Origin of the sequence: Aquisalinus flavus, from assembly GCF_014640095.1 — a bacterium.
Classification (GTDB): Bacteria; Pseudomonadota; Alphaproteobacteria; order Caulobacterales; family Parvularculaceae; genus Aquisalinus; species Aquisalinus flavus.
This window is the reverse complement of the sequence record NZ_BMGH01000001.1, coordinates 678198-908883: the sequence shown is the minus strand read 5'-3', so window position 1 is coordinate 908883 and position 230686 is coordinate 678198. Positions and strand designations below refer to the sequence as shown.

At 61.5% G+C, this 230686-nt stretch carries 192 protein-coding genes and 5 tRNA genes (2 of these 197 only partly in view); 70 read left to right on the top strand and 127 right to left on the bottom strand.

The genetic code is table 11. The features are described 5' to 3' along the window. Nucleotides 1-1418: the 3' portion of a CHASE2 domain-containing protein gene (locus tag IEV88_RS04140; RefSeq protein WP_188160006.1), read on the top strand. Its footprint begins 889 nt before the window's first position; 1418 of the gene's 2307 nt are visible here — the last part of the coding sequence; its start codon lies beyond the left edge, outside the window; it ends in the stop codon at nucleotides 1416-1418. 24 nt (nucleotides 1419-1442) lie between these two features. On the opposite strand, the gene IEV88_RS04135 is transcribed toward IEV88_RS04140, so the two are convergent. Both IEV88_RS04135 and IEV88_RS04130 read right to left on the bottom strand, forming a co-directional pair. After that, nucleotides 1443-2708, bottom strand: a complete 1266-nt coding sequence (locus tag IEV88_RS04135) for an MFS transporter (protein WP_188160005.1) — start codon at nucleotides 2706-2708, stop codon at nucleotides 1443-1445. Between the two features lie 81 nt (nucleotides 2709-2789). Further along, nucleotides 2790-3389, bottom strand: coding sequence for a hypothetical protein (locus IEV88_RS04130; RefSeq protein WP_188160004.1), 600 nt, complete (start codon nucleotides 3387-3389; stop codon nucleotides 2790-2792). Nucleotides 3390-3674: 285 nt separating this feature from the next. Between IEV88_RS04130 and pip the strand changes: the two genes are divergently transcribed. After that, nucleotides 3675-4631: a prolyl aminopeptidase gene (pip, locus tag IEV88_RS04125; RefSeq protein ID WP_188160003.1), complete on the top strand. Its 957-nt coding sequence runs from the start codon at nucleotides 3675-3677 to the stop codon at nucleotides 4629-4631. A 174-nt stretch (nucleotides 4632-4805) separates the two neighbouring features. On the opposite strand, the gene IEV88_RS04120 is transcribed toward pip, so the two are convergent. Further along, nucleotides 4806-6296 (bottom strand): sodium-dependent transporter, encoded by a 1491-nt coding sequence (locus tag IEV88_RS04120; protein WP_188160002.1) that lies wholly within the window; start codon nucleotides 6294-6296, stop codon nucleotides 4806-4808. A 161-nt stretch (nucleotides 6297-6457) separates the two neighbouring features. On the opposite strand from IEV88_RS04120, the gene IEV88_RS04115 reads away from it, so the two are divergent. Continuing rightward, nucleotides 6458-6826, top strand: coding sequence for an Hpt domain-containing protein (locus IEV88_RS04115; RefSeq protein ID WP_188160001.1), 369 nt, complete (start codon nucleotides 6458-6460; stop codon nucleotides 6824-6826). Nucleotides 6827-7092: 266 nt separating this feature from the next. On the opposite strand, the gene rodA is transcribed toward IEV88_RS04115, so the two are convergent. The 15 genes from rodA to miaA form a co-directional block, all read right to left on the bottom strand. Further along, nucleotides 7093-8256 carry a rod shape-determining protein RodA gene (gene rodA, locus IEV88_RS04110; RefSeq protein WP_188160000.1) on the bottom strand — a complete coding sequence of 388 codons (1164 nt, stop codon included), beginning with the start codon at nucleotides 8254-8256 and terminating at the stop codon, nucleotides 7093-7095. Continuing rightward, nucleotides 8253-10247 carry a penicillin-binding protein 2 gene (mrdA, locus tag IEV88_RS04105; protein WP_188159999.1) on the bottom strand — a complete coding sequence of 665 codons (1995 nt, stop codon included), beginning with the start codon at nucleotides 10245-10247 and terminating at the stop codon, nucleotides 8253-8255. Before mrdA ends, rodA begins: the two co-directional genes overlap by 4 nt. Next, nucleotides 10248-10760, bottom strand: a complete 513-nt coding sequence (gene mreD / locus IEV88_RS04100) for a rod shape-determining protein MreD (RefSeq protein WP_188159998.1) — start codon at nucleotides 10758-10760, stop codon at nucleotides 10248-10250. It lies immediately after the preceding gene. Beyond that, entirely contained in the window at nucleotides 10753-11766 is a 1014-nt protein-coding gene (mreC, locus tag IEV88_RS04095; protein WP_188159997.1) for a rod shape-determining protein MreC, read from the bottom strand. The genes mreD and mreC overlap by 8 nt, the downstream gene beginning before the upstream one ends. Nucleotides 11767-11872: 106 nt before the next feature. Continuing rightward, nucleotides 11873-12913, bottom strand: coding sequence for a rod shape-determining protein (locus IEV88_RS04090; RefSeq protein ID WP_188159996.1), 1041 nt, complete (start codon nucleotides 12911-12913; stop codon nucleotides 11873-11875). Nucleotides 12914-13164: 251 nt separating this feature from the next. Continuing rightward, the gene (locus IEV88_RS04085; protein WP_188159995.1) at nucleotides 13165-13956 is read right to left on the bottom strand and encodes a TVP38/TMEM64 family protein; all 792 of its coding nucleotides are present in this window, start codon (nucleotides 13954-13956) and stop codon (nucleotides 13165-13167) included. Nucleotides 13957-14088: 132 nt separating this feature from the next. After that, nucleotides 14089-14874 carry a DUF481 domain-containing protein gene (locus tag IEV88_RS04080; protein WP_188159994.1) on the bottom strand — a complete coding sequence of 262 codons (786 nt, stop codon included), beginning with the start codon at nucleotides 14872-14874 and terminating at the stop codon, nucleotides 14089-14091. 194 nt (nucleotides 14875-15068) lie between these two features. Next, nucleotides 15069-15827 (bottom strand): DUF481 domain-containing protein, encoded by a 759-nt coding sequence (locus IEV88_RS04075; protein ID WP_188159993.1) that lies wholly within the window; start codon nucleotides 15825-15827, stop codon nucleotides 15069-15071. A gap of 47 nt (nucleotides 15828-15874) precedes the next feature. Then, nucleotides 15875-17668, bottom strand: coding sequence for an SLC13 family permease (locus tag IEV88_RS04070; protein WP_188159992.1), 1794 nt, complete (start codon nucleotides 17666-17668; stop codon nucleotides 15875-15877). Nucleotides 17669-17733: 65 nt separating this feature from the next. Next, on the bottom strand, nucleotides 17734-18756 hold the full coding sequence (gene ilvC / locus IEV88_RS04065; protein ID WP_188159991.1) for a ketol-acid reductoisomerase: 1023 nt from the start codon (nucleotides 18754-18756) through the stop codon (nucleotides 17734-17736). 70 nt (nucleotides 18757-18826) lie between these two features. Beyond that, on the bottom strand, nucleotides 18827-19393 hold the full coding sequence (gene ilvN / locus IEV88_RS04060) for an acetolactate synthase small subunit (protein WP_206711341.1): 567 nt from the start codon (nucleotides 19391-19393) through the stop codon (nucleotides 18827-18829). Nucleotides 19394-19397: 4 nt separating this feature from the next. After that, the gene (locus IEV88_RS04055; RefSeq protein ID WP_188159989.1) at nucleotides 19398-19862 is read right to left on the bottom strand and encodes a T6SS immunity protein Tdi1 domain-containing protein; all 465 of its coding nucleotides are present in this window, start codon (nucleotides 19860-19862) and stop codon (nucleotides 19398-19400) included. Next, complete coding sequence (locus tag IEV88_RS04050) at nucleotides 19862-20275, bottom strand: GIY-YIG nuclease family protein (RefSeq protein WP_206711340.1); 414 nt, start codon at nucleotides 20273-20275, stop codon at nucleotides 19862-19864. The genes IEV88_RS04055 and IEV88_RS04050 overlap by 1 nt, the downstream gene beginning before the upstream one ends. Before the next feature lie 45 nt (nucleotides 20276-20320). Continuing rightward, a complete protein-coding gene (locus tag IEV88_RS04045) occupies nucleotides 20321-22066 on the bottom strand; it encodes an acetolactate synthase 3 large subunit (protein WP_373291175.1) in 1746 nt (581 codons plus the stop codon). Between the two features lie 306 nt (nucleotides 22067-22372). Beyond that, entirely contained in the window at nucleotides 22373-23293 is a 921-nt protein-coding gene (miaA, locus tag IEV88_RS04040) for a tRNA (adenosine(37)-N6)-dimethylallyltransferase MiaA (RefSeq protein WP_188159987.1), read from the bottom strand. Here miaA and serB point away from each other — a divergent pair. After that, nucleotides 23292-24188 (top strand): phosphoserine phosphatase SerB, encoded by an 897-nt coding sequence (gene serB / locus IEV88_RS04035; protein WP_188159986.1) that lies wholly within the window; start codon nucleotides 23292-23294, stop codon nucleotides 24186-24188. The two genes, miaA and serB, sit on opposite strands and share 2 nt — an antisense overlap. A gap of 86 nt (nucleotides 24189-24274) precedes the next feature. Here serB and IEV88_RS04030 read toward each other — a convergent pair whose 3' ends face one another. From IEV88_RS04030 to hflK, 3 genes are all read right to left on the bottom strand, one after another. Further along, entirely contained in the window at nucleotides 24275-25663 is a 1389-nt protein-coding gene (locus tag IEV88_RS04030) for a Do family serine endopeptidase (RefSeq protein WP_188159985.1), read from the bottom strand. A gap of 116 nt (nucleotides 25664-25779) precedes the next feature. Next, the gene (gene hflC, locus IEV88_RS04025) at nucleotides 25780-26682 is read right to left on the bottom strand and encodes a protease modulator HflC (protein ID WP_206711339.1); all 903 of its coding nucleotides are present in this window, start codon (nucleotides 26680-26682) and stop codon (nucleotides 25780-25782) included. 12 nt (nucleotides 26683-26694) lie between these two features. After that, nucleotides 26695-27879 carry an FtsH protease activity modulator HflK gene (gene hflK / locus IEV88_RS04020; protein ID WP_188159984.1) on the bottom strand — a complete coding sequence of 395 codons (1185 nt, stop codon included), beginning with the start codon at nucleotides 27877-27879 and terminating at the stop codon, nucleotides 26695-26697. Nucleotides 27880-27992: 113 nt separating this feature from the next. Here hflK and IEV88_RS15340 point away from each other — a divergent pair, with 113 nt between their 5' ends. Together IEV88_RS15340 and IEV88_RS04010 are read left to right on the top strand one after the other, a co-directional pair. Further along, nucleotides 27993-29174: an Mrp/NBP35 family ATP-binding protein gene (locus IEV88_RS15340; protein WP_277626919.1), complete on the top strand. Its 1182-nt coding sequence runs from the start codon at nucleotides 27993-27995 to the stop codon at nucleotides 29172-29174. Nucleotides 29175-29218: 44 nt separating this feature from the next. Then, nucleotides 29219-29743: an SspB family protein gene (locus tag IEV88_RS04010; RefSeq protein WP_188159983.1), complete on the top strand. Its 525-nt coding sequence runs from the start codon at nucleotides 29219-29221 to the stop codon at nucleotides 29741-29743. A 65-nt stretch (nucleotides 29744-29808) separates the two neighbouring features. Here the strand turns inward: IEV88_RS04010 and IEV88_RS04005 are convergent, their stop codons facing one another. After that, nucleotides 29809-30066, bottom strand: a complete 258-nt coding sequence (locus IEV88_RS04005) for a helix-turn-helix transcriptional regulator (RefSeq protein ID WP_188159982.1) — start codon at nucleotides 30064-30066, stop codon at nucleotides 29809-29811. Between the two features lie 18 nt (nucleotides 30067-30084). Then, complete coding sequence (locus tag IEV88_RS04000) at nucleotides 30085-30507, bottom strand: hypothetical protein (RefSeq protein WP_188159981.1); 423 nt, start codon at nucleotides 30505-30507, stop codon at nucleotides 30085-30087. A gap of 189 nt (nucleotides 30508-30696) precedes the next feature. Between IEV88_RS04000 and IEV88_RS03995 the strand changes: the two genes are divergently transcribed. Further along, nucleotides 30697-31374 (top strand): hypothetical protein, encoded by a 678-nt coding sequence (locus IEV88_RS03995; RefSeq protein ID WP_188159980.1) that lies wholly within the window; start codon nucleotides 30697-30699, stop codon nucleotides 31372-31374. A 20-nt stretch (nucleotides 31375-31394) separates the two neighbouring features. Beyond that, nucleotides 31395-31571: a hypothetical protein gene (locus IEV88_RS03990; protein WP_188159979.1), complete on the top strand. Its 177-nt coding sequence runs from the start codon at nucleotides 31395-31397 to the stop codon at nucleotides 31569-31571. Nucleotides 31572-31597: 26 nt separating this feature from the next. On the opposite strand, the gene IEV88_RS03985 is transcribed toward IEV88_RS03990, so the two are convergent. Next, nucleotides 31598-32005, bottom strand: coding sequence for a RusA family crossover junction endodeoxyribonuclease (locus IEV88_RS03985; protein ID WP_206711338.1), 408 nt, complete (start codon nucleotides 32003-32005; stop codon nucleotides 31598-31600). A gap of 5 nt (nucleotides 32006-32010) precedes the next feature. Further along, complete coding sequence (locus IEV88_RS03980; RefSeq protein ID WP_188159978.1) at nucleotides 32011-32895, bottom strand: hypothetical protein; 885 nt, start codon at nucleotides 32893-32895, stop codon at nucleotides 32011-32013. A 218-nt stretch (nucleotides 32896-33113) separates the two neighbouring features. Between IEV88_RS03980 and IEV88_RS03975 the strand changes: the two genes are divergently transcribed. Beyond that, complete coding sequence (locus IEV88_RS03975) at nucleotides 33114-34196, top strand: retropepsin-like aspartic protease (protein WP_188159977.1); 1083 nt, start codon at nucleotides 33114-33116, stop codon at nucleotides 34194-34196. A 28-nt stretch (nucleotides 34197-34224) separates the two neighbouring features. On the opposite strand, the gene IEV88_RS03970 is transcribed toward IEV88_RS03975, so the two are convergent. After that, nucleotides 34225-34938: a hypothetical protein gene (locus IEV88_RS03970; RefSeq protein ID WP_188159976.1), complete on the bottom strand. Its 714-nt coding sequence runs from the start codon at nucleotides 34936-34938 to the stop codon at nucleotides 34225-34227. A gap of 106 nt (nucleotides 34939-35044) precedes the next feature. Here IEV88_RS03970 and fumC point away from each other — a divergent pair, with 106 nt between their 5' ends. After that, nucleotides 35045-36436 carry a class II fumarate hydratase gene (fumC, locus tag IEV88_RS03965; protein ID WP_188159975.1) on the top strand — a complete coding sequence of 464 codons (1392 nt, stop codon included), beginning with the start codon at nucleotides 35045-35047 and terminating at the stop codon, nucleotides 36434-36436. Between the two features lie 22 nt (nucleotides 36437-36458). Here fumC and IEV88_RS03960 read toward each other — a convergent pair whose 3' ends face one another. Continuing rightward, the gene (locus IEV88_RS03960; RefSeq protein ID WP_188159974.1) at nucleotides 36459-38183 is read right to left on the bottom strand and encodes a sensor histidine kinase; all 1725 of its coding nucleotides are present in this window, start codon (nucleotides 38181-38183) and stop codon (nucleotides 36459-36461) included. A 199-nt stretch (nucleotides 38184-38382) separates the two neighbouring features. Here IEV88_RS03960 and IEV88_RS03955 point away from each other — a divergent pair, with 199 nt between their 5' ends. Beyond that, entirely contained in the window at nucleotides 38383-40239 is a 1857-nt protein-coding gene (locus IEV88_RS03955; protein ID WP_188159973.1) for an ABC transporter ATP-binding protein, read from the top strand. Nucleotides 40240-40247: 8 nt separating this feature from the next. On the opposite strand, the gene IEV88_RS03950 is transcribed toward IEV88_RS03955, so the two are convergent. After that, on the bottom strand, nucleotides 40248-41156 hold the full coding sequence (locus IEV88_RS03950) for a glycoside hydrolase family 16 protein (protein WP_188159972.1): 909 nt from the start codon (nucleotides 41154-41156) through the stop codon (nucleotides 40248-40250). 244 nt (nucleotides 41157-41400) lie between these two features. Between IEV88_RS03950 and IEV88_RS03945 the strand changes: the two genes are divergently transcribed. The 4 genes from IEV88_RS03945 (at nucleotide 41401) to aat (ending at nucleotide 46023) form a co-directional block, all read left to right on the top strand. After that, complete coding sequence (locus tag IEV88_RS03945; protein ID WP_188160534.1) at nucleotides 41401-42867, top strand: SulP family inorganic anion transporter; 1467 nt, start codon at nucleotides 41401-41403, stop codon at nucleotides 42865-42867. 10 nt (nucleotides 42868-42877) lie between these two features. Continuing rightward, complete coding sequence (locus IEV88_RS03940) at nucleotides 42878-43732, top strand: universal stress protein (RefSeq protein WP_188159971.1); 855 nt, start codon at nucleotides 42878-42880, stop codon at nucleotides 43730-43732. A gap of 77 nt (nucleotides 43733-43809) precedes the next feature. Then, nucleotides 43810-45312 carry a tetratricopeptide repeat protein gene (locus IEV88_RS03935; RefSeq protein WP_188159970.1) on the top strand — a complete coding sequence of 501 codons (1503 nt, stop codon included), beginning with the start codon at nucleotides 43810-43812 and terminating at the stop codon, nucleotides 45310-45312. A gap of 39 nt (nucleotides 45313-45351) precedes the next feature. After that, on the top strand, nucleotides 45352-46023 hold the full coding sequence (gene aat, locus IEV88_RS03930; RefSeq protein WP_188159969.1) for a leucyl/phenylalanyl-tRNA--protein transferase: 672 nt from the start codon (nucleotides 45352-45354) through the stop codon (nucleotides 46021-46023). Here the strand turns inward: aat and IEV88_RS03925 are convergent. The 3 genes from IEV88_RS03925 to IEV88_RS03915 all read right to left on the bottom strand — a co-directional run bounded on the left by IEV88_RS03925 (nucleotide 45975) and on the right by IEV88_RS03915 (nucleotide 48121). After that, nucleotides 45975-46721: a DUF2155 domain-containing protein gene (locus tag IEV88_RS03925; RefSeq protein ID WP_188159968.1), complete on the bottom strand. Its 747-nt coding sequence runs from the start codon at nucleotides 46719-46721 to the stop codon at nucleotides 45975-45977. The genes aat and IEV88_RS03925 overlap by 49 nt on opposite strands. Before the next feature lie 8 nt (nucleotides 46722-46729). Beyond that, nucleotides 46730-47188 carry an NADH:ubiquinone oxidoreductase subunit NDUFA12 gene (locus IEV88_RS03920; RefSeq protein WP_206711337.1) on the bottom strand — a complete coding sequence of 153 codons (459 nt, stop codon included), beginning with the start codon at nucleotides 47186-47188 and terminating at the stop codon, nucleotides 46730-46732. A gap of 135 nt (nucleotides 47189-47323) precedes the next feature. Beyond that, complete coding sequence (locus IEV88_RS03915) at nucleotides 47324-48121, bottom strand: TerC family protein (protein WP_188160533.1); 798 nt, start codon at nucleotides 48119-48121, stop codon at nucleotides 47324-47326. A 178-nt stretch (nucleotides 48122-48299) separates the two neighbouring features. Between IEV88_RS03915 and IEV88_RS03910 the strand changes: the two genes are divergently transcribed. The 3 genes from IEV88_RS03910 (at nucleotide 48300) to IEV88_RS03900 (ending at nucleotide 53847) form a co-directional block, all read left to right on the top strand. After that, on the top strand, nucleotides 48300-52001 hold the full coding sequence (locus tag IEV88_RS03910) for a vitamin B12-dependent ribonucleotide reductase (RefSeq protein WP_188159966.1): 3702 nt from the start codon (nucleotides 48300-48302) through the stop codon (nucleotides 51999-52001). A gap of 285 nt (nucleotides 52002-52286) precedes the next feature. Then, complete coding sequence (locus IEV88_RS03905) at nucleotides 52287-53180, top strand: pentapeptide repeat-containing protein (protein ID WP_188159965.1); 894 nt, start codon at nucleotides 52287-52289, stop codon at nucleotides 53178-53180. Between the two features lie 250 nt (nucleotides 53181-53430). Continuing rightward, nucleotides 53431-53847: a Fur family transcriptional regulator gene (locus IEV88_RS03900; RefSeq protein WP_188159964.1), complete on the top strand. Its 417-nt coding sequence runs from the start codon at nucleotides 53431-53433 to the stop codon at nucleotides 53845-53847. Here IEV88_RS03900 and IEV88_RS03895 read toward each other — a convergent pair. The 8 genes from IEV88_RS03895 to IEV88_RS03860 all read right to left on the bottom strand — a co-directional run bounded on the left by IEV88_RS03895 (nucleotide 53805) and on the right by IEV88_RS03860 (nucleotide 61130). Continuing rightward, complete coding sequence (locus IEV88_RS03895) at nucleotides 53805-54740, bottom strand: DUF6999 family protein (RefSeq protein ID WP_188159963.1); 936 nt, start codon at nucleotides 54738-54740, stop codon at nucleotides 53805-53807. The genes IEV88_RS03900 and IEV88_RS03895 overlap by 43 nt on opposite strands. A 126-nt stretch (nucleotides 54741-54866) precedes the next feature. After that, nucleotides 54867-55559 (bottom strand): iron-containing redox enzyme family protein, encoded by a 693-nt coding sequence (locus tag IEV88_RS03890; protein ID WP_188159962.1) that lies wholly within the window; start codon nucleotides 55557-55559, stop codon nucleotides 54867-54869. A 2-nt stretch (nucleotides 55560-55561) separates the two neighbouring features. Next, complete coding sequence (locus IEV88_RS03885) at nucleotides 55562-56716, bottom strand: thiolase family protein (protein WP_188159961.1); 1155 nt, start codon at nucleotides 56714-56716, stop codon at nucleotides 55562-55564. A gap of 289 nt (nucleotides 56717-57005) precedes the next feature. Further along, complete coding sequence (locus IEV88_RS03880; protein WP_188159960.1) at nucleotides 57006-57485, bottom strand: MgtC/SapB family protein; 480 nt, start codon at nucleotides 57483-57485, stop codon at nucleotides 57006-57008. Between the two features lie 56 nt (nucleotides 57486-57541). Next, complete coding sequence (locus tag IEV88_RS03875) at nucleotides 57542-58213, bottom strand: glutathione S-transferase (RefSeq protein ID WP_188159959.1); 672 nt, start codon at nucleotides 58211-58213, stop codon at nucleotides 57542-57544. Nucleotides 58214-58423: 210 nt separating this feature from the next. Further along, nucleotides 58424-60223: an aspartate--tRNA ligase gene (gene aspS, locus IEV88_RS03870; RefSeq protein WP_188159958.1), complete on the bottom strand. Its 1800-nt coding sequence runs from the start codon at nucleotides 60221-60223 to the stop codon at nucleotides 58424-58426. Between the two features lie 236 nt (nucleotides 60224-60459). Then, nucleotides 60460-60861 carry a type II toxin-antitoxin system VapC family toxin gene (locus IEV88_RS03865; protein ID WP_188159957.1) on the bottom strand — a complete coding sequence of 134 codons (402 nt, stop codon included), beginning with the start codon at nucleotides 60859-60861 and terminating at the stop codon, nucleotides 60460-60462. Continuing rightward, nucleotides 60858-61130 (bottom strand): hypothetical protein, encoded by a 273-nt coding sequence (locus IEV88_RS03860; RefSeq protein ID WP_188159956.1) that lies wholly within the window; start codon nucleotides 61128-61130, stop codon nucleotides 60858-60860. Before IEV88_RS03860 ends, IEV88_RS03865 begins: the two co-directional genes overlap by 4 nt. Nucleotides 61131-61435: 305 nt before the next feature. Between IEV88_RS03860 and ku the strand changes: the two genes are divergently transcribed. From ku to rnd, 3 genes are all read left to right on the top strand, one after another. After that, the gene (gene ku, locus IEV88_RS03855; protein WP_188159955.1) at nucleotides 61436-62287 is read left to right on the top strand and encodes a non-homologous end joining protein Ku; all 852 of its coding nucleotides are present in this window, start codon (nucleotides 61436-61438) and stop codon (nucleotides 62285-62287) included. 180 nt (nucleotides 62288-62467) lie between these two features. After that, the gene (gene ligD / locus IEV88_RS03850) at nucleotides 62468-65008 is read left to right on the top strand and encodes a DNA ligase D (RefSeq protein ID WP_188159954.1); all 2541 of its coding nucleotides are present in this window, start codon (nucleotides 62468-62470) and stop codon (nucleotides 65006-65008) included. Between the two features lie 179 nt (nucleotides 65009-65187). Next, nucleotides 65188-66336, top strand: a complete 1149-nt coding sequence (gene rnd, locus IEV88_RS03845; RefSeq protein ID WP_188159953.1) for a ribonuclease D — start codon at nucleotides 65188-65190, stop codon at nucleotides 66334-66336. 234 nt (nucleotides 66337-66570) lie between these two features. Here the strand turns inward: rnd and IEV88_RS03840 are convergent, their stop codons facing one another. The 4 genes from IEV88_RS03840 to IEV88_RS03825 form a co-directional block, all read right to left on the bottom strand. Then, the gene (locus tag IEV88_RS03840) at nucleotides 66571-68109 is read right to left on the bottom strand and encodes a Ppx/GppA phosphatase family protein (RefSeq protein ID WP_188159952.1); all 1539 of its coding nucleotides are present in this window, start codon (nucleotides 68107-68109) and stop codon (nucleotides 66571-66573) included. 36 nt (nucleotides 68110-68145) lie between these two features. Continuing rightward, nucleotides 68146-70377, bottom strand: coding sequence for an RNA degradosome polyphosphate kinase (locus tag IEV88_RS03835; protein ID WP_188160532.1), 2232 nt, complete (start codon nucleotides 70375-70377; stop codon nucleotides 68146-68148). Between the two features lie 235 nt (nucleotides 70378-70612). Continuing rightward, a complete protein-coding gene (locus tag IEV88_RS03830; RefSeq protein ID WP_229731400.1) occupies nucleotides 70613-71329 on the bottom strand; it encodes an AAA family ATPase in 717 nt (238 codons plus the stop codon). Continuing rightward, nucleotides 71319-72983 carry a DUF2066 domain-containing protein gene (locus IEV88_RS03825; RefSeq protein WP_188159950.1) on the bottom strand — a complete coding sequence of 555 codons (1665 nt, stop codon included), beginning with the start codon at nucleotides 72981-72983 and terminating at the stop codon, nucleotides 71319-71321. The genes IEV88_RS03830 and IEV88_RS03825 overlap by 11 nt, the downstream gene beginning before the upstream one ends. 174 nt (nucleotides 72984-73157) lie before the next feature. Between IEV88_RS03825 and purM the strand changes: the two genes are divergently transcribed. From purM to IEV88_RS03755, 14 genes are all read left to right on the top strand, one after another. After that, nucleotides 73158-74189 carry a phosphoribosylformylglycinamidine cyclo-ligase gene (purM, locus tag IEV88_RS03820; RefSeq protein ID WP_188159949.1) on the top strand — a complete coding sequence of 344 codons (1032 nt, stop codon included), beginning with the start codon at nucleotides 73158-73160 and terminating at the stop codon, nucleotides 74187-74189. 13 nt (nucleotides 74190-74202) lie between these two features. Next, nucleotides 74203-74793 (top strand): phosphoribosylglycinamide formyltransferase, encoded by a 591-nt coding sequence (purN, locus tag IEV88_RS03815; protein WP_188159948.1) that lies wholly within the window; start codon nucleotides 74203-74205, stop codon nucleotides 74791-74793. Between the two features lie 181 nt (nucleotides 74794-74974). Further along, on the top strand, nucleotides 74975-75508 hold the full coding sequence (locus IEV88_RS03810) for a TadE/TadG family type IV pilus assembly protein (protein ID WP_188159947.1): 534 nt from the start codon (nucleotides 74975-74977) through the stop codon (nucleotides 75506-75508). Nucleotides 75509-75529: 21 nt separating this feature from the next. Beyond that, entirely contained in the window at nucleotides 75530-76093 is a 564-nt protein-coding gene (locus IEV88_RS03805; RefSeq protein WP_188159946.1) for a TadE/TadG family type IV pilus assembly protein, read from the top strand. Then, nucleotides 76086-77627, top strand: a complete 1542-nt coding sequence (locus tag IEV88_RS03800) for a pilus assembly protein TadG-related protein (protein ID WP_188159945.1) — start codon at nucleotides 76086-76088, stop codon at nucleotides 77625-77627. The genes IEV88_RS03805 and IEV88_RS03800 overlap by 8 nt, the downstream gene beginning before the upstream one ends. A 445-nt stretch (nucleotides 77628-78072) precedes the next feature. Next, a complete protein-coding gene (locus tag IEV88_RS03795) occupies nucleotides 78073-78210 on the top strand; it encodes a hypothetical protein (protein ID WP_188159944.1) in 138 nt (45 codons plus the stop codon). Nucleotides 78211-78300: 90 nt separating this feature from the next. Further along, nucleotides 78301-78636, top strand: a complete 336-nt coding sequence (locus IEV88_RS03790) for an ArsR/SmtB family transcription factor (RefSeq protein WP_188159943.1) — start codon at nucleotides 78301-78303, stop codon at nucleotides 78634-78636. 3 nt (nucleotides 78637-78639) lie between these two features. Then, nucleotides 78640-79149: an SRPBCC family protein gene (locus IEV88_RS03785; protein ID WP_188159942.1), complete on the top strand. Its 510-nt coding sequence runs from the start codon at nucleotides 78640-78642 to the stop codon at nucleotides 79147-79149. Nucleotides 79150-79356: 207 nt separating this feature from the next. Further along, nucleotides 79357-79875: a 30S ribosomal protein S6 gene (gene rpsF, locus IEV88_RS03780; protein WP_188159941.1), complete on the top strand. Its 519-nt coding sequence runs from the start codon at nucleotides 79357-79359 to the stop codon at nucleotides 79873-79875. A 23-nt stretch (nucleotides 79876-79898) separates the two neighbouring features. Then, nucleotides 79899-80123, top strand: a complete 225-nt coding sequence (gene rpsR / locus IEV88_RS03775; RefSeq protein ID WP_155139218.1) for a 30S ribosomal protein S18 — start codon at nucleotides 79899-79901, stop codon at nucleotides 80121-80123. Between the two features lie 5 nt (nucleotides 80124-80128). Further along, nucleotides 80129-80776 (top strand): 50S ribosomal protein L9, encoded by a 648-nt coding sequence (gene rplI, locus IEV88_RS03770; protein WP_188159940.1) that lies wholly within the window; start codon nucleotides 80129-80131, stop codon nucleotides 80774-80776. Nucleotides 80777-80957: 181 nt separating this feature from the next. Beyond that, complete coding sequence (locus tag IEV88_RS03765; RefSeq protein ID WP_188159939.1) at nucleotides 80958-82436, top strand: replicative DNA helicase; 1479 nt, start codon at nucleotides 80958-80960, stop codon at nucleotides 82434-82436. 61 nt (nucleotides 82437-82497) lie between these two features. Next, the gene (gene alr / locus IEV88_RS03760; protein ID WP_188159938.1) at nucleotides 82498-83604 is read left to right on the top strand and encodes an alanine racemase; all 1107 of its coding nucleotides are present in this window, start codon (nucleotides 82498-82500) and stop codon (nucleotides 83602-83604) included. A 50-nt stretch (nucleotides 83605-83654) separates the two neighbouring features. Then, nucleotides 83655-83897: a DUF2188 domain-containing protein gene (locus IEV88_RS03755; protein ID WP_188159937.1), complete on the top strand. Its 243-nt coding sequence runs from the start codon at nucleotides 83655-83657 to the stop codon at nucleotides 83895-83897. A gap of 7 nt (nucleotides 83898-83904) precedes the next feature. Here IEV88_RS03755 and IEV88_RS03750 read toward each other — a convergent pair whose 3' ends face one another. The 8 genes from IEV88_RS03750 to IEV88_RS03715 all read right to left on the bottom strand — a co-directional run bounded on the left by IEV88_RS03750 (nucleotide 83905) and on the right by IEV88_RS03715 (nucleotide 95510). Further along, nucleotides 83905-86229, bottom strand: a complete 2325-nt coding sequence (locus IEV88_RS03750) for an ATP-binding protein (RefSeq protein WP_188159936.1) — start codon at nucleotides 86227-86229, stop codon at nucleotides 83905-83907. A 3-nt stretch (nucleotides 86230-86232) separates the two neighbouring features. Further along, on the bottom strand, nucleotides 86233-87381 hold the full coding sequence (locus IEV88_RS03745) for an ABC transporter substrate-binding protein (RefSeq protein WP_188159935.1): 1149 nt from the start codon (nucleotides 87379-87381) through the stop codon (nucleotides 86233-86235). A gap of 109 nt (nucleotides 87382-87490) precedes the next feature. Beyond that, nucleotides 87491-88258, bottom strand: a complete 768-nt coding sequence (gene kduD, locus IEV88_RS03740) for a 2-dehydro-3-deoxy-D-gluconate 5-dehydrogenase KduD (RefSeq protein WP_188159934.1) — start codon at nucleotides 88256-88258, stop codon at nucleotides 87491-87493. Nucleotides 88259-88267: 9 nt separating this feature from the next. Then, the gene (gene kduI, locus IEV88_RS03735) at nucleotides 88268-89116 is read right to left on the bottom strand and encodes a 5-dehydro-4-deoxy-D-glucuronate isomerase (RefSeq protein ID WP_188159933.1); all 849 of its coding nucleotides are present in this window, start codon (nucleotides 89114-89116) and stop codon (nucleotides 88268-88270) included. Between the two features lie 98 nt (nucleotides 89117-89214). Continuing rightward, entirely contained in the window at nucleotides 89215-90279 is a 1065-nt protein-coding gene (locus IEV88_RS03730) for a LacI family DNA-binding transcriptional regulator (protein WP_373291174.1), read from the bottom strand. 148 nt (nucleotides 90280-90427) lie between these two features. Next, nucleotides 90428-91252 carry a 2-keto-4-pentenoate hydratase gene (locus IEV88_RS03725; RefSeq protein WP_188159931.1) on the bottom strand — a complete coding sequence of 275 codons (825 nt, stop codon included), beginning with the start codon at nucleotides 91250-91252 and terminating at the stop codon, nucleotides 90428-90430. A gap of 144 nt (nucleotides 91253-91396) precedes the next feature. Beyond that, entirely contained in the window at nucleotides 91397-92713 is a 1317-nt protein-coding gene (locus IEV88_RS03720; protein ID WP_188159930.1) for an alginate lyase family protein, read from the bottom strand. A gap of 4 nt (nucleotides 92714-92717) precedes the next feature. Next, nucleotides 92718-95510 (bottom strand): TonB-dependent receptor, encoded by a 2793-nt coding sequence (locus tag IEV88_RS03715; protein ID WP_188159929.1) that lies wholly within the window; start codon nucleotides 95508-95510, stop codon nucleotides 92718-92720. A gap of 259 nt (nucleotides 95511-95769) precedes the next feature. On the opposite strand from IEV88_RS03715, the gene IEV88_RS03710 reads away from it, so the two are divergent. Continuing rightward, nucleotides 95770-97425, top strand: coding sequence for a right-handed parallel beta-helix repeat-containing protein (locus IEV88_RS03710; RefSeq protein ID WP_188481195.1), 1656 nt, complete (start codon nucleotides 95770-95772; stop codon nucleotides 97423-97425). A gap of 2 nt (nucleotides 97426-97427) precedes the next feature. Here the strand turns inward: IEV88_RS03710 and IEV88_RS03705 are convergent, their stop codons facing one another. The 4 genes from IEV88_RS03705 to IEV88_RS03690 form a co-directional block, all read right to left on the bottom strand. After that, nucleotides 97428-99080: a ribulokinase gene (locus IEV88_RS03705; RefSeq protein ID WP_188159927.1), complete on the bottom strand. Its 1653-nt coding sequence runs from the start codon at nucleotides 99078-99080 to the stop codon at nucleotides 97428-97430. A 30-nt stretch (nucleotides 99081-99110) separates the two neighbouring features. Beyond that, the gene (locus tag IEV88_RS03700) at nucleotides 99111-99803 is read right to left on the bottom strand and encodes an L-ribulose-5-phosphate 4-epimerase (RefSeq protein WP_188159926.1); all 693 of its coding nucleotides are present in this window, start codon (nucleotides 99801-99803) and stop codon (nucleotides 99111-99113) included. A gap of 70 nt (nucleotides 99804-99873) precedes the next feature. Next, entirely contained in the window at nucleotides 99874-101370 is a 1497-nt protein-coding gene (gene araA / locus IEV88_RS03695) for an L-arabinose isomerase (protein WP_188159925.1), read from the bottom strand. Nucleotides 101371-101437: 67 nt separating this feature from the next. Beyond that, nucleotides 101438-103096, bottom strand: a complete 1659-nt coding sequence (locus IEV88_RS03690) for a sodium:solute symporter (protein WP_188159924.1) — start codon at nucleotides 103094-103096, stop codon at nucleotides 101438-101440. A 256-nt stretch (nucleotides 103097-103352) separates the two neighbouring features. Here IEV88_RS03690 and IEV88_RS03685 point away from each other — a divergent pair, with 256 nt between their 5' ends. After that, complete coding sequence (locus IEV88_RS03685) at nucleotides 103353-105689, top strand: glycoside hydrolase family 127 protein (protein ID WP_188159923.1); 2337 nt, start codon at nucleotides 103353-103355, stop codon at nucleotides 105687-105689. A gap of 71 nt (nucleotides 105690-105760) precedes the next feature. On the opposite strand, the gene IEV88_RS03680 is transcribed toward IEV88_RS03685, so the two are convergent. Then, nucleotides 105761-106906: an aldose epimerase family protein gene (locus IEV88_RS03680; RefSeq protein ID WP_188159922.1), complete on the bottom strand. Its 1146-nt coding sequence runs from the start codon at nucleotides 106904-106906 to the stop codon at nucleotides 105761-105763. 246 nt (nucleotides 106907-107152) lie between these two features. Between IEV88_RS03680 and IEV88_RS03675 the strand changes: the two genes are divergently transcribed. Next, nucleotides 107153-108190 carry a LacI family DNA-binding transcriptional regulator gene (locus IEV88_RS03675; RefSeq protein ID WP_188159921.1) on the top strand — a complete coding sequence of 346 codons (1038 nt, stop codon included), beginning with the start codon at nucleotides 107153-107155 and terminating at the stop codon, nucleotides 108188-108190. Between the two features lie 53 nt (nucleotides 108191-108243). On the opposite strand, the gene IEV88_RS03670 is transcribed toward IEV88_RS03675, so the two are convergent. Further along, the gene (locus tag IEV88_RS03670) at nucleotides 108244-110943 is read right to left on the bottom strand and encodes a beta-N-acetylhexosaminidase (protein ID WP_188159920.1); all 2700 of its coding nucleotides are present in this window, start codon (nucleotides 110941-110943) and stop codon (nucleotides 108244-108246) included. A gap of 290 nt (nucleotides 110944-111233) precedes the next feature. On the opposite strand from IEV88_RS03670, the gene IEV88_RS03665 reads away from it, so the two are divergent. Further along, complete coding sequence (locus IEV88_RS03665) at nucleotides 111234-111956, top strand: GntR family transcriptional regulator (protein WP_194420194.1); 723 nt, start codon at nucleotides 111234-111236, stop codon at nucleotides 111954-111956. Nucleotides 111957-111970: 14 nt separating this feature from the next. On the opposite strand, the gene IEV88_RS03660 is transcribed toward IEV88_RS03665, so the two are convergent. From IEV88_RS03660 to ptsP, 3 genes are read right to left on the bottom strand one after another with little or no spacing between them, the layout of a single operon-like run. After that, nucleotides 111971-113119 carry an acyltransferase family protein gene (locus IEV88_RS03660; protein ID WP_188159918.1) on the bottom strand — a complete coding sequence of 383 codons (1149 nt, stop codon included), beginning with the start codon at nucleotides 113117-113119 and terminating at the stop codon, nucleotides 111971-111973. Next, nucleotides 113109-114902, bottom strand: a complete 1794-nt coding sequence (nagE, locus tag IEV88_RS03655) for an N-acetylglucosamine-specific PTS transporter subunit IIBC (protein WP_188159917.1) — start codon at nucleotides 114900-114902, stop codon at nucleotides 113109-113111. Before nagE ends, IEV88_RS03660 begins: the two co-directional genes overlap by 11 nt. 10 nt (nucleotides 114903-114912) lie before the next feature. Further along, nucleotides 114913-117441: a phosphoenolpyruvate--protein phosphotransferase gene (gene ptsP / locus IEV88_RS03650; RefSeq protein WP_206711335.1), complete on the bottom strand. Its 2529-nt coding sequence runs from the start codon at nucleotides 117439-117441 to the stop codon at nucleotides 114913-114915. Nucleotides 117442-117684: 243 nt separating this feature from the next. On the opposite strand from ptsP, the gene IEV88_RS03645 reads away from it, so the two are divergent. The 5 genes from IEV88_RS03645 (at nucleotide 117685) to IEV88_RS03625 (ending at nucleotide 126990) form a co-directional block, all read left to right on the top strand. After that, complete coding sequence (locus IEV88_RS03645; RefSeq protein ID WP_188159915.1) at nucleotides 117685-118740, top strand: SIS domain-containing protein; 1056 nt, start codon at nucleotides 117685-117687, stop codon at nucleotides 118738-118740. Continuing rightward, nucleotides 118737-119918, top strand: a complete 1182-nt coding sequence (nagA, locus tag IEV88_RS03640) for an N-acetylglucosamine-6-phosphate deacetylase (RefSeq protein WP_188159914.1) — start codon at nucleotides 118737-118739, stop codon at nucleotides 119916-119918. Before IEV88_RS03645 ends, nagA begins: the two co-directional genes overlap by 4 nt. Nucleotides 119919-120020: 102 nt before the next feature. Further along, complete coding sequence (locus IEV88_RS03635) at nucleotides 120021-123056, top strand: BPTD_3080 family restriction endonuclease (RefSeq protein ID WP_188159913.1); 3036 nt, start codon at nucleotides 120021-120023, stop codon at nucleotides 123054-123056. 16 nt (nucleotides 123057-123072) lie between these two features. Beyond that, nucleotides 123073-125985: a site-specific DNA-methyltransferase gene (locus IEV88_RS03630; RefSeq protein WP_188159912.1), complete on the top strand. Its 2913-nt coding sequence runs from the start codon at nucleotides 123073-123075 to the stop codon at nucleotides 125983-125985. Nucleotides 125986-126000: 15 nt separating this feature from the next. Then, complete coding sequence (locus tag IEV88_RS03625; protein WP_188159911.1) at nucleotides 126001-126990, top strand: hypothetical protein; 990 nt, start codon at nucleotides 126001-126003, stop codon at nucleotides 126988-126990. On the opposite strand, the gene IEV88_RS03620 is transcribed toward IEV88_RS03625, so the two are convergent. After that, on the bottom strand, nucleotides 126987-127727 hold the full coding sequence (locus tag IEV88_RS03620) for an HAD family hydrolase (protein ID WP_188159910.1): 741 nt from the start codon (nucleotides 127725-127727) through the stop codon (nucleotides 126987-126989). The genes IEV88_RS03625 and IEV88_RS03620 overlap by 4 nt on opposite strands. A 120-nt stretch (nucleotides 127728-127847) precedes the next feature. On the opposite strand from IEV88_RS03620, the gene IEV88_RS03615 reads away from it, so the two are divergent. Further along, on the top strand, nucleotides 127848-129920 hold the full coding sequence (locus IEV88_RS03615) for a 3'-5' exonuclease (RefSeq protein WP_188159909.1): 2073 nt from the start codon (nucleotides 127848-127850) through the stop codon (nucleotides 129918-129920). Nucleotides 129921-130010: 90 nt separating this feature from the next. On the opposite strand, the gene IEV88_RS03610 is transcribed toward IEV88_RS03615, so the two are convergent. Continuing rightward, nucleotides 130011-130086, bottom strand: a tRNA-Phe gene (locus IEV88_RS03610). Nucleotides 130087-130285: 199 nt separating this feature from the next. Between IEV88_RS03610 and IEV88_RS03605 the strand changes: the two genes are divergently transcribed. Together IEV88_RS03605 and fghA are read left to right on the top strand one after the other, a co-directional pair. Next, nucleotides 130286-131395, top strand: a complete 1110-nt coding sequence (locus tag IEV88_RS03605) for an S-(hydroxymethyl)glutathione dehydrogenase/class III alcohol dehydrogenase (protein ID WP_188159908.1) — start codon at nucleotides 130286-130288, stop codon at nucleotides 131393-131395. Continuing rightward, nucleotides 131395-132237, top strand: a complete 843-nt coding sequence (fghA, locus tag IEV88_RS03600; RefSeq protein ID WP_188159907.1) for an S-formylglutathione hydrolase — start codon at nucleotides 131395-131397, stop codon at nucleotides 132235-132237. Before IEV88_RS03605 ends, fghA begins: the two co-directional genes overlap by 1 nt. A 97-nt stretch (nucleotides 132238-132334) precedes the next feature. On the opposite strand, the gene IEV88_RS03595 is transcribed toward fghA, so the two are convergent. From IEV88_RS03595 to IEV88_RS03520, 16 genes are all read right to left on the bottom strand, one after another. Then, the gene (locus tag IEV88_RS03595) at nucleotides 132335-133486 is read right to left on the bottom strand and encodes a response regulator (protein WP_188159906.1); all 1152 of its coding nucleotides are present in this window, start codon (nucleotides 133484-133486) and stop codon (nucleotides 132335-132337) included. A gap of 209 nt (nucleotides 133487-133695) precedes the next feature. Further along, a complete protein-coding gene (locus IEV88_RS03590; protein WP_188159905.1) occupies nucleotides 133696-134667 on the bottom strand; it encodes a dipeptide epimerase in 972 nt (323 codons plus the stop codon). Then, entirely contained in the window at nucleotides 134664-134849 is a 186-nt protein-coding gene (locus IEV88_RS03585; protein ID WP_188159904.1) for a DNA gyrase inhibitor YacG, read from the bottom strand. The genes IEV88_RS03590 and IEV88_RS03585 overlap by 4 nt, the downstream gene beginning before the upstream one ends. Further along, complete coding sequence (locus IEV88_RS03580) at nucleotides 134830-135960, bottom strand: ribonuclease E/G (RefSeq protein ID WP_188159903.1); 1131 nt, start codon at nucleotides 135958-135960, stop codon at nucleotides 134830-134832. The genes IEV88_RS03585 and IEV88_RS03580 overlap by 20 nt, the downstream gene beginning before the upstream one ends. Next, nucleotides 135957-136532, bottom strand: coding sequence for a Maf family protein (locus IEV88_RS03575; protein ID WP_229731399.1), 576 nt, complete (start codon nucleotides 136530-136532; stop codon nucleotides 135957-135959). The genes IEV88_RS03580 and IEV88_RS03575 overlap by 4 nt, the downstream gene beginning before the upstream one ends. 25 nt (nucleotides 136533-136557) lie before the next feature. Then, nucleotides 136558-136776, bottom strand: coding sequence for a translation initiation factor IF-1 (gene infA, locus IEV88_RS03570; RefSeq protein ID WP_031550659.1), 219 nt, complete (start codon nucleotides 136774-136776; stop codon nucleotides 136558-136560). Nucleotides 136777-136879: 103 nt separating this feature from the next. Then, entirely contained in the window at nucleotides 136880-137335 is a 456-nt protein-coding gene (locus tag IEV88_RS03565) for an arsenate-mycothiol transferase ArsC (protein WP_188159901.1), read from the bottom strand. 3 nt (nucleotides 137336-137338) lie between these two features. Beyond that, the gene (locus tag IEV88_RS03560) at nucleotides 137339-137845 is read right to left on the bottom strand and encodes a UPF0262 family protein (protein ID WP_188159900.1); all 507 of its coding nucleotides are present in this window, start codon (nucleotides 137843-137845) and stop codon (nucleotides 137339-137341) included. A 92-nt stretch (nucleotides 137846-137937) separates the two neighbouring features. Next, nucleotides 137938-139236, bottom strand: coding sequence for a histidinol dehydrogenase (gene hisD, locus IEV88_RS03555; protein WP_188160531.1), 1299 nt, complete (start codon nucleotides 139234-139236; stop codon nucleotides 137938-137940). A gap of 5 nt (nucleotides 139237-139241) precedes the next feature. Further along, on the bottom strand, nucleotides 139242-139694 hold the full coding sequence (locus IEV88_RS03550) for a DUF2948 family protein (protein ID WP_188159899.1): 453 nt from the start codon (nucleotides 139692-139694) through the stop codon (nucleotides 139242-139244). Between the two features lie 24 nt (nucleotides 139695-139718). Next, a complete protein-coding gene (gene murA, locus IEV88_RS03545) occupies nucleotides 139719-140984 on the bottom strand; it encodes a UDP-N-acetylglucosamine 1-carboxyvinyltransferase (protein WP_188159898.1) in 1266 nt (421 codons plus the stop codon). A gap of 3 nt (nucleotides 140985-140987) precedes the next feature. After that, nucleotides 140988-141203: a hypothetical protein gene (locus tag IEV88_RS03540; RefSeq protein WP_188159897.1), complete on the bottom strand. Its 216-nt coding sequence runs from the start codon at nucleotides 141201-141203 to the stop codon at nucleotides 140988-140990. Nucleotides 141204-141241: 38 nt separating this feature from the next. Next, a tRNA-Thr gene (locus IEV88_RS03535) sits at nucleotides 141242-141316 on the bottom strand. A 132-nt stretch (nucleotides 141317-141448) separates the two neighbouring features. Beyond that, nucleotides 141449-141670 carry a hypothetical protein gene (locus tag IEV88_RS03530; RefSeq protein ID WP_188481193.1) on the bottom strand — a complete coding sequence of 74 codons (222 nt, stop codon included), beginning with the start codon at nucleotides 141668-141670 and terminating at the stop codon, nucleotides 141449-141451. Between the two features lie 101 nt (nucleotides 141671-141771). Further along, nucleotides 141772-142665: an ATP phosphoribosyltransferase gene (gene hisG, locus IEV88_RS03525; protein WP_188159895.1), complete on the bottom strand. Its 894-nt coding sequence runs from the start codon at nucleotides 142663-142665 to the stop codon at nucleotides 141772-141774. Further along, on the bottom strand, nucleotides 142658-142972 hold the full coding sequence (locus tag IEV88_RS03520; RefSeq protein WP_188159894.1) for a YerC/YecD family TrpR-related protein: 315 nt from the start codon (nucleotides 142970-142972) through the stop codon (nucleotides 142658-142660). Before IEV88_RS03520 ends, hisG begins: the two co-directional genes overlap by 8 nt. 130 nt (nucleotides 142973-143102) lie before the next feature. Here IEV88_RS03520 and IEV88_RS03515 point away from each other — a divergent pair, with 130 nt between their 5' ends. Both IEV88_RS03515 and IEV88_RS03510 read left to right on the top strand, forming a co-directional pair. Then, nucleotides 143103-144368, top strand: coding sequence for a threonine ammonia-lyase (locus tag IEV88_RS03515; RefSeq protein ID WP_206711334.1), 1266 nt, complete (start codon nucleotides 143103-143105; stop codon nucleotides 144366-144368). A gap of 92 nt (nucleotides 144369-144460) precedes the next feature. Then, entirely contained in the window at nucleotides 144461-146560 is a 2100-nt protein-coding gene (locus tag IEV88_RS03510; protein ID WP_188159893.1) for a M13 family metallopeptidase, read from the top strand. 131 nt (nucleotides 146561-146691) lie between these two features. Here the strand turns inward: IEV88_RS03510 and IEV88_RS03505 are convergent, their stop codons facing one another. Further along, on the bottom strand, nucleotides 146692-147363 hold the full coding sequence (locus tag IEV88_RS03505) for a DUF2497 domain-containing protein (RefSeq protein ID WP_188159892.1): 672 nt from the start codon (nucleotides 147361-147363) through the stop codon (nucleotides 146692-146694). A 143-nt stretch (nucleotides 147364-147506) separates the two neighbouring features. Continuing rightward, on the bottom strand, nucleotides 147507-148163 hold the full coding sequence (locus IEV88_RS03500; RefSeq protein WP_188159891.1) for a protein-L-isoaspartate O-methyltransferase family protein: 657 nt from the start codon (nucleotides 148161-148163) through the stop codon (nucleotides 147507-147509). A gap of 199 nt (nucleotides 148164-148362) precedes the next feature. Between IEV88_RS03500 and IEV88_RS03495 the strand changes: the two genes are divergently transcribed. Beyond that, nucleotides 148363-148436: transfer RNA gene (locus tag IEV88_RS03495), tRNA-Cys, on the top strand. A gap of 79 nt (nucleotides 148437-148515) precedes the next feature. Then, nucleotides 148516-149067, top strand: coding sequence for a nuclear transport factor 2 family protein (locus IEV88_RS03490; protein WP_188159890.1), 552 nt, complete (start codon nucleotides 148516-148518; stop codon nucleotides 149065-149067). A 6-nt stretch (nucleotides 149068-149073) separates the two neighbouring features. Here the strand turns inward: IEV88_RS03490 and thpR are convergent, their stop codons facing one another. The 9 genes from thpR to IEV88_RS03445 form a co-directional block, all read right to left on the bottom strand. After that, a complete protein-coding gene (gene thpR, locus IEV88_RS03485; protein ID WP_188159889.1) occupies nucleotides 149074-149604 on the bottom strand; it encodes an RNA 2',3'-cyclic phosphodiesterase in 531 nt (176 codons plus the stop codon). A gap of 65 nt (nucleotides 149605-149669) precedes the next feature. Further along, nucleotides 149670-150905, bottom strand: coding sequence for an ROK family transcriptional regulator (locus tag IEV88_RS03480; protein WP_188159888.1), 1236 nt, complete (start codon nucleotides 150903-150905; stop codon nucleotides 149670-149672). A gap of 76 nt (nucleotides 150906-150981) precedes the next feature. Next, on the bottom strand, nucleotides 150982-152406 hold the full coding sequence (locus IEV88_RS03475; protein WP_188159887.1) for a glycoside hydrolase 5 family protein: 1425 nt from the start codon (nucleotides 152404-152406) through the stop codon (nucleotides 150982-150984). Between the two features lie 22 nt (nucleotides 152407-152428). After that, a complete protein-coding gene (locus IEV88_RS03470) occupies nucleotides 152429-153298 on the bottom strand; it encodes an aldo/keto reductase (RefSeq protein WP_188159886.1) in 870 nt (289 codons plus the stop codon). Beyond that, the gene (locus tag IEV88_RS03465; protein ID WP_188159885.1) at nucleotides 153292-154503 is read right to left on the bottom strand and encodes an AGE family epimerase/isomerase; all 1212 of its coding nucleotides are present in this window, start codon (nucleotides 154501-154503) and stop codon (nucleotides 153292-153294) included. Before IEV88_RS03465 ends, IEV88_RS03470 begins: the two co-directional genes overlap by 7 nt. Before the next feature lie 5 nt (nucleotides 154504-154508). Further along, the gene (locus tag IEV88_RS03460) at nucleotides 154509-155681 is read right to left on the bottom strand and encodes a glycoside hydrolase family 130 protein (protein ID WP_188159884.1); all 1173 of its coding nucleotides are present in this window, start codon (nucleotides 155679-155681) and stop codon (nucleotides 154509-154511) included. 35 nt (nucleotides 155682-155716) lie between these two features. Further along, complete coding sequence (locus IEV88_RS03455) at nucleotides 155717-156877, bottom strand: glycoside hydrolase family 26 protein (protein ID WP_188159883.1); 1161 nt, start codon at nucleotides 156875-156877, stop codon at nucleotides 155717-155719. Further along, entirely contained in the window at nucleotides 156874-158739 is a 1866-nt protein-coding gene (locus IEV88_RS03450) for a sodium:solute symporter family protein (RefSeq protein ID WP_188159882.1), read from the bottom strand. The genes IEV88_RS03455 and IEV88_RS03450 overlap by 4 nt, the downstream gene beginning before the upstream one ends. A 55-nt stretch (nucleotides 158740-158794) precedes the next feature. After that, nucleotides 158795-161227, bottom strand: a complete 2433-nt coding sequence (locus tag IEV88_RS03445; RefSeq protein WP_188159881.1) for a glycoside hydrolase family 3 protein — start codon at nucleotides 161225-161227, stop codon at nucleotides 158795-158797. 655 nt (nucleotides 161228-161882) lie between these two features. Here IEV88_RS03445 and IEV88_RS03440 point away from each other — a divergent pair. From IEV88_RS03440 to ccmI, 6 genes are all read left to right on the top strand, one after another. Continuing rightward, complete coding sequence (locus IEV88_RS03440; protein ID WP_188159880.1) at nucleotides 161883-163415, top strand: TolC family protein; 1533 nt, start codon at nucleotides 161883-161885, stop codon at nucleotides 163413-163415. Further along, complete coding sequence (locus IEV88_RS03435; protein ID WP_188159879.1) at nucleotides 163412-164701, top strand: efflux RND transporter periplasmic adaptor subunit; 1290 nt, start codon at nucleotides 163412-163414, stop codon at nucleotides 164699-164701. Before IEV88_RS03440 ends, IEV88_RS03435 begins: the two co-directional genes overlap by 4 nt. Then, nucleotides 164698-167895, top strand: a complete 3198-nt coding sequence (locus IEV88_RS03430) for an efflux RND transporter permease subunit (protein WP_188159878.1) — start codon at nucleotides 164698-164700, stop codon at nucleotides 167893-167895. The genes IEV88_RS03435 and IEV88_RS03430 overlap by 4 nt, the downstream gene beginning before the upstream one ends. A 255-nt stretch (nucleotides 167896-168150) precedes the next feature. Further along, nucleotides 168151-168226, top strand: a tRNA-Asn gene (locus tag IEV88_RS03425). 230 nt (nucleotides 168227-168456) lie between these two features. Next, nucleotides 168457-169656, top strand: a complete 1200-nt coding sequence (locus tag IEV88_RS03420; RefSeq protein ID WP_188159877.1) for an acyl-CoA dehydrogenase — start codon at nucleotides 168457-168459, stop codon at nucleotides 169654-169656. 6 nt (nucleotides 169657-169662) lie between these two features. Continuing rightward, nucleotides 169663-170466, top strand: coding sequence for a c-type cytochrome biogenesis protein CcmI (ccmI, locus tag IEV88_RS03415; RefSeq protein WP_188159876.1), 804 nt, complete (start codon nucleotides 169663-169665; stop codon nucleotides 170464-170466). A 15-nt stretch (nucleotides 170467-170481) separates the two neighbouring features. Here the strand turns inward: ccmI and IEV88_RS03410 are convergent, their stop codons facing one another. The 7 genes from IEV88_RS03410 to IEV88_RS03380 form a co-directional block, all read right to left on the bottom strand. Further along, nucleotides 170482-171027 carry a cytochrome c-type biogenesis protein gene (locus IEV88_RS03410; protein ID WP_188159875.1) on the bottom strand — a complete coding sequence of 182 codons (546 nt, stop codon included), beginning with the start codon at nucleotides 171025-171027 and terminating at the stop codon, nucleotides 170482-170484. A 5-nt stretch (nucleotides 171028-171032) separates the two neighbouring features. Further along, nucleotides 171033-173048: a heme lyase CcmF/NrfE family subunit gene (locus tag IEV88_RS03405; RefSeq protein WP_188159874.1), complete on the bottom strand. Its 2016-nt coding sequence runs from the start codon at nucleotides 173046-173048 to the stop codon at nucleotides 171033-171035. 205 nt (nucleotides 173049-173253) lie between these two features. Further along, the gene (locus tag IEV88_RS03400) at nucleotides 173254-174327 is read right to left on the bottom strand and encodes an enoyl-CoA hydratase/isomerase family protein (protein ID WP_188159873.1); all 1074 of its coding nucleotides are present in this window, start codon (nucleotides 174325-174327) and stop codon (nucleotides 173254-173256) included. A gap of 221 nt (nucleotides 174328-174548) precedes the next feature. Further along, complete coding sequence (locus tag IEV88_RS03395) at nucleotides 174549-174749, bottom strand: hypothetical protein (protein WP_188159872.1); 201 nt, start codon at nucleotides 174747-174749, stop codon at nucleotides 174549-174551. Nucleotides 174750-174870: 121 nt separating this feature from the next. Then, nucleotides 174871-174947 (bottom strand) — tRNA-His (locus tag IEV88_RS03390). A gap of 89 nt (nucleotides 174948-175036) precedes the next feature. Then, nucleotides 175037-175810 (bottom strand): M48 family metallopeptidase, encoded by a 774-nt coding sequence (locus IEV88_RS03385; RefSeq protein ID WP_188159871.1) that lies wholly within the window; start codon nucleotides 175808-175810, stop codon nucleotides 175037-175039. Between the two features lie 163 nt (nucleotides 175811-175973). Beyond that, a complete protein-coding gene (locus tag IEV88_RS03380) occupies nucleotides 175974-179069 on the bottom strand; it encodes an ATP-binding protein (RefSeq protein ID WP_188159870.1) in 3096 nt (1031 codons plus the stop codon). 147 nt (nucleotides 179070-179216) lie between these two features. On the opposite strand from IEV88_RS03380, the gene IEV88_RS03375 reads away from it, so the two are divergent. Next, the gene (locus IEV88_RS03375; protein WP_188159869.1) at nucleotides 179217-180233 is read left to right on the top strand and encodes a patatin-like phospholipase family protein; all 1017 of its coding nucleotides are present in this window, start codon (nucleotides 179217-179219) and stop codon (nucleotides 180231-180233) included. 110 nt (nucleotides 180234-180343) lie between these two features. Then, nucleotides 180344-181045, top strand: coding sequence for a type III secretion system chaperone family protein (locus IEV88_RS03370; protein ID WP_188159868.1), 702 nt, complete (start codon nucleotides 180344-180346; stop codon nucleotides 181043-181045). 56 nt (nucleotides 181046-181101) lie between these two features. Here the strand turns inward: IEV88_RS03370 and IEV88_RS03365 are convergent, their stop codons facing one another. The 9 genes from IEV88_RS03365 to IEV88_RS03325 all read right to left on the bottom strand — a co-directional run bounded on the left by IEV88_RS03365 (nucleotide 181102) and on the right by IEV88_RS03325 (nucleotide 189979). Further along, nucleotides 181102-181425, bottom strand: coding sequence for a YbjQ family protein (locus tag IEV88_RS03365; RefSeq protein WP_188159867.1), 324 nt, complete (start codon nucleotides 181423-181425; stop codon nucleotides 181102-181104). A 141-nt stretch (nucleotides 181426-181566) separates the two neighbouring features. Beyond that, nucleotides 181567-182028, bottom strand: coding sequence for a hypothetical protein (locus IEV88_RS03360; protein ID WP_188159866.1), 462 nt, complete (start codon nucleotides 182026-182028; stop codon nucleotides 181567-181569). A 24-nt stretch (nucleotides 182029-182052) separates the two neighbouring features. After that, nucleotides 182053-183315: a hypothetical protein gene (locus IEV88_RS03355; RefSeq protein WP_188159865.1), complete on the bottom strand. Its 1263-nt coding sequence runs from the start codon at nucleotides 183313-183315 to the stop codon at nucleotides 182053-182055. 262 nt (nucleotides 183316-183577) lie between these two features. Further along, on the bottom strand, nucleotides 183578-184270 hold the full coding sequence (locus IEV88_RS03350) for an aspartate/glutamate racemase family protein (protein ID WP_188159864.1): 693 nt from the start codon (nucleotides 184268-184270) through the stop codon (nucleotides 183578-183580). Next, nucleotides 184267-185370, bottom strand: a complete 1104-nt coding sequence (locus tag IEV88_RS03345; RefSeq protein WP_188159863.1) for an SGNH/GDSL hydrolase family protein — start codon at nucleotides 185368-185370, stop codon at nucleotides 184267-184269. The genes IEV88_RS03350 and IEV88_RS03345 overlap by 4 nt, the downstream gene beginning before the upstream one ends. A gap of 69 nt (nucleotides 185371-185439) precedes the next feature. Then, the gene (locus IEV88_RS03340) at nucleotides 185440-186123 is read right to left on the bottom strand and encodes a hypothetical protein (RefSeq protein WP_188159862.1); all 684 of its coding nucleotides are present in this window, start codon (nucleotides 186121-186123) and stop codon (nucleotides 185440-185442) included. A gap of 193 nt (nucleotides 186124-186316) precedes the next feature. Beyond that, nucleotides 186317-187039: a DUF4142 domain-containing protein gene (locus IEV88_RS03335; protein WP_188159861.1), complete on the bottom strand. Its 723-nt coding sequence runs from the start codon at nucleotides 187037-187039 to the stop codon at nucleotides 186317-186319. A gap of 101 nt (nucleotides 187040-187140) precedes the next feature. Next, nucleotides 187141-188118: a hypothetical protein gene (locus IEV88_RS03330; protein WP_188159860.1), complete on the bottom strand. Its 978-nt coding sequence runs from the start codon at nucleotides 188116-188118 to the stop codon at nucleotides 187141-187143. Nucleotides 188119-188461: 343 nt separating this feature from the next. Continuing rightward, complete coding sequence (locus IEV88_RS03325; protein ID WP_206711333.1) at nucleotides 188462-189979, bottom strand: alpha-L-fucosidase; 1518 nt, start codon at nucleotides 189977-189979, stop codon at nucleotides 188462-188464. Nucleotides 189980-190416: 437 nt separating this feature from the next. On the opposite strand from IEV88_RS03325, the gene IEV88_RS03320 reads away from it, so the two are divergent. From IEV88_RS03320 to IEV88_RS03305, 4 genes are all read left to right on the top strand, one after another. Further along, the gene (locus IEV88_RS03320; protein ID WP_188159859.1) at nucleotides 190417-190821 is read left to right on the top strand and encodes an SEL1-like repeat protein; all 405 of its coding nucleotides are present in this window, start codon (nucleotides 190417-190419) and stop codon (nucleotides 190819-190821) included. Next, the gene (locus IEV88_RS03315; protein ID WP_188159858.1) at nucleotides 190793-191326 is read left to right on the top strand and encodes a hypothetical protein; all 534 of its coding nucleotides are present in this window, start codon (nucleotides 190793-190795) and stop codon (nucleotides 191324-191326) included. Before IEV88_RS03320 ends, IEV88_RS03315 begins: the two co-directional genes overlap by 29 nt. Nucleotides 191327-191362: 36 nt before the next feature. Beyond that, nucleotides 191363-191899 carry a hypothetical protein gene (locus IEV88_RS03310; RefSeq protein ID WP_188159857.1) on the top strand — a complete coding sequence of 179 codons (537 nt, stop codon included), beginning with the start codon at nucleotides 191363-191365 and terminating at the stop codon, nucleotides 191897-191899. Nucleotides 191900-192106: 207 nt separating this feature from the next. Further along, the gene (locus IEV88_RS03305; RefSeq protein ID WP_188159856.1) at nucleotides 192107-193051 is read left to right on the top strand and encodes an aspartyl protease family protein; all 945 of its coding nucleotides are present in this window, start codon (nucleotides 192107-192109) and stop codon (nucleotides 193049-193051) included. A 185-nt stretch (nucleotides 193052-193236) separates the two neighbouring features. On the opposite strand, the gene IEV88_RS03300 is transcribed toward IEV88_RS03305, so the two are convergent. Then, nucleotides 193237-193635: a nuclear transport factor 2 family protein gene (locus tag IEV88_RS03300; RefSeq protein WP_188159855.1), complete on the bottom strand. Its 399-nt coding sequence runs from the start codon at nucleotides 193633-193635 to the stop codon at nucleotides 193237-193239. Nucleotides 193636-194320: 685 nt separating this feature from the next. On the opposite strand from IEV88_RS03300, the gene IEV88_RS03295 reads away from it, so the two are divergent. After that, nucleotides 194321-195025, top strand: coding sequence for a hypothetical protein (locus IEV88_RS03295; protein WP_188481191.1), 705 nt, complete (start codon nucleotides 194321-194323; stop codon nucleotides 195023-195025). Nucleotides 195026-195148: 123 nt separating this feature from the next. Here IEV88_RS03295 and IEV88_RS03290 read toward each other — a convergent pair whose 3' ends face one another. Then, a complete protein-coding gene (locus tag IEV88_RS03290) occupies nucleotides 195149-196216 on the bottom strand; it encodes a 1,9-bis(guanidino)-5-aza-nonane synthase (protein ID WP_188159853.1) in 1068 nt (355 codons plus the stop codon). Next, nucleotides 196213-197403: a type III PLP-dependent enzyme domain-containing protein gene (locus tag IEV88_RS03285; protein ID WP_188159852.1), complete on the bottom strand. Its 1191-nt coding sequence runs from the start codon at nucleotides 197401-197403 to the stop codon at nucleotides 196213-196215. The genes IEV88_RS03290 and IEV88_RS03285 overlap by 4 nt, the downstream gene beginning before the upstream one ends. 297 nt (nucleotides 197404-197700) lie before the next feature. On the opposite strand from IEV88_RS03285, the gene IEV88_RS03280 reads away from it, so the two are divergent. Then, a complete protein-coding gene (locus IEV88_RS03280) occupies nucleotides 197701-199461 on the top strand; it encodes an alkaline phosphatase D family protein (RefSeq protein WP_188159851.1) in 1761 nt (586 codons plus the stop codon). Nucleotides 199462-200420: 959 nt separating this feature from the next. On the opposite strand, the gene IEV88_RS03275 is transcribed toward IEV88_RS03280, so the two are convergent. Further along, the gene (locus IEV88_RS03275) at nucleotides 200421-202811 is read right to left on the bottom strand and encodes a glycoside hydrolase family 95 protein (RefSeq protein ID WP_188159850.1); all 2391 of its coding nucleotides are present in this window, start codon (nucleotides 202809-202811) and stop codon (nucleotides 200421-200423) included. 164 nt (nucleotides 202812-202975) lie between these two features. After that, entirely contained in the window at nucleotides 202976-205279 is a 2304-nt protein-coding gene (locus tag IEV88_RS03270; RefSeq protein ID WP_188159849.1) for a TonB-dependent receptor, read from the bottom strand. A 200-nt stretch (nucleotides 205280-205479) separates the two neighbouring features. Here IEV88_RS03270 and IEV88_RS03265 point away from each other — a divergent pair, with 200 nt between their 5' ends. After that, nucleotides 205480-206229 carry an SIMPL domain-containing protein gene (locus tag IEV88_RS03265; RefSeq protein ID WP_188159848.1) on the top strand — a complete coding sequence of 250 codons (750 nt, stop codon included), beginning with the start codon at nucleotides 205480-205482 and terminating at the stop codon, nucleotides 206227-206229. A gap of 129 nt (nucleotides 206230-206358) precedes the next feature. On the opposite strand, the gene IEV88_RS03260 is transcribed toward IEV88_RS03265, so the two are convergent. After that, complete coding sequence (locus IEV88_RS03260; RefSeq protein WP_188159847.1) at nucleotides 206359-208026, bottom strand: M28 family metallopeptidase; 1668 nt, start codon at nucleotides 208024-208026, stop codon at nucleotides 206359-206361. 207 nt (nucleotides 208027-208233) lie between these two features. Here IEV88_RS03260 and IEV88_RS03255 point away from each other — a divergent pair, with 207 nt between their 5' ends. Further along, a complete protein-coding gene (locus IEV88_RS03255; RefSeq protein WP_188159846.1) occupies nucleotides 208234-209565 on the top strand; it encodes a putative O-glycosylation ligase, exosortase A system-associated in 1332 nt (443 codons plus the stop codon). 19 nt (nucleotides 209566-209584) lie between these two features. On the opposite strand, the gene IEV88_RS03250 is transcribed toward IEV88_RS03255, so the two are convergent. From IEV88_RS03250 to IEV88_RS03175, 16 genes are all read right to left on the bottom strand, one after another. Continuing rightward, nucleotides 209585-210631 carry a cation diffusion facilitator family transporter gene (locus IEV88_RS03250; protein ID WP_188159845.1) on the bottom strand — a complete coding sequence of 349 codons (1047 nt, stop codon included), beginning with the start codon at nucleotides 210629-210631 and terminating at the stop codon, nucleotides 209585-209587. 174 nt (nucleotides 210632-210805) lie between these two features. Next, on the bottom strand, nucleotides 210806-211321 hold the full coding sequence (locus tag IEV88_RS03245; protein WP_188159844.1) for a hypothetical protein: 516 nt from the start codon (nucleotides 211319-211321) through the stop codon (nucleotides 210806-210808). A gap of 12 nt (nucleotides 211322-211333) precedes the next feature. Then, nucleotides 211334-212089 (bottom strand): type II secretion system protein N, encoded by a 756-nt coding sequence (gene gspN, locus IEV88_RS03240; protein WP_188159843.1) that lies wholly within the window; start codon nucleotides 212087-212089, stop codon nucleotides 211334-211336. 6 nt (nucleotides 212090-212095) lie between these two features. After that, nucleotides 212096-212575, bottom strand: coding sequence for a type II secretion system protein M (locus IEV88_RS03235; RefSeq protein WP_188159842.1), 480 nt, complete (start codon nucleotides 212573-212575; stop codon nucleotides 212096-212098). Then, complete coding sequence (gene gspL / locus IEV88_RS03230) at nucleotides 212575-213777, bottom strand: type II secretion system protein GspL (RefSeq protein ID WP_268235723.1); 1203 nt, start codon at nucleotides 213775-213777, stop codon at nucleotides 212575-212577. The genes IEV88_RS03235 and gspL overlap by 1 nt, the downstream gene beginning before the upstream one ends. A gap of 4 nt (nucleotides 213778-213781) precedes the next feature. Continuing rightward, the gene (gspK, locus tag IEV88_RS03225; RefSeq protein WP_188159840.1) at nucleotides 213782-214783 is read right to left on the bottom strand and encodes a type II secretion system minor pseudopilin GspK; all 1002 of its coding nucleotides are present in this window, start codon (nucleotides 214781-214783) and stop codon (nucleotides 213782-213784) included. After that, nucleotides 214780-215442, bottom strand: a complete 663-nt coding sequence (gene gspJ / locus IEV88_RS03220) for a type II secretion system minor pseudopilin GspJ (RefSeq protein WP_188159839.1) — start codon at nucleotides 215440-215442, stop codon at nucleotides 214780-214782. The genes gspK and gspJ overlap by 4 nt, the downstream gene beginning before the upstream one ends. Beyond that, nucleotides 215442-215816 carry a type II secretion system minor pseudopilin GspI gene (gene gspI / locus IEV88_RS03215; protein WP_188159838.1) on the bottom strand — a complete coding sequence of 125 codons (375 nt, stop codon included), beginning with the start codon at nucleotides 215814-215816 and terminating at the stop codon, nucleotides 215442-215444. Before gspI ends, gspJ begins: the two co-directional genes overlap by 1 nt. Further along, nucleotides 215809-216339 carry a GspH/FimT family pseudopilin gene (locus tag IEV88_RS03210; protein WP_188159837.1) on the bottom strand — a complete coding sequence of 177 codons (531 nt, stop codon included), beginning with the start codon at nucleotides 216337-216339 and terminating at the stop codon, nucleotides 215809-215811. The genes gspI and IEV88_RS03210 overlap by 8 nt, the downstream gene beginning before the upstream one ends. A gap of 10 nt (nucleotides 216340-216349) precedes the next feature. Next, nucleotides 216350-216811: a type II secretion system major pseudopilin GspG gene (gene gspG, locus IEV88_RS03205; protein WP_188159836.1), complete on the bottom strand. Its 462-nt coding sequence runs from the start codon at nucleotides 216809-216811 to the stop codon at nucleotides 216350-216352. 14 nt (nucleotides 216812-216825) lie between these two features. Further along, on the bottom strand, nucleotides 216826-218025 hold the full coding sequence (gene gspF / locus IEV88_RS03200; RefSeq protein WP_188159835.1) for a type II secretion system inner membrane protein GspF: 1200 nt from the start codon (nucleotides 218023-218025) through the stop codon (nucleotides 216826-216828). Next, a complete protein-coding gene (gene gspE, locus IEV88_RS03195; protein ID WP_188159834.1) occupies nucleotides 218025-219584 on the bottom strand; it encodes a type II secretion system ATPase GspE in 1560 nt (519 codons plus the stop codon). The genes gspF and gspE overlap by 1 nt, the downstream gene beginning before the upstream one ends. A gap of 43 nt (nucleotides 219585-219627) precedes the next feature. Beyond that, on the bottom strand, nucleotides 219628-221646 hold the full coding sequence (gspD, locus tag IEV88_RS03190) for a type II secretion system secretin GspD (RefSeq protein WP_188159833.1): 2019 nt from the start codon (nucleotides 221644-221646) through the stop codon (nucleotides 219628-219630). Beyond that, complete coding sequence (locus IEV88_RS03185) at nucleotides 221647-222573, bottom strand: type II secretion system protein N (protein WP_188159832.1); 927 nt, start codon at nucleotides 222571-222573, stop codon at nucleotides 221647-221649. It lies immediately after the preceding gene. Nucleotides 222574-222761: 188 nt separating this feature from the next. Then, on the bottom strand, nucleotides 222762-225374 hold the full coding sequence (locus IEV88_RS03180; RefSeq protein ID WP_188159831.1) for a TonB-dependent receptor domain-containing protein: 2613 nt from the start codon (nucleotides 225372-225374) through the stop codon (nucleotides 222762-222764). A 91-nt stretch (nucleotides 225375-225465) separates the two neighbouring features. After that, the gene (locus IEV88_RS03175) at nucleotides 225466-228225 is read right to left on the bottom strand and encodes a beta-helix domain-containing protein (protein WP_188159830.1); all 2760 of its coding nucleotides are present in this window, start codon (nucleotides 228223-228225) and stop codon (nucleotides 225466-225468) included. Between the two features lie 260 nt (nucleotides 228226-228485). On the opposite strand from IEV88_RS03175, the gene IEV88_RS03170 reads away from it, so the two are divergent. The 3 genes from IEV88_RS03170 to IEV88_RS03160 all read left to right on the top strand — a co-directional run. Continuing rightward, nucleotides 228486-229316 carry a prepilin peptidase gene (locus IEV88_RS03170; protein ID WP_188159829.1) on the top strand — a complete coding sequence of 277 codons (831 nt, stop codon included), beginning with the start codon at nucleotides 228486-228488 and terminating at the stop codon, nucleotides 229314-229316. Nucleotides 229317-229409: 93 nt separating this feature from the next. Next, nucleotides 229410-230396 carry an NAD(P)H-dependent flavin oxidoreductase gene (locus IEV88_RS03165; protein WP_188160528.1) on the top strand — a complete coding sequence of 329 codons (987 nt, stop codon included), beginning with the start codon at nucleotides 229410-229412 and terminating at the stop codon, nucleotides 230394-230396. A gap of 12 nt (nucleotides 230397-230408) precedes the next feature. Then, nucleotides 230409-230686, top strand: partial view of a dienelactone hydrolase family protein gene (locus IEV88_RS03160; RefSeq protein WP_188159828.1) — the start only. 442 nt of this gene lie beyond the right edge of the window; 278 of the gene's 720 nt are visible here — the first part of the coding sequence; the start codon lies at nucleotides 230409-230411; its stop codon lies beyond the right edge, outside the window.

Here is a 230686-nt window from a genome sequence, read left to right as displayed (position 1 = left end):
TGTATCTGCCGAGCGACGTCTCGATCCCGACCATCTCCGCCTGGCGCGTCCTGTCCGGCAGTGACAGCTGGACCAGCGCCCTGCAGGGCAATGTCGTCTTCATCGGCGAGAATGTGAATTCAGGCTCGATCGTCCACACCGCGCGCGGTGAGATGTCGAAGACCCAGGTCCATGCCCTGATGGCCGACCAGCTCGCCGACGGGGTCAGCCTCAACCGGCCGGAATGGGCCGGCTTCCTCGAAGCGGGGCTTGCCCTCCTCCTCGGTGTCGGCGCGGTGATCTGCGCCCTGATCCTGAAACCAGTACTCGCTGCGACCTACACGGCCGTCCTGTCCATCGCGACGTTCATCCTGTCCTGGATGATCTTTTCGAATTCCTCGCTGCTGATCGATCCATCGCCCGCCATTTCGGCGATGATCGGCGGGCAGATCGGTGTCGTTCTCAGCCGCCTCGCCGGTTCGGTCTTGCGTGACGACGCCGTGCGCGGCGCCTTCCACGGCGCCCTGCCGCCGTCGACCATGGCCAAGCTGCAGCGGGGCCGCGCTGCACATCTTCTCGACGGCACGCGCCGCCAGGTCACGGTCCTGTCCTGCAATGTCCGTCTGCCCGAGGCGATCCGCGCCGAATTCCTCAAGGATCCGGCCGCCTATATGGCTTTCAAGGCCCAGACCAATGACCGGCTGCGCCAGACCATTCTCAATCTCGGCGGCACGGTCGATTATGGCGAGGACGGCCGGCTGCTCGGCTACTGGAACGTCCCGGAGGAATCCGTCGATCACATCGAGGATGCCTGCTCCTGCGCCCTGCAGATGATCGAGGATGTCAATCAGTTGGCGGAGGATACCGAGCTCGCCCAGTCGGTCAGGCCGGCGCGACTGTTGGGCAAGGAAATCTCCTCGCCCTTCAGCCAGGGCCGTCTCGAGGTCGGCATTTCCAGCGATGTGTGTTTTTCAGGCCCTGTCGGTCGCGGCAACCGCAACCGCTATTCCGTTATCGGTCCCGCCGTCGCCTTCGCCAATCTGCTGCGCAACCGCTCGCGCCTGTATGGCCCCGCCATCATCTGCGACGAGACTGTCTTCACCGCCCTGCGCCATCACTTCGCCTTTCTCGATCTCGATGTGCTCAAGGTGAATGACGATACGACGCCACGGCCTGTCTATGGCCTCGTCGGCAACCCGTTCCTGAAAGCCTCGAAAGCTTTCCGTACCATGTCAGATACCCAGCGCGCGCTGGTTGTCTCCTGGCGCGAAGGCTCCATCGCCGCGGCGGAGGCGTATCTCAAGCAGCTCGAAGAACTGCCCGGCACCCACGAGGCCTATGTCGACCTGTTCCGTGACCGGATCGGCCATGCCCGCAAGGAAGGCGCAGCAGAAAGCAAGGCCCCTCTCTGGGATGGCGGCCAGCAGGTCTATCTGTAGACAGAAGGCTCCGGCCAGCCCGGCTCAGGGCCTGTCCGGCACCGGGACGGGCTCTTGGCTGATGCCGCCGCCCGTTCCATCCACCGGGGCATCATCGCCCGCGCCGCGTTCGGAGCGGATGATGCCGCCGTCCCAATGACGCCAAAGCCCAAGCGTCGCCAGCAGCGCGGCGGCGCCCATCGCCCCCATCATCGCATAGGCCGGAAACGGGTTGGCCGCGGTGAAAAACAACCCCGCAATGATCGTCGCCACGCCGGTCAGCGCGCCGACCCCAAGGGTCGAGACCAGTGTCATGCCGGTGTTTTCCAGATTTCGCGGCACGGCGCGGGAGATAAATTCTACCGTACCGAGATAAACCGTCGCAAAGGTGAAGGCGTGCAGCGTCTGCAGCAGGAAGACGACAGGCAGTGGCGGCGACAGGCCAATCAGCGGCCAGCGGATAAAGGCGGCGAGAGCTCCGGCCCCGATGAACAGCACCGGGCCGAACCTTCTCAGCAGGGGTCGCCCGAAAAACAGGATCATGATTTCCGCAACGACGCCGATAGTCCACAACACACCGATCAGATCGCTGCCATAGCCGAGCGACGACCAGTGCAGCTTGGAGAACGCGTAATAGACGGCATGAGCGCCCTGGGTCAGCCCGGCGGCGGTCAGCATCAGGAGAAAGGATTTCGACCGGAACAACCGCACAGCCTCCGACAGTTTCGGCGGTGCCAGCCGGCTCGCCCCCGCACCCTCCTGTCTCTCGGCTCCTTTAGGCAAGCCGAGGATGACGACAAGCGCGAGCAGCGATGCGCCCGCCATCCAGGCGACGCTCGCCGCATCGCCTGTCCTTGCAATCAGCAAGCCGCCGGCGAGATTGGCAAAGACGAAGGCGCCGGAACCGAAGGCCCGGGTGCGCCCGTAATCGAGCGCGCCCGCCTTGTCAGCCCGCATGACGGCGGTATCGGTCAGCGGCACGAGGCAGCCGAAACTCCACATCATGGTGATGGTCAAAAGCGCAATGGACCAGGCCGGCTGGCCGACCAGCAGCAAGGCGGCTGAAACGAACATCAGGGCACTGATGATGCCGAGAATGATTCGCTGGTCGCGCTGGCTCTCGGCCCAATAGGCAACGACCGGCCCGAGCAAGAGCCGCAGGATCAACGACCCGCCGGTAACGAGCCCGATTGCCTTTTCCGAAAAGCCGATCTCATACAGCCAGCCCGGAAAGAACGGCAGCTGCACGCCGAGAAACAGGAACTGGGCGATATAAAGCAGCGTGAAGCCGCGCGCGGGTGTCAGCAGCATGGGCCGCCTCTTCGATGACGATTGAGGTCATGGCTTAGCCTGTTCGGCCCCGAAATGTCGAGAGAGGCAATGTCGAGGAAGTTATTGAGCCGTGGTTTCGCTGGCGGCGAGTTCGGACGTCTGATGCTTGGCCATGCTGCGCTCGGCAACGAGATCGGCAGTGGACCCGATATCGCGGATCGTTTGCGAGAAAGCCGCCTGAAGCTCGGCGACATCGCCGTCTGGTATCATGTGCCCGTCAGACTTCAACTGTTTCAGGGCAGCGATATACATATCACGGCTGGCACGCACATCACCGATGGCTTCCTCGAGTACGGCAATATCGTCAGTACTGGGATTGATCGCAGTCGCGGCAAGGCGGCCCCGTTCGGCCACTGTGCGGGCTGCACGCAGGGTGTTATCGGCGTGGCGCATCAGGGTCGAGGGCGCGCTGCTCGGTGCCGCGCTCAACGAGGCGACATAGACCTCCAGCGCGTCCTCCCTGCTCGTGCCTTCGGCAACGTCCTCGCGTCCGAACAGGACCGAGACCATGCGGTTAGCGAGCGAGGCTTCCGTTACTTCCGGCCACGGCGTGTTCTCCAGCTTGCGCGCCGCCTGGACGAGATCCTGACGCTCGGAATAGCCGGTTGGCGCTGTCTGGCTTGCCGTCGCTGTAGTTGTTTCAGGAGGGAGGATTTTCACGCTGGCGCAGGCTGAAAGCCCGGCGGCGGATAAAAAAACGGTAAGGACCGGGAGAGAAAAAGGTGAGCGTCGTGTCTTTGTCCGATCTGGACAGGAGAAAAACGGAATGCTCATGACGCCCGCCACCTTTAGTAATTGCCCTACCTATACCCGGTACCCTTGGTACAACACGGCTTTCTGTCGCCCCGGGATGGTTGCCTGTGAAACCAGCCCCAGAAACCGTCTTGTTTCTTTTCCAATGGTTGTTAAACCCATACCATCGAACAGGGACGCAAGACAATTAATATGATAAAGAAATACGGCCTTTTTCCGGCAATCGAGCCTTTTCACGCCGGCCACCTGAAGGTCTCTCCCCTGCACGAGGTCTATTACGAGGTTTCCGGCGCGCCGGACGGCAAACCTGTGGTTGTCTGTCATGGCGGGCCGGGCGGCGGCACGACACCGTCGATGCGGCGCTATTTCGATCCGCGTACATACAAGATCATCCTGTTCGACCAGCGCGGCTGCGGCCGCTCGACGCCGCACGCGGAACTGCGCGAGAACACGACCTGGACGCTGATCGAGGACATGGAAACGCTGCGCGAGCATCTGGACGTCGAGCAGTGGCAGGTGTTCGGCGGGTCGTGGGGCTCGACCCTGTCGCTCGCCTATGCCCAGACCCATCCGGAGCGGGTCACCGAGCTTGTCCTGCGCGGCATCTTCACCCTGCGCCGGGCCGAGCTTGAATGGTTCTATCAGGAAGGCGCCAACTGGCTCTATCCGGACCAGTGGGAGAAGTTCATCGAACCGATCCCCGAGGAGGAGCGCGGCGACATGATGGCCGCCTATTACAAGCGCCTGACCGGTACCAATGCGAGCGAGCAGGTCACCTGCGCCAAGGCATGGAGCGTGTGGGAAGGATCGACCGTTTCGCTCTATCCGTCGATGGAGCGGATGACGAGTTTCGCGTCCGACTATTTCGCCCTCGCCTTCGCCCGGATCGAATGCCACTACTTCGTCAATGGCGGCTTCTTCGATGCCGATGACAAGCTGCTGCGCGACATGGACAGGATCGCCCATATTCCGGGTACGATCGTTCAGGGCCGCTATGATGTCGTGACCCCGATGAAGTCCGCCTGGGAACTGCACAAGGCCTGGCCGCAATCAGACCTCGTCGTCGTGCCGGATTCGGGCCACGCCGCGAGCGAGCCCGGCATCATTGCCGGCCTCGTCGGAGCGACGGAGAAATACAAGCGGCTTTGAAACCAACGGCAATGGAAACAAAAAAGCCGGCGCTCGATCGAGGCCGGCTTTAGTCGTTTCAGGAGCTATCGCCTAAAGCGTTTCCCGGTGAAGTGGAAACCGGTTTACCGTCAGGAAACGCGACAAACAAGGAGTCTGGATCGTTTCAGCGTTTCCAAAGAATGCTGAAACGATCTAGCTCGTAGGCGGAATCAAACCGTATACCATCACGACAAAGACAGCCGCCGGGCAAACATAGCGCACCAGCACATGCCAGATCTTGAACATGCGCTCGGACTTGAACCCGATCTCCTCACGCGCCGCAGACGACGTCACGACCCAGCCGGCGAATAGCGAGACAAGGAATCCGCCCAATGGCAGCATCACGTTGGAGGTCAGCCTGTCGGCAAAATCGAAAACCGTCGCGCCGGCGAATATCCCGAAATCAAGCGGGACCCACTGATTGAAGAAATTCGGTGTATCGACCGGTACCATCGAATAGATATGCGCAATGCCGACAACGAAGCAGGCAAAGCCGATAAGGATAGCGCCCCACAGCCGGCGCGACTTCTTCTTCTCCGGCGACAGGTCACGGTCGCCATCGGCAAAGGCGGTCGACACCTCCAGCAAGGCTATGGACGAGGTCAGCGCCGCGAAGGTCGCCATCAGGAAAAAGGCAATGCCGAACAGCGCGCCGAACGGCATTTGCTGGAAGGCGAGCGGCAGCGTGTTGAAGATCAGTGCCGGACCGGCCGCCGGCTCCATGCCGAACTGGAAGACGATCGGGAACATCGCCAGACCCGCGATCAGCGCCACGGCGGTGTCGGCAACGACGACCGTGCGCGCCGAGGACGGGATGCTCTGATCCTTGCCCATGTAGATACCATAGGTCAGCATCATGACAGAGCCGAGCGAGATCGAGAAAAACGCCTGGCCAAGCGCATTGGTCAGCATTGAGCCGTCCGTCAGCCGCTGGCCGAGGATCTCGAAATTCGGCTTGAACAGGTAATCGATCGCCATCAGCGCCTCGCCCTGAACCAGCGAGAAGACCACCAGGACCATCAGCATGATGAAGAAGGCCGGCATCAGGATGGTCACGGCGGATTCGATCCCGCCCTTCACCCCGCGGGCAACGATGAACACCGTCACGCCCATGAAGATCGCGTGATAGACCATCGCCATTAGCGGGCTCTGGAACAGACCGCCGAGCTTGCCACTGATATCCTCGCTGGTCTCGCCGGCAAATCCGCCACCGAACACAGCGCCGATACCGTCCTGGCCGATACCGACAAACAGGTCACGCACCATTTCCACGAGATAGAAGATCACCCAGCCGGCAATCATCGAGTAGAAGGAGAGAATCAGGAAGCAGGCGATCATGCCGATCCAGGACAGCGCCGCCCAGGCAACCGTGTTGCCGGAATTGCGCGCGAGCCTGGCAACGGCCGAAACAGCAGACCCGCCGCCGCGCCGGCCGACCATCAACTCGGCGACGAGCACCGGCAGGCCGATCACCGCGACGCAGAGGATGTAGACGAGAACGAACGCGCCGCCGCCATTCTCGCCGGCGACGTAAGGGAAGCGCCACAGGTTGCCGAGACCGACGGCAGACCCGATCGCTGCCAGGGTGAAGGCCGCCTTGCCGGACCAGTGTTCCTCATTATTGACCTGTGTCGGTCCAGCCATACGCGTAGCCCCTCTTGGTTAATTCGAATTTCACAGTGTCTTTTAGACAAATTTTCACTTTTCATAGCAATATTATCGCCTTGGAGACAGGGGGTTTTGTGCCGAATGCGATCCCGACCACTGGACAGGCGAGGCACAGAACAACAGAGAAGGTAGAGATTATGGATTATTCTTCCCAGATGGAAATCATCAATGCCGAGCAGATGGATATGCTGATCGCCTCTGCCGGCGTCGAGACGGCAAAGACCATCCTGGATGCGTTCTGGAAATCGAATGACGAGATCGTTGCCGCGATGACCGCCCACCTCGACTCCGCGAACTTCGTCGAGGCTGCTGCAAGCGGCCACGCCCTGAAGGGCTCCGCTGCCAATCTCGGCGCCGTACAGCTGTCCGAGCGGGCGAAAACCATCGAGAATGCCTGCCGCGCCCAGGATATTGTTTCAGCCAAGGCTGCCTTCGGGAAAGTCGTCAGCGATATCGAGGCAACCCGGCGGGCCTTCGACAGCCTGCTCATGACCAAGGCCGCCTGACGCGCACCGATTTTGAAACCCGACCGCCTCGCTTGAGGGGCTTTTCTGTTATCTGAAGATCACAGGCTTGAGGGACTGCATCGACCTGCGCTCAAAGGCGGGAAAAGTGATCGTCGCCAGGGACTTGCAGCAGCCCGCCACCGGCCATCCGGATACACGCCGCCCTCGATCAACCTGCGTTCAAATGGACTCATTTGACCGTAGAAAGGTGATCTCCTTCAATGATGTCCAGCATCTTTGTGCGCCCGGCCAGGCCGCACGATGCCCTAGTTGATGCGCCCGTAATAGGACATCGACGTGCGCAGCGTATCCTGATCGCGGTTGATCCAGGTGCTCATGACGAGGCCGAAGGCCGCCATCATCGTCAGCATCACCGTGCCACCATAGGAGACGAGCGGCAGCGGCACGCCGACGACCGGTGCCAGTCCCATGACCATGCCGGTATTGATCAGCACATAGCTGATGAAGGTTATACAGATCCCCATCGTCACCAGCCGTCCGTAATGGGACTTCGCCTTCATCGCGATATTCGTCCCGATGAGGAAGACCACGAGATAAAGTCCGAGCAGCGCAATCGTCCCGAAGAACCCGAATTCCTCGCCAAAGATCGTGAAGATGAAGTCGGTATGCATTTCCGGCAGGAAGTCGAGCTGGCTTTGCGTGCCGTTCATATACCCCTTGCCCGTCACACCGCCGGAGCCAATGGCGATCTTCGACTGCGCCAGGTGATAGCCAGCGCCCAGCGGATCGGCTTCCGGGTTGGTGAAGGAGGTAATCCGTTCGATCTGGTACGGCTTGATGAGGTCCAACTGAATTACCGTCACCACGCCCATCAACCCGAGGATCGCGCCGACGACCACGATCCGCCAGCTCAATCCCGCCAGCAGGATGACGACGATGCCCGACAGGCCCAACAGGATCGCCGTGCCGAGGTCGGGCTGAAGAAAGACGAGAGCGACAGGCAAGGAGATCATCGCCAGCGGGATAACCAGATAGATCGGGTTCGAAACGCGCTTGAAATCGAGGCCGTGATAGTACCGTGCCAGCGCCATGACGAGCGCAACCTTCATGATCTCCGACGGCTGCAGCTGGAAGCCGCCGATCACGATCCAGCGCTGCGCGCCCATATTGATCTCACCGATCACCGGGACGAGCGCCAGCAGTCCGAGCGAAAAGAAATAGGCGGGATAGGACATGGACAGCCAGAAGCGCAGCGGGATGAAGGCCGCAATCATCAGGATCATGAGCCCCAGCGCATAGCGCATGATGTGGTTCAGGGCCCACGGCGTCCACGACCCGTCAGCAACCGAGTAGAGCGTCGCAACGCCGGTCGCTGCGAGCAGGCTGAGGAATATCACCAGCCACCAGTTCACCGCGGCAAGATTCTTGCGCAGGCCGCCGCGCCGGTCCGGCAGGACAAGCGTATTCATGGTGCCCCGCCTACCGGCTTGGCACTGGCCGGCAGCTCATAGGCCAGCGACGCCATCTTGACCGGTTCATCCGTAGCCGGATTGAACGCCGGCAGGGCCGACGGATTCTTGGCCGTCACCGCTTTCATGATGTCGCGCGCTTTCGGCCCGGCCGCGCCGGACCCGGACGAGCCGTGCTCGACGACGACGGAGATCGCGTATTTCGGATTCTCATAAGGCGCGAAGGCGACGAACAGGGCGTGGTCGCGTAGATGGCGCGGCATGTCCTCGTTCTTGACCCGGTTACCGCGGGCATCATATTGCAGGCTGGCGACCTGGCTCGTCCCGGTCTTGCCGGCCATCTGCCAGTCAGGGTCCTCGAGACGCGAGCGCGCCGCCGTGCCCCACTCATTGGTCACGGCATTCATGCCGTCCCTGACGGCATCGAGATCTTCCAGCTTGATTTCGATGTCAGGGATGACCGGCGGCGGCACGACACCGTCGGCATGGGCCCTGATCAGGCGCGGTTGCACCTGCTTGCCCGTGGCAATCCGGGCGGTCATGACCGCGAGTTGCAGCGGCGTCGCCGTGACATAGCCCTGGCCAATGGCGACGGACAGCGTCTCGCCCGGGAACCAGGTCTGACGTTCCGGCGTCGAGGCGAAATAATTCTTCTTCCATTCGCGGCTCGGCACGACACCCTTGCTCTGGGTGCCGATATCGAGATCATAGATCTCGCCGAGGCCGAAGCGATGGGCGACTTCCGCGATCTTGTCGATATCGACCCGCTGCGCGAGATCCCAGTAATAGACGTCGCAGGAATGCTTGATCGAGCCCTTCATGTCGAGCGTCCCGTGGCCGCCGCGCTTCCAGCAGTTGAAGAAGCGGTTGCCGTACCAGATGCGGCCGCTGCAATGGACACGGTGGCTCGGCTTGATACCGGCCTCCTGCGCCGCGATCGCCGTTAGGAGCTTGAATGTCGAACCAGGCGGATAATTGCCGGCCAGCGGCTTGTTGATCAGCGGCTTCAGCGGATCATTGTTGAGCGATGCCCACACGGACTGACGGATACCGACATTGAACTCGTTCGGGTCATAGGCCGGTGTCGATGCCATGACGATGATATCGCCCGTCTCCACATCCATGACGACGGCAGAGGCGCTGACCTGTTCCGGTTCCTCGCCCTCCGCCGGTTCGATGATCGGGCGCGCGAGAACCTCCATCGCAGCCATCTGCAGCTCTGCATCGATGGTCAGGCCGAGCGTGCCGCCCTGGATCGATTTATCGCTTTCATTCGGATATTCCTCGATCACCCGGCCATGGGCATTGACCTGCACGATGGTCGAACCCGGCTTGCCGCGAAGCTCCTCGTCATAGGAACGCTCGAGGCCGGCCTTGCCGATACGGAAACCCGGCTGGCGCAACAGCCGTTCGGTCTTCTCGTCATCGCCGATCGCATCGATATCGCTGTCCGACGGCGAGCCGACATAGCCGACGACAAAGGCTGCTTTGTCCTTGAACGGATAATCGCGCGTATAGCCGACCTCGGTGTGGATACCGCGCAGCTTGGGCCCCTCGAAATTGATCCTGGCGAAGTCTTCCCAGCTCAGATTGTCCGCCACCTCAATCGGTGTGAAGGCACGCTTGCGCCGGACCTCGAGCAGCACGCGCTCCTGCTCCTGCGGTGTCAGCTCGACGATCTTGGAGACTTCCGCCAGCGTGCCGGCGATGTCCTTGACCTCTTCGGCGACCAGCAGCACCCGGAAATTTTGCCGGTTGGTCGCCAGCGGCACACCGAACCGGTCATAGATTTCCCCGCGCAGGGGCACGATCACCCGCTGGTTGAAGCGGTTGTTGTCGGCCCGGACCTGGTAGTCGTCATGGTCGCGCACCTGCAATTGCCACAGGCGATAGCCGATACCGCCGAAAAGCAGCATCGATCCGCCGCTGAACAGGGCAGCCCGGCGGGAAAAGACCATGTGTCGTTGGGTATCGAATGGTTCTACGCGCATTTACTGTTCTATTATAACACGGCGATGAAGTTGCGAAAAGGCGATGGCGATAATCGGATAACAGGCAATTGTGACCAACATCTGCATCGCCAGGGGAAGGACCGGGACAAAGGTCCCGGCCAGCACGCTGTGCTGGAGCCAGACCAGAAGCCCCGCCCCGGCACCGCAAATGGCAAATCCGAGCCAGACGACATGCTGGTCCCGGCCGAGAAAATAGTCCCTCTGGGAAATGACCAGATATTGCACCAGCAGATAGACGACCATCCATACGCCGACGGGGCCGCCCAGCATCAGGTCCTGGAACAGGCCGATCAGGAAGGTCGAAATCGACGGCACATAGCCGGGGCCATAGATCGACCAGAAGAAGACCACGACGAGCGGAAACATCGGGGTCGGCACGCCGCCCTCGAACAACCGCACCGGCGTTACCAGCAACAGGACACCGATAAAGCCAAGAAAAGTCGGGGTGATGGCCCGCGCCACCGAAGTGAAAAACGGGCGTTCCTCAACCATTGACGTCTCCGCTCTCGGCAATGGCTTCTGCAACGGGGGCGGCAACCGGCGCGGCGTCGACCGGTTCTGTGGCGGAGGGCGTTGAAATATTCGCCGCCGCATCCTGCGTCGCCCCCGCCTCAGGGGCGCTGCCGACCGGGGCGGCCTGCGTCTCCGGCGCCGCGCCTGCCGGCGACCCGCCTTCCTCGATCACGCCGCCCTCGAGCTCTTCCTGTTGCTCTGGGTCTGCCTCGGCAAAGGTATAGTCCACGATCCGCACGAAGTCGGTGTTATTATATTGGGCGAACAACCGCACGGTGATCTGCTCATCGGTGATCCCGGCGATTTCACCGACCGCGAGACCGCGCGGGAGGTTGCCGCCAGTGCCCGAGGTGATGACCCTCATACCCGGACGGATGCCGGCCCGGTCCCGCGTTGCCAGGAACTTCAGTTCCGGATCGTCCTGGAAGCGCCCGGCGAGGATGGCCTCGACCTCGATGCCCTCGATGAACACCGGTGTGCGGTTGTTGAAATCCGTCAGCATCAGGACGCGGGAGGATGACTTGCCCGCCGTGACGATATGGCCGACCAGCCCGCTGGTGCCGATGACACCATCGCCGACCTCGACCCCGTCCCCCGTGCCGGCATTGACGATCAGCGAGCGCTGATACGGCCCGCCCGATTCACCGATGACCTGCGCATCGACGAAGCTCGCCTCGTCGGCGACCTTCACATCCATCATCTGCTTGAAATAGTCGACCTGCTGGCGCAGCGTCAGCGCTTCCTGCATCCAGGCACGAAGCTCCGCATTTTCCGCACGCAGCTGCTCGTTCTGCTCCAGCACGTTGAAATAGTCGCCGACATCGCCGACCCGGTTGTCGACCCAGTTGATCGGCATGCTGAATACCGTCAGCACCGGTTCGAACAGGTCCAGAACCATCTCCCGCGCCTTTTCGAACGCAGAGGCACGCGCTCCGTACATGCTGACGACGAGCATGAGCACGGAGACGGTAAGAAGAAAAATCATGCTGAGACGTCGGCTGCCCTGCTTGCCAGGCCTTTGCCGGCTGTGCTGTCCGAAGTCGTTCATCGACTACCAATCCCGGGCCGCTTCAGCAGCCCGCCCTGAAATGTTACATGGCAGAAGAAAGGACACTGCGCATGGATTTTTCGTTTTCCAGTGCTGCGCCTGTGCCGATCGCGACGCAGGACAGCGGGTCTTCCGCTATCGACACCGGCAGCCCGGTCTCATCGCGCAACACCCTATCGAGATTCTTCAGAAGTGCCCCGCCTCCGGTAAGCATGATGCCGGTATCGACGATGTCCGCAGCCAGTTCCGGCGGCGTCGCCTCAAGCGCGACTTTCACCGCCTCGACGATCTGCTGGACCGGCTCGCGCAGGGCCTCGACAACACGCTCCTGGGAGATCTTGACCTCCTTGGGTACGCCATGCATCAGGTCGCGACCCTTGATGGTGATCATCTTGACCTCTTCGCCATCGACGATCATCGCCGCGCCGACTTCCTTCTTGATCCGCTCGGCCGAAGCCTCGCCGATCAGCAGATTATGTTCGCGGCGGATATAGCTGATAATGCCTTCATCCATCTTGTCGCCGCCGACGCGCACGGATCGTGAATACACGATACCGCCCAGCGAAAGCACGGCAACCTCGGTCGTACCGCCGCCGATATCGACGACCATGGACCCTGTCGCCTCCGTCACCGGCAAATTGGCGCCGATCGCGGCAGCCATCGGTTCCTCGATCAGGTCGACCTTGCGCGCGCCCGCCGAAAGAGCGGATTCCTGGATTGCGCGGCGCTCGACCGCGGTGGCGCCCGAGGGCACGCAGACCACGATACGCGGGCTGGCGAAGGAACGGCGGTTGTGGACCTTGCGGATGAAATGCTTGATCATTGCCTCGGCCACCTCGAAATCGGCAATGACGCCGTCGCGCATCGGACGGATCGCCTTGATGTCGCCTGGCGTGCGCCCCAGCATCTCCTTGGCCTCGTTGCCGACGGCAAGCACGATCTTGCGTCCGCCACGCGTCTCGATGGCCACAACCGATGGCTCGTTCAGCACCACGCCCCGGCCCTTGACATAGACAAGGGTGTTAGCAGTGCCCAGATCGATCGCCATGTCGGCGGACATCATTCCAAAAAGCGTCGAGAGCATCTGTTATCCTTTATGCGGGATGACGGCAGAGTATACCGGCATTGGGTTCCCTGACCTGAACCATGGTGTGCCTGCATCATATCAAGCCCCAATTAAGCTTAGATAAATGAGTCAAGACTTCATTTTGAGAAAATGCCTGAAATCGCTGTAAACAGCAATCGTGATGACCTTAAAGTCGTGTCATAAGTCGAAAAAATATAGGCTTTTCGACACCTTGCAAAAGCGGCATGACCGCCGTGCTCTTGATTCGGTCAGCTAAAGCTTCTGTCCTGCCCGCCGTCATCTCTGGCGTTGGCCCCGGTATTGGCCCCGGCATTGGCAGTACGGCGGCGCATGCGCATGTAAAGCCAGCGCACCAGCAACAGGAAGCCGAGCCAGCCGACGATCAACACGGCGAGGATGACGAGATGCTGCGGGTCGCGATTGGTGAAGAATTTCATCAGCTCGTCGACCTGACCGGTAAAGGCGGCAATGAAAAGGATCTTGGGGATGATCCCGAGTCCGGTCCCGAGCCAGAACTTGACGATGGAAATCCGCGCCGCGCCGGCGATCGCGTTGATGACGATGAACGGTGCGGACGGCGTCCAGCGCACGATCATGGTCGTCATGATGCCATGGTCGCGCATCATCCCGACCATCTTGTTCATCCGGCCGGCGGAAAGTTTCTTGACGAACGACCCGCCAAAGACGTGGCCGATGGCAAAGGTCAGCGTCGCCGAGGCCATTGTCGCGATCCACGAATAGATGCCGCCCTGCTGCGCCCCGAATACGGCAACCGTCCCGGCGATCAGCAACATTTGCGGAAAGCCGGTCAGCGCCAGCAAGGCGAAGACCGAGATCACGCCAACAATGGCAAACGGCGACTCCGAGATGCGGGTCATCATGTCCTGGACCCGGACCTGGGACAGGCCGAGCCATTCGCGGCCGTAAAGGGCCATCACCAGGATAAAACCGAGCAGGAACACAGAGACGAGAAGGGACGTCCACGCACGGGCGTCCATGTTGTTGATGAACCGGCCGATCATTTTGAAAAGACTGATCATCAGCGCCTTGCCCTAAAGTCCTACACTACCTGAATGACGCGCGCTGTTGCCCGGAAACCTATCCGAGACACCGCCGTAAGAAACCGGCCCGGTGGTGAACAGGCATTCACCAAGGCATACCTGATAGCAGAACTAGAATCCCAAAAGCAATGACGCTTTCAGCATGGTGTCCTTGTTCTCGCGCCCGTCTGGCGGGTCGGTCTCGTATTTGACCTGATAGGAGACTTTCGATGACAGGGTCTCGGTCAGCTTGGTCTTGAGGCCGACCGCCGTATCATAGGTGGTGTTGGAGTCCGCGTAGGTAACATTCGCGTTCTGCTCGACGGAGACGTTTTCACGCAACTGAAGATTGAAGTCGCTGTCCGCATACGCCGCAAACTCGTGCCGGGCCCGCGGCGCGCCGGGAATGGACGGCGTGTCCGCCAGCTCCGACCAGCGATAGCCGGGTCCCGCCTCTACCGACCAGGTTACCTGCTCGTTGGCGATGACATCCTGTCCGAGGCCGACACCCACGAACCAGCGCTTGTTGAAACCGGAGAACTGGTCCTCGTCATACTGGGCACGGACATAGCCATGGGTGCGATCGCGCAGCTGGGCATCGATCTGGTAAGAGGCCATCCAGCGGTCCTGCGTTCTCTTCGCGAATTCCTTACCCTCTTCGTCATGGGCGACCTGCTCTGCATAATTGACGTTGCCGGCCAGAACATGGATGAAACGGCCGGCCTGGCGTTTGAATTTTGCCTTGAGACCGAGCTGCGTGTTCTCTGTATTGCCGGTTGTCGCGGATGCGGAGGCTTCAACCTCGCCGCTCCACTGGACGGCGTCTTCACCGCCATCTTCATCCGTAGCAAGAGCGTTCCCCGCCCCGAAAACTACCAGCGCTGCACACACAAAAGCAGCGGAATGATTACCCCTCACCTCAACGGTCCTCCGTTTTTATTGTTGCCCTTATTCTGCCACATTTGATTTGTGCCAGCAGCGGTGTCAGGAGGGAAGCGGAAATTCTATAAAATAACGTAATGAAACTTCTGTAAGTTTGAATGTAATCATCATCATCAGCCCGCTGATGACCGGGCCATTGAACGGTCAATGGCAGCACTGCGCCGGCGCGTCTAGAACCCGAATAGAATAGAGGCTTTCAGCAAGGTGTCCGTGTTTTCATTGCCGGCTGGCGGATCCGTCTCGTAACGCACTTCATAGGAAACCTTCGATGACAGGCTGTCCGTCAGCTTCGTCGTCAGTGCAGCGACAGTCTTCAGGCTGGTGTTCGACTGCGTATAGGTCGACTCCAGCAGGTGCGTGAACTGCACACCCTCGCGGATCAGGCGCTCATACTCGCTGGAGGCATAGATCGCGAACTCGCTCTCGGAATCCTCGAAATCCATCGGCACGGGGTCCGGCTCTTCCAGCATGGAATAGCGATAGCCCGGCCCTGCCTCGATTTTCCAGGTCGCGCCCTCATCCTCGATCAGGTAGTGCCCGATGCCGCCGCCGACGAAGACGCGGTTCTCGAACCCCGAAAACTCGTCCTGGTCATATTGCACGCGACCATAGGCATAGGTGCGGTCGCGCAACTGTACATCGAGCTCATAGGAAAGCTGGAGATTGTTCTGCGTCTCGATCTCGCCGGCTTCGGCATAGTTGAACGCCGCCTTGACCAGGTGGATATAGCGACCGACCTCGTTCTTGACCTCCGTCGCAAGGCCGACATTGAGCGTTTCGGAATTGCCGGTGGCGCTCGCGGCGGAAAATTCGACCGATCCGCTCCAGCCCTCGCCGTCTTCTTCCTGCGCCAGCGCCTGACCGGCGCCTGCGCACAGAACGACAATGCTTGACGCACTCACGGCAAGGCTGATTACAGATCGGGTCATCACCATCTCCTTGGACAACTGCTTTAAAGCCTTAGGGAGATTCTCTCTCAGGTCACATTGAAGCCCGCCGCCAGCGCAAGACAGACGACGATGCCGACGATGATATTCATCGGTATGCCGATGCGCAGAAAGTCGGTGAAACGGTAATTCCCGGCCGCATAGATGATCGTGTTGGTCTGATAGCCCACGGGCGTCGCAAAGCTCGCGCTCGCGCCGAACATCACCGCGATGACCAGCGCCCGCGGCTCGATTCCCAGCTCCGCCGCCAGCGCGATCGCCAGCGGGGTGATGATCACGGCAACGGCGTTATTGGTCACTGTCTCTGTCAGGATCGAGGTCAGGAAATAGATCGCCAGCAGCACGACCAGGGGCGAGGCATCGGCGATCAGCGGACTGACGGCAGAGACGATCAGGTCGACCGAGCCGGACTGCTGCAGGGCCGTGCCGATGGCGAGCATACCGACGATCAGCACAAGGACGTCGCCATCGATCGTGCTCCACGCCTCGCGCGCATCGAGGCAGTGGGTCACCAGGATCACGGCCACGGCGATCAGCGCCAGCCCGGCAATCGGCATCACGTTGAGCGCTGCCAGCCCGACGACACCGGCAATCGCCGCCGCCGCAATCGGTGCCCTGCCCCGGCGATAGGCCCGTGCGGCGGGCTCTGACACGTTGACGACTTCCGAGCCGTCGACGATCTCGGCAATGGCTTCGGGCTGGCCCTCGATCAACAGCCGATCGCCGGGTTTCAATTGCAGCGTTTCCAGATCGGGCCCCGGCGCGGCGCCAAAACGCCCGACACCCAGCACCCGCACCCTCAGGCGCGACAGCAGCGGCAGGCCACGCACGATCCGGCCGGTCGATATCCGGTTCGCCGGCACGACCGCCTCGATCACGATCGTGTCCTCGCCATCGAGGGGTCTGCCCGTGATGCCGACCTGGAAGGTCTTGCTGCCGCGCAGGGTCAGAAGCTCGTCCGTCGTCACGGAAACGCTCAGCCGGTCGCCGGCCTGCAAGACGATTTCATCGACCGGCATATCCTTGATCGGCTGGCCCTTGCGCCGCACCGCCTTCACCGTCAGCCCGCGCGGCATCAGCTCCTTGACCTCGGCGACCGGCTTGTCGATGGCCGAGGAGTTCTGCCGCACGCGAAGGTCGGTGAGAAGCGCGAGATCGTCCTTCTCCGCACCCAGCGCGGGCATGCGCTGATCCTTCGGCAGCAGGAATTGCATCACGGCCAGCGACAGCACGCCAACGACAGCTGCAGCAATGCCATAGAGCGAAATCTCGAAAATGCCGAACGGCTCCATGCCCATGTCCCGGGCGACACCGTCGACCAGCAAGTTTGTGGACGTGCCGATCAGCGTGCAGGAGCCGCCGAGGATCGCGACATAGGACAGCGGGATGAGCAGCTTCTTGGCCGGTGTCTTCGTCGCCGCGGCGAGCTGGATGACGATCGGCACCAGCACCAGCACGACCGGCGTATTGTTCATGAAGGCCGACGCGACCAGCGCGGCGAGGAACACGCCGGCAATGGCAAGCCGCGGATGCGGTCCCGCCACCTGCAGCACCTGCCGCGCGGCGGCCTCCAGCAAACCGGTCCTGACCAGCGCACCGGACAGGATGAACATCGCCCCGATAGTGATCGGTGCCGCATTCGAGAACACGCCGAGGAAGTCCTCGATCGGCAGATAGCCGAGCACCGCGAAGACAGCCGCCCCGGCAACGGCGATCACCGCCGGCGCATAGCGCTCGGTGACGAAGCCGGCAAAGACGACGCCGAGGATGATCAGCCCCAGCCACGCGCTGTTGCTATCGATAAAAGTCTGAATTTCCGTCATGTCCGCCCTGTCTGCCGGACCATTCTTGCATGGTCCGGCACGAGGTCAAACACATATGCGGCACGCTAGTTGCGCGACTTGTCGACGATCCGCTTGCCCTGCATCAGCATCGGCATCATGGAGCGCAGCTTCTCGCCGGTTTCCTCTATCGGGTGTTCGGAATCGATCTGGCGCTTGGCCTTGAAGTTCGGCTGGCCGGCCTGGCATTCCAGCATCCAGTCGCGCACGAACTTGCCTTCCTGGATATCCTTCAGCACCCGTTTCATCTCGGCTTTCGTCTCTTCGGTGATCAGCCGCGGGCCGGTCTTGTACTCGCCATACTCCGCCGTATTGGAGATGGAATAGTTCATGTTGGAGATACCGCCCTCATAGATCAGGTCGACGATCAGCTTCACCTCGTGCAGGCATTCGAAATAGGCCATCTCCTTGGAATAGCCTGCCTCGGTCAGGGTCTCGAACCCGGCGCGGATCAGCTCGACGAGGCCGCCGCACAGAACGGCCTGCTCGCCGAACAGGTCGGTCTCGCATTCCTCGCGGAAATTGGTCTCGATGATCCCGGCGCGTCCGCCACCGATGGCCCCGGCATAGGACAGCGCGAGATCCTTGGCGGAGCCCGACGCATCCTGGTGCACGGCGATCAGGCATGGCAGGCCGTTGCCCGCCTCATATTGCGAACGCAGCGTGTGGCCCGGGCCCTTCGGCGCGATCATGATGACGTCGATTTCCTTCGGCACCTCGATCAGCTTGAAATGGATGTTGAGGCCATGGGCGAAGGCGAGCGTCTTGCCCGGCTTCATGTGCTGTTCGATATGATCCCGGTAGATATCTTTCTGCAGCTCGTCCGGCGTCAGCATCATGATGACGTCGGCCCAGTCGGCGGCCTCTGCGACGTTCATCACGTCGATGCCGTCGGCCTCGCATTTCTTGCGCGTCGAGGAATTCTCCTTCAGGGCCACGACGATATCCTTCACGCCGGACTCCTTCAGGTTCAGCGTATGCCCGCGCCCCTGCGAGCCATAGCCGACAATCGCGACCTTCTTGTTCGCGATCAGCGTTACGTCGGTATCGTCGTCATAGAAAACTTTCATTGGTCTTTACCTCTGTCTGCGCCCTGCCCCGTCGCTCGGTGCCTCGGGCAATTTTCGAAAATGATTGAACTCAGTCCCCCGTCCTTCTCCGGTCGCCGATGCCCTCTTCCGGGCCGCGATTGATCGACAGAACGCCGGTGCGCGAAACGTCGGTCAGGCCGAGCGGCTTCATCAGCTCACGGAAGGCGTCGATCTTCTCGCGCGTGCCGGTCAGCTCGAAGATGAAGGAGGTGTTCGAGACATCGACCACCTTGGCGCGGAAGATATCGGCAAGGCGGGCCGCCTCGACCCGCTTCTCGCCCTCGGCGACAACTTTAAAGAGCGCCATTTCGCGCTCCAGCGCCTGCGGGTGGCCGGTGACGACCCCGACCCGGCGCACCGGCACCAGCCGGGCAAGCTGCAGCACGATCTGTTCAAGGATCGACGGCGTACCATCGGTCACGATGGTAATGCGCGAGCGGTGCTTGGCCTCGTCGGTCTCGGCCACGGTCAGGCTCTCGATATTGTAGCCGCGGGCCGAAAACAGCCCGACGACCCGCGCCAGAACGCCCGGCTCGTTATCGACGATACAGGCGATCGTCTGGCTCTCGCGTTCTTCCTGCTTGGCCGATGGCGCGTATACGGATGTGTTGCTCACGGCGTCATTCTCCAACCATCTGGACCGTCGTGCCGTCCGGCAGGTCCTTAATCTTCTGATAGATACGGCCCATCTTCTGGTGATAATCCGCGAGTTTCGTCACATAGATATTGCCCAGGTCGATCTTGCCACCGAGAAAGGGCGGCACCTTGTAACCATAACACTCGCCCTGCCCCAGCGTCATGCCATGCTGGACGCAGGCATCGGTGGCGTTGACCATCAGCCAGTTGCCGAAATGCTCGTTCAAGAGCGCGACGAACTGGCCCTTGCTGCGCGCGACCTTCTTGCAATTGCACGCGCCGATATCGAGCATGTGCACCGCCCCGTCGAGATCGACCAGGAAGGCATCGCCGAACCGGTTGACGAGATAGATGGTGAACGCCTCCGGCGTCAGCCCTTCCCAGTTGTTCATCACCTTCGCCCAGTCGAGCGTGTTGTCGACAAACAGGTAATCGCCGGTATTCGGCATTATTCATCTCCTTTGGCGGTTAAGCCATAAATCTCCGCCTCGTCCTTCGTGGGCTGCTGCGCAGCCACCTCAGGATGAGGCTGGGACTGTAAGCCACGCAGGATGGCATCTCTGGACTGCTTTCTCTTCGAGAGAATTTTCAGCATACGTTCATCGCCGCTTATAAGGGCTTCTTTTTTGGCTCGTGACCAACCCTTCAGCTTTCGTTCCGTCGTGACCATTTCATCGTAGCGATAAAAATAGTCGCTCCATACAAGCTCGACCGGTCGGCGCCTGTAGGTAAAGGCAGCCGGAAATAGCCCGTTGTTATGATCATGCACCCTATTCATCACATCACTTCCGCGGTGCGACCCGACATAAAATTTACCGTCCACACACCGGACCATGTAAACAAAGCCGACAACCTGCACCACTCACTCCTCATCCTGAGGTGCCCGGCAAAGCCGGGCCACGAAGGATTAGACCAGAACCTTCCCGTCATCATTGATCTCGTCACCGCGGATCTCGCCGGGCAGGATCATTTCGTTATGCGCCTTGCCCGACGGGATCATCGGGAAGCAGTTCTCTTCTTTCGTGACGCGGCAGTCAAACAGGACCGGGCCATCATAGTCGATCATCGCCCTGATCTTGTCGTCCAGTTCGTCCGGCGTCTCCGCCCGCAGGCCGAGGCAACCGAACGCCTCCGCCATCTTGACGAAGTCCGGCAGCGCGTCGGAATAGGAATGGGAATAGCGCCCGCCATGCAGCAATTGCTGCCATTGGCGCACCATGCCCATATATTCATTATTCAGGATAAAGATCTTGATCGGCATGCGGTGCTGCACGGCCGCCGACATTTCCTGCATCGTCATCTGGACGGATGCCTCGCCGGCAATGTCGATGACCAGCGACCCCGGATGCGCCGCCTGAATGCCGAACGCCGCCGGCAGGCCATAGCCCATCGTGCCGAGCCCGCCGGAGGTCATCCACCGGTTCGGCTCCTCGAAATGGTAATGCTGGGCCGCCCACATCTGGTGCTGGCCGACTTCGGTCGAGATGTAAGTGTCGCGGTCCTTGGTCAGCTGGTACAGCCGCTCGATCGCATATTGCGGCTTGATCGCGACATCGGACTTCTCATAGCTGAAACTGTTGACTGCCCGCCATGCGTCGATCTCGCCATACCACGCGGTCAGGTCGGGCCGCGTGCGGTCCTGGTCGAGACCGTTCCACGCCTCGACCATATCCTCCAGCACATGGGCGCAATCGCCGATCAGGGCGAGGTCGACCTTGACGTTCTTGTTGATCGAGGACGGATCGATATCGATATGGATCTTGCGGCTGGTCGGCGAAAACGCATCGAGCCTGCCGGTGACCCGGTCATCGAAGCGTGCGCCGACGCAGATCATCAGATCGCAATCATGCATCGCATTGTTCGCTTCATAGCTGCCATGCATGCCCAACATGCCCAGCCACTGCCTGTCGGAGGCGGGATAAGACCCGAGCCCCATCAGCGTCGAGGTGACGGGGAAGCCCGTCGCGCGGACCAGCTCCCTCAGCAGGCGGACGGCCTCCGGGCCGGAATTGATGACCCCGCCGCCGGTATAGAAGACAGGCTTCGACGCGCTCGCCATCATGCGGATCGCCTCGGCGACGGCCTCCGGGCTGGCATCGACCTTGGGGTGATAGGTGCGGTGCTCGGCGGTCGGGCCGGGCTTTTCATATTTCGCCGCGGCAAACTGGACGTCCTTGGGAATATCGATGACGACCGGGCCCGGCCGGCCATGGGTCGCGACATAGAATGCCTCATGGATGATATGAGCGAGCTTGTCCGGATCATCGACCAGATAATTATGCTTGCAGCAGGCCCGGGTGATCCCGACCGTATCGCATTCCTGGAACGCATCGGACCCGATCAGCGCGCGCGGCACCTGGCCGGTGATGACGACCAGCGGGATCGAATCCAGCATCGCATCGGCAATCGGGGTGACCGCATTGGTCGCGCCCGGGCCGGAGGTGACGAGAACGACCCCCGGCTTGCCGGTGGAGCGGGCATAACCCTCCGCCGCATGGCCGGCGCCCTGCTCATGACGCATCAACAGGTGGCGGATCTTGTCCTGCTGGTGGAGCGCGTCATAGATCGGCAGGACAGCGCCGCCCGGATAGCCGAAAATCGTGTCCACGCCCTGATCGACGAGCGCGCGCAGCACCACCTCTGCACCCGTCATGATCTCGGGGGTCTCGCGGGTATCGGTTTCCGGCTTTTCCGCCGCTTTCAGGGCGCTGCTCGCATCAGCCATTGTCGTCTCCTCTGCCTGGTCAGGGCGTCACTATGGTCAACAGAAATGAATTTCCGGTTCGGGGTAATAAAAAAGGGTCTCGATTGAGACCCTTGCACGCGCTGGATTGAGGACCTGTCTTCTAGGACAGCCCGCCACCAGCGCTCATCACCACGAGAATAGAAAAGTGCACGTTTTTCACTCCTGTTAGCCAAAGGTGCTAATAAGAGCGGCTTAATAAGTCAAGCCACTATTTCATGACGACGCAGAGAGGAGATCCTCGACCAGATCATCTGCCGTCTCGAAGACCGGCCAGCCGGGTTCCTGTCCCCGGAACCAGGTCATCTGGCGCTTGGCGAACCGCCGGGTGTTCTGCTGCGCCAGCGCCAGCGCCTCATCCAGCGGCAGCTCCCCGGCAAGATGCGCGGCAAACTCCGGCACGCCGAGGGATTTCATCACCGGCAGGGACGGATCGAGCTTGCGCGCCAGCAGGGCGCGGACCTCGTTCAGCGCATCACGCTGCAGCATCTGCTCCAGCCTTTGGTCACAGCGCGCATAAAGCGCGTCCCGAGGCGGCTGCAGCACGGCGGGCCGGAACTCGCCGGAGACCACAGCCTCACGCGGCTGCCCCTGCCACGCCGAAAGCGGCGTGCCCGTCGCCTCGTGCACTTCCCAGGCACGGATCAGGCGCTGGCGGTCATTCTCTTCCAGATGCGCCATACCCGGATCGCGGGACAGGACCGCCTGCCGGAATGCCGCCGCGCCGACCGCGTCGAACAGACGGTTACCCTGCCCACGGATATCCTCCGGCACATCCGGCATCGGCGATAACCCCTCGGTCAGCGCCTTGAAATAGAGCCCCGTGCCACCGACCACGATCGGCACGCGCCCCCTGCCCCTGATTTCGTCGATGACCCTTGCCGCCAGTCGCGCCCAGCGCCCGGCGGAGCAGCGCTCGGCCCCGTCCAGCACGCCGTAGAGATGATGCGGCGCCTGCGCCTCCTCGGCCTCATCCGGCCGCGCCGTCAGTGTGCGGAGATCGCGATAGACTTGCATCGCATCGGCATTGACGATTTCTCCGTCCAGCGCGTCGGCGAGCCTCAGCGCCGCAGCGGACTTGCCGCTCGCCGTCGGGCCTGCAATAAGCACGATGAGTTCCGAAGGGGTATGAGCCATGGCCCATGTCATGACAGTTATCTGCAATCCGCAAAAGCCTGAATTGTCCGGCACCGCCATCGACGAATTCTGGGCGGCGCTGGAAATGGCCGACGCAAGGCCCGACGAAGTCGAAATCCTGGCGGAGGGTGTCGCGGCCGATATCTTTTTCGAACTGAACGAGGACGAGACCCTGCCCGCGATCCGCAAGCAGTGCCGTGGCCCGTTCGACATCAACATCCAGCCGGTCAAGGGCCGCGCCCGGCGCCTGCTGATCGCCGACATGGACTCGACCATCATCCAGCAGGAATGCCTCGACGAACTGGCTGCCTATGCCGGCAAGAGAGACGAGATTTCCGCGATCACGGCCCGCGCCATGCGCGGCGAGCTTGATTTCGAAGGCGCCCTGCGCGAGCGCGTCGCGATGCTGAAAGGCCTGTCCGTCGATGCCCTTGAGGCAACGCTGAGCGAGAAAATCACCCTGATGCCCGGCGCAATGGAACTGGTCGCCACCATGAAGGCGCGTGGCGCGGTGACCGCCCTCGTCTCCGGCGGCTTTACCTTCTTCACGGCCCGTATCGCTGACCTGGTCGGGTTCGACACCAACCAGGGCAACCGGCTCGTCATCGAGGATGGCAAGCTGACCGGCGAGGTCGAGGAGCCGATCCTCGGCAAGGAAGCCAAGCTCGAGGCGCTCAATGCGCTGTGTGCGGAACATAATATCGACGCTGATCGCGCCATGGCCGTCGGCGATGGCGCCAATGACCTCGCCATGCTCAACGCCGCTGGCGCCGGTGTCGCCCTCCACGCCAAGCCGGTCGTGGCGCAAGCCGCGCGCTATCGCATCGACAATGGCGACCTGACCGCCTTGCTGTATTTGCAAGGCATCCGGAGAGACCAGTTCGCTGTGGAATAGGGTGAATGGTGAATGGTGAATGGTGAAAAGGTGAATGACTTGCGGCGTTCACCACAATCACCAATCACAATTCACCAATCACCAACCTACGGATTGATCAGCTCGATAAAGGTGATATTCCCGCGCCTGACCTCGATCTGCAGCGGACCCGAATTCAGATTGCGCAGCTTTTCCATCCGGTCGGCCATTTCCTTTGGCGTACCGACATCATTGTAGCCAAGCTCGGTGATGACATCGCCGATCTGCAGTATGCCGCTCATCGGACTGTCGCTTTCGATGGCGGTCACCACCACGCCCGCGACATCGTCGGCGAGACCGTAGGCGTCGCGCACTTCCGCGGTCGGTTGCTGCAGGATCAGCCCGGAGAGCACCACCGCATCGTCCGGCAGGTCTTCCGCCAGCAGCGGCGCATTGCCGAAATTGCTGGCGAGGTTGGTCTCGCGCCGGTCGACGGTGACTTGTACGGTAATCAGGCGGCCATCGCGATACAGCTTGACCGGCACGGTCGATCCGACCGGCGTGTCCGCTACCGCACGGGTCAGGTCACGCATCTCCGAAATCTTCCGGCTGTTGAATTCGACGATGAAATCATCGCGCTGGAGACCGGCCTTCTCGGCAGGGCTGTTACCGCGCACGACCAGCACCACCGCACCGTCATTGTTCGGCAGGCCCGCGGCACTCGCCCGCTGGTCACTGATATCATCGAGGGTCACGCCCAGCCAGCCCCGGCGCGTCTCGCCAAATTCAAGCAATTGCTCGATCACAGTCGAAGCGAGATCCGACGGCACGGCGAAACCGACCCCGACCGACCCGCCGGTCTGGGAGAAGATCACCGTGTTGATGCCGATCACTTCACCCGCCATGTTGAACAGCGGACCGCCGGAATTGCCGCGGTTGATGGCGGCATCGGTCTGGATGAAATCGTCATACAGCCCGGCGCGGATGTCGCGGTTGCGGGCAGAGATGATACCGACCGACACCGACCCGCCAAGACCGAACGGATTGCCGATGGCAACCACCCATTCGCCGACGCGGGCCCCGTTGGAACTGCCGAAATCGACGAACGGCATACGCTCATCGGTCTCCATGCGTAGGACGGCAAGGTCCGTTTCCCGGTCCATGGCGACCACTTCGGCCTTGTACTCATCGCCGTTGGAGAGGGTCACGGTGATCTCGTCAGCCTTCTCGACGACATGCTTGTTGGTGACGACGATGCCGTCCGGATCGATGATGAAGCCGGACCCGAGCGACGTCGCCTGGGACCCGAATTTCTCCTCGAACTGCTCCATCTGGGTATTGTTGCCAAAATCGGCATTCACCGTCTGGGCCGAGGAAATATTGACCACGGCAGGCGTCAGGCGCTCGACGAGGTCGGCGAAGTCCGACGGCGTACGCTGCGCCATGGCCGGGCCGGTCATGGCCAGCGCAAAGGCCGCTGCAAGGGAAAAGATGAAACCGGAAACGCTGACGCGCATATCGAACCTCTTAATGGATCAGTCTTGGCGGTATGGTTACCCACAACGCAAAGGCGGGCAAGCCCTTCGATGGCTCGCCCGCCTTGATTGGTCGCGAAATCAGGTGTTTGCGGCGCCTAGTTGCCGTTCACATTCTCGAAATAGCGGAAGAATTCAGAGTCCGGCGACAGGATGATCGTCGTCTGGCCATCCTGCAACGCTGTCTCGTAAGATGTCAGCGAGCGGTAGAAGGCGAAGAATTCCGGGTCGCGGCTATAGGCCTCGTTATAGATCGCGTTACGCTGCCGGTCGGCCCGGCCGCGGATCCGCTGCGACTGTTCCTCTGCTTCGGCGACGATCTGCGTGCGCTCCTTCTGAGCCGTCGCCTCGATCCGCGCCGCCTGCTCGCGGCCCTCGGCGCGGATGCGCTGGGCCTGTTGCTGACGCTCGGACCGCATGCGTTCATAGACGCGCTCGGCGTTCTGCTCCGGGAAGTCGGCCCGGCGGATACGCACATCGACGATCTCGACCCCGAAACCGCGTGCTTCCTCGGCGACCTGGCGCTGGATCTGCTGCATCAGTTCGACCCGCTTGGTGGTGATGATCTCGTTGATCGTCACCTCGCCCAGCGAGTTCCGCAGGGCACCGTTGAGAACCGAGCCAAGCCGGGTGTCACCAGTGTCCTTCAGGGTGCGCCAGTTACCGGCACCGGACTTGAAGGCCTCGTAATACATCAGCGGTTCGACGATGCGATAGCGGACATAGGCGTCGATGATCAGCCGCTCTTCATTCGCCGCGATGATCTCGAGCTCCTGGCCCTGGCGGATATCATATTCAAGGTTCCAGCTGTCGATGAAGACAACGTCATACCAGGGCAGTTTTACATGCAGGCCCGGATCATCGATCAGCACTTCCTGCGGATTACCAAAGGCGATGACGAGCGCATGCTGGCGCTCGCTGACAGTGAAGAACACCGTGCGGGCGACGATGAAGACGACGACGAGTGCGACGCCGATCATGATGAGAAGTCCGTTTTTCATCAGCTTGCCCTCCTAGTTCTGCGGCTGACGCGGGCGCGTCAGCTCGTTGAGATTGAGGAACGGCACGGTGCCACCGGCATCCTGATCGACGACGATCTTCTCCATGTCGCCGAGCACGCGCTCCATCGTTTCCAGATACATGCGCTGGCGCGTCACGCCCGGCGCCTTGGCATATTCCTCGTAGATATCGACGAAGCGGGCGGACTGGCCGCGCGCTTCGGCCACGACCTGGGCTTCATAGGCTTCGGCGTCGAGGATGACCCGCTCTGCCTGGCCGCGTGCGACAGGCACGATCTCATTGGCGACCTTCTGGGCGTTGTTGATCGTCGTCTCCGCATCGGAGCGGGCGTCGATCACGTCACGGAACGCCTGGATGACTTCCTCGGGCGGATCGGACCGCTGGAAGGTGATACGAATGATCTCGATGCCGCTATTATAGGTATCGAGCGTGCGCTGCATGACCTCCAGCGTGTTCTGCGGCACGATGGCCCGGCCGTTCGAGATGATCGGGTCGAGTTCATTGCCGCCGACGACCTCGCGCAGCGCGGATTCCGCCACGGCGCGGACCATTCCTTCCGGATCTTCGTTATTGAACACGTATTTCGCCGGTCCCGGCAATTCGCCATCTTCGACCGGGCCGACCTTGATGCGCCAGTTTACCTCGATCGACACATCGACGATGTTCAGATCGCTTGTCAGCATCGTTCTTTCATTCTGGGACCGGCTCGCCGTGCCGATTCCTGTGACGCGCTCGTTCGTGACCAGCACGACATCGACGTTCTGGATCGGCCAGGGCGCATGAAACTGCAGGCCCGGTCCGGTCATGCTTGTGTATTTGCCAAAGGTCGTGACGACGCCGCGCTCGCCCGGTCCGACCGTGTAGATGCCTGATGCTGCCCACAACCCGACAAGCAGAACGAGAACGACGAAGATCACGCCCTTGCCGGGCAACTTCACACCGCCGCCGGAACCGCCGCCACTACCGCCGCGTCCGCCCATGGAACGCTTGAAGCGCTCGCGACCGGAGCGTAACAGCTCTTCGAGATCGGGTGATTGATTATTGCCGCCGCCGCGATTGCCGCCTGCGTTATTGTTGTCGTTGCCGCCGCGCGGGGGCTGTCCCCACGGCCCGCGGCCGCCGCCAGACCCGTTGCCGCCCTGCCCCGGGCCGCTGCCGGGCTTGTCTGTCCATGGCATAGATTTTCCTAACTGTTTCCTGCGTTTAGTTATGGCGATAGCGTGTATCGGTTATATATGTCACCCGAAAACGCAACCGCAACTGTGGTGCGGCGCTTTTGACAGCGCCGAGAATGGATTTTGTGCAAGAGCCCCCGACCAGTCCCGATCAGAAACAGAAAAAAACGCTGGAGACCCGCCTGCGCGCGGTCCTTTCTGGCATTATCGACCGCCGCACCGGCAAGGATGTCCTGACCGGCGGCCTTGTCACCGGCCATAGTGTGCGGATCAGCGAGGCGGGCGCAAGGGCAACGATCACGCTGGAACTGCCCGGCGGGCCGGGCCAGCAAAATGACCGCCTCAGCGCCGAAATCGAGGAAGCGGCGCGCGCCATCGACGGTATCGCCGATGTCGCCCTCGTCCAGACCTCCCATCGTGCCGCGCCCAAGTCACCGGCCCAGAGGCCTGCCGGTGGCCACGCCAATCCGCTCGGCCTTGGCGGCAAAACAGAAGGCGGCAAGACCGCGACCGAGGAAAAACCCATCCCCGGCGTCAAGCACGTCATCGCCATCGCCTCTGGCAAGGGCGGTGTCGGCAAATCGACGCTTGCCGCCAATCTCGCCGCAGCCTTTGCCCAGGCCGGGTTCCGCACCGGCCTCGTCGATGCCGATATCTCCGGCCCATCCCTGCCTGTCCTGTTCGGGCTGAAGAGCCGCGCCGAATTCCGCGATGGCAAGATCCAGCCGATGCTGGCCCATGGCGTCAAGGCGATGTCGATCGGGCTTCTGGTGTCGGAGGACAAAGCCGTCGCCTGGCGCGGGCCGATGGTGATGGGCGCCGTGCGCCAGCTCTTCACCGATGTCGACTGGGGCGAGCTTGATATCCTGTTCGTCGATACCCCGCCCGGTACAGGCGATGCCCATCTCACGCTGCTGCAGAAAATCCCCGTCTCCGGCGCGGTCATCATCTCGACCCCGCAGGAGATGGCGCTTGCCGACGTGCGGCGCGGCGCGGCGCTGTTCACCTCGATGAACACGCCTGTCCTCGGCATCGTCGAAAACATGGCCTGGTTCGCCCTGCCCGATGGCAGCCGCCAGAGGCTTTTCGGTGAAGGCGGCGTCGCCCGCACGGCAGCAGCGCTCGGGCTCGACGTGCTGGCCACCCTGCCGCTGGAACCTGCTATCGCGACCGCCTCCGATGCCGGCCGGCCCTACGTGCTCGAGGCCCCCCAAAGCGAGAGCGCTGGCGTGATCCGCGACATCGCCGTCCAGATTGCCGCCAAACTTGCGCTTGTTCCTGCTGGCGGAGATGCGTAAGACTCCAGATAAAGCCAACCCCCACACGGCCAGAACACGGATTGATGACTGATACCGACATAGAACTCGATTATGCATTTCTGACGCAGCAGGCGTTGCGCGGTGTCATCCGCGACGTGCTGGAAATCACGCGCGACCTCGGCGACGTGCCCGGCGACCATCATTTCTATATCGAGTTCCTGACCCAGGCCCCCGGCGTGACGATCTCGCCGGACCTGATCAAGGCCTATCCGGAACGCATGACCATCGTCCTGCAAAAGAAATTCGAGAATCTGGTAGTCGATGACGACCATTTCGAGGTCACCCTGCACTTCAAGGGCATACCCGATCATCTCGTCATCCCCTATGCGGCGATCACGGCCTTTGTCGACCCGTCGGTGGAATTCAAGCTGCGTTTCGAACCCGTGCCGTTCGATCCGTCGCACACGGAACAAGAGGAACTCTCTGCAGCGGAACTGCAGGGCACCTCGGCTGACGATGATGGCGACAATGACGATGACCCGCCCGGCGGCAGCGCCCCCGATGGCGGCGCAGACGTTGTCAGCCTGGACTCCTTCCGCAAGAAATAGCGCCCCGCAAGAAGTAACGGGTGGCAAGAAATAACGGCTGGCAACAAGCAATCAGCTCACGCCGCCTATTTCCTGCGCTTGGCAAAGTCCGTGTCGGCCTCTTCGTCATAGTCGAAGACATCCGTCAGCGGCACGCCGAACACGGCGGCGATGCGGAAGGCCGCCTCCAGGGACGGGGCGTATTTCCCCTTCTCGATGGAGGCGACGGTCTGACGGGTCACGCCGATGCGCTCGGCCAGATCGCCTTGCGTCATCTCGTCATGGGTGAACCGCAACAGGCGGATCTTGTTGGTGACAGCGGCGCCGGACTTGCTCTTTACCATGTCGGCCTCACAAGCCTCTCAAGCCGAAAGACGGTAGAGCACGACCTGCCAGGCGTTCTTGACGATCTCCGATAAGACCATCGCCATGAACAACATGCTGGCGATCCGATATTGCTGGGATATCAGGCAGAAGCCGAGCGTTGCCAGAACGGCGAGACCAAGGATCAGCCCGCCTGCCCGTTCGCCGCGCAGCTCTATCGACCGGTCACGCTCATCGCTTGAATCGTCGATATCGTCCTTACCCGTTGCAATGGCCTGCAGGACGGCAATCACGATATGGCCAATCACGACAAGAATGATGAAGGCGATCGTGCCAACGAGAATGACGCCGCCTGTCGCAGCGTCGAAACCGCCGGTTACGTAGTAATTCCAGCCATACCACCCGAACAGGGCGAGCATGCCGACCAGAACAATCCAGCTGCTTTTTTCCTTGAAACTCATCGATCCCTCCATTCCATCCTGAAGCAATGCCATCCTGAGAAAATATTTCTAACACAATGTACTATTTATTTAACATCATGTCAATTATACTTTCCGCGATACCCGTATGATTTCTGTGAAACCCGTGCGGTCGCATTTGTACGGCACGCCGACGATGCTTATAGTCAGAGACGACCGCAGGAGATTTCGATGACCCGTCCGAACCCATTCACCGCCAGGATAACCGCTGCCAGTCTTGCAGTTCTCGCCGCCGCCCTGTTTGCCGGGGGCGGCCCTGCGGTCGCGCAGGACAATCTGCCGCCCGATGCGCGGCCCCGGAATGTTCAGCAACCCGTCTCCGTCCAGGAAGAACAGCTCGACTCCGTCGACGAGATCGTCACCGAAGAGGAGGCCGTCCTATCCCGGGTGAATTACAAGGCGCCGCCGGAGAGCGAGACGGCGGAGCCGGTCGTCGAGCCCTCACAACTGCGCTATGCCTCGGAAATCGACATGAACCGCGCCCTTTCCGCCGTCGAGGAAGGGCTTCGGTCCTGCGTCGACCTGCGTCAGCAGATCGAGTCGCGCATCGGCGAGACATACGGGTCCTATTCGGTCCATTCCGGCTGGCTGCGCGCCTATAATGCCTGCGTCCTGCAGCGGCACAGGGATATCCGCACCGTGGGCGATGCCATCGAGGCGCGCCGGCGCGATATCATCTCAGGCGGCGCGGATGAAGGCGCGACGACGATGACCGGCATGGTCGACCGTCTCATCGCCCGCCAATCGGCAATCAAGCTCGCCATTTCCGGGGAAATGGCCATGGTCGGTCCGCTCTTTGCCTATTATAATACCGGCGTACGCTCCTATCCCGCCAGCGACGATCAGTAGGCTGACGCAGGCACGTGCGAATGTCCGGCAGATTTCGACGCAACGGGTTCCGCGCAATCGGCCTGTTGGCGTTCATCGCCCTGACGCGGTCGGGCATGCACTTGCACAATAGCGGGATCAGGACACTCGGCATGACGCTCGTCATCCTCGGGATCGTCTGCGGTGTCGCGACACTGGTCACGCTATTCAGACGCTGAACGTCGCCCGGCCTGCCGGGCACCACTCACAGATTGAACAACGTCTCGTCCATCGGCACCGGCTCAAGCTCGCTGTCGAGCGGGCGCACGCGGATGGCGATCTCGTTGGCATCGCCGGTGAAGCGTTCCGAGATCAGCCGCACCACCTGCCGGTCGTCGCGCCAGAACACACCGTTGAGTGCATCGAGACAGGCCTTGGCGACATTGTCGACGTCATGGGCGCCGCGCATGTCCGGCAGTTTCGAGGTCCAGATGCGCACCTCGAACGGCCCGTAATAGGGCCGTTTCACGGCCACCTCGCGGCGGCAGAACTCTGCGATCAGCCCTTTCAGCCGCCGCGTCTGGGTCGAAACATGGCGCACGCGCAACAGCACCGTGTCACCATTGTAGGCGACCTGCACCTTGCCCTTGCCGAAGAACCCGCCCCCTTGCACGTGACTTACCGCATCCGCTTCTCGACGAAGCTGACCTCGCCGCCGGAGACCTTCCAGACGAGATCATTCTCCGTCGTCACCACGACGACATCCGTACCGTAGAGCAGGCTCATGAACACATGATGCTCCTGCGGATAGGGCGTCAGGGAATGCGACAGGATCAGGCTGTCGCCTTCATTGCCGGTCTTCTCGACGTCGAGACAATTGGTGTTGAACGGCATTTCGCCTTTCATCGTCTGTCCGTCAGCGGAGTAGTCGAACAGCTGGTACCCGCCGGCCTTGATCAGGCCCGCCTCGGTGCTGGCAGGGATCAGATAGACGAACAGCCCGCCTTCGGCGCCGTCGCGGCCCTTGTAGGGCATGACGACCGGATTGTACTGGCTGGAGCATTCCTGCGTGTCGCGGTCGAGCGCATCCTCGCGCGCCGCCCAGTAGCCGCGCTCTGCGCGCGACAGACCCATGCCACCCGGCGGGGCGAAATGGTCATAGACTTCGTCATTGCGGGCAAAGGCGATGAAATAGGCGCGCGGCTCGCCGCCTTGCTCACCAATGAACATCACCTTGAGTTCCTCGCCCTCCTTGACCGTGATCCAGCCATGGAGCCAGCCGAGCTCATCGCCGGCAAACTCATCCTGCAGCGCCATCGCCGCCAGATAGGCCGCCGTGTCGCGTTCATAGATCGCGCGGCCGAGATTTTCCGTCAGGGCAATATCCTGCTCGAATGCTGCCGCTTCGCCCGAGCCAGGCACCGGTGCCGTCTGCGCCGCTGCGGTGCCGCCCCCCAGCCCCATCGGCAGTCCCACCGACAGGCCCACCGACAGCGCCAATGCGGCCAGCGCCGCGCCCGGTTTGCCTGCTCGGCTCCTGCCAAAACCTGTCCCGATACCCATGAAGCGTCCCTTTCCGGCCCGACTGCCGTTTTTCAATATGATTTCATCGCCTTACAGCGTTGGCAACAAGGCTGTTCCCGTCTGCTTCGTCGTGAAAGATACACGCCTTGCCTCTCTCACGCGCGACGAACGACGATTTTTACTCTATTATCGGTGAAACAGGGCTGGAAAAGGGCAATAGACCAGAGCAACCGGCCCGGGAAGGAAAAGGCCTGACCATGCAGGTCCTGGGATGGCGAGGATGCGACGGGCCGCCGCGGGCGGCAGCGCCCTTGCTGTTGCTCGTCCTCGTAACGCTAGGCCTGACAAGCTGCGCGACCCATCGCATCGAGGATGATTTCATCCAGCTGCGCGAGGATGGCGCCATCGTCGTGCCGGTTTCCTTCACCGATGATGGCGGCATGCTGATCGACGTGCTGGTCGATGGCGAAGGCCCCTACCCGTTCCTTGTCGACACCGGATCGACCACTTCCGCCATCTTCAATGATGCCCGCGCCAGGCTCGGCATCGACGTCATCCCCGGCCGGCAGGTGCAGGTCAGGGGCATTGTCGGCACGGCCATGCGCCCCGTTATTCGTGTCGGCTCCATCGACATCGGCCCGATCCGCGAGGAGGACAAGCTGCTTGTCGTCCTCGACAGCCGCCGCCAGAATGCGGGGGAGACAGCCTCGGGCCTGATCGGTCTCGACATCCTCGGTGACTTTGCCCTTGCCTGGTACCCCGAGGAGCGGTCCTTCTATTTCATTCCGCACAGAAGCCTCGTGCCCTATGTCGAGACAGGCTGGATCGAGGTTCCGCTTCGCCGCGATCCCTATGGTGCGGGGCTCGAGGAACTCTACTTCGCCGATGTCGAGATTGACGGGCGCACCATTCCGGGGCTGGTCGACCTCGGTTCCGCTTTCACCCTGATGAACTGGGCAGATATTCAGCACCCGAGCCTTCAGGAACGCCGCCGGATGCTGCGGCGCGATTGGCAGCTCCAGGGCGCGGTCGATGAATTCCTGCCAACGGTCGCAAGCATCTATCCCGTGCTGCGCATCGGCGACTACGCCTATTACGATCACATGGTTCTGGTGCATGAATTCGATTCCGCCAACATCTCGGGTGCGGCGGGCCAGCCGCTGTTCATCGCCGGCGCCAGCATGTTTGCCGGGCATGACTTCATCATGGATTTTGCCGGGCAGAAACTATACCTCTCGCGCAGCACCATGGACCGCCCGAATCGCTCGACGACAGGCACCAGGCTGCGCAGCTACGCCACCGAGTCATACAACGTCAAATCCTTCCGCTGGAACGACTGACCTGCAGGCAGCGCAGCATTGCGTCACATTACTTCCGTGTACGCCATTCCCGGGCATAGGACGAGATTTCGGTATATTTCATCCGGTTCGCTTCATTCTGCTCGGCCAGCTCGGACTCGCTCGCGCCCCGCGCCTCGTGGTCCCGCAGGAGGGTATCCCGCCGGATCGGCACGAGCTGGGCGATCGGCATGCCCGCTGGCAGGGTGAAATCGCCCGCCGGTCCGGTCCACTGGAAGGGAAAGTTCACCGTGGTGTGGAACCGGTCGCAATCGACGAGGCCGGTGAAACAGCTGAACGGCAATTCGGCATGATTGAAAGGCTGGGTGAACAGGACCGAATACCCTTCCGGCACCTTGATGCGCCACGGGTTGATGAATTTCAGCGGCATGACTTGCTGGAATGGCGGTTCCGGCGCGCCAATCTGGCCGGGATGATGGGTCTCGACCGGCTGGAACGGCGCATCCGCCGCCCAGCCCATCCGGATGTTGACCCTGTCCTCCGGGATCAGCAGCCGCACGGTCACCGGCAGCGGGATGACGAAGCCGAGACCGAACGCATCCGCCATCGGCAGGCAGGCCTTCGCCGTCAATCCGGGCAGGCCTTCTTTTGTCGGCATGCCCATCTCCCGTTCCAGGCTGCGATACCAGTCGGGGATGAACTTGCCGGCGCGCGCCGGCGCCGGGATGGCGTCTGCGAGGCCGGGCTGGCACAGGAACTCTATCTTGCCGTCGCTGTCATCCATGCTGCTGACCCTTCCTCTCACCGGACCATGACTGAGAAAGCTCTATGGCCTTCACGCCGGTGACAGGATATACCGCGCCGGAATAACTGCAATCGAGGAGCCATCAATGAGCGATCATCGTACCGAAACCGACAGCTTCGGCCCGCTGGAAGTGCCTGCCGGCAAATATTACGGCGCCCAGTCCGCCCGCTCTCTCATCAACTTTCCGATCGGCACGGAAACCATGCCGGCTCCGCTGATCCGGGCTCTTGGCATCATCAAGCGCTCCGCCGCCAATGTGAACATGGCGCAGGACAATCTCGATGCGAAAATCGGCAAGGCCATTATCGAGGCGGCGACGGAAGTCGCCGACGGCAAGCTCGACGATCACTTCCCCCTGTCGGTCTGGCAGACCGGCTCCGGCACCCAGTCCAACATGAACACCAACGAGGTCGTCGCCAACCGCGCCATCGAGATTCTCGGCGGCGAGATCGGCTCCAAGTCCCCGGTCCATCCGAACGATCACGTCAACCGCTCGCAATCCTCCAACGACACCTTCCCGACGGCCATGCACATCGCTGCGGCGGAAGAAATCGTCCACCGCCTCGTCCCGGCGCTGCAGAGCCTGCGCGACGCCCTGAACGACAAGGCGAAGAAATTCGACGATATCATCAAGATCGGCCGCACCCACCTCCAGGACGCAACGCCGCTGACCCTCGGCCAGGAATTCTCCGGATACACCGCCATGGTCGAATACGGAATCGAGCGGGTCGAGGGCGTGCTGCCGCGCCTTTATGCGCTCGCCCAGGGCGGCACGGCAGTCGGCACCGGTATCAACTCGAAAAAAGGCTTTGCCGAGAAATTCGCCGAGGAAGTCGCCAGTTTCACCAAGCTGCCCTTTGTCACCGCACCGAACAAGTTCGAGGCGCTCGCCACCCATGACGCAATGGTCGAGGCCCATGGCGCCCTCAACGAGGTCGCCGTCTCGCTGTTCAAGATCGCCAATGATATCCGCCTGCTCGGCTCGGGTCCGCGCTCCGGCATCGCCGAGATCTCCCTGCCCGAGAACGAGCCCGGCTCGTCGATCATGCCGGGCAAGGTCAACCCGACCCAGTGCGAGGCAATGACCATGGTCTGCGCCCAGGTCATCGGCAACAACACGACCGTCTCCTTCGCCGGGTCGCAGGGTCATTTCGAGCTGAACGTGTTCAAGCCAGTCATCGCCTACAACACGCTGCAATCGATCCGCCTGCTGAGCGATGCAGCCAATTCCTTCACCGAAAAATGCGTCATCGGCATCACCGCGAATACAGCCCGCATCAAGGACCTGATGGAGCGCTCGCTGATGCTGGTCACGGCGCTGGCCCCGACCATCGGCTATGACAATGCGACCAGGATCGCCAAGGAAGCGCACAAGAATGGCACCACCCTGCGCGAGGAAGCGGTCAAGCTCGGCTATGTTTCGGAAGAGGACTATGACGACATCGTCAAGCCGGAGCACATGATCTCACCGCGTTAGATCAACCTGCGTTCGAATGGAATCATCCGAAGGCAGCGTCTTCCTCATCATCCTCCTGTGGACCGAGCTTGTTCAGGGGGATGCGGATGACGCAGGAGAAGCCCTCCGGGGCAAAGACACGTTTCACATTCGCCCCGGTGGCAGCGCCCAGATAAGTCTCGACGATCTGGGTGCCGAAGCCGGTACGGCTGGGCGACTCGACGGCCGGTCCGCCGGTCTCCACCCATTTCAGGACGAGAAATCCGCCCGGGCCTTCCTCGCCGCTGTCCAGCGGTATGATATCCCAGGTCACATGCACCTTGCCGCTGGACACGGACAGGGCGCCATACTTGGCAGCATTGGTCGCCAGTTCATGCAGCGCGAGGCCAAGGGCCTGCGCCGCCATCGGGCTGACATCGTAATCCGGTCCCTCGATCACCGCCTGACCCGCCCGTTCGGTCAGGAAGGAATCGAGCTGGATCTCCACAAGCGCCTTCAATTCGGCGGCGTTCAGACGTGTCCCGACGAGCCGGTCGAGCGACAATGACAGCGCATTGATCCGCTCGAGCAGGGCGTCGGATACGGATGGGTCCGCGCCGGAGCTTCTCAGGCTCTGGCGCGCTATCGAGCCGACGACCGTGAGCTGGTTCTTGGCCCTGTGGGAGACTTCCTTGAGCAGGAAGCGGATCTCTTCTTCCTTGCGCACCCTTTCGCCGGACGCCGAAGCAAGCTGCTCTGAGACGATATCGATTTCGGCAATGCCGGTGTTGCGCGCGGCGACAGGCTCTCCGGAACCGAGCGCGTGGGCATCGCGGGCCAGTTGTTTGATTGGTCGCGCCAGCACCCAGGCCCCCCCGGCCGCCGCTCCGATGGAGATCAGCAGCAACAGCAAGCCGGTCAACACCACCAGCATCCAGGCCCGGCGCAGCGGCGCTTCCACGACATCAGCCGGGACCCAGACTACGGCAAGCCAGCCCTCCGGCTGAACCGCCGTGACAGAAACCAGATAGCGCACGCCATCACGCTCGACAAAGGTATGGTCGGCGGGTTCTATCTCGTGAAGCATCTCGTGCTCGAAGAGGAAAGCCTGGCCGGTCGCAATATCGGCGGTCCCCGCCGCATACTGATTATTCGGATCGACGATCGCGAAATTCCAGTCTGGCGCCATGGGAAGATCGACGGCGCTGATCAGGTTTCGTGCATTCTGGGTCAGGGCAAGATTGAGTGGCTCGGCGCCGGCGCGCTTCAGATGATACACCACATTGAAGACGATCTCGCCGGAGGTCCGCCCGAAGAACAGGCTCGACATCTCGACCTCCCCCGACGACCGCGACGCATCCATCGCCTCTGTTGACGACCCTTTCCCGAGTGCGGTGCCATAGGGCAATCGCGTATTGAGAAGCTGGTTATTCTGCTCGTCGAGCACCAGAAAATAGGTGTTGGAGCCTGCCAGGGCTGTTTGGGCGTCTTCGTGAAGCTGGCTGAAATTATCCGTCAACAAACCGTTCTTGGTGGAGAGCAATTGCAGAATATACCGCATCCGCGTCGTTTCGCGGCGGAAGCCATCAGCGAGAGTGGTTGCTGCCGCATCCACCTGAACATAGACGGCATCGCGGCGGGCATCGTCATTGCGATGGATCAGCACGACCGAGAACAGAAGGCTCGGTAGCAGAACGGCAAGGACCAGGAAAAACAGAACGACCGCGAGCGGCCGCCCCGGCCGGTCAGGATTGCCGGCTGCCTTATCCTTAGCAGGGCGTAACAGCATTGCAGCGCCTTCTTCGGCCGTCCCCTGGGAAGGCTTGGTTTGAACATCACAGCACGCGACCCTGCCCGAGGCGCACAAACACCTGATAAAGGCATATCTCAGCCACCGCATAAATCTAGGATAATTTTGAGGTGACTTTTTTGCAGGTCTCTGATATCCGGGCCGGCTGGCAACGGGCTGGCCTAATCGGAGAGAGTTCATGTGGTTCCGCTGGTTCGAAAAAACCGTCTCGCCCTTCCCTGACGAGCCCCAGGACATGCCGCCAACGGGGCTTCTGGCCTTCACGTGGCATTATACCAAGCCATTCCGCTGGCTGCTCGTCGGCCTCGCACTGTTCTCGGCAGGTGCCGCGGTTGTCGAGGTTGCCATCTTCAATTTCCTCGGCTCGATCGTCGACTGGCTGGCCGGCACCGACCCGTCCGCCCTGTTCGCAGAACGCGGCACGGAACTGATCGTGATCGGCCTCGTCACCATGGTCGTCTGGCCGCTGTTCGGGTTGATCAGCGACACCATCCTGCATAACGGTCTGCTCGGGAACTACGCCATGCAGATCCGCTGGCGCGCGCACCGTTACATGCTGCGCCAATCAACCCATTTCTTCACCGATGATTTCGCCGGGCGGCTGACGACCAAGGTCATGCAGACCGCGCTCGGCGTGCGCGACGCGGTCGTGAAAGTGACGAATTTGTTCGTCTATGTCGCGGTCTATTTCATCGGCGCGGTCATCCTGTTCGCCAGCGCCGACCTGCGCCTCGCCGCACCGATCATGATCTGGCTCGTCGCCTATTTCGCCACGATGCGGCACTTCCTGCCGCAGCTGCGCGATGTCGCCAAGGAACAGGCCGACGCCCGCTCCTCGCTCGTCGGACGGATCGTCGATGCCTACACCAATATCCAGACGGTGAAGATGTTCTCCTCCGGCCAGAACGAGGAGGCCTATGCCCGCGACGGCATGGAGATCATGCTCGGCACGGTCTACCGGCAGATGCGGCAGGTCACCGGCCTGTCGGTGACGTTGAGTGTCATCAACGCTGCCCTTATTGCCACCACGCTCGGCCTCGGCCTGTGGCTGTGGTCCCAGGGGCTGGTGCAGGCAGGCGCGCTCGCTGTCGCCGGGGCGCTGCTGATGCGCATCCAGGGCATGAGCCACTGGTTCATCTTCGAGGTCGCGGGGCTGTTCGAATCCATCGGCTCGGTCCAGGACGGCATCGAGACCATTGCCCGTCCGATCAAGGTCGCAGACATTGCCGAGCCGAAACCCTTCGCCGTTGCCGGCGGCGCCATATCCTTCGACAAGGTCGGCTTCCACTATGGCAAGGGCTCCGGCATCATCGAGACCCTGTCGCTCGACATCGCGCCCGGCGAGAAGGTTGGCCTCGTCGGCCGCTCCGGTGCCGGCAAGTCGACCCTCGTCGCCCTGCTGCTGCGTCTCTACGATGTCGAAAAGGGCCGTATCCTGATCGACGGACAGGATATCTCCCAGGTCCGTCAGGACGAGTTGCGAAAGGCCATCGCCGTGGTCTCGCAGGATACGTCCCTGCTCCATCGCTCGATCTACGACAACATCGCCTATGGCCGCGAGGATGCGACGATGGAGATGGTCGAGAACGCCGCCCGTCTCGCCGAAGCGGCGGACTTCATCCCCGATCTCGTCGATGGCAAGGGCCGCACGGGTTACGACGCCCATGTCGGCGAGCGCGGGGTCAAGCTTTCCGGCGGCCAGCGCCAGCGCATCGCGATTGCCCGGCTGATCCTGAAGAACGCGCCGATCCTGATCCTCGACGAGGCCACCTCTGCCCTCGATTCGGAAGTCGAGCTGGCGATCCAGACCCAGCTGCAACAGCTGATGGTCGGCAAGACCGTGCTCGCTATCGCCCACCGGCTGTCGACCATCGCGGCGATGGACCGGCTGGTCATTATCGACCGTGGGCGGATCGTCGAGCAGGGCAGCCACCGCGACCTGGTAGAACGCGGCGGCATCTATGCCGACCTCTGGGCCCACCAGTCAGGCGGCTTCATCGGCGCGGATGAGCCGATAGAAGAACCAGCGCAATAGGCTCCCGCCTATTCAGCTTCCTGCCAGACGCGCACATAGTCGACTTCCATCCGTACCGGGAATTCCGTCTCGGCGATCTTCGACTCGTCATTGCCGCCCCAGCCGCCGACGGCGACGTTCATCAGCAGGTATTGCGGGTCGAAGAACGGCCATGAGCCGGTCCCGGTACCGTCATTGTCGAGCGCGAAGAAAATTTCGCCATCGACGCCGATCTCGATCCGGTCTTTGGTCCAGTGCAGCTGGTAGTCGTGAAACGCTTCGCAGGCGGTCGGCAGGTCGATCTTGCTGCCGCGGCCGGTCCCCTTGGAGTGTGTGTAGTCGCGGGTGTGGACCGTGCCATAGACCGTGTCCGGTTCCGTGCCGACATGCTCCATGATGTCGATCTCCCCGCCATCGGGCCAGCCCAGATCGCTATCCGAGAGCATCCAGATTGCCGGCCAGACGCCATAGCCGCACGGCACTTTTGCCCTGATCTCGAAGAAGCCGTATTGCCACGACTGCCTGCCCTCGGTGATCAGCCGGGCCGAGGTGAATTCCTGTCCGCCCCAATCATCCTCTTGCGCCAGCTCTTCGCGGTGCGCCTCGATGACCAGCACGCCATCTTCCTGGCGGGAATTCTGCAACCGCGCATCGGCATAATATTGCAGCTCGTCATTATACCAGCCGCCCTTGTTGGCGTGGGTATCATAGGCCCATTTGGAGGCGTCGGGCAGTCCCTCGCCGTTGAACTCGTCAGCCCACACCAGCTCGTATCCGGCCGGTGGCGTCTGTTCCAGCATATAGGTTTCGCCGGCCGCTTCCTTCGCGCCGAGATTTACCTCGTCATCGGCCGATGCGCAGGCTGCGGCGGCAAGGCCAGTGGCCAGCGCCAGAAGCGACGCCTTGAGAAAGTGCGATCCGTGAAGTGTTGAAGCCATTTCTGTTTCCTCTCTTGTTCTGTCCGTTAGCTTATCGACAACTGGCCGCCACTCAAGAGCGCTTGCGGTGAAACGGTCTCCTCAAGCCGGTGAGCCGGACGCCGGCTTCCTTGCTGCACCGCAAAAAATGGTGGATCAATGCGACGGGCACTGCTAGGCCACCGGCATCAAGAGAAAATTTTCAAGCCCTTTGCGCTTCCAAACCCGTTGGAGACGATCCGTGAATTCTGACTTTATTGCCCGCATGCGGCGGGAATGGTTCGGCAATGTCCGCGCCGACCTCATCGCCGGCCTTGTCGTAGCCCTGGCCCTCATCCCTGAAGCAATCGCCTTTTCGATCATCGCCGGCGTCGACCCCAGGGTCGGTCTCTATGCCTCCTTCTCGATCGCGGTTCTCGTCGCCATTACCGGCGGGCGCCCCGGCATGATCTCCGCCGCGACTGCCGCGACCGCCGTCCTCATGGTCACCCTCGTGCGCGATTACGGCCTGGAATATCTGCTCGCTGCCACGGTCCTCGCCGGCCTGATCCAGATCGGCTGCGGTCTTTTGAAGCTCGGCTATGTCATGCGCTTCGTCTCGCGCTCGGTTCTCACCGGCTTCGTCAACGCCCTCGCCATCCTGATCTTCATGGCGCAAATACCGGAACTGGTCGGCGTGCCGTGGCTGACCTATCCCATGGTCGCTGCCGGGCTTGCCATCATCTATCTCTTCCCGATGCTGACGAAAGCGATCCCCTCGCCGCTCGTCTGCATCGTCCTCCTCACCGGTGTCGCGCTGATCTTCGGCTTCGACCTGCGCACCGTCGGCGACATGGGCGAGTTGCCGGATACGCTGCCGGTCTTCCTCCTGCCCGATATCCCGCTGACCTGGGAAACGCTGCAGATCATCCTGCCCTATTCGGCCGCCGTCGCCGTCGTCGGCCTGCTGGAATCGCTGCTGACCGCCTCCATCGTCGACGAACTGACCGACACGCCATCCGACAAGAACCAGGAGTGCATCGGCCAGGGCATCGCCAACACGGCGACCGGCTTTATCGGCGGCATGGCCGGCTGCGCCATGATCGGCCAGTCGATCATCAACGTGAAATCCGGCGGCCGCGGACGGTTGTCCTGTTTTTCTGCCGGTGTCTATCTGCTCATCATGGTCGTGTTCATCGGCGACATCGTGGCCCTCGTGCCCATGGCTGCGCTCGTTGCGATCATGATCATGGTCTCGATCGGCACCTTCTCCTGGTCGTCGATAAAGAATCTTCGCGACCACCCGCGCTCCTCTTCCATCGTCATGATCGCGACCGTCGTGGTGACGATCTTCAGCCACAACCTCGCCATCGGTGTCCTTGTCGGCGTGCTTCTGTCGGCCATTTTCTTCGCATGGAAGATCGCCCAGATTTTCGGCATCCGCTCGGCACTGTCTGACGACGGCCTCACCCGCACCTATACCGTGGAAGGGCAGCTGTTCTTTGCCTCGACCGAGGATTTTGCTGCCGCCTTCGACTACAAGGAGGCCCTCGACAAGGTCGTGATTGATGTTTCCAATGCCCATATCTGGGATATATCCTCGGTCCAGGCCCTCGATATGGCGGTACTGAAATTCCGTCGCGAAGGCGCTGAGGTCGAGATCGTCGGGCTGAACGATGCAAGCCGTACGATCGTCGACCGGCTTGCCGAACATGACAAGCCCGGCGCCATGGACCGGCTGCTCAACCATTAGGGAGACAAGAATGAGAAAAATCACCGCCCTGATCGATGGATCGGTCTATTCGCACAGCGTTTGCGACCATGCCGCCTGGGTCGCGGGCCGCACCGACCGGTCTATCGAAATCCTGCACGTCCTCGGCCGCCGTCACCTGTCGAGCTCGACCCAGAACCTCTCCGGCCAGATCGGCCTCGGCGCCCGTTCGGCCCTGCTCAAGGAACTATCCGATCATGACGCCCAGAGCGCAAAGCTCGCCAAGGTCCGTGGCCGCGCCATTCTCGACGATGCCCGTAAACACCTCGAGGACGCAGGCATCGAGAAGGTCGAGACCCATCTGCGCCATGGCGGCGTGGTCGAAAGTGTCCACGAGATCGAAGACGAAACCGATCTCATCGTCATCGGCAAGCGCGGCGAGGCCGCCGATTTCGACAAGGGCCATATCGGCTCAAACCTCGAACGCGTGGTCCGTGCGACGAAGAAGCCCGTCCTCGTCGCTTCCCGCGCCTTCAAGCCTGTCAACCGTGTACTGATCGCCTTCGATGGCGGCAAGAGCGTGATGAAAGCCGTCGAGCACCTCGCCGCCAGCAAGCTGTTGCAGGACACGCACATATCCCTGCTCACCGTCGGCGAGCCGAAAACCGAAACCAGCCGCCAGCTCGATGGTGCCGCCACCCTGCTTAAGGATGCCGGTTTCAGCGTTGAGTCCACAATCAAGCCGGGCCAGCCGGAGGCGGTCATCGCCGCGACCGTTGAAGAAGGCAAATACGACCTCCTCGTCATCGGCGCCTATGGCCATTCGCGCATCCGCACCATGATCATCGGCTCGACCACGACCCACATGATCCGCGACTGCAAGGTGCCCCTGATGTTGTTCCGGTGATGCTCCCCGGGTAATTCCGCTCACTCTTGCCAAGGCCGACAGAACCCGTTTTACTACCTGAAGTGGAGCGAGGAACTATGTTCAGAAACCTGGTTGCGGCCTTTTGCGCCCTGTTGGTGATGACCGGCCCGGCATTGGCCAAATGGCACGAGGTCAAAACGGAAAACTTTACCGTGCGCGGCGATGCCAGCCTCGACACCTTGCAGGACATGGCGCTGGAGCTGGAGCGCTTTCGCATCTTCCTCGGCTATATCTATGCGAACCATCTGCCAGAGCGCGAACCGGTCAACGTGCCGGTCTATGTCATGCGCGACGAACGTTCGTTCAAGGAGTTGTTCCCGGCCAACAATGTCGGCGGCGTCTTCACCAGCCGGATCGAGATGCCTATCTTCGCCGTGAATGCGGAAAAGGACTATTCAAGTTCCTTCGTCAAGGGCCAGCGCCGCGATGGCAAGCGCCGCGCCCGTGAGTTCATCAAGCACGAATATGTACACCACTTCATCCACATGAACGGGCCATCCTATTTCCCGATGTGGTATAATGAGGGGCTTGCGGACTATTACTCGTCATTCGAATACAAGGACGGCCTGGCGGTCCTCGGCGGTGCCATTTCGGAACGCGGCGTCTGGCTCGTCTATGGCGAAAAACTGCCTTGGGATTATGTCTTCTCATCGCTGCGCGACTGGCGAGCCAATCCCGAGACCGGCTCCACCAGCAGTTATGATGTCGCGATGTACTACGCGCAAAGCTGGCTTGCCGTGCAATACCTGATGGCCGACGACACACGGCGCATGGGCCTCGATGCCTATATCAAGGCGATCAACCCGGGTATTGTCGGCCATGACGCCAGGTTCGAGGACTCCTTCGGCATGACGATGGAACAGATGGGCGAGCGCATCGATACCTATCTCGACAAGAACAATCTGCTCGTGCTGCAATATGATCTGACGGCTGACAATATCCAGGTCGATATGCAAACCCGTCAGCTGGACCGCTGGGAAGAGGAGTATCACTTCCTTTACGGACGGCGCTTTTTCGTCGCCGATGACGAGGACAGGCAAGAGCTGGCAACGCGCCTTGAAAAGCTGCTCGACCAGCAGACCGGAAACATTGCCGTCATGATGGAACTGGCTTTCCTCAGGCTGGAGCAGGAAGATCGCGACAAGGCGAACGCAATCGCGGACCGGGCCCTTGCCATCGACCCCGAAAACAGCATGGCCATGGTCATCAAGGGAATGACCGCGCCCTTCGTCGAAAAGCGGGAATGGCTGCGCAAGGCGCGCGAAGCCGATCCGGAAAACATCCGCGCCAATTATGAATACGCCCTGACCTTCCGCGAAAGCGCCGTGCCGGAAGCCCTGGAAGCGGCAATTCAGGTAATGCATTCCAGCGCGAACCGTCTCGAGGTCCCGATGCTGGTCGGCGAGATGCTGATCAACCTGGAATATTACGAAGAAGCGCGCCGCATTCTCGAGCCGCTGGCCGCCTGGTCTTATGACGGCCGCGATCGCAGCCAGGCCGAATGGCTCTTGTCGCGGATACCCGAGGAGCAGGAGACGGCTGAAGCGGTCGCGGAGTAAGCCTCTTTAACGGCGCGCAGATCGTGATACCATCGGCTGATGCAAAGTGATTCTGTCCGCGGCTCTGCCCTGTCGACCGAAGACCTGTTGAAGGCCTACACCCTCGGCTATTTCCCGATGTCGGAGGCCCATGACGATCCGGATGTGTTCTGGGTGCTGCCCGAATATCGTGGCGTACTCAGGATCGGCGAGTTTCACATCCCCAAATCTCTCAGGAAAGCCGTGCGTCAGGACCGGGTCGACATCCGGGTGGATACGGCTTTCAGGGAGACCATGATCGGCTGCGCCGCACCGGCCACGGGCCGCGAAGAGACCTGGATCAACGAGCGTATCCTCGAGACCTATTGCGCCCTCCACCGCCAGGGTCATGCCCATTCGGTCGAGGCCTGGCTCGACGGCGAGCTTGTCGGCGGACTTTACGGCGTGTCGATCAATGGCGCATTTTTCGGCGAGAGCATGTTTTCCCGCGTCACCGATGCCTCGAAGATTGCCCTCGTCCATCTCGTCGGCAGGCTGAGGGCGGGCGGCTACACCCTGCTCGATACACAGTTCTACACGCCCCATCTAGGCCAGTTCGGGATCAGCGAAATCCCGAAGGCGCGGTATCAGAGCTTGCTCGATGAAGCGCTCGGCACACGGGGCAATTTCTTCGCCCTGCCGCGTCAGATCGCCGGATCGACCATCTTGCAGTCGACGACCCAGACGTCATAGACCGGATGCTCAAGCGCGTTCAGCGCCGGGCTGGAGGCAAACATCCACCCGTTGAACAGCGTCTTGTCGCCGTCATCGTCCTCGGTGGTGATACCGCCATCGACCGCGTCGACATCGCGATAGCTTGCCTGCGTCGGGTCCATGCTGTTGTCGATATCCTCCGGACGGGCAACGGTGTTGTCGACTTTCGACTCGCCGGCGACCAGCGGCTCATCCTCGACATAGTCGCGGTTCAGCGCGTCGGTCCCGTCACTCGTTGGCAGGCGGACGAAATCATCCGTCGCCGCGATCTCGAGAAACGCGGTAATTTCCGGCACTTCCTCCGGCGGGCGCTTGTCGCAGGTGCGCGGCACGATGGCGAGGGTACCGAATTTCGCTTCGGCACCGATGTCGATGACCAGGTCGGTATAGCGCGCCGTGATCTTGTCGAGCGCCCGCAGGGTCACGGAGACCGGCTCCAGCGGGTTGTCCGAGCGCGCGTCATAGGTATCGCTGCCATAACTGAGACCGGATTCGGACAGCGACAGCCGCTCCAGCTCGGTCAGGGGGCGGCCGGCCTTTTCCGGGTCGACGCTCTCCGGTGTCTTCTGCCAGCCAAATTGCTGCTCCGGCCTTTGCCCGCGGTCCGGCTGGGCATAGGCCATGGCGACACCGCCGGCGGCGGCAAGGGAGGCAGTGATCAGCAACAGGCGCTTCATGAAAGTCCCTAACTCGCGACGGACCCTTCGATCCGCTTGACGTCTTTCGAGTCCAGTTCGCCCTCGATACCCTCGGGCGTCCATGGCTGGTAATCCTGCCATGGCTCCTCGCCCTTGCCGGCAAGATAAAGCGACCCGGCCGGGTGATAGGCGAGCGGCGTGCCGGTCATGTTGGGCAAATGCGCCTTTTCCCATGGCTTGGGCACATAGTGTTCCTTGGTCGGCGGGACATCGACCGTGTGATGCAGCCAGCCATGCCATTCGGTCGGCACGCGCGAGGCCTCGGCCACGCCGTGATAGACGACCCAGCGGCGTGTGCGCCCGTCGGCATAGTCATGCTTGCCTGCGGCTTCGTAATATTTGTTGCCCTGGGCGTCATCGCCGATCAGCTTGGCGCCGGTGCGCCACATGGTGAAGGAAAGTCCGATCGTGGCGCTGTCCCACCAGGCAAAAATACGTTTCAGCATCGTGTCTCGCTCACAGGTCATGGGGCCATGACAGCCCCGGAGTCTTTGACGGGCACGGATAGCCCGGGATTCTGGCGGGACTATGGCGCAGTGCGCCCGGCACGTCCAGTGACGAGATGGCCATTTTTGGCGGGCCTATGACGCAGAAGACGGCGGTTCGGACGCTGACCCGGGTGCTGCATGCGACTTTGGCCGCCGGCTTTTGCGGGCCATCATGTTGAGCGCCTCGACAAAGGCCGAGAACGCCATCGCGGCATAGATATAGCCCTTGGGCAGATGCGCGCCGAAGCCTTCCGCGATCAGCGTCGTGCCGATCAGCAGCAGGAAGCCGAGCGCCAGCATGACAATGGTCGGGTGGCGGCGGATGAACTCCGCCATCGGGTCGGCGGCGATCAGCATCACGATCACCGCGACGATCACGGCGATGAACATCACCGGCAGATAGTCGGTCATCCCCACCGCCGTGAGGATCGAATCGATGGAAAAGACAGCATCGAGTATCAGGATCTGGGTGACGACGGCGGCAAAGCCAACCCCGGTGCCCTTGGGCATTTTCCCCCGGCGCGTCGGGCTTGGGTCATCCGCCTCCGGCTCGATATGGCCGTGAATCTCCTTCGTCGCTTTCCACACCAGAAACAGCCCGCCCGCGATCAGGATCAGGTCCCGGACCGAGAAGCCGTGATCGAACACGGTGAACAACGGGCTCGTCAGCTGCACGATAAAGGCGATCGTGCCGAGCAGCAGCAGACGCAGGATCAGCGCCCCGGCGATGCCGATCCGCCGCGCTGACGAGCGCTGGTGCTCCGGCAGCTTGTTGGTGAGGATCGAGATGAAGATGAGGTTGTCGATCCCCAGTACCACCTCCATGACGATAAGGGCGGCGAGCGCCGCCCACGCATCGGGGGCGGTAAAGGTCTGGACGAGATAGTCGATCATGGGAGAATCCGGTTCTGGCAGGATGAAAAGGAGGGGCTCGATACCTAAATGGTATGGACAGCGTTGCGGTTCCTGAAACCGTCGTATTCACTGTGGAAAAACAGGACGAAGCACCTGAAAATGACATTATTTCCCGTGTTATAGTTATGCCCGCACCGGCAGGATACCGAATTCCATGAAGATCGACCGATTTTATACCACCCGAGCCTCAGGCGCCTATGGCGACATGGCCTTTCGCGAGGCCTCCAGCGAGTTGCGCAATCTCGACGGTGGCGGCACCAACCGGCTCGACGGCATCACCGTACCGGAAGCCTGGTCGCAAACGGCGGTCGACATCCTCGCCCAGAAATATCTGCGCAAGGCCGGCGTCCCCGCTGCGACGAAACCGGTCGACGAACCGGGCGTTCCCTCCTTCCTCGCCCGCCATGTCGCCGACGCAAAGGCGCTGCAAGCCTTGCCCGAAGACCGGCGCTACGGCCCCGAGACCGACGCCACGAAGGTCTTCGACCGCATGGCCGGTGCCTGGGCCTGGTGGGGCTGGAAAGGCGGTTACTTCGACTCCGAAGAGGACGCGCGCGCCTATTACGACGAGATGCGCCACATGATCGCCGCCCAGATCGCCGCGCCGAACTCGCCGCAATGGTTCAATACCGGCCTGCACTGGGCCTATGGCATAGACGGCCCGGCGCAGGGCCATTTCTATGCCGACCACCAGTCCGGCGAGGTCAGCCTCGCCACCTCCGCCTATGAGCGGCCCCAGCCCCATGCCTGCTTCATCCAGTCGGTAAAGGACGACCTCGTCGGCGAGGGCGGCATTCTCTCGCTGTGGCGGGACGAAGCGCGGCTGTTCAAGTTCGGCTCCGGCACAGGCTCCAACTTCTCGACGATTCGCGGCACTGGCGAGCCCCTGTCCGGCGGCGGCACCTCCTCCGGCCTCATCTCCTTCCTGAAGATGGGCGATGTTTCCGCAGGCTCGATCAAGTCCGGCGGCGTCACCCGCCGCGCCGCCAAGATGGTGATCGTCGATATCGACCACCCGGATATCGAGGATTTCATCGAGTGGAAATCGCGCGAGGAACAAAAGGTCGCCGCCCTCGTCGTCGGCTCGAAAGCGCTGCAGAGGCATTTCAACGCGATCCTGAAGGCGACCCAGGTCGAAGGCGAGAAAGGCAAGCTCGCCGATCCGTTCAACCCGAAAAAGAACGAGACGCTGAAGGCTGCCGTGAAAGCGGCCCGCCGCGATGGTGTGCCCGACACGGCGATCAAGCGCGCGATCCAGTGGGCGAGCCAGGGTTATACGGAAATCACCGTCGACCAGTATTCGACCGACTGGGATGGCGAAGGATATCGCTCCGTCTTCGGCCAGAACGCCAACAACTCGGTCCGTGTCACCAATGACTTCATCAGCGCCGTCGAGGAAAACCGCGACTGGAACCTCACCCGCCGCACCGACGGCGACGTCCACCGCACGGTCAAGGCGCGCGAACTGTGGCGCAAGATCGGCGAGGCTGCCTGGGCGAGTGCCGATCCCGGCCTGCAATTCCACGATACCATCAACGAATGGCATACCTGCCCGGCGGGCGGCGAGATCAGGGGCTCCAATCCGTGCTCTGAATATATGTTCCTCGACAACACCGCCTGCAACCTCGCCTCGATCAATTTGAAGAAATTCCTGAATGCCGATGGCGGCTTCGATACAGATGGCTTCATCCATGCCTGCCGGTTGTGGACGATCACGCTGGAAATCTCCGTCATGATGGCCGCCTATCCGACCCGCGAGGTGGCGAAGCTCTCCCACGCCTATCGCACACTCGGGCTCGGCTTTGCCAATCTCGGCGGCTTGCTGATGTCGTCAGGCCTGGCCTATGACTCCGCGGAAGGCCGCACTGTCGCCGGGGCGATCAGTGCCCTGATGACCGGTACCGCCTATCGCACTTCGGCCGAGCTTGCCGCCGATATGGGCCCGTTCGCCCGCTACCATGAAAACTCCGACGCGATGATGCGCGTCATGCGCAACCATGCCGCTGCCGCCGGCGCCGTGCATGAGTATGAAGGCGTCACCCACAAGCCCCGCGCCCTGCCGGAGAGCACGACCTTCCCCGGCCTTGGCCTGAAGCTCGCCGATGTCTGGCACCAGGCGCTGGCGCTGGGCGGCAGGCACGGCTTCCGCAACGCACAGGTCTCGGTCGTCGCCCCGACCGGCACGATAGGCCTCGTGATGGATTGCGACACGACCGGCATCGAGCCCGACTTTGCGCTGGTCAAGTTCAAGAAGCTCGCCGGTGGCGGCCATTTCAAGATCATCAACCGCGCCGTCCCGTCCGCCCTCGCCACACTCGGCTATAGCGAGAACGAGATCGAGGCGATCAGCAACTACGCCGTCGGCCGGGGCACGCTGGAAGGCGCGCCCGGTATTTCATTCGATGATCTGCGCGCGGAAGGGTTCGGCGACAAGCAGATCGCCGCGCTGAAGCCCGCCCTGCCCGGCGCGTTCGACATCACCTATGTCTTCAACGCCCACACGCTCGGCGAATCCTTCATCCGCGGCACGCTCGGGCTGCAGGACGATGATGTTTTCAAGTCCGGCTATCAATTGCTGCGCGATATCGGCTTCTCCGACCAGGATATCCACCAGGCAAACCTTTGGTGCTGCGGCACCATGTGCCTCGAAGGCGCACCAGGCCTGAAGGCCGGGCACCTGCCCGTGTTCGACTGCGCCACGCCCTGTGGACGCATTGGCACCCGCGCCCTCTCTGTCGCCGCCCATATCGAAATGATGGCCGCCGTCCAGCCGTTCATTTCCGGCGCCATTTCCAAGACCGTGAACCTGCCGGGCAACGCCACGGTCGATGATTGCGCCCGCACCTATCGCACCGCGTGGACGCGCGGCCTGAAATCCATCGCGCTCTACCGCGACGGCTCGAAATTGTCCCAGCCGCTCGCCTCCGCGCTTCTGTCCGCCGACGATATGGAGGACGAGCTCGAAGATGCGCCCGCCGGCGAAAAGGCCCGCATCGTCGCTGAACGGATCGTCGAGAAGATCGTCGAGCGCGCGCCGGGCCGCAAGCGCCTGCCCGACCGGCGCAAGGGATATATCCAGAAGGCCATTGTCGGCGGCCACAAGGTCTATCTGCATACGGGTGAATTCGACGATGGCGAGCTCGGCGAGATCTTCATCGACATGCACAAGGAAGGCGCTGCCTTCCGCTCACTGATGAACAATTTCGCCATCGCCATATCCCTCGGCCTGCAATATGGCGTCCCACTGGAGGAGTATGTCGACGCCTATCTATTCACCCGGTTCGAGCCGGCAGGCCCGGTCCAGGGCAATGACAAGATCAAGAACGCCAACTCGATCCTCGATTATATCTTCCGCGAACTGGCGATTTCCTATCTCGGCCGCGACGACCTCGCCCACACGCCGAACGAGGAAGGGTTCGACTCCCTCGGCAAGGGGGTCGATGAGGAGAAAGTGCAGACCGAAGCCTCTCGCCTCATCTCCAAGGGCTTCTCGCGCTCGTCGGGCATGGACAATCTCGTCGTCCTGCGTGGCGGCGAATTCGACCGCCTGCGCCAGGAAGCCTCTGGCCGCGATAAATCCGCTCGCGGGGCGAACGACACCGAGATCGTCGAGCCTGGCGACATCGAAACCGGCCTCGAAGAGATCAAGGAGCGCCAGACCAATGTCCGCGGCTCATCGCCGGCGAAAGGCTCCGTACCGTCCGGCAAGCTGTCCTCCCCGCGCGGCGAGCGCGAGGACGCGATCGTGAAGGGCTATGAAGGCGATGCCTGCCCGGACTGTGGCCAGTTCACGCTGGTGCGCTCGGGCACCTGCCTCAAATGCGAAAGCTGCGGTTCGTCAACCGGCTGCTCGTAGACGCAATGGTTGCGGCCGATGAGAAAAATTCAGGGTCTGGAAGGCGCTCGAAAGAGCGCCTTTTAACCTTTGCAGGTTTACCGGTTTCGCAAACCATCCGCTTACCAATGAATGCCCCGGAATCACTGGCGTTGAAAGCGGCTGCACGCCGGGGTTGGGCAATCATGGCCGAAACATGGCGGCGCTGTTTAGTCGAAATTTTCGCAAACCCTAACGATCCGTTTAAAACATCGGATACGCGGCGGCGCTAATCTCCACGGGCACATTCACCCCTGGAGCCAGACCATGATCAAGATCGTCATTCTGACCGTCGCCGTCATCTTCAACACGATGCTCTACAGCTATGCCAACGCCAGTCTTCAGGAACAGCAACGCTTTCCGAAGCCGGTCCGCACCGTTCTCGACACGACCATCGATACGGTGGTGACCGGCAGTGTCGAACTGAACCGTGTCACCAGGGGGCGCGGGCTTGCCGGTGTCTGGAACAGTCTCACCGGCCGCAGAATCGACCAGGCACCTGTCACCGGCCTCAATGCCGACCTGTCGGGCAGCCGCTTCTCCCGGCAACTGATGCCGAAATCAAGCTTCGTCAACGCAACGCTGGATCGCAGCACCTTCTCCCACTCCATCATGGATGGCTCGATGCTCGACAGCGCCTTCATTCGCCAGGCGACCTTCGTGCAGACCGACCTGAAGGAGACGACGGCGCGCGGCAGCGACTTCTCCGGCAGCGTTTTCGAGCGCGCCGATCTCGGCGGCTCGCTGATGCAGTCGGCGATCTTCGACAGCGCCGATTTCCGCGACACCAGCATGACCGGCGTCCAGTTCTCCGGTGCCTCCTTCCGCCATGCCCGGCTGACCGATACCATGGCGATGCGCAGCGTGTTCTACCGCGCCGACCTCATCGGCCTGGTCGCCGAGCGGGTCAGCTTCCGCAGGGCCCGCTTCGACGAGGCGCTGATGACCGGGGCGATCCTGCGTGAGACCGACATGGCCGGCGCGATCTTCACCAATGCCGATCTGAGCGGGGCTGACTTGTCCACCGTCACCGGCCTGACGCAGGAACAGCTCAATTCCGCCTGCGGCAACAGCATGACCAGACTGCCAGCCGGGCTGAAGGTACAGGAATGCACGATGCTCAGCCTGGCCCGGAATAAACCGCAATCCGGTACCCCCTGAAACCACGGCGACGGAGCGCTTGCCCCTCATCGTCTCGCAGCGTTCTGTCACAAACTCGACCTTGTACTGATCGACGCATCGCTTCCCCGACAGGCAAGGCTCGAACGCCCGGATGGCAGGGTTACCCTCCCCTCCATCCGGGCTCTCGTTGTTCCGCTCCCGCCAGAATTGCTCCCCGTCTGCGGTCAACCGTCTTGACGGGCCGGTGGCCTCTCCTGTTATATAACATATATAACAAATGGAGCGAGCCGTGAACGATCCCCTCGAGAACCTCACCGCGAACCAGAAAAAGGTCTATGCTGCCTTGCTGCAGGGAGGTACGCCGGTAAAGGCCTATGACCTTCTCGATCTGCTCAAACATTCAGGCGTGCGCGCTCCCATGACCGTCTATCGCGCCTTGTCCGAACTGGAAGATCGCGGCCTCGTCATCCGGGTCGAAGGCACCAAGGCCTATCTCGCAATCGACACGCTCGCCGATGGCACGGATCTGATCGTCCTGTTCATCTGCCAGCGCTGCAGCAGTGCCCGCTCCCACTCCTCGCCAAAGCTGCGCGATCTTGTCCACCGGATCCGCGATATTGCCGGCGATATCGATTTTGCGCTGGAGCCCGGCCGGGCCGAAATCTATGGCACCTGCGCAGGCTGCCGGGCAGGATCACCATCCTGACACCCGCCAGCCATGGCATCCTCCACCGCCTGACGGCGTTTCATCTGGCGCAGATGACCATGCAGCGCCTCGGCGTCATAGCCATGCATCATCAGCCGGAACCCGGCCTGGAAGGTCGATAGCGGCACCATCGGGTGGTGGTTGTTGATCAGGCTCATGTGATAATCCGAGCCCAAAATCCGTGCGAGATAGATGCCGATGGTCTCATCAAGCTGCAGCGAATTGGCCGCCCGGACAAAATCATGATCCGACAGGAACAGCGCATAGACCGGCGTGTAGAATTCCACCGCCGTCTGTACATCGACGAAATTGTGCCACTTGTCGGGAAAGGCTTCCAGATCGAAGTCGCCATCGCTGATCGGGCTGAAATCGATCCGCTCCGGCGTCTCGATCTCCCGCCCCTGCGCCCTCAGGCCCCGGTTCAACTCGATGATGAAATTATAGATGTTGAGGTCGTGCTGCAGAAACGTGTTGTCCTTCAAATCTTCCAGCGTCATCGGCCGCAGCGGATGGGAAGTGATCTCCACCCCCGGCACATTCGCCTTGATGAAGGCGAGGATTTCGGTGCCGATATTGAAATGGCGCAGGATCAGCAAGTTCGCCTCTGGCCGCGCAAAGGTCTTCAGTCCCCAAAAAATGAGCTTGTGCAATGTCTTCGGCGCATGCGGCCATGTCCGGAAGACACGTCGGAAAATCTTTACCAGGACGAAAAAGACGAAGATGAAAGGCCGCGATGCCGGCAACAGAAAGCGCCGCGCATAGGACCGGTTACCCTCCAGCAGCGCCGCCTTGGCCTTGTCGTCGAACGGCAACGAGTCGTCCAGATGGAGCGCCAGCCACGGATCCGGGTCTTTCGGATCGAAACTGGCGGGGTCGAACGGTCTGGCGGTCATGACACAAATCCTCGTTCTTCGTGGCTTCTTCGCACCTCAGAATGAGGATTTGTCCCGACCGCCCTCATCCTGAGGTGCCCGGTACCGCCGGGCCGCGAAGGACGAGGGCGGATCAATGCAAAAGCCTCAGACATGGTCCAGTTCCTCAAGCTGCAAGGCGTAAAGCCGCCCGACGATCCGCGCCGTGCGCACGACATCCTGCACATCGCTCTCGTCATGCACCGTCATCGCCAGATGTGTCTCGAGCTCGTCCAGGTGATCGTCATCATGCGCGCCATGATAAAGCATGAAACTGACCTGGTGGTCGTCCAGCCCCAGCTGCTCCTTGATGGCTGCGCCCCATTCCACCGCCTTGCGCGAGCCGAGTCCCTCGATCATGAACATCGCGCCGAGCAGGGCGAACGGGTTCGGCTGGGAGGCCTTGTGGAACATGAAGGCGGACAGCGCCTCCGACCCGATATTCTTCGGTGCCGACCGGATCTCCTCCAGCGTCCCGCCGCAGGCAATGAAATTCGCCTCGATCATCTGGAAATCGCGATGCTCGGTCACCGCGTGCTTCATGAAGTGGGAGCGGATCTCGAAATGGTCCGCATCGACATGGCTCGCCGCCCGGGCGATCCAGCACCCGCCATCGACCACCTGCTGGCGCAAATTCTTCAACAGCGCCCGGTAATCCCCGATCTGCAAGTGCCCGCGGTTGAGCTTGCGGATGACCGGCACCTGCTCCAGCTGGCCCTCGAAATCGGTCCACGCTATCGCCAGCCCCCTGAAGGCCGCCTCGACCAGCTCCTGCCTGCGTTTTGAAATGTCCTGCAACATACTCAAGCCTCCTCGACTGTCAGCATCATGAAAGATATCACCGCCCTGCCGCTTTCGGGCACGACGCACAGAATTTTTTCACCGGGCCTGTACCCGCCCCGGGCCATGAATTCCTCCAGCATGATGAACAAGGCGGCAGAGCCGGTATTGCCCTTGCTATAGAGGTTGGTGAACCATTTCTCCTCGTCGATCATCGCGCCCGCGGCTTTCATCAGCCGGATGATCTCCTCGCGCAGGGAATGGGCCGAATAATGGCACAGCACATGGTCGACCGCGGACGGCACGATCGCCCCCCTGTCGATCAGGGCGAGATATTCCCCGACCCAGCCGCGGATGATCCGCTTCAACAGGCCCATGTCCTGCATCAGCATGATCGCGCCATCGGCCGCCGCACCCCGGGGGCCATCGGCGTGATGGCTCCAGCAGCGCACCGGGTCATGCCGGTCCTCATGGGCGATGCCGGCATGCATGCAGACATCGAACCGGTCGGCGAGCGAAACCAGCCTGATCCAGTCGACCCTGAAACTCGGCCCCCGCCGCCGCGGGCGCGACTGCATCACCAGCGCGCCGGCGCCATCGGACAGGGTCCAGCGCAGGAATTCCGCTGCCATGCGGGTATCGCGATTTTCCAGCCTGTCGAGCGCCGGGCGATAGAAGCCGGGCCGGAACCAGCGGCTCGACATCTCGCTGCCGGTGACGAGCGCCGCCTCGGCCTCTCCGCATTTCAGCGTCATGAAAGCGCTCTTTGCCGCCATCATGGACGAGGCACAGACACTCTGGAACGAGGCGATCTCGATGGGGCCAATATCATTGCCGGCACCAAGCGCGGCATGGACAGCGCTGGCATGACCTGGCACCAGCAGATCGCCCTGGGTCGTGCCGGTCGCCAGATAATCGATCTGCGACAGGTCGAGGTCCGACGCCTCGACCGCTGCCCGTGCCGCCTTCGCCGCCATGCCGGCATTGGTGTCGAGCGCCTCGCCGCGCTCGTCCATCGCGTAATGGCGTTGTTCGATCCGGTTCTGGCGCAGGATCAGCCGCCCCAGCCGCTGCGACTGGTCGTCGATCTCGCCGAGGATCGCCGCCATCCGGTCATTGCCGACCGCCTCGCCGGGCAGGTGAGCCCCTGCTGCATTGATATAGACATCCCGCATCATCCACTCTCCCAATCCTGCTCGCCTGTGCCCGCAAGCCGCGATCCCTGATCCCTGATCCCTGATCCCTGATCCCTGATCCCTGATCCCTGAGACCGGATATCAGAACCACATACCCTGGACCCGGGCCGCGTCAGCCCAAGCCGCCGCGTAAGCACACCTCGCTTCGCCGAAACCATCCCACAAAATGAACATTGTTCATAATTACAGTTCAGACAGAAAATGAGTGAACGCTCACTTTTAATGTTTGTGCCTTAAGATGAAGATGTGCCGCCAAGTCAGCCGGATTCGCCTATTTTTCGCGATCGAGGCCGCTCTCGAGTTTTTTCAGCCCGACCAGGATGATCAGCGCCATCACGGTCACCAGCGCGGCGATCGCCTCGAACCCCGCACCGCAGGCAAGCCCGATCGCCCCGGCGAGCCACATCCCCGCCCCGGTGGTCAGCCCTTCCAGCCGCTTTCCATGGCGGATGATCGACCCGGCGGCGAGGAAGGCCACACCGGCGGTGATCGCCTGGATGATGCGCAACGGATCGGGCCGGATCGACGTCTGCTCCGCCCCCCCTTCGAGAGCAAGGCTCAGTTCGATGGAAATCATCGTGAACAGGCAGGCGGCAAGCGAGACCATGATGAAGGTCCGCAGGCCCGCCGGGCGATCCCGCAGCTCGCGGTCCAGCCCCAGTACGGCGCCCAACAGGCAGGCCAGCGTCAGGCGCAGCAGGATCACCCCTGCCCCGATCTGCGTGGAGAATATCTGGTCGAGCTGCTCCATGCGCCGCTAACGCACACGGTGCGCGGACTGTTCCCCTCGCCCGGACCCGCCTGACCTCAACTCAACAGCGTGTAGTCGCCGCCCTTTTCCAGCGCGGCCTTGTAGGCGTCGCGGCCATGGATCTTCGCAAGCCACGCCCTCAGGTTCGGGTGGTCATTGCCAAGGCCTGCGCGCGCGGCGACCGCCTCTACGGGGAAGCTCATCATGATGTCAGCGGCGGAAAGCTCTGCGCCCGCGAACCATCCGGTCGCGGCGAGCGAGTCCTCCCAGTATGACATGTGGTTCTTGACCTGCGGATTGACGAAGCTGGACAGCACCTTGTCGGCGATACCCTTGGCGACCGGCTTGACGAAGAACGGCACATCCGCCTCCTTCACCCGGTTGAACACCAGCTTCATCAGCAGCGGCGGCATGGCCGAGCCCTCGACATAATGCAGCCAGAACCGCGCCTGCCAGTAATCGGGGCCGTCTTTGCCCGGCATAAGCCGGCCCATCCCATACTTGTCCAGCAGATATTCCACGATGGTGCCGGACTCAGCGATGGTCGCCGCGCCATCGGTGATCACCGGCGACTTGCCCAGCGGGTGCACATCCTTCAGCGCCTGCGGCGCCAGCATCGTCTCGGCATCGCGCTGATAGCGCACGATCTCATAGGGCAGCTCGAGTTCCTCCAGCAGCCAGAGAATCCGCTGCGAGCGGGAATTGTTGAGATGGTGGACGGTGATCATCGTTTGTCTTTCGCGTTGCTGGTCGGCACCCTATCGTGCTGCCCTTCTGACGCCAAGCATTACAGACAGGGCATAACGGCTTCCGGCCGATGGCCCAGACATTCCCTCGAACCCCGCCGCCCATGTGTCGAGATGGGCGAGCTGTTCGTCCGGCGGCACCATTATCGGCTTGCGCCGGAACCGGTCTGTCAGCCAGCCGAACAAGCCGCCTTAGCCCTTCTTCTCTTCGATCGGCCTGGACACGCGGATATGCAGCTCCTTCAGCTGCTTGTCCGATGCCTCGACCGGCGCGCCGAGCAGCAGGTCCTCGCCCTGCTGGTTGAGCGGGAACATCGTCACTTCACGGATGTTCTGCTCGCCGGCCAGCAGCATGACGATGCGGTCGACGCCGAAGGCCGCGCCGCCGTGGGGCGGGGCGCCATAGCGGAAAGCGTTCAGCATGCCGCCGAATTTCTCCTCCACGACGTCAGCGCCATAGCCGGCGAGATCGAACGCCTTGTACATGATCTCTTCCTTGTGGTTGCGGATGCCACCGGAGCCGAGCTCATAGCCATTGCAGACGAGATCATACTGGCGCGCCTTGATCGCCAGGATCTTTTCCGGGTCATTGCCCGCCGCTTCCAGTGCGTCGAGCCCGCCTGCGGGCATGGAGAACGGGTTGTGGCCGAATTCGACCTTCTTGTTCTCCTCGTCCCACTCATACATCGGGAAGTCGACGATCCACGCGAACTCGAAGCTCGCCTTGTTCGACAGCTCCAGCTCGTCGGCGACGACATTGCGCGCCTTGCCGGCGATATCCTGAAATTCAGCCGGCTTGCCGGCGAGGAAGAACGCCGCATCGCCCGCTTTCAGGCCAAGCTGCTCGCGGATCGCCGCCGTGCGCTCCGGCCCGATATTCTTGGCCAGCGGGCCCTTGCCGTCGCCCTCGTCGAACATGATATAGCCCATGCCTGGCAGGCCCTGTTTCTGCGCCCACGAATTCATCCGGTCACAGAAGGCACGTGAACCGCCGCCCGGCGCCGGAATGGCGCGGATTTCATTCGCAGGATCAGCCGCGATCTGGGCGAAGATCTTGAACCCTGACTCGACGAAATGTTCCGTCACCACCTGCATTTCCAGCGGGTTGCGCAGGTCCGGCTTGTCGGAGCCATATTTCAGCATCGCTTCCGCATACGGAATTTCCCGGAACGGATAGGCCGACACCGGCTTGCCATCGGCGAACTGCTCGAACGTCTCGCGGATCACCGGGCCGACCGCGTCGAACACATCCTGCTGCTCGACAAAGCTCATCTCGAGGTCGAGCTGATAGAAGTCACCGGCGGAACGATCAGCGCGGGCATCCTCGTCGCGGAAGCACGGCGCGATCTGGTAATAGCGGTCAAAGCCCGACACCATGATCAGCTGCTTGAAGATCTGCGGCGCCTGCGGCAGCGCATAGAACTTGCCCGGATGCAGCCGCGACGGCACGAGGAAGTCGCGCGCGCCCTCCGGCGAGGACGCCGTCAGGATCGGGGTCTGGAAATCGGTAAAGCCGGTATCTTCCATCCGGTTGCGCAAGGACCGCACAATCTTCGAGCGCAGCATGATATTCCGGTGCAGCGTCTCCCGGCGCAGGTCGAGATAGCGGTGCTTCATCCGGATTTCTTCCGGGTAATCCGGCTCGCCGAACACCGGCAGTGGCAATTCCTGCGCCGCGCCAAGAATGCTGATCTCGTCGGCATAGAGCTCGATCTCGCCAGTCGGCAAATTGGCATTGACGAGGCTGTCATCGCGCGCCTTCACCCGCCCGTCGATGCGGATGCACCATTCCGAGCGCACCTGCTCGGCCGCCTTGAACGCCGGCGAATCGGGGTCGGCGACAACCTGCGTCATGCCGTAATGGTCGCGCAGATCGATGAACAGCACCCCGCCATGGTCGCGCACGCGGTGCACCCAGCCGGACAGGCGAACGGTCTCGCCGACATTGGATTTGCGAAGTTCGCCACAGGTATGGCTGCGATAGATATGCATGTCGTGCTCCTGATGGCCCGCCACCGGGCCGGGCAAGACGGCGCAGCAGACGGAAAAAAACGTGCAGGACGAAAAACGCCCCTGTAGCGGCGGGTGTTAGCGGGTTTTCTGGCGGGGGGAAAGGGGTGGCGCAGGCACCGACCGATTTTTTGCGGGCAGCCCACGCTCGCGCCGGCTTATCGCCTTTGAAGGCAGCCATGTCCTGAGAAATCCGGGGCCCCGTCCCGGGCAGATCGCTATGCGTCCAGCCGTAACAGCTTCAGGTCGGTATGGACGAAATCCGCGCCCTTGAAGAACAGCGTCTCGCCGGTTTCTCTGGCCAGGGCGTAGGCGAACAGATCGCCGAAATTGAGCTGCGCCCTGTTGTTCTGGCCCTTGCCATATTTCGGGAAAGCACCGCGAGCGATCTGCGCCTGACTTGACGAAAACGGCACGAACTCGACATTGGCTTCAACAAGCGTCTGATGCAGTCGGATCCAGCCGCGCTTTCCCAGTTGCGCTTGCACCACCGTAGCGCATTCTACTAACGTTCCGGTCGAGATTTTCAGATCGGACACACTGGACAGCGCATCATAGGCTTTACTCGCGTCCGGTTCATCCATGATCATGGCAATCAGAACCGACGTATCGACGATCATTCGATATAACCGTGCTCATTATAGCCAATGATCTCATCGGCCGTGCGATCATCGAGAACAGGCAACTTGCGTAATTCTTCAATGCCTTTCCTGAACGCCTCAAGATCGAATTTCTTCGTCTCCTCCTCCCGCTCGATCGTGACTTTCACCGTCTCGCCGGGCGCAAGCTGCAGCACCTTGCGCCATTCCTCCGGCAACTCGTCGGCACTGATATGATCGAATGTCGTACTCATCATGCCACCATACACGGACGAATTCACCATTTCCATCCCTGCCTCTCCCCCTGACATGCACTACTGCGTCATCCCGGCCTGTTCCGGTACGCGACGCACCCATTCGCGCATGCCATACTGTGCGGTCGTCGCTGCGCGGGCCAAATGAAACGCGCCGTCGGCTAGGACAATACCGCCCGGCCGCTCTCAATTCTGGCACAAAACCCGGCGCCTTGCAAGAACAAAACAGGTACAAATGTAATGCACCCGACCAGATCACCCTGCCCGGCTCGCCTCTTCGGAACCCCGCCCCGCCCCTTTCTGTTCGCCTGAACGAAATCACTCACATCACAAGGACACCCATGGCCGCACGCGCATACTGGAAAGGCTATCTGAAACTCTCGCTCGTCTCGATCGGGATCGAGCTGTTCTCGGCGACCAAATCCACCAGCCGCCCCTCCCTCAACCAGATCCACGAACCCTCGGGCAAGCGCGTGCGCTACCAGAAGATCGTCGAGGGGCTGGGTCCGATCGACACTGACGAGATCGTCAAGGGCTACCAGGTATCGAAGGACAATTATGTCATCCTCTCCAATGAAGAGCTGGACGAGATCAAGCTGGAGACGAAGGAGACGATCAACCTCGTCCAGTTCGTCGATCATTGCGAGATCGACCCGCGCTATTTCGAGAAGCCCTATTACGTCGTGCCCAGGGACGACATTTCCAATGAAGGCTTCATCGTCATCCGCGAGGCGCTGCGCGACGCAAAGAAAGTCGCTCTCGGCCAGATGGCGGTGCGCGGGCGCGATTATGTCGTCGCGATCAAGCCCTGCGGCGACGGCCTCCTGCTGGAGACGCTGCGCTATGCCGAGGAGATAAAGGAGAGCGACGGCATTTTCGAGGACATCCCCGACATGAAGCTCGACAAGGAGCTGCTGGAGCTCGCCGGTGAGTTGATCGAGAAGAAATCGAAGCCCTTCGATGCGGAGACTTTCAAGGCGCAATATGCCACCGCCCTGCGCGACTTGATCAAGGAGAAGGAAAAGAAGGGCAAGGTCAGCCACGACGAGTCCGAGAGCTCGGGCAAGAGCGAGAGCAATGTCATCGACCTGATGGACGCCCTGAAGAAATCCGTCTCCGGATCGAAATCCTCGTCTTCAAAGAAAACCGCGAAGAAAACGACGAAAAAGAGCACGAAGAAAAAGGCGAGCTGATGATTCTCCAACCGCCCTTGTCCTTCGTGGCCTCGCCTCCTCACCCTGACGTGCCCGTGAAGCGGGCCACAAAGGGCTCGGCACCTCAGGATGAGGGCTCCCCAATACAGATAGAGAAAACCCTCATCCTGAGGCGCTGCGCAGCAGCCACGAAGGACGAGGGTTTTCGGGAGAATTGAAATGACCTCTTCCCTTCAGACCTATCACGAGAAACGCGATTTCGGCAAAACGCCTGAACCCAAGGGCAAGGTCAGCCGCAAAAAAGGTAATCTCTACATGGTGCAGAAGCATGACGCGACGCGCCTGCATTTCGACTTGCGGCTGGAACTCGACGGCGTGCTGAAAAGCTGGGCGGTCACGAAAGGCCCGAGCCTCGACCCCTCGGTCAAGCGCCTCGCCGTGCGCACGGAGGACCACCCGGTCGATTATGGCGATTTCGAAGGCGTCATCCCGTCCGGCTATGGCAAGGGCACGGTCATGCTGTGGGACACCGGGAGTTGGGAGGCGCAGGAAGACCCCCATGAAGGGCTGAAGAAAGGCTCGCTCAAGATCACCCTGAAGGGGGAGCGGCTGAAAGGCGGCTTCGCCCTCGTCCGCATGAAGAGCAAGAAGGGCGAGAAGCGCGAGAACTGGCTGCTGATCAAGGAGCGCGACGGCACGCAGAACGAGGATCTCGACCCGGTCGCGGAATGGACGGACTCGGTCAAGACCGGGCGCGATTTCGACGGTATCGAGGAAAACGGCCCGACCCTGAAAGAGGCGCAGACCGGGACCAAGCGCAAGAAGGACAGCGAGAAACTTTCCGCCAAATCATCGCCAAAGCCGGCAGGAAAGTCAGCCGCCAGCCTGCCCGCCTTCATCGAGCCGCAGCTCGCCACTCTCGGCGAGGAACCGCCGGAGGGCGAAGACTGGCTGCACGAAATCAAATATGACGGCTACCGCCTCATCGCCTGCTGGGCGAAAGGAAGTGCCAAACTCTACACCCGCTCCGGCAAGGACTGGACCGGCAAATACCCCGTCATCGCCGACGCCTTCGCCGCCCTGCCCGGCTCCGGCGTCATCGACGGCGAGCTGGTCGCCATCAACGATCAGGGCCACAGCGATTTCGGCGCGCTGCAGGCCGCGATGAAATCCGGCGACCGCGCCAGCCTCGTCTATTACGCCTTCGACCTGCTGAAAGACGGCCGCAAGGACTGGCGCAAGCAGAAGCAGCACGCGCGCAAGGATGCCCTCGCCACCCTGCTCGACGGGGTGGGCGACCCGATCCGCTATTCCGACCATGTCGTCGGCAAGGGCGACGATGTCATCGGCAAGGCCTGCCAGATGGGCCTCGAAGGCATCATTTCCAAGCGCGCCGATGCAAAGTACCAGTCGAAACGCACGCGGAGCTGGATCAAGTCCAAATGCACCGGCAATGATGAATTCGTCATTGGCGGCTACCGCAAATCCGACAAGAAGGGCCGCCCCTTCGCCTCCCTGCTGCTGGGCGACTATGTCGATGGCGATCTGGTCTATCGCGGCCGCGTCGGCACCGGCTTTTCCGAAGACCTGATGGCCGACCTCTCGGCAAGAATGAAGACTCTCGAGCGCAAGACGCCGCCCTTCGCCGGCATGCCCCCGGACGCGAAACGCGGCGCGGTGTTCCTCACCCCTGATCTCGTCGGCCAGATCGCCTATACTGAAATCACAAGCGACGGCCATCTGCGCCACCCTTCGTTCCTGGGCCTGCGCGAGGACAAGCCGGCCAACGAGGTCAAGTCGGAGAAAGAGAAGATGAAAGAGGTAGAACCGGCAAAATCATCCGCCAGCGGATCGTCAAAATCCTCCGGCAATACTGTCGCAGGCGTGAAACTCTCCAGCCCCGACAGGGTGCTCTACCCCGACCAGGGCGTGACCAAGCACGACCTGGCGGAATATTTTGCCGAGATCGCCGAACACATGCTGCCCCATATCAAGGACCGGCCCGTCTCCCTCGTGCGCTGCCCGTCCGGGCGCACCGGCTCCTGCTTCTTCCAGAAACACCACAATGCCGGCACGCCGGATCACATGGCCGCCGTCACCATCATCGAAAAGGATGGCGACAAAGGCGACTATCTCCTGCTCGGCACACAGAAGGCGCTGGTCTCCGCCGCCCAGATCGGCGCGCTGGAACTGCATATCTGGGGCGCGCGCAAGGACATCATCGAAAAGCCCGACCGCATCGTCTTCGATCTCGACCCCGACGAGGGCAAGGCGTTCGAGGACGTGAAAAAAGCCGCACAGGATATCCGCGACCTGCTCGCTGCCGCGGACCTGCAATCCTTCGCCATGCTGACCGGCGGCAAGGGCGTGCATGTGGTGGTGCCCGTAGAGCGCCGCCATGACTGGGCCACGGTCAAGGGTTTCGCGTCCGGTTTCGCCAGACGGCTGGCGCAGGAGGACCCGTCCCGTTTCACCGCGACCATGTCCAAGGCCAAGCGCAAGGGCAAGATCTTCATCGACTGGCTGCGCAATGAGCGCGGCGCGACGGCAATCTGCCCCTACTCGACCCGCTCGCGCACGAATGCGCCGGTCGCCACACCGCTGACATGGGACGAGCTTGCCCGTGCCGCCTCCGGCGCCGACTATACGATAGCCAATATCCGTCAACGGCTGGCCCGGTTGAAGTCCGACCCGTGGGGCGATTATGCCTCGGTGCGCCAATCCCTGCACAAGGGCCTGCTCGATGAGCTGCTTGGTTAAGGCCTGACAGCCTATATCACATCAAAGACCGACAGCAGCAGCAGCGCGACGACAATAAGGCCGACGATGAATACCAGGTTCCTGATCATGAAACGTCTCCTTCTACGGTTTCCACCCTATCATATAAGGTGTGATTATCTGGATGACGACCCGCACCAATCTTGCTAAGTCACTCTTCCATGTTGATTATAACAGACACAGCCGCCCTCGCAGAGTTCTGTGCCGGGCTCCGGCAGCACCCATATGTCGCCGTCGACACCGAGTTCATGCGTGAAAAGACCTACTTTTCGCAGCTCTGCCTCATCCAGGCGGCGAGCCCGGCCGAGGCGGCGATCATCGATCCCCTTGCCGACGGCCTCGACCTTGCCCCGTTCCTGGAAATGCTGGCCGATCCGGCGGTCACCAAGGTCTTCCATGCAGCCCGTCAGGACGTCGAGATCTTCTTCCAGATAATGCAGTCGGTGCCGCAGCCGCTGTTCGACACCCAGATCGCGGCCATGGCCTGCGGCTATGGCGACCAGATCGGCTATGAGCCGCTGGTGCGCACCATCACCGGAAAGAGCGTCGACAAGGGCTCGCGCTTCACCGACTGGTCGCGGCGCCCGCTGAGCGACCGGCAACTCGAATACGCGATCGGCGACGTCACCCATCTGCGCGATGTCTATGACGCGCTGTCGTCGGAGCTTGCCCGCACCGACCGCCTGCCATGGGTGATGGAAGAGATGGAGGCGCTGCTCTCACCCTCGCTCTATTTCGTTCAGCCGGAAAATGCGTGGAAGCGGCTGAAGCTGCGCAACACCAAGCGCAAGGAACTCGGGCCCCTGATCAAGATCGCCGAATGGCGCGAGGCCGAGGCCCAGAAGCGTGACGTGCCCCGTGCCCGCATCCTGAAAGACGACGCCCTGTTCGAGCTTGCCCGCCAGACGCCGGAAAGCCCGCAGGACCTCGCCCGCGCCCGCGGCATCCCCAACGGGTTCGAGCGCTCCGGCGCCGCAAAGGGGCTGCTCGGCGCCATCACCGACGGCAAGAACATCCCCAAGGGCGATCTGCCGGACATTGACCGCCCGCGCAATTTGCCCCAGGTGCCAGCCGACGTGCTCGACCTGCTGCGCGTCCTGCTTGCCCGTCAGTGCAAGGAATATGATGTTGCGCCGAAGCTCATCGCCTCCGTCGCCGACCTCGAGGAAATCGCCCGCGACGACAATGCCGACGTGCCCGCCATGAAGGGCTGGCGCCGCGAAGTGTTCGGCGATGCCGCCCTGAAGCTGAAGCATGGCAAGCTCGCGATGAAGCTCACCAACGGCACTCTCGACCTGATCGAGACCTAGAGCATCGTGCGCCCAACCAGGCGCACAACGATGCTCTACATTATTGAAGTAGATCAACTTTCTGCGTTCGAATGATTCTATTTGAACGCAGCTTGACCTAGGGACTCGAACCATCCTTCGTGGGCGACCGCGTCGCCACCTCAGGATGAGGTCCAGTGCCAATGTCGATATAATCCTCACCCTGAGGTGGCTTCGAAGAAGCCCACGAAGGGAGAGGATTGAAGACACCAATCCTCAGACGAACTCCACCACCGCCTGCTTGCCGAGGAAACTGGCAAGCGTCTCCAGCCGCTTGGACGCCAGCTCACCCATCAGCCCGGCATGACTTTCGGGTGCGGCGAAGACCAGCTTCTCGTCGACTTGCGCCAGCGTGCAGCCCTCGAGGCCCTCGGCAGACTTCGGCGAGAAATCGGCCGCAAAGCGCAGCATCAGGCCGATGCCCGTCGCCCGCTTCTGCAGTTCCTCGCCGACCAGCTGGATCGGGACATGGGCTTCCGGCATGGAGGACGGCTTGCTCTTGTGGCGCTGATAGAGCGCCATGGCGAGCGCGACCCGGTAGGGATGATCGATCCCGACAAACGGCGAGCGCAGCGCCATATCACAGGCCTGATCGGCCCGCATGTCGGGATGGTGCAGCGCCGCGACATCAGATAAAAGGCACGCCGCCTGGCGCAGCCGCCGTTCCTGCCCGCTTTCATCCGGCCACAGATCATGGGTCATCGCAAACGCTGTCTCGCCGAAGGCCGGGTCGGGACAATAGCGCAGCGCATATTCCTCGGCCAGTTCGATCAGCGGATCGCGGCGGCGCACATCCATGGGCAGCTTGTCGAACAATACGCCCTCGCGCACGCCGCTCGAGGAGACGACCAGGCGCTGCGCCCTGGTCATGGTCATCACGACCTTCATCACCATGGCGGCATGGGGCAGGACGTCGATCCGCTTCTTCTGGACGCCGGGAATATTCTCCAGCGCCGCGGCGGACTGGTGTTCCAGCAATTCGCAAATCTCGATCGTGTCGTCGCGGCTCATCACATAGTGATGCAGCACCTGCAGCGGATAGTTGCGCCGCGCCATATGCACCTTGGCGATCGCCCGCCATGCGCCGCCGACGGCATGCAGATCGCCGGTTCGGGTCTCGGTCAGCCACGAATTCTCCGCCAGCCGGTCCTCGGCGAAGCTGACCGCGTCGCTCACTTTCGGCCCGCATTCGGCCATCAGGCGCAGCGGCCCGAGCGGCAGGGAGATGCGCTCGCCGAGCGGCTCGTCGAAATTATCCGTGAACCGCGTCAGTTCCAGGCTGCCGCCCCCCATATCGCCGCACAGATGCGGCCGGTCGGGTTCGCAATCCACCGCGCCGGGATCGCCGGACAGCACGCCGAGCGCCGCGAACCGCGCCTCTTCCTCGCCGGAGATAACCTCGGGCTGGAAGCCCAGCTCCTCGATCCGGGCGATGAAGTCCGGCCCGTTCGAGGCTTCGCGGCTTGCCGCCGTGGCGAACACCGTCAGGTCCGGGTCGCCATAGCGCGCAAGAACCGCCTTGAACCGGGCGAGCGTCATCAGCGCCTCTTCCATGGCATCCTCGCGCAGCGCGCCCGTATCCATATCGCGCCGGCCGAGGCCGCACAGGGTCTTTTCGTTGAAAATCGAAACAGGGGTGCGGTCCGGCCCGCCATAGACGACCATTCGCACCGAGTTCGACCCGATATCGATCACCGCCCGGCGGTGCCAGTGCCGGAACTGTGTGCGGGTCTGATCTGCGGCTTTCAGGATCACTCTTTACCTGCCTTGAGGCTTACCATGGCGTGATTCTTACTTTTTCTTCGGTCGCAGCTTGGTCGGCGCATTGCCCTTGATCGCCGCGCCGCGGCCCGACAGGCTGGGGTTGGTCATGCAATAGGAGTGGATGTTGAACGGCTTGACGTTTTCCGGCGTCCGCAGGCGGCGATAGCTGCCATCCGGCATCATCCGCCAGCTCTGCGCCTCGTCGTTCAGGTTCGCGACCATGATCTGGTCCAGCACCTGGCGGTGCACGGTCGGGTTCTCGACCGGGCACAGCACCTCGACGCGGCGGTTGAGGTTGCGCGGCATCAGGTCGGCCGAGCCGATATAAACGAGCGCACCCGGGTTCGGCATCGGGTGGCCATTGCCGAAACAATAGATGCGCGAATGCTCCAGGTAGCGCCCGACGATGGAGCGTACACGGATATTCTCCGACAATTCCGGCACGCCCGGCCGCAGGCAGCAGATGCCGCGCACGACGAGGTCGATCTGGACGCCCGCCGCGCTCGCCTTGTACAGCCTGTCGATGATGTCGCCATCGACGAGCGAGTTCATCTTCATCCAGATCGAGGCAGGCCGCCCGGCCTTTGCATGCTCGATCTCCGCATCGATATGGGCATAGAGCTTGTCGCGAATGTTCAGCGGTGCGACGGCCATCTTCTCGAATTCTTCCGGCTCGGCATAGCCGGTCACGTAATTGAACACTCTCGCGGCGTCCCGCGCGATCGCGTCATTCGTGGTGAACAGGGCAATATCGGTATAGATCTTCGCCGTGATCGGGTGATAGTTGCCGGTCCCGATATGGACATAGGATCGGGTGCCCTCGCCCTCCTTGCGTACGATCAGCGACAGCTTGGCATGGGTCTTGTAGTCGACAAATCCGTATACGACATTCACGCCTGACCGTTCCAGCGCCCGGGCCCAGCGGATATTGGCTTCCTCGTCGAACCGCGCCTTCAGCTCGACAAGGGCGGTCACGTTCTTGCCGGCTTCCGCGGCCTCGATCAGCGCCTCGACGATGGGCGACTGCTTCGAGGTCCGGTACAGCGTCTGCTTGATCGCCACGACATGGGGATCGGCAGCGGCCTGTTTCAGGAACTGCACGACGACATCGAAACTCTCGTAAGGGTGATGGACGACGATGTCCTTGGCCTTGATCGCCGAGAAGCAATCGCCGCCATGTTCGCGGATCCGCTCGGGGAACCGCGCCTCGAACGGCGTGAAGGTCAGGTCAGGCCGGTCATCGGGGATCAGCTCGCCCGATTGCGCCAGCCCGAGGATACCATCGACCAGCACCACGTCGCGGCTTGTCACTTTCAACTTCTGGGAGACAAGATCGATCAGGCGCTGCGGCGTCTCCGAATCCATCTTCAGCCGGATGACGTCACCCCGGCGGCGGCGGCGCAGCAGCGTCTCGAATTGCTGCACCAGGTCTTCGGCTTCCTCTTCCAGCTCGACATCGCTGTCGCGCACCAGCCGGAACGAGCCCTGCCCGATATTCTGGTAGCGCGGGAAAACATAATGCAGGAACCGTGCAATCACCCGTTCCAGCAAGACATAACGCACCCGCGGCAGGCCGTTTTCCATCCTGTCCGACGACGGCAGGCGGATGAACCGGCCGATCTTCGCCGGCACCGGCAAGAGCGCCGTCATCTGCTTGCCCGTCCTGTCGGACTTCAGATCGAAGCACAGCACGAAACCGAGATTGGGGATGAATGGAAACGGATGCGCCGGGTCAAGCGCCAGAGGCGTCAGTACGGGGAAGATATTGTTGAGGAACTCGGCCTCGATCCAGTCCATCTCGTCGCCGGTCAGGTCTTCCGGACTCAGAATTTCCACGCCCGCTTCGGCCATCTCGCCGATCAGGGCGCGCCAGCAGCGCTGTTGCTCCTCCATCAGTTCGGAGGCCTGCTCGTTGATCATGTCGAGCTGCTGTTTCGGGGTCAGCCCTTCCTGCGACAGGGCGGTAATGCCCTCGCGCACCTGGCCGACCAGGCCGGCGACGCGGACCATGAAGAACTCATCAAGGTTGCTCGCCGAGATCGACAGGAAGCGCAGCCGCTCGAGCACGGGGTGCTTTTCATTCGCGGCCTCTTCCAGCACGCGCATGTTGAATTCCAGCCACGACAATTCGCGGTTGATGAACCGGTCGCTGGAATCAGGCGAAATCGGCACCAGGCCGTCGCCGACATTTTCCGCCCGCTCGACCAGGTCCTGCGTCTCGCGCCGTGCCCGCGAGGGCGGCCGCGTTTCGGCATCCATTTCCTGCAGTCTTTCGGTCTTGCCGGCTTCAGACATGATGGCTGCGTTCCTCGTTACTACTGACGTCGCTCCGGTCAGAGTCTATACCCCGACAGGCTTAATCTAGGCCTAAAGGCACGCCTGCAAACCGCCCCTAAAGCGTTTCCCGGTGAAGTGGAAACCGGTTCACCGTCAGGAAACGCGACAAACCAGGAGTCTGGATCGTTTCAGCGTTTCCACAGAATGCTGAAACGACCTAGAGAATTGCCCCCGGAATGCTCGCCAGCACATGTTGGACCAGAGCCTTGTCGATCTTTTTCTGCCGTTCCAGCGCCTCTGAGTCCAGCACTTCCACGAATTGCCGAACCGCATGGAACGAGCGCTTCAGCCGCATCGCCGCCACCGCCGCTACATCCCAGGCGATCTTCACCTGGCGGTCGGCCAGCATTTGCTGGATCGCCTCGGTCATCAGCGCCTCGTCGGGCTTTTCAAGCCGCGCCGTCGGTGTCGCTGAAAGGCGCGAGGCAAGATCGTCGAGCCGCTCCGCGCCCTCTCCTGCCCAGTCCCTCGGGTTGCCCGTCCCGGCGAAGACATAGATCCGGCCGCGCTCGATGCACACATTGATCAGGCGCATCACGTCGGTGGGCTCGCACAGGTGAATATCGTCGACCAGGACGACCGGATCGTCCGGCAACGGATTTTGCCGGTCGCAGATGTCCTCTGCCTTATGGATCGGCACGCCGGTGTCCCGGGCGACATAGGCCAGCAGCAGGGTCTTGCCTGTCCCCGGCGGCCCGGCGATCAGCATGGAATGGCTGCTGTTCGGGTCGCCAAGGCCCGCCTCCCAGGCTTGCAGCATCCGCCGCGCCTCCTCATTGGTGGCGGAGGGCAGAATCGGCGGCAAGTCGTCGGCGGGGCTGGGCGTTCCGAAGGGAAGCGGCAGCTGGCGGCGTTTTCCGTCGTCAGTTCGCATCGTCTTGTGCGTCGTCCTCGGTTCCGGCCCCGTCACTTGCCTGGGGATCGCCACCGATGAGGGAGCGCGGCCCGTCACGCAGGCGCCGCTCGCGGTCAGACGGCGCGGAGAATTCGCCAAGCGCGTCCTCTGCTCCCTCGACCAGCTCGGACCCGGGCATGCCCTCGCCGAACTCACCGCCGAACTCGCCTTCTGCGCGGCCGTCGACCGGGCGCACCCGGCCGCGCACTTCATCGGCCTTTTCAGGCGTCGCCACGTTCCAGACGATATTGTCGACGGTCCACAGGATGACGTTGCGCTGGCGCAAATCCGCGACCAGCTGGTCCATGGCTCCGGCCACCGACACGGTGATCGAGCCGCCCTGCAGCGAGATCGGCCCGGTCTCGATACTCTCCACGATCGGCGAATCTTCCAGCGCCCTTCGGATCAGCGCGAATTCGTCGAGCGAGTCGACCCATACATTCATGCGTACCTGGCGCACGACCGAATGATCGACCAGTGTCTGCGCCTTCCAGCCAGCGGCATAGCGGCTGACCATGTTCTCCACCGCGCGCTGGGCCAGCACCGGGAAATCGCCGGCCTCGCCGCGGAAGAAATTCTCGAACAGCGCCCGGCCCGGCTGGTCGCTGGAGGTGCGCACCAGCACGCCTGAAGAACCGAACCCCGCCGTATCATCGTAAAGCGCGCTGGCATTGTCGGCGGAATAGTTCGCCGCGTTGCGGCCGCTGGAGGCGAGATAGCCATCGAGCAGGCGGCCGCGCATACGATACTGCCCGTCTTCCTCGTCGAGGAAGGCATGGGCGATCAGCACCTGGCGCACGCCATAGCGCTCGGCCATCTGCTGCAACGCTGCCTGGTCGAAGGACAGCGCCGCACCGACCGGCAGGATTTCCATATCGGTCTCGTCGCCGCGCGGCAGCAGCATCGGTGTCAGCTCATTGGTCAGCGAACGCGCCAGCCATGCCCGCGCCCACGGATTGTTCGTCTCCCACAGGTAATCGCCGTTCTGCGTCTCCAGCACGGGGATGATCAGCGCCATGCGCGTCTGCGATTCGCTGTACGGAATGCCGCTCCGTTTCAACAGGTCGCGGATTTCTTCTGCCTTGAAGCGATAGCTGATCTTGGCCGAATAGGTGCGGGCGGAGGATTTCTCGTCAAACACCGCAAAACCCTGCTCCATGGACGGAAGCTGCGACGCGTCGAGCATGACGGGCTGCTTCCCGCCGGCATAGCTCCGCTCGAACAGCGCCGGCTCGGATGCGGGCGGGCCAGCGCCGTCGCCGATACCGCTGTCGGGCTCGACCGGCTGCGGGCCTTCGGCGGCCGGCGCGACATTGCCGGCGGCAAGCCGTGGCAGGTAGTCCCAGTCTTCCTCGGCGGTCAGGCGCCGCAGCAGGATATCCATCGCCCGGCGGCGGCCCATGTCGCGGGCGACCGCCTGCGCGTCCGAAGCGTTTTCAGCCTCGGCACTGACCGGCACCATCGGCACTTCGAAAACGCTGCCGGCCCTTGCTTGCGCAACGGGTTCGGTCGAGATGGTCGCAAGCACGTTCTGTGTGCCGGCCTGATCGTCTGTCTGGGCCACAGCCGGGCCAGACAGTACAATCGCCAGAGCCGAAACGATGAGGGCTAATCGCATGGTATTCTTGTCCATTCTTCCTTCAGGCGCCCTTATACAGTGGTTGACCGGCCCTGACACCCTTAAAGTCCGGTCAGAATACTCCCGGAATAACACGCCAGAGACCATGCCAGCCGGGCAGAATTGCGGCAGCGCGACCGGACAGACGCAGCCCCTTTCCAATCGCGGCAAACCTGCTAAACACCCGTCATGAGCGATGCATATAAACAGGCAGGCGTCGATATCGACGCCGGTGACAGGCTGGTAAAGGCCATCGGCCCGCTGGCCAAATCGACCATGCGCCCCGGCGTCATGGGCTCAATCGGCGGCTTTGGCGGCCTGTTCGACCTCAAGGATGCCGGCTTCACCGACCCGATCCTCGTCTCCGGCACCGATGGCGTCGGTACCAAGCTGAAGATCGCCTTCGACACCGGCCTGCATGACACGATCGGCATCGACCTCGTGGCCATGTGCGCCAATGACGTGCTCGCCCAGGGCGCGCTGCCGCTTTTCTTCCTCGATTATTTCGCCACCGGCAAGCTCGACACCGGCGTCGCCGAGACCGTCATCGCCGGCATTGCCGAGGGCTGCCGCGAGGCCGGCTGCGCCCTGATCGGCGGCGAGACGGCGGAGATGCCGGGCATGTATGGCGCCGGCGAATATGACCTTGCCGGGTTCTGCGTCGGTGCCGCCGAACGCGACGCGCTGTTGCCCCTCCATGACGGACCCAATGAGTCCGGGCGTGGCATGAAGGCGGGCGACGTCATGATCGGCCTGCCGTCTTCCGGCGCCCATTCCAACGGCTATTCCCTGATCCGCAAGATCGTCGCCGGGTCCGGCCTCGGCTGGCACGACGCCGCGCCCTTCGCGGACGGCAAGACCGTCGGCGAGGCGTTCATCACGCCGACGAAACTCTACATCAACGCGCTGAAACCCCTTCTTGCCGCCCGCCAGGTCAAGGGCTTCGCCCATATCACCGGCGGCGGGCTCACCGACAACGTCCCCCGCGTCCTGCCGGAAACGCTGACCCCGCGCTATGACGAGAACGCGCTCGCCCTGCCGCCGCTGTTCCAGTGGCTGATGGCTCAGGGCAATCTCTCCCCCGCCGACATGCGCCGGACCTTCAATTGCGGCATAGGCGGCGTCCTGATCGTCGATCCGTCCGATGCGGGCGATGTCATCACCACGCTGGAAGCAGCCGGCGAAGAGCCCGTGGTCATCGGCGACCTCGCCGGGACCTAGGGGCAGCAGACCCATGCAGAAAGTAAAGACCGCCGTCCTCATCTCCGGCTCCGGCTCGAACCTTCAGGCGCTGATCGACGCCGCGAAAGACGATGCCTGGCCGGCCGGCATCGCTCTCGTGATTTCCAACAAGGCCGATGCCTATGGCCTGACGCGCGCCGAACGGGCCGGCATCGCGACGATGGTCATCGACCACCGCGACTATGACGGGCGCGAGGCTTTCGATACCGCCATCGACGACGCGCTGCAGGATCATGCCATAGAGCTTGTCTGCCTCGCCGGTTTCATGCGCATCCTGACGGCGGATTTCACGACCAACTGGAAAGGGCGCATGCTGAACATCCACCCCTCGCTGCTGCCGTCCTTCCGCGGCATCAACGCCCAGAAACAGGCGCTCGACGCAGGCGTGAAAATCTCCGGCTGCACCGTGCACCTCGTCACCCCGGACCTCGATGACGGGCCGATCATCGGCCAGTCGGCGGTGCCGGTAAAGGATGGCGACACGGTCGAAACCCTGTCGCAGAGGATCCTCGCGGCAGAGCATGTTCTCTATCCGGAATGCGTCGGAAAATATGCCGGCTGGATGCGCGAATATGGCGGCTGAGTCCGTCCCCTTTCCACCCCCGATTGACAAGCGCAACCGCTGATCGGCCTTTTCAGGCAAAATCGGCCTGGCATGCTGAATGTTTTCCTAAATTTTGCAAAAAATCCGAGCGTCGTTTCTACCGCGCTATTAACGTTTTGGTATCACAATCGGGCCTCGTCACAAACCTAACGGGGCCAAGATGTTCGTCGACAAGTTCAGGAAATTTCTGTCCGGCAATGATGATGGTGCCTCCGCCATCGAGTTTGCCATTGTTGCGCCAGTCTTCTTCTTCATGGTGTTCAGCATCATTGAATCCTCGATGTTCCTGCTGCACCGCCATTCCCTGCGCTACGTCGTGTTCGAATCGACGCGCGACATCCAGACCGGCGAAATCCAGCGCGCGACGACGCCGGCAGAGGCGTTCAAGACGGCCTATTGCTCGCACACCCCGTCATTCGTCGACTGCGATGCCATCCAGTTCGATGTGCGCGCCTTCAATTCGCTCAGTGCCGTGACATTCGAGAAGCCCGAATTCGACGATGACGGCACGGCGACCAATTTTAACTTCAATCCGGGCCGCCAGGAGCAGGTCACCATGGTCACCGCCGCGATGCGCTACCAGTTCAACACGCCGGTGCTCAAGGAAGTGTTCCAGCCCGATGGCAAGCCGGTGCTGATGGTCGGCTACTCGATTGCCAAGAACGAGCCGTTCGGCTGCATTGACGAGTGCTGAGCAAGCGGTCAGGGGCTGTCCATGAAGCGGTTTTTCTCCGACCAGAAGGGAATTGCGGCGACCGAGTTTGCGCTGATCATGCCGCTGCTCGTCATGCTCTCCCTGTCGATCTTCGAGCTGACCTTCAGGGTGCAGGCGGCCGATGAACTCGACCGCTACACCTTCCAGATGGGCGACTTCCTCTCCCGCTTCGGCGAGCTCACCGAAGGCAATATCGACGAGTTCTACACCATGGCGGACCGTATCATGCCGGGTATCCAGTTCGAGGAAAGCAATCTCTCGGTGGTCATCGTCAGCATCGGGTTCGAGGAAGATGGCGACCCCGTCCTGTTATGGACCCGCTCGCGCGGGCTTGAACAGCTTGCCTATGACATCGAGACCGCCCGCGGTCTCGCCCCTCCGGGCCAGAGCGTCATGCTGATCCGCTCGAAGCTGGCAACGACGACGATGTTCTCCGTCTTCGGCGGCACCACGCTGACGTTAAAGTCCGACGCCGTCTTCAAGCCCCGCACGACACGCGCCATCGCCATAGACGGCGACCTGACCGATGTCGGCGCGGTCATCGTAGGATATGAAAATGAATAGATCGCACGCCGCCCTCAGTCGTTTCCGTCAAGCCTGCCACGGCAATATCTCTGTCCTGACGGCTTTCATGCTGCTGCCGATGTTCACGGCGGCAGGACTCGCCGTCGATGGCGCCCGGCTGATGCTGCTGAAATACGAGCTACAGGGCGCCGCCGACGCTGCCGCCCTCGCTGTCGGCACCACCTTCGATACGCAGGAGGAACTGGAAACCCTGGCGGAATCCTACCTCGCCCGGAACTTCCAGCTTGCCGGTGCCTCGGTGAAGTCGGTCAGTGTCGTCTCCACGGCTGAGACGGTCAAGATCACCGCGAATGCCGAGATGAAAACCTATTTCATGAAGCTCGTGCGCAACGAGGATATCTCGGTCACGGCCAACACCCAGGTCAACCGCGCCGGCGGCGGTCTGATGGTCGCCCTCGTGCTCGACAATACCGGCTCGATGTGGAGCGGGCTCAACGGCACCACCCGTATCGAGGCGTTGCGCTCGGCCTCCCTCAGCCTCACCAACTCGATCATGACGAAAGAGAGTGAGACGGAACTGCGGATTTCCGTCGTTCCCTATGCCTCGATGGTCAATCCGGGCAGCATCGCCCCGTCGATCGTCGATACCACGATCACGGATGATTTCCGGATACAGGACCCGCAAAACCGCACCGGTCTCGACGACGACGACCTCGAGGTTCTGACCTACGACCCGGCCGACAAGACCCAGTGGAAGGGCTGCGTCTATGAACGTCTCGGCAACGCCTCCTTTGATGACACGCCACCCTCGACCACCAAGTGGGAACCGCTGATCTGGCCGATCTATAACGACAATCAGTATGAGGTCGAAACATCCGGTTCCGACCTCGGCGAAATCGTCGGCGGCACGGTCGATCCCGGCGGTGATCGCAACTCCAACGAATTCACCGGTCCCAATGTCGGCTGCCCGACACCGATCACCCCGCTGACCGGCACCAAATCACAAGTGATCAGCGCCCTCAACGCCATGACCGCGTGGAACCGCGGCGGCACGTTTGCCGATATCGGCATGGCCTGGGGCATCCGCACCCTGTCGCCGGGCGAGCCCTTTACCCAGTCGGCCGATTACGACGATCCCAAGACCGGCGTTCCGATCTGGGAGTCCAATCGCTGGCGCCGCGCCATCGTGCTGATGACCGATGGCGACAATGTCGTTTACAATGCCGGCAATGAAGGCAGCCGGGTCGCAGCTGGCAGCGAAGGTTCCGACATCACAGGCTATGGCCGTCTCGGCGAGGCGCGCATGACCGCCATTCTCGGCACCTCCAACAGCACCACCGCCCGCAACGAGGTCGAGGATCGACTGTCGGACCTGTGCGATACGGCCAAGGCGCAGGGCATCACCATCTACACCGTCGTCTTCGCCTCGAGCGCCAATACCGGCACGCGCCAGCTCTATGAAAGCTGCGCGTCCGACCCCGGCAAGTACTGGTTCGCGCCCTCGGCGGATTCCCTCGACAACGCCTTCGGCGCCATCGGCTCGGAACTGAACAAGCTGCGCATTACGCGGTAGCGGGGATAGTTTTGAGGTGTCAGTTTTCGTGGATTAGACTGCCACTTCTAAAAACTACCAACTCCCAACACTTATCCCCGTCCCGTCTCCAGCCGCTATAACTCTCCCCCAGGCCCGGTGAGAACCGGACCGGGGTCTCGGGCCCTGCGGGTGATCTGCCCAACGGGCCAGAGGCAACAGGCATTCCTGCCGCCGGGAGGGGCGAGCGCGCGTCGGCGCCCGTGGCAGGGATCGGCATTTCACTCAGACGAGTGGACGCGAGAGCTCCTTCAGGGCCGCGCACCAGAATGCCGCCGTGGAGAGTGAAAAGCTTTTCCGAAGCTCAAAGCTCTCAATGCTCATACAGCTCTGGATAATATTCTCCACGGGCCTTCCTCCTTCTTCCAACGCTGCCGGGCAAGCCCGGCAGCGCCCTTCTCCGTTACCCAGCCTGAGGGAGTGAGACATGCCACGCCAACGCACACAACAATTCCGCAACCGCAAACCGTCCGATCACCGGCGCGCCTTTCTCGTCCGCCGCCTGCGCCGCGAGATGAGAGCCGTCCGCGCCCTGCGCGAGCAACGCGCCGCTCTGCGGGAGTGAACAGTCCCACTGGGCATGGGCACATGATTACTTAGTCGGTCATGAAAGTTTTTCTTGACTGCCGGGAGGCCATCATCAATACTTCGTCACATGACTAAGTATCAAAACCAACTCACAGAGACATTTTCCGCCCTCGCCGACCCGACGCGGCGCGCCATTGTCAGCAGGCTGTGCGAAGGCCCTGCCTCTATTGGGGAATTGTCCGAGCCTTTCAAGATCGCGCTGCCGACACTGCTCAAGCATGTCCAGATCCTCGAAAAAAGCGGTCTCGTCAGCACGCAAAAGACCGGCCGGGTCCGCACTTGCCGGATCGAAACGGGCGCCCTGAAAGCGGGCGACGACTGGCTTCGCCAGCATCTCGCGCTGTGGGAAGACCGCCTCGACCGTATGGAGCACCACATCAACACCATGAAAAAGGAACATTGAGCGATGACCGGTTCATTCACCAGCACACCCTCTGCCTGGGCCGACTGGCCACTCGACCGCGAGATCGTCCTGACACGCCTGATCGAAGCCCCGCGAGACATTGTTTTCGCGGCATGGACTGCCCCAGCCCGGATACAGAGCTGGTTCGGCCCGGAAGGGTTCACCCTCACGACGAAAGAGATCGACATTCGCCCGGGCGGGATATGGCGTTTCGACATGATCGCACCCGATGGCACCGTGTTTCCCAACCGCATGGTTTTTCTGCGGCTGGAAGAACCATCGCTGATCGAGATCGAGCATGGCACCGGGCGGGACGATGACCCCGCGAAATTCCGCATGCTTGTCACCTTCGACGAGCAGAGTAATGGCAAGACCGTCCTCACACTCCGTCAGATGCACCCGTCAAGGGAAATCCGGGCCGAGAAGCTCGGCTTCGGCGCTGTCGAATATGGGCTGCAGACCCTCGCCAAGCTCGCCACCCATGTCGACGCGCATATGGCGTCCGCAATCTGACAGGGGCTGGCGGCCCGCCGTGTCAACCCTCTTGCCACGGCCTCGATCCTCGGCTATAGCCCGCCATTCACGAGCGATGGTCGACAGCGCCAGCCCCCTTCATCAGGGACAGCTGGTAGAGCGGGATGGTCCCGCCAGTTGCCGAGCCGAAGGTCGCCAGGGCCCTCCGCCCTGCCGGTCTCCGTCGCCTCACAGGAGAAGGCCATAATGCCACTTTACGAACACGTGTTCATCGCACGTCAGGACATCTCCCCTGCCCAGGTGGAGTCTCTGTCGGACAGCCTCCAATCCATCGTGAAAGACAATGGCGGCAAGATCGCCAAGCACGAATATTGGGGCCTGCGCAACATGCAGTACAAGATCAAGAAAAACCGCAAGGGTCATTACACCCTCATGAATATTGAGGCCCCGCCCGCGGCGATCACCGAGCTCGAGCGCCAGATGAAGATCAACGAGGATATCCTCCGCTTCATGACCCTGCGCGTCGAAGAGCACGACACCGACCCGTCACCCGTCATGTCCCGCCGCAGCGACGACCGCGGCGATCGTGGCGACCGCCGCGACAGCCGTGACCGTGGCGATCGCGGTGACCGTGGCGATCGCGGTGACCGTGGTGATCGCGGAGATCGCGGAGATCGCGATAATCGTGACCGGGGCGACCGGGGCGACCGCGATCATCGCAGTGACCGTGGTGACCGTGACAATCGCGACCGCGACCGTAACTAGGACCAGAGAAAGGAACAGGACCAATGGCTAAACCGTTTTTCCGTCGCCGCAAGACCTGCCCGTTCTCCGGCGAGAACGCCCCGAAAATCGACCACAAGGACCCGCGCCTGCTTCAGCGTTACATCTCTGAAAAAGGCAAGATCGTCCCGTCGCGCATTTCGGCGGTATCCCAGAAGAAACAGCGTGAGCTGGCCCGTGCGATCAAGCGCGCGCGCTTCCTCGCCCTGCTGCCGTTCGTAGGGGAGTAAGAACCATGGAAGTCATTCTGCTTGAACGCGTCGAGAATCTCGGCGGCATCGGCGATACCGTGTCCGTCAAGGCCGGCTTCGCCCGTAACTTCCTCCTGCCCCGCGGCAAGGCGCTGCGCGCCACGGTGAAGAACCAGAAGATGTTCGAAGCCCAGCGTGCAGATATCGAAGCCCGCAACGAGGAAGCAAAGAAGGCCGCTGCCGGCGAAGCAGGCAAGCTCAACGGCACGTCCTATGTGCTGATCCGCCAGGCCTCTGACATGGGCGTGTTGTACGGCTCGGTATCCTCCCGCGACATCTCTGCCGCGATCGGGGAAGCCGGGTTCAATGTCAGCCGCAACCAGGTCGTTCTCGACAAGCCGCTGAAGGCCCTCGGTGTCACCGATATCCGCGTGTTCCTGCACCCGGAAGTCTCGGTCACGGTCTCCATCAACATCGCCCGCTCGCAGGAAGAGGCAGAAGCCCAGGCCCGCGGCGAGAATGTTCTGGCCCGTACCGATGACGAAATCGAGGAAGCCGCCGGCAACGCCGCCGTCGACAACGAGATCCTGTCCGACCAGTCCGTCTCTCCGGAGGAACTGCTCGAGCCGGGCATGACCACCGCTGCTGATGCCGTCGACAGCGACGCTGGCGAGGACGAGAAAGACGCATAAGCGCCCTTCTCCCTGAACCACCGAAAATCAAGCCCCGGCTGCAGCTCAGCCGGGGCTTTTTTTCGCTGCTGTACGGCATGCCGGCTGTGGAAAAATCAGTACCGCGATATTTCAATGGTTTAGCGAATCAAGGAAAACTTTGGGATGGTGAGAGCGCAATCTTTGCGTTAACCAATTTACCATGGCTGATGGCAATATTCATAAGGCTCCCCATACGGAGCAAAAAGAACCCTTCAACATCGACGCGGAGCAGGCAATCCTCGGCGCGATCCTGTTCGACAACGAGATTTTCTATCGCGTCTCGGGCTTCCTGAAGGGCGAGCATTTCTACGACCCCGTCCACCAGCTGATCTATGTCGCCTGCGAGAAACTCATCTCGTCCGGCCGGCTCGCCTCGCCCGTCACGCTCAACACCTATCTCGCCGACAATCCGGCCATGGGCGAAATTGGCGGCTCTCGCTATCTCTCCGACCTCGCGATGAACGTGCCGTCGACCGCCGGCGCGTGGGACTATGCCCGCGTCGTCTTCGACCTGTCGGTCTCGCGCGGCCTTGTCCGCCTCGGCGGCGAGATGATCGACCGCGCCCGGTCCGCGGACATTGATGACGATCCGCAGACCCAGGTCCAGACCGCCGAGGCCGAGCTCTACAAGCTTGCCGAAACCGGCAAATATGGCGGCGGCTTCGTGACCTTCGAGAGCGCGCTCGCCGAAGCGATCAACATCGCCAATGCCGCCTATGAGCGTGGCGGCGGCCTTGCCGGCGTCTCGACCGGTCTCGTCGATATCGACAAGCATATGGGCGGCCTGCACAAGTCCGACCTCATCATCCTCGCCGGGCGCCCGTCCATGGGCAAGACCGCGCTCGTCACCAATATCGCCGTCAACGCCGCCAAGGCCTATCGCCCCGAGCGTCAGGCCGATGGCACGATCAAGGCGGGCGACGGCGCCGTTGTCGGCTTCTTCTCGCTCGAGATGTCCGCCGACCAGCTCGCCGGGCGTATCCTGTCGGAGTTCTCCGAAATCCCGTCCGACCGGATCCGCCGCGGCGATATCGATCAGTCCGATTTCGAGCGCATCTATGAAGCCGCGCAGACGCTGAACGACATCCCGCTCTATATCGACGATACCGGCGGTCTCTCCATCGCCCAGCTCGCCGCCCGCGCCCGCCGCCTCAAGCGCCAGCACGGCCTCAACCTCTTGATCATCGACTATCTCCAGCTCCTCTCCGGCTCGAAGAAGTCCGGCGAGAACCGGGTGCAGGAAGTCACCGAGATCACGGTCGGGCTGAAGGCACTCGCCAAGGAGCTGGAAGTACCGGTCATCGCCCTGTCCCAGCTTTCCCGCCAGGTCGAACAGCGCGAGGATAAACGCCCGCAGCTATCGGACCTCAGGGAATCCGGCTCGATCGAGCAGGACGCCGACGTCGTTCTCTTCGTCTATCGCGAGGAATACTACCTCTCCCGTGCCGAGCCGCGCGAGGGCACGCCGGAACATCTTCAGTGGCAGGAGGATTGCGACAAGGCCGCCGGCAAGGCCGAGGTCATCATCGGCAAACAGCGTCACGGCCCGATCGGCAATGTCAAGCTCGCCTTCGATGCCTCCATCGTCAAGTTCGGCAACCTCGCCCAGACCGACCGCTACGAAGACGACCGGTTCTAGGCAGCAATGGCCCTGACTCTGCCCCTTTCCCGGCGCAAAGGATTGGCATAATCCTGATATCATGAGCGACATCACCACCCACCGCCCGCGCCTGACAATCGACCTTGCCGCCGTCGCGGAGAATTACCGCACCCTCGCCGCCATGCGCCCGAAGGCGGATATGGCTGCCGTCGTCAAGGCTGATTGCTACGGCCTCGGCGTTGACCGCATCGCGCCCGCGCTGTTTGCGGCCGGCTGCCGCGCCTTCTTCGTCGCCTATTTCTTCGAAGGCGTGCACTTGCGCGAGATTCTCTCCCGCGTCGATCCCGAGGGCACGGCGACCATCTGCATCTTCAACGGCCCGGCCCGTGACGATGTCGACGACTTCACGACCCACGGCCTCACCCCCGTTCTTAATACGCTGGAACAGATGCGCCTGTGGCGGCAGACCGGCAATGGCCCGGCGATCATTCATATCGATACCGGCATGAACCGGCTCGGGCTGACTGGCCGTGAGATCGACGAGATCATCTCCGGCGAGGCCTATCGCTCGCTGGAAATCTCCTATCTCATGAGCCATTTCGCCTTCGGGGCCAACGCCGCCGATCCACACAATGCTGGGCAGGCCGAAGCGTTTAGCCGCACCGCCACCAGCCTGCGCAAGATCTGGCCCTCGGCAAAACTCTCCCTGTCCGCCTCCGCCGGCCTGTTCCTGCCGCTGGAGATCGAGGAAGCGCTGATCCGCCCCGGCGTCGCCCTTTATGGCGCCGGTCCGCAGGATCACCCCGAGCAGGCGCTCAAGACCGTCGCCAGCCTGCACGCCCCGATCCTGCAGATCCGCGACATCGCACCGGGCGAGACCTGCGGTTACTCCGGCACGTTCACTGCTCAGCGTCCAACCCGCCTCGCCACCATCGGCATCGGCTATGCCGACGGCTATTGCCGCGCGCTGTCGAACAAGGGAGTGGTACGGATCAACGGCGATGACTGCCCCGTCGTCGGCAATGTCTCCATGGACCTGATCATCGCCGACATCTCCGACATCGAGGGCGATGCAAGGGTCGGCGACATGGCGGAATGTTTCGGGGACAACATCCGGGTCGAGGACCACGCAGCCCGCGCCGGCACGATCGCCTATGAAGTCTTCACCATGCTGGGCGGCCGCATACAGAAGATTTATCGAACCTAGATACCCGCACTTGTGTTGCTTCAAGACAGTAGTAAAGAAGGTATCGCTCCATGGCACTTGATAAATACGAGATCGTTTACCGTTCGGACAGCAGGGACTGGGCGCTGGTCAAGGAAGGCGCCGACAGGGCCAGCCTCGTCGCCAGCAAGAAACAGGCGATCATGGCAAAAATGAAGAAAATGATGAACAGGGACAGCAATGAAGCGTCTGTCCGCGTGAAGAAACGCAACGGGCAGTACCAGGAAGAGCGCACCTATCCCCGGGCGAAAGACCCGTCACGGTCAAAAGGCTGAGGCTGACCTAGCCGGAGGCCATGACCTTGCCCGTGCCTTCGCGCACGGAACGGCTCGTCCACCGGGCGAGCGCCATCAGCACATCCTGCTGCTTGACCGGCTTGGTCAGGTAATCGTCCATGTCATGATCGCGACATATCTCTTCCTGGCCCTTCAGCGCATGGGCAGTCAGGCAGATGATTGGCGTCCGCGCCCTGCCCGTTTCCTTTTCCCGCGCCCGGATCGTCGCTGTCGCCTCATAGCCATCCATGACCGGCATCGACAGATCCATCAGGACCGCGTCGAAATCCATGTCACGGGCCATCTCGCAGGCGATCTGGCCGTTCTCGGCAAAGGACAGCTGATAGGCTGTCCCGGCCAGGATCGAACCGACAACCAGCCGGTTGACATCATTGTCCTCGACGATCAGGACCCGCTTCCCGGCGCCGGCGTCGCGCGCACGTCCCTGCGCCATTGCCCTCGTCGCACTTTCCGGCGCTGACTGGCTTTCGCCCAGCAGGAGACGCGACATCTCTTTATATAGAACGGCAGACTTGAACGGCTTGACCGCGAAGTGCCGAACGCCCAGTTCGCGCAGAGAGCTGATATACTGATCGTCATCGACAGCCGGCGTCACCACGATACGGTCCGCCTCGATCAGCTCGTTCTCCAGCAGGACGGCCACGCAATCCCGCGTCGCCATGTCCGGCAGGCGGTCACTGAGGATAATCGCATCGAACGCCGTGCCGCGCTGCTGACTGTCCGAGGCGGCCTTGATCAGCGCCGTCGCCCCGGCGCAGGCGATCACGTCAGCGCCCCAGTGTTCGCACAATTCGCGCGTCGCCTGCAGGCTGATGGCGGGCGTGTCGGCGATCAGCACGCGGTGCCCGGCAAGCTTGTCCCTGCGCTCGCAGCTCGCGCCGTCGCGGCAGTCGACAGGCAATGGCAGGGAAATCCAGAAGGTCGAGCCCTTGCCGTGCTCCGAGGTCACCCCCAGCTCGCCGCCCATCAAATCGACCAGACGGCGCGAGATCGCAAGGCCGAGGCCGGTCCCGCCATATTCGCGCGTCGTCGATTGCTCGGCCTGGGCAAACTCGTCGAAAATCTCGTGCACCTTGTCCTCGGAGATGCCGATGCCTGTATCCTCGATTTCGATACGGCAGGAGGCGGTATCGCCGCTCATCCGGCTGCTGACATTAATCGCGATATAGCCCTTTTCGGTAAACTTGATCGCGTTGCCGACGAGATTGGTGATCACCTGGCGAATACGCCCGACATCACCGATCATCGAGATCGGCAGGTCGGGATCGCAGCGCAGGACGATTTCCAGACCTTTTTCCTGGGCCCGCATGCGCAACAGCGTCGCGACATCCTCGACCGCCATGCGCAGATTGAAGGGATGCGGATCGAGTGCCAGCTTGCCGGATTCGATCTTGGAGAAGTCGAGAATGTCGTTGATCAGGACGAGCAGGGAATTGCCGGATTTGTAGATCGTGTCGGCGAACATTCGCTGGCGGTCGTTCAGCGGGGTATTCATCAGCTGTTCCGACATGCCGAGGACACCGTTCATCGGCGTGCGGATCTCATGGCTCATATTGGCAAGGAATGCCGACTTTGCCTTGTTGGCCGCCTCTGCCTGGTCCAGCGCCTGCGCCAGCTCTTCGGTGCGTTCATCCACCCGCCGCTCAAGGTCGTTGAACAGGCTTTTCAGTTGCAGCGCCATGGTCTGGAAACTCTTCGCCAGCGAGCCGAATTCGTCGCTGCGGGTCGCACCCGGCACCTGGTCCGGCCAGTTGCGCCCGTCATAGGCGCGGACAACCTCATCGAGGCGTTTTACCGGCCTGACGATCGACCAGATCGCCCATCCCAGTACGGCGCAAACCAGCAACATGATGATCGCGATCCGCGTCAGCGAGGTGATCAGTTCGGCACGCAGTTCCGCAGCAATACGGTCAGCACTGAACTCTACTTCGAGATTGGCCAGCACCTGGCCATTCGTTGCGATGATGCTCGCCTCCTCGGTCACCCGGTCGTCGACATCGATATCCTCGCGGATCTCCGTCAGGATCTTGCCGTTGAACTCGATCAGATCAACCGCCACGACGTCCTCGTGGTCGAACAGCGCCTCGAGAATGTTCTCGATGACATCGACATCATACTCGAACAGCGGCAGCGACAGAGAATGGGCGGTCGTCTTTGTCAGAAAGGCCCGCTCCGACTGGAATTTCTCCAGCTGCGTCGTACGCGTATGATCAAAGCGGCGCCATGCCTCGAAAGACAGGATGAGCATGATCAGCGTCAGGGAGACGAGTCCTGTCTTCAGGGCGATCTTGTTGTTTATATGTCGCAGCATGGTCTAGCCCCTCGGCTCGTTATCGATGCCAAAGAACATGTCGATCGAGATGGTCTCGAAGTCTTCGGCCTGCACCATTTCGCAGGTGATCTGCGAGAAATCGAGACTGCGCCAGTCGCGGTTGACAACCAGCGCCTCAAACGCTTCCTTTTCCGTCGTCATGATGCTGAGGACTGAATCCAGCGATGCATCGGCATTCGCAATCGCAAAGTCGCATCCCTCGTCATACCGTTTCAGGATTGCCAGCGAAAAGCCCATGTCGAGGATGTGCCCGCCCATGGAAGCACTCAACCGGCCATCATCGAGCGCTTCCAGCGCCTCCGGCGTCCAGTCCATCCCGCCCACGAGGACCTCTTCCGTTTCCGGATCGATTTCCTCCAGCACAGCCATGGCCATGCTGTCATTCGCGACCCAGACGATATCGAAATCGCCATAGCGGTTTTTCAGCAGGGAATATTTTTGCCGCGCAATGTGCGGCGTCCAGCGGGCCGTGACGACCTGCGTCAGGTCGACATTCTCGCTTTCGGCCACGGCGCGCCTGAGGCCTTCGACGCGCTTGACGGCGGCGGTACTGGCATAGGACCCGGAAATACCGACCATGCGCAGGGTCTTGCCGGGTTTGCGGCGCTGCGCCTCCGCGATCAGGTAGGTCGCAAGATCGTACCCGGCGCGCTCATCGTCAGGGATCAGGCGACCGATCCAGTGCGGCAGCTTCTCGCGCGGTCCGCCGATCAGCGTCTCGCCTTCTTCAGTCAGGTCGGCATTGAAGAGAAACGACTTGACCCCGTGCTGGTCGAGATATTGCAGCGCCTGTTCAGCGCCCATGCGGTAATTGACGATCAGGGCATAGTCAGGCTTTTCCTGCTGCTCGATCCTCGCACTGATCGCATCGAAGATTTCCTTTCGGCTCGAGCCTGAATAGATCAGCTCGAAGTCGATCTCGAGATCCTCCGCAGCGGCGTGCGCAATATCGACGATGATCTGCGTCCACGGATCGGCCGGCTCCATACCGGCGTAAAAGAACACGACTGTGGGACGGTCATCGGTGACGCCGCCGCTACCATCGGACTGGGCAAGAGACCGTCCTCCGGCTGCGGCAAGCACAGCCAGTGAAGCAAAAACCAGTCCGGCGATGTGATTTATCTTTATCATTATACCACCCGGGCGAACTCCCGGGTGGCAGACTAGGCGATATTGGTTAAGCCGAGGTTAGGGTAACCGTTGTCAACAAGGCCGCAAAATCAACGATTCTTTCGGCCGGCTACCGCGCCAGCCAGCCGCCATCGACCGGCAGCGTCGTGCCGTGAACATAGTCAGACGCCGACGCGGCAAGAAAAACCGCCGCCCCGCCAAGGTCGGACGGATCGCCCCAGTGGCCGGCCGGGATGCGGCCGAGAATCTCCGCATTGCGCGATTTATCCTCGCGCAGCGCCTCCGTGTTATTGGTGGCGAAATAGCCGGGTGCGATGGCATTCACATTGATGCCCTTTGCCGCCCATTCATTGGCGAGCAGCCGCGTCAATCCCGTCACGCCGCTCTTTGACGACGTGTACGACGCAACACGGATGCCACCCTGATAGGACAGCATGGACGCGATATTGATGATCTTGCCCCTGACCTCTCCATTGGCCCCCCGTCCCGTCACATGGCGGGCGAAGGCCTGGCACAGGAAGAAGACCGAGCGGATGTTGACGTTCATCACATCGTCCCAGTCACTCGCGGTGAACTCCAGCGCATCATTTCGGCGGATGATCCCGGCATTGTTGACGAGGATATCGACCTGCCCTGCGGCGGTAACGGCATCTTCGATCGCCCGGGCTGGCGCTTCCGGCTCGCCGAAATCCGCGGTGACTTCATGAAATGCGCGGCCAGCCCCGGCGACGGCCTTGCCCGTCTCCGCCGCGCTGGAGCGGCCTGCGGCGACGATATCGGCACCGGCGCCGGCGAGCGCGATGGCGATCGCCTGGCCGAGGCCGGTATTGGCGCCGGTCACCAGCGCCGTTTTACCCGAAAGATCAAACGAAGGCATGGCGCACCCCTATTGCAGCTGGCAGATGTCGAGGACATTCATGTCGGTATAGTCGAGATTTTCCCCGGCCATGCCCCAGATGAACGTGTAGTTCGCGGTGCCTGCGCCCATATGGATCGACCAGGGCGGGGAAATCACAGCCTCGCTGTCATGCATGATCAGGTGACGGATATTGTCGGGCTCGCCCATGAAATGGAACAGGCGGTCATTCTCGCCAAGCCCGTAATAGAAATAGATTTCCGAGCGCCGGTCATGCAGGTGCGGCGGCATGGTGTTCCAGACGCTGCCGGGTTTCAGCTGGGTCAGGCCGACCAGCAGCGAGCAGGACTCGCACACGCCGGGGATGATATATTGATAGATCACGCGCTCATTCGACTGTTCCAGCGATCCCTTTTCCAGCGGCTTGGCCATGTCCGGCGTAATCTTCTGTACGCTGAGGCGTTTATGGGCCGCCGCGCTGATCAGGTAGAACCGCGCAGGCGTCGCGCCATCCTTGCTGGCAAAGGTCACGCTTTGCGTGCCCATCGGCACGTACAGCGCATCGCGCGGATTCAGCTCATGGGCCTCGCCGTCAACGCTGACCGTGCCGGCGCCGGTGCCGACATTGAAGATGCCAAGCTCGCGGCGCACGAGGAAGGGCTGGCCTTCGGCGCTCTTGGGCTCGCGATGGACCGGCAGTTCGACCGTCTTGCCGATCGGGGCGACACCGCCGATCACGAGCCGCTCATTGTGGGAATAGTTCAGCCTGATCTCGTCGGGCTGGAACATGCCCTTGACCAGATAGCGCTCGTGCAATGTCTCGTTGTCGACCCCCTCCATCATGTCGGGATGGGTGGCCTGATATGTCTTCTCGAACATGGGAGTTTCCTGCCTTTGCGTCGGTTATGGCCACAATGTAACCGGTGGCATTTTGTAACGCAACCTTTGGACCGGGATATTTTATCCAGATATTCCAATCAGTTAGCTGGCGGACCCGAAGATTCTCGCTCGACCAGCCAGGGCACGTTCTCTCCCTCTTTGGTGTCGGGCGTTTCCTGCTCTTTGAGCAGCAGCAGCTTCTCCGCCGCCAGTTCGCCGAGCCGGGTGACAGGCGAGTGCACCGTGGTGATTCGCGGCCAGACGCTGATCGCGATCTGGAAGTCGTCAAAGCCGACGACCGAGAGCGCGTCTGGCGCCGTCAGCCCGGCAACGCGCAGCGCCTGCAACAGGCCTGCAGCCATTTCGTCATTGGCGGCGAAGATCGCCGTCGGCCGTGGATCGAGCTGCAGCAGCTCGCTGCCCCGGTCGAGGCCGGACTGGAACGTATACGCCCCTTCGCGCACGAATTTCGGATCGAGTTCGAGGCCGTGCTCGGCAAGCCCCTCCTCGAACCCGAGGCGGCGTTCATGGGACGACCGGAAGGACGGCTTGCCGGAGATGAAACCGATCCGCTTGTGGCCCAGCTTTGCCAGGTGCCGCCCGGCCTCACGCCCGCCGAGCCGGTCGTTCGACACGATCATGTTGGCGTTGTTTTCCAGCGCGACGGAGGCGATGCGGATATAGGCGCAGCCGATCTCGCGCAGCATGGCGACGATGCGCTCATCCTCCGACACTGACGGCGTCAGGATCACGCCGAACAGCTTCTGGCGCTCGACGAATTGCCGCGCATCCTGCAGGAAGCTGTCGCTGTCGCGGTTGCACGGATGCACGACCAGCTCGTGTCCGCTGTTCTTAAGCCCGTTCAGGATGCCCTGCTGCATGTTGACGACATATTGCGGGTTCGGGTTGTCGTAGATCATCCCGATCAGATAGGAGTGACGGAAGGCGAGCCCGCGCGCCTGCGGGTCCGGCGAGAAGCCGATAATGTCGATGATCTTGCCGATCTCGCTGCGGGTCTTGTCTTTCACCAGCGGTGACTTGTTGATCACCCGCGACACGGTGCGCTTGGACACGCCCGCGATCCTTGCGACATCGTTGATCGTCGGTTTCTTGGATGGCCCGTATCGCTGGCGCCATGCCTCGGCAGCCGCGACCGGATCTATCGCCTCGTCTTCAGTGCTCACCGTCTGGCCTTCCCGGCATAACAATTTGGCCAGCATGACAAACTGGCAGGTAAGTCAATCTGTTACGCTGTTTGGCTCAGTCGGGCAAGCTATAGGGGGAAAGCCGGACGCGGGGCAGCAGCGCGCTTCAGCCAGCCGCGACCAGCGACAGATCGATGGCGCCGAATGCGCCGAAATCGGCGCGCGACACGGCACCGACCGGTGCCTGATGCACGCCGGTGACCGCACCGCTGGAAATCGCATCGCCGGCCTTGAGTCTTATCCCCCTCCGGCCAAGCAGCGGTATAAGGAAGGCGACCGCGGCAATCGGCCCGCCATCGGGAATCGCCGACGCGTTGGCGCTGCCGGCCTCGCCGCCGTCGATCACCACGCGGACCGGCAGGTCCTCATGGGCAATCGACTGCCAGCCGGCGATCTCAGGCCCGATGATCAGCCCGGCATTGTTGCCGAAATCGCTGATGATGCTGGTCGGGCCCAAATCGTTGATGGTTGGCAGCGGGCTGGAGGCGATCTCGACACCGATATGAAGGGCACTGACATACTCCGCTGCCTGCTCCAGGCTCAGCGGCTGCGGCGAAGGGGCGATATCGCGCCCGATGATGAACACGAACTCCGCCTCGATTGCCGCAAAACCGTCTGCGAAGACCGGCATGGCGATTGGTTCACCGCCATAAACGTGCACGGAGGATTTGAAGATTGGCCCGGCAAGCCTGCTGTCGGCAAACCGCGCGCGATAGTCCGGCGGCACCATGCCGACTTTCCAGCCAGCCACCTCATCCGGCCACGCGGCGATCGACATGGACTGGATCGCATAGGCCTCTTCCAGCGTTTCCGGCAGCGCGCCGGGAAAGTCGGCCAGGCCCCTCGCCTGCTGGCGTGCGGCAGTGAAGCTGTCAGAGATATCGCGCATGTTCCGGCTGATATCCTGCTGCGGCAAGGTTCTGGTTTTCATAACAAATCTCGGTTCAAATAGCCCTGCTCTGCAGGAAACTCCACATTTATGCAACCGGTGGCATGGTAACGCTATTCCACCGTCATGCAACGCCTTAATCCCGATTTTCCGGGCTGACCGGGCCGTTTCGCCCGATCGCGAACTTCACTCCTCCGGCCACGTCAAAAGAAGGATCCGGTCCGCCGGATCCCTGCCAGCCGCCTTCGCGGTCAGCCGCGCCAGCGCCTCATCGCTATAGATCACCGATGCCCGCCGCAGGTTTCGCCAGTTGGCATCGAAGGCAGGCTCGCCGATCTGCTGCCACGGCCATTCCTGCTCGCGCCCGGCATATTTGGCCATGAAGGAGATCGCCCCGATCAGCGAGCTGCCTTCCGGCGACTGATAGGTGTACATGTCGGCGCCCAGATGCTCGCCCAGCCGCGCCACGATCAGGAACGCTTCAAGGTTGAAGCTGTGATAGTGGAAGGAGCGTGTACGGTCCTTTTCATGCGGCATGCTGCCATCACTGTCGATCTGCGCCGCGATACGGGCGAGCGTATGGTTGAACGCCCGCTGCGCCTCGGCACAATCGTGGGAAAACAGCGAGAATGCCATCAGCTGGGCATCATACCAGGTGCCGTGATTGTTCTCCTCGCCGCGCTCCTCCTGGCCGTTCTCGCTCGTCACCAGCCAGTCGGCATAGGCATCGAACCAGCCGCGCATGCCGGAGACGGTTTCCTCGTCCAGCATGCCGATGGCCTCGAGCAGCAACACCGCGTCAACAATGTCGATATAGCGATGGGTATCGATGATGCCGATGCCGCGTCCATCGACCCGCCCCGGAATGGCCTGAGCGTAGCGCAAATCCGGATTCATGCGGGTCGCCTCGTCGACAAACCACGTCCTCAACAGCCTTTCTGCATGCGCCGCATAGCGCTCATCGCCGGTGAAGTACGCCGCCAGCGCCAGCGTCGGCACATCGTCGGCGAGGGCACCGGACCGTGTCCGGTCGAAATTCGGCCCGTCCCGTTCCGGGTTGACCTGCCCGTCCTTGCGGATATAGGGCTTGCCGTCCCGGCGGGTCGGGTCCGGCCACCAATAGGGCCCGATACTGACATAGTCATGCCGGTCGCCGCTCGGCGCGGGATCGGTCTTGTCGGTGACGCTATAGGGCCCGTTGCCGAGCGCCGCGTCGGCCTCGGCGACGAGCGCCCTCAGGGCAAACAGCGCATCCGGGTCATCGGCAATCACCGCTGCCCGCGCCGCCGCCAGGTTGGCCGGCCGCCAGACCAGCGTCGTCTCGCCGATAGCCTCGCGGCACGCAGCCATCGTGTCTGCTACCTCTGTTTCCTCCGCAGGCTGAGCGGCATGCGCCGTGGCGGCGGGAGAAAAGGCCGATAGCAGCGTGGCTGCTATCGGCAAGAGGAAGGAGGGGCGGGAGCCGGCCTTGCGGACACCTCCCACCGGGGGAGCGACGGTCATGGCGCTAGAACTTGCCTCTGAGACCGACGAAGAAGCGACGGCCGCTATAGTCCGCCTGGGCCAGACTGTCGTTGGTCGGACGATAGAAGATGTTCGGCTCGTCCAGCAGGTTCAGGCCCTGGAAGCGGATCTGGATCGCGTCCGTAATATCATAGGATGCGGAGAAATCGAGGAAGTCCTGGGCTTCTGTATAGCGGTTGGCGTCGTTGCGGAACGGCTTGAAATAGCTCGACCGCGCCTTGTAGGCGAGCCGCACGCTGGCGCCGTATTTTTCCCAGAACACGGCAAGGTTCGTCGAGTTTTGCGAGTAGCCGGGAATGTTCGCCGGCTTGGTGAAGTCGGCCAGCGCGTTGGTGCCGTCCGGAATGGTCGGGTCGGGGAACTCGAAATCGGAGTCGGCATAATTGTGCCCTGCCCTGACACCGAAACCGTCAAACGGCGACGGCAGGTGATCGAACACATGCTGGAAGCTCAGCTCGATCCCCATGAGGCTGCTCGACTCGTCGGAATTACCCGACCGGCCGATCAGCACCGGCGTCGCCGTGCCATCGACATTGAGCACAACCGTTTCCTGAACCGTCTCGATACCCGTCTCCAGCTGCTTGGCATAGAACGCAGCAGAGAATGCCGTGTCGTCATCGAAATACCATTCATAGGAGATGTCGAAATTGGTCGATTCCAGTGGCTCGATGAACGGATTGCCGCTGGCCGATACGATCGCCGCGATGCTGTCGAGGTCGGCACTGTCGTCGAACGACAGGGCCGCCGACATCGCCTCCATGTCCGGGCGGGCAAGGGCGCGATAGGCGGCAAAGCGCAACAGCGTCGTCTCGCTTGTTTCCAGCGTCAGGTTTGCACTGGGCAGGATCGACCAGAAATCATTCTCCTCGACATTGGAGATCGGATCGCCCACCGGCTCGACAATCACCGTGTCCGGATCATCACCGAGCGAGGTCGCCAGCGCCGAGCTGATACCGACCGACTCGATTTCCGTCTTGATCGCCCTCAGCCCGATATTGCCATAGGCTGGCAGGGAGAACATCTCCGTCTCGAAATTACCCTGGGCATAGACCGCGAAAGTATCTTCCTTCACGTCGGTATCGCTGGGCGACAGAGTCGACCCGGTCGGCAGGCCGGCATCGCGCGACCCGGTCAGGGCGATGAACAGCTCCTCCGGGTTCCATGTTGCCCAGGTCATGCCTTCCATCGGCGTGTCGGCTCCCTCGAACAGGTCCTCGACGATGAAGCTGTCGCGACGGGCAGCAATGGCTGCGGCGCTGAAGTAGTTATCCTCCACAAGCCCCACTGTCGCGTCGATGCCATCATCGTGAAAACGCTCACGGGTCGCATAGCGCACGCCGGCCTCGAGCGAGGTGAAGAAATTCCCCTCGAGGAAATATTCGCCATCGAACCGCACCGCCAGGATCTCGTCATCGATATTCTCCAGGCGGCGGCGCGCCCGTGCGCCATTGTCATAGAGGTCGTGATTGTCGAGATCGAATGTCAGCCCGGTATCATCCTCGACATCGGAGACATCGAGGAAGGTCAGCGTCGGAATGTTTTCCCCGCGGCTGTCGAGCTGTGCGATAACACGATCATTGGTGCGGATGCGCATGTCCAGCTCGTCCTGGCGGCGCTCGGTCTTGGAGTAGCCGACATCGCCGGACAGAACGAGATTGTCACCGCTCCATTCGGCATTGAGGCCGAACCCGGTATAGGTCTCGTCGCGCACGCGCCAGACCGACTGGTTCTCGATCCGCGTCTCGGTGGTCCAGGCGTTCAGCGCACCGCTCTCGGAGATATCGAGCGGCACGATATCGCGGCGGCCATCGGCGATGACGAGGTTGCCGCGCTTCTCGATGTCGGAGCGGTCGGACCACTGGGCATCGAGATTGATGTCCCACTGGGCGTTCGGCTGCCATTGAACATTGGCCATGATCGCGTCGCGGTCGGACTCTGTCTGCATGGCGCGATAGATATACTGGTTGGAAACGAAATAGGTGTCGGCTGCGCCGCCATCCGGATCGAAGGAGCAATTGTTATTCCCGTCTATCCCTTCAATGGTATTGCATGGACGGAAAGTGGAAGAAGAGGTGTAGATATCTTCCGGCGCCGTATCATCTCGAATCTGGCCGCCAATGGCGATGCCGATATCGCCGATGCCGGTCTCGAACTGGTCCGTGTAGGACCCGGTGATCCGTTTGCTGAAATCCTGGCCTTCGGCGACGCGTTGCTCATAGTCGCTGTAACCGAGCAGGCCCTGGACCTGGAAGCGGCGCTTGCCGTATTCCAGTGGGCGCAGCGTCTGCAGTTCGATGATGCCGGAGATACCGCCTTCGACGAAGCTCGCCTGCTGCGACTTGTAGACCACGGCGCCGCCGATCAGCTCCGACGGGAACTGGCCGAAATTGACGTCGCGACCATCGGAGCCGGAAGAGATTTCGCGGCCATTGATCACAGAGGACCCGAGATAGGCACCGAGACCGCGCACCGACAGCTCGGAGGCACCGCCCTTGAACCGGTCGGAGGTCACGCCGGTGATCCGCTCCAGCGTTTCGGCGATCGACAGGTCCGGCAGGTCGCCGATCTCGACGCCGACCAGCGCGTCGGAGACGACTTCATTGTTCTTCTTGACCGCAAGGGATTCCTCGAGCGACTGGCGCAGCTCGCCCTTGATGGTGATCACATCTTCTTCGTCGTCCTGCGCGAAAGCGGCGCCGGCACTGACGGCCACCGCAGCCGTCGAGGCCATGGCAAACCATTTGAGACTTTTTGTCAGGCGTGTGTTTTTGCCCATTTCATTTCCTCCCAGAAACTTCATCATTGTCCCGCTCGGCAAAAAATTGTTTTGCATTATGATTTTGCCACCGGTAACAATGACTATGTCACCGGTGGCAAAATATGGGCAAGAGCGAAAACGAGAAATTCTTTCCCAAAGGCACAAAAAACCGGAAACTGAACAAAAAATGTTGCCGATAAGCAACGCGGAGGAAACCGGAATGACCCATCAAGAGACAAGAAAGCCGATCAATTTCAATAGCTTGAAGCCCTTTCTCATGGCTGTATCCAGCCTCGCCCTGATGACGGGCTGCTCGTCGCGGGCCGATGAGCAACCGGCTGACCTGCCCGAAATCCTGACTGGCATGGCGTCCGGAACGGGCAATTATCTCCCCGATTTCTCCTATGCCGGGTATGAATTCGGAACCGCGCCGCTGCCGGCAAAAACCGGCACCGTCATCAGCGTCACCGGCCATGGCGCCGTCGCCAATGACGAGATCGACGACTCCCGCGCCGTCCTCGCCGCCTTCGAGGCCGCGCGGGATATAGAGGGTCCCGTGACCGTGGAATTTCCGGCAGGACGCTTCATCCTGTCCGACATTCTGTTCATCGACCGCAGCGACTTCATCCTGAAAGGCGCCGGCTCGGGTGAAGGCGGCACGACACTGCACTTCCCCCGCCCGCTCACCATGATCGACCAATCGGATGCGCTCGACGAGTTGCGAGAATACATTGTCGAGCTCGACAAGCGCCAGGTCGAAACGGACAAGAACCTCGACGTCCTCTTCTCGGAATATTCCTGGAGCGGCGGCATGATCTGGGTCAAGGTCCCCGATGGCCGCCCTGCCGGCTACCTGCCGCGCTATGACGCGCCCGCCAATGTGCTGGCGACCCTGGCCGAAGGCACCCGCGGCGAGCGCACCATCCGTATGGAGAACAATGACAGCCTGTCCGCCGGCGACGTCGTCCAGGTGCAATGGTTCAATCGTGCCGGCGAGGACGGCCCGCTGATCGACGAGATCTACAATGATCCGGATATCGAGGTCGGATCACATCACTGGACCTATCATGACCGCGCCCTCGCCCGCCAGATGACCCGCATTGAGGCGATCGACGGCGACATGGTCACCATTGCCGATCCATTACTGCACGACATCAGTGCCGACCTGCCTGCCTATGCTTCGCAGTGGGACCATTTGAGCAATATCGGCATAGAGGGCCTGCGCCTCGAATTTCCCCCTGCCCTCGTCTTCGGCCACCATGTCGAGCAGGGCTATAACGGCATCTATCTGACCAGCGCCTTCAACAGCTGGATCAGCGATGTCGAGATCGCCAATGCCGATAGCGGTATCCTCACCTATGACAGCGCCAGCGTGACGATCAGGGATATCGAAACGACCGGCACGCGCATGGCCCATTATTCCGTGCACATTGGCAATTGCCATAACATGCTGGTCGAGGGGCTGACCGTGCGCAATCCGGTCCTGCACGATCTCAGCTTCAACACTCAGTCGACCAAATCGGTCTATCTCGACACGGAAGTGTTCGACGAACCCGTGCTCGACCAGCATGCCGGTGCCAACCACCAGAACCTGTTCGACAATGTCACCCTCCACATCACACCCGTGGAGAAGGACGGAAAGCTGACTTTTCCGGTCTGGGATGGCAGCGGTGCCGGTTACTGGCAGCCCGGCCATGGCGCGTTCAACACCACCTGGAACCTCAAGCTGGTCATGGATGAGGCGACGGACGAAACGATAGTGCTGGAAGGCCTCGCCGAAGGCCCGAATGCCCGCATCATCGGCCTCTCCGGCAATGGCGCGTTCGCGCTGGACTACCGTCCTGCTCCCTATACGGAGTTCATCAACCAGCCGGTCACCAATGCGCCCTCGCTCTATCGCTACCAGCTACAGCAGCGCACCGCCGGTCAGTAAAATCAGGCGGTAAGCGTCGTCTCGATGAACTGGCCGAATGGCGCATAGTGCTGCTGGTAGACCTTGTCATACCATGCAGCCCGCGCCGGGTCGGGCGTGTATTCCGCCTCGAAGCCCTGCCCCATGGCGGATTGCGCCTCCTCGACCGACTTGTGTACGCCGCTGGCAATCGCCGCGAACATTGCCGCGCCGAGGGCACAGGTCTGTTCCGACCGGGCGACCCGGATCGGCATGTTCAGCACATCGGCCATGATCTGCATGACGAGCGGCGATTTCTGCGCAACGCCGCCCAGCGCGATGACATCGTCAATGGCGATGCCCTCACGGCGGAAGCGCTCGACAATGGCGCGCGAGCCGAAGCACGTCGCCTCGACCAGCGCCCGGAAGATGCGCGGCGCGTCGGAGCCGAGCGACAGGCCGGCAATCGCGCCCTTCACCGCCTGGCTCGCATCGGGCGTGCGCCGGCCATTCATCCAGTCGACGGCGATGACGGAGGACTCTTCCGGCGCGATCTTCTCGGCTGCCTTGCTCAGGGCCGGGATCAGTTTCTCGCGCACGGCCTCGGCCGCCGCCTGGTCGTCCATCAGGTTCTTCAAAGGCCAGGCCAGCACATCGGCGAACCAGGCATAGAGATCGCCAAAGGCCGACTGGCCGGCTTCGAGCCCGATATAGCCGGGCGCCACGGAGCCATCGACCTGCCCGCAAATGCCGGCGACGGTCCGCCCGCCGATCGTCTCTTCCGGCGCGATCATGATATCGCAGGTCGAGGTGCCGATGACCCGGCTCAGACTGCCCGGCCGCACCTCGCCGCCGACCGCGCCCATATGGCAGTCGAACGCGCCGATGCCGACGACCGCTTCGCGCGAAATCCCCAGCCTGTCAGCCCATTCCGGCAGGATCGTCCCGGCCGGCTTGTCGCTGGTGAAGGTCTCGGCAGAAAAACGCTCGCGATAGCCGGCAAGGCGCGGCTCGATTGCGGTCAGGAACCCGTCTTCCGGCAGGCCGCCCCATTCTTCCGCCCACAAAGCCTTGTGACCTGCCGCGCAGCGCCCGCGGCGCACCTCGCCAGGCTCGACCTTGCCGGTCAGCAGCGCCGGCATCCAGTCGCAATGCTCGATCCAGGCGCGCGCCACATTATGCACCCTGTCATTGCCCTTCAGCACATGGGCCATCTTCGCCAGCACCCACTCGGATGAATAGATGCCGCCGACATATTTCAGATAATCCGTGTTCCACGTCTTAGACAGGGTGTTGATATGCTCGGCTTCCCTGATCGCCGTGTGGTCCTTCCACAGCACGAACATCGCGTCCGGCTCCTCGGCGAAATCATCGCGCAGGGCGAGCGGGATGCCCGCCTCGTCGACGAGGCACGGGGTCGACCCGGTCGTGTCGAACGAGATGCCGACGACGTTCTGTCCGGCGCCCTCGCCCGCCTGGGCCAGCGCATCAGCGACGCTCGCCTCAAGCGCATCGATATAGTCCTGCGGGTGCTGACGATACTGGTCCTTCGCCGGCTCGCAATAAAGCCGCCGGCTCCAGCGCTCATAAGGCGCGACCGACATGCCGAGGGTCTCCCCGGTCAGCGCGTCGGCCAGGAAGGCGCGCGCCGAATCCGTGCCATAGTCGAGGCCGAGGACTAGTTTCTGCTCGCTCACTTGATTGCTCCGTTCGGTCTCAGGGTCGATCTAGCCCTGACCGTAATAGGCATTCGGGCCGTGCTTGCGCTCGAAATGCTTGCGGGTCAGGTGATCATTCATGGATAAATTGGGGTTGAGGCTGTGGGCAATGGCGCCCATCTTCGCGACCTCTTCCAGCACCACGGAATTGCGCACCGCCTCCGCCGGGCTCTTGCCCCAGGTGAAAGGCGCGTGGTTCTTCACCAGGACGCCCGGAATATGCATCGGATTGCGATTGCCGAAGGTCTCGACGATGACATCGCCGGTGGTCTTCTCGAATTCGCCTTCGATCTCTGCCTGTGTCATGTCGCGGGTACAGGGAATGGCGTCGGAGAAATAATCCGCATGGGTCGTGCCGGTCAGCGGGATCGACATGCCCGCCTGCGCCCAGGCCGCGCCATGGGTCGAATGAGTGTGCGCGACCCCGCCGATTTCCTTGAACGCCTTGTAGAGTACAAGGTGGGTGGCGGTATCCGAGGACGGCTTCAGCTTGCCCTCGACCTTGTTGCCGTCGAGATCGATCGCGACCATGTCTTCGGCCTTCATCTCGTCATAGGGCACGCCGGAGGGCTTGATCACGACGATCCCCTCCGCGCGCATGATGCCGCTGACATTGCCCCAGGTCAGGATGACGAGGCCATGGCCGACCAGCGCCATGTTCGCCTCGAACACCTGTTTCTTCATCTCTTCAAGAGAGCTCATGATCGCACTCCTTTCCGCGTTACCGCTCCATGCCCGATACTTCCATACAAGGACATAGAGCGCATACGGCCTATTTGTAGTACGCCTCGTTGGCCCTGATCTCGGCCTTGAACCTGTCGATCGTCGTGTCACCGTCGATGACCAGCAGCTCGATCCCGACCATTTCGGCGAGATCGCGGATCTGGTGCGTCTTCAGCGACATGGAGAAGCACGAATGATGCGCCCCGCCGGCCTGGATCCATGCAGCCGTACCGGTCGCGAAATCAGGCTTGGTGTTCCAGAAGGCGCTCGCCACGGGCAGTTTCGGCATGCTCTCTGTCCGGTGCAGCACGTCGAGCTCGCCGCAGACGAGACGGAAGCGGTTGCCCATATCCATCATCGAGACGTTGATCGCCGGACCCTCCGGCGTGGTGAAGATCAGCCGCACCGGGTCTTCCTTGCCGCCGATCGCCAGCGGATGCACGGCAAGGCGCGGCTTGTCCGCGGCGATGGTCGGACAGATCTCCAGCATGTGCGAGCCGAGCACGCAGGTTCCGTTCTCGTCGAGGTGATAGGTGTAGTCCTCCATGAAGGACGTGCCGCCATCGAGCCCGTGCGCCATCATCTTCATGGTGCGCACCAGCACCGCCGTCTTCCAGTCGCCCTCGGCACCGAAGCCATAGCCATCGGCCATGATGCGCTGGGCGCCGATACCGGGCAGCTGTTTCAGCCCGTGCAGAATCTCGAACGTGGTCGTGAAACCCTGGTAATCATTGTCCTGAAGGAAATCGCGAATGCCGAGCTCGATGCGCAGCGCATCGATCAGCGACTGGTGACGATCGCCGCCGCGGGCGAGATCGCCCGGCACGGTGTAGAGCTCGCTGACCCGGTCGATATCCTCTTCCACGCGGCCATCGCTGACAGCATCGACCCGCTCGGCCAGGTCGCCGAGGCCATAGCCGTCGACAGTTGCGCCGAGCTTCATTTCCGCCTCGACCTTGTCACCCTCGGTCACCGCCACGCGGCGCATATTGTCACCGAAGCGGGCGATGCGCGTGGTGCGCAGCGTATGCCTGCCGATGGCGACCCGGCTCCAGTCGGCAATCTGCTGCTGCACCGACGGGTCCTTCCAGTGGCCGGCAACGACACGGCGCTCGATGCGCAGGCGCGAACAGATATAGCCGAACTCCCGGTCACCATGGGCAGACTGGTTGAGGTTCATGAAATCCATGTCGATTTCAGACCACGGGATATCGCGGTTGAACTGGGTATTGAGATGCAGGAACGGCTTTTGCAGTTGCGTCAGCCCGGCGATCCACATTTTCGCCGGCGAAAAAGTGTGCATCCACAGGACGAGGCCGACACACTCGTCGGACTGGTTCGCCTCCTTCATCACCCGCAGCACTTCGGACGGCGTCGTGACCACCGCCTTGAACTCCAGGCTTGCCGGCATCGACGGCAACTGGCCGAGCGCCCCGGCGATCTCGCGGGCATTCTGCTCGACCTGCTCGAGCACTTTCGGGCCATACAGATGCTGGCTGCCGACAACGAACCAGAGTTTATGCGCTTTCAAATCAGACGGTAACATGACGAGCCTCTAAAAAATTACAGATGTCAGATGGCAGGGAATGGCGAGTGAGAACACTTACCCTCCCCTACCAGAAGGCGATGTAGACTGCGGCGATGATGCCGAGAATGATGGCGGAGTTGATATAGTCCCACTTGCTGACCGACGCTTTAACCTCAGCCCGTTGCTCCGGTGTGATCGACTTGTAGGTCAGGCCGTCAAGGTCGTCATCGGACCGCGCTTTGGTGACGAGACTGATGAGAACCATCACGACGATGGTGAAGGCCAGGAGGACGCAGCAATAATAGAGCCAGTTCATATTCGCGACCCACGAGAACAGGACGTTCGATTGCGCGATCGCAGGCACGAATTGCAGGAACAGGCCGAGCATGCCGGCGGCAAAGCCCGCGACCAGTCCCCAGAAGCCGGCGGCAGGCGTGATGCGGTTGGAGAAGATGCCGAGGAAGAACACGGCGACGATTGCCGGCGCTATCAGCGACTGCACCCGCTGCAGGGCTTCATAGAGGTTGTCGCCGAGCAGGCCGGAGCGCAGTACCGGCACCCAGAGAACGCCGAGCACGGTAACGACGATGGTCGCCCAGCGGCCAACGGCAAGGTAATGCTTCTTCGACTTGTCCTTGACCATGCGCTGGTAGAAATCGACCGTGAACAGCGTCGCCGAGGAGTTGAACAGCGAGGCAAGCGAGCTCATCAGCGCGGCGATGGCCCCGCCGAGAACGATGCCCTTGATACCGACCGGCAGCATCTCGCGCACCATCACCGGGAACGCCGTGTCCGGACCGCCGGACAGGTCGAGCATGCCCTTCTGTGCCAGCGCATAGGCGATCATGCCCGGCACGAGGAAGATGAAGACCGGAAGCAGTTTCAGGTAACCGCCGAAGATGGCACCCTGACGGGCCTGCTTCATGTCACGGGCGGACAGAACGCGCTGGACGATGTACTGGTCCGTACACCAGTACCACAGGCCGATGATCACCGAGCCGCCGACCACGGCCGGCCACGGGAAGTCGGGATCGTCGATCGGGCGGAACAGATGCATGTTATCGCCATTGATCCGCTTCATCTCGGCAAAGCCCTCGAACAGGCCGGCGCCGCCGCCGAGCTGCGTCAGGCCCGCAAACAGGATGATGATCGAGCCGAGCAGGAGGACCGGCGTCTGCAGGACGGATGTCCACAACACGGCCTTCATGCCGCCGATGACGGTGTAGGCACCGGTGATCACGATCAGCGACAGCGCCGCGATCCAGAAGAAATCGACCCCGAACATCGTGTCGATGCCGAAGATTTCCTGGATGGCGATACCGCCGGCATAGACCGTCACCGATACCTTGGTGATGACATAGGCGACGAGCGAAATGAACGAGAAGAAGGTCCGCGTCTCGGAGGAATAGCGTTTCTCGAGGAACTCGGGCGTCGTGAAGATCTGTGTGCGCCAGTAGAACGGCACGAACACCCAGGCGAGAATGATGATGATCCAGGAATGGAATTCCCAGTGCGCCTGCGCCATGCCGGTTTGCGCACCGGCAGAGGCAAGGCCGACCAGGTGCTCCGAGCCGATGTTGGAAGCAAAGATCGACGCGCCGATCGCGAGCCATGTCGCATTGCGTCCGGCGAGGAAGTAATCTTCCGTGTCGTCGTCCTTCTGCCTCGCCACCCACACAACGATGCCCAGCAAGGCCAGCATGAAGAGGCCCAACACGGCCCAATCCAACGTTCCGAAACTCATTTTCCCATCCCTCTAACCGGATGCCAGACCGTGCCCGCGAGCCGATCCGGCTGTTTTTGTTTAGTTTTCAGCTGCTCCGCTGGTGCCCTCTTTTAACCGAAAGCGCTAACATGGTCTGCGATCAAAAAAATGAAATCGTTTGCGATGGTACACCGCCATTGCTCCACCGGACCGCCGGGGTTACGCCTGAAGCAGGGTCGCGCGGCAAGAGAATTTTCCCCGGCGGGACGGTGTCGCGATCCGCGAGGAATGAACGATGATATCACGACGCAGCTTCATCATGGCCTCGGCCAGTGCCATTGCGCTGGCGGGGTCTTTCGGTGCCTTTGCCGCCACGGACGCCCGGATCAAGGCCTCCCCCCTGCCCCTGCGGGACGTGACGCTGGCGCCCTCCATCTTCCTCAACGCGATCGAGCGCAACCGGGATTACCTTCTCTCGCTCGACCCCGACCGGCTGCTCCATAATTTCCACCGGAGCGCGGGTCTGGAGCCGAAAGCGCCGGTCTATGGCGGCTGGGAAAAGCGCGGCATCGCCGGGCACACGCTGGGCCATTACCTTTCCGGCCTGTCGATGCTCTGGGCACAGACGGGCGACGACCGCGTCAAGCAGGCGATCGGCTATACGGTAGCCGAGCTCGCCCGCTGCCAGGCAGCCCATGGCGATGGCTATGTCGGCGGCACCACCGTCGAACGCGACGGCGAGGAGGTCGACGGCAAGATCGTCTTCGAGGAAATCCGCAATGGCGATATCCGCACCAGCGGCTTCGACATCAATGGCGGCTGGGTACCGCTCTACACCTGGCACAAGATTCATGCAGGGCTCATCGATGCATGGCAGCTGGCCGGGAACGAACAGGCAGAACCGGTCATGCTGGGGCTTGCCGGCTATCTCGCGACCATTCTGGAAGGCCTCGATGACGAGCAGATGCAGCGCCTTCTCGCGGCCGAGCATGGCGGCCTGAACGAGAGCTATGCCAACACATACGCCCTGACGGGCAACGACCGCTGGCTCACCGTGGCAGACAGGATTCGTCACAAGGCCGTGCTTGATCCGCTGGCTGAGGGTCGGAACAACCTGCCCGGCCTGCACGCCAATACGCAGATCCCCAAGGTGATCGGCCTTGCCCGTCTCTATGAACTCACAGGCGAAACGCAGAAGGCGGACACGTCGCGCTTCTTCTATCGCACCGTCCTCGACCATCATACCTATGCCATTGGCGGCAATTCGGAGCGCGAACATTTCCCGCCGCCCGATGTCATCGCCGGAGCCCTGACCGACCGCACCTGCGAGGCCTGCAACACCTACAACATGATGAAGCTGGGCCGGCACTTGTATGGCTGGTCGATGGACCCGGGGCTGTTCGATGACTACGAGAACATGCACATCAACCACATCATGGCGCACCAGCACCCGGAAACGGGTATGTTCGTCTATTTCATGCCGATGCGCAGCGGCTCGCGCCGAACCTATTCAGAGCCGACCGAGAGCTTCTGGTGCTGTGTCGGCTCCGGCATGGAGAGCCACGCCAAGCATGGCGATTCGGCCTACTGGCAATCGGCCGATACGCTGTACACCAACCTCTATATGCCGTCTGACGTCGACTGGAAAATGGGCGGCATGAGCCTTTCAGTGCGGACCGATTATCCGATGTCCGAGGATATCGCCTTCACGGTGAACACCGCTCCCTCGGAAGAGCGCACGCTCGCCTTCCGCCTGCCGGGCTGGTGCGATGCACCCTCCCTCGCCGTCAATGGCGACCCTGTCGCGGTCAGCGCTGGCGGTGGCTATGCAAGGATCACGCGCGCCTGGCAGACTGGCGATACGATCACCCTGACCCTGCCCATGACGCTCGCCGTCGCGCCGTCACCGGACGAGCCGAACACGGTCACCTTCCGCCACGGCCCGCTGGTGCTCGCCGCCAATCTCGGCCCGGGCGCGCAAGAAATGACGGAGTTGCCCCCTGCCCTTGTCGGCGATGATGTCAGCGCCTCCCTGACACCCGTCGCCGGGTCGTTCGCGACCTATCGCATGACAAATGCCAAACCCGCAGCCGTGACGCTGACGCCGTTTTTCGACCAATACGAAAACCGTGCCGCAGTCTATTTCCCGACCTTCTCCGAAGACGAATGGTCGACGAAGAGCGAGGAATTTCGCGCCGAGCAGGCAGCAAAGGCAGCGCTGGAAGCCCGCACCGCCGACGTCATCTATCTCGGCGAGATGCAGCCGGAGCGCGACCATGATTTCCGTACGAACCAGTCCGACGTCATCGCTTTCGGCGGCAAGAATGGCCGAACGGCCTGGTGGGGCGTCGGCAATTACATCGAGTTCGACATGGCCGTGCCCGATGGCCCGGCAATCCTGCAGGTCCTGTATTGGGGCGAGGAGACCGACAAGAATTTCGACGTCATCGTCGATGGCCAGCTGATCGCCAATGAGCGCCGCAAAGAACCAGGCAAGCCGGAATTTGTCGCCGTCGACTATCCACTGCCGCAGGAACTGACAGCCGGCAAGGACAAGGTCGCCGTGCGCTTCGAGACACGCGGCAGCGATGCGCCGGTCTATGAGGTGCGCATCCTCAAGGCAGAGGCGTAAGAACCGCACCGCACACAAACAAAAAAGGCCGCCCGGACAGGCGGCCTTTTCGATTCAATCCAGGCGCTTTCTTATTTGGTAACGCCGGTCTTGATCTTCATGACGTGGACATATTCCTCGCCAGGCTCCAGCCGCGCAGACGGGAAATCCGGCTTGTTCGGCGCGTCCGGGTAGACCTGCGGTTCCAGGCACAGCCCGTCGCCCTGGCGATAGAGGATGCCGCCCTTGCCGGGTGTCGTCCCGTCGAGGAAGTTACCGGAATAGAACTGCACCGCCGGCTGGTCGGTATAGATCTCGATCATCCGCCCGGTTACGGCAGCGGTCAGCCTTGCAGCCAGGCGCATGTCCTCGTCGCCCTCGTCCAGCACGAAATTATGGTCATAACCGAGACCGAGCATGATCTGCTCGTCATTGCCGTTGCGCAGCCGTGCGCCGATCCGCATCGGCTCGCGGAAATCGAACGGCGTGCCGGCGACATCGCGGATCTCGCCGGTCGGGATCAGCCCTGAATCGACCGGCGTATAGGCACTTGCCGGGATCATCAGGTCATGGCTCACGATCGGACGCATGTCCTTATGGCCTGACAGGTTGAAATAGCTGTGATTGGTCATGTTGATGATCGTCGTCTTGTCGGTCGTCGCGCGGTGATCGATCGTCAGCGTGCCGTCATCGTCGAGCATATAGGTCACGCTCGCCTCAACGGTGCCGGGATAGCCGCCGGCCCCGTCGGGGCTGGTCAGGCTCATGGTCACGCTCGCGGCGCCATCGTCGTCCTCGCTGACATCGGTGATGGTCCAGACCAGCTTGTCGAAACCGGTGACGCCGCCATGCAGATGGTTATCCCCGTCATTGGCCTCGAGCGTATACTCGGTACCGTCAAGGCTGAAGGTCGCATCGCCGATCCGGTTGGCGAAGCGGCCGATGGTGGCACCCAGATATTGCGGCGTCGCCAGATATTCCGCCGGGGTATCGTGACCAAGCACGATATCGTCGACCGTGCCCCTCTTGTCCGGCGTCTGCAGCGATTGCAGCGTCGCGCCGAGGGTGATGACGCGGGCGGTGACGCCGTCGTCATTGCTGAGGAGCACGGCTTCGATCTCGGTGCCGTCTTCCAGCGTGCCGAAGACTTCCCGCTCGGCATCGGCGGCCAGGGCGGCGCCGGATAGGGTGATGATGGCTGCTGCGCTGGTGAGCGCGATGGTGCGAATGCTGGACACTGATACCTCCCGGTTGTTCTTGTCATCTGTCTTGGTCCGTCGCTCAGACTAGCCGAATATACCGCCGGTTGGAATGCGCAGCACGTAAGGGATTAGGGTTACGCAATCGATCTCATTGCCCGATCGACGCCGCATTGCAGCATCGCATCGGCGCATTTGCCGGCACCGTTTCGTGAGTGATGAAATCCATTGCAGGCCCGCAGGAGGCTATTGCAATTTCTTGCAATAGCGCGTGTTAATATGCTCATGTCAAAGACGCTGCCCAGACCAGTAACAGCCGAAACGACCATGTTCGAGATTGCCCAGCTGGCCGGGGTCTCGGAATCCACCGTCTCGCGCGCCCTCTCCGGCTCGCCCCTCGTCAACGAGAATACGCGCAACCGGATCCTGAAAATCGCTCGCAGCGCGAATTACACGGTCAATATCAATGCCCGGAACCTGCGCCAGAAGCGCACCCGGACGATCGAGGTGTTGATCCCGCTCGCCGAATATGGCCGCCAGCACATGTCCGACCCGTTCTATCTCGACATGCTCGGCGTTCTCGCAGATGCGCTCAGCGAGCGCCATTACGACATGCTGCTGACCAAGCGCGCGCCCTGGGCCAAAGGGGTCGAGACGAATTCGATCCAGTGCGGCCGGGCCGATGGCATCATCATCATGGGTCAGGGCCAGGACCTCGAAGCGCTGCGCAATTTCACCGATCTCTACCCTCAGGTCGTCGTCTGGGGCGGGCACTTGCGCGAGGATGATTACATCGTCGTCGGAACGGACAATGTCGCCGGCGGCAAGCTCGCCACCGAGCACCTGATGAAACTCGGCCGCAAGCGGATCGCCTTCCTCGGCGATCCGGCGGAACCGGAAATTGCCCTGCGCCAGCAGGGCTATCGCAAGGCGTTTCTCGACAATGGCATCGCGGTTGATGAATCGCTGATCTTCTCGGCGCCGTTCGACGCCAGGGAAGCACGGGCCTCGGCCGAGAAGATGCTGCAGTCGGGCGTATCGTTCGATGCCATCTTCTGCGCCAGCGATGTCATCGCCATGAGCGCCATCACGACCCTGCGCAATGCCGGGCTGGACGTGCCGCGCGATGTCGCCATTGTCGGCTATGACGATATCCTGATCGCCAATTCCTTCGGCCCGTCGCTGACGACGGTCAGTCAGCGCATTCAGGAGGGCGGCAAGACCATGGTCGAGCTGCTATTACAGCGCATTGAGGGCAAGAGTGTCGACACGACCCTGTTGCCGGTGGAGCTGGTCGTGCGCGAGAGCTGCGGCGCGCCATAGCCGGCAGCTTTCCGGCCTTCCCGCATGCAGCCGTCACCACGCCCCGCCTGCGATCATTCGCCAACCGTCAGCGCGCGCCCCGCCCTGCTGCCATCGGCCGACCGGGCCCTGACCTCGATCGCACCATCGCCCAGGCCCGTGACATCGACTGGTCCATCGACCGCCTGCCACTCGCCTGCCGCGCTGCGCATCTCCACCGGAAGACCGGGGAAAATCGTATTCGTCAGCAAGCGGCCTTCCGTCAGCCTCGCACCGACAGTCGGGATACGATACGGGATGCCGGCCTTGTCGAGCTTGGGCAATTCCTTCTCTGCCAGGACGGCAGCAAAGCGCGCCCAGTCGGCATCGCGCGCCGCGCGCATATCGCTGGTGAAATGTGACGTCTGCGGGCTGTAGACAGTGCCCTGATAATCATAGGGAACTTCCCACTCGGCCTGATGCCATGCCCGTTCCGCAAGGGCGAGCAGGCGCGGAAAGATCATGTAGAGCACCATCTCATCGCTCGGCAGAGTCTCGCTCCAGACCTGTCCCTGCATCCCGGCAAAGCGCACGCCTTCTTCGAGGGGTGCATGGGTCACGACACCATTATCATCCGTCTGAAGAGTGTCATCTATCGTGAAGGGCTGCTCGTTCGGATCCTTCCAGAACTCGGCATGCACGGGCAGGTTCTCTGGCATGAAATCGAACACCTTGCGCGTATTGACGCGCCGCCCCGCCCAGTAATAGCCGCCTTCCTTGGGGTCAGCCTCGTACGGAAAATCGAAATACAGGGCATCGGGAATCGACAGTATGACCTCCCAGCCATAATTGGCCTGCTGCTGGGCCGATGTCGCACCGCCCCAGGGCAGAACGCCCCAGGCATTGGTCTGGACCGTCTCGGGCATCCGGTCCGGGTCGGTATGCCCCATCCCGTCATTCCACCCGCCGGGGATCACATCCATAGCCGCGACCATGTTCGCGACGCGCTCTATAAAATAGCCGCCAAGATCGCCGGCATCGTCGATGCCATTGTCCGGGTCCTCGAAGACAGCCTGGCAGACCGGCGATTCAACCCACGCCCCGGCGGTCTCGTCAGCCCCGATATGATAGCGCTTCAGGGGAACACCGGCGGCCTCATGGATCGTGGCGATTTCGGTAATCACCGTGTCGATGAAATGATAGGTCGACTCCATGCAGACATTCAGCGTGTTGTCCGTGTAGAATTGAATACTTTCATACTCGGTCGTGTCGTCAAAGTCGGTTAGCAGGTATTCGCGCGCCTGTTCCGGCTGGCCTGCCTCCATGAAGCGGCGATAGCGTGCCTCCATCGACTTGATCGCGGCCCGCGAATGGCCCGGCATGTCGAGCGACGGGATGACTTCGATATGGCGCGCCTTCGCCGCCGCCAGGATCGCCGAATAGTCGGCGACGGAGAAATATCCGTCCACCTCTGTCTCTCCTGTCGGGCCGCTGCCAAGCTGCATCAGCAGGCAGTCATCCTCTGCCGGGTCATGGCAGCGCCGCGCACCCACGTCAGTCAGTTCCGGCAGGCCGGGGATTTCCAGCCGCCAGCCCTCATCATCGGCAAGATGCAGGTGCAGCTTGTTCAACTTGTAGGCCGCCATCTGGTCCATGACCTTGAGCACCATGTCGAGCGAATGGAAATTTCGCGCCAGGTCGATATGCATGCCGCGAAATCCGAAGCGGGGGGAATCCTCGATGCGCAATTGCGGCACGGTGGTTTCGCCGAGCGTTACGAGAGAGGCGAGCGAATAGAGCGCATAGGCAGCCCCGGCATCGTCCGCCGCCGTGATCGCGACCGCGCCGGGACCGATATCGAGCACATAGGATTCTGTGCCGCCCATGAGATCCGGCTCCACGGAAACGGAAACGGGCACCCCGCCTGCCGCTTCGGCCACGCCGAACAGCGCCAGCCGCTGCAAGGCCGCGTCTATCGCGGCACGGTCCACGCCGTCCATGCTGACCGTGAGTCCGGCCGCCAGATCGAGCGCGCCGTCGCGGCGCTGGACGCTTGCCGGGCTCGGAATGATTGCCGCAGCGACAGATGAGTTATCCACGGGCGCCGCGATGCTGTTAGCGTCATGGAGAAAGGCTGAGGTTGCCAGCGGCGTGTCATCTCCCGGCCCCTTGCGATAATGGCTTTCCTCGCGCGGAAAGTCCACGATCCAGGGACGCACGAGCAGGCCCGTCTCGGGATCGGTCTGCATCCGTGTGCTGTCTATCGTTCTCGCTTCAAGACCGTCGGCGACCACATACCAGTTGGGCATCAGCTTGGCCTCGGAGAGCACCTGACCGCGCACGACAAGATCGGCCGATACGGGCGCCTGCGCCGTGACGGTCTCGAATTCCTCGCCGGGGCGGATCACATGGAGATCGCCATTGATATGGTCGATGGACAGCGCGCCCGGGGCAACAAAGGCAAGCGGATCGGGCTGGCTGAAATAGATTTCCCAGCCGCTCGCCGTGACAGGCTCATCACTATGCAGCGTAATTTTCGCCTCGTAGCAAGACGTCGCTCCGATCGACCTGCCGCCCGCCTGACACTCTGCCGCCTTGTTGGCGATCACCTGATAGGTGACCTTCAAGGTCTCCGCGAGGCGATCGATATCCGACTGGGATAACTGGCCACTGCCTTCGACCGCTGCGGTATCCGCCGCCTCCGGAGTCGAAGACTGACCATCCGCCACCGGGCCGCAGGCCGTAAGCGACACGACACACAGGATTGACGGGAACAGACCGCTGACCTTTTTCATTTTTTTCCTCTGCCTCTCGCTCCCTGCGCGTGAAATACCAAAGAGCGTTATTGGTATTATTGTTTCATATCCAATTCGATAGTCAATAGACTGATCGCGAATGCACCGGGCTCAAAATTTCAATCAGAATCGCGTGGAGTTTAGCAAGTTTTTACCGGTTTTGGGACAACTTGCAGTTTCCGGGTAATGGTATTATCAGTGACTCTGTAAACTCAACCGGCCGAGCCGCCTTTATGAGTTTGATTTGAACACGTTAGCAGGGCGATACGAACGTGCAGCAGCTTTCAGATTTGATTGGTCCGCTGGACCCCGAAGACCGCACGGCGCTGTATCGGCAATTGCAGCAGAAGCTTCGCACGGCGATTATCGAAAACATTCTGCCGCCGGAAAAACCGCTCCCTGCAGAGCGCGACCTCGCGCAGGATTACGGCATTTCGCGCATCACCGTGCGCAAGGCGCTGCAGGGGCTGGTCGACGAGGGCCTGCTCAACCGGCGGCAGGGCTCAGGCACCTTCGTTGCCCGCCGGGTCGAGAAGGTGTTTTCGCAACTGACCTCCTTTTCGGAAGAGATGAAGGCGCGCGGACAATCGCCCAGCAGCAAGTGGCTGCGCCGGGCGGAGGGTCGCGTCACGTCCGATGAAGTCATGAATTATGGCCTCAGTCCGGGCCTGCACGTCTATCGCTTCGACCGGGTGCGTTATGCCGATGGCGCACCGATGGCGCTGGAATATTCCATCGTCCCTGTCTTCGCGCTGCCCTCCCCGGACAGTGTCGGCGACTCCCTCTACGTCGCCCTGACCGATGCCGGCTATCGCCCTGTCCGGGCGCTTCAGCGCCTGCGCGCCGTCCTGTTCGACCATCAGCAGGCAGAACTTCTCGGCGCCCCCGACAAGAGCGCCGGCCTGCTGGTGGAGCGCCGTGCCTTTCTTGGCGACGGACGGATCATTGAAATATCCCGCTCCTTCTATCGCGGCGATACCTATGACTTCGTGGCAGAGCTTTCCGCCGAATAGGCCCGTCGGCCCGATCAAATCTTGACGAAAATCCGGCGCTTCCACAGCCACACGGCAAACACCCAGTTCATCGCCAGATAGACGGCAACGGGCACCAGCGAGGCGAGGCTGTCGAAAAGGATATGCCCGGCGAGGTTCTTGAGGCCTACACCTGTTGCCGACACGACAAGAAACGAGGTGACGAAATGGAACGTATAGGTCGCGATGGCATTGACGCCGAACACCCGGAAGAAATGCGAAACCGGGCCATAACGGCGCAGGACATCGTTGACCAGCCAGGCGGCGGCAAGGATGACCATGGCGATACCGGTCGACACGAAAACGAAGGTCATGGTCCACAAATCCTTGATGATCGGATGCACGAAGCCGAGCACGATACCGGCGGCGAGCAGGATCGCTGCCGCAATGGCGAGCCTGCCGGCCACCGCAACGGTGCGGTCCTGTTGCTTCAGCCATAACCCGGTCAGGACCCCCATCAGGCATTGCGCGACGCCCGGCAGGGTGGAGAGAATGCCTTCCGGATCGTAACCGAGATCGCGGTCATAATAGGCATGGCTGCCAAGAATGACGTGATCGACCCACGAGACGATATTCAACCCGGCCACGGAAAGATCCGCCGCCTGCCCGGTCGGCAGCGGCACATAGAGCAGGCCGGTGTAAAGGATCAGGATGGCCCCGGCGATCACAGCCATCGCTCTCGGCGAGACATATAAAAAGATCAGGGCCGTGATGAAATAGACGATCCCGATGCGTTGCAGGACACCGAAATAGCGCGCCTCGGACCAGACGATTTCATTGTACCAGAGATTGATATTGCTGAGAAAGAAACCGAGAACCACCAGCTTCAGCGCCCGCCAGCCAATATGCCGGACAGTCGTGCCCCTGGTGTCGGAACCGGCTGCCCCCGCCAGCGACAGGGCGATCGAGATACCGACAATATAAAGAAAGGCCGGAAAGACGAAATCGGCGGCAAGAAAGCCATCCCAGTTTGCATGGAGCAGGAATGGCGGTACAGGCGCCGGCATCGCATAGTGCACATAGGCCGTTGCATTGACGAGGATCATGCCGAAGATCGCCACGCCCCGCGCGACATCGACCGACAGCATCCTGTCCTGCAGGACTGGCCTCGCTGGAGCGTCATGCGCCGTTTCATCATGCTTCATGGCTTTTCCTTTTCTCGACCAGTCCGGACAGTGCCTGACCGATGGCAGTGGCCTGCGGCCCGAAGATCAGGTGCACACTGCCATCGCCATTGTCGACCATCCCGCGAAGCCCGAGCGATTCCAGCCCGCCTCGGTCGATCATGCTTCTGTCCTGTACGGATAATCTTATACGCGATGCCAGCGTGCGCAGGCTCCGGACGTTCTCGATGCCACCAAGCGCGGCGAGAACCGGGCCGAGCACTTCAAGCGGAACCGCGTCCGGCTGTCCTGGTCGTGGGGCCGGCACTTTGCCTTGTTCTACAACAGTGTATCCGCCAAGCGCCGCCCTGATCTCTGATGCCACCTGATCGGCAACCGGGCCGAGCACGACTTGCATGGTCGTCGCGGAGGGGCGAATGAAGCCCTTGGCGCCGAGCGACTTGAGCCGTGCCTCGTCCACCGCCGCAGGATCATTCAACACCAGTCGCAGCCGGGTCATGCAGGCATCGACACTGGCAAGATTGCCGGCACCGCCCAGCGCCTCGATGAAACCGAGCGCAGTCTGACCAGACTGGCCCGCCCGCCCGGTCTGTCCGGTGGATGTTTGCTGTCCCCTGCCCGGCGCCGTTACCACCGCCGTATCCCGCCCCGGCGTCTTCAGGTTGAACCGCGCGATGCAGAAGCGGAACATGCCATAATAGAGGAGACCGTAGACAAGCCCGACAGGCAGCAGCAGCAATGGCCGCGTCGACAGGTTGAAATTCAGGACATAGTCGATCAGCCCGGCGGAAAAACCGAACCCGATCTTCACATTCAGCACATCCATGATGACCATGGACAGGCCGGTCAGCACGGCGTGAATGCCGTAGAGAACCGGCGCAAGGAACATGAAGGTGAACTCTATCGGCTCGGTGACACCGGTCAGCAGCGAGGTCAGCCCGAGGGACAGATACATGCCGCCGACCTCGGCCCGGCGGTCCTTCGGCGCGGCATGATACATGGCAAGACAGGCAGCCGGCAGGCCGAACATCATGACCGGGAAGAAACCGGCCATGAAGCGGCCCGCCTCGGGATCACCGGCAAAGAAGCGATTGAGGTCGCCGGTCACGCCGCCAAAATCACCGACGATGAACCAGGCGACATTATTCAGGATATGGTGAAGACCAGTGACGATCAGGATGCGGTTCAGAACGCCATAGATGAACACGCCGATCTCGCCAGACGCGACGACGGCACGGGAAAAGGCGTCCATCGCCCCTTCGATACCGATCCATCCGAGCCCGACAATGGCGGCAAGCACCACACCGAAACAGCCCGCGGCGATCGGCACGAAACGGCGGCCGCCGAAGAAAGCGAGGAATTCCGGCAGGCGGATATCGTGATAGCGATTGTAGAGAACACCCGAAGCGATGCCCGCCACGATCCCGACGGGGACGCCGAGCTTGCCGATCTCCCGGTCGAGCCACGCAGCCTCGGCGAGCGCCCTTGCAGTTTCATCGACGGCGCTCAGAACCTCCGGCGGCACGGCGATCAGCGTCCGGGCGCCCTGTGTCGCGACGAAATAGCATACGGCGCCGGCAAGGCCCGCCGCGCCATTATTGTCCTTGGCGAAGCCGACGGCAACGCCGATCGCGAACAGCAGCCCGAGATTGGAAAAAATCGCCGCGCCAGACGCCGCGATGAAGGGAATATCGAACAGATCCGGCTGGCCAAACCGCAGCAACAGGCCAGCCACCGGCAGGACGGCAATCGGCAGCATCAGCGTCCGGCCGAGATTTTGAACATTCGCCATCAGGCTCGCCATGGCAGTCTCCTTACATCCAGTCCCGCAGATGCGGCCAGACCGATAAAATATGCGCCCTTACCGCGTCGGCGCTTTCCATTTCCAGCGCGGTCCCGGCAAGGGCGCGACAGTCTTCCATGGTGACGCTGCGCAGCACCGCCTTGATCACCGGAACACTGCGGATGGTAGCCGACAGCTCGGTCACCCCCATCCCGGCCAGCACGGGGGCGGCGAGCGGGTGAGAAGCCATCGATCCGCACACGCCAACCCATTTTCCATGGGCCGCCCCGGCCTCGGCTGTCATCGCGATCAGGTTCAGCACGGCCGGGTGGAAACTGTCGACCTGCGCGGCGAGCTGCGGGTTGCCACGATCCATGGCCAGCGCATACTGGGTCAGGTCATTCGTGCCGATGGAAAAGAAATCGACATGCGGTGCCAATGCCCGGGCCGTGACGGCTGAGGCCGGCGTTTCGACCATGATGCCGAGCGGCAGGGACCGGCTTGCGCCTGCTCCCGCTTCAAGCGACCGCAGCACCTCCCGCACGGCGGCGACTTCGTCGATGGACGTCACCATGGGCAGCATGATCTGGATCGGGTTCGCGCTCTTCACCCGCAGGATCGCGCGCAGCTGCGTCTCCAGAAGATCACGCCGGCGCAGCGTCAGCCGTACACCGCGCAGTCCAAGGGCTGGATTATCTTCCTTCGGAAACCGGACAAACGATGCCGGCTTGTCCCCGCCGATGTCGAGCGTGCGGATCACCAGCGGGCGCCCGTCGAGATCATCGGCAATCGCCTGGTAGGCTGCAGCCTGTTCGTCTTCGCCGGGTGGCGTCGCGCGGCTCATGTAGAGAAACTCCGTACGCAACAGGCCGCACCCCTCGGCGCCATTGGCAACAGCGTCCCTTGCGCCCTGCCCGCCGCCCAGATTGGCGAAAACCTCGATCCTGTGCCCGTCCTGCGTCATCGCCGGCTCCGCCGCGTTTACCGCGGCTTTGGCCATGTTGGACTGTCTGCGGGCGATGCCTTGTTCGGTTTCGGCAAGGATGTCCGGACGCGGCGCCACATGCATCATGCCCGTATCGCAACTGAGAATGACCGGCGTGCCATCCGGAATCGTCAGGGCGCCGCGATCAGCGGCGACCAGAGCGGGGATGCCCTTTTCGGCGGCAAGAATGGCAACATGCGAGGTCGCTCCGCCCCCGGTCAGACAGATCCCCGCCGCACCGGCCTCCGCCAGAACCAGGAATTGCGAGGGATAAAGCTCCTCCGCCACGATAATCGCACCGTGGCACGAGGCGGCGCCATCGCTCCGCCCGCCTGCAATCGCGGCAATCACCTGCGATTCGAGATCGGACAGATCGTCGGCCCGCTCGACCAGCAATGCATCATCGAGTGCCTTCAGCGCCTTCACCTGCCGTTGAATGGCGCTATGCCAGGCAAAGGCGGCCGACTTCCCCTCACCGACGAGAGCCATCGCTTGTTCGGTCAGGGTTTCGTCATCCAGCAGGACCAGATGGGCACGGAGGATCTCCGCTTCCTGACCCTTCGCGCGCTCCAGCCTGTCGCCGATAGTCGCGCTGACCTGTGCGGTCGCCTCACTGAGCGCCGCCCGCTCGATCCCGACGCCTTGCCCCATCTCGGCAATATCGGCGGCCTGGTCTTCAAAGCCCTTAACCGGACCGATGACGAGTCCGGGTGCGGCGCTGACGCCGGCAATCATTGACGTGCCATCGAGGGCGATGGCATCGGGCCGCGTGCCCCGGGCTTCGTCCATATCGGAACCAGCGCTGCGCAACGGGACGGTGATTTCGCCGAGCCCTGCCTCTATGGCCTGCTTCAGCGCTGACATCAGGGCGCCGGCATCTGCTCCCGTGGTTTCAATACCGACCATATCGCCATGGCCGATGCCGAGAGTCATGAGCGCGACCGGACTGCGGACATTGCCCCGCTTGCCGGCGCGCACCAGCCAGCCGCGCGCCTCGAACTGCTTTGCCAGGTCCGCAAGCCGTGCCGCAGGACGGGCATGAATGCCGTTAGCGAGCAGGACCAGCACGTCGTCGTTTACCGATGACCCCGCCGCCGCGGCTGGCTGAGCCTGCCGGGGCGCCGCGGACCGCATGACCGTGAACAGCGGATCGCCCACGTTGACCGGGCCGGGCGCGGCCATCTGCGACAGGCTATAGCCCTCATCCTGATTGGCGACAACGACAGGGGTCTGCAGACTGGTGGCGTGGTCGGCCAGGATATCGAGATCGAAGGACAGCAGCAGGTCGCCCGCCGAAACCTTATCCCCCTCGCTCACATGGGCTGTAAAACCCCTCCCCTGAAGCGCGACGGTCTCGATGCCCACATGAAGAAGGATTTCCGCCCCGTTTCCGCCGCGCAGGGTGACAGCATGCAAGCTGCCGGGCACGGTCAGGATCACGCCGTCGCACGGTGCGCGCAGTTCCCCGGCAATGGGATCGACAAGACCGCCCGCGCCCATCATGCCCTCGGCGAAGACCGGGTCCGGCGCTTCGGCCAGAGGCCCGAACCAGCCGGAAACCGGCGCAAGGATCATCACCCCTCCAGTTTCAGCGCTCGCCATCCTGCCCCATCCGTTCGCCCTTCCAGTCTGTGATAGTCAAATTGGTATTGTACCTGTTCTATACTATACGGCAAATTTCCCGGAATATATCCTGAATTGTGGACATTTTCAAAAAAATAAGATACCATTGTATAACTTTTTCGCAAAGACGGGCCAGACCCGAAACACGCACCGGACTAGACGCTTTTCCGATCGTGCCGACATGGATTGTAACCGATGAGTTTTCCCCTGGAACAGACCGAGCCCGCGATAACGGACAGCCTGATGTATCGCGAGGCCGCAGAGACGGCGGACGTGGTCGCCGCGCAGTTCGACCGCAATGCGAGAGCCAGCGCCGGGCTGGGCGCGATGTTGCGCGACCTCGATCCATCCCTCGTCTTCACCTGCGCCCGTGGCAGTTCCGATCATGCGGGCGTGTACGGTAAATATCTCATCGAGACGCGCCTCGGCATCCCTGTCAGTCCGGTCGGTCCGTCCGTCAGCTCGCTCTACGGCAAGTCGGTGAAGGCGACCGGCACGGTATGCATTGCCATATCCCAGTCCGGACAAAGCCCCGACCTGCTCGCGTCAGCCAGGGCGCTGAAGGCCGCCGGCTCCCATCTGATCGCTCTGGTGAATGCCGAGGATTCTCCCCTCGCCGCCATGGCCGATACGACCCTTCCCCTGTGCGCCGGTCAGGAGAAGAGCGTCGCCGCGACCAAATCCTATCTTTCATCCCTGGCCGGCCTCGCCCGCCTTGTCGCTGACTGGTCCAATGACAGGGCCCTCGCCGCGGCGCTGGCTGGCTTGCCGGAGCACTTCGCCCGCGCCTGGGAACTGGACTGGTCGGCCGCTGCCGAGGCACTCCAACCGGCCGGCAGCACCTTCGTTCTGGGACGCGGCATCGGTTATGGCTGCGCGCGCGAGGCCGCCCTCAAACTGAAGGAAACATCCTCACTTCATGCCGAAGCCTATAGCGCCGCAGAAGTGCTGCACGGACCGGCGGCACTGGTGCGCCCGGGATATCCCGTCCTTGCCCTGGCACAGCGCGACGCGACCCATGGCGCCATGAAACAGGTGCTGGAGCGGTTATCCGGCCACGGCGCTTCCATATTTGCTGCCGGTGTCGACGGCGACGGCATCACGCCCCTCCCTTCCCTCGATGCCGACCCGTCGATAGAACCCATGCTGATGATCCAGAGCTTCTACCGCATGGCCAACACGCTTTCTATCCTGCGCGGGCACCACCCCGACACGCCGCCGCACCTGTCGAAAGTGACGGAGACGGTATGAGCCGGGCTGCGCTATGGAACGGGACCATCCTCGCCGACAGGCAGTTCCTGAGCGGGATGGCCGTCCTGATAGAGGATGGTCTGATTACGGACATTATCGCGGAGTCCGATATTCCCGATGACAGTGATCGCCACGACCTTGGCGGCGCGACAGTGCTGCCGGGCTTCATCGATATTCAGGTGAATGGCGGTGGGGGCGTGTTGTTCAACGATGCGCCGACGGTCGAGACGATCCGGCAGATCGGCGCTGCCCACCGGCAATTCGGCACGACCGGTTTTCTGCCCACCCTTATCAGTGACGACCTCGATGTCGTCGCCGCCGCCCTGTCAGCGACGGCACACGCCATGGAAGAAGGGGTGCCGGGCGTTCTCGGGATTCATCTCGAAGGGCCGTTCCTCTCCAGCGACCGCAAGGGCATTCACGATCCCGATAAATTCCTGACCTTGCAGGAACAGCATCTGGACGTGCTGACGCCATTGCCGCAGGGCGTCACGATGATGACCGTCGCGCCGGAACAGATCGCGCCGGCACTGATCCGCCGGCTGACGGAGCGCGGCATCGTCGTCAGCCTCGGCCATAGCAATGCAGATCACGCGCAAACACGGGCAGCCCTCGACCATGGCGCGACCGGGTTCACCCATCTGTTCAACGCCATGTCGTCGATCACGGCGCGGGAGCCCGGCGTCGTCGGCACGGCGCTGGACGATGCAGAGAGCTGGTGCGGCCTGATCCTCGACAATATTCACGTCGCACCGGCGGTCCTGCGCATCGCCTTTCGCGCCAAGTCGCTGGACAAGTACATCCTCGTCACCGACGCCATGCCAAGCGTGGGCATGACCGACAAGTCTTTCGCCCTGCAAGGCCGCCAGATCAGGGTTGAGAACGGTGTCTGCGTCAATGAGGAAGGCACGCTGGCCGGCTCCGACCTGTCCATGGATCGCGCCGTGCGCAATGGCGCCGCCTTTGACGAGGTCGGCCTGATCGACGCGGTGCGCATGGCCTCGGCAAACCCGGCAGCCTTTCTCGGCCTCGACCGGCAGATCGGCACGATCGCACCGGGCAAGAAGGCTAGCCTCGTCGCCGTGAATGACAAGCTGGACATCCTCGAGACCTGGATCGACGGCGTGCCATCCGGCAGCCCGTCCAGCGGGCTCTACTCCCTTTCTACCAGCCAGTAGTCGGCCCCGGTTAGATCGATATTGGGTTTGAAAGCCTGGTTGTGATGCTTGTACCCGCCAGCAAATTCATGGATGGTACCGCTCTACCGAGGGTGGCGGGGCATGGACGACTACGACTTTTTCAAACATCCGATTCTGAACTCTCCCTATGAGGAGCCGTCGCGGCATCACGATCTCGACGAGAACGGCCAGCCACGCAACAAGGCACCGATCGCGAGCCGCCGGAAGTGCGCGGATGTAACGCCGGTGCCGAAAGCCAGACGCGGCAGGAAGGCTGACCAGCAGCAGGACATGCTGGTCGAGGAACTCGGCAATCTAGACCCGACACCGATCATCAACGAGATCCGCCAGCACGTTACCTCCTGGCGCAACCTGCCGAGTTCCGACCAGTGGGGCGTGACGCCCGCCACAGCCAAGCTGCTGCGCCACTGGCGCGAGCATCAGTACGAAGACAAACGGCCCTTCTTCTGCCAGCGCGAGGCGGTGGAGACAGTGATCTGGCTCACCGAAGTCGCGCGCAATCAGAAGCGCTATGCCCATATCTGGGACCACATCAAGGGCGGCAATGAAGAGGCCAATCCGGAGCTGCTCAGGATCGCCATGAAGATGGCGACCGGCGCCGGCAAGACAACTGTCATGGCGATGCTGATGGCCTGGCAGACGGTCAACGCCGTACGCTCCAAGGGCTCGCGGACCTATACGGACTCCTTCCTGATCATCACGCCCGGCATCACCATCCGCGACCGCCTGCGGGTGCTGCAGCCCAATGATCCGGACAGCTACTACAAGACCCGAGAGCTGCTGCCGATGGACCTGCTGCCGGATATGGGCCAGGCCAAGATCGTCATCACCAATTACCACGCCTTCCAGCGCCGCGAGAAAACCAGGCTCTCCAAGGGCACGCGCGGGGCGATTGAAGGCCGCCGGGAAGAGAAGATCGACACTCTGGAGACCGAAGGCGAAATGCTCCGCCGCGCCGTCGGCGACCTGATGGGCAAGCGTGGCATCATGGTCATCAATGACGAGGCGCATCATTGCTATCGCCGGCGCGAGGGGTCCGCCGACGAAGATGATCTGAAAGGCGATGACAGGAAGACCGCCCAGGAAAACAACAAGGCCGCCCATCTGTGGATTTCAGGGATCGAGGCCGTCAAGCGCAAGCTCGGCATTCGCGGCGTCTACGACCTCTCGGCCACGCCCTTCTTCCTGTCAGGCTCCGGCTATCCGGAAGGCACGCTGTTCCCCTGGACAATCTCCGACTTCTCGCTGATGGACGCCATCGAATGCGGCATCGTCAAGCTGCCGCGGGTACCGGTGCTCGACAATATGCCCACCGTCGACGGCAAGCCGGTCTATCGCAATCTGTGGGAGCATATCGGCAAGAAGCTGCCCAAGAAGGGTGTCGGCAAGAGCGGTGGCTACACCCCGTCCGACCTCAACAAGATCACCCCGCTGATCACCGCCATGGAGAGTATGTACTCCCATTATGTGAAGGTGGATGCGCAATGGCAGGCCGCCGGCCATGAGGTGCCGCCGGTCTTTATCGTCGTCTGCAATAACACCTCAACCTCGCGGCTGATCCATGACTGGATCGCCGGCTACGAGATCCCGGAAACGGACGAGACCAAGGGGGAAGTTCACGTCGGGCAGCTGCCAATGTTCAGCAATTACGACGAACACAGAACACGCCATCCCAAGCCCAACACGCTGATCATCGACAGCGCCCAGTTCGAGAGCGGCGAAGGGGCCATCGACAAGACCTTCAAGGACGCCATGGCGCCGGAGATCGAGCAGTTCCGCAAGGAAGTCGGCGAGCGCGACGGGGCTGAAGCGGCAAAGAAAATCTCCGACGAACAGCTCCTGCGCGAGGTCATGAACACCGTCGGCGAGAAGGGCAAGCTCGGCGGCTCGATCCGCTGCGTCATCTCCGTCTCCATGCTGACCGAAGGCTGGGACGCCAATACCGTCACCCATATTCTCGGCGTGCGCGCCTTCGGCACCCAGCTCTTGTGCGAGCAGGTCGTCGGCCGTGGCCTGCGGCGCAAATCCTATGAGCTGAACGAGAACGGCCTGTTCGATGTCGAATATGCCGACATTATGGGCATCCCCTTCGACTTCACCGCCAAGCCGACCATCGCCCTGCCCTCGGCGCCCAAACCGGTCACCCGCGTGCGCGCCGTCAAGGACCGCGAAAAGCTGGCGATTTCCTTCCCGCGGGTCGATGGCTATCGCACCGAGCTGCCGGGCCAGCGCATCACGGCGAAATTCACCGATGGTTCCGTCTACCCCCTGACGCCGGAACGGGTCGGCCCGACACGCACCCGCATGTCCGGCGTGGTCGGCCAGCAGGAGACCTTCTCGCCCGACAATCACCGCGACGAGTTCCGCCGCCCCAGCTCCATCGCCTATCGCATCGCCAAACACCTGCTGATGACGAAATTCCCCAGGGAGGGCCAGGCGCTGAACATGAACCTGTTCCCGCAGGTCAAGCGCATCGTGCTGGAATGGCTGGATGGCGGCTATCTGCAATGCGCCGGCACCGAACCGCATATGGCCACATGGCCCGGCATCATCGATGAAGTCGCCGAGAAGATCTATATGGCCTGCCAGCCGGAAAATACCGGCGAGGCCTCCGTCTCCGTCATTCTCAACGCCTTCAACCCGCGCGGCGACACGCGCTTCGTCAATTTAACCACCTCGAAGACCTGCTTTGCCACCGATCCGCGCAAATGCCATGTCAGCCATGTGGTCGAGGACTCCACCTGGGAGGGCGAGCTTGCCCGCGTCGCCGAGGACCATCCGCGCGTGCTCGCCTATGTCAAGAACCAGGGGCTGGGCTTCGAGGTGCCCTATCGCTTCGGGCCGGAGACCCACAAATATATCCCCGACTTCATCGTTCGGGTTAATGATGGCCACGGCCCTGACGATCCGCTCAACATCATCATGGAGGTCAAGGGCCTGCGCGATGAAAAAGCCGTGCAAAAGGCCGAGACCATGAAGAAGCTCTGGGTGCCCGGCGTCAACAATCATGGCTTCTATGGCCGCTGGGCCTTCACCGAATTCCGCGGCGTCTTCGAGATGGAACAGGAATTTGCCAAACTGATCGACGGCTTCGTCGCTGCAACTGAACCCGCATAGAAAAGAAGACCAGACAATGGCGCGCAAACCCAAATCCCCCAAAAAGGTCGAGACGCTTTCCCACGAGCACGAGACCCGCAAGAACATTCCGACGGCGGAGCTGCAATCGATCAATGAGCAGCTGGAGGAGATGACGCCGCAAAGGCCGGTGGCCTATCCCCGTGCCCGGCCGCTGCCAAAGGGCGAGAAACGCGAACGCGACGGCGATCTCGACCCGCAGATCGTCTGGAACGGCATGAAGATCAGGATCACCCGCGAGCAGATGGAAAAGCTGGCCGAGACAGGCGAGCTGGAGCTGGGCGATGCACAGCTGGTCTGGCGCGGCAAGGACACCCAGGACTGGTCGGACCTGATCGTCAATGTGCCGCCGGTCTATGTGCAGGAGAAGATCCACCCCAAGGCGCTGATCGACGATCTGGTCCGCCGCTCAAAGGCGAAAGAGGATGACGCCGCGCCGGACCTGTTCGCGGATTTCAACGGCATCGACCCGGAGGCGCGCACCGAGTTTTACGAGCATGACCAGCACTGGTCGAACCGCATGATCCTCGGCGATAGCCTGCAGGTCATGGCCTCGCTGGCCGAGCGCGAACAGCTGCGCGGCAAGGTGCAGTGTATCTATTTCGACCCGCCCTATGGGATCAGATTCAATTCGAACTGGCAGGTGTCGACTAGGGACAACTCGGTCAGTGATGGGAAGGCGAGCAGTCTGACCCGAGAGCCGGAACAGGTCAAAGCCTTCCGCGATACATGGAAGGACGGTATCCATTCTTATCTCACCTATCTGCGTGACCGGATGACGGTGATGCGGGATCTGTTGACCGAGTCAGGATCGATCTTTGTACAGATTGGGGACGAGAATATGCATCGCGTCCGGGCGGTGATGGATGAAGTATTTGGCGATGAGAATTTTGTCGCATGTATTGTGATTCGGAAGACAGCTAGTGCGACATCGCAATTACTGTCCGGACTTGCTGACTACATACTGTGGTATGGCAAAGATATTGATAGTGTGAAATATAGAAAACTATATTGGAAAAAGGTCGAGAGAGGTTCTGATGAGCGATACGATCAGCTCGAAGAAACTTTAGGGTTACGAAGACCCCTTAAAAAAACTGAAAAACAGGGTGCGGAAGAATTGCCAAGTAACGCTCGTCGTTATCAAATGAGCGCTCTGACAAGCACAAAACCACCAGGACGTTTCGGAGTTGATTTCGAAGGTAAGAGTATTACTCCCCGATCCGGTTTTTGGAAAACCGGAGAAATAGGGTTTCCACGATTAATCAAAGCAAACAGAGTTGTTGCAACGAGCGGACGTGTGCTTCGTTATGTACGGTATTTGGACGACTTTCCTGTGATAGAGATTAATAGTCTCTGGGATGATATATCAGGAAGCGTCCAAAGTCGTTCAGATCCGAAAGTTTACGTCGTACAAACCGGCACAAATGTTGTAGCTCGCTGCATCCTAATGGCCACCGACCCCGGTGACCTCGTGATTGACCCGACCTGCGGCTCCGGCACCACGGCCACGGTCGCCGAGCAATGGGGGCGGCGCTGGATCACAGTCGACACCTCCCGCGTCGCCCTCGCCCTTGCCCGCACGCGGCTGATGAGCGCGAAATATCCCTATTACCTGCTCGCCGACAGCAGTGAGGGCAAGCAGAAGGAAGGCGAACTGACCGGCAAGGTGCCCGCCTCCACGCCCGCCACCGGCGACATCCGCCAGGGCTTCGTCTATGAGCGCGCGCCGCATATCACCCTGAAATCCATCGCCAATAATGCCGAGATCGACGTGATCTGGGACAAGTGGCAGGAGACCCTCGAGCCGCTGCGCGAGAAGCTGAACGCCACCCTCGGCCAGCAATGGGAAGAATGGGAAATTCCCCGCGCGGCCGATGACGGCATGCCGGATGGCGCAAAGACGTTGCTCGACCAATGGTGGGAGGCGCGCATCGCCCGCCAGAAAGAGATCGATGCCTCCATCGCCCGCAAGGCCGATGTCGAATATCTCTATGATCGTCCCTATGAGGACAAGTCCCGCATCCGCGTCGCCGGCCCCTTCACCGTGGAGAGCCTGTCGCCCCACCGCGTCGTCGCCATGGACGACCAGGAATTCCTCGACGAGCCGACCCCGCAACAGAAAAAGCGCAAGAGCAGGCTCGCCCGGGAGGTCGATTTCGTCCAGGTGATCCTCGAAAACCTGCGCACCGCCGGTGTGCAGCAGGGTGCCAAGGAAGACCGCATCAATTTCACCACCATCGCCCCCTGGCCCGGCGAGATGGTCCATGCCGAGGGCCGCTTCATGGAAGGCGAGAAAGAGCGCCGCGCCGCGATCATGATCGGCCCGGAATATGGCACCCTCCACCGCACCGACATCATGGCCGCCGCGCGCGAGGCCAGTGAGGCGCGGTTTGATATCCTCATCACCTGCGCCTTCGGCTATGACGCCCATGCCAGCGACGTGACCAAGCTTGGCCCGCTCAGGATCATCAAGGCCAAGATGAATCCCGACCTGCACATGGCCGAGGACCTGCGCCGCGACAAGAACGCCAATCTGTTCATGGTCATCGGCGAGCCGGATGTCGACATCATCGAGACCGGCGACGATCTGCAGGTAAAGATCCACGGCATGGACGTGTTCGTGCCCGCCACCGGCGAGATCCGCTCCGGCGAGACCGACGACATCGCCGCCTGGTTCATCGACACCGACTACAACGAAGAAAGCTTCTTCGTCCGCCACGCCTATTTCCTCGGCGGCAATGATCCATACGCGTCGCTGAAAAGCGCCCTGAAAGCCGAGATCGACGAGGAAGCCTGGGAGACCTTGCGACGAGACACCAGCCGCCCCTTCCCCCGCCCCGAAAGCGGCAGGATCGCGGTGAAGGTGATCAACCACTATGGCGACGAAGTGATGAAGGTGTTCAGCGTGTAGCAAACGGGGGGAAGTATGAAGATAGCGGTATATCTAATTGTTGGATTTATAGTTGGTGCTTTAATCGCGACAGGGTTTTTGCTTGGATTTCAAGACTGGAGTCAGCCGCTTTTTTCAGAGAAGCGCTTGTACGAATTTCTAGGCTGGCTCGGGGCATTAATCCGAGATTTCACTCCTTGGCCAATTGTTTTAGTCGCGTTAATTCTATTTAAGCCGTCTCGCAAATATCTTGAGAAAGTGGGTGAACACCTTTCCACTATCATTTCCGGCATTTCGGACGGAATTAAGCATTCGCGGCGTTTCAGTGTTGCAGGCTTTTTGGAGATCGTAAAAAATGACCCCTCACAGGCCGCCTATGCCTTAAAGGAGCAGGTTAGCTCTGTGGAAATGTATTTTAAGGAAAGAGTGTCAGAAGAGGCAGAAAGTCGAAACCTGTCTGAGAAATTGGAAACACTGTATCGCGAACATATAATTCCGATGATCCCAGAAGAGAAACTGGACGAGGATGATGTTCTTCCTCGTATCACCTTTCACATGCGTGACCCGCTTTACAAAAACAGTGTTTACCAATTACTAGACTACGCACCCAAGTCTTTTTACACAGAATCAAAAGTTGGACGACGATTTTCTACTCGCCATGGCATCGTCGGCCTCGCATGGCGAATGAAAAAAGCGAGTTACGATCCAGAGGTTTCCGCCGCACCAAAGAAACTTGTCGAAAAATGGGGTATGACAGAGGGAGAAGCAGCAAAGGCTGGCAAAGGCAGAAAGTCGCATTTGGCTTTGCCTCTTCCTCAAGGCGATAAGCCACCAAACTTCATGCTTTTCTTGGATGCACCGGCGCAGCATATTTTTGGTGATAGCGTGGTGGGAGATGAAGAGGAAAAAGTATTCGCCCCGATTTGGGATGGACTACGCCAAACTTGTTTAGATACAGAGTTGGCTGAGCTTTACGAAAAATTCAAAGACGAAAAGCCAATCATTGACTTCAGATATGGACCTTAAGGAAGTGCGAAACTTAGTTCGAATTTAGGAAGAATGATATCTGGAACTTCGGTTATGCTGTTTGCAATGAAAGTTCGTTTTGGAAGCTTTAGATTGTGGCGCTCAACTTCATGCCAATTGTCGTGTGTCACGTAAATTGTATTGAGCCCTATAGCATCGGCGGGCAGCATGTCTGAACGGATTGAATCACCAACCATCCACGAATTTCGGACGTCCACATCATACTTAATGCAAAACTTTTGAAAGGTTCTTGCATCCTTTTTGTGAACAATCATGAACTGGTCACCGAAAAAATCTTTATAGCGAAACGAAGCAAGACGCTTTTTTTGCACTGCCTTATCGCCGCCTGTGATTAATCCTAGGTGCTTTTCTTCTGCCAGTTCGCTCAGAACTTCTGCAACGCCTTCAAAGGGTGTAATATCCTTCTCAAATACGCTTGCGCCGATTTTTTTGGCCTTTCGCATTACCTCTGCGTCTTTTTTACCTTGCAGAAAATGCGCTGCAGTATCTAGAAAGGACTGTGGAAATCTCTCTTTGGAATAACCCAAAAATGCAAAGATCTCGGCGTCTCGCTGGCGTTGGAAAGCAATTATTTCTTCAGGGGCATTGCCAAGTGCGTCACTTAGGTATGCCGCAAATTCATCGCGCGCAGCATCGTATATGGGTTCAAGCTCCCATAATGTATTGTCAGCGTCGAAAATCACCCAGCTGTTCTTATCGGTGCTTTTGTGTTTCATGTCGAAACCCTTTCGCCCAAAACGTGGTATCAGGCTTCGCAATTCATTGGAAGTCACGATTTCTGGGCATGAGGTTGTGATGTTAGTGGCGCAGCGGGGTACTTTCAAGGTGTTAAGTCTTTGACCTTTTTAATAGCCGACACCTTCGTCAAAGCCGTCGCCAGGCTGGACAACCAGTCCCGGAAGGCGGCCAAGCTGACGGCCCTCGACCTGCAGATGGACCCGGCCGGCAAGGGCAAGTCATTCCACCGGATCGACAAGTCGCGCGATGAGAATTTCTGGTCTGTCCGGGCAAGCCGCGACATCCGGCTGATCGTGCACAAGACCGGCGAGCGCATGGTGCTGTGTTACGTCGATCATCACGACGAGGCCTATGCCTGGGCAGAGCGGCGGGTGTTCGAGACCCACCCCACGACCCGGGCCCTGCAGATCGTCGAGATCGAGGAGCGGGTCGAGCAGCCACCGGCGCAGGACCCGGCGACGATCCCGGACCATTTGATCCAGCAGCCGGTGCTGCCGCTCGCCAATTGTACCGATGAGGCGTTGCTGCAATATGGCGTGCCGCCCAGCTGGCTGGCGCGCCTGCGCAAGGCCGATACCGACCAGCTGCTCGATCTCGCCTCTCACCTGCCCCAGGAAGCGCAGGAGGCTGTCCTGTCCCTCGCCATCGGAGAGACCCCCGAGCCGCTGGCCGTCGAGCCGGAGGAAGCAGACGAGGCGCTGCACCCGGACGCCCAGCGCCGCTTCCGCTTTGTCGACGGCAAGGAAGAGCTGGAGGCCGCCCTCAACTATCCCTGGGACCAGTGGACGGTCTTCCTCCACCCGTCCCAGCATGCCTATGCTTACCGGGACTATTCCGGCCCGGCGCGGGTCGGCGGGTCTGCCGGCACCGGCAAGACCGTGGTCGCCCTCCACCGCGCCAAATGGCTTTCCGGTAAACCCGGCGGAAAAGTGCTGCTCTCGACCTTCTCGCGGCCGCTGGCGGTGGCCCTGACCCGCAAGCTCGGGATCATGAATGGCGACGAAAAGCGCATTGTCCCGACCGTCCATGTCGCCTCCTTCGTCGATGCCGCGGCGGCGCTTTATACCCTCCATCATGGCAGGGAGCCGTATCTCGCCAGGGAGGCCGACCAGAAGCGCATCCTTGCCAGGCACACGGACGGCATTACAGCCTATTCCGAGGCCTTTCTTTGGACAGAGTGGCGGGACGTGATCGATGGCTGGCAGTTGCACCGGCTGGAAGACTATCTGGAGGTCAGCCGGACCGGCCGCCGCAGCCGCATCGGCAAGAAGCAGCGCGAGGACCTCTGGCCGGTCTTCGAGGCAACACGGCAAACCCTCATCCAGCGCGGCATGATGACGGAAGCGATGCTGTTCGAGGCGGTCACTGCGCTGTACACGGAGAAAAAGGAAAAACCTTACTCGGCCATCGTCATTGACGAGGCCCAGGATTTGGGCCCGCCGGAACTGCGCTTCTTTGCAGCCATCGCCCCGGATGATGGCAACGGGCTGTATTTTGCCGGAGACCTCGGCCAGCAGATCTTCCAGCATCCTTTTTCGTGGAAACAGCTCGGCGTGAATGTGCAGGGGCGCTCCTCCACCCTGACAGTCAACTACAGAACCAGCCACCAGATCCGGCAGTCTGCCGACAGGCTCCTCCCCGAAGCGCTGAGCGATCTCGACGGCATCACGTCGCGCCGGAGAGGGACGGTATCGCTGTTCAACGGTCCGTCGCCGCAAGTGTTGAAATTTGCGAGTGAAGGCGACGAAGCCGAAGCCGTTGCCGGGTGGCTGAAGCAATGCCTGGAAGACGGTATTGAGACGCACGAAATCGGCCTCTTCGTTCGCGACCGGGACCGCCTCCCGCGCGCTAGAGGCGTTGCTGCCGCAGCCGGTTTTGACGTGGAAACCCTGAGCGGCTCCGGGCGCGACGCCGGCGACCAGATCGCCATCGGTGTCATGCACCTGGCCAAGGGACTGGAATTCAAGGCGGTGGCCGTGATGGCCTGCGACGAGGAAGCCTTGCCGCTTCAGTCCCGCATAGAGCAAGCGGTGGATGAAAAGGACCTGGACGAAATCTACGATACCGAACGCCATCTGCTTTATGTTGCCTGCACGAGGGCACGCGAAAGGCTGCTGGTCACCGGGACGCGGCCGGCGTCAGAGTTCCTTGATGACCTCGGATCGTCATGAAACGCCCCGTCACTGCTTTAGGCAAAAAGCACTGAAACCCGCCGGAAAAACCGGTCACCATCGGGATCGCTTTCTGATCATAAATTAAAATGGTGCCCAGGGCCGGAATCGAACCAGCGACACGCGGATTTTCAATCCGCTGCTCTACCAACTGAGCTACCTGGGCAGGATTTGCGCCGGAGCGGTCATCCAGAGGCGGTCTTGCCGCCGGAGCGAGGTGTATAAGCCATGATTTACAGCCTTGTCCATGGCGTTTTACCCCTCGAAAGCAGTTTTTTTCAAGCCCCGTCCAGGCGCCGCCATCATTGCCTTCCCGGCCAACGCCTTACATTGTGCCAAGGACAATCAACCCGGAGGAAAGTGCCATGAAGACCCGTGCTGCCGTGGCGTTCGAAGCGCAGAAACCGCTGGAGATCGTCGAGCTTGACCTGGAAGGCCCGAAGGAAGGGGAAGTGCTCGTCGAGATCATGGCCACCGGCATCTGCCACACCGATGCCTATACGCTGGACGGGCTGGACTCAGAGGGGCTGTTCCCCGCCATCCTCGGCCATGAAGGCGCCGGCATCGTGCGCGAGGTCGGGCCCGGCGTGACCAGCGTCAAGCCGGACGACCACGTGATCCCGCTCTATACGCCCGAATGCCGCCAGTGCAAGACCTGCCTGTCGCAGAAATCGAACCTGTGCACGTCGATCCGCGCGACCCAGGGCAAGGGTGTGATGCCGGACGGCACGTCGCGCTTCTCCTACAAGGGCGAGACGATCTATCACTATATGGGCTGCTCGACCTTCTCGAACTTCACCGTCCTGCCGGAGATCGCGGTCGCAAAAATCCGCGAGGACGCGCCCTTCGACAAGGCCTGCTATATCGGCTGCGGCGTGACGACCGGCGTTGGCGCGGTGACCAATACGGCCAAGGTCACGCCGGGGTCGAACGTCATCGTGTTCGGCCTTGGCGGCATCGGCCTCAATGTGATCCAGGGTGCCAGGCTGGTCGGCGCCGACAAGATCATCGGTGTCGATATCAATGACGACAAGGAGGAATGGGGCCGCCGCTTCGGCATGACCCATTTCGTCAACCCCAGGAAAATCGACGGCGACATCGTCCAGCATCTCGTTGCGCTGACCGATGGCGGCGGCGATTTCACCTTCGATTGCACCGGCAATACCAATGTCATGCGCCAGGCGCTGGAAAGCGCCCATCGCGGCTGGGGCGAGTCGATCGTCATCGGCGTTGCCGAGGCCGGCAAGGAGATCGCGACGCGGCCGTTCCAGCTGGTTACCGGCCGGGTCTGGAAAGGCACCGCCTTTGGCGGGGCGCGCGGACGCACTGACGTGCCGAAAATCGTCGACTGGTATATGGACAAGAAGATCGAAATCGACCCGATGATCACCCATACCCTGTCGCTGGAAGAAATCAACAAGGGCTTCGACCTGATGCATGAGGGCAAGTCGATCCGCTCCGTGGTGGTGTACTGATGGCTTTAGAAACACTTTCCACCAATACCGCCTTCGGCGGCACGCAGGGCGTTTATCGCCACAAATCCGAAGAGACGGGCACGGACATGACCTTTGCGGTCTATTTGCCGCCACAGGCCGGCAATGGGCACAAGCTGCCGGTGCTGTGGTATCTATCGGGCCTGACCTGCACCCATGCCAATGTCATGGAAAAGGGCGAGTACCGCCGCGCCTGTGCCGAACACGGGATCATCTTCGTCGCGCCTGACACGAGCCCACGCGGCGAAAATGTCGCCGATGACGACGCCTATGACATGGGCCAGGGCGCGGGCTTCTATCTCGATGCGACGCAAGAGCCGTGGGCAGAGCATTTCCGCATGGAAAGCTATATCATGAAGGAGCTGCCGGCAGTCATCGCGGAGAACTTCGCCGCCGACATGACGCGCCAGTCGATCACCGGCCATTCCATGGGCGGTCACGGCGCCCTGACGCTGGCGCTGAAAAATCCGGGTACGTTCAAGAGCGTGTCTGCCTTTGCGCCGATCGCCTCCCCCCTCAGCTGCCAATGGGGCCAGAAGGCCCTTGGCGGCTATCTCGGCGGCGACCAGTCACGATGGCGAAGATATGATGCGGTCGCCCTGATCGAGGATGGCGCGCATATGCGGGAAATTCTCGTCGATCAGGGCGATGCTGACGGGTTCCTGAAGGACCAGCTGAAGCCGGACCTTCTCGAACTCGCATGCGAGAAGGCGGAGATTTCGCTGACTTACCGTCTGCAGCCCGGCTATGACCACAGCTATTACTTCATCTCGACCTTCATGGCCGAGCATGTCGACTGGCATGCGAGGAAGCTGGGTGCCTAGATAATCGTGCGCCCGACCGGCGCATAAAGATGCTCTCCATCACTGAAAATGGATCAATCTTCTGCGTTCAAATGGTTTGGTTTGAACGCAGGTTGACCTAGGCCTTGCGCGACCCGGTCCTGGCATTCGGCGAAGGGCAGAGATTCGTGGCCGGAAAGAGCATGCGAACGGGACTGTCGCCGGATTGACTGGAAACCGTAACCGGAATGGTCAGCTGGCAGATATTCTGTGATGGCAGGGTCATGGACGCTTTCATCAGGCCTAGCAATTTGTAGGCGGCCGCCAGCGACAGCAGTGACAAGTCATGCTTGCCGTCGTCCGTCCGGAAATGATTGGCGGAGAGGATATCGGCCAGCATGGGCGCCTTGCCACCGGGCCGTGGCGATACGGCCATGACAAACACCAGCCGACCGTCTGCCCGGGTTGCCTCAAGGGACAGCTTGCCGACCATGCCGCTGGCCAAGAGCCTGCTGGCAATCGCCTCGACGAGCTGGCCGAGTTTCTCGCGGTCGCCCTGAAGGCTGACCCCATCAAGCCCAGAATGGCTGATGGTTACCGTAACGCCCTGCTGCTGCGCCAGCGATGTCAGCCGGTCGATCATGGCTCCAAACAGCGCGGCCCCGTCGAAGGACTCCAGGCTGAGACGAAGATCGCTGTCATGCAATCTCGCATAGCCCGCAAGAACCTTGAGGAAAGACAGACCCCGCTCCGCCATTGCCTTGACCTTTTCGGCATCGCCTGAGGTTTGCAAAATGGCTTTCAGGGCAGGCTCGATCTGGTCGTTGACCAGTGCCAGGATGTGCCGCTTCATCATGGCCCGCGTCCGGGCATCTTCGGTGGCCAGATGCAAGTCGGTCATGACCTTGTGGTTTTCAATCGCGTAGAAGATCGTGCGTTGCAGCAATTGCTGGGTCAGCGCCGTCTTTTCAAGGAAATCGAAGGCACCTTTCTGTATGGCAGCTTCTTCGAGCATGCCGACCTTATGGCCGGTGAGGACAATGACAGGAAAGGCACTGCCGTGACCGCCGAACATGTGCAGGAGGTCAAAAGTCTTCTCGCTACTGATGGTGTAGTCGACGAGGGCGCAGTCAAATCCGGTTTCGCCGGCGGCGGTCAGGGCAGCCTCGGCAGATGTGGCGCGGGTGAGACGGAACTCGCACTTGCCCGACCAATTGAGGTGGCGCTTCACAGCCAGGAAATCGATATCGTCGTCTTCGACGATCAAAATATCCAGAATCTTCTTTTTCATTCCGCGCACAACCAATTAACCGGGCAATGAATTAAGCTCAATACAATTAAAATTGAGTTTAATTTGGATATTATCTTATAAATGGCCGGCGCAGCCGCTTGATCGCCTAGAGCAGCCTGCGTCCGGATGAACGCAGAGGAGCTGCTCTAACATTTTGGAAGCGATCAACTTTCCTGCCTTCAAATGATTCCATTTGAAGGCAGGTTGATCTAGCCCCAGAGGCGGCGGTGCGGCGACGCGACAACCCCTTTGCGGTAGTCCATCGCATCGGCGCGGTCGGATTTCAGCAAGAGCGGTCCGTCGATATCGGCATAGGCAGCGCCCTGTGCCGCCACGAAGGCCGGCGCCATGGAAAGCGATGTCGCCGCCCAGCACCCGATCATGACGCCGAGACCCGCATCCTGCATCTGGCCAACCAGGGCGAGCGCATTGGTCAACCCACCGGTTTTCTCCAACTTGACGCTGGCATAACGGTAGCGGCCAGCGACCTCGGCAATATCCGCCTGCGTATGAAAACTTTCATCGGCGCAGAGCGGGATCGGCGAGGCGTAATCCGAAAGGCCTGCATCCGCGCCAGCCGGCAAGGGCTGTTCGATCATCTCGATACCCAGCGTCTCGATCCTGGCGATCAGCGCCTGCAACTGCTCAAGGGTGAAGTCCTGATTGCCATCGACAATCAGACGCGCGTCAGGCCGCGCCTCCCGCACGGCGGTGATCTGGTCGAAGGCCCCCGCCGCGCTGACCTTGATCTTCAGCAGCGTTTCCGGCGCGGCGCCGGCCGCCTCGTACATGCGGTGTGGCTCGTCAATGACGATGGTATAGGCCGTGGTAACAGGCGACGGCTCGATACCCGTCAGTGCCCAGATGGTCTGTGCCTTGCTCTTGCATTCGAGGTCCCACAGCGCGCAGTCGAGCGCGTTGCGGGCACCGCCTGCAGGCAGCAGGGACTGCACCCCCTCGCGGGACAGGCCGGTCTCGATTGTGTCGCGTAACTGTTCTATCTGGCCCTGAACGGAGCGCGCCGTCTCACCGTGATAGTTGACGCCGACGGACTCGCCCCTGCCCTTCGCGCCGTCTTTTTCCAGAGTGACCATCGCGGTCTCGACGTGATCGAAGCTGCGCCGGGACGTCCGGAAGGTGCGTTTAAGCTCCCATGTCTCCAGCGCCGTCGTCAGTTTCATGACCGGTCCTCGTCATTGTCATCATCGCCGAGCGGCACCGGCTCGCCCGGAATGGCGTAGGACCCGGAGAGCCAGCGGTTCAGATCCACATCGGCGCAGCGTTTCGAACAGAACGGCATGTATTTCCCGTCCACCGCTTTGCGGCAAATGGCGCAGCTTTGCTCAGCCTGTCTGTCTGACATCGGCACGATCCCTTTCTCTGCCTGCGTCTTCGATCAATGTAAGGCGATTGCCATAGGTGTCATAGAGGGGCTGCAGCCAGGCGGCATGCGCCTCGATATGAGCGTGGACCGCTGGCGGCAGCAAAAGCTCCAGCTGCGCCGCGCGGTCGCCCTCGAGCGCTCTTCCCGCAAGGCGCAGGGCCCTGGCGGCAAGATGGTCCAGCGTCCATCGCCGCCCCGGCACGGGCGCAATCGCAGTGGGCTCGCTGACATGGTCTAGCAGGCTCCAGCCCCGCCGGGGCACGGTCAGGGCGACAAGGCCGGCATCACTGAGCGGATGAGTGCGCCAGCCTTGAAGGCTGGCCGCGTCCTGCAGGGCCTGATGAACCCCCTTGCCGTCCCGGCGGGTCACGGGGAAGTCAATGACCACCTGCCCCCCGATACAACGCAAGGCGATCTGACGGATGATGACAGGGATCGCCGACTGGCAGGCGCGGGTGACGGCACCGGCTTTCGACTGGCCGTCAGTAGCCGAAACATCGACATCGATCGCCGTGAGGGCTTCGGCCTCCTCCACTGTCAGCCGCGCTCCGCCGGGAAGGTCGATCACCCGGGACAGGGCCTGCTCGAATACCTCCTCGACGCCGTCCCGTTCGAACATCTCGGGACCGGCTTGAACGATTGGTCTGCCTAGGGAATTCCTTGCCGCAACGAATTTTTCGGCAGGCGCATGGAGCAGGATGTCGTATGCCCCGTCTGCGCCTGTCATGGCGAGTGCGTGGGTCAGGATATCGCCTCTTCTATCCGGTCCGCGCTGATTGGGTGACAGCCTGACCCTGGCCAGCTTGCCGCCACGCGCGGGGGTACTCACATCGACGATAAGCGCCTCGCCTTCCTGCACGGACTGCTTGCCCGGCAGCGGCAGAAACCCCTGCTCATCGCCGAGGCTGACAAAGGCAGCGCCAAGCTTTTTGTCGATGGTCTCGATTCGCGCCGCCAGGCGCTCGCCTGCCATGGCCGGTACGCGCATGGCATAGCCGGGGCCGATCCACAGGCCGGTGATCTCGTCGTTTTCCTGCAGGGCGGCTCGCGTTTCGACGGGACCGTAGTCGATCAGTACACAGCGGTTCACGCGGCTTTCCATCCGGCGCCGCGCAGGAGGTTCAGGGTCTCGTAAAGCGGCAGGCCGACGACCGATGGATGCGAGCCTATGATCGAGACGACATGGGCTGCGAAAGCCCCCTGAATGCCATAGCCCCCTGCCTTGCCGTCCCATTCGCCGCTGGCGATATAGGCGTCGATATCCTGCGCCGAGAGATTGCGCACCTTTACCCGCGTCTCGACCAGCCGCTCGGCGAGGCGCCCCTCGGGGCCTGCCAGGCAGACGCCCGTATAAACGCGATGAGACCTGCCGGAAATGAGTTCAAGGCACTCCCGCGCCGTCGCCGCATCCTCCGTCTTCGGCAGAATGCGCCGGCCAACGCCGACCACCGTGTCGGAGCCGAGCACCAGTGCCTCGGGCGCCGTCACGGAAACGGCCATGGCCTTGCCCCGCGCCAGCCTGGCGGCATGGGGTCCGGGAAGTTCGCCTTGCATGGGAGTTTCGTCGATATTGGCGGGCTCGATCGAGTCCGGCACGACGCCTATCATCGCCAGGAGGTCACGCCGCCGTGGCGACTGACTGGCGAGGATGAGCCGCGGCATGGCGGAGGACATCGTCCTGCCCCGCCTATTTGAAGCGATAGGTGATGCGACCCTTGGTCAGGTCATAGGGGGTCATTTCCACCAGAACCTTGTCGCCGGCCAGGACGCGGATGCGGTTCTTGCGCATCTTGCCGGCCGTGTGGGCAATGATCTCATGGTCATTTTCCAGCTTAACACGAAAGGTCGCATTGGGGAGGAGTTCCTCCACCGTACCGGAAAATTCCAGAAGTTCTTCCTTTGCCATGCTCATCCTCGGTTACGACGGCGCCAACCCCGCCAGACAGGCAAGCCGCGACGGCCTCTCGCCCGCGACAGAGGTGGGAAAATGGCGGCAGCCACTTCAAAAATCAAGGGACGAGTGCGCCAAAGCGGCTGATTATCCGCATTTTCAGTGCATCGCGCGCGGCGCGGTAAGCGGCCATCAGCTGGTCGCGGCTGCCGCGTTCGTCGGTCGGATTCGGGATCGGCCAGAACTCGACCGATGACGGCGGAAAGAGCGCGCCCGCCCGTTCCACCGCTTCGTCAGTCAGCATGATTGCGGTGCCGAATCGTGACGGGTCGATTTCCTCGAACGTCTTTGCCTCATGCTCACCGAGGGCAATGCCGTCCTCGGCGAGGATCATCTCCACAAACGGATCAGGCCCGCCCTCATAGACGCCGACGGAATCGATCAGCACATCCGGGCCGAGCAAATGCCGGGCGATCGCCTCGGCCATGGGCGACCGGATGGAATTCATGTTGCAGGCAAACAGAATGCCCGCGGCGGTTTCGTCCCTGTCAGGGCCATTTTCTGGTCCGGGCATTTCTTATTTTCTCATGTAAAAGCTGCACAGCAGCGTGAACAGCCGTCGTGCCGTGTTGAAATCGACCTTCACCTTGTCTTCAAGGCGGCTGACCAGCAGTTCTGACCCTTCATTATGCATCGCCCGGCGGGCCATATCGATGGTCTCGATCTGCTGTGGCGCGGCGTTGCGGATCGCATCGTAATAGCTGTCGCAGAGTAGGAAATAGTCCTTGATGATCTTCCGTAGCGGCGCCATCGACAGATAGAGCTGGCCGACAGGCGTCTCGTCGGTCTGGCGGATATCGAAGATCAATCGTCCCTCGCTCGCCGACATGTAAAGCGCATACGGGCCGGAGCCCGGTTCCTGATTGTCCGCGACCGGGCGGAAGCTGTTTTCCTGCAGCAGGTCATAGACGGCGATCTTGCGCTCATGCTCGATATCGGCCGTGGCAGGGGCGAGCGAGCGTTCATCCAGCTCGATGCGTTCCAGCCGGTAGGCCGTGCTTGTTTTCTCGCCATCATTGCTCATGCGGAAATCCGGTCTCTCACGCTGGCCATGCTCTCTTGATAAAAGAGGCAGCGCCAGCGGGCAAGCAGCCAATGCTGTAGCGCCAGAGGATCTTACGGTTTCTGCTTCAGGCGCAAGGCGACGGACTGGGCGTGGGAATGCAGGCCCTCCGCGTTGGCAAGCGTCACGGCGGCCGGGCCGATCCGGCGCAGGGCCTCTTCCCCTGCCCCGATGATCGAGGTGCGCTTCATGAAGTCGAGCACGGAAAGACCGGAGGCGTAGCGCGCCGCGCGGGCGGTCGGTAACACGTGATCGGGCCCTGCAAGGTAATCGCCGATCGCTTCGGGCGCATACCGGCCAAGGAAAATCGCGCCGGCATGGCGAATATGCGGCAGGAGCCGGTCCGGATCGGCGACGGCCAGCTCCAGATGCTCCGGCGCAAGACGGTTCGACAGGGTGCAGGCTTGTGTGAAGTCGTCGACAACAATGATGGCGGAATTGTTCTGCCACGCCTCTCCCGCGATATCCTGGCGCGGGCTCGCACCGAGCTGCTTTTCGACGGTGATGGCGACGGCGTCGGCGAATTCCTCATTGTCCGTGATCAGAATACTCTGGCTCGAAACATCATGCTCTGCCTGCGACAGCAGGTCAGCGGCGATCCAGTCCGGATCGTTCTCACAATCGGCGATGACAAGTATCTCCGACGGACCGGCGATGGAATCGATGCCGACCTGACCGAAGACCTGTTTCTTGGCAACGGCGACATAGGCGTTGCCCGGGCCGACGATCTTGTCGACCGGCGCAATGGAAGCGGTGCCATAGGCCAGCGCGGCGATCGCCTGCGCCCCGCCGATGCGGTAGATCTCGTCGATCCCGGCAAGGCGTGCTGCGGCCAGCACCAGCGGATTGATCTTGTCGTCCGGCGTCGGCACGACCATGACGACACGCTCCACCCCGGCAACGCGGGCGGGGATCGCGTTCATCAGGACACTGGATGGATAGCTCGCGGTCCCGCCCGGCACGTAGAGACCAGCCGCATCGACTGCGGTCCAGCGCCAGCCAAGCGTCACGCCCTGGTCGTCTGTGTATCGCACATCTTCCGGCTTCTGGCGGCTGTGGTAGGCAGCAATGCGCGAAGCGGCGAGTTCCAGCGCCTTGATATCTTCTTCGGAACAAGCCTCGACGGCAGCGTCGACCTCTTCCTTGCCAATGGTCAGATTGGCGGTGCTGAGGTCGAACCGGTCAAAACGCCTGGTGTAGATGAACAACGCCTCATCGCCATCCTTGCGTACATCGGAAATAATCTGCGCGACCTGATCGTTCACATCAACCGAGGACTCGCGTTTGATCGTCAGCAATTCGGCGAACCGCGGTTCGAAATCAATATCCCCCTGATTGAGCCTGCGTGCCATCGCCATCAGTCTACCTTGTGATCCGGCTTGTTACGGGTGCGCCACGGTTCTGAAATGTCTTTCAGAGTAGCATTGATGCTCTCGACCTCGAGCAGGATCTGGCCGCCACCTGAAAACTCCAGCGTGATCTCTCCGGCTCCGTCCTCGGCTGCGTTGAAGCGGGCCGCGAGGAAGGACAACACGGCTGACGGTGCATCCTGACGGATATTGCGCGCCCTGACGGCGGTGACATCATCGAAGTGAATTCCCGTGCGCACACGGATGAACGGGCCGTTTTCCTTCGTCGCACCCTCTTCCCAGACGAAGCGGTTCGCGACGAGCGCGAAACGGCGCTCGGCCTTCACATACGCCATGTCGCCGACTTTCAGCACAGAATCCTGAAGCACGGCCGAGACGATCTCGATATCCTCGCCATCAGCGGCCATCAGGCGCAGGGGTTTATAAGTCTTCAATGTCATCAGGTCCTGTTCTCGGGGCGTTATCTAGTCATTATCGGGCACGCGCTCAACCAGAGCGCCGACATTTTGCAGCTTTTCCTCCAGCCGCTCGAAACCGCGGTCGAGGTGATAGAGCCGCGAGACCATGCTTTGCCCCTCCGCGCCAAGGCCAGCCAGAACCAATGACATAGACGCGCGCAGGTCCGTGGCCATGACCGGCGCGCCTTTCAGCTTCGCCTTGCCCTTCACCGTCGCGACCTGGCCGTTGATATGGATGTCGGCGCCCATGCGCCCGAGCTCCGGCACATGCATGAAGCGGTTTTCGAAGATGGTTTCCTTGATGGTCGAGGTGCCTTCGGCCGTCGCCATCAGGGCCATGAACTGCGCCTGCAGGTCCGTCGGGAAGCCCGGGAAGGGCTGGGTGATGACATCGACAGCCTTCAGCCGGTTGCGGTTCATGGTCACGCGAATGCCATTGTCGAGGGCAGTCAGCTCGAGCCCCGCCTCGATAAGGCTTTCCGCCGCCGCCCCGAGCAGGTCGATATTGGTGTCGGTCAGGGTCAGTTCCCCGCCCGTCACGCCGACAGCCATGGCATAGGAACCGGTCTCGATCCGGTCGGGCAATACGGTGTGTTCCGCACCGGACAGGCGGTCGACGCCCTCGATGGTGATGGTGGACGTGCCGGCACCGGCAATCTGCGCGCCCATGGCGATGAGGCAATTGGCCAGATCGGCGATTTCCGGCTCGCGTGCGGCGTTATTGAGGATGGTCGTACCCTTGGCCAGTGTCGCGGCCAGCATGGCGTGCTCGGTTGCCCCGACAGAGACGAAGGGGAACAGGATCTTGGCGCCCTTCAGGCCGCCTCTTGCCCTGGCGAGGACATAGCCCTCATCGAGTTCGATTTCGGCGCCCATGGCCTCGAAGGCTTTCAGGTGCAGATCGACCGGGCGTGCGCCAATAGCGCAGCCGCCGGGGAGCGAGACTTTCGCTTTGCCCTCGCGGGCGAGAATCGGCCCCAGCACGTTGAAGCTCGCCCGCATCTTGCGCACCAGTTCATAGGGCGCAACCGTCGAGGTAATCTCGCCGGCATGCAGGTTCAGGTTCGCGCCTTCGCGCTGGATACCGACGCCATGTTGTTCCAGAAGCGCCGTCAGCTGGCGGATATCGGCGAGGTCCGGCACGTTCTTCAGGCGCAGCGGCTGAGACGTCAGCAGGCTTGCGACCATCACCTTGAGAGCCGAATTCTTGGCTCCGGATATCGGCAGCTTCCCGTAGAGCGGCCGCCCGCCGATGATTGCCAGCTTGTCCATAGTTCAGTCCTCGTTCCTGCGCCCGGCCTGTTTGCGCCGGCGCAGATTTGAGCGCAGGGCTTCGGCCAGTCTGTCTTCCTTGGTCGGCTTTTTTCTGGATGACGATTTGGGCGCTGGTTTGTCGCCTGACTGTTCATTTTCAGGCTGGCTGTTGCCATCATGCCTTGTGGAGTCTGGCGGGCTTTTCTCGTCCGTCGTGTCGGACCGGTTCACGCTCAAGTCTGGCTCCCATGATTACTGATGTCAGATCAGGGAGCTGGTGCCGCGAGAGAGAATTGAACTCTCGACCTCACCCTTACCAAGGGTGCGCTCTACCACTGAGCTACCGCGGCAATCGCTCCGAAAGAGCGCGTTTAGTAGGATTTTGCGATGCCCCGGTCAACCGAAATCTGACGGCAGGCGAGAGGGAAATATACGGCAGGTGTTTTTCCGTTTCTGCGCGGGAAACAGGCGGTTGATTGCGGTCAACCCGAGACCGATGGTGCCTCGTCCTGCACGTCGATCAACGTCGTGCCGCGATCGTCCTCGTCCTCGGAGAAATAATCGCGGCATCCACGCCCGATCAGCGCGCGTATGGCCGCCGTGCGGGAGGTGAAACGGTTCTCCAGACGCCAGAGGTCGATGAGGTCCATCTCTTCCTGGGTCAGCAATAGCAGGGTCTTCTTGATCGTTTGTGATTCACTCATCATTAACATGACAACGTCCTCCGAAACAGTTCGTTCCAATCTATGAGAAAATGAAAGATGCTCCTGGTAAGCGCTTTAAAGCGGGAACCGGAAGCCAGGGTTCACGCCATCATTTTCTCTATATTGAGGACCAGGATCGCACTGGCACCGAGCCGTTTCAGGTTCTCCAGCGTCTCCCAGAAAACGCTTTCGCGGCAAACGGCGTGGATCGCAACCTTCGACTCGTCGCCCGCAAGATTGAGGATCGTCGGCGCATCCGAGCCCGGCAGCATGGCCGTGATTTCCTCGATCGCCGAACGCGGCGCGTTCATCATGATGTATTTCGCCTCGCGCGACTCCTGCACCCCGTGAATGCGCTTGAGGAGGGCATCGAAGACCGCCTGCTTGGCATCGCTCAGCTTGTGCGGCGATTTGATCAGGATCGCTTCGGACCGGTAAATCGTCTCAACCGGCATCAGGCCGTTGGCATCCAGCGTCGCACCGGTCGACACGATATCGCAGATCGCCTCGCCGATATTCATGCGCGGGGCGATCTCCACCGCACCATTCATGACGACCGTGCGGGCGCTGATGCCCTGCTCTTTCAGCCAGGCCTGCGTTATACCCGGATAGGACGTGGCGATGCGCTTGCCCTCCAGCCATTGGGGCCCGTCATAGCTCTCGCCCTTGGGCACGGCGATACACAGACGGCAGCCGGAAAAGCCAAGACGCATTTCGGGCTCTTCCGGCAAGACCGCATCGCCGGTCAGGCGCTGCTCGTCATAGACGTTCTGTCCGATGATGCCGATATCGCTCGCCCCGTCCGCGACAAAGGCAGGAATATCGTCGTCACGCACCAAAAGCACATCGATCGGCATTTCCTCGACGCGGGCATAGAGCTTGTCCTTGCCATGGCTGATCGTCAGCCCGCAGCGCTTCAGAAGCTCGAAGGAGCCATCGGCGAGCCGGCCTTTTTTCTGAATGGTAAGGCGGAGGATGGAATCACTGCTACTCATCGGTTTTTCCTGATGTCTTTTGCATACGGTCCAGAATGATGCGGTAGCCCCGCCACGGTTCGTCCCTGAGGAAGCGCGCGACGCGGGCGACGGTGGTGGTGCTGGCATGGGTCGCCCGCGCAATGTCGCGATAGGACTTTCCCCCGGCATCGAGCATACGGGCGATACGCCAGCGCTCTGATACAGCCAGCAATTCACCGGGTGTGCACAGGTCACGCAGGAAGGCGTTCGCCTCTTCCCTGGTCTGGATTTCGAGGAGAGCCTCGCACAGCTCGGCAATGGCGGTTTGCTTGTCTTCGTCTGTCATGCTGGCGATATAGCCGTGCCAGCATACTAATACAATAGGTCACAAAAATTTCATCATAATTCGACGATGCGCAGGGCTTTTGGGAAGTTTGTCATGGATAATGGGACTGACGCGCGATAAAGGGATAATCATGACCGCCAAAATGACCAGTTCTGCCATGCCCCAGGACAGAGCCCTGCCCGGCCTGTCCGACAGCGATCTCAAATCGATCCTCTACCGGGAACATCCGGCCTGGAAATCGATTGCGATTACCCCCTGCATGAAAGCCGAAAAGCTCAGCACGCTGACCGGCTGCGAGTTGTTCGTCAAATATGAAAACCTTCAATATACCGGCGCCTTCAAGGAGCGCGGCGCGCTCGCCAAGCTGCTGAGCCTTACGGCAGACGAGAAAAAGCGCGGTGTCATCGCCGCCTCGGCCGGCAACCATGCCCAGGGCGTTGCCCGCAATGCGGCCACGCTCGGCATCAACGCGACGATCGTCATGCCGCGCCATACGCCTTACGTGAAAGTGCAGCAAACAGAAGCGCTTGGCGCCAATGTGATTCTCGATGGCGATGATTACGATTCCGCCAATGTGGTCGCCCGGCGCAAATGCAACGAAGACGGGCTGACTTTCGTCCACCCCTTCGACGACCCGCATGTGATAGCGGGCCAGGGCACGATCGGCGTGGAAATGCTCGAGGCCGTGCCCGATCTCGACATTCTTGTCGTGCCGATCGGCGGCGGCGGGCTGCTATCGGGCATTGCCATCGCCGCGCGCCGGATCAAGCCCGATATCAAGGTTATCGGGGTTCAGGCACAGCTGTACCCTTCCATGCTCAACCTCTTGAAAGACCAGGACAATCCTGTTGGCGGCATGACATTGGCCGAAGGCATCGCCGTCCGCGAACCCGGCAAGCTGACGAGACAGCTGATCGCCGCTCTCGTCGACGACATCGTCATGGTCGATGAACGGGCACTGGAAAGCGCTCTCAGCCTCTATCTCAATGTCCAGAAGACACTGGCTGAAGGCGCCGGCGCTGCCGGGCTTGCCGCGATCCTCGCCAATCCTGAAATATTCGCAGGCAGGAAAGTCGGCACGGTTATCTGCGGTGGCAATATCGATACCCGCCTGCTCTCCTCGATCCTGATGCGCGATATCGCCCGTCAGGGCCGCATGGCGCGGCTGCGGATCGAACTGCTTGACGTACCCGGCCAGCTGACCAAGGTCGCCGACATCATCGCGAAGGCCGGCGGCAACGTCATCGACGTTTCCTACCACCGCATCTTCAATGACCTGCCTGCAAAGGCAACCTATCTCGACATTTCGGTCGAGACCAATGACCGCCCGCATCTCGACCGGATCATCGAAAACCTGCGTGCTGCTGGTCTGGCCACAGAGATTGCCACGTATTAATACCGACCCAATTGTGATAAACGCACGAATTAGTAGGTTCTCGGCCCCAATGGACCGGTAATCCCGATTTTTCTATCCGAAGGAGTAACGGCATGAAGAAATTTCTTTTAGGCGGCGTTGCGGCGCTGGCTCTGGTTGCCTGCGGCAACGAGACGACGAGCGACCAGACGGCTGCCCCCGAAAATCAGACCGACTACGAGGCGGAAGGCGTCGAGGCGTATGGCGTCGATCAGGGAGAGGGCCCGGAGCTCGGGACATTCGGCATCGAACTGTCGGACATGAAGACCGAGATCGATCCCGGCGACGACTTCTTCCGCTATGTTAACGGCCAGTGGCTCGACGAATTCGAGATCCCGGCCGAGTTCTCCAACTATGGCTCGTTTACGGTGCTGTTCGAACGCTCCGAAGAGCGGGTGAAGAATATTATCGAATCGGCAGCATCTTCCGATGCGGCGCAGGGCTCGGTCGAGCAGAAGATCGGCGACTATTACGCCAGCTATCTCGACACCGGGACGATCAACGAAAAAGGCTTGTCCGTTCTGGACGACCACATGGCAGCGATCGACGCGCTCGAGAGCCATGACGATGTCGCCCGCGCCTTCGGCGACCCGCAACTGGGCGTCAGCACACCCTTCTCGCCTTTCGTCAATGTCGATTCCAAACAGCCTGACCGCTACATCACCTATCTCACCCAGTCCGGTCTCGGCCTGCCCAACAGGGGTTACTATACGGATGAAGGCTTTGCCGAAGAACGCGAAGCCTACAGGGCCTATCTGGCCGATCTGATGACCATGGCCGGCATGGACAACGCGCAGGAACGCGCCAATGCGGTATACGATCTGGAAAATGAGCTGGCCATGGTCCACTGGGAACCGGCCAAGCGCCGCGAGCGCGACCTGACCTACAACCTCGTCTCCGCCGAAGAACTCCAGACCTATGCACCCGACTTCCCCTGGCCGCTGATGCTGAACGAGGCCGGCCTTGGCGGCGAGACCCAATTCGTCCTGCGCGAGAACGACGCTATCCAGGCATCAGCCGGGATCTTTGCCGAAACGCCGGTCGAAGTGTGGAAGGACTATATGAGGCTCCACCTGATCTCCACCAATGCGGACGTGCTGCCGAGCGAATTCGACGATGCGAATTTCGCCTTCTTCGGGACCAAGTTGCGCGGCGTAACCGAACAGCGCGAGCGCTGGAAACGCGGCGTTGCCGCAGTCAACGGAACGCTCGGCGAGGCCGTCGGTCAGGTCTATGTCGAAGATCACTTCCCGCCCGAATCCAAAGCCAAGATGGAAGAGCTGGTCGACAATCTGAAGGCCGCCTTCCGTATGCGTCTGGAAAATCTCGACTGGATGACGGAGGAGACCAAGCAGGAAGCCTTCGACAAGCTCGATGCCTTCAACACCAAGATCGGCTATCCGGATGAATGGACGGATTACTCCGACCTGGAAGTGATCGAGGGTGATGCATTCGGCAACCAGCGGCGCGCAGGAGTCTGGGCATGGAACGACATGATTTCCAAGCTCGGCAAGCCGATCGATCGCTCCGAATGGTTCATGAATCCGCAGACCGTCAATGCCTATTACAATCCGCCGATGAACGAGATCGTCTTTCCGGCGGCTATCCTGCAGGCACCGTTTTTTGATCCGGAAGCTGACGATGCCGTCAATTACGGCGGTATCGGTGCCGTGATCGGCCACGAAATCGGGCACGGCTTCGACGACCAGGGACGCAAGTCCGATGGTACAGGCCTGCTGCGCGACTGGTGGACCGAAGCAGATGCGGAAGCCTTCGAGGAAAAAACCGCGGCGCTTGGTGCCCAGTACGAAACTTACTCGCCGATCGAGGGCTTCTTCGTCGATCCGAACCTGACCATGGGCGAGAATATCGGTGACCTTGGCGGCCTGACCATGGCCTATGACGCCTACAAGCTGTCGCTCAATGGCGAGGAAGCACCGGTGCTCGATGGCTATACCGGCGACCAGCGCTTCTTCATGGCCTGGGCCCAGGTGTGGAAGCGCAAATATCGCGAGGAAGAGCTGAAGAACCGCCTGACGACTGACCCGCACTCTCCGTCCGAGTACAGAACGAATGGCGTCGTGCGTAACATGGATGCGTGGTATGACGCGTTCGAGGTTGCCGAGGACGACGAGTTGTATCTCGCGCCTGACGCCCGGGTGCGCATCTGGTAAGCCATCGTTTCATATGAACGACGACAGGGCCGCTTCCCATGGGAGGCGGCCCTTTTTTCATTTTGCAAGGGTTCATAAAAAAACGGCTGCCCGGAGGCAGCCGTAGACGCTTGCTGTAAAGTCGGTTGAGCCTAATGGCGGCGGGCGAGCCGGCGCACTTCTTCCTCGACCTTTTCCTCGACGATGCGTGGCAGGTTGTCGTCGAGCCATTGCTGCAGCATCGGCTCCAGCATCTTCTCGATGATGTCCTCAAGGGTCGCCGAATTGCTGTTGGCGACGCGGACATTCTGTTCCAGATGCTTGAAGGCACTCGCAGCGGCACCGGCGGAAGCTTTGCTCAACATGGTCTGTTCAACTCTTTCTGTAAGGGAGCCGATTGAGTCGGCAGGTGATTGCGCTACTGCATCCTCGACGTCCTGTTCTTCGACAGTCACGTCCGCAGTCGCAGCGTCGGCGGTGAGGTCATGGTCAAAGACATCGAAATCAAGGTCATCATCGCTGCCATAGTCAGGCTCGTCGTCAGCTTCGGCACTTTCAGCCGCGGCTGCCTCGATCCCGTCATCCTCGGCGATATCGAAATCAGAATCGTCATCTTCCTCAAAGCCGGGCGCAGCAGCGACCGCTTCATCCTCGATGTCGTCTTCTGCTTCTTCGGGCTCCGATACCTGAACGGGCTCGGGCGCCTTGCGGCTTACCGGCTCGCGGCTGACCGGTTCCGGAGCCTTGCGAACGCTTCTGGCTTTCGGCGCGGGTTCGTCCTCCTCGGCAATGATACGCCGTATCGATGCGAGGATATCATCCATGCTCGGTTCTGCTTGAGGGTTCGCCATACACTCGGTTCCTGCGTTAATCTATGGTTAACTATTCCGGTGCTTCGCGACGCCTATCAACCCTAATTTTTCAACATCTTGTCAATGTCAGCGGACAGGACACAAACTGTGTGGTGTCAGAAGGTGAAGGCAGGCGCCGGCTTGAAGCCCGGCAGGATGCCCGGCGGCTGCGCCTCGAAAACGAAGCGATCGCCGATCGCCTCGGCGGACTTGGTATAGACGGTCGCACGGCCGATGCCGCCATTGACCCAGATGGCGACGAGCCGGCCACCGGTCTTCAACTGGTCCAGCAGCTTGACCGGCCGCTCGGCGATACCGCCATTGGCAATGGTGATGACATCATACGGGCCCTGATTGGTCATGCCGTCGGTCAGCGGGCCATCTACCGTCACGGCATTGTCGATGCCGAGCGCGGCGATTCGTTTTTCCGCGTCGCCGGCGATAGCCTCGTCTTCTTCGAGCGCAACCACCATGCCGGCAAGGCGGGCAATGACGGCGGAGGAATAACCGTAGCCACAGCCGACATCGAGAACGAGATCACCCTTGCGGATGCCCGCGGCGTGGATCAGCTTGGAGAAGTCGCGCGCCTGGAGCAGCCAGCGGCCCGGAAACAGTTCGATGCCGAGTTCAGCATAGGCCAGTGACTTGCGGTTGGACGGCACGAATTTCTCGCGCGGCAGCGATTCCATCGCCAGCTGCAGGTCAATATCGGTGACGTCGTTCGGACGGACCTGACTGTCCACCATATGCTTCCGAGCGGCTGCAAAATCCATGTCGTTTCTCTGTCGTCTCTCTTGGGCCTTGACGGCCTGCGACCGGCCCTGGCTCTGTTGGATCAACGTGTAGCTCTTAGCCCTGTCTGGCGGCTGAGGCAACGCCTTCCTCCCGAGACAATTTTGCGCCGCGCCATCTATTCCCGCTTTACTGATACGATCCCCGGGGCTATGACACGCATTCACCATTTCACGGGACGGCCACGTGGCGGAGTGGTGACGCAGCGGCCTGCAAAGCCGTGTACGCCGGTTCGATTCCGGCCGTGGCCTCCACTTTCACTCCTCGCAATTGATGATATTCTGGCTTTCCGGGTTCGGGCTGTCCGGGTTCGAGACAGGGGGATTATCACGCATGCAGCCAGATCATCTCAGACCCTTCCGATCTATCGCCGCGGCGATCGCTGTCAGCGTTGCGATTGTGCCCTTGGCTCACGGTCAACAGACCGGCGAGGATCGAGGGTGCCCCGATGCTGGCACAAATATCGACAGTCTTATTGCGCGGACCTATGCGGTCATTTCCGGACCGGCAGGCGAAAAGCGCGACTGGACCTGTTTCCGCTCTCTGTTTACCGATGGGGCGCAGATGACCGCCCTGCATCAGCCGGACCAGCCACCGCGTGTCCTGACCCCGGAAGACTATGTCGAGCGAAGCGGCCCATGGCTGGAACAGAACGGCTTCTTCGAGACAGAAATTGACCGCACCGTCCACGCTTATGGCGGCATCGCACAGGTCTTCTCGACTTACGAGGCCCTGAGGTCCGCCGATGACAGCGACCCGTTCATGCGCGGGATCAACTCCTTCCAGCTCGTCCGTGATGAGGAGGGATGGAAAATCGCCTCCCTCGTCTGGCAGCAGGAACATGACGCGCTGCCGGTGCCGGAGATCTATCTCTACGGGGAGTAGTCCCGCTCAACCGAGCGGATAGTCGACAACCGGATGATACGGCCCGCCGCCGCCGGTTCGGGCACTGTAGAGGCTGAAGCTGTCCACGCGGAAGGATGATGGCACTGGCGGCATGCGCGATGACAGCCATGCGGCGAGGTCGCCTGGCCTTGTCTTGCCCAGCCTGGCGATGGTGATGTGTGGCGTGAACTTGCGCGCTTCCGCCTCAAACCCGGCGGTGCGGCACGCGATCTCGACTTTCTGCTGCAAGGACACCAAGGCAGGGTCCTGAAAAACGCCGAGATACGCGATTCGCGGCTTGTCGCCGCCAAAGCTGCCATACACGTCCATGCCCGCGGTAAATGCTTCCGCTTCGACCATTTCGAGGGAACCGGCGAGCCTGTCGGCATCGGCGTTATTGACGTCGCCGATGAAGCGCAGCGTGACATGATAATCGGACGGATCGACCCATCTGGCCCGTTCCAGCCCTCCCCGTGTCAGGGCGAGGCTGTCACGAAGCGTCTGCGGCAGGCCGAAGGCAACGAATAATCTGGGCATGACCTTGCATCCCATCGTGCAGTGACGCTGTAAAGGGACCAGAACCGGAAAGTCCCCTGCCAAACCTAATCAGCCGCAACCGCCTTCATCAGGGAGGCGCGGTTCGGCAGCAGCATATCCGAGAACGGCATGATCGCCGCACCCACGGCCGGCGCGTCGGCCGACAGCGCCGCACTCGCGACACGGAACGATGGCGGTATTTTCACGCCTCGTGCGGCAATGGCGTCGTTGAGGCTGGCGACCATCCTGTCGATCAGGGACCGGGGCAGGCGACCGCCGATGTAAACCGCATCGGGATCCATCAGGTAGACCGTGGAGATGATCGGTCCGGTCAACGCCTCGACCGCCAGCGAAAGCCATTCGTCGCAGGCTGTCTTCGCCGCGCCTTGCAAGCCTTCCACGTCTGCCAATCGCGCCAGCGGATGACTGCGGCTGGCCATGTGGCTTTTGAGCCCGGCAACGGAGACGACCTCCGACAGGGTTTTTGCCTTTGTCAGGGGTGAGGAAACCGGCAGGAAACCCAGTTCTCCGCTTCGCCCGTGCGCGCCCCGGAAATAGCTGCCCTCGACGACAAGGCCTGCGCCGAGGCCTGACGTGACGAGAAGATAGAGGAAATTGGACGACTGCAATCCATGGCCGAACTGCAGTTCACCGATAGCCGCCGCCGCCGCGTCGTTTTCGATAAACACGGGATAGTCGGCGACGGCATGGATCATCTCCCTCAGGTCGTATCCTGCCCAGGCCTCATAGGCTGGCGGACGATCGTTCGATTCGATCGTACCAAGATCATCCGGGACGGCGATGCCGACGCCCATGACCTTGCTGCGGGGGATCCCGTCGCGGATGAAGAAGAGCTCGAGATTGTCCCTGAAAAAGGCACCGACCTCGTCGGGCATCGCAAATTTGCGGTTGGTCGTCGCCCGCGCCTTGATCCGGCCGTAAAAATCGACGGCAACCATGGTGACATAGTCGCGGTCGATATTCAGGCCGATGGCGAAGCGGCCATCGGGGTTTATCGCGAACCGCATCGCCGGCTGGCCACGGGCCCCCTGCACCCGACCGATATTCTCGATCAGCCCGGTATCGAGCAGTCGCCTTGTGATGTTCGCAATCGCCGGCCCCGTGAGCCCGGTCAACTCGACAAGCTCGGAGCGGGTCACGGGTCCATTAATCCTTATGGCCTGAAGGGTGACGCGCTGGTTATAGCCGCCAGCGCGCTCGAGATTGGTCCCGGCAAGGCCAGCACCACTCAGCTTACGCTCGCCATCCTCTATATCGGTACTGTCCGATACATCGACCATGAAGAATCCAACCCCGTATTATTCGTCGGGTCAGCATAATCCGCATGGCCGCGAAGGCAAAGCACCAATCCGCTGGTTATTCGGTCAGGCGTTCAAGGGTCTCTGCATGCCCGGACAACACAGTGATTGTCGTGTCATCGCCAGCGAATATCGAATTGAGGCCCTGCTGCTCCTGCGGCGGATCGCCGGTATAGCTCTTGTCGCCATTCTGCCAGAGGTAATCGTCATGGGCCGCCTCGCCATAGCCGCCCCATGACCAGAAATTGGACCCGACGAGCGGGCCGCCACCCGCAACGCTTTCCTCGATGCGGTCGAACACCATGGTATAGAAGCGGTCGCGATATTCCGTGCCGGCTGCCTTGTCGAAACTGCCACCGTCACGGTCAAAGCCGAACTCCTCCAGCACCAGCGGACGGTCCATCTCCCGCGCGACATCGATATGCGTCTCGATATAGTCCATGGCGCTGGTCGCGGTGCGGTCCCACGTGCCTTCCATGTCCGTCGCATCCATCCATCCCCAGTTCTTGGGCCACATGTGGAAGGTGAGATAATCGATATTATCAGTGTCATGGGCCTCGATGAAGCAGCCCATGCTGCCGCCGCACCCCATGGAGCCTTCATTGCCCGAGGAGACGAGATGGTTCGGATCGAGGGACTTGATATAGCCCGCCGTGTCGTCGATCCATGCAAAGAAGTCCGGCAAATACTGCTCTTCTTCCGGCGTGCCGCCACCGGAGCGGGGTTCGTTCGCCAGCTGCCAGGCCATGATTGCGCTGTCATCGGTGTAGAGAATGCCGGTTATGGTGTTTGTGCGCGTCACCAGCGTGTCGATGTAGTCGCGATAGAGCTCGTTCGCGGCCTCGGACCGGTAAAATCCGGCCGAGAAGACGGCAAAAGCCGGCCATGGATGAGCCGGGTCGCCGAGATTGATGAACTCGCCGCCATTGGTCCAGTAAAGATAGGTGACCATGCCGCCGGACCATTCCCAGAAATTGTTGAGATAGATCACCGCCTTCATCTCGCGTTTGCCCATTTCGGCGAGCAGGAAATCAAGACCGATCAGCAGTTCCTCATTATAGGCGCCGGTCTCGTCGCGGAATGTGGGGCGCACGGAATTGTCGAGCGGTGACAGTTCGGAAGAGCCGAGCACACGCAGATTGGTGACGCCGTTGGCCTTGAGGAAATCCAGTTCGCGGATCAGGCGATCGCGGTCGCCATAGTCGGTATCGGCACCGAGATAAGCCCCGTACCACATGTTCGCTCCAACATAGGCATAGTCCTCGCCCTCGAGGGTGAACCGCATGCCGTCGACAGCGACGAAGGCACTTTCCTCGAGTGTTTCGGCCATGCCGCCGCGCTCCGGATCGACGGGGGCGCCGGACCCCGCCGTGATCGCAGGCGTGCCGGCATTGGTTTCCGGCTGCGCAGGTTCGGAGCACGCCATCAGGCCGGCTGCGGCCAGGATGGCGAATGGCCGGGCGAGTTTATTCACGATCATCATCGGTTCTCCCTCTACAGAATGATCAGGGCAGTTTGCGGCCAAGGCCGGCCTCCAGCAGGCGGTACCATTCTTTGCGCTCGAGCTTGACGGGCGCAGCGTCCAGCGTCTCGCGCAGGCGGGCCGGTTTTGTCGTGCCAATGATCGGCACGGCCCCCGCAGGATGCTTGCGCACGAAAGCATAGGCGATGTCTGCAAGGGTGGCGTTGTGGGCCTTTGCAAGCGCGTCCATCACTTCGCGAACCCGCAAGACGCCTGCTGTCATGTTGTTCTTGTCACCAAACAGCTGCCCGCCGCCAAGCGGCGACCACGCCGCGATCCGCGTGCGGTGGGCCATGGCATCGTCCAGCAGCCCCTCAAACACGGGCGCGACATAAAAGGGCGAAAACTCGATCTGATGGGCGTAAATCTCAGTCTGCAGATAAACGCGCAGCGCCGTCACCTGCCACGGCGTGAAGTTGGACACGGCCACGCTCTCGGCAAAGCCGTCAAGAATGAACCGGTCCAGAACCTCGGCGACGTCAGCCGGATGAGCGAGATTGTCGGGGCGATGAACATAGATCAGGTCGACCTTGTCCATCTGCAGCCGGTCGAGGCTGGCGCGCATGGCATCGCGCAGATAAGACGGGCTCTGATTATACGGGCTGCCGAACTCGATGCCGATCTTCGTCGCCAGCGTCGTTCCCTCGAAAAGCTCCGGTGCTTCGGCGCGCAAGCGGCCGAGCAGGGTCTCGACCGTGCCGAACCCCTCCTCCCCGCCATAGACATCGGCTGTGTCGATATGGGTGATGCCATGCTCCTTGCAGATCGACAGGCATTCGGCGAGATCGTCATAGGTGGCCGTGGAAAAGCGCCACGTACCGAAGGCGAAGGAATTCTTCCTTGGTTTCAGCATTCTCGGTCTCCTGTCATCGCGTTGAGACGGCGGATGCACTCCATCATGGCGCGGCAATTATGGTAAGGCCCCTTCCAGAACCCGGCCTTGTAGCCGAGATTGCTGTAGTCGGGCACATCGCCGGCATAGGCATGCCAGTCGCCGTTCTCCGTGTCGAGAACATCGGACTTGATGAACTGCCAGACTTCCGTCACCGCCCTGAGATAACGTGTTTCGCCGGTCAATTGCCAGGCATTGAGAAAACCGACCAGCGCCTCGGCCTGACACCACCATTCATAGATACGCTCCGGGCCATCATGGCCCAATTCGCAGATACCCTCGCCGAAGGCGTTCAGGCTCTCCCTCAGGCTGGCTTCAGCGAGCTGGCGCACATGCGGCAGGTAGAGCGCTGTCATTTCCGGGTCGTCCAGCACCTCCAGCGCTTCGTGCAGCAGCCATGATGCCTCGATGTCGTGCCCGAAGGAGACCTCGTCGCTGAGGCTTTTCCAGTCGCCGTCGAAGAACAGCCGCTGATGGGTGCCGCGCGGCGCGATGAATTTCTCCGTCAGCAGGATAATGTTCTTGCGCAACAGCTCGCGGGAGTGATCATTCGGGTGAACGCGATACAGCACGGTATAGGGCTCGAGAATATGCAGATGCGTATTCATCGTCTTCGTCGCCTGCAGGTCGCGCTCCGACAGGCGCACATCCCCGGTCGGCGACCAGTCCTCGGCAAAGGCTTCGATATAACCGCCCTTGTCGGCGTCATATGTCCGCTCTTCGAGCAATCGCGCCAATTCCAGGGCCTGCTCGAGGGCATCCCGGCTGCCGGTCAGGTGGTAATAGGCACACAGTCCATAAATGCCGAACCCCTGGGCATAGGTCTGCTTGCGCCGGTCTGCCGGCGTGCCATCGGCATTCAGTGACCACCATGCCCCGCCATGAACCGGATCGAGAAACGAGCGTGTGAAGCTCTCATAGGCGCGATCGGCCATGGCCCGGTAGTCAGCCCTGTCGTCGAACGCGGCAAGTTCAGAGAATGCCCACAGGATGCGGGCATTGAGAACGCACCCCTTTTCCGCGCCCGGTTCGGGCATGGTGTCCATGTTGATCTGGCCATGGAAGCCACCGTTTACCTCGTCCGGCGCATGGGCCACCCACCACCTGGCAATCCGCTCCAGCTCGGCCCTGAACTCATCGCGCAAGGTGATCAGTGTGCGATCCATGGTGCCTAGACAAGATCCCTGTTGCGCTTGATCAGCTCGCAACGCTGCTCGACCGACAGATGCGAAAAAAGCGGGTCGGCGGGGGTATTCCTGGCATAGTCGACCAGCTGATCAACAGACGTGCGCGCAACATGCATGCGCGTGTCGGACGAGGCGTAATAGATATAGACCGACCCGTCATCGTCCGCGATCCAGCCATTGGCGAAAATGACGTTGGAGACGTCGCCGACGCGCTCCTCGCCCTGCGGCTCGATCAGGTGACCGGCGGGCTGGTAGGTCTTCACCCATGGCCGCTCCAGCTCCGTCATGAACAGATAAGCGACATAGCGCAGCCCCGCCGCCGTGTTGCGCACCCCATGGGCGAGATGCAGCCAGCCATCGCCCGTCCTGATCGGCGCCGGTCCCTGCCCGTTCTTGACCTCCTTGATCGTATGATAGACCTTGCCATCGACGATCTGTTCCTTTTCGATGACCGGGTTTTCCATGCTCTCGGTCAGCCCCCAGCCAATACCACCGCCCGACCCGACGGAAATGAAGCCATCCTGCGGGCGCGTATAAAGACCATATTTCCCGTCCACGAACGCAGGATGCAACACGACATTGCGCTGCTGGCCCGAACGCGACGTCAGGTCAGGCAGCCGTTCCCAGCTTTCCAGATCCCTGGTGCGCACGATGCCGCAATTGGCGACAGCGGCGGAGGTATCGGGGTTGTCCTGGTCCTTCCGCTCAGTACAGAACAGGCCGTAAATATAGCCGTCTTCGTGCTGCGTCAGGCGCATGTCATAGACATTGGTGTCTGGTTCATCGGTCTGCGGCAGTCGGACCGGATAATCATGGAAGCGGAAGCCTTCGGTCGGCCTGTCGCTGTCGGCAAGCGCGAAAAAGGATTTACGGTCATCCCCTTCGACCCGCACGACCATCGTGTACTTGCCGTTCCACTTGATCGCGCCGGCATTGAAGGCCGCGTTGATCCCCATGCGCTCCATCAGCCAGGGATTGGTGTCCGGATTGAGATCATAGCGCCATTCGATCGGCGCGTGGGCAGCGGTGACGACCGGATAGATGTATCGGTCATAGATACCATTGCCGAGACCGTCGACATAGTTCGGTCGGTTGATCAGGGCTTCATGTTCCCGTTTCAGGCGGGCAAGTCGGTCGTGAAAATCAGGTCTGGCCATGAATTACTCCATCAGGGCACGAATTATAAAAATCGTCATAGCAGGCTAAGCGGGCACTCTTTCGGAGCCTCCTGCGCGGCAACCGGGTCCATCGCCGCGCGCATACGGTCGGTCTTTGGCATTTCCTCGACATTCAGGACTTCCGGCCAGGAATAGACGTCCTCCACATGGCCCTTGGGCGAACACCGGTCGCAATTGCCGGCATAGTCCCAGTCAGGGTTCATGAAAGAGCCGCCCCATTGCAGGAACCAGAGCGGCTGGATCTGCCGGAATATCTCGTAACTCGGCATCACGCCGACTTCGGTGATCGCGATGAAGCCGTTCCCGTGCAGCGGCTGGACATTGCCATAGCCGGTCATGAATTGCGCATCATCCGTGCCCGCCGCATAGAAGTCCGTACCAACGAAATCGACGGTTTCGTCACCCGGATAGTATTGTTCAGCGCCCTCGGCACCCTTGTCCGCGCCCCAGACCCAGATCATGTTGGTGATGCCGTGATGGGTGGCGATGCGGTCATAGGTCATCGCCCACAGATCGGTATAGCGCTGTTTCTGGCCCCACCAGAACCAGCCGCCATTCATCTCATGGAACGGCCGGAACAGCAGCGTGATGCCCTGATCGGTATAGTCCTTCAGGATCTCCGCCGTCGCATCGAGGTCCTTCAGCCACAGCGCGTGCTCGCGCGTCCCGGGCGTGAGGAGGCGGTCAAGCTCGTCGTCCGTCATCGCATATTGCGAGCATTCGTAATATTCCCCGCGCGGACAGACCTTGATCGGGTTGCGGGCATGCCAGGTGAAGGTAACGAGCCCGCCCCGGGCGGCCTGGCGCTGCGCATGCGCCAGCATCAATTCGCGATAGCCCTGATACTCCATGGCGAACATCAGCTCGAGGCCGAGCACGGCCGGAATCTCGCCAGTCATTTCCTCGATGAAATCGAAGCTGTCGCAGGGGATGAAGACTTCATACTCGTTGACCTGCTGGCCGGACAGCGTGTTGCCCGCTGCCCCGACTTCCTCCAGCAGGGCGAGGACCTCGTCCCGGCGCTGGCCGTAATCGGCAATGACCGGCGTCGCCTCTCCGGCATCGGCGTTGCCGGTATCCGACTGGCTTGAGTTCGCAGGCTCGGCACATCCGGCAAGCGCGAGCATGCCGAACGCAGCAAAGCCACAGGAAATTCTGGTCAGCTGGCTGATCATTTCGCGTATCCTTCCTTTTCGATCTCTGCCTCGATCTTTTCCGGGGGCGTTCCCTCGGCATAGTCTTTCAGATTGTCATACCAGGTCGATTTCAGCACCGCCGTGGTAATGACAGCGATGACGATGGCGATGGTCATCTCGGTCCAGTGCTGAATGACCATGAAGATCGGCGCGGCGGTCAGGCTGGTATGCCAGACCAGACCGATACCGATATTCATCATGTCGCGCCAGAAATCCGGGTTCTTGGGCACGCCCTGCCCCTTCTCGACAAGCGATTGCTGGACCGGGTCCCAGAAACCCCAGGGGCGCGTCTTGATGTAGAATTTCTCGAGCGTTTCCATGTCGGTCGGCGGGGTCAGCAGCGTGCCGGCGATGGCCGCAGCGATACAGACAGCCAGCATCAGCGGGAAAGCGTGAAGCGCGTTGAGGTCCATGAACGCCATCGGGATCGCAAAGATCAGACCGGCGACCATGCCCCAGAAATAACCCTGCCCGTTGAACCGCCACCAATACCATTTGAGCACGTTGGAGGCCGTGTAGCCGCCATAGAGCGCCGAGACGATCCATTGCAGCAGGAAGTTGATATCGGTTGCATACAGGCCGAACGCAGTGCCGATGATGATGAACAGCGCAGCAACGGCATAACTCATCCAGACCAAAGTCTTTTCCGACGCGTTCGGATTGATATAGCGCTTGTAGATATCGTTGACGACATAGGCCGGGGCGGCATTCGTGGTTGCTGCGAAGGACGACATGAACGCGGCAAGGAGACCGGCAATCAGCAGGCCGAGCAGTCCGGCCGGGATGAAATTCGACAACACGAATGGCAGGATCAGTTCGAAGTCGACATCCCCACCCATTGCGTTCAGCTGTGTCATGTAGAAGCCGATGGCAAGCACGGCGAGACCGGCGATCAGCATGTAGCGTACCGGAGCGAGGACGATGGTGACAAGACCGCTCATCATCGCCGCTTCCTTCGGCGTGCGCGTGGACAGGATGCGCTGCATGTCATAATTCGGCGCCGGGCCGGCAAAGCTCTGCAGCAGACCCTTGAACAGGACCAGCATAAGGAAGATCTGGAACAGTTCGTAGCCGTCATCGGCGATCTTGGAATTGGCCGATGGCAGGATCTCGCCCCAGTCGAGATCGAGGCGCCAGCCGGGGAAGATGCCGGCCCAGCCATCAGGGGTCAGGCTGTCCAGAAGCTCCGGACTGACCTGCTGGATCGCGATGATGCCGACCGCGATCGAGGCGACGGTCATGACGAGATATTGCATGACCTCGGTAATCACCACCGAAAACATGCCGCCCTTGATGACGTAAAGCGATGTCAGGCCGACGACGATCAGGCCATAATAGATCTCGTTCAGATGCGCATCGGGTGACAGCTGCCACGGCATGAAGGCAGCACCGAACTTACCGATCCCGACAAAACCGTAGGCAAGGTAGCCAAGCACCAGAACGAGCGCGAAGACGACGACAACGAGATGCGACATGGTCGAGCCAACACCCTTGCCGAAGCGGAATTCGATCCATTCCGCCCCGGTCATGACGCCGGAACGGCGCAGCCAGAGCGACAGGAAGATCATCAGGAAGACCTGGTTGAAGGTCGGCCACAGCCACGGGATATAGACGCTCTGCAGGCCATAGATAAAGAGCAGATATACCAGCCACATCGTGCCGGATATGTCGAACATGCCGGAGGCGTTGGACAGGCCGAGCGCATACCAGGGCAGCTTGTTCGAGCCGAGCGCATAGCCTTTGAGGCTCTTCGACGCCTGGCCGGACATATACATACCGATTGCAACGGTCAGTCCGAGATAACCGATGATAATGACGAGATCCAAACCGGTAAGTGACATCTTGTCTGCCCTTCTTTGTTATCTTCTCTTGGTGACCCGGACGCAGTTGCAGTTTTCAGTCATGGTTTTCGCTGCCCTCCCAGGAACCGACCCTGATCCCCTCGATCTGGACCGACCACGGGTCTTCCGCATAAAGACCGAATGGCTGCGTGACGGCTTTCTGGTTCAGGTGCATCGAGACAAAATAGGAAAGAGGAACGGCCACGGTCTGCCAGTCATCATCGGCGCTGCTGATCTGCGCCGCAATATCGACCTGCACTTCCATGCCGTCTCCATCCCTCATCGTTAGCATCACCGGCCCTGCCGGCGGAGAGATGACACGGCAGGTCAGGATCAGCGACATCTGCGCATTGACCTCGCGGGAGAAATCCGTCGGCGGCCCGGAGATCAGCAGGCTTGCCGGGCCGTACCATGTGGCAAGGCGGGTGTCCTCCTGCGCCTTGTGGTCCCTCGCCTCGACCCTGATATGACCGCTGGCGCTTGCCACCTTCGGCGCGTTGATGGCGAGTTCGTCGCCGTCGCCCTCGGCGAGCAGCAATTGCCAGCCGCCGCGGGCCTGACCGGCGATGAAAAGGTCCGCCAGCCGATAGCTGCCGCGCACCGGCAGGGCACAGCTCTCGTCATGGTCAACCGGCACATGGCTGTCCGTGATGCTGAGACCGTAGCCATAAGCGAATAGCGGGTCGTAATCCGCATCGCCGACATTGAGCGGTGATTGCCGCGGGTGGCGGGGCCAGGAGAAGCTGAGCTTGCCGGAAAAGTCATGGCGCGCATTACCGGCCATGTCGCCGATCAGGAGGTCGGCGATCCCCGCCCCCTCACTGCCGGGCAGGAAGGCAGCGACGAAGGCATTCGACGCGTTGAGCTCGGGATTGACCCAAAGAGGCCGGCCCGAAAGAAAGACGGCCACCACCGGGATGGCGTCCGCCTGCAGAGATTTCATCAGCTGCAGCGGACCGTCGGAGCTGAAATCGACCGTGTCCCTGTCACCCTGAAATTCGGCGTAAGGGTATTCGCCGAAAACGACGATCGCAGTATCGGGCTTTTGCGACCATGTCCCCCGGGGCGACAGCTCGACAGAGCCGCCGCAATTGGCCACGGCATCGGTCACGGCGGCGAAGATGGATTGCCCATTGGGGAAATCCGAATTTACATTGTCCGTCCCCTGCCAGGACAGGGTCCAGCCGCCGCATTGCATGCCGATATTGTCAGCCCCGTCGCCGCACACGAGAATGCGGCTGTTTGGCCGGATGGGCAGCACGCCATCATTCTTCAGGAGGACGAGCGATTTGCGCACGGCGTCGCGCGCGACGACCCGGTGGGCATCTGATCCCAGCAGGGAAAATTCCCCGGCAAGGGCGCGTTCCCTTGGCGGCTTTGCTTCGAACAGGCCAAGACGCATCTTGACGCGCAGGATGCGCGCCACAGCCTCGTCGAGGCGCGCCGCGCTGATCCTCCCTGCCCTGACATCGTCAAGCGTCGTCTCGTAAAGCCCCTTCCAGCTATCCGGCGCCATGAACATGTCGAGGCCGGCATTGAACGCCGCCGCAGCGGACGTGGCGGTGCATCCCTCGACCTGGCCATGGCCGTTCCAGTCCCCCACGACGAACCCGTCAAAGCCGAGGCGGTCAACCAGCACGTCGTTCAGCATCTCCCGGCAGCCATGCATTTTGCGGCCATGCCACGTATTGAACGACGCCATGACGGTCTGCACGCCGGCCTCCAGAGCCGGTGGATAGCCAGCCGCGTGTATATCTCTCATGTCCTCATTGCTGGCACGGCAATCGCCCTGGTCTGCGCCATTTTCGGTGCCGCCATCGCCGACGAAATGCTTTGCGGTCGCCAGCACGCGTCTATCGGACAGGAAATCATCAGTATCGGGACGGCCCTGCAATCCCACGACCATCGCCGCTGCATAGGAGGCGATGACATCAGGATGCTCGCCATAGCTCTCATAGGTCCGCCCCCAGCGATCGTCTCGCGCCACGGCCAGTGTCGGCGCGAAGGTCCAGTCCATGCCGGTCGTGCGTACTTCCAAAGCCGTCACCTCGCCGATCCGGCGGATCAGGTCGGGATCGCGCGCGGCGCCAAGGCCTATGTTATGCGGAAAGATCGTGGCGCCGACGATATTGTTATGGCCATGCACGGCATCGGTGCCCCACAGGATCGGAATTGCAATCCTCCCGCCGGTCGCGTCGACGGATGCCCGGTAGAAGCTGTCGACGAGGTCGAGAAAGTCTGCGGGCGCAGCGCGGTTATTGCCGGCGGGTGCGGAATTGCCGCCATTGAGGATAGAGCCGAGGTGATAGTCGCGGGCTTCCTGCGGCGTGACACTGGCGAGATCGGCCTGGATAACCTGACCGACCTTTTCCTCGAGGCTCATCCGCTCCAGCAGGTCGGCGACCTGCGCCTCGATCTTCGCGTTACGGGCGGGCCGGCCCTTGGCGGGCCATATCCCCGGGTCCATGAGGTCGTCGCTCCGCGTCATCCGGTGCCTCCTTTGCTCGCAGGCAAATCGGGGCACCGATGGCAGCTCAATCCTGACACTGTGACTCTGGTCAGCACCCTCAAGACCCTTTCATCCCTTGCGACAGCCGTTCTTCGCGACAGCTTGTCGGGCGTTTTCATAATACAGGGCGGCGGACGCCAGCAAGTTATTTATTTTTGATTTATTTATTCTGGATGCCGTGTTATGAAAATGTCCGGCGACGGTTTCCGTCGCTGAGCCCACTTTCGGGTTTCTCCTAAATCTTTCTCGACTGCGCCCTCACGGGGGCGCAGTTTTTTTATGGTGTGACCCCATAGCCCCCGGTAACTCGTGGCAATTTTGCCACGCTGATTGGTTAATCTTGACAATGGTCGGGTCTCAGAATGCCCGCCACGCAGGTCTTCAACGGCCGAAAACCGAAAAAATTGCACTAAAAATATAGTTCTTGGCCGCTTGTCTGCATCAAATTGCCAATTTCGTCTATAAAAATGGAATAATATACTCTAAACGATGGCTTTTAGGCGCAATCCCGATCAATCGAGCCAACCAATATTAAGATCAATTTAGTTGATCGCATGACAGATATGGCGTCTCGACAAAACATCCTTATATGTAGCCAGCTTGGTTTCGTAGAGGGCGGGATCAGGGGAACAAAATGAAGTTACGCCGTACGGCAGCCTTGTCAGTCTTTGGTTTGCTGGCCGCATGTGCATCTGTATCGAAAGAAGATGCGCTCAATACGATCGAGGCTCCCACACAGTGGGCATCTCTGCAGGAAATGACGGACGTCTCCAGCGCTCGGGCGATACCCCTGAACTGGGTCAATGATCTGTCCGATGATGCGCTCGGAACGCTCATCCTCGAAGCAATGAACAACAATACCGACCTTGGCGCGGCCTCCCGGCGCGTGGAGATCGCGCGGCAACAGGCTGTCGCGACCCGCGCATCGCTTCTGCCCACACTATCCGGCTCGATCGGTACGACCCGCTCCGTCCAGCGCACCATGGGCGATGGCACCTATGCCACCGGCTATAGCTGGGGTACCCAGCTCGACTGGGAGGCAGACATCTGGGGCCGGCTCACGGACTCCACCCGTGCTGCCTATCTCGATGCCGCTACGGCAAGGGCCGACTATGCGGCCGCCCGGCTGTCTATCGCAGGCGCTGTGGCACAGAACTGGTACGGCCTCGTCGCTGCCCGTCTGCAGCGGGAGTTGTCCGAGCGTGATGTCGAAACGGGGGAAGCGAACCTGTCGATCACCGAGCGCCGTTATGAACGCGGCATTTCGTCCAGCCTCGATGTCCGCCTTGCCCGCTCCTCTCTTGCCAATAGCGAGGCGCAACTGCAATCGCGCCTGCAGGCCGAGACGGAAGCCGCCCGCGGACTGGAGGTCTTGCTCGGCCGCTATCCGGCCGCCGAACTCGACAGCGCCGACGCCCTGCCCGCCATTGCTCCCGTCATCAATGAGGACGGCGTCGTGATCGGGCTTGGCACACCACAATCCATGCTCGACCGTCGTCCGGATGTCATCTCTGCGGAGTACAGTCTCGAAGCAGCGGGCCTCAGGGCTTCGCAGGCACGCAAGGCCTTGTTGCCGGCGCTGAGATTGACAGGGTCGGCCTCCAACGGTTCAATGGATTTCGACGATATTTTCGATACGGACAATCTGGTCGGTTCGCTGTCGGCAAGCCTGATCCAGCCACTGTTCCAGGGTGGCCGGCTGCTCGCCAACTCGAAGGCCCAGCAAGCCGCAGCCGAAGCTGCCGTATTCACCTATGCCGGCATTGTGCTGAATGCCTTTGCCGACGTGGAAAACGCCATTACGGCAGAGACCCTGCTGGCAGCGCGCGAAGAGGCCCTTGAACTGGCCTATGAGGAAGCGGTTGCCGCAGAGGACCTCACCGAACGTCAATATCTGAACGGCACTACCAGCATTTTTAACCTTATTAGTGCACAACAACGCCGGATTCAGACCGAGTCCCAGTTCATCGCCGCGAGACAGCAGCGGCTGAACAACCGCATCAGCCTCTATCTGGCACTGGGCGGTACGTTCGATGCGGGACCGGAGAGATTTAGTGGCGACCTGGATGCCGAGGGCGAAGACGCATCCCCGTCGCTTTTCAGAAAATGGTGGCAACAGGCGACGGGTACGTCTGAGGCTGCAACTGCCGCAGGAGCGGATCTATGATACGGAAGATTTTTGTAGTTTTCGGCACACTCATCACGGTCGTGCTGCTTGTTGCCGGCTTCATCGGCCTCATTGCAACCATGGGCGCGATGCGGCCCAAGCCTGAGAAGAAGGAAGCGGACTATGAGCCGCCGACGGTCTTCTACCGCGTGGCGGACAGCCAGCCGATCAACCTGTCGGTGACGGCTCAGGGCGAGGTCATGCCCAAGACAGAGATTGCCCTGACCGCGCAGGTCTCCGGCAAGGTCGTTGCCATCTCGCCGAACTTTGCCAATGGCGGCGTCATCCGCAAGGACGAGATGCTGGTCCAGCTCGAGCAGGAAGACTATCGCCTTGCCGTGACCCAGGCCGAGGCCCGGGTTGCTCAGGCGAGCCAGGCCCTCGAACTTGAAGAAGCCGAAGCCCAGCTCGCCCGGCGTGACTGGGAAGATCTCGGTGGCCTCGAAAGCGGCAACCAGCCCTCTTCCCTGACCCTGCGCCAGCCGCAATTGAACCAGGCAAGGGCTAACTATGCCAGCGCCGAGGCAGAGATGCGCAATGCCCGTCTCGCACTCGAGCGCACGACGATCCGGGCGCCGTTTGACGGCCGGGTCCGGTCCAAGAATGCCGATGTCGGGCAGTTCATCTCCCCGGGCTTCGTCGTCGGCCAGCTCTTCGCGACCGATGTCGCCGAGATCCGCCTGCCCATGTCGGACAATGATCTTGCCCGTCTCGATCTGCCGCTGGCTTTCGAGGCCGAGAGCTATGAAGAAGGCCCGCTGGTCTATCTCAATGCGACGGTTGCCGGCCAGATGCGCGTATGGCAGGGCCATCTGGTCCGTACCGATGCCGCCATCGACCCCGGCACACGGCAGATTTCAGCCATCGCCGAGGTCCGCGACCCCTATGGCCGTGGAGCCGACAATGGCTTCCCGCTCGCCATGGGCCTGTTCGTCGATGCCCGGATCGAGGGCCGCGAGCTGGAAAATGCGTTCGTCGTGCCGCGCATCGCCATGCAGGAGGAAGGCATCGTCTATGTCGTCCTCGATGATGAAACGATCGAGCAGCGCGAGGTGATCATCTCGGCCTCCGTACAGGATGGCCTCGTCATCACCGGCGGCCTGAACGATGGCGACAAGGTCGTCGTCTCCCGTGCACCGGGCCTTGAAGACGGTACCGAAGTCATTGCGATCTCTCCGGAAGAACGTGATGCGTCGACAAGATCGCGCCGTAGCGACGCCGAGGCAGACGATACGACGGCAGCCGGAACGACCGGTGCCGATGCCAGCCAGGGAGCTCAGTTATGACACCCAAGGGCGGCTTTATTTCTTGGTGGGCACGCAACAGCGTTGCCGCCAACCTGCTGATGATCGCCATCCTCATCGTTGGCGGTATCCAGTATTTCAACATGGAGCGCGAGGTGTTTCCGAGCGTCGAACCGAGCCAGGTTTCCGTCTCCGTCAGCTGGCCCGGCGCTGACCCGCAACAGGTCGAGGAACAGATCGTCCTGCGGATCGAGGAAGCGGTCTCGGACATGGACAATGTCTACGAGATCTATTCCACGGCCTATGACGGTTTTGCCAGCGTCACGGTCGATGCGACCGATGCTGCCGACATGACGGAATTCACCAATGAGGTGAAGAACCGGGTCGACGGCATTTCGACATTCCCGCAGGACGCCTTCCCGCCGATCGTCCGCGAGACACGGTTCAACTCGCAGACAGTCTTCCTGTCGCTGACGGCGCCGGATGACATGGAGCGGCGGGACTTCTTCCGTTATGCCCGTGAGATGCGCGACGAACTCGCGGCCCTGCCCGACGGCTCGCCGCTGGTCGAGGTCTGGGGCGTTCTGCCCGAAGAGGTCTCGATCGAGGTTTCCGAGGAATCCCTGCGCCGATATGGCCTGACCCTCAGCGACGTCGCCAATGCCGTCCGCCAGAGCTCGCTGAACCTCTCTTCCGGTTCGGTGCGCACGGACACGGGCACGGTGCAGCTTGCCGTGCGCAACCTCGCCAACACCGAGGAGGAATTCGAGCGGATCGTCATCCGCCAGTCCCGCGACGGATCGAACATCACCGTTGGTGATGTCGCGACGGTTGTCGACGGCTTTGTCGATGCCAATGAGAAAGGCCTGACCGACGGGAAGGAATCGGTCCTGTTCAATATCCAGTCGCCCGAGATTTCGAACGTCGTCACCCTGTCCAAGGCGATCGAGCAGTATGTCGAGGAAAAACAGGACGACCTTGCCGACGGCATGACACTCGAAGTCTGGTTCGACTTCTCCGATCTCTACAAGGACCGGATGGAGCTCGTCTCCTCGAACGCCCTTATCGGTTTCGCCCTGGTCCTGATCGTGCTGTTCCTGTTCCTGCGCCCGGCCGTTTCGTTCTGGGTGACGATCGGGATCATGATCTCCTTCATCGGCGCCTTCATCTTCCTGCCGATGGTCGGGGTGTCCCTGAACATGCTGTCCCTGTTCGGGCTGTTGCTCGTCATCGGGATTGTCGTTGACGATGCGCTTGTCGTCGGTGAGTCGATCCACAGACAGGTGGAGCGGGGCCGCAAGGGCCTGACAGCCGCCGTGATGGGCACGCAACTTGTCGCCAAGCCGGTCTTCTACGCCGTCTTGACGACCATGATCGCGTTCTTCCCGTTCATCTTCGTGTCGGGCGAGGCGTCGCAGTTCCTGAAGCACATCACCTTCACGATCATCTTTGCCCTGACCTTCTCGCTGATCGAATCCTTCATGATCCTGCCGGCGCACCTTGCGCATATGAAACCCCAGAACAAGAACAGCGCCTTCTACAAGGTTCAGAGCTTCTTCTCCGAGGGTATCATATCCTTTGCCGACAAGATCTATCGCCCGATCATCGAACTGGCGATCAAGCTGCGTTATGTCACGGCGACCCTCTTTATCGGGGCCTTTGCCGTGGCGGTTGCCCTGCTCAGCCAGGGCTGGATCGGCTTCAACTTCATGCCCAATGTCGAAGGCCGCTTCGTCAGCGTGGTCATCACCATGCAGGAAGGCACGCCGTTCAGCCGCAATTTGCAGGTCTTTGACCGGCTGGAAGATGCTGTCTTCGATCTCCGCGAGGAGATGGACGGCATCCATGGCGATGGCACGATCGGCTCGACCTATGTCCAGGCAAGCGACACCAATGTCGTCGCCTACATGACGATCTCCGAGGCAGAGTCCCGCGATATCAGCGCAGAAGGTATTTCCGAGAAGTTCAGGGAATATATCGGAGAGATTCCGGATGCGGAAGACATCACCATCTCCTACACCATCAACCAGAGCGGCCCGGAGTTCAATTTCGGTATTGAATCGGAGTCGCTCGACGATTTGCGTCTCGGTGCCGAAGACATCAAGGCCTATCTGCGCAGCTATCCGGGCGTCTACGACGTGCGCGACAGCCTGCAATCGGTCACCGACGAGATCCGCGTCAGCCTCAAGCCGGGCGCTGAGCGTTTCGGCCTGACACTGGCACAGGTCTCGCAGCAGGTGCGCCAGGCCTATTATGGCGAGGAAGTCCAGCGCCTGCCGCGCGAGGGCGACGATGTCCGCGTCATGGTGCGCTATCCCAAGGAGACACGGGAAAATCTCGACTCGATCGAGAATGTCCGCATCCGGACAGCCGATGGCCGGGAAATCCCCCTGTCGGCCGTCGCCGAGATCTCCTACGCGCCCAGCTACAAGCGGATAGACCGCTTCGGACGCAAGCGCTCTGCGGTCGTCACTGCCGAGTTCCAGGAAGGCGTTGACGCCGCTGCGCTGATGAAGGACTTCAACGAGAACTTCATTCCGGAATGGAAGGAAGCCCATCCCGGTGCCTCGGTCCGCGAACGCGGCGCCGGCAAGGAAGAGCAGGAATTCCTGATGGAACTGGCGGTTCTCTACGGCATCGCGCTGTTTGCGATGTACATGCTGATCGCCATTGCCTTCTCGTCCTATGCCCAGCCGATCCTCGTCATGACGGCGATCCCGTTCGGCTTCATGGGCGCGGTTTTCGGCCACTTCCTGCTGGGCGAGAACTTCGCCATGTTCTCCTTCTTCGGGATCGGGGCGGCAGCGGGCGTTGTGGTCAACGACAACCTCGTGCTGATCGACTACGTCAACCGGTTGCGGCGCGAAGGCGTCGGGGCCTATGCGGCGCTGGTCGAGGCCGGCGTGACCCGCTTCCGGCCGGTCATCCTGACCTCGCTGACGACCTTCATCGGTCTGGTGCCAATTCTCATGGAAGACTCGTTCGATGCGCAATTCCTGCGGCCCTGTATCATCGCCCTGTCTTTCGGCGTCCTGTTCGCCCTGTTCGTGACGCTGCTGTTCGTGCCGGCGCTCTACACGATCGGTGTCGACATTAAGCGCTTCTACAAGGGGCTCTGGACCGGTGAAAAACAGCCGGCCTTCGGTCATAACCAGGATCAGGAAATCCCAGACATCGACGCCCTGGATGACGACTATGACGGCGAGCTTGGGGTGCGCCCAAGCCCGGCCGAATGATTTTTTTAACGGAGGTTAAGTTTAGGTGTTTAGTTAACTCTCCATTAACTTTTTAGGGGCATGATGACGCTATCTTCTCCCAAGAAGATACCCCACCATACCCCACGACAGTGAGTAACGGCCCCGCCTCCCCAAGCGGGGCCGTCCTCGTTTGCGCAGGCTCACACGCGGAGAGGACGCTGAAAAAAGTGCGCCACAGTCGATTTTTCCGGTAGATTAGCCGCGAACGCTTTGCTATATCCGCGCTTCAAATGTTCCCCAGTAGCTCAGTTGGTAGAGCAAATGACTGTTAATCATTGGGTCGCTGGTTCGAGTCCGGCCTGGGGAGCCATTTCTTTTTCCGCCAGATGATAAAATGCTGACCGCCGCGCCGGCTCCCGGCGGCAATTCCGCCGTGCGTGCGGTCAGAAATTCTCCTCACTGAGAAACAATTTGATCGACCCGCGCTGATTCGTCTGACCGCGAGGCTGGAGCCATGCGGCGGAAAAGCCTATAGGCTTGCACCAGAACAGGAAAACCCGACATCCAGACATCAGGACCGGGTATGACAAGGAGGTTGCCATGGCCGAGACGAGCCCCAGGACCGGTGAGACGCTGACATTCGACTGGACCGATCCGCTGTTCCTCAACGAACAGCTGACCGAGGAAGAGCGGATGATCCGCGATGCCGCCCGCGGCTATTGCGAATCGAAGCTGATGCCGCGCGTCATCAAGGCGAATCGCGAGGAGAGCTTCGACCGCGCGATCATGACCGAACTCGGCGAACAGGGCCTGCTCGGCGCCACCGTTGCCGAGGAATATGGCGGCGCCGGTGCCTCCCATGTCGCCTATGGCCTGATCGCCCGCGAGGTCGAGCGCGTCGATTCCGGCTATCGCTCGGCGATGTCGGTCCAGTCCTCGCTCGTCATGTATCCGATCGAGGCCTTCGGTGACGAAGCCCAGAAGAAGAAATACCTGCCCCGGCTCGCGACCGGCGACATGGTCGGCTGTTTCGGCCTGACCGAAACCGATGGCGGGTCCGATCCCGGTGCCATGCGCACAATCGCCAAGCCGGTCGATGGCGGCTATCGCCTCAATGGCTCGAAAATGTGGATCACCAATTCTCCCATCGCCGATATCGCCGTCGTCTGGGGCAAGCTGGACGGCGTTATCCGCGGCTTCATCGTCGAGCGTGGCATGGACGGCTTTGCAACGCCGAAGATCACCGGCAAGCTGTCGCTGCGCGCGTCGGTCACCGGCGAGATCGTGCTGGATGACGTCTTCGTGCCGGAAGAAAACCTGCTGCCCGATGTGAAGGGCCTGAAGGGTCCCTTCTCCTGCCTCAACAAGGCGCGCTACGGCATCGCCTGGGGCTCGATGGGTGCGGCGGAATTCTGCTGGCAGGCTGCGCGCGATTACGCCATGGAGCGGATCGTGTTCGGCAAGCCGATTGCCGGTACCCAGCTGGTGCAGAAGAAACTCGCCGACATGCAGACGGAGATCGCCCTTGGCCTGCAGGGGGCACTCGCTGTCGGCCGGGCGCTCGACCAGGGCGCTTACAGTCCGGAATCGATATCGCTGATGAAGCGGAACAATTGCGGCAAGGCGCTGGAAATTGCCCGCATTGCCCGTGACATCCATGGCGGCAACGGCATTTCGGAGGAATATCACGTGCTGCGCCACGCGATGAATCTGGAGACCGTGAACACCTATGAAGGCACGCACGACATCCATGCGCTGATCCTTGGCCGGGCAATGACCGGCATCCAGGCATTCCAGTAGGCGCTCATGCTCTTTGTCCTGATCGCCATCACCCTGACGCTCGCCACTGTCGGCGTCCTTGCCCTCGCCCTGTGGCGGCGGCAGGGCAAGCCGACCGCGCCTGCCCATGAGATTGCCATCTACAAGGACCAGCTGGCGGAAATCGAGCGGGACCGCGCCCGCGGCGTGATCACCGCCGGGGAAGAGAGCGCCGCGCGCCTCGAGGTCGAGCGCCGGCTGATCGCGGCGGGACGGCAAAGCCGGTCACGGCCTGGCGGGACGAGCCGGCCGGTCGCCCTTGTCAGCGTTGTTATGATCGGCCTGATGCCCTTGGCCGCCGGCCTCCTCTATCTGCAATATGGCGAGCCAGGCCTGACCGAGACGCGGGACAGCATGGCCGATGCCCGTGAGATCCTTGCGACCATTACAGCCGAACCGGGCAAGACACGGCCGGTCATCCGCAGGCTGACGCAAGAGCTGCAGACCGATTTGAACAACCCGGCGAAATGGCTCGTCCTGGGGCGTAGCCTCTATGCCAGCGGGCGCAAGGAGGATGCGATCCCGGCCTATGAGACCGCGGTGCAGCTGACCCGGGGCGAGAACGCGGCCATCTTCGCCGAATATACGCAAGTGCTGCTGGAATCGCTCGACGAGCGGCTCGCGCGAGACCCCGAAGACGTGGCGGCGCTGAGGCAGTTGGCAGATATCCGGATGACGCTGGGAGAGATCGACGCGGCGCAGACGGCCTATGAACGCGTCCTGCAGCTCGACCCGGCCGATCAACAGGCGCGCACGGCTCTGGGCATCGACGCCTTCAGCGCCCGGAACTGACCGCTTTCACCGCCTTCAATCGCCGGATTTATCCTTGCCGGTCAGCCGTCCCTCGGTGACCTCCGGATCGACGCGCACGGATCGTGCCTGGTCGGGAGAGACCGGGCGCTCGTTCAGCACACGATAGAGATCACTCAATTCTTCCTGGCTCAGCGGTTGCGGCGCGGCCGGCTGCGCAGCCCCCTGACGGGTGTAAACGACAACCAGCCCTGCCCCGATCACCAGCAGCAGGAACGGTGTCAGCCACAGGATGATCCCCTCGCCCTCGAAACGCGGGCGCAGCAGGACGAATTCGCCATATCGCTCGACGACATAGTCCATCACTTCGTCATTGGTGTCGCCCGCCTCGATCCGTTCGCGGACGAGCAGGCGGAGATCGCGCGCGAGCGGCGCGTCTGATTCATCGATCGACTGGTTCTGGCAGACGACACACCGAAGCTGTTGCGAGAGGATCCGGGCGCGCTCTTCCTGCGATGGATCGTCCAGCGCTTCGCCGGGTTCCGCGGCCTTCAGTGGCAGGAGGGCAAAAGCAACCAGCATGATGAATGCAAGCCGGATCATCGCCGTTACTCCGCCGGTGCGGGCTTGGGGGCTGGCGCCACGCCGGGCCGCTCGGACGACCGCCTCGAGGGCCGCGGCGCGCCCACTCTGAGCCGCCTGTCCGACAGGGAGACAAGGCCGCCGAGCACCATCAGGATGGCACCGGACCAGAGATACATGACCAGGGGGTGGTGATAGGCCCTCACGATCCGCGCCCGCCCGTCCTCGCCGCGCGGCTCTCCGATCGCGACATAGACGTCGTCGAACCAGCGCGGATGGATCGCGGCCTCGGTCGTCATCTGCCGGGCGACCGGATACCAGCGCCGTTCGGGTGAGAGCTCTGCGACCTCGACGCCATTTTGCAGCAAGGTGACCGAGGCGATCTCCGTGCGATAATTGGCGACATTGCGTTCGGAGACGCCATTGAACCGCACGGCATAGCCGCCGACCTCGACCTCGTCGCCGGGCGCCATGACCTGCATTGTCTCATTCACCCAGAGGGATGTGCCGACCATGCCGAGGATGGCGACGCCGAGACCGAGATGGGCGAGCGAGCCGCCCCAATAGGCACGGCTAAAGCCCCGCAGGCGACGCAGCGTTTCCGCCGCACCGGTCTGAAACATCTTGGAGCGAAAGGCAATGTCCGTCAGCGTGCCGAAAATGATCAACATGCTGATGATGAGCGCGACCGCGGCCAGGACATTCCTGAAACCGGATGCAATCAGGCTGGCAACCGCAACGAGACCTGCGAGACCGATCGCCCATCTCAGGCCGAGCGCGGCCGATTTTAGATTGCCCCGTTTCCACGGCAACAGAACGCCAAAGCCCATAAACACGGAGAGCAGCAGCATCAGCGGGATCGAGATCAGGTTGAAATATGGCGGGCCGACGGAAACTCGCTCACCGGTGATGACCTCGGCGATCGTTGGCCAGAACGTGCCGATCAGCACGGTGAAGAGCAGCACGGACAGAACGAGATTGTTGAGGATCAGCGCCGATTCCCGGCTGATGACAGAGAAGGTGCCGCCCGGCTTCATCGCCGCGCCGCGCAAGGCAAACAGGATCAGCGCGCCGCCGGTCAGAATGCCGCACAGGCCAAGCAGGAGAACGCCCCTGCCCGGATCGCTGGCAAAGGAGTGGACACTGGTCAGCACGCCGGAGCGCACGATGAAGGTCCCGAGCAGCGAGGTCGAGAACGCCGTGATCGCCATCAGGATCGTCCACAGCTTCAGCGTATCGCGCTTCTCCACCACGATCGCGCAGTGCAACAAGGCGGTGCCGGCGAGCCAGGGCATCAGCGAGGCGTTTTCGACCGGGTCCCAGAACCAGTAGCCGCCCCAGCCGAGCTCGTAATAGGCCCACCACGAGCCCATGGCGATGCCAAGCGTCAGTGCAGCCCAGGCAAGCAACGTCCAGGGACGAACCCACCGCGCCCACGCCGGATCGACCCTGCCTTCCAGTAACGCGGCTATGGCAAAGGAAAAGGCGACGGAGAAGCCGACATAGCCGAGATAGAGGAAAGGCGGGTGAAAGGCGAGACCGGGGTCCTGCAGCAGCGGGTTGAGGTCGGTGCCGTTCAGCGGCACCGGGAAAATCCGCTCGAACGGATTGGAGGTAAACAGCGAAAAGGCGATGAAGCCGACACCGATCAGGGCCTGGATACCGAGAACCCTTGCCTTCAGGCTGGGCGGCAGCGTCGCCCCCAGCACGCCGACCAGCGCCCCGAAAAAGCTCAGCATCAGCAGCCAGAGCACCATCGAGCCTTCATGGTTACCCCAGACGCCGGCGACCTTGTAGAGCATCGGCTTGGCGGTATGGCTGTTCTGATAGACATTCAGCAGGCTGAAATCCGACGTCACATAGGCATGCATCAGCGCCAGGAAGGCGACGAGGATCAGCACGAACTGCACGATCGAGGCAGGGGCAGCGATGGCCATGCCGCGGCCATCCCCGACATGGGCCGCCCACAGCGGGACCACAGTCTGGAGAATGGCGACGAGCAGCGCGAGGATCAGCGCCAGATGTCCGATTTCAGCGATCATGGTCCATCAGCCCGCGATGGCGGGCGCAGCTTCACAGATGCCTCTTATAACGGGCCCGAACGCGCACACGCAACTGCGTCAGAGTGCCTGAATGCAGGGGCCACAAATCAACCTGCCTTCAAATGGAATCATTTGAAGGCAGAAAAGGTGATCGCTTCCAAAATGCTGGAGCAGCTCCTCTGCGTCCATCCGGACGCAGGCTGTTCTAGATATCGAGGGGCTTGTCTTCGAGCGGCTCGAAATAGCGGGCGACATAGTCGTCGCTCACCGCCTCGGGCGTTGCCGGTGACCATTGCGGGTTCTTGTCCTTGTCGACGATCAGCGCGCGGACGCCTTCCTGAAAGTCAGGCCCCTCCATCACCCGGCTGGCAATGCCGAATTCCATGCGCATGACCTCCTTGAAAGACATGTGTCTGCCGCGGCGCAGCTGCTCGAGCGCGATCTTCATCGAGGTCGGCGACATTCTCTCCAGCCGTTCCAGCGTGTGCGTGGCAAAGCCGCCACCGCCGCCCTTCAGGGCCGCGATCAGGTCCTCGAGCGTACCCGGAGCGGTGAAATACTGGTCGATGTCGGGCTTGCTGTCGGTCAGCTGGCTGGGTTTGTTGACCTCATATTGCGAGATCACATCACAGATCGCATCATCGTCGAGATCCTCGGCACCGATGGCCATCAATGCCTTTTCAAGGTCGGCCATGGAGTTTTCCTCGACCAGATGGTCGGCAATGCCGGCATACCGGCAGTCGGCACCGGACAGGCGATGACCGGTCAGGGCCAGATAGGCGCCGAAACCGCCATCGAGACGCGGCAGGAAATGACTGCCGCCGACATCCGGGAACAGGCCGATTCCGGTCTCCGGCATCGCCCATAGCGCCTTTTCGCTCATCACCAGATGCGAGGCGCCGATGGAAATGCCGACGCCGCCGCCCATGCAGATGCCATCGACCAGCGCGATATACGGCTTGTCATAGCCATGGATCAGCGCATTCATCGTGTATTCGACGCGGAAGAATTCCGCCGCGCCGCGCGGATCTTCCTTCGAGCGATCATACAGCGCGCGAATATCGCCGCCGGCGCAGAAGGCCTTTTCATTGTCGGTGCGGACGATGATTGCGGCGACCTCATCATTGTCGGCCCACTGGCGCAGCACATGGTCGACGGCGGCACACATTTCCGTCGTCAGGGAATTGAGCGCGCGCGGCCGGTCAAGGTCAATCACGCCCCAGCCCTTGTCGATGCGGAAGTTGACGTCGGGAATATCCGTTTCGGGAGTGTCGGTCATGGGAAGTGCCGTCCTTTCTGTTCTGTTGTCAGGACGCGGCCAGCAGCCCCCGCTTCAGGGCCGTGAGAAACCGCTTTTCGGTGTCCGACAGGCGCGCCTGCCCGTCTATCGCCCCGGGCATGCGTGTGCCTGCCCGCTTCATCAGGCCGCCGATCGTATCATCCTTGACCGCCTCGACGATCTGCGGATGGACATAGGATTTCCGGCAGATGGCAGGGGTGTTATGCAGACGCTCGGCCGCAGCGGCAAGGGTGTCCTTGACAGCGTTCGCGCACCGCCTTGTCCGTGATCAACGCGCCATCCTGATTGTAATAGGAATAGCCCTTGCCGGAACGCCGGCGGGAATAGCCGGGCGCGCTGTCATCGCTGTAGACGAGGCCGGCCTCGCGCGCGGCCTTTTCGGGGGACATGTCGTAGGGCATAGACAATCACTGATGACCCCGGTCACAGCGCCGGGCGGCGATGCACAGACAGGCATGCAATCATGTTGGTTCCGGCGTGATGGTTCCGGCATGAGCGTTCCGGATGGCAGGAGGGAAGAGATGGTACCAGCTCCTGGGATCGAACCAGGGACCTCTTGATCCACAATCAAGCGCTCTAACCAACTGAGCTAAGCCGGCATCTCAATAAATGAGAGGGCGGAACCTAATCGCGCTCAGCCCTCTTTGCAAGATCAAATCATGCCTGTTTCAGGCTGAAATTTCGGGGATCAATATCCCATCTCGTCGATCATCCCTTCCAGCTGGGCGATGCGGCGATCGTCAGCCGGGTGAGTCGACAGGAATTCGGGTGGCGCGCCGCTGCCGGCCTTGGCCCGTTGCATCTTGCGCCAGAAATCGACGGCCTCGTTCGGATCGTAACCGGCCTTGGCCATCAATTGAAGGCCGAGGCGGTCTGCTTCCAGCTCGTTCTCGCGCGAGAACGGCAGGAGCACGCCAACCTGCGCGCCGAGGCCCAGTGCCTGCTGGATACCGCTGGAGCCCTGTACGCCGCGCCCTTCGAGCACGGCACCGGCAAGGCCTACCCCGAGCTGGGTCGCTGCCGTCTGGCCATAGCGCTCACCGGCATGGTTCTGCAGGACGTGAGCGACCTCGTGGCCGACAATCGTTGCCAGCTGGCCGTCGGTCGAGGCCAGGTCCATGATGCCGGTATAGAGGCCGATCTTGCCGCCCGGCAGGGCGAAGGCGTTCAGATCGTCGCTCTGGAACACGACGACTTCCCACTGCGACGGGTTCTGTCCGGTCGCTGCGAGGATGTTATTCGAGACCCGCTGGGCGCGGTTGTTGTAGCTGCTGCTGCGCGAAATCGTTTCTTTCTGCTTGATTTCTTGCCACGCAGGCTGGGCCGCCTGGGCCATGTCGGCCGAACTGGGCGTAAAGGCTGAACCGACACTGGCGCAGCCGCTCAGGACCGTCGTCGTGCCCAAAAGGCTGGCGACAGCTATGCCGCGCAGGTTGAATCTCGATTTATTGTCAGATGTCATGCTGGTCAGTCTCCTCGCATTGGTAGATTTACCATAGACCTGAAACGTTACAGGGGAAATAGCGTTCGAAATTTGGCAACAGAGACCGCAAGACCGGGAAATAGCCCGAATTGGCGGTCCGTGACGCAGATGTGATGCCAGAATACAGCTGGCAGGCCGGCAATCAGACGGCCAGCGCTTCCTTCACCTTGGCCGCGACGGTTTTCAGGCTGAACGGCTTTTGCAGATAGCCTGCGCCCTCGATCGCCTCCAGCTTGTCGCGCATCGCCGTCTCTGCATAGCCGGACATGAAGATGACCTTCGCCTTGCCGAGCCGCTCCCCGGCCTCCTGGATGAAGGTCGGGCCATCCATCTCCGGCATCATGATGTCAGACAGGACGAGATCGAACGGCTTGTCGTCGGCGTCGAGAATGTCCATTGCCTCCTCGCCGTCGGTCGCTTCGACGATCTCGTAGCCGCACATCTGCAAGGCACGCACGACGATGGTGCGCGCGCCGTCCTCGTCCTCGACGATCAGGATACGTCCCTTTCCGGTGAGGTCGGTGGCCTCGGAAATCTTGCTGCCACCATCCGACTGCACATCCTTCGTGGTCTCCTCCTCATAGGAGGCCGGCAGGAAGATGCGGAAGGTCGCCCCCTCGCCCGGGCGGTTGTGCAGGAAGATGCGCCCGCCCATCTGGCCGATGACGCCATACACGGTCGACAGGCCGAGACCGGTACCCTTGCCTTCGCCCTTGGTGGTAAAGAATGGCTCGAAGATCTTTTCGGCAATGTCCTCGGGAACGCCGGTGCCGGAGTCCGACACCTCGATCAGGACCTGATCGACATCGTCAAGCACGGCATAGCCATAACTGGCAACATCGGGCGCCTTGACCAGTATTGTCTCGATCGTCAGCTCGCCGCCTTTCGGCATGGCATCGCGGGCATTGACCGCGAGGTTCATGACGGCAAGTTCCAGCTGGCCCTTGTCGGCCTTGACCCTGGGTAGGCCGCGGCCATTGACGACGTTGAGCGTCACCCGCTCGGTGATGGACCGGTTGAGGAAGGGCGAGAAGTCGCGCAGCATTTCGGTGACCGACAGCACCTCTGACTGCAGCGTCTGCTTGCGCGAGAAGGCGAGCAGGTTCGAGGTCAGGTTCTTGGCCCTCTGGGCATTCTGCTGGATCAGGACGAGGTCGGGATAGGACGGATCACCCGCCGCGTGCCGGCGCATCAGGAACTCGCACGAGCCCATGATGACCAGCAGCAAATTGTTGAAGTCATGGGCAATCGACCCGGCCAGATGACCGATCGTCTTCAGCTTCTGGTCCTGCGAGTAATCCTCTTCCATGCGTTTCTGGAAAGAAACGTCCACGGAATAAAGTACCGTCTGGCGCTTGCCATAGCTGCCGCGGCGGCGCTTGACCGGGCGGGCATAGAGATTGACGAACTTGGCCGCTGCACCATCGCCGATCTTGACCTCGACAGGACGGGCAAGGGCGGAGTTGGTGTTGCGTGCCTTCAGCGCGGCGGCGAGATCGCGGGCGACCTGCTCGGAGAAACATTCGGAAAACAGCGGGTTATTGCCCTCGATCTCGAACAGGTCGGCGAAGACCCGGTTGATCTCGGCCAGCCGCGCATCCGAACCGATATCGCCCTCGACCACCGCGATACCGAACGGTGCCTCGGTCATGTCGCCCGACGCACTGGCAAGCTCGCGGGAAGCAGCATCGCCAACCTCGACCGGCTGCAGTTCGATGCAGACAAACCCCTCGCCGACACCACCGCGCAGGAATGGCGTCAGGGATATATCGACGGCGCCCCCTGCCCGCTTGCGCATCCGCGCCTCGGTCGGTTTCTCGTTCTCGTCCCACAGTTCCTTGACGATGTCATCGGCCTCGCCGAGGATGAAATCGGACAGCTGCAGCGACCCCTTGATGGCCCCGACCCATTCAGCCATCGCCTCATTGTACCAGACGATCTGACCGGAGCGCTCGAGACCGAAAACCGGCCGCGGATATTTGCGATAGGCCGTGGTCAGCGTGTCAACGACATCCTCCACCTCCTGCTCGCGCAGGCGCCACGCAATGTGTTCCGCCTTGTCGCGCATCGGGCGCAGGGAAATTTCGAACCGGCGCAGGCGGGCAGCCCCGGCCTCGGCGCCCATCATCTGGGTGATGATCTCTTCGGTCGGCTGGCCCGACTTGGCGGCACGGCACAGGCGGAAGACCTTGCGCGATTCCGGACCCGAAGCGTTGAACAGCCGGTCGATGCGCGGCGGCAGGCCGGACGTGCCGCGAATCCCTGCCTGTTCGGCAACCTGCTGATAGGCCTCGTTGGCATAAACGACGACGCCCTCGCGCGTGGTGACGAGGCGCGCATCCTTGTCGGCGTTCAATATATCCTCGGCGAGTCCGAGCGGTTCGAGGATATCCTTCCCGGCGAGCTGAACGGCGCGGGTTTTGTCGTTACCGGCGGCCCGGTGCATCAGGACCCCGGCCAGCATCAGCGGCGAGAAGGATTTCGTCACGGCGCCGCCGATCATCAGCAACAGGATCCCGGCAAGGCCGCCCAGAAGGATGAGCCAGGGCACGCCGGAGGCGACACCGACGGTCAGCGCATAAAGCACGCTCGCCACGACGCAGCCCATTGATCCCCAGACGATGAAGGGGGCAATCTTTTCGAACAGGCGATTGAACAATGACGGCTTTTCGGGTTCGAAATCGATAATGGATGCCGGCACGGCCGGGGCTCTGGGAGCGTCATGCCGGTCGTCCTGCAAGCCTGTTTCGGCTTCATCGTCCTTCGTCGCGACGAGCGCTGCGGCTGCCAAACCCGCTTTTTGCGATTCCCGCTCCGCCTTTTCCAGCTGTGCAATGATACGGCTTTGCTGGTCCTCGACAGGATTGGAGGCCGATATGGCGGCGGGGCCGTCACCGCTCTCGCCGGTCGGCCCATTCGCGCTCTGCACATGGTCCTTGTCTTCGGCTTTCATCGCCAGGCGCAATTCGTCGATGGCGGAAATGCCGAGACCGCCGCGCTGCCCCTTGCCCTCGCCTTGCCCTGCAATCGGTGTTTTCCTGTCCTCGGACCCGCTTGTCGACGCGGTTGTCTCTCCAGGCGCCGCGGTCTCCGCCGAAGCGGGCGCATCGAAGGCATCGTCAAAGCCCTGGGTGAGGTTCTCGTCCTCGAAGCTCACAGCTTTGGGCAGGTCATCGAGCGAGCTTTTCTTGCGCTCTTTCGGTGACGGAGTTGATTTCTTTTTGAAGCCCTGCAGCATATGTATTTCCTATGCCAGTGTGAGACAGACCGCGTGAGTGACGGTATCGTGCAAGTGTTCGCAAGCCGGGACCAGAGTGCCGACCCGGCAAGTTATCCAGAGTCGCCCCTGCGGTGAAATGCCGTTCGAGTAGAAGAATGTTAATGAATGCTTAATAAAACCCTTACGCCTCAGACCACGCCGTCACGAACCGGGCCGAAGGTCGGCCTCGTACTCGGCTCGGGCGCCGCCCGCGGCTGGGCCCATATCGGCGTCCTGCGGGCGTTTGACGACATGGGCCTCAAGCCGGACGTGATCGCCGGGTGCTCCGTCGGGGCACTGGTTGGCGGGGCCCATCTTTTGGGGGTATTGCCGGAATTCGAGAAATGGGCACGCGAACTGGGTCCGCTGGCAGCAATGCGTGATTTTGCCGTGAACCTGTCACATGGCGGGTTCCTCAACCCCGACGCCGCATTCAAGGCCTTCCGCCACGCCGACAAGCCTTTTGCCGACCTGCCCATCCCGTTTGGCGTCAATGCCACCGATCTCGGCACCGGGCGGGAATTGTGGATCACCGAAGGCTCGGTCATCGACGCCGTGCGCGCGTCCAGCGCTATCCCCATGGTGATCCACGCCGCGAAGATGCCCCAGGATCACGGCGATCATTGGCTCGTCGATGGGGCCCTGTCGAACCCGGTGCCGGTCGACCTTGCCCGCTCGCTCGGCGCCGACAAGGTCATCGCCGTCGACCTCACCGCCGTTGCGCTGACGCTGGAACGGTTCGATCCGCCGCCGACCCGCGCGGTCACCCTGGTCGAGCCGGCGCCCCTGATCGAGCAGCAGCACCTGCTGCCGGAACCGCTGCACAATCTGGTCGCCAATACCCGCCATTATGTCGAACGGCAGTTGCAGATGGCGAAGGCGAAAATGCAGGCGACGCCGCATTTCTTCGAGACCGCGATCGCCACGATCGACATCTTCCAGACCCAGCTGGCCGAAGCGAAATCGCAAATCCACAAGCCCGATGTGCGCCTGATGCCGGATATGCGTGCTGCCGGTCCGACATCCTTTGATCGCGCCGATGAATTCATCGAGATCGGCTATCGGGTGACGATGGATGCCCGCGAAGAGATATCCGCGCTGTTTGCAGGTAAGGATATCGATGGCGCAGAACTCGTCCGCTAGCCGGGCAATTCGCCAGACCGGCTTTCCAGCTGACGGACCTCCCCTAAACGCGTGATTGACGTTCCCCCGCCTTGGTGATGAGATATCGCTTCAATTGGAGGGGAATATTCATGAACAAGCTTGCTGTCACATTTTCTGCTGCCTGCATGGCAGTCGCCGGCATGGTTCTGCCAGCGACCGCGCAGATGAATTCACTGGGGGCGTCGAGCGATGCGTCCATGATCTTTGATTTCAATGTCGAGACGCTGTCGCCGCTTCTGAGCGATGCCGGCGTTGCGCATTCCCTCGGTGACCTGAACGGTCAGCAGGCAATCCAGGCAAGCTACAATGGCGAGAATGTCATCCTGTTGCCGACCGCCTGCAATGAAGGGCGCTGCGTCGGGCTCGCCATGTTTACCTTCCTGAATTCCGGCCTGTCGGCGGAACAGAATGACCGCTTCAACAATACGCTGTTCTTCGCGAGCGCCGAGAACTGGTACGACAACACCGGCAGCCAGTCGGTGCTGGAACGCTACCTGATCGCCGACTACGGCTATTCGAAGCGCACCTTTGCGGTCGATCTCATCGTCTTCTTCAGCGTTCTCGAAAATTATCGCGTCTTCGCCAGCGCGTCCATGGTCGAAGCGTCCTTCGGCGAGGGCGCCAGCCGAACGGCTGCTGCTGAAACCGGCGGCAAGATCAGCAACGCGGTCACACCGAGCGATCTATCGAGCCCCCATGCGGTCAACAAGCAGGAGCTGCGCTCCATTGCCTATGAAATGTTCCAGCAGGGCAAGGACGGTCTTCAGTTTCAGGAACTGATGGACGAATAGGCGCTATGCGGCCCGAAGCGGAAACCCCCGGCCTCATGGGCCGGGGGTTTCGTTTTCTAGCGTACCTTCACGGCGGTGCCGCTGGCCGAGACCATCAGCATGGCGCCTTTCTGGGTGTCGATGCTCTCGTAATCGAGGTCGACGCCGATGATGGCATCTGCGCCCAGGGCGCGGGCTTCCTCGGCCATATCGTTCATGGCATGGTCACGCGCCTCGCGCAGGGCCTTCTGATATCCCCCGGACCGCCCGCCGATGATATCGCGCAACCCGGCGAACAGGTCGCGGAAGATGTTGACGCCAAGGATCGCCTCGCCGGTGACGACGCCAAGCGCTTCGGTAACCTCGCGGCCCGGTATGTGCGGGGTGGTGGTAATTTGCATCGATGACTCCTCCGATTATCTGTCGCTTGAAGATAGGGAGACCGATCCGGATGACAAAGGCCGCGGCGCGACGCGCCGAGGGGATCTTTGAAGCAGATCAACTTTCTGCGTTCAAATGATTCGATCTGAACGCAGGTCGAGCTAGAACAGGCCGAGGAATTTCCGGCGTTTGCGGCGGCCGTCGCGTTCTGCCTGCATCTTCGCGGCATAGCCCATGTAATCGAGCTCCCGGCGAGCGGTCAGGTTCTCGGTGACTTTCAGATCGCGGATCAGTTGCTCGGTGTGGAGCGTTTCGGCGGCCGACATGCTGACTTCCGGCTCGGCTGCAGCATTGTAATGCTTCTTCTCAGGGCGTCCCTTCTCGTCGAACGTCGTCAGGCGCGCGCGCAAGGCGTCGAAAGCTGCCTTTGACGGTTCCTCGACCCCTTCGGGCATTGGTACGGAAGCCGCCCGGTGCGCGGTTTCAAGCAGCGAGCGGTGCCGCTCCATTTCCTGGATCTGCGGGCGCGGAATATTGTCGACGCCCGAGCCGGTCAGATTGCGCGTGGTCCGGGATTCGAAGCCCTGCCAGATCTGTTTCAGGCGATCGCCACTCTTGCTCATCGTACAGCTCCGCTCTGGCTCATCTTACAGCTCCGCTTTTTCTGTGCGCCATTCCAGCCCGCCATTGCGGGTGATGACAGCCACGTCGATCGGCCCGCCGACGGTCTCGATCGAATTCATCACTTTTTGCTGGAACGAATTCAGCTTGATCAGGCTCGCCGCCGTCTCGCCCAGCTCCTTTTTCGGCAGGGTCTGGATCGCGCGATAGATCGGCAGCGTGTGCACGACATGCTGATATCGGTCGACGGAGCGGAAGAACTCGCGCAACGCCGTGACCATGTTGGTTTCGGAATAGTCCGCCCACAACGTTTGACGCTGGTCATCGCTCAGGCCGGGCACGCGCCCGACCAGGTCGGAAACGACATTGGTCGTCAGCTTCAGCGTCTCGCCGAACATGAACATGCGCAGATACCCGTCCATGCCGGTGAGAAAGGTGCGGATCATCCGGTCCTGGGCGAAGGGCTGCACGACCGGCCCGGAGTTCGAGCCCATGTCCGCGATCCGGTCCTGGCGGTGTTTCAACAAGCCGAGCACGACCGAAGAGGTCAGATAGGACCGCATCGAGGGATATTTGTCCTGCCGCCCGAACCCGGCGAAGACGACGCCGGTATAATGCTCGAAGAACGCATCGCGCGTCACCGAAAACACCGCGATGTCGGTCAGGCGGTCACGGATCTTGTCGGTGACGTGCAGGCCTGGATGGTCCTGTGACAGCGCATGAACCAGCGCCTCGATCAGCTCGTTGATCTCAGCCCTGTAGCGGCGCCGGATCTGCTCATCCATGCCCTGCGGGAAGGCGTCGAGATCGGCGCGCGGCGTATCGTCGAGATTGCGCTGGTAATCATTATGCAGCTGCTCGACCACGAATTCGAAGATCTGGTTGATATGATCGCGGACCCTGCCCGCCTTGGCCTCGATGAACTTGGCGACCTGATAGTCGAAATCCTCTGCCAGGATGGTGAAGACGACCAGCACATGCTTGAAGAATTCCGTGTCCTGATGGTCCGGCGGGAACAGGTCCGGATTGCCGGAGATGAAATTGAGGAAGTCCTGGGCATAGGCCTCGATCGTGTCCATCGGCTTGCCTGCAGCATGTTCGCGATAGAGCGAGATGACCGTCTCCCACGGCGTCGACATGATCTCGGCATTGTTATAGATCATCACCGCGACCGGCTGGCCATCGACCAGCGGGAACAGCTTGTCGACCGAATTATAGGTCTTCAGATAATTCGCCCCGGAAATCGTCACGGCGCTGTCCGCGGCCATGGCCACGGCACTGCGGTTCATCAACACAACTTCTGACGTCATATACCCCCCGACATTGGCATCGGGCCTCCACCAAGCTTCCCCGGCGCCAAAGGCGCGGGCCCCATTGCGCCCAGTGTTGCCGAGAATCCGGCCCGGCGCAAGCCAAGAAGCCGGTGACGTCCTGACGCTTCCTGCTCCCGAGGCGCCCAATCAGCAGTGCCGGCCCACGCCAGAAAAGCGCGCGACTCAACGGGATAAGCCCCGTCAGCCTGACGATCTGCGTCAGTAGGTGCGGCGGATTTCAGGCGAGGGCCATATCCACCGCCGCCTGCGCATGAATCGCTGTCGTGTCATACAGCGGAACAGCGCTGTCCTCCGGTCCGACCAGCAGCATGATTTCCGTACATCCCAGGATGATCGCCTCTGCCCCCTCGTCAACCAGCCGGGTGATGACGTCCCGATACGCCCGCCGGGACGCTTCCTCGACCCTGCCGGTGATCAACTCCCGGTAGATCACATCGTGGACGGTCTTTCGGTCAGCCTCTTTGGGGATCAGGACCTGCAGCCCGTGACGCTCGCGCAATCTGCCCTTGTAGAACGCCTGCTCCATGGTGAAGGCGGTGCCGAGCAGCCCGACACGCCCGATCCCGTCCGCCTTGATCCGATCGGCTGCGGCGTCGGCGATATGCAGGAGCGGGATGGAGACCGACGCCGAAACCTCATCGGCCATTCTGTGCATCGTGTTGGTACAGATCACGATAAAGTCGGCCCCGCCTCTTTGCAGGTCTGTGGCTGCCTTGATCATCAGCCCGGTGAGCGTTTGCCAGTCGCCATCATGCTGCAATTTCTCGATCTCGTCGAAATCGACCGACAGCATCAGCGAGCGCGCGGAACGGGCCCCGCCCAGCCGCGCTCTCATCCCCTGATTGATCAGACGGTAATAGACAGCGGAGCTTTCCCAGCTCATGCCGCCGATCAGGCCGATGGTCTTCATTCGTCTTCTGCTTCAGGGGCCAGCGGCCCGATTTCAGCGATGACCAGATCGGCGATATGGCGGGCATCGGTCGTATCCGGATGATAATGACAGCCGGTCATGGCAAGGCCCGATACCGGCACGAAGCTGATATCGATCTCACCGTCAGATACCACGGCGCTGGCGACAGCTGCGCCCATTGCAGCGATCTCTCCGTTCGAGAGGTCCGTTGCCCACAGCACGAAAGACGCGCCCGGATAGCGCTGATGCAGCATCTCGATGAAGGAGACATAGGTGTTGACGAAATCCTGTTGCAGGGCGTTTCTTGTCTCCCACCGCTCTTCGGGCTTCAGCGCCGTGGAGAAGTCATTCGTACCGAGAGAGATGACCACAATTTCAGGGTCCCAGCCGGTCGGCTGGTAAGGCGTTTGGTCATTGAGCAGCGCGTAAGGATAGGCTTCCGGCAGCGTATTGCCGGGAAAGCCGTCATAATTGCGCACGATACCCCGCCCGGAAATCGCGTTGACCTGATAGTCGGCGCCATAGTGATCGGCGATCAGGGCTGCCGGTCCCTGCGATGTGTCCGTCGTCAGCCAGACGTCCTCCTCGGTACACTCGCGCACCGGAGACGTATTGCCATAACCGACGGTGTGGGAGTCGCCGATGAACTCGATCTGGACCGGGCGTGCATCAGTCAGAGGCAATGGCTTTTCCGCGTACAGACCACCGATCACTGTGGCACCAGCCTGACTTTCGCTGATCACCTGCATCTTGAACGAGTGGGCACCGTCTTCCAACGCGCCGATCCGGTATATCCCGGCAGCGGGCTTGATCAGCTGCACCGGATCGCCATTATCGATGGTGACGGCCAGCATGACCTCGCCCTCGCCAATGTCGATCCAGGCCTCATTCCCCTCGAAAGCGGTCTCGAAATAAGTGCCCGGCCATTGACGCCTCCAGCCTGCATCCGATGCCATGACGCGCCCGCCAATATACACAGGCAGCGGCGTTGCATTGTCCGGCACCACGCCCACCTGCTGGATAGATTGCGCGAATGCCGGGCTCAGACCTGTCAGCAAAAGCGACATGGCACCGAGTGCGGATGAAACTGGTCTGGGCATGTATCGGATCCCTGAAATGCGGTGCCGGACGGGACCGTTGCTGCGAGCATAGCAGCCGCGATCCGCCGTTCAAAGTCCTGGCGGCGGGGAATTGCTGGCCTGGTCCCGGTTCTGGTCCTCGCTCAGCAATTCGAGATAGCGCGCCATCACCGGTTCGGCCTCGACCACGAGTGCGGCCAGATCCTCCGCGAACGCATCGAGCAGCGTGCGGCCGGCGCAGCTGTGGCGCCTGCCTTTCACCAGGCCGTCTTCGGTCATGATCGTGACGATGAGGATAGAGCCATCGAGGCAGATGATCTGCTCGCCCGGCGTGTCGCTGGCGGGATAGACGTCAACATCGGGAATGGCGGCATACCGGCCGCTTTCGACGGCCGCAAGAAACGGCTCGACAGCTTCGGGCGCAAGCGTGGTCTCATAACCATGCCGGGTAACGGTCCAGCTGTAATCGTTGCCCTCGCCCACCAGGTCGGCATCATAGCCATAGGCGGATAGCCGCCAGCCTTGCTCGGGTGATTTCAGCAGCATCATATAGGGGTATGGTTCACCAGCCACCGTTCCGACCTTGAGCGCCATGTAGACGTCGTCGGCACGAGCGATCTCTTCGCAGTCGAATCCAGGGGCGGAAGAAAAATAGTCGAGCCAGCCGATACCCTGACATGGGTCATCCCGTCGGTTGAAAGCGTCACCTTCCGGCTGGGTGCCGGGCTGGAGTTGGAGCATGATTGCGATGGTGGCGAGCACTGTCGTGAGCATGGAAGTTCTCCGCTTCGGGAAATGCTACCCTGTCCGGAGCGAGAGGCGAGCAGGATCAGAACATTCCGTGTCTGAAGCATAGCAGCACAACAGCGTGAGAGAACAAGTTTTTCACGACATCTCATCGACATGAAAAAATCCTGCGGGGCTGAGCGCGCCCGCAGGGTCACCTGTCATTCCTATTCGCCGTCGCTTATTCGCCGTCGACCGCAGCGCCGAGGGAGTCGTGGATGACCTCGAGATGGGCCCGAATGACCGGCTGGGCTTCTTCTGCGACAGTGGCGAGCGCGTCGCTGTCGCAGCGGGCCTCGCAGGTCTCGTGCAAGGTGATCGCCTCCCAATGCGCAGCTTCCTGCTGATGCAGGAAGGCAGCGTCGAAATCCATGTCGGCGGCGGCATTGAGATTGTCGATCAGGCCCTGGCGGCGCTCGTCGAGATCGGCGGGCAGGGCATCCTCCCATTCGGTGCCGGCGACGGCAGCTTCGAGATTGGACTGCAGGGTACGGTGCTCGCGGATGACGGTCTCGCCGATCTGGATGATCTCCGGCGAATTGCCGCGCGCCGTGGCGATCTCACCGGCCTCTATCTCGTACATGTTGCCGATTGCAGCATTGCGGACATAGGCGTCCATATCGCCGCCCTGGATCGCGGCAGTGATCAGACCGACCGGGCCGGAGGCCATGTCCTGCGCCAAATTGACCGGCGGCGTCTGGCCGAGACCTTCGTCCGCTTCATCTTCCTGCATCGTGTCGTCCTGCAGGTTGTTGTCGTCATCGACATCACCGGCAGCCATCTCGGTCGCCGAGACATCCGTCTCGTCAGCGCTGTTTGTATCGTCGTAATCGTCACCGCAGGCGCCGAGGGCGAGCAGCATGGCCGGCAGGACGGGCAGCAGATATTTCAGTTTGTGTTTCATAACGGTTTCCTCGTTCTTGTGTTCAGGTTCACGGGACTGTGAGGAAAACGGGATGACACCGACATTTGTTCCCGCCGGCAGAATTTCAGACGGTCCTGCCCTTATGCGCGCTTTTCGAGAGCCACGAGGGAGTTGATGAGTTCAACGCAGAGCGGTTCAAGCTGGTCGGCCCGGAGCGGCTGGGGATGCGGCGATTCCGGCTTGAGGTGGGCAAAGGCAGCGGGGTCCCACCATCTGGGGTCCTCCAGAAAATGGTTGCGCATTTCAGGCTCGAGCAGGTCGGCGAGGCGTTCATTGTCCGCCCTGCTCTTTTCAATGATGCGTTCTATCCACGCCCGGTCGAACACCCAGGGCGCGCTTCCATCGACGGAGAGGTGCTTGCGCAGGATGAAATCGATGGCGGAATTGTGCGGTCCGCTGCGCAAGTGGCGGTTCTTCTGGTACAGGCGCAGCACCGAGGCCGGCAGCGCAGCGTTATGCCGGGCCGGCTGATAGTGGCTCGCATCCGCCTGCAGCACATTTTCCAGGAAATCCGGGACGATATCGCCGCGCACGAGGCGGACGGTGACGGTCTCGACATAGGGAAGGGTCCGCCAGGGCGCCAGTCTCGCATACCACTGGCATTCGCGGAAATGGCCCAGCACCCACTGGTTGAACGGGTCTCCCGACCAGGCGCCCCATTGCCACCAGGCTGAATTGAGCAGCGGCACCTGGGGGCGGATATAGGCGACGACGTGAACCGGCATGCGCCAGTTCTCAAGGAACGCGGCCCACTCGTCCGGGGAATTCTGCCAGCTCTCATTCGACAGGACGACGTCGTGCGCAATGCCGGCCAGCTGTTTGCGGGTAACGTCCGGATCGACATTTTCCAGCTGGGATTCGGTTGGGGAGGAGCGGTATCCATAAGGGCCGGCCCTTGCCGCCAGACTTTCATGGCGGATCAGGCCGCCCCTGAAGTCGATCGCCGCATACTCGACCGTTGACCCGTCCCTGCGTGCCAGCACGGGATCCCTGGTCAGCGCTGCCTGAAGCGCACTGGAGCCGCATTTGGCGCCACCAATATGCAAATACAATGTCATGATTTAAACCGGATTAAAGATAGAGAGCGGGCCTGCAGCAACCACCGAAAAAGCCCGTGTATTCGTCCACATTCAGCGCCATTTTGTGATTCTTTCGAGCCAAACTATCCACAACTTTCGGACGAGGTAAAGCGCCGCGGCAAACATAAGCCCGAATTAATCCGCGCAACACGCGACGCGCAATGGTCGCGGGCGACAACCGCGAAATCCGGGCCGTGCGGCAAGAATGGCTGGGTCTCTTTTTCCCGCCTGACGACCGGGCGGGGATCGCCCTCCGGCGCGACAATGGTGAGCCACGCCGTTCAAGGCAAGGCCCCACCCTGTCCCTTCAAAGCCCTCCCCCTCAATCGGCCAGGCCTTCGATCCTGAATACGAAGGCCCCCTCGAACGGCAATTCGCCCGGGGCGACCGGCGGCGTCTCGATGACCAGGTCGTCGCCATAGGCGGTCGCCGTCAGTTGGGTACCGTCATGGCCGAGCAGCGTGACCCGGACATCGTCGCTCACCGTCACGCCGGACAGCTCCAGGGCGCCAACCGGATAGATCGGCGCGATCGCATAAAGCGTGTCGCCCTTGCGCGTATACAGGACCTCCTTGCGGGCCTGTCCCGGCTGTGGCGACACCAGCAGCTCCACCACGTCATAGTCGGCGCGGTAGATCGTGTCGGTGTCGATCTGCGGCTGACTGCCATCCGTCCATTGCACGCCGCTGCCATAGGTGACCGTGCCGAAGATCGCCTCGCCATTATGCTCGAGCCAGGTACCGATATAGGCAAGCCGGTCCTGCATGATCACGGGGATACGGCCATCCGCTGTCGGGCCGACATTGAGCAGGAGATTGCCGCCGCGGCTGACCGTATCGATCAGGGTCAGGAGCAATTCCCGGTCGGTCGCATAGTCCGCCAGCTCCTCATTGCGGTTGAACCCGTAGGAATGGCCCATGCCGCGATTCTCCTCCCATGGATGGGTGGAGTCGGGCATTCCCGCGCCATATTCGGTGGTGTAATAGCCGCCATGTTTATGGCGGGTCTCCTCGCCCCAGCGGTCATTGACGACGACCGTCCCGGCGACAGGGCTGTCATTGAACAGCCAGGCAAGCAGGTCCTCGCTGCGCCAGTCCGCGGACGGGGCCTCCCATTCGCCATCGGCGAAGATCACCTCCGGCTCGTAGCGCGTCACGACATCGCGCAATTGCGGCGCCATGTGCTGCGTCACATAGGCGCCCGGATCAGCCGGGTCATAGAGCGGATGGAACCATTCGTACAGGGAGAAATAAATCCCCATGCGCAGCCCCTCGGCGCGTACCGCATCGGTCAGTTCGCCGACGATGTCGCGCATCGGCCCGATTTCGGCGCTGTTCCACGGGCGGCCCCAATTGTCGGACGCCTCGGCGCTCGGCCACAGGGCAAAGCCGTCATGGTGCTTGGAAACAAGCACGACATATTGCGCGCCGGCGCCCGCGAACATCTCCGCCCACTGGGCGGCATCGAAAAAGCTGGCGTCGAAATCCGCCGCGAAGTCGGCATAATCGGTCTGCGCGCCATAGACGCGGTCGTGAAAGGCGTGCACCTCCTCGATGATCGGACGTTCCCACTCCGGTGTGTCGTCTGTCACCGCGCGGCCGGACCGGTCCCAGTACCATTCGGCATATTCGCCTTTCGGCGCATAGGCGGGCACAGAATAGACGCCCCAATGGATGAAGATCCCGAATTTGGCGTCTCGCCACCATTGCGGCGTCGGACGCTGGTCGAGCGATGCCCAGTCGGCCTCGTAACGAACCGGCTCCTGCGACAGAACGGCGGTGGGCATCAGGGCGCAGGCGGCGGCAAGCGCAGCCAGGGCGGCATTGCGGGTCAAGGGCATGTTTCTCTCCATTCTTTTGCCCGCAGCCTAGCAGCAATTCACTGCCGGGAAAGGGCGGATGCGGCGGCTGTATCGCCTCGGACAAGTCGGCCGGCACAGCCCGGCTGGCAAGGCATGGGCGGCACTCGCAACGGCGCAGCGGACCCAAGGGTATTGGTTCGCCGGAGCCCCTTCTGCGAAGATGCGGCCCGGATCCGCCTCCCCGGTTCAGGTGAGAGACCAATAGACAGATCTCGCCTATGATGCCTCCGATAGCGGCGCCGAACGCCGCATGAAATGGAGGGGATATGCAAGGCTTGTCTAAAACCCTTATGCCCGGTGCATGGCGCGCTGCTTCTGGCGCCCTTGCAGCGATGCTCATAGCGGTGCACGCGGCCGCCCTGGCGCAGGACGGCCCGCCCGGCTCGGGATCCTCCTCCCTTCAGGAATCGCAGCGCGTGCTGGATCAGACCACCGGCATGCAGTCCGACCTGACCCGTGCAAAGGCCGCCATGGCGGTGGACGATTTCGCCGCTGCCATCGCCCTGCTGCGCCCCCATGCGCAGGACAAGGCAATGATCACCGCCCGGATCGATTTTGCCACCGCCTGTCTCGGCCTGTTCCGCCAGAAGGGGTGGGAGGCGCAGGAAGGCCATGAACAGGACTACGTCCTCGCCTATGAAATCGCGCTGCCCCTTGCTGAACAGGGCATTGCGGAGTTCCAGTATTTCGTCGGCGAGATGCTCCTGCTTGGCATCGGGACGGCGGTCAACCGGGACGCCGCAAGGGTCTGGCTGACCCGCGCCGCCGAACAGGGCCATGAGGAGGCGGACGATGCGCTTTTCTTTGAATTCGAGCTCTGACATGCGCCGCAGGCGCTCGACGGCGCTATGCGCCGCTGCGGTGGCAGCGTTCTGCCTGCTGCCTGCCGCGCAGGCCGGGGCCAGCGAGAGCTGGGGGGCCACCGGCAGTCCGGCGGAATTCCCGGACGGCAGGCGATATTGCATGATGTGGTACGGCACGGGCAAGGTAATGCCATTCATGAATATTACGGTTCTCAGTGACAGCCAATATGTCAACATCGCCGCTGCCGGGTTGAGCTCGATCACCACCAGCACCACCGGGTCGCTGACGATCAAGTCCTGGACCGTACCGCTATCGGAGATTTCCGAACCGGTGACACGGGGCTCATCGACCTTCGTCAGCGCGCCACTCACGGACGAGGCGCTTTCGGCCCTGCTGCAGGGACTGGTCTTTGGCAGCAACAGCGAGATGTCGGTCGAGATCGGACCTGTCAGCCTGACCTTTCCTCTCCCCCATACCGGGGGCGATGCAGCCATGCTGATGGAGTGCCGGCGCAGTCTGTGACCACCCGGGAGAGAAGGACGGGAGAGAAGGGAAAAGATGATGCAGGTTTATCGACTGATTGAAACAGCAAGGCGCGCTGGCTTTATAGCGCTTGCGGGAATTGCAGCGCTTGCCGCCGCGCCCGCTGCCGCGCAGGCCGGTACCGCCACACCGCAAGGCTGGATGGTGACGTCATCGCCGAAAACATACAGCAACGGGACGCCCTATTGTACCCTCCAGAACAGCAACACACGCCCCATCATCGAATTCACGATCGCCGGCTATCGCGATCATCTCTCGCCTTTTGTCGGGATTGCTGCCGATCCGTTCACGGATGTTCCCCAGACGTGGCACGCGACTTTTCGCTTCCCCTCGGGGGCGGAGAGTGTGAAAACCTACAAAAAGTTGCAGTCGGGCCTCGCCTTCACCGTATTCACGAGCGAAAGCTTTGAGGAATTCATCCAGGATCTGGAAACATCGGGAACGCTGACAGTATCGATAAAGACGGTCAGCGTCGATTTCGCCGTTCATGATGTGGGCAGGCTGCTGCCCGTGCTGAAGCAATGTGCCGGCACCCTGCCCGCCAAGCCGTAGAGTTTTTTCGACGTCACGAGCAGCTTTTCCCATAAATCTCAACCCCTTGTCACCCCGGCCGAGAGCAGCGAGAGCCGGGACCCTGTGTGTTTCAATCATGCTGGGATGGAGGCGGGAAGGAGACCTTCGGCGCGAGGCGCCATTGCTGGGCGATTCATCCGCGTCGAAAAACTTCCCCAATCGGCCAATACGCGCTAGGGTTGCGTCATGAGGGGCAGGATGATCCACAATGTGCTGGTTTTCGGCGCGGCCGCCTTGCTGACCGGCTGCGCGACGGTGGCGGATGACAAGGGGGATGACCCCTACCCGCCCGAGCTGCGCTGGACCGGCGAGGCGCGGGCAATATCGCTGCCCTGCTCCATCCGCCATGGTGCGCTGATGATCGAGGCATCGCTGGACGGCACACCGCTGAGCCTGATGCTCGACACCGGGGCGAATGCCACTTTCCTGTATGAAAACGAGCGCACACGGCCCATTCGAAACACCGGCGTTCTCGACGGGCGGCCGGAACTTGCCTTTGACGGCTTTGCCATCCGGCCCCGTTTCGTCGGCTTCTTTTTCGAAGAGCAGATCTTCGTGAAAATGTCCGTCGCGGCGGCGATGGATGTGCCGATCGACGGTGTCATCGGTTATGACTTCTTCGAACATCTCGCCGTGACGATTGCGCCAGATCCGTGCACGGTCACCGTCAGGCCGCCGCGCCGTAATCCGTACAGGGACGAGGATTATGCCCTGCCGCTGGTGCTCGGCTCTAACGTCCCGGTCACGCTGGGTGATATCGAGGTGACGACAGGGGCCGAGCCGGTCCGCACGCTGTTGCTGATCGACACCGGCTATTCGGGGACGCTGGAACTGGTCTCCTCCTCCGCCTTCGCCGCCATCGAGACCGGCAAGGAAGAGAAATTCGTCACCATCAAGGGCATCCACAGCGCCTGGCCCGGGCGCATCGCGAGCCTGAAACTTGGCGGCAAATTCCGGGTGGAGGATGTCCACGTGATGCTGACCGACGAGCACGCCGTCTTCGTGCCGAACGCCGAAAACACCGAGGCGGAGACCGGGACCGTGCCGAACGGCATTCTCGGCCTGGACTTCCTCGGCCGCTATGAGTTCACCGTGGACTACACCAATAAGCGGCTGGCGATCGGGGACTAGCCGGCGCTTCGAGATGAAAACGAACCTCTCCATTCTTGTCATCCCGGGTCACCCGCCAGGGTGAACCCGGGATCCATTTCCCGGAGGCTTTTCCCTATGGAGTGATCGGTACAGCATGCCCCTCCGATCTGTCGGATTGAGCGGCAGCGCCCCGTTGATGATCAGTTCACAGACCAGTGGAAAGCCTAGCTGAGCCGGGCGAGCTGGGCGGTGTCGGCATATTGTTGGAACTGCACGATCCGGCCATCGGCAACGGTCCATGAATGGACGAACTGGCAATTCAGCGCCTCGCCCGTGGCCTTGTGGGTGCCGTGATAGCGCCCGAAGACGGCGACCCGGTTGCCTTGCGCGACGAACTCCGCCGGCGCTGCGGCGAACCCGTCGAACAGCGCCGCGAGGCGGCCGAACACGCCCTCCCCGATCGCGGCGGCGCTGGTATAGGGGTTGCGGTCGGCCAGCGGATTGCCCTCCGCCTCGTTCCACACGATGTCGCTGGACAACAGCCCGAACGCGCCAGGCACGTCGCCCGATGCGAGCGAATTGTAAACACTGCGCACGATCTGCGCGGCGTCGTTAGTGCTCATGAATATCTCTCCCCTGTTTGTGGCGCGAGCCTATGGGCGCCGCCAGGCGATGGCAAGGGCGGTGGGTTTGGGTGGGGATTGGGTGCGGATTGTAGGGTGCATGGAGCGTCAGCGAAATGCACCACGCGGTACCTGTGACACGACCGGAATGGTGCATTACGCCTGCGGCTTCATGCACCCTACGCGCGATCGCGCCCGCTAAAATGCGTAGGGTGCACCAAGCGCAGCGCGGTGCACCACCGGGCTTGCCGCCTGTGGCGGCGCACCGCCCGTTGGTTGGTGCACCCTACGCCGCGACAGCGGCATTGCTGGAAAATGGATCCCGGGCTACCGCTTCGTGGTCCCCGGGAAGACAAGGGAGGAGAGTTTTAGAAGACCCTCGACTTCCTATCGCGCTGATGCATCGCTAAAAAAAATTGTCAGCCGAGGCGCGCCGCGAAGCGGTTGCAGCCTTGACAGATCGATCCCGGTGAAACAGCCATCGCTCTTTACAAGGAGAATGCAGGGTGCACGGTGCGAAGCGCAATGCACCATTGTGAGTCGTCAACACGCGAAGAATGCTGAATGGTGCATTACGCCTGCGGCTTCTACCGCGCGATAGCGCGATCGCTGAACCAGTCCTTGACTTCCATTTATGTTTCTGATTTTCTACTTACGGGTCGTAAAAACACGTGGTCACTCGACTATGATTACAAGGTCTGTATTAATAACCTGCTCAGCTTCTTTGTTGTTGTTTGGTTGTTCGCAAGAAGTATCCAGTTTCAAGAAATACGAACTTGATAATGTTTCGGCGGAATATGATCCCGCCACAGCTCGGGCCGGCATCACCGCAATCTCAATTAGTTTATCCGGACGGCTTGATCCGTCATCGTCGGCCACTTTGGTCGATGTGGGTCGCTGTGGCAATGGTCCCGCAATCCATACAGAAACAGATGTGGATGGAGAGTTCATGCCGATCCAGATTATGTCCGGATCTGTTTTACTTCCGATTGATGTGAGTGACGCTGCAGATGATTATGCGACTGTATTTGCGTTGCTTTCCGAACAGACTTCAGGCGTAAGGATGATAGTATCGGGTATTTCTGGTCCAATAGTCGAGGCGCCGTTCGTACCCGAGACTGACCTGATTATGGATTCTGGAACCAGATCGGGACCAGCTTATTTTGATGACGGCAGTTCACACCTGCAACAAGGGAATATACCTTGGTGCCTCTCTGGGCGTATAGAATACGACACGACGACCATCATGAACGAATTTATCAGGAATGAGAGTGTGTCCGTCAGGTTTGTCGACCGAAACGAAGATATTTTATTGGCGATCGACTTTTCAACAGCAGAATTGCCATCAGTACTCGCGGCAGTGTTTCACGATATTCGAGACTCTCAGTAGAAATCGAACCCAGCCATGAGGCTCCACCCGCCCTACGCACATAAAAAAAGCCCCGCCGGAGCGGGGCTTTTTGCTGATACCTAAAAACTGAAAACGTCAGACTGAAAACTCCGCGCCCCAGCCCTAATCAAACATCTTCCCAAACCGCCGCTCTTTCCGGCCCTTCCAATGCTCCCGGTGCCAGGCATCGCTCGCCAGCAGCGGGATCACTGTGCTCGCTTCGGCGAAGACCATCTGTTCGTAGGTGGTCGAGACCTTGCCCCAGCTCGATGCTTCCTTCAGCGTCGAGGAGGAGCAGGCGCCGTCGCGCGTGTCGGCGACGGTGATCTGGATCGCATATTTGTGCATCTCGCAATCGTCATAGCCGAGGATTTCGGCGCACACGACCGTGTCCTGCACGAAATTCTTCGGCACGCCGCCACCGACCATGAGCAGGCCGGAGGCACCGGCCTCGATCTTGATCATCGTCAGTTCACGGAAGTCGGCGACGCTGTCAATCGCGACATAGCCCTTGCCGGCCTTGATGCGCTCGACCTGGTGCTTGACGAGGCCGAAACCGGCAGAGGAATCCGAGAAGGCCGGGCAGAAGATCGGCACGTCTTTCTCGTAGGCGATGCGGACGAGCGAATGCTCCTTCTTGCCGTGCTCGACGAGGTACTTGCCCATCTCCTTGATGAAGGCGCGCGACGACAGGACGCCCTCGCCGATCTGTTCGGCGATCTCGTAGATCGTGTGGTCGACGGCCTGCAGCTCTTCCTCGTCGATGAAGGTGTCGTAGATGCGGTCGATATACAGATCGCGCAGCTCGTTATCGTCGCCATTGCCGCCTGCTTCGTCGAGCGGGGCCTGGTAATGCTTGAAGCCTAGCCCTTCGAAGAAGTCCATGTCGACGATCGACGCGCCGGTGGCGACGACGGCATCGACCATGTTGTTCTTGACCATGTCGGCATAGACATCCATGCAGCCGCCGGCGCTGGTCGAGCCCGCCAGCACCAGGAACACGGCGCACTCGTCTTCCAGCATCATGTTGTAGATCTTCGCGGCGCGGCCGAGATCGCGCGAGGAGAAGGACATCTTCTCCATCGCCTCGATGATGGGCCTCGCGTCGAAGCTCTTCATGTCGATATGCTCGACCACATTGGCGAGCAATTCGGCCTTGCGGTTGGAGCGTTCCGGTGAATGGTCGGTCATTGGGTCATTTCTCCCGTCATGTCATTGGCGGCATGTGGCAGCTCTGCCCCATACATAGTCAGCATTGGCGCGTCGGCGACCTCGATCTCCTGATAGGCGCCGAACCCGTTGAAGCCGGTGCGCATGGCAGAGCCATAGGCGCCGAGCATGCCGATCTCGATATGATCGCCTTCCTCGATATCCTCGGGCAGGTAATACGGGCCCTTCATATGGTCGTGGTCATCGCAGGTCGGGCCATAGAACTCGAACGCGGCGAGCTTGGCAGAGCGGCCATCGGTGAGGCACTCCATCGGATAGGTCCAGTTCAGCGTGCCGGCATCGAACAGGGCACCGTAAGTGCCGTCATTGATATAGAGCACGCCGTCCTTGCGGCTTTCCACCCGCACGATCAGCGAGGCGCTCTCGGCGGACAGCGCCCGGCCCGGCTCGCACCACAATTCGCAGTTCTCCGCGACGAGATATTGCTCGAAGCGGGTCGCGATCTCGTTGACATAGGTCTGCAGCGCCGGCGCTTCCATGCCCGGATAGGCGGACGGGAAGCCGCCGCCGACATCGAGCACGTCGACGACGACGCCGGCCTTGACGATGGCGCGCTGGGTGCGCTGCATCGCGGCGGCATAGGCGGTCGGCGACATCGACTGCGAGCCGACATGGAAGCAGACGCCGAGGCGTTCGGCGACCTGGCGGGTCTTCTGGAGAAGCTCGCCATCGACCTCCTCATTGACGCCGAATTTCGACGCCAGCGAGATCTTCGACAGGGCGGAGGACACGGCCATCCTGACGCACAGGGTCAGGTCGCCGGCATAGCCCGTTGATTTCATGATCTTTTCCAGCTCGCGCTCTGAGTCGAGCGAGAAGATGCGCACGCCATGCTCGAAATACGCCTCGGTGATCGCCTCGGGGGCTTTGACCGGGTGCATGAAGGCGAGCGTGCCGTCCGGGAAGACATCGCGGATCAGGCGCACCTCGGCGATGGAGGCCACGTCGAAATGACGGATGCCGCCTTCGACCAGGGCCTCGATCAGCCATGGCGACGGGTTCGCCTTGACGGCGTAGAACGACTTGCCCGGAAAATGCTCAACGAACCAGCGCGCGGCGGCGGTGGCAGCATGGGGGCGAAGACAAAAGACGGGTGAAGACGGGGTGATATCCCGAGCTAAGTCGACGGCAGTACTGTATTTATCCACCTCATGGGACCTCCTTGACGACGATAGCTAATTCCGTCGCCCCCTCCCTCGGGTTTGCCGGCGCTGACTATCAAAGCACAAAGACGCCAGCCCCACGAGAGATATACCCGGACTTGGCGAGGATCGGGAGATAAAGCCTGTCGAGGCGGCTGTAAAGGGGGTTGAGCGCCCGGGACCCAAAAATTTATTCGCGACCGGCCCGGGACCCTTTCACCCGGCAAACTGCAGCTTTTCATAAAACTGCCAACAAGAGCGGTCTATAAGAGCGCAAACGAGGTGTTCGAGGAGTTGCCCGCCATGACCGATATTTCCAACCCGATTTCAAGAAGGCAAGCCCTGCTGGGCACGCTCGCCGGCTCGCTCGCAGTAGGCGCCGCCGGCTGCGCCAGCCAGCCGAAAATGGGCGCGTTCTCCTCTGCCCGGGGTGTCGCCGATGCGCAATTCGCCCAAGGGGTCGCGTCCGGCGATCCGATGGCGACACAGGTGATCCTCTGGACCCGCGCCGCGCCGGTCGGGCCGGAGGCAACACCGATGGTGCCGGTCGAGTGGCAGGTCGCGACGGACCGGGACTTCACTCAGGTCGTCCAGAGCGGCAGTGTCACCACCGGCCCGGCGCGCGACTGGACGGTCAAGGTCGACGTGGCGGGGCTCACGCCCGGCGCGACCTATTTTTATCGCTTCGCCACCGGCAATGGCACCTCCCCCGTCGGACGCACGAAGACCCTGCCCCGCGGCGCGGTCGAGGCGGCGCGCTTTGCCATTGTGTCGTGCTCGAACTATCCGTTCGGCTATTTCAACGCCTATGACCATATCGCCCGGCGCGACGAGATCGACGCGGTGATCCATCTCGGCGACTATATCTATGAATATGGCCCCGACGGCTATGGCGCCGAAGTCGGCGCCGCCCTTGGCCGCCAGCACCAGCCGGCGCGCGAAATCGTCTCGCTGCAGGATTACCGGGTGCGCCATCGTCAGTACAAGTCGGATATGGCAAGCCAGGCGATGCATGCCGCCCACCCGCTGATCGCGGTGTGGGACGACCACGAGACGGCGAACAATTCCTGGGAGAACGGCGCCCAGAACCACCAGCCCGAGACCGAAGGCGACTGGGAGCCGCGCCGCCGCGCCGCGATGCAGGCCTATTACGAATACATGCCCGTGCGCGAGCCCGAAGGCCGCCCCCTGCACCAGCTCTATCGCGCCTTCGAATGGGGCGATTTGCTCACCCTGACCGCGATCGAGACGCGCCTGACCGCGCGGGTCGAGGAAATCTCCCTGGCCGAGATCGCCGGGAAATTCAGCACGAAGGAAGAGGCCCAGGCCTGGTATGACGAGCTGAAACAGGACCAGAGCCGCTATCTGATGGGCGAGGACCAGCTGGCCTTCGTCACCGCCGCCATGGGCCAGTCCAGGGCCAAGGGCCAGCCCTGGCGGCTGGTCGCCAACCAGGTCATCATGGCCGAGGTGCGCAATGCCGATCTCAGCCCCTATGCGTCGGAAGAGTTCATCGCCGAGTTCGAGCAGCAATGGGCCGGCATCCGCCCCTTCATCGAGCTGTCGAAATTCGAGCTGCCGCAGAATTTCGATGCCTGGGACGGCTATCCCGCCGCGCGCACGCGCCTGTATGACCGGCTGCGCGCGCAGGACGTCTCCGACCTGATCGTGCTGACCGGCGACACCCATGAATGGTGGGCCAACGATCTTTATGCGGAAGATGGCACCAGGATGGGCGTGGAGCTCGGCACCTCCGCCGTCACCTCCCCCGGCGGGTCGGTCTATCTCGGCGACATGGCCGAGGATTTGTCCCTGCTGCTGACCCGGCACAACCCGTCGATCCGCTATCACTCCAGCCAGACCCGCGGCTATATCGACCTCGCCCTGACCCCGGCCGGCGGCCACGCCGATTTCGTCAGCGTCTCGACGGTCACCGAGCCGGACTATGAAGCCATCATCACCGCCGGCTTCGACCTGCAGAAATCAGGCAACACGGTGGAATTCGGCAAGGGCAGCGGCATGGACCTGAAACAGACCGCGCTCTATCGCGGGATGGGGGATTGATCAGGAATCGTGCTGTTTCACAGCGATGACTTTGTCAAGGACGCAGCTACGCTGCGCCGCGAAGCGGTTACATCCTTGACTAAATCATCGCTGTAAAACAATGGCTCACCAAGCCTTTATGGCGGATTCCGCCATAAAGGCCTTGGCTGACAAGATAACTCATAGTCCGCGCCGGGAAAGAAAACACAGATACTTCCCCAAGCCCGCCTCGTCCTTCGTGGGGCCTTCGGCCCACCTCAGGATGAGGCTTCGATGGTTGTTGTCTCTCGCGATCCTCATCCTGAGGTGCTGCGCAGCAGCCACGAAGGATGGCAGCCATGACGCCTCTCCACAGGGCGGGTGGAGCCTGACGGATCGCCGCCGGTGAAACAGCACCCAATATCTCAACCTGTCACCCCGGGGCCTTCGCAGAAGGAACCCGGGGCCCATCTCTGACGCAGTGATTCCTCCCGGGACGTTGTTCTGCCTCCGTCGGAAAAGCAAATCCTTCACCAAGGCCAGCGCGCCCGAGCTGGGTCCCGGCGCGCGCTGCGCTTGGCCGGGATGACGGACTGCTGAAAACTGTAAACTTTGAAAACCCCCCGCAAGAATCTTATCCCCGCGCCCTCGCCTGCCCCCATACTCCCTTCCACGCGCCGGTGAGGACCGGCGCCGAGGGGATGGCTCCCGCCGGTGACCTGCCAGCGGCCCGTCCCAACAGGTTTCGGAAGGCCGAGGTCCCGTTCGCGGGACTGGTGAGGGTGTGCACAGCTTTGCATCGTCCTTTCGAACGGCGACCCGGGGTAGCCCCCGGGCGGGAGAGCTATGCACTTTGGCCCCGCATCGATCGCCGCCGTGTGTAGCGAGAGCTATGCCAGTCACTATTATTTAAAAATGAGGCAATGGCCGCTGCACACGGACCCCCTCGTTTCTTTCATACGCTCGCACTCTCTGAGTGGCGGCGTTTTCGGCGTATGCTCCTACCCGGTCAGCGTCACTTTCCTGCCGGGGGTCAGCGACAATTCCCGCTCCTGCCCGTTGAAAGTGATCGGCCTCGTGATCGTCTGGCCACTGACGAAAGAGGCGCTGGTGATCGCGCCATCGGCCCATTCGAAATCTGCGTTGATATCCCCGCGCAGCCTGACGCCGGAAACGCGGCCCCTGGTCCAGATCGGGCCGGTCCAGTCAGACGGCATGGCGGGCAGGAGTTCGATCATCTGCGGCCGGTCGCGGATCAGCATTTCGAGGATGCCGGCCGCGCCGCCGAAATTGCCGTCGATCTGGAAGGGCGGGTGGGCATCGAACATGTTGGGATAGGTGCGGTCGGGCCCGAACAGCTTGCGCAGCACGGCATAGGCGCGCTCGCCATTGCCGAGCCGGGCCCACAGATTGATGCGCCAGCCAATGCCCCAGCCGGTCGCATCATCGCCGCGGATCGAGAGCGAGCGCCGCGCCGCCTCGTACAACTCGGGCGTCTCGGGTCCAATTTCCGTACCCGGATGAACGGCATAGAGGTGGGAGACGTGGCGGTGCTGGATTTCCGGCACATGCATGTCCCAGTCCTCGAGCCATTCCTGCAGCTGGCCGAGCTCGCCGATGCGGTCGCCGGGAATGCGGGCGAGCGTGGCGGCGAAGTCCTCGCGCAGGGCTTCGTCGCGCCCGAGCAGCCGCGAAGCCTCGATGATATTGGCGAACAGCTCGCGCAGGATCTGGCGGTCCATGGCCGGGCCGGCACAGATGGCGATGCCGGGCCGGTGGGTGTTCTCCGGCGAAATCGACGGGCTGGTGACGAGGCCGGAGCCGTCCGGCGCCTCTGTCAGCGTGTCGAGGAAGAAGATACCGGCATCGCGCAGCAGCGGATAGATGCGCTGCAACACCGCCCGGTCGCGCGACCAGTCCCAGCGCATCCACAGATGCTGGCACAGCCACGCGCCGCCCATGGGCCACATGCCCCATTGCGCCCCGTCGATCGGCGCGGTCGCGCGCCAAAGATCGGTATTGTGGTGGACGACCCATCCGCGCGCGTCATATTGCGTCTTCGCCGTTCGGCGGCCGGAGACGGCAAGATCCTCGACCATGGCGATGAGCGGCTCGGCGCATTGCGCCAGCCCCATCGGCTCGGCCGGCCAGTAATTCATCTCGGTATTGATGTTGATCGTGTATTTCGAGCCCCAGGGCGGCGTGTTCGACGCATTCCAGATACCCTGCAGATTGGCCGGCTGGCTGCCGGGCCGCGATGAGGAGATGAGGAGATAGCGGCCATATTGCAGATAGAGCGCGGGCAGGAAGGTGTCATGGCCGTCCGTATCGTGACTGAACCGGATGCGCCGATCCGTCGGCAGGTCGGGGAAGCGGTCCTCGCCGAGGTCGATGTCGAAGGTCTCGAACAGGGCGCTGTAATCTTCGGCATGACGGGCGCGGAAACGCGCAGCATCGTGGCGGCCCGCCCTGTCCAGCGTCGCGGCGACCAGCCGGGCCGGATCGCCTCCGACCTCGCGCCAGGACTTATAGTCCGTATGCGCTGCCAGCAGCAGGCGGACCTGCCGCGCCCCGGTGATGCGCAGGCCGCCCTCGCCCCGGCCGATCTCGCCATCGGTGGTGGCGTCGACGCCAGCAGCAAAGGACAGCCCCGCCGGCACCCCGGCCTCGGCCCGGTTCTGCCCGCGCAGCATCAGCCGGCTGCCGGTGACGCTCGCCGTGTCATCGCTGAAGGCGATGTCAAGGTCGAAGGGCTGGCCGTCGACGCTCAGCACGATCTCGATCACCTGGTCGGGATGGCTGGCGATGACCGTGCGGCGATAGGTGCCGCGCGGCGTGCTCCAGTGGGTGACGGTCTCGGCCTTTTCCAGATCGAGCCAGCGGAAATACTCCGCCGGGGCTTGGTCATCACTCAGGCGCAGATGCAGATCACCGAGCGTCTGATACGGCATCTGCGTTATCGGCCGGGCCATCATCGATTCGTTGACGAGGGCCTGCGCCTCCTCATAGCGGCCCTCATTGATCAGGGCACGGACCTGTGGCAACGCGGCAAGGGCCTGCGCATTGGCGGGGTCATAGGGGCCGCCGGCCCACAGCGTGTCCTCGTTCAGCTGCAGCCGCTCATCATGGGGACGGCCGAAGACCATGGCGCCGAGACGGCCATTGCCGACCGGCAGCGCCTCCTCCCACCGCTGTGCGGGCGCCGTGTACCAGAGCAGCCATCTGCCCCGGGGCCGCTCGACCGGTTTCGTCCGGCCCTGCGCTTGCGACGCCGATTGCGCTGCGCCAAGCCCGGCGAATGCCGCGGCGGCGGCGGTGATCGCTCCCCGTCTGGTGACCTTGCCCACGCGAAATCCTCCCTTGATCGTGTTCTTTTGCGGCCAGTCTCGCATCGTTATGGCCCGATCCGCAAGCACAAGGCGGCGGGTCCCGGACGCAGAAAACCCGCCGCGGGGCAGCGGCGGGTTTTCCTCACTCTACTTTTACGCAACGGGTTCTCGATAAACGCAACTTACTTTGCGGGTCTCCCCCCTACGCAACGAACCGTGTCGTATGCCTAGAAGTCTTTCTTCACGACGATGCCATAGGTCTGCGGCGCACCGGCGATGAAGGTGGCGATGCCGAAACCGTCGCCGGTATTGCCGGCATCGATGATATATTCCTCGTCCAGAGCGTTTTCGACGAACAGCTCGACCTCGAAGGCGCTTTGCGGCGCGGTGTAGTTGAGGCGCAGATCCAGCAGGCCATAGGCATCCTGGAACTCGTCCTGCACGAAGTCGGTCAGGTCGTTGTCATTGTCGAAGAAGACTTCAGACTTCCACGACCAGACCGGCGTGAACTCGATCAGGCCGAAGGACGGCTCGACGGAGAAGGTCGCGCCGAGGGAGTAGGCATTTTCCGGCTGCAGGCGGAACACGTTGCCGCCGAACTCCTGGGCATTGCCGTCATCATCGGTCTCGTCGAAGGTCGCGTCGGAATAGGCGTAGACGGCGAACAGATTGACCCATTGCGAGGCCTGCCAGAAGGCCGTCGCCTCGAAACCCGTAGCCGAGGCATTGCCGGCATTGATCGGCTGGATGACGCCGTTCTCGTCGATGATCGAGGTCTGGAAGTTGGTGTAGTCGTAGGAATAGATGCTGGCATCGCCGTAGAAGGCGCCGAGATTGGCCTTCACGCCCAGTTCGTAGGCGTCGACTTCCTCGGCATCGATGGTGACGAAATTGTCCGGGTTGATGCCGATGTCGGACGTGTCGTTCTGATAGGCCAGAACCTCCGGACGGCGGCCCCGGGCGACGTTGCCGAACACGGTTACGGCATCGGTCAGATCGTAATTCGCGGCCGCACGCCAGGTGACGCCGTCGAACTCGTCCTCGACGTCGACGCGCTGACCGTTGTTGAAGACCGCGCCGCCCACGAACAGCCCGGCGCCGGTGAGCGCGCTGGTGCCATCGGAGTCAGCCGAGTAACCCGTGGTCTTTTCATCCTTGGTCCAGCGCAGACCGGCGGTCAGTTCGAGACGATCGGTGACTGCATAGCTGGCATCGGCGAAGAGGTCATAGGAGATGGTCTCGCCAAAGTTCGTGAATTCCTCGTTGAAGATGCCGAGCGGCGTGCCGAAGAGCGGGCTTGCCGGATTGGCGTTGACCGTCGGCAGCAGCGCTTCCGGCAGCGGGTTCTGCGGCGTTTCCGGCGTGTCGGTGAAGAGGAAGCCGCCGAGCAGTGCCTGGGCGTAACGCTCGTCGAAATAGAGCGGGACGTTCTGGAAACCATCCTCGGAGAAGTAGGAGCCACCGACGAAACCGGTCAGCGGGCCGTTGGCGAAATCGAGGCGCAGTTCCTGGCTCCACTGGTCGCTTTCGGCGTTCTCGGCAAAGGCGAAGAGATTGCCGGCGAAGCCGTCCGGGTCGAACACTTCGGAGGAGTCGAAGGTGCGGAAATTGGTGATCGAGGAGACCGAGAAGATGTCGTTGATCTCGTAATCGACAAGGCCGGTTATCGAGGAGACGGTGCGTTCCAGGCCAAGGTCGCGGCCGCCTTCGATGCCGCCGAACGCGGACAGTGCTGCCGGCTCCCACGGCTCGATGGAGACGCCCGGTGCCGGGAAGAAGGTGCCGGACTTGAAGGACGTACCCGGATTGTCGTCGATCTGGTGGTCGGCGATGATGTTGATGTCCAGCGCATCGCTCGGCATGAAGCGGGCAGCGAAGCGGAAAGCGGCGGTCTCGTAACCATTCAGGTCTTCACCGATCAGGTTCTCGGTATACCCTTCGCGCTTCTTGTAGCGCACGGCACCGCGCAGGGCGACCGTGTCGGACACCGGCAAATTGACCATGCCCTCGACCAGGCGATAGTCGAGATTGCCGACACCGGCGCGCAGGGACCCGGTAATCGTGTCATCGAATTGCGGCTTGTTGGAAATGACGTTGATCGCACCGATCAGGGCCGAACGGCCGAACAGGGTCGGCTGCGGGCCGCGAATGACCTCCACGGACGAGTCCAGCAGCTCGACGAAGGAGCCGCGCGAGCGGGCGATGGAGACGCCGTCCTTGTAGATCGAGATGCGCGGCTCGATATTCGCTTCGCCTGAGTCCGAAGTGATGCCGCGAATGACGAAGCCGGGGTTGTTGGCGGACTGTTCCTGCACTTCGAGGCCCGGCACGAAATCGGCGAGGTCGTCGAATTGCTGGATGCCGAGGTCGTCCATTCTCTCCTGGTCATAGGTGGTAACGGCGATCGGCACGTCCTGGATCGCCTGCTCGCGCTTCTGCGTGGTGACAGTGATGACGTCATCTTCCTGCGCGTAGGCGTTGGCGAATACCAGCGCACCAAGTGCGGCCGATGTGAACAGAACTTTTTTCATGATGGTTACCCCGGTTTGAAGAATTTAAGACCTGCTGTTAGCCGCGCTATATGTCAGTGTGACGACTGTTTTTTTTCAGTTTTGCGACGCAGCATTTTGGGCACAGATTCGTGAACTCAGCCCGGCTGAGGGCGTTGTCCTGTCGCAATGCTGCCGCAAACGGCGTCCAGAGAGGACGTAATCAACTCGGGAGGACCCCCATGACACCGACCAAAAAGATCCTGATTGCCGCCACCGCCCTCGTCTCGGCGGGCGGCCTGACCGCTGCCGGCGCGATTGCGCAGCAGGCGGACGATAGACCGATGATGCAGATGCATGCCCAGCACCGCACGATTGCCGTCACCGGAAACGGCGAAGCCTCGGCCAAGCCGGACATGGCGACGATCGATTTCTCCGTCGAGGCGCGCGGCGACACTGCCGCCGAGGCCCTTGCCGCGAACAACCAGCAGATGAATGCCGCGATGACGGCGATCCGCCGTACCGGCATTGCCGAGAAGGACATGCAGACCACCGGCCTCTACATGAACACGCAGAATGTCCGCGGACCGGATGGCAGCTGGACCAATGAGATCGACTATTATGAAGCGCGCAACACGCTGAGCGTGAAGGTGCGCGATATCGACGACACCGGCGCCGTGATCGACGCCGCCGTTAACGCCGGCATCAACGGACTTGGCGGCATCTCCTACGGCTTTTCCGACGACGCGGCGCTGCTGGAGCAGGCGCGCAAGGACGCCATCGCCGATGCCCGCGAGAAGGCTGCGCTCTATGCCGCCGAGGCGGGCGTGAGCCTCGGCGAGGTCATGTATATTGCCGAGCCGGGCGCCAATGCCGGTCCGCCCTCCCCGATGATGCGCATGGAAGTGGCCTCGATGGACAGCGCGACCAAGGTTGCCCCGGGCGAGAGCAGCGTTTCTGCCAGCGTAAACATCGTTTTCGCGATCAGGTAGTATTCTCGACCAGAGACAAAAACGCCGTCCGTTTCCTCAGGAAGCGGACGGCTTTTTCTTGAGGGGACTGGTTCCTTGTTTTTGCGTTTCCTTACGGTGAACCGGCTTCACCCTTTACCGGGAAACGCTTTAATCTCGGCCGAACTTGTCGCCGAAGAAATCGTCCTCGTTCCAGGTCGGGCGCTCGTCGGCATCGGCGATTTCCCGCGCGATGCGATAGTTCAGCGTTGCGAACTTGGCACCGGCATCATAGTCGAGCGGCTGGGAGATGTCGTCACCCGGGCGGTGATAATTGGTCGACATGAAATTGCGGAACTCCTCCTCGCCGCCATTGCCGAAGCCAAGGAACAGGAACACTGATGGCACGCCCTGTTGCACGAAGCGATAGTGATCCGAGCGGGTGAAGATCGACATTTCCGGGATCGGATCCGGGATCAGCTCGACATCCATCGACGATGCGGCGCGGCGCACGGTCTCGCCCAGCGAGGAATGGTCGGCGCCGAAGGCGATAACGTCGATGAAATCATAGGTGATGATCGGCATGTCGAGATTGACGTTGGCCACGATATCGTCGAGCGGGACCGTCGGGTTGAAGGCGTAATATTCAGAGCCCAGAAGGCCTTTCTCTTCCGCTGTCACGGCGAGGAAGATGACCGAGCGGCGCGGCGGATTGCCATTGGCTTCAGCCTGCTTGAACAGGCGCGCCTCTTCCAGCATCACGGCGATGCCGGTGGCATTGTCGAGGGCGCCATTATTGATCACGTCCTCATCCGGGTCGTCGCTCTTGTTCATGCCGGTGTGGTCGAGATGGGCGGTGAGGACGACATACTCATCGGCGAGCGCCGGGTCGGCGCCGCGGATCACGCCGGCGACATTCGGGCTCATCACCGTTTCATAGGTGCTGGCACCGGCCATGGTGATCGTGCCCGGCAACTCGAACGCCGCGAAATTTTCCCCGCTCTCCTCGGCAGCGACGATCTCGGCAAAGGACATCTCTGCCCCTTCGAACAGCGTCTCGGCGCCCTGAACGCTGAGACGGCCGGTGACGAAGAGGCCCGGCGTGTCCGTGAAGCCCTCACCATCCTTGTCGACCCAGGTCATGGCCGGCGAACCGGCAGCGGCGATGGTGCGGTCCCACGGACGCCGGGCTTCATAGGAGGCGGTCGACAGGGTGATATAGCCGACGGCACCAAGTTCTTCGGCAATCGCCTGCTTGCTGCTGGAATAATGGGCGGCTTCCTCGCTCGGCAGGCCGGTGGGGATGGCGCCGAAGGCGACGACGATCTTGCCGTCGACATCGACACCCTCGAAATCATCGATGCCGAATTCAGGCGCAACAAGGCCATAGCCGACGAAGACGGCCTCGGCGGTCACGTCGGCTGCCGCGCGATTGGCCGAAGCGCCAATAAGAAAGTCGGCCATCGGATCGAGCGCAATCGTCTCGCCATCGCGGGTGATGGACATGGCCTGGGCGTCGAGATCGCGGGTCACCGACAGGAGCGGCACCTGTTGATACCAGCTACCATCCTCGCCAGCGGGCTCAAGGCCCAGTTCTTCCATCTCGGTCGCAACGTATTCCGCCGCCGCCTCGTAACCCGGCGTCCCGGCCTCGCGCCCCTGCCGCGCGTCATCGGACAGCCAGGCGATGTGCGCGGCGAGCATCTCCGCGCTTGCGGCAGGTTCCTGCGCCGATGGCGAGGCGGCAGGCGCGACTGCCTCTTCCGTCTGGCAGGCGACGAGCAACAGACCGGCAGCAGACACAGCGGCGGCGCGGGAAAGGAAATCGGAAAAGGCCATGAGTACCCCGGATAACATCAATTTTTTGCTGGCGAGCAGTTAGCCCCAACTATGCGCGACAATCAACCAACGCCGGGCGGGCGATAAAGGCAAAAACCGGTCATCGCCGGCTTTTGCCGTTTTCTGCCTGAAAAGCGGTCGTTCTTAACCAATAATATCCTCCCGGCGGGCTATAGAAAGGACCGGAAAGGAAAGCCGGAAAGACCCATGCGCGACCTGTTGCTGCTCGCCTTCATCGCCGCCTCGTTGCTGGCGACCCTGCGATATCCCTATATCGGGCTCTTGCTGTGGGGCTGGTTCACCCTGGCCACGCCGCAGCAGTCAGTCTATTTCGCCAGCCAGATCCCGCTTAACGTCGTCATTGCGGCGGTAACCTTTGCCAGCTTTTTCTTCCACGGAGAGATACGCCGCGCGCGGCTGGAGACTGTCAGCGTCTTCCTGTTGCTGTTCATGACATGGCTTGGCGTATCGCACATGATGTCGCTCGACCAGTCGCTATCCGCCGAGCCGACCGAGCGGTTCATCAAGGTGCTGATCTTCGTCTTTGCCTGCATGATGGTGACGACGGACAAGCTGCGTCTGCACGCCATGCTGTGGCTTCTGGCGCTGGTCATGGGGTTCTATGGCGCCAAGGGCGCGGTCTATACGATCGTGAAGCTGGGCGGCGGGCTGTATATGGGCCAGGCCGAGACAATCCTTGAAGACAACAATCATATCGGCATCGCCCTCGCTGCGAGCCTGCCGCTGTTTCTTTACCTGCAGGGCCAGGCCAGGCACGGGCTGGTAAAACGCGGCTTGCAGGCCGTGTTCGTCATGTCGATCATCGCCATTTTGGGCACGCACTCGCGCGGCGCTTTCGTGTCGCTGGTCGTGTTCGGCGGGGTCATGTGGCTCTATTCCCGGCACAAGGTGAAGATCGCCATCGCGGTGGCGATCCTGTCCATCCCCACCGTCATGCTGCTGCCGCAGGAGTGGACCGACCGGATGGAGACGATCGCCGATGCCGGCGAGGACCAGTCCTTCCAGGGCCGGGTCGACGCGTGGGTGATCAACTGGAAGCTGGCGCTGGAGCACCCGGTGACGGGTGCGGGCCTGCGCACGTCCTATGAGGAGCATGTCGCCAGGCAGGTGGAGATGTTCCGCGAGCCTCGGGCGGCGCATTCAATCTATTTCGAGGTCCTGGGCGGCGCTGGATTTGTCGGCCTGTTCTTCTATCTCGGCATGATCGGCGCGGCATGGCTCAAGGCCTTCGGTGCCCAGATGAAGTACCGCCATGCAGAGCGGGACCGATGGCGATCCGATTTCGGCAAGCATGCGCAAATATCGCTCGTCACCTTCTGCTTCGGGGCTTTGTCGGTGTCGATGGAAATGTGGGAAGGCTATCTGATCGTCATTGCCCTGATCAGCGTCCTCGGCAAGATCAGCCCGGTTCAGACCCGGGAGAAGAACCCGCTGGTTCGTGCCCGGCAGGACAGGGAGAGAGCCCGGTTCCGGGCGCGCTATGTCCGCAGTGAGGACAAGGCCGCGGCGGCACGATAGTGTTTCAGGCAGGCAAGTGTCAGCCGACACTGCGCATGGCAGGAGCGCGCGCCGCCGGTGAGCCGTCTTCGCCAGAATCTGCAGCACCGGCACCGCCCTTGACGCGACCGGTGATTGTATCGTCATCATCCAGCAGCATTCGGTCAGGGCATTCCTCGCATTCGACCTGGATGGTCGAATGTTCGATGCCATAAAGCTCCTTCAACAGGCGCTTGACCTCGGTCAGGGCGTCCTGAGCGGCAGCCGGACTGGTCACACCGAGATGCATGGCAAGCTGGGGCTCTTCCGGTGTCAGCATCCAGACTTTCAGCTGGTGTACGCCGGTAACGCCGTCGACGCGTCGCGTCAGCGTGTCGGCGATCTCGTCGGGGTCGATATTGGACGGTGCCCCCTGCAGCAGGATGTGAGAGGCCTCCGAGAGCAATGGCCAGGCGACCCGGATGATCAAGACGCTGACTGCCAGGGTGAGGATCGCATCGATACGGACAAAGCCGGTCCAGCCGATGATGAGAGCGGAAAGGATGGCGGCGACCGACCCGAAAATGTCGCCAACCACGTGCAGCAATGCGCCGCGCATGTTGATATCCATGTGGCTGCCGCCATGGAGCACCGCGAACGCCACGATATTGGCTATGAGCCCCGCCACCGCGACGAGCAACATGGTGCCGGACAGAATCGGCTGCGGGTCGATGAAGCGCTGGATCGCTTCCCACAGCAGCCAGATTGTCAGGGCGATCAGGGCGAGGGCATTGATGAAGCCGGCGAGTACCTGGGCCCGGCGCAGACCGAACGGGAAGACGGAGGATCTCGCTGTGCGGGCAGCCAGCCACCGCGCCGATAGCGCGAGGAGCAAGGCGCCGGCATCCGTCGCCATATGCCCGGCATCGGCCAGCAGCGCCAGGGAGCCGGAGATGATACCGCCGACGATCTCGACGATCATGAAGACGAAAATGACCCCGAAGGCAATCGCAAGCCGGCTGCCATCCGACCCTTCAGGCACGTGATGGTGATGGTGATGGTGGTCACCACAAGAGCCATGATTCAAATGGGCCTGGTGTTCCGACATATCTCCCTGTCGCGTTTGTCTGGCGGGTCAGGCGGGTCTTTCGCTGTAGCCAGAGACTAGTGCGTCTTGGCTCGTATCCGCAAGAGACTTGTCAGGATTTATCCAATAAAATCCGCAACATAAGTGATATTATATCACCCACTACACCACCTTGCGCACTGTTTGCCGCCCTGGTCAGGCGCGGCATCCGGCAAGACCGGCAACAGGAGTTACGCGCTCCCACCCGAAAAAGTTGCGCAATGTTATAACACCTTGCTCAACATAGACACCGCCTTCGAACGGCGTGCCGAAGCTGGCCGAGACCTTCACCCGGGTTTCGCCCGGCGTTCCGGCCTCGAGCGTATAGGCCTGCTCGGCCGCGACGCCATAGCGGCGCTCGCCCTCTTCCTCGACGAGATCGAGCCGCGCCGGGGCGCCGTCGATGATCATCTCGGCCTGCCGGCCCTCGACATTGCGGAAGATCATTATCGGTTCCCCCTGAGCGACGGTCCAGAGCAGCATGCCGCACTGGCCGGCCTCGAGATTCTTGTTCTTCAACTCGGCGATCCGCGGAGCATCATTCTTGACCTGATACTTCGCCCCGCTGGCCGCTTGGGTGCCAGAGGCGGCGCTTTGCGTCGCGGCATCGGGGTTTGACGCACACGCCGCCCCGACAGACAGGATCGACAAGGCAATACAGGAGCGGAGCATGAGAGCCATCCTTTACGGGTTCACCAGCAAATTGCCGCGCTGGATCAGTACGAGATCATCGCCGGTTTGCTCGAAGCCGTAAAGCGTCAGAGCGGTGGCGACATCCTCTTCCAGCCCGCCAGCAGTGACCTCTGCCAGATAATCAAGCGTCGGGTCGAGCGTGCCGGTGATCGCAACGGTCTGGCCATTGCCCTCACCGCTCAGCGCGAGGCGCAAGACGCCATCATCGCCGCAAGTTGCCGTGCCTGCGAGCGGGAAGCCTTCCCCGCCCCAGCTCCGCGCCGAATAGCTCAGGGAGTCGGTCCATAGCGAGACGACACCCGACTGGCACCGCTCGCCGCGCAACTGGAGATTGTCCGTCTCAAGGCGCACCGTCCCACGCAAAGGCGCGCCGAAGGCATCGACGACATTGTAAGCGGAGAGATCGACCAGGAAGGCGGCATCGCTGAGCGTGACGCGCTCTCCGGCAAGGCTGACCCGGCCCTCACCATTGACTGGCCTGCCGGCAATCTCGATCTCGCTGAAGACACGGCCCGTCAGCAAGGGCAGGAAACGGGTGCGCTGGGTCACTGTGCCGATGGGATAGCCGTCGAGCGAAACGCCCGCGATCGTGCCTTGCCATACCGTGCCGCCCGCCGCCGCCCAGTCAACGCCCTGTGCTCTCACGCCGGAGATATCGAGCGCCAGTGATAGTGGCAGCCGCGCGACCGCGAGGACGACAAAGAGGGCGATGCCGGCAAGCGGCAGGTAGACTGTCCGGCGCAGCATGGGAGGTCAGTTCCCCTGGCTGAGGGTCAGGCGTGCCTGAACCGTGGTCTCGCCAAAGCGGGCGCGGGATATGCGCGCTTCGGTGACGCGGATATTGCGCTCGCTTTCCAACTGGCCGAGCCAGCCATAGAGCCGGCTGGCGGTAATCGTCTCGATGGAGATGATGACGCTGGCACCGCTCTGGCTCAACTGGAAGGCCGCGACGGGAATGTCATTGGCGGACGCAGAGGCAGTGATGATGCCGCGCAGGGCGGGCCCGGTTGCCGCCCCCTGCCCGTCTGTGGCGCCGCCCCCGGCAGCCGCCGTGGCGCGATCGACGAGGATCGCCGTCGACTGGGCGTTTTGCAGGGCAATCTCGCCCGATGCGCGCCAGGCGAAAAGCGGCCGCATCAGCGCAAAGTAGATCAGGAACAGCCCGACCACGACAGCCATGGCCATCAGCAGGGACCGCTCGCGCCGGGATAATGTCTGCCACCAGCTGCTCATCAGGACGTCCTCAAATACAACTTGCCGATATAGGCATTGTCGCTGTCCCGCGACAGGTTACGGCCTTCCTCAACGACGATGCCATAGGCCGACAGGGATTGCTTTAACTGGTCCAGTTCATCCGTATCGAGAAAGCGGATATCGGCGACAAGCCCTTCGCTGGCGTCATAGGTGACGGCAGCGAGCTGGACGCCGTTCCGCTCCTCCATCGCAGAGGCAAGAACGCTGGACAGTTCAAGAAACCATGTCTCCGCCGCGCCGCCATCGGCAGCCATCTGGCGAGCCTGGCTGGCGATATTGCGCTGTGGCAGGTCGGGATAGGCCGCGGCGAAATCCGCCTGTGCCTGCCGCTCCAGATCTGCGGCATTGGCGTGAAACTGCATGCCCTCGACACCGACGGCAACGAGCCACAGGGCGAGACAGGCCACAGCGAGGCCCGCCGCATAGCGCCAGGGCTGGGCAGCGGCGCGCCAGTCGAGGCCGCGCTCAAACGTACCCTGCAGCAGGTTGACGGGCACATTGTCGACGATATGGCCGGCCAGGAAAGACGGCAGGTGACGGGCATCGGGCAGCCCCACTTCCTGCACGGCAATCGCCTCCGGCACCGTGACCGGCGCGGCATCGGCCAGACGGATAATGCCAAGCTTTTCGACGCCGGCAACAGTCAGAATATCGCCGGCAAGGTTATCCGCCAGCGGACGGTCGCTGACGAAGCCCTCGCCGTCCATGGTCAGGCTCAGCCGGTGCTTCTCAACCAGCATGATGGCCTGCCCGCGAACGCCGAGGGCGAGGATATCCGCTGTCAGCATATCAGGCGGGAAGCCGGCGTCGCGCAGCGCCGCGACCCAGCCGGTAAGCCACGCCTGTTCCACTGCGATGATCGGACGGCCTGTCGTGCTGTCCGCCGCGTCGGCGCCGAGCGCGATGTGCAGACCCTCGACCGGGCCGGCGAGCTCGTCTTCAAGCAGGAAGCGCGCGGCCTGAATGAGCTGTCGCTGGTTGCGCGCCGGCGTCGTCAACCGCCGGATCGCAAAACGCTCGCCCGGCAGGATGACGACAATCTCGTCCGGTTCCTGCTCGATGGCCCCGGTCAGAGCTTCGAGCGATGCAACTATGCCACCCCCGGCGGGCTTGTCGCCCGCCGTCGCGACCCATTTGATAGGGTCTTCAATCATGTCTCCGGTGATGAGGATCAACCGCATCTAGTCACTCGGGTCCCATCTTGCGTGCCACAACGCTGACAGCGCCATTATTGCCCACTTCTAACAGGCTTTCCTGCAGGATAAATGCCTGATTGTAATTAACATTTGTCTTAAGCCGCAGCCATCCGCTGTAAAGCCGGAAACTGTCCCCGGCACCGTCCGGCAGGTCCCGGCCGGAAAAGACCGGCAAGCCCCAGAACTGGTCGATCGTGGCAAAGCCTTCCGCCGGGATGTCATTGATCAGCGCTTCGACTTCGTGCGGCTCCAGAATGCCGCCTAGCGTGGCGTAGACAAGGGGGGCATCCGCCGGCGTGAGAAGATTGACGTTGATCGGCGACGGATTCGTCTCCGGATGCACGCAGACATAGGGCTTCACGGCCTGATACAGCTCCGGTGACATCCACATCAGCGCCCGCAATTCGGACATGTCGGCGAGCAGCGTGTTGCCCGTGCGATAAGGCGTCGAAAGCCGGGCGTAATCGGCATCCTCCGATCCGTTGATGCCCGGCGCGGCGTCAGTATCGATCCAGTCGGTGATCCCGCGGGCGATGGCGGCCTGCGCGACCTGGTCGAACCCGAGCTGCGCCAGCATCAGTTCCAACCGCTCAAGCGCGTCAGGGTTTTCGACAAGCGCGTCATCCTCCCGCGTGACGAGGCTGTTGAGATTGAAACAGCGCGTATCGTCGGTGATGGCTGCCTCGATCAGGCCATTGTCGATCGGGAACCGGACCGGTGCTCTCAGCCAGTCTTCCTCGCGCGTATCGCGGGCGGGCTCGGCCTGCCATTGTGTCTCGATCACGCCTTTGGCCAACACTTCAGCGCCCAGCGCATACCATCGGATCTGGTCGAGCGCCTCGGCCGAGCGCGCCCGCGCTGTCGAGGTCCGCATCGTCTGCGTCATCGCCAGTGCGATCACCGACAGGCTCGCCAGCAGGACGAGCACGATCAGCAGGGCGACACCCTGCTGCCTGTCTCGCCTGGGGTTAGTCCCGAACCAGAGGGTCATGTCTGCCCGCCCCCTTCCAGCTGGCCGGCATGGAAGAGCTGGCGCATCTCGCCGAACACCGGGTGGATGAACCGAAGCTCGACGGCGGCCGGCAGGGGCACCGAAGCGCGGGAAATGAACCGGTCTTCCCACAGCGGTCCGACAAGGAACCTGATGTCGACATTCTCAAGCCCTGTAAACAGGACCCGTTCCGTCGAGGGTGTCTCACGCTGGCGGTCCGGATAATTCCAGGCGCGCCGGACAATCCTGTCCTCAATCACGAGATACTCGATATATTGAAGCCGGGAACGAGGATAGCGGTTTCCCGGATTGATATTGCCGCTGCTGACGATGGCGAACAACAGCCGCTCGCCGTCGCGTTCGACGGCATTGCCGAACGCAGTCAACTCACCGCCATACATCGGCCCCGGCAGGGTATTGCCGAACTCATCGCGCACCCGCCGGCGCGCAATCTGGGCAAGGTCCGACTTGATCAGGCTGCGGGCGATCTGGAACTCGCCGGCCATGTCGGTGGACCGGGTGAGTTGATCGTTGGAATTGATCGAAAGGCGCATGATGACAATGCCGGAGGTAGCGATGACCGAGAAGATCATCATGGCAATGACCATCTCGACCAGCGTGAAGCCCTGTTGGGCGTGGGTCCGTCCGTGCCGTTTCATCACTGCACCGCCTTGAAGGCGGTCAGGGAGCGGATGACCTGTTCGCCGCCCTCCTCGCGCACATCGACGCTGATGCGGACCATGCTCTCCACCGGCGTTTCGGCCGTGACGCGGCTCCATGCCCAGTCGGTACCGCCCATTTGCTCGACACCTGTCTCCGTCCCGAGGTCCGGCGGGGCCGGGCTCGCCATTGCCTCGACCAGGACATTCTCGGCAACGATACCGGCGACCAGGCGCCGCTCAATATCCCCGGCGGCGCTGACCTGGTTGGTCATCAGGACGAGAGCGCCGGCGATGGCCGTCGACAGGATCGCCATCGCGATCAGAACCTCGGTCAGGGTAAATCCGCACTGTGGTGAAGCGTGCCTAGTCATCTGCGCCCTCGACGATGATGCTGCCATCATCGGCGGCGACGACCTGCCAATTGCCCATCGGCCCGGTGAACATGGCCGTGAAGGGTGGCGCTGCGCCCGTGGGCAGGAAGACCAGATCGGGTTGCGGCGGCGGCTGGTCACTCTCGCGCGCCAGCGAAAAGGGCCGCGTGCCCCCCGCCGTACCGGTGGCCGGCTCGCTGTCGAGCAGCAGGCTTGACCGGGTCTCCGCGGCGAGGGAATGCTCAGGACCGCCTGCCCCCGGCAGGACCAGACTCGTCCAGCCATCCGCGCGATAGGCGACAAAGCTGTAGCGCGTCTCTTCCATGCGCAGGCCAACGATTTCCCCGCGCGTCACGGCGAGTTCCTGGGCGACCTTGACCTGACTGGCAAAGCCAAACGCCTCGATGCGGGCAGTGTCTTCCTCGGAGGGCAGGGTCATGACGACGACGCCGGCCACCAAACCGAGGATGACGACGACGACCAGAACCTCGACGAGTGTCATGCCGCGCTGGCGGCCTGCCATTCGTGCCTGCCTACCAGTTGCCGATATCCGCATCGGTGCCCTCGCCGCCTTCCCGGCCGTCGGCGCCATAGGAAAAGATATCGTATTCGCTGTTCGTGCCGGGCCGTTGATACACATACGGATTACCCCACGGGTCGTCGGGCAGGGTCTTGATATAACCGCCGGGACGATACATTTCCGGCCGGGCAACACCGTCGGGCACTTCGACCAGAGCTTCCAGGCCCTGCTCGGTAGTGGGATAGCTCAACATGTTGAGACGATATTGCTCGAGCGCATTTTCCAGCACGCTGATATCTGTGCGTGCCTTCTGCACCGCCGCCTGATCGCCTGCCGGGATGACATTGATGACAATGATCGTCGTCAGCAGCCCGAGAATGACGATAACGACCATCAGCTCGACCAGGGTCAGGCCGCGCTGGCGGCGCCGTGCCAATGCTTGCTTGGCGCGCAATCTATTCCGTATGAGGTTCATTTCCTACCTACCTTTCAGGCTGCAGCCAATGTGTTGAGCTGCAGGATGGGTACAAGGATCGCCAGCACGATGGCAAGGACGATCAGCCCCATGAAGACGATGATGACGGGCTCCAGCAGCCGCAGGGCGAGCGTCGTCGAATTGTCGAACTGCGCCTCCATGTGCGATGCCGTGCGATCGAGCATGGCCGGCAGCGTGCCGGAGCGTTCGCCAGCGGCCACCATATACACCATCATCGGATCGAATGCACCCGCCTTGCGCAAGCCGGCGGAGAGCGATGTGCCCTCGGAAACCGACGTCAGCGTCTCGCCGAGGCGGGCGCGCAGTTCTGTATTGACGACGGTTTTCCGGGCGGCCTGCAGGCATTCCAGCAAGGGCGCGCCGGAGGCAAAGAGTGTGGATAGCGTGCGCCCGAACCGGGCAGCATCGAGCCCGCGCGACAGCTTGCCGACAATTGGCAGGCGCAGGACGAAGCGGTCGAAAGCAAGCCGGATGGCGGGCAGCCGAAGACCCTGCCACAGCCCGAGCGCGCCGAGCACGATGAGCACGAGCAGAGCCAACCCCCAGCTCTGAAGAAAGGCCGATAGGCCGATGACGATGCGCGTGATCAGCGGCAGCCGGGCGCCGAGCGTGTCGAACTGATCGACGATTTTGGGCACGACAAAGATCATCAGCCCCGTGACGACACCGACGGCAACAAGCATCAGGACCGCCGGATAGATCAGCGCCGTTATCGCCTTCATCGCCATGGCCCGGTTCTTTTCCAGCATGTCGGCAAGGCGCGACATGACCCGGCCGAGATCGCCGGACGTCTCCCCCGCCGCGACGATGGCGCGGTAGAGCGGCGAGAAGGATTTCGGGTGCTCGCCAAGCGCATCGGACAGGCGCCAGCCTTCCATGACGCGGGAGCGGATGGCGAGCAGTGTCGCGCGCGGTTTCTCCATCTGTGCGGCGACCGCGTTCAGCGCCTCTTCGACAGGGGTCGCCGTCTCGATCAGCGTCGCGGCCTGACGGGTCAGCATGACGACATCGCTGTTCGACAAGGGGTGTTGGCGCTGACCGGAACCGGTCTCGGCGGCGCCCGCCTCGATCCTCAGCGGGGTCAGGCCGGCATCGCGCAGCTCGCGCCGGGCCAGGCGCATGCTGTCAGCCGACAGCATGCCTTTCTTCTTGCGGCCTGACTGGTCGAGGGCCTCATACTGAAACGCCGCCATCAGAGGCTCTCCCCTGAAACGGTTTCGGCGAGAGGCTCATCATCCTCGGCCTGCTGGACGACGCGCAGCACTTCCTCGATCGAGGTGTGCCCGGCGCGGACATGGGACCAGCCGCTCTCGGCCAGCGTTTCCGCCGATTTGAACGCGTGGTCCGCAAGCGCCTGTTCGCTGGCATCGTCATGGATCAGCTTTTTTAGCGTCTCGTCGGAGACGACGAGTTCGTAGAGGCCGAGACGGCCTTCATAGCCGGTGTGGTTGCAGCGCCCGCAGCCGACCGGCGAATACAGGGTGACGGCCTCGTCAGGCGCCGCGCCGATCAGCCGCTTCTCGGCGACGTCGGCCTCATGCGGCGCAGCGCAGGCCGGACACAAACGGCGAACGAGACGCTGGGCCATGACCCCGGCAATGGTGGACGACAGGAGGAACGGTTCGACCCCCATGTCGCGCAGGCGGGTCACCGCGCCGACAGCGGAATTCGTATGCACCGTGGAGAGCACGAGGTGACCGGTAAGCGAGGCCTGTACCGCGATCTGCGCGGTTTCGACATCGCGGATCTCGCCGACCATGACCACGTCGGGGTCCTGACGCAATATGGCACGCAGGCCGGCGGCAAAGGTCATGCCGACCTTGGCATTGACCTGGGTCTGGCCGATGCCGTCGAGCGCATATTCAACCGGGTCCTCGACCGTCAGAATGTTCCTGGCCGGATCATTGAGCAGCGTCAGCCCGCCATAGAGCGTCGTCGTCTTGCCAGAGCCGGTCGGGCCGGTAACGAGGATGACGCCGTTGGGCCGTTTGAGCAGTTTCTTGAACCGGACAAGCGTCTTCTCGCCCATGCCGAGTTTGTCGAGATCGAGCTGGGCCTGTTCCTTGTCGAGGAGACGCATGACCACCCGTTCGCCGAAGCGCGACGGCAGCGTCGAAATGCGAACATCGACGGTCTTACCGCCCATGGCGAGCGAGATACGACCGTCCTGCGGCACGCGCTTCTCGGCAATGTCGAGGCGCGCCATGACCTTGACCCGCGAGGTGAGCACCGGCGTCATCCGCGCGGGAAGGTTCAGCACTTCGCGCAGGACGCCGTCGATCCGCAGGCGGACGGAGACCTCCTTTTCATAGGGCTCGATATGGATGTCGGACGCCTTGGTCTTCACCGCTTCGGCAATCAGCGCATTGATGAGACGGATGACCGGCGCGTCGTCCTCGCTTTCCAGCAAGTCGGCGGTTTTCGGCAAGCCCTCGGCGAGGCTCGTCAGGTCATCATCGCCACTGCCCTGGAACTCCTCGGAGGAGATACCCTCTACGGAATAGATTTCCGACAGGCGCCGCTCGAACACGGCACCCGGCACGTCCTCGACGCGGACCGGCATGCCAAGGAAGCGGCGCGCCTCGATCAGCGACCAGGGGTCGTTTTCCATGCCCGGCTTGCGGTGACGACCGAGGATCACAACGCCCTCCTCCGCGCCGAAAACGACCAGTCCTCGCTCCTTGGCAAAGGCATAGGAAAAGCGCGGCAGGGCCGGAACCGTTTCTGCTGGCTGTTCGTCGGTCGCTGACATACTCGTCTTCCTGGGGCGCCCCGGGGGGCTGTTGCCCGATACTCTACTCTTCGATCACCGGCGACGTAACCCCGGCGGGGGCGGCACCGAGGAAATCCTCGATCAGGATGTCGATCGGCGGAACCTCGCCATCCGTCTTCAGCAATTGCTGCTGGCGGGCGTAATTATATTTACGCGCTGTCACCGCTTCCGACGTCCGCCGGTCGCGCAAGATCGTCGGCTTGATAAAGACCATCAGCGTCGATTTGCGGTTGGTGCGCGACGTGCCCTTGAACAGGTTTCCGGCAATCGGGATATCGCCCAGAAGCGGCACCTTGCTTTCCGAAAGCTGGCTGTTGTCGTCAATCAGCCCGCCGAGGATGAGGACTTCGCCATCCTCTGCGACGGCGGTGGTCTCGACGACCGACTTGTTGGTCACGAAGTCGCGGTTTGCCTGGGTCAACGCACCATTAACCGAGGATACTTCCTGGATGATCTGCATGCGCACGGTGTTGCCTTCGTTGATCTGGGGCGTGACCTCGAGGATGACACCGATCTCCTGACGTTCGACCTGGCGGAAGGCATTTTCCAGGTCATTACCGACTGCTTCGCCCGTCGTGACCGGTATCTCCTGCCCGACCGACAGCCGCGCCGTCTGGTTGTCGAGGGTTACGGCGAAGGGCGTGGAGAGAATATTCGACTGGGTATCGTTCTGGACGGCGGTCAGGATCGCGGCGAACAGCGTTCCGTCATCGGTGACGCCACCACCACCGAGGGAAAAGCCGCTGACGCCGAGCAGCGACCCGATGGCAGCGTCGATCAACTCCTCCGTGCCGGGAATGAGCTCTGTCGTCGTTGTCGTGGTGTTGTTATCGGCGTCGGTGACGGTCTGCGTCTCGCGGTTATTGTAGAGATAGGCCGCGCCGACACCGGCGAGAAGGTTTGGCGAGTTCTGGTTGAAGCGCGTCGAGGAGAACGGCATATCCTCACCGCCAACGACATATTGCAGGCCGAGGTCACGGGCGAGCGTGTCGGAAATCTCGACGATGATCGCTTCGATCATCACCTGCGGGCGGCGGATGTCGAGCTGCGCGATAACCTGCTGGATAAGGCGCCGGGTGTCTGGATCGGCGCTGATGATCAGCGCGTTCGTCTCCTTGTGCGCGGCGATGGAGGGTTTGCGGGTCGCGGTCTCGCTGCCATAGCTGGTGGCGATCATCTCCGTCAGTAGGGGAACGATTTCTTCCGCATTGGCGTGATTGAGATAGACAACAGTCAGGTCGACCTGCGACGCACCATTGCGATCGAGTTCCTCGACCAGCGGCACGAGGCGCGAGATGTCTGCAGGCGTACCGCGAAGGATGACGGTGTTGGATGCCGGCACGGCAACGACGCTGGTCGCATTGCCGCGGCGGGTCTCCGTTGCGGCGCCGGCGAGCAGATCGCGCAAGGTCGTCGCCACCTCGGTCGCGATGGCGCTCTGCAGGCGGATGGACCGGACGATGGAGGTATCCCGGTCGAAATCGCGTGCCACTTCGACCAGCCGCTCGACATTGGTGGCGGTGTCGACGATGACGACAGAATTGCTCTCCGGCACAGGCGTGACGAGACCGCGTTCGGAATGCAGGCCGCGCAAGGTCGTCGCCGCGGTGCGGGCATCGACATTGTCGAGGCGCAGGATACGGGTAACGATCTCGCCGCCGGAATCGGCAGGACCCGTGCCACCGGCGCGCGTCGTCTGGTCGCCCGGCACGATCTTGTATTCGTTATCGGTGATCGGCAGCACGACATAGCCATTGACCTGCATGGTCGCGAGAAACAGCTCCCATATCTCATCGCTGGTCAGCGCCGCGTCGGGCGGCGAGAAGATCGTCACCTGCCCCTGCAGGCGCGGGTCGATGACGAAGCTGCGTCCCGTCCGCAGCGAGACACTTTCTATGAAGTCGCGGATATCGGCGCCGTCATAATTGATCGAGGCCCCCTGCTGCGCTCCCGCCTGCAAGGCATTGGCCGGAGCCGGAGCAAGGGAAAGCCCGGCAATCATGCCGAGGGAAGCCAGCGCGATCAGTCTCGATACGAACATTCAGAACTCACTTGTATTGACGGTCAGGTTCAATCTCTCGCCGCCGCGGTCGACGACGAGGCTGACGGAGGTGGCGGAACGCATGGCCTCGAACATTTCCAGCAGGCGCTCCGAGTTGGCCGGGGCCGGCTCGCCATTGATGGACAGGATGCGGTCGCCCTCAACGAAGCCGAGGCGTGAGAATACTGCTCCGTCATTGCGCGGAAAAACCTCATAGCCAACGATTTCGCTTCCCTGGCGGACAGGACGAACAGCGACGATGGTCGTCAGGTCCTTGACCGACATGCCGGCGCTTTCGGGATAGATTTGCTCGGGCGGATCATTGACGGGCGGATTGTTCACCGGCGTGGCGGCGGGTCTGCTGGCGCTGGAGGCAGAAGAATTGGCCCCGGCCAGCCGGTTTTCGAGGAAAACACTCTCGCGCACGCCGCCGCGAAGGATGATGGCGCGATCCGGATGAAGACGGTCGAGCGTGACGCCGTCCATGATCTCTTCGCCGACCTCGACCATGCGCTGGTCGGTGCTGCCGGTTTTCAGGATGGCGATGCCGCTGCCGTCCGCCTCCGCCCAGATACCATTCAGGGTGATATCGAGGTCGGTTGCCCGCGCCTCGATGACAGGCTCGGCAGACGCGTCAACTGCGGACGCAGCGAATGGATCGAAACGGGCATAGACGCTCATATCGGCAGACAGCGGCGCAGCATTGCGCGTTGCGACGGTCTCCCCGATTTCAGGAATTGGCGGCGCAAGGAAAGCATAGACGAGACGGACCGCGAGCCACGCCATCAGGAGGACGATGACCAGCTCGACGACGCGCGGCAGCCAGCCGGATACGGGCGACCGGTTGCGGTTCCCGCCGGCGCGCCACAGGCGGTTGCCGCGGCGCAGGCGCGCAATCAAGTCATGCTGCATTGTCTGGATCGACATACGCTGTGCCCTTGCCGTCATCCGCACCCCGGCGGACGACCTCGATCAATTCTTATACCCATATTCGCCGGGTGCGCCAATCGGCTATAGCTTAAATAAAATCAATATCTTAGCAAGGTATTACCAAAAATGGAAACGGGGCGGCCATGGGATGCCGCCCCGCTTTTCTTCAGGTCACTCACCTGCCCCTAGAAAGCCTTATTCAGGCTGACCGAGAAGGACCGGCCGATATCATAGGCCTCGAAGTCGAGTTCCTGTATCTCATCGGAGATCGTCGCATTGTAGCCCGAGTTTGTGATGTTCTGGAGCTTGACACCCAGGCTGACGTCACCACCCAGAATATCGAGATCCTGGTTTATCACGAGATCAAGGGTAACCGGCGGCGTTTCAACAACAGATGGTTGCGAACCCTCGCCACGATAAAGCGTTCGCTCACTGGCATAGTTGACCAGGAAGGTACCCTGGAAACCACTGTTGGCGTCTTCCAGACCGAGCTGCAGGTTGAAAAGGTGCTCGGACTGGCCAACAAGGCGGCTGCCATCTGCGACGAAGGCATTCGTCGGAACTTCCTGAGCGGTTGTACCCTGGCTGGAAAACAGAGCCCGGGTAACCGTGCCGGAATTGTCGACTTCGGAGTCAGACCATGTGTAATTGGTCTTGAAGACTAAATCCGACCCGCCCCAGGCATCGCCCAGATAATCTTCAAGAGCAAAATTCTTCTCGAATTCCAGTTCCGCACCCCACAGCTCAGCCGAAGGAGCATTGAAGAAGGACAGAACCGAAGCTTCACCTTGAGTGGAGAAGAAGTCCTCAATCGGGTTTTCGATTTCCTTGAAGAAAACTCCGACGGTCGCAAACTCACCACGGTTAAAATACCATTCAGCACGGGCGTCATAGTTCTTGAGCGAAGAGTTCTGGAGGAACGGGTTGCCTGCGTAGACGACGTCCGTCTCAGGGTCGTTGAAGCGGACCGACGTCAGCTCGCGGAATTGCGGACGGGTGATCGTTTCCGAATAGCCGGCACGCAGCTGGAAGTTACCAGCCGGGATCCAGGTCAGCGTCGCTGCCGGCAAGAAGAAATCCTCCTGCAGGGTCGGGAACAGCTGACGACCATCGGTCTGAACGCTGACGTCGGTTTCCGTCTTCTGCTTTGATTCCTCATAACGGCCACCGATGGACAAGCGGAAGAAATCGCCAAGTTCCATATCAGCTGCAGCGTAGGCACCTGTGACCTGCATCAGACCACTAAACAGGTCAGGCTGGTTGGATGTCGACTGCAGACGGACAACCGGGCTCGGCAGGGACAGGATCTCGTCAGACAAGATCAAGTCAATACGACTGCCCAGCACCTCGTTCGGATAAATACCGGCGAAAACGAAGTCCGTGCGAGACGCTTCCCGGGAGTTTACTGAATATGCAGCGCCGAAGCTGAAATCGACATTGCGGTCAGCAAGGGTAAGCGGCAACATGAAGTCAGCGCCGGTGCTGCCGGTAACATCGTCGATTTTGCCGAAGTTGACATAGTTGAGAGCAGAGTTGTTCCGGAAAACATAAGGCACATCCCCGCTCGCCGGCGTTCCTGGCGGGAACGTCCGGTAAGACGTTTGACGGTCATAGGGAGAGTCGCGCTCACCTTCACCATAGGCAAAGCGCCAGTCGACCTGAAGATCGGCAAGCGCGTCAAACTCATGCTCACCGGTCAACTGGGTCTGCCAGATCTGGCGCTCGACGAAGTTTGTCGCTTCATCGCGAAAATAGTCGTTGCCCTGGTCACGTTTACCTGTAGCGATCTGGGCTTCCTTAGAACTCTTGCGTACCAGCAACGCCGTGAAGTCCACGGCATGAGCGTCCCACTCGATACCACTGGAACTCAGGGCACTGACGGTGATTTCCTGTGTGGTTGAAAGGTAGTTGGAAAAGTCCTCGTCAGGAGCGATGTAGTTTGTGCCATCAAACGTTTCCGGCCGATTCCGGAAGCCGTTGCGGGTAATCCAGTCATTGTCGTAACCAGCGTAGAAAGTTGTGCCGATCGAAAAGTCCCGACCTGTCTCGAACAATTTGCCGAAGGCAACGGAACCGCCACCATTCGCCGGTGTATCGTCAGAGTTGATCAACAGCGTATCAAACTGCTCAAAGCTAGTCCGGGCCTCGACCGAAAGGTCGCGCTGGGTAGGATTGGCCGCGATGAAATCAACAACCTCCGAAGGCAGGTCGCGAAGACCATCGTCAAAACCGAAAACATCCGTATCTGACCCTTCATAGAACAGGCCGTCGCGCAGGGTCGTCTCTGTGTTGAAACCGAAATCGACGCCGACTTCGAGGAAGTCTTCGTCCGGTACCGACCTGGACCGCAGTTCGACGATGCCGCCACCGAACTCACCGGAGAATTGCGGCGAGAAGGTTTTCTGTACCAGCGTGCCCTCCAGAACGGATGTCGGGAACAGGTCCAGCGGCGCAGTCCGCTTCAACGGCTCCGGGCTTGGCAGCGGCGAGCCGTTCAGCGTCGCGTTATTATAGCGGGAGTTCAGACCGCGAACGATAACGAACTTGCCGCCTTCGATCGACAGGCCGGTGACGCGGCGAAGCGCATCGGCAATGTCGCTGTCGCCCTGGCGAACCAGGTCTTCAGCGTCGAGGACATTGGAGATTTCGGCAGTAGCTTTCTTCTCGTCGGGAATATTGGCGCCGCGAATGACGATGACATCGCCCTCGTCTTCGTCCTGCGCCATCGCAGCACCGGAAACGGTAAGCATCGCTGATGCGAGCAGTACCGACGGTGCGATAAGTTCATACTTTTTCATGGCTAACCTCTGTTTGCCCCCCTTAGGGCATAAAACTGTCATTGCAATGCAAGTGCGAGGACCGGCGGAAGCCCGCCGGTCCTGCTATCCCCTAGAGGCCGAAGGTCCAGCCTACGTACCAGTCATCGGCATCGTTCTCGACAGCACCGATATAGGTCGTGTCATCGAAGAACGGATTACCTGGCGACGTCGGCGTGACAGCCAGTTCGTTCGCACCCGGAGCGAGAGCCGTCGTCGTGCCAGAGGCCGTCAGTGTGCTGCTCTGGCCGCGTGTATCGCCACCCACATTGCCATTCAGACCATCAGCCCAGACACCTTCGGCAATCGCCTCGCTGTCTGCTTCGCGTGTTACATCAACAATGTAGGTCGAGAAGAAGGTCGGCGCAGCGCCCAGCGTTGATTGCTGGTCGAAATCGACACCATCATTGGTATTGGTGATGATGCCGTTATAGAAGTTGCCATCAGTGCCGGCCCGAACCTTCACACCGTCGGAGTTTGTCGCCCCACCGATGATGGTGAAGTTCGAAATCAGCGCGTTGGAGCGGGGCAGGATGTCGGTATCGTTCGAGCGGTTGTCGACCTCCATACCACGGTCGCCGTCATCATCGGACTGAACGATAATCGCATATTGCGCATTGCCGTTCCAGCCATCGGTCCAGTCGAGAGAATCGTCGCCCGAGCCAGTAATGACGAGATATTTCGCGTTTGAAGTACCGCCATACCATTCAACGCCATCGTCCTGAGCGTTGTGGACCTGGACATACTCAATTTCGGTTCCTCGTCCGGTACCATGGAGAGAAATGCCGTTCAGCTCGTCCTCACCGTTGAACTGGAAGCCTGCATACATGACGCGGACATAGTTCAGCGTGCCGCTGTCATCGTCCGGATCGTTACCGCCGTAAAGGCCAGTACCACCCTCACCGGTCTTCTCGCAAAGCTCCGGATTGGCGACCGGGTCTACCGTGGTGACGTCGCAATCATTGATTGGCGCACGGCCGTTGATGGCGAGGCCGCCCCAAAGACCGCGTTCAGTTTGCTGTACAGTACCTTCAACGTCGCTCGCTGCGGTCAAGACGATCGGGGCAGCGGCAGTACCGAGAGCCTCGATTTTCGAACCACGGGTTATGACGAGTGCGTCTTCACCCGAGCGGCCATAAATGGTAACGCCCGGCTCAATCGTCAGCGTTGCGCGGAAACCATCTTTCGGATCCGACGCGTTTGCGCCGGCATCCGTCCCGACGAAGACGGTGCCTTCGAAGGTGTAGAGATTGCCGTTGGTCAGCGTCAGGTCTTCACTGATCGCGTTCGGCAGGATACAGACAAGGTTCTCTGAACGACCAGCCGGGACAGGGTCGCCGGAAACGGCGGTGCCCGACGGACAACCGGTTGAATCACTGGGCGGGAAGTAGTTGGTGATCGTCCAGCCTGTCGTCCAGTTGGACCCGTTTGTCTCGTTCAGCGGATCGAAAGCACCGATATAGGTCGGTGTATCCAGCGAATTGCCGACAGAGTTGTTGGTCACCGGCACAGCACGTTCTGCCTGACCAGGGATGACACCGTTCATGGTGTTGCCGCTGGCTTCGACACTGTCCGTTGCCGTGATGTCGACGATGCCGTTATTGCCGGCAGTGTAGATGGAGGCGACAGTCGGTTCCACGCCTGCAGTAGATTGCTGGTCAAAATCGACGCCGTCACCAAAGCCGATGACAATGGCGTTGGCGATATTGCCGTCAGTACCGGCACGAAGCTTCATGCCATCAGAACCGGTTGCCCCGCCAAAGAGGGTCAGGTTGGACAGGTTCGGATTGGAGCGTGGCAGGATATCAGTGTCGTTTGAACGGTTGTCGGCCTCAATGCCACGGTCACCATCAGTGTCATCCTGAATGACGAGGGCGTATTGCAGATCGCCGTCCCAGCCATCGGTCCAGTCGATCGAATCATCGCCGGAGCCGGTGATGACGATATATTTACCATTGACCGTACCGCCGTAGAACTCGACACCGTCATCCTGAGAGTTATGGACCTGTATGTGAGAGAGTTGCGTCCCCTCGCCAACACCCTGGAAGGAGATGCCGTTCAGTTCGTCTTCACCGTTGAACTGGAAGCCCGCATATTGGACACGGACATATGAGAGCGTGCCGGAACTGTCCATGGGGTCATCGCCACCATAAAGACCTGTACCGCCTTCACCTGTCTTGTTGCAAGCCGCTGTCGCCGGTGTCGCCGTGGTTACGTCGCAATCGTTGATCGGCGCGAGACCGTTGATGGTGAGACCACCCCACTGACCGCGAACGGTAGTGTCGCCGGAGGAAGAGCCGTCATCGACGCTGCCGTCAGCAACGTCCTGCTTCGAGGTCATGACGATCGGTTGAGCCGCGGTGCCCGCTGCATTGATCTGCGATCCCGGGTTGATGACGAGGACGTCCTCACCGTTTTGGCCAAAAAGGATGGCACCAGCACCGATATCGAGCGTCGCGGTTGCGCCGGATGGATTGGAAATAAGGTTCTCACCGATGAAAACGCTACCGCCGATGCCGTAACCGACGCGCTGGCCACCAAAGGTGCCGGGCAGGTTCAGGTCATCGGTAAAAGTGCCGCCAGAGATCAGGCATGCTGTGATGTCAGTGCCGCTCTCGGTCAGAGTGCCCTGGGCTGTGCCAGCAGGGCAGGTGAAGCCGGACGGGACAAGATTGACAGCATTGGTGCCGCCGCCGCCGCCGCCGCCAGGAACGACGGTTACAGGACCGGCATCGCCGTTATTCTCGTTACTGCCGCTACCGGAACAGGCTGCGAGAACCGCGCACGCGCTGCTGAGAAGAAGACCGCCACGAAGATTGGAAAGTACGTTCATATTTGCCCCCAAGGCTCATGAATGAATAAAGGGTACGAGTCCCCGCACATCTGTTACGGGGTCACAGGCGTCTTAACGCGACTGCGCTACAGTTTTGTGACGAGTTTGTTTCAGGTCTGTGTCACAAAATTTTGCATAAGATTCCTCAGTGTGCACACATTGCGCATACGATATTTCAAGGTCTGGTTTCTACTGCAAAATCAGCCTAGTAGACAGTTAACGAAACGGATCGTACCAAAGCTCGAGGCGGCCAAGAGACTGTGCTTTTTGTACCCTACATTCTGATATTCTCGTTCGGGCTGTGCCTTGGCAGCTTCCTTAATGTCGTCATATCGCGCGGACCGGTGCTTTGGGGTCTCGCACACAGTGCGCATACGGAACGCCTGGGACTCGCCTCTCCGCGCTCTCAGTGCGCCTCCTGTCACACGCCGCTGAAAAGCTGGCACCTGATTCCGGTTTTCAGCTGGCTCGCCCTGCGCGGCAGGTGCGCCTGGTGCCGGGAGAGAATCAGCATCCGCTATCCGCTGGTCGAGCTGGCAATCGGCGTTCTGGCGATTGCGAGTGTGCTGTTGCTTGGCTGGCAAGCGGGGGCTTTATACCTGTTCACCGCCGGCTGCCTCATCGTGGCGCTCGGTGTGATCGACCTGGAGACAGGCTATCTGCCTGACATGCTGACATTCCCGCTGATCGCGATCGGGCTGATCGGCGGATGGTTCTGGATGCTGGTATCATTCTCCGACGCGATCATCGGCGCGCTCGTCGGCTATGGCGTATTCTGGCTGATTCGCTTCTTCTATATGCGCCTGCGCGGGATAGAGGGGCTGGGCCTTGGCGATGCGAAGATGCTGGCCGGGCTTGGCGCCATGACCGGGTGGATGTCCCTGCCCGCCATCGTGCTGGCCTCATCACTCGCCGGGCTTGTCTACATCGGCATCATGCGCATGCGCGGCAAGGAGATTGGCCCCCAGACCGCGATCCGGTTCGGACCCTTCCTTGCGGTTGGCGGATTGTGCGTCCTGTTGCTGCTGGCGGCGGATCACCTGCCCTGGATCACATATCGCTATAGTGGCCTGACCTACATCTCGCGCTGATCATCGCACTGCATAGCAGCATTGCCGGTCCATGAGGCCCTGATCTAGGGTGTGGGCCAATTTGAAAGAGACAGGCTTGCAGGAGACCAGATGATGAGCCAGAGCGCCCGCGCGAGATTCAACAAGATCAGGAAGACGATGAGCGTGCCGGTGGTCGGCTCGCCGATGTTCATCGTCTCCAATCCCAAGCTGGTCATCGCCCAGTGCACGGCGGGGATTATTGGCTCCTTCCCCGCGCTCAACGCCCGGCCTGCCGAATCGCTCGACACATGGCTGACCGAAATCGAGGAAGCTCTGGACGCGTACAATCAGGCAAACCCGGACAGTCCCGCGGCGCCCTTCGCCGTCAACCAGATCGTCCACCGCTCCAACGACCGGCTGCAGCACGACATGGACGTCTGCGTGAAACATGACGTGCCGATCGTCATCACCTCGCTGGGCGCGCGGGAGGAAGTGAACGAGGCGGTGCACTCCTATGGCGGGCTGGTGTTCCACGATGTCATCAACAACACCTTCGCGAAGAAAGCGGTTTCCAAGGGCGCGGACGGGCTGATCGCCGTTGCTGCCGGGGCCGGTGGCCATGCCGGCACGCTGTCACCTTTTGCGCTGGTGTCGGAAATCCGCGAATGGTTCGACGGCCCGCTGCTCCTGTCCGGCTCGATCGCAACCGGTGCCGGCGTGCTGGCGGCAGAGGCAATGGGTGCTGACGCCGCCTATATCGGCTCGGCCTTCATCGCGACGGAAGAGGCCAATGCCATAGACGAGTACAAGCAGGGCATTGTCGACGGGCACATGGAGGACATTGTGTACACGAACTATTTCTCCGGCGTGCATGGCAATTATCTCGGGGCCTCGATCAAGCGGGCGGGGATGGACCCAATGAACCTGCCCGTCGCCGACCCGTCGAAGATGAATTTCGGCGCCTCCGGCGACAAGGAGACGAGCGCCAAGGCATGGAAGGATATCTGGGGCTCGGGCCAGGGCATCGGCGCCATCGACAAGGTCCAGCCCGCAGGCGCTTATGTTGCCGAACTCGCCGCCCAGTATAAGTCTGCGAAAGAGAGACTGTTAAACAGCTGACCGGAGGACAATATGGCCCTGAAAACCGATCTCGTCGAATACACCCATAATGGCGACACGCTGGAGGCTTTCGTGGCCTGGGACGACACCCAGACCGGTGAGCGGCCAGCCGTGCTCGTCTGCCACGCCTGGGGTGGGCGCGACGAACATTCCGAGGAAACCGCGAAGAAGATGGCCGCGATGGGCTATGTCGGCGTCGCCCTCGACGTCTATGGCAAGGGCGTGCGCGGCGGCTCCACGGAAGAGAACCAGAAACTGATGACGCCTTTCATCGAGGACCGCGACATGCT

Excerpts from the sequence above, each read along its gene's own strand:
- IEV88_RS04135 (WP_188160005.1), bottom strand. The coding sequence starts at position 2,708 with ATGCTGCTGACACCCGCGCGCGGCTTCACGCTGCTTTATATCGCCCAG.
- pip (WP_188160003.1), top strand. The coding sequence starts at position 3,675 with ATGATAAAGAAATACGGCCTTTTTCCGGCAATCGAGCCTTTTCACGCC.
- IEV88_RS04120 (WP_188160002.1), bottom strand. The coding sequence starts at position 6,296 with ATGGCTGGACCGACACAGGTCAATAATGAGGAACACTGGTCCGGCAAG.
- IEV88_RS04115 (WP_188160001.1), top strand. The coding sequence starts at position 6,458 with ATGGATTATTCTTCCCAGATGGAAATCATCAATGCCGAGCAGATGGAT.
- rodA (WP_188160000.1), bottom strand. The coding sequence starts at position 8,256 with ATGAATACGCTTGTCCTGCCGGACCGGCGCGGCGGCCTGCGCAAGAAT.
- mrdA (WP_188159999.1), bottom strand. The coding sequence starts at position 10,247 with ATGCGCGTAGAACCATTCGATACCCAACGACACATGGTCTTTTCCCGC.
- mreD (WP_188159998.1), bottom strand. The coding sequence starts at position 10,760 with ATGGTTGAGGAACGCCCGTTTTTCACTTCGGTGGCGCGGGCCATCACC.
- mreC (WP_188159997.1), bottom strand. The coding sequence starts at position 11,766 with ATGATTTTTCTTCTTACCGTCTCCGTGCTCATGCTCGTCGTCAGCATG.
- IEV88_RS04090 (WP_188159996.1), bottom strand. The coding sequence starts at position 12,913 with ATGCTCTCGACGCTTTTTGGAATGATGTCCGCCGACATGGCGATCGAT.
- IEV88_RS04085 (WP_188159995.1), bottom strand. The coding sequence starts at position 13,956 with ATGATCAGTCTTTTCAAAATGATCGGCCGGTTCATCAACAACATGGAC.
- IEV88_RS04075 (WP_188159993.1), bottom strand. The coding sequence starts at position 15,827 with ATGACCCGATCTGTAATCAGCCTTGCCGTGAGTGCGTCAAGCATTGTC.
- IEV88_RS04070 (WP_188159992.1), bottom strand. The coding sequence starts at position 17,668 with ATGACGGAAATTCAGACTTTTATCGATAGCAACAGCGCGTGGCTGGGG.
- ilvC (WP_188159991.1), bottom strand. The coding sequence starts at position 18,756 with ATGAAAGTTTTCTATGACGACGATACCGACGTAACGCTGATCGCGAAC.
- IEV88_RS04055 (WP_188159989.1), bottom strand. The coding sequence starts at position 19,862 with ATGCCGAATACCGGCGATTACCTGTTTGTCGACAACACGCTCGACTGG.
- IEV88_RS04045 (WP_373291175.1), bottom strand. The coding sequence starts at position 22,066 with ATGACGGGTGCAGAGGTGGTGCTGCGCGCGCTCGTCGATCAGGGCGTG.
- serB (WP_188159986.1), top strand. The coding sequence starts at position 23,292 with ATGGCCCATGTCATGACAGTTATCTGCAATCCGCAAAAGCCTGAATTG.
- miaA (WP_188159987.1), bottom strand. The coding sequence starts at position 23,293 with ATGGCTCATACCCCTTCGGAACTCATCGTGCTTATTGCAGGCCCGACG.
- IEV88_RS04030 (WP_188159985.1), bottom strand. The coding sequence starts at position 25,663 with ATGCGCGTCAGCGTTTCCGGTTTCATCTTTTCCCTTGCAGCGGCCTTT.
- hflC (WP_206711339.1), bottom strand. The coding sequence starts at position 26,682 with ATGAAAAACGGACTTCTCATCATGATCGGCGTCGCACTCGTCGTCGTC.
- hflK (WP_188159984.1), bottom strand. The coding sequence starts at position 27,879 with ATGCCATGGACAGACAAGCCCGGCAGCGGCCCGGGGCAGGGCGGCAAC.
- IEV88_RS15340 (WP_277626919.1), top strand. The coding sequence starts at position 27,993 with ATGGATTTTGTGCAAGAGCCCCCGACCAGTCCCGATCAGAAACAGAAA.
- IEV88_RS04010 (WP_188159983.1), top strand. The coding sequence starts at position 29,219 with ATGACTGATACCGACATAGAACTCGATTATGCATTTCTGACGCAGCAG.
- IEV88_RS04005 (WP_188159982.1), bottom strand. The coding sequence starts at position 30,066 with ATGGTAAAGAGCAAGTCCGGCGCCGCTGTCACCAACAAGATCCGCCTG.
- IEV88_RS04000 (WP_188159981.1), bottom strand. The coding sequence starts at position 30,507 with ATGAGTTTCAAGGAAAAAAGCAGCTGGATTGTTCTGGTCGGCATGCTC.
- IEV88_RS03995 (WP_188159980.1), top strand. The coding sequence starts at position 30,697 with ATGACCCGTCCGAACCCATTCACCGCCAGGATAACCGCTGCCAGTCTT.
- IEV88_RS03990 (WP_188159979.1), top strand. The coding sequence starts at position 31,395 with ATGTCCGGCAGATTTCGACGCAACGGGTTCCGCGCAATCGGCCTGTTG.
- IEV88_RS03980 (WP_188159978.1), bottom strand. The coding sequence starts at position 32,895 with ATGGGTATCGGGACAGGTTTTGGCAGGAGCCGAGCAGGCAAACCGGGC.
- IEV88_RS03975 (WP_188159977.1), top strand. The coding sequence starts at position 33,114 with ATGCAGGTCCTGGGATGGCGAGGATGCGACGGGCCGCCGCGGGCGGCA.
- IEV88_RS03970 (WP_188159976.1), bottom strand. The coding sequence starts at position 34,938 with ATGGATGACAGCGACGGCAAGATAGAGTTCCTGTGCCAGCCCGGCCTC.
- fumC (WP_188159975.1), top strand. The coding sequence starts at position 35,045 with ATGAGCGATCATCGTACCGAAACCGACAGCTTCGGCCCGCTGGAAGTG.
- IEV88_RS03960 (WP_188159974.1), bottom strand. The coding sequence starts at position 38,183 with ATGCTGTTACGCCCTGCTAAGGATAAGGCAGCCGGCAATCCTGACCGG.
- IEV88_RS03955 (WP_188159973.1), top strand. The coding sequence starts at position 38,383 with ATGTGGTTCCGCTGGTTCGAAAAAACCGTCTCGCCCTTCCCTGACGAG.
- IEV88_RS03950 (WP_188159972.1), bottom strand. The coding sequence starts at position 41,156 with ATGGCTTCAACACTTCACGGATCGCACTTTCTCAAGGCGTCGCTTCTG.
- IEV88_RS03945 (WP_188160534.1), top strand. The coding sequence starts at position 41,401 with ATGCGGCGGGAATGGTTCGGCAATGTCCGCGCCGACCTCATCGCCGGC.
- IEV88_RS03940 (WP_188159971.1), top strand. The coding sequence starts at position 42,878 with ATGAGAAAAATCACCGCCCTGATCGATGGATCGGTCTATTCGCACAGC.
- IEV88_RS03935 (WP_188159970.1), top strand. The coding sequence starts at position 43,810 with ATGTTCAGAAACCTGGTTGCGGCCTTTTGCGCCCTGTTGGTGATGACC.
- aat (WP_188159969.1), top strand. The coding sequence starts at position 45,352 with ATGCAAAGTGATTCTGTCCGCGGCTCTGCCCTGTCGACCGAAGACCTG.
- IEV88_RS03925 (WP_188159968.1), bottom strand. The coding sequence starts at position 46,721 with ATGAAGCGCCTGTTGCTGATCACTGCCTCCCTTGCCGCCGCCGGCGGT.
- IEV88_RS03920 (WP_206711337.1), bottom strand. The coding sequence starts at position 47,188 with ATGCTGAAACGTATTTTTGCCTGGTGGGACAGCGCCACGATCGGACTT.
- IEV88_RS03910 (WP_188159966.1), top strand. The coding sequence starts at position 48,300 with ATGAAGATCGACCGATTTTATACCACCCGAGCCTCAGGCGCCTATGGC.
- IEV88_RS03905 (WP_188159965.1), top strand. The coding sequence starts at position 52,287 with ATGATCAAGATCGTCATTCTGACCGTCGCCGTCATCTTCAACACGATG.
- IEV88_RS03895 (WP_188159963.1), bottom strand. The coding sequence starts at position 54,740 with ATGACCGCCAGACCGTTCGACCCCGCCAGTTTCGATCCGAAAGACCCG.
- IEV88_RS03890 (WP_188159962.1), bottom strand. The coding sequence starts at position 55,559 with ATGTTGCAGGACATTTCAAAACGCAGGCAGGAGCTGGTCGAGGCGGCC.
- IEV88_RS03885 (WP_188159961.1), bottom strand. The coding sequence starts at position 56,716 with ATGATGCGGGATGTCTATATCAATGCAGCAGGGGCTCACCTGCCCGGC.
- IEV88_RS03880 (WP_188159960.1), bottom strand. The coding sequence starts at position 57,485 with ATGGAGCAGCTCGACCAGATATTCTCCACGCAGATCGGGGCAGGGGTG.
- IEV88_RS03875 (WP_188159959.1), bottom strand. The coding sequence starts at position 58,213 with ATGATCACCGTCCACCATCTCAACAATTCCCGCTCGCAGCGGATTCTC.
- aspS (WP_188159958.1), bottom strand. The coding sequence starts at position 60,223 with ATGCATATCTATCGCAGCCATACCTGTGGCGAACTTCGCAAATCCAAT.
- IEV88_RS03865 (WP_188159957.1), bottom strand. The coding sequence starts at position 60,861 with ATGATCGTCGATACGTCGGTTCTGATTGCCATGATCATGGATGAACCG.
- IEV88_RS03860 (WP_188159956.1), bottom strand. The coding sequence starts at position 61,130 with ATGGAAATGGTGAATTCGTCCGTGTATGGTGGCATGATGAGTACGACA.
- ku (WP_188159955.1), top strand. The coding sequence starts at position 61,436 with ATGGCCGCACGCGCATACTGGAAAGGCTATCTGAAACTCTCGCTCGTC.
- ligD (WP_188159954.1), top strand. The coding sequence starts at position 62,468 with ATGACCTCTTCCCTTCAGACCTATCACGAGAAACGCGATTTCGGCAAA.
- rnd (WP_188159953.1), top strand. The coding sequence starts at position 65,188 with ATGTTGATTATAACAGACACAGCCGCCCTCGCAGAGTTCTGTGCCGGG.
- IEV88_RS03835 (WP_188160532.1), bottom strand. The coding sequence starts at position 70,377 with ATGGATGCCGAAACGCGGCCGCCCTCGCGGGCACGGCGCGAGACGCAG.
- IEV88_RS03830 (WP_229731400.1), bottom strand. The coding sequence starts at position 71,329 with ATGCGAACTGACGACGGAAAACGCCGCCAGCTGCCGCTTCCCTTCGGA.
- IEV88_RS03825 (WP_188159950.1), bottom strand. The coding sequence starts at position 72,983 with ATGGACAAGAATACCATGCGATTAGCCCTCATCGTTTCGGCTCTGGCG.
- purM (WP_188159949.1), top strand. The coding sequence starts at position 73,158 with ATGAGCGATGCATATAAACAGGCAGGCGTCGATATCGACGCCGGTGAC.
- purN (WP_188159948.1), top strand. The coding sequence starts at position 74,203 with ATGCAGAAAGTAAAGACCGCCGTCCTCATCTCCGGCTCCGGCTCGAAC.
- IEV88_RS03810 (WP_188159947.1), top strand. The coding sequence starts at position 74,975 with ATGTTCGTCGACAAGTTCAGGAAATTTCTGTCCGGCAATGATGATGGT.
- IEV88_RS03805 (WP_188159946.1), top strand. The coding sequence starts at position 75,530 with ATGAAGCGGTTTTTCTCCGACCAGAAGGGAATTGCGGCGACCGAGTTT.
- IEV88_RS03800 (WP_188159945.1), top strand. The coding sequence starts at position 76,086 with ATGAATAGATCGCACGCCGCCCTCAGTCGTTTCCGTCAAGCCTGCCAC.
- IEV88_RS03795 (WP_188159944.1), top strand. The coding sequence starts at position 78,073 with ATGCCACGCCAACGCACACAACAATTCCGCAACCGCAAACCGTCCGAT.
- IEV88_RS03790 (WP_188159943.1), top strand. The coding sequence starts at position 78,301 with ATGACTAAGTATCAAAACCAACTCACAGAGACATTTTCCGCCCTCGCC.
- IEV88_RS03785 (WP_188159942.1), top strand. The coding sequence starts at position 78,640 with ATGACCGGTTCATTCACCAGCACACCCTCTGCCTGGGCCGACTGGCCA.
- rpsF (WP_188159941.1), top strand. The coding sequence starts at position 79,357 with ATGCCACTTTACGAACACGTGTTCATCGCACGTCAGGACATCTCCCCT.
- rpsR (WP_155139218.1), top strand. The coding sequence starts at position 79,899 with ATGGCTAAACCGTTTTTCCGTCGCCGCAAGACCTGCCCGTTCTCCGGC.
- rplI (WP_188159940.1), top strand. The coding sequence starts at position 80,129 with ATGGAAGTCATTCTGCTTGAACGCGTCGAGAATCTCGGCGGCATCGGC.
- IEV88_RS03765 (WP_188159939.1), top strand. The coding sequence starts at position 80,958 with ATGGCTGATGGCAATATTCATAAGGCTCCCCATACGGAGCAAAAAGAA.
- alr (WP_188159938.1), top strand. The coding sequence starts at position 82,498 with ATGAGCGACATCACCACCCACCGCCCGCGCCTGACAATCGACCTTGCC.
- IEV88_RS03755 (WP_188159937.1), top strand. The coding sequence starts at position 83,655 with ATGGCACTTGATAAATACGAGATCGTTTACCGTTCGGACAGCAGGGAC.
- IEV88_RS03750 (WP_188159936.1), bottom strand. The coding sequence starts at position 86,229 with ATGCTGCGACATATAAACAACAAGATCGCCCTGAAGACAGGACTCGTC.
- IEV88_RS03745 (WP_188159935.1), bottom strand. The coding sequence starts at position 87,381 with ATGATAAAGATAAATCACATCGCCGGACTGGTTTTTGCTTCACTGGCT.
- kduD (WP_188159934.1), bottom strand. The coding sequence starts at position 88,258 with ATGCCTTCGTTTGATCTTTCGGGTAAAACGGCGCTGGTGACCGGCGCC.
- kduI (WP_188159933.1), bottom strand. The coding sequence starts at position 89,116 with ATGTTCGAGAAGACATATCAGGCCACCCATCCCGACATGATGGAGGGG.
- IEV88_RS03725 (WP_188159931.1), bottom strand. The coding sequence starts at position 91,252 with ATGAAAACCAGAACCTTGCCGCAGCAGGATATCAGCCGGAACATGCGC.
- IEV88_RS03720 (WP_188159930.1), bottom strand. The coding sequence starts at position 92,713 with ATGACCGTCGCTCCCCCGGTGGGAGGTGTCCGCAAGGCCGGCTCCCGC.
- IEV88_RS03715 (WP_188159929.1), bottom strand. The coding sequence starts at position 95,510 with ATGGGCAAAAACACACGCCTGACAAAAAGTCTCAAATGGTTTGCCATG.
- IEV88_RS03710 (WP_188481195.1), top strand. The coding sequence starts at position 95,770 with ATGGCTGTATCCAGCCTCGCCCTGATGACGGGCTGCTCGTCGCGGGCC.
- IEV88_RS03700 (WP_188159926.1), bottom strand. The coding sequence starts at position 99,803 with ATGAGCTCTCTTGAAGAGATGAAGAAACAGGTGTTCGAGGCGAACATG.
- araA (WP_188159925.1), bottom strand. The coding sequence starts at position 101,370 with ATGTTACCGTCTGATTTGAAAGCGCATAAACTCTGGTTCGTTGTCGGC.
- IEV88_RS03690 (WP_188159924.1), bottom strand. The coding sequence starts at position 103,096 with ATGAGTTTCGGAACGTTGGATTGGGCCGTGTTGGGCCTCTTCATGCTG.
- IEV88_RS03685 (WP_188159923.1), top strand. The coding sequence starts at position 103,353 with ATGATATCACGACGCAGCTTCATCATGGCCTCGGCCAGTGCCATTGCG.
- IEV88_RS03675 (WP_188159921.1), top strand. The coding sequence starts at position 107,153 with ATGTCAAAGACGCTGCCCAGACCAGTAACAGCCGAAACGACCATGTTC.
- IEV88_RS03670 (WP_188159920.1), bottom strand. The coding sequence starts at position 110,943 with ATGAAAAAGGTCAGCGGTCTGTTCCCGTCAATCCTGTGTGTCGTGTCG.
- IEV88_RS03660 (WP_188159918.1), bottom strand. The coding sequence starts at position 113,119 with ATGAAGCATGATGAAACGGCGCATGACGCTCCAGCGAGGCCAGTCCTG.
- nagE (WP_188159917.1), bottom strand. The coding sequence starts at position 114,902 with ATGGCGAGCCTGATGGCGAATGTTCAAAATCTCGGCCGGACGCTGATG.
- ptsP (WP_206711335.1), bottom strand. The coding sequence starts at position 117,441 with ATGATCCTTGCGCCGGTTTCCGGCTGGTTCGGGCCTCTGGCCGAAGCG.
- IEV88_RS03645 (WP_188159915.1), top strand. The coding sequence starts at position 117,685 with ATGAGTTTTCCCCTGGAACAGACCGAGCCCGCGATAACGGACAGCCTG.
- nagA (WP_188159914.1), top strand. The coding sequence starts at position 118,737 with ATGAGCCGGGCTGCGCTATGGAACGGGACCATCCTCGCCGACAGGCAG.
- IEV88_RS03635 (WP_188159913.1), top strand. The coding sequence starts at position 120,021 with ATGGACGACTACGACTTTTTCAAACATCCGATTCTGAACTCTCCCTAT.
- IEV88_RS03630 (WP_188159912.1), top strand. The coding sequence starts at position 123,073 with ATGGCGCGCAAACCCAAATCCCCCAAAAAGGTCGAGACGCTTTCCCAC.
- IEV88_RS03625 (WP_188159911.1), top strand. The coding sequence starts at position 126,001 with ATGAAGATAGCGGTATATCTAATTGTTGGATTTATAGTTGGTGCTTTA.
- IEV88_RS03620 (WP_188159910.1), bottom strand. The coding sequence starts at position 127,727 with ATGAAACACAAAAGCACCGATAAGAACAGCTGGGTGATTTTCGACGCT.
- IEV88_RS03605 (WP_188159908.1), top strand. The coding sequence starts at position 130,286 with ATGAAGACCCGTGCTGCCGTGGCGTTCGAAGCGCAGAAACCGCTGGAG.
- fghA (WP_188159907.1), top strand. The coding sequence starts at position 131,395 with ATGGCTTTAGAAACACTTTCCACCAATACCGCCTTCGGCGGCACGCAG.
- IEV88_RS03595 (WP_188159906.1), bottom strand. The coding sequence starts at position 133,486 with ATGAAAAAGAAGATTCTGGATATTTTGATCGTCGAAGACGACGATATC.
- IEV88_RS03590 (WP_188159905.1), bottom strand. The coding sequence starts at position 134,667 with ATGAAACTGACGACGGCGCTGGAGACATGGGAGCTTAAACGCACCTTC.
- IEV88_RS03585 (WP_188159904.1), bottom strand. The coding sequence starts at position 134,849 with ATGTCAGACAGACAGGCTGAGCAAAGCTGCGCCATTTGCCGCAAAGCG.
- IEV88_RS03575 (WP_229731399.1), bottom strand. The coding sequence starts at position 136,532 with ATGCCGCGGCTCATCCTCGCCAGTCAGTCGCCACGGCGGCGTGACCTC.
- infA (WP_031550659.1), bottom strand. The coding sequence starts at position 136,776 with ATGGCAAAGGAAGAACTTCTGGAATTTTCCGGTACGGTGGAGGAACTC.
- IEV88_RS03565 (WP_188159901.1), bottom strand. The coding sequence starts at position 137,335 with ATGCCCGGACCAGAAAATGGCCCTGACAGGGACGAAACCGCCGCGGGC.
- IEV88_RS03560 (WP_188159900.1), bottom strand. The coding sequence starts at position 137,845 with ATGAGCAATGATGGCGAGAAAACAAGCACGGCCTACCGGCTGGAACGC.
- hisD (WP_188160531.1), bottom strand. The coding sequence starts at position 139,236 with ATGGCACGCAGGCTCAATCAGGGGGATATTGATTTCGAACCGCGGTTC.
- IEV88_RS03550 (WP_188159899.1), bottom strand. The coding sequence starts at position 139,694 with ATGACATTGAAGACTTATAAACCCCTGCGCCTGATGGCCGCTGATGGC.
- murA (WP_188159898.1), bottom strand. The coding sequence starts at position 140,984 with ATGGACAAGCTGGCAATCATCGGCGGGCGGCCGCTCTACGGGAAGCTG.
- IEV88_RS03530 (WP_188481193.1), bottom strand. The coding sequence starts at position 141,670 with ATGAGTGAATCACAAACGATCAAGAAGACCCTGCTATTGCTGACCCAG.
- hisG (WP_188159895.1), bottom strand. The coding sequence starts at position 142,665 with ATGAGTAGCAGTGATTCCATCCTCCGCCTTACCATTCAGAAAAAAGGC.
- IEV88_RS03520 (WP_188159894.1), bottom strand. The coding sequence starts at position 142,972 with ATGACAGACGAAGACAAGCAAACCGCCATTGCCGAGCTGTGCGAGGCT.
- IEV88_RS03515 (WP_206711334.1), top strand. The coding sequence starts at position 143,103 with ATGACCGCCAAAATGACCAGTTCTGCCATGCCCCAGGACAGAGCCCTG.
- IEV88_RS03510 (WP_188159893.1), top strand. The coding sequence starts at position 144,461 with ATGAAGAAATTTCTTTTAGGCGGCGTTGCGGCGCTGGCTCTGGTTGCC.
- IEV88_RS03505 (WP_188159892.1), bottom strand. The coding sequence starts at position 147,363 with ATGGATGATATCCTCGCATCGATACGGCGTATCATTGCCGAGGAGGAC.
- IEV88_RS03500 (WP_188159891.1), bottom strand. The coding sequence starts at position 148,163 with ATGGATTTTGCAGCCGCTCGGAAGCATATGGTGGACAGTCAGGTCCGT.
- IEV88_RS03490 (WP_188159890.1), top strand. The coding sequence starts at position 148,516 with ATGCAGCCAGATCATCTCAGACCCTTCCGATCTATCGCCGCGGCGATC.
- thpR (WP_188159889.1), bottom strand. The coding sequence starts at position 149,604 with ATGCCCAGATTATTCGTTGCCTTCGGCCTGCCGCAGACGCTTCGTGAC.
- IEV88_RS03480 (WP_188159888.1), bottom strand. The coding sequence starts at position 150,905 with ATGGTCGATGTATCGGACAGTACCGATATAGAGGATGGCGAGCGTAAG.
- IEV88_RS03475 (WP_188159887.1), bottom strand. The coding sequence starts at position 152,406 with ATGATGATCGTGAATAAACTCGCCCGGCCATTCGCCATCCTGGCCGCA.
- IEV88_RS03470 (WP_188159886.1), bottom strand. The coding sequence starts at position 153,298 with ATGCTGAAACCAAGGAAGAATTCCTTCGCCTTCGGTACGTGGCGCTTT.
- IEV88_RS03465 (WP_188159885.1), bottom strand. The coding sequence starts at position 154,503 with ATGGATCGCACACTGATCACCTTGCGCGATGAGTTCAGGGCCGAGCTG.
- IEV88_RS03460 (WP_188159884.1), bottom strand. The coding sequence starts at position 155,681 with ATGGCCAGACCTGATTTTCACGACCGACTTGCCCGCCTGAAACGGGAA.
- IEV88_RS03455 (WP_188159883.1), bottom strand. The coding sequence starts at position 156,877 with ATGATCAGCCAGCTGACCAGAATTTCCTGTGGCTTTGCTGCGTTCGGC.
- IEV88_RS03450 (WP_188159882.1), bottom strand. The coding sequence starts at position 158,739 with ATGTCACTTACCGGTTTGGATCTCGTCATTATCATCGGTTATCTCGGA.
- IEV88_RS03445 (WP_188159881.1), bottom strand. The coding sequence starts at position 161,227 with ATGACGCGGAGCGACGACCTCATGGACCCGGGGATATGGCCCGCCAAG.
- IEV88_RS03440 (WP_188159880.1), top strand. The coding sequence starts at position 161,883 with ATGAAGTTACGCCGTACGGCAGCCTTGTCAGTCTTTGGTTTGCTGGCC.
- IEV88_RS03435 (WP_188159879.1), top strand. The coding sequence starts at position 163,412 with ATGATACGGAAGATTTTTGTAGTTTTCGGCACACTCATCACGGTCGTG.
- IEV88_RS03430 (WP_188159878.1), top strand. The coding sequence starts at position 164,698 with ATGACACCCAAGGGCGGCTTTATTTCTTGGTGGGCACGCAACAGCGTT.
- IEV88_RS03420 (WP_188159877.1), top strand. The coding sequence starts at position 168,457 with ATGGCCGAGACGAGCCCCAGGACCGGTGAGACGCTGACATTCGACTGG.
- ccmI (WP_188159876.1), top strand. The coding sequence starts at position 169,663 with ATGCTCTTTGTCCTGATCGCCATCACCCTGACGCTCGCCACTGTCGGC.
- IEV88_RS03410 (WP_188159875.1), bottom strand. The coding sequence starts at position 171,027 with ATGATCCGGCTTGCATTCATCATGCTGGTTGCTTTTGCCCTCCTGCCA.
- IEV88_RS03405 (WP_188159874.1), bottom strand. The coding sequence starts at position 173,048 with ATGATCGCTGAAATCGGACATCTGGCGCTGATCCTCGCGCTGCTCGTC.
- IEV88_RS03400 (WP_188159873.1), bottom strand. The coding sequence starts at position 174,327 with ATGACCGACACTCCCGAAACGGATATTCCCGACGTCAACTTCCGCATC.
- IEV88_RS03395 (WP_188159872.1), bottom strand. The coding sequence starts at position 174,749 with ATGCCCTACGACATGTCCCCCGAAAAGGCCGCGCGCGAGGCCGGCCTC.
- IEV88_RS03385 (WP_188159871.1), bottom strand. The coding sequence starts at position 175,810 with ATGACATCTGACAATAAATCGAGATTCAACCTGCGCGGCATAGCTGTC.
- IEV88_RS03380 (WP_188159870.1), bottom strand. The coding sequence starts at position 179,069 with ATGCTGCAGGGCTTCAAAAAGAAATCAACTCCGTCACCGAAAGAGCGC.
- IEV88_RS03375 (WP_188159869.1), top strand. The coding sequence starts at position 179,217 with ATGCTTAATAAAACCCTTACGCCTCAGACCACGCCGTCACGAACCGGG.
- IEV88_RS03370 (WP_188159868.1), top strand. The coding sequence starts at position 180,344 with ATGAACAAGCTTGCTGTCACATTTTCTGCTGCCTGCATGGCAGTCGCC.
- IEV88_RS03365 (WP_188159867.1), bottom strand. The coding sequence starts at position 181,425 with ATGCAAATTACCACCACCCCGCACATACCGGGCCGCGAGGTTACCGAA.
- IEV88_RS03360 (WP_188159866.1), bottom strand. The coding sequence starts at position 182,028 with ATGAGCAAGAGTGGCGATCGCCTGAAACAGATCTGGCAGGGCTTCGAA.
- IEV88_RS03355 (WP_188159865.1), bottom strand. The coding sequence starts at position 183,315 with ATGAACCGCAGTGCCGTGGCCATGGCCGCGGACAGCGCCGTGACGATT.
- IEV88_RS03350 (WP_188159864.1), bottom strand. The coding sequence starts at position 184,270 with ATGAAGACCATCGGCCTGATCGGCGGCATGAGCTGGGAAAGCTCCGCT.
- IEV88_RS03345 (WP_188159863.1), bottom strand. The coding sequence starts at position 185,370 with ATGCCCAGACCAGTTTCATCCGCACTCGGTGCCATGTCGCTTTTGCTG.
- IEV88_RS03340 (WP_188159862.1), bottom strand. The coding sequence starts at position 186,123 with ATGCTCACGACAGTGCTCGCCACCATCGCAATCATGCTCCAACTCCAG.
- IEV88_RS03335 (WP_188159861.1), bottom strand. The coding sequence starts at position 187,039 with ATGAAACACAAACTGAAATATCTGCTGCCCGTCCTGCCGGCCATGCTG.
- IEV88_RS03330 (WP_188159860.1), bottom strand. The coding sequence starts at position 188,118 with ATGACATTGTATTTGCATATTGGTGGCGCCAAATGCGGCTCCAGTGCG.
- IEV88_RS03325 (WP_206711333.1), bottom strand. The coding sequence starts at position 189,979 with ATGCCCTTGACCCGCAATGCCGCCCTGGCTGCGCTTGCCGCCGCCTGC.
- IEV88_RS03315 (WP_188159858.1), top strand. The coding sequence starts at position 190,793 with ATGCGCTTTTCTTTGAATTCGAGCTCTGACATGCGCCGCAGGCGCTCG.
- IEV88_RS03310 (WP_188159857.1), top strand. The coding sequence starts at position 191,363 with ATGATGCAGGTTTATCGACTGATTGAAACAGCAAGGCGCGCTGGCTTT.
- IEV88_RS03305 (WP_188159856.1), top strand. The coding sequence starts at position 192,107 with ATGAGGGGCAGGATGATCCACAATGTGCTGGTTTTCGGCGCGGCCGCC.
- IEV88_RS03300 (WP_188159855.1), bottom strand. The coding sequence starts at position 193,635 with ATGAGCACTAACGACGCCGCGCAGATCGTGCGCAGTGTTTACAATTCG.
- IEV88_RS03295 (WP_188481191.1), top strand. The coding sequence starts at position 194,321 with ATGATTACAAGGTCTGTATTAATAACCTGCTCAGCTTCTTTGTTGTTG.
- IEV88_RS03290 (WP_188159853.1), bottom strand. The coding sequence starts at position 196,216 with ATGACCGACCATTCACCGGAACGCTCCAACCGCAAGGCCGAATTGCTC.
- IEV88_RS03280 (WP_188159851.1), top strand. The coding sequence starts at position 197,701 with ATGACCGATATTTCCAACCCGATTTCAAGAAGGCAAGCCCTGCTGGGC.
- IEV88_RS03275 (WP_188159850.1), bottom strand. The coding sequence starts at position 202,811 with ATGCGAGACTGGCCGCAAAAGAACACGATCAAGGGAGGATTTCGCGTG.
- IEV88_RS03270 (WP_188159849.1), bottom strand. The coding sequence starts at position 205,279 with ATGAAAAAAGTTCTGTTCACATCGGCCGCACTTGGTGCGCTGGTATTC.
- IEV88_RS03265 (WP_188159848.1), top strand. The coding sequence starts at position 205,480 with ATGACACCGACCAAAAAGATCCTGATTGCCGCCACCGCCCTCGTCTCG.
- IEV88_RS03260 (WP_188159847.1), bottom strand. The coding sequence starts at position 208,026 with ATGGCCTTTTCCGATTTCCTTTCCCGCGCCGCCGCTGTGTCTGCTGCC.
- IEV88_RS03255 (WP_188159846.1), top strand. The coding sequence starts at position 208,234 with ATGCGCGACCTGTTGCTGCTCGCCTTCATCGCCGCCTCGTTGCTGGCG.
- IEV88_RS03250 (WP_188159845.1), bottom strand. The coding sequence starts at position 210,631 with ATGTCGGAACACCAGGCCCATTTGAATCATGGCTCTTGTGGTGACCAC.
- IEV88_RS03245 (WP_188159844.1), bottom strand. The coding sequence starts at position 211,321 with ATGCTCCGCTCCTGTATTGCCTTGTCGATCCTGTCTGTCGGGGCGGCG.
- gspN (WP_188159843.1), bottom strand. The coding sequence starts at position 212,089 with ATGCTGCGCCGGACAGTCTACCTGCCGCTTGCCGGCATCGCCCTCTTT.
- IEV88_RS03235 (WP_188159842.1), bottom strand. The coding sequence starts at position 212,575 with ATGAGCAGCTGGTGGCAGACATTATCCCGGCGCGAGCGGTCCCTGCTG.
- gspL (WP_268235723.1), bottom strand. The coding sequence starts at position 213,777 with ATGCGGTTGATCCTCATCACCGGAGACATGATTGAAGACCCTATCAAA.
- gspK (WP_188159840.1), bottom strand. The coding sequence starts at position 214,783 with ATGACCCTCTGGTTCGGGACTAACCCCAGGCGAGACAGGCAGCAGGGT.
- gspJ (WP_188159839.1), bottom strand. The coding sequence starts at position 215,442 with ATGAAACGGCACGGACGGACCCACGCCCAACAGGGCTTCACGCTGGTC.
- gspI (WP_188159838.1), bottom strand. The coding sequence starts at position 215,816 with ATGACTAGGCACGCTTCACCACAGTGCGGATTTACCCTGACCGAGGTT.
- IEV88_RS03210 (WP_188159837.1), bottom strand. The coding sequence starts at position 216,339 with ATGGCAGGCCGCCAGCGCGGCATGACACTCGTCGAGGTTCTGGTCGTC.
- gspG (WP_188159836.1), bottom strand. The coding sequence starts at position 216,811 with ATGAACCTCATACGGAATAGATTGCGCGCCAAGCAAGCATTGGCACGG.
- gspF (WP_188159835.1), bottom strand. The coding sequence starts at position 218,025 with ATGGCGGCGTTTCAGTATGAGGCCCTCGACCAGTCAGGCCGCAAGAAG.
- gspE (WP_188159834.1), bottom strand. The coding sequence starts at position 219,584 with ATGTCAGCGACCGACGAACAGCCAGCAGAAACGGTTCCGGCCCTGCCG.
- gspD (WP_188159833.1), bottom strand. The coding sequence starts at position 221,646 with ATGTTCGTATCGAGACTGATCGCGCTGGCTTCCCTCGGCATGATTGCC.
- IEV88_RS03185 (WP_188159832.1), bottom strand. The coding sequence starts at position 222,573 with ATGTCGATCCAGACAATGCAGCATGACTTGATTGCGCGCCTGCGCCGC.
- IEV88_RS03180 (WP_188159831.1), bottom strand. The coding sequence starts at position 225,374 with ATGAAAAAGTATGAACTTATCGCACCGTCGGTACTGCTCGCATCAGCG.
- IEV88_RS03175 (WP_188159830.1), bottom strand. The coding sequence starts at position 228,225 with ATGAACGTACTTTCCAATCTTCGTGGCGGTCTTCTTCTCAGCAGCGCG.
- IEV88_RS03165 (WP_188160528.1), top strand. The coding sequence starts at position 229,410 with ATGAGCCAGAGCGCCCGCGCGAGATTCAACAAGATCAGGAAGACGATG.